At 47.0% G+C, this 230,686-nt stretch carries 216 protein-coding genes, 1 tRNA gene, 5 pseudogenes and 5 riboswitches (2 of these 227 only partly in view); of the genes and pseudogenes, 79 read left to right on the forward strand and 143 right to left on the reverse strand.

What is annotated here, in order from left to right:
* On the reverse strand, positions 1–617 hold the 5' portion of the coding sequence (locus ACWA2B_RS12270) for an MIP/aquaporin family protein (RefSeq protein ID WP_165148777.1). 208 nt of this gene lie to the left of the window's left edge; only the first 617 of its 825 coding nucleotides appear in the window; the start codon lies at positions 615–617; its stop codon lies beyond the left edge, outside the window.
* Between the two features lie 318 nt (positions 618–935).
* On the opposite strand from ACWA2B_RS12270, the gene ACWA2B_RS12275 reads away from it, so the two are divergent.
* From ACWA2B_RS12275 to ACWA2B_RS12295, 5 genes are all read left to right on the forward strand, one after another.
* Complete coding sequence (locus tag ACWA2B_RS12275; protein WP_449292246.1) at positions 936–2,417, forward strand: PTS transporter subunit EIIC; 1,482 nt, start codon at positions 936–938, stop codon at positions 2,415–2,417.
* 197 nt (positions 2,418–2,614) lie between these two features.
* Positions 2,615–3,898 (forward strand): ABC transporter substrate-binding protein, encoded by a 1,284-nt coding sequence (locus tag ACWA2B_RS12280; protein ID WP_029518393.1) that lies wholly within the window; start codon positions 2,615–2,617, stop codon positions 3,896–3,898.
* A gap of 33 nt (positions 3,899–3,931) precedes the next feature.
* Positions 3,932–4,807, forward strand: coding sequence for a carbohydrate ABC transporter permease (locus tag ACWA2B_RS12285; RefSeq protein ID WP_029518392.1), 876 nt, complete (start codon positions 3,932–3,934; stop codon positions 4,805–4,807).
* 22 nt (positions 4,808–4,829) lie between these two features.
* A complete protein-coding gene (locus ACWA2B_RS12290) occupies positions 4,830–5,657 on the forward strand; it encodes a carbohydrate ABC transporter permease (RefSeq protein ID WP_029518391.1) in 828 nt (275 codons plus the stop codon).
* A 148-nt stretch (positions 5,658–5,805) separates the two neighbouring features.
* Positions 5,806–6,978: an iron-containing alcohol dehydrogenase gene (locus tag ACWA2B_RS12295; protein WP_342434414.1), complete on the forward strand. Its 1,173-nt coding sequence runs from the start codon at positions 5,806–5,808 to the stop codon at positions 6,976–6,978.
* A gap of 57 nt (positions 6,979–7,035) precedes the next feature.
* On the opposite strand, the gene ACWA2B_RS12300 is transcribed toward ACWA2B_RS12295, so the two are convergent.
* Both ACWA2B_RS12300 and ACWA2B_RS12305 read right to left on the reverse strand, forming a co-directional pair.
* Positions 7,036–8,454 carry an alanine/glycine:cation symporter family protein gene (locus ACWA2B_RS12300; RefSeq protein ID WP_029518389.1) on the reverse strand — a complete coding sequence of 473 codons (1,419 nt, stop codon included), beginning with the start codon at positions 8,452–8,454 and terminating at the stop codon, positions 7,036–7,038.
* A 159-nt stretch (positions 8,455–8,613) separates the two neighbouring features.
* Positions 8,614–8,708, reverse strand: a riboswitch (glycine riboswitch).
* Positions 8,709–8,726: 18 nt separating this feature from the next.
* Positions 8,727–8,803, reverse strand: a riboswitch (glycine riboswitch).
* A gap of 165 nt (positions 8,804–8,968) precedes the next feature.
* Entirely contained in the window at positions 8,969–10,426 is a 1,458-nt protein-coding gene (locus tag ACWA2B_RS12305) for a glycoside hydrolase family 1 protein (RefSeq protein ID WP_342434415.1), read from the reverse strand.
* Between the two features lie 213 nt (positions 10,427–10,639).
* Between ACWA2B_RS12305 and ACWA2B_RS12310 the strand changes: the two genes are divergently transcribed.
* From ACWA2B_RS12310 to ACWA2B_RS12340, 7 genes are all read left to right on the forward strand, one after another.
* Positions 10,640–11,611, forward strand: a complete 972-nt coding sequence (locus ACWA2B_RS12310; protein ID WP_029518387.1) for a LacI family DNA-binding transcriptional regulator — start codon at positions 10,640–10,642, stop codon at positions 11,609–11,611.
* A 233-nt stretch (positions 11,612–11,844) separates the two neighbouring features.
* Positions 11,845–12,687, forward strand: a complete 843-nt coding sequence (gene licT / locus ACWA2B_RS12315; protein ID WP_023990001.1) for a BglG family transcription antiterminator LicT — start codon at positions 11,845–11,847, stop codon at positions 12,685–12,687.
* 232 nt (positions 12,688–12,919) lie between these two features.
* A complete protein-coding gene (locus ACWA2B_RS12320) occupies positions 12,920–14,776 on the forward strand; it encodes a beta-glucoside-specific PTS transporter subunit IIABC (RefSeq protein WP_449292247.1) in 1,857 nt (618 codons plus the stop codon).
* A 256-nt stretch (positions 14,777–15,032) separates the two neighbouring features.
* Entirely contained in the window at positions 15,033–15,551 is a 519-nt protein-coding gene (locus ACWA2B_RS12325) for a thioredoxin family protein (protein ID WP_029518385.1), read from the forward strand.
* Positions 15,552–15,792: 241 nt separating this feature from the next.
* A complete protein-coding gene (locus ACWA2B_RS12330) occupies positions 15,793–16,083 on the forward strand; it encodes an ArsR/SmtB family transcription factor (protein WP_058710457.1) in 291 nt (96 codons plus the stop codon).
* A 72-nt stretch (positions 16,084–16,155) separates the two neighbouring features.
* Positions 16,156–17,337 (forward strand): MFS transporter, encoded by a 1,182-nt coding sequence (locus ACWA2B_RS12335; RefSeq protein ID WP_029518384.1) that lies wholly within the window; start codon positions 16,156–16,158, stop codon positions 17,335–17,337.
* Between the two features lie 19 nt (positions 17,338–17,356).
* Entirely contained in the window at positions 17,357–18,691 is a 1,335-nt protein-coding gene (locus ACWA2B_RS12340; RefSeq protein WP_341039891.1) for an ISL3 family transposase, read from the forward strand.
* Between the two features lie 94 nt (positions 18,692–18,785).
* On the opposite strand, the gene ACWA2B_RS12345 is transcribed toward ACWA2B_RS12340, so the two are convergent.
* A complete protein-coding gene (locus ACWA2B_RS12345; protein ID WP_049817031.1) occupies positions 18,786–20,159 on the reverse strand; it encodes a sugar phosphate nucleotidyltransferase in 1,374 nt (457 codons plus the stop codon).
* 160 nt (positions 20,160–20,319) lie between these two features.
* Here ACWA2B_RS12345 and ACWA2B_RS12350 point away from each other — a divergent pair, with 160 nt between their 5' ends.
* The gene (locus ACWA2B_RS12350) at positions 20,320–21,015 is read left to right on the forward strand and encodes a response regulator transcription factor (protein WP_449292248.1); all 696 of its coding nucleotides are present in this window, start codon (positions 20,320–20,322) and stop codon (positions 21,013–21,015) included.
* Positions 21,016–21,057: 42 nt separating this feature from the next.
* Here ACWA2B_RS12350 and ACWA2B_RS12355 read toward each other — a convergent pair whose 3' ends face one another.
* Genes ACWA2B_RS12355 through ACWA2B_RS12365 form a run of 3 tightly spaced genes read right to left on the reverse strand, consistent with a single transcriptional unit; the run spans position 21,058 to position 27,718 of the window.
* Complete coding sequence (locus tag ACWA2B_RS12355; protein WP_449292249.1) at positions 21,058–25,485, reverse strand: hypothetical protein; 4,428 nt, start codon at positions 25,483–25,485, stop codon at positions 21,058–21,060.
* 50 nt (positions 25,486–25,535) lie between these two features.
* Positions 25,536–27,272 (reverse strand): ATP-binding protein, encoded by a 1,737-nt coding sequence (locus ACWA2B_RS12360; RefSeq protein WP_449292250.1) that lies wholly within the window; start codon positions 27,270–27,272, stop codon positions 25,536–25,538.
* On the reverse strand, positions 27,269–27,718 hold the full coding sequence (locus ACWA2B_RS12365) for a hypothetical protein (protein ID WP_029518378.1): 450 nt from the start codon (positions 27,716–27,718) through the stop codon (positions 27,269–27,271). The genes ACWA2B_RS12360 and ACWA2B_RS12365 overlap by 4 nt, the downstream gene beginning before the upstream one ends.
* A gap of 45 nt (positions 27,719–27,763) precedes the next feature.
* Between ACWA2B_RS12365 and ACWA2B_RS12370 the strand changes: the two genes are divergently transcribed.
* Positions 27,764–28,471, forward strand: coding sequence for a response regulator (locus ACWA2B_RS12370; protein ID WP_029518377.1), 708 nt, complete (start codon positions 27,764–27,766; stop codon positions 28,469–28,471).
* Here the strand turns inward: ACWA2B_RS12370 and ACWA2B_RS12375 are convergent.
* The 4 genes and pseudogenes from ACWA2B_RS12375 to ACWA2B_RS12390 form a co-directional block, all read right to left on the reverse strand.
* Positions 28,439–29,350, reverse strand: coding sequence for a glycosyltransferase family 2 protein (locus ACWA2B_RS12375; RefSeq protein ID WP_029518376.1), 912 nt, complete (start codon positions 29,348–29,350; stop codon positions 28,439–28,441). The two genes, ACWA2B_RS12370 and ACWA2B_RS12375, sit on opposite strands and share 33 nt — an antisense overlap.
* The gene (locus ACWA2B_RS12380; RefSeq protein ID WP_029518375.1) at positions 29,310–30,536 is read right to left on the reverse strand and encodes a glycosyltransferase family 4 protein; all 1,227 of its coding nucleotides are present in this window, start codon (positions 30,534–30,536) and stop codon (positions 29,310–29,312) included. Before ACWA2B_RS12380 ends, ACWA2B_RS12375 begins: the two co-directional genes overlap by 41 nt.
* Positions 30,520–31,786 (reverse strand): annotated as a pseudogene (locus ACWA2B_RS12385) (transporter). The gene ACWA2B_RS12380 and the pseudogene ACWA2B_RS12385 overlap by 17 nt, the downstream one beginning before the upstream one ends.
* A 4-nt stretch (positions 31,787–31,790) precedes the next feature.
* Positions 31,791–32,912, reverse strand: coding sequence for a glycosyltransferase (locus tag ACWA2B_RS12390; RefSeq protein ID WP_322252941.1), 1,122 nt, complete (start codon positions 32,910–32,912; stop codon positions 31,791–31,793).
* 397 nt (positions 32,913–33,309) lie between these two features.
* Between ACWA2B_RS12390 and ACWA2B_RS12395 the strand changes: the two genes are divergently transcribed.
* On the forward strand, positions 33,310–35,031 hold the full coding sequence (locus tag ACWA2B_RS12395; RefSeq protein WP_029518372.1) for an NAD-dependent malic enzyme: 1,722 nt from the start codon (positions 33,310–33,312) through the stop codon (positions 35,029–35,031).
* 73 nt (positions 35,032–35,104) lie between these two features.
* The gene (locus ACWA2B_RS12400; RefSeq protein WP_029518371.1) at positions 35,105–36,058 is read left to right on the forward strand and encodes an AEC family transporter; all 954 of its coding nucleotides are present in this window, start codon (positions 35,105–35,107) and stop codon (positions 36,056–36,058) included.
* Here the strand turns inward: ACWA2B_RS12400 and ACWA2B_RS12405 are convergent.
* Positions 36,047–36,229 carry a hypothetical protein gene (locus ACWA2B_RS12405; RefSeq protein ID WP_449292251.1) on the reverse strand — a complete coding sequence of 61 codons (183 nt, stop codon included), beginning with the start codon at positions 36,227–36,229 and terminating at the stop codon, positions 36,047–36,049. The two genes, ACWA2B_RS12400 and ACWA2B_RS12405, sit on opposite strands and share 12 nt — an antisense overlap.
* A gap of 7 nt (positions 36,230–36,236) precedes the next feature.
* A riboswitch (TPP riboswitch) is annotated at positions 36,237–36,339 on the forward strand.
* A gap of 136 nt (positions 36,340–36,475) precedes the next feature.
* Here ACWA2B_RS12405 and tenA point away from each other — a divergent pair.
* The 4 genes from tenA (at position 36,476) to thiE (ending at position 39,592) form a co-directional block, all read left to right on the forward strand.
* Positions 36,476–37,165: a thiaminase II gene (tenA, locus tag ACWA2B_RS12410; RefSeq protein WP_029518370.1), complete on the forward strand. Its 690-nt coding sequence runs from the start codon at positions 36,476–36,478 to the stop codon at positions 37,163–37,165.
* Between the two features lie 74 nt (positions 37,166–37,239).
* Positions 37,240–38,082: a hydroxyethylthiazole kinase gene (thiM, locus tag ACWA2B_RS12415; RefSeq protein WP_449292252.1), complete on the forward strand. Its 843-nt coding sequence runs from the start codon at positions 37,240–37,242 to the stop codon at positions 38,080–38,082.
* Positions 38,079–38,909, forward strand: coding sequence for a bifunctional hydroxymethylpyrimidine kinase/phosphomethylpyrimidine kinase (gene thiD / locus ACWA2B_RS12420; protein WP_449292253.1), 831 nt, complete (start codon positions 38,079–38,081; stop codon positions 38,907–38,909). Before thiM ends, thiD begins: the two co-directional genes overlap by 4 nt.
* Positions 38,906–39,592 (forward strand): thiamine phosphate synthase, encoded by a 687-nt coding sequence (thiE, locus tag ACWA2B_RS12425; RefSeq protein ID WP_069011044.1) that lies wholly within the window; start codon positions 38,906–38,908, stop codon positions 39,590–39,592. The genes thiD and thiE overlap by 4 nt, the downstream gene beginning before the upstream one ends.
* A gap of 261 nt (positions 39,593–39,853) precedes the next feature.
* Here the strand turns inward: thiE and ACWA2B_RS12430 are convergent, their stop codons facing one another.
* From ACWA2B_RS12430 to ACWA2B_RS12445, 4 genes and pseudogenes are all read right to left on the reverse strand, one after another.
* On the reverse strand, positions 39,854–40,051 hold the full coding sequence (locus ACWA2B_RS12430; RefSeq protein ID WP_370682681.1) for an XRE family transcriptional regulator: 198 nt from the start codon (positions 40,049–40,051) through the stop codon (positions 39,854–39,856).
* Positions 40,052–40,112: 61 nt separating this feature from the next.
* Positions 40,113–40,274: an aspartyl-phosphate phosphatase Spo0E family protein gene (locus tag ACWA2B_RS12435; protein ID WP_176715706.1), complete on the reverse strand. Its 162-nt coding sequence runs from the start codon at positions 40,272–40,274 to the stop codon at positions 40,113–40,115.
* 230 nt (positions 40,275–40,504) lie between these two features.
* Positions 40,505–41,900: pseudogene (locus ACWA2B_RS12440) on the reverse strand (helix-turn-helix domain-containing protein).
* 240 nt (positions 41,901–42,140) lie between these two features.
* The gene (locus tag ACWA2B_RS12445; RefSeq protein ID WP_449292254.1) at positions 42,141–43,115 is read right to left on the reverse strand and encodes a LacI family DNA-binding transcriptional regulator; all 975 of its coding nucleotides are present in this window, start codon (positions 43,113–43,115) and stop codon (positions 42,141–42,143) included.
* A 185-nt stretch (positions 43,116–43,300) separates the two neighbouring features.
* On the opposite strand from ACWA2B_RS12445, the gene ACWA2B_RS12450 reads away from it, so the two are divergent.
* The gene (locus ACWA2B_RS12450; RefSeq protein ID WP_209949754.1) at positions 43,301–44,644 is read left to right on the forward strand and encodes a 6-phospho-beta-glucosidase; all 1,344 of its coding nucleotides are present in this window, start codon (positions 43,301–43,303) and stop codon (positions 44,642–44,644) included.
* 161 nt (positions 44,645–44,805) lie between these two features.
* Here the strand turns inward: ACWA2B_RS12450 and ACWA2B_RS12455 are convergent, their stop codons facing one another.
* The 3 genes from ACWA2B_RS12455 to ACWA2B_RS12465 form a co-directional block, all read right to left on the reverse strand.
* On the reverse strand, positions 44,806–45,708 hold the full coding sequence (locus tag ACWA2B_RS12455; protein ID WP_245249077.1) for a PhzF family isomerase: 903 nt from the start codon (positions 45,706–45,708) through the stop codon (positions 44,806–44,808).
* Positions 45,709–46,419: 711 nt separating this feature from the next.
* Positions 46,420–46,554 (reverse strand): hypothetical protein, encoded by a 135-nt coding sequence (locus ACWA2B_RS12460; protein ID WP_280921453.1) that lies wholly within the window; start codon positions 46,552–46,554, stop codon positions 46,420–46,422.
* A 293-nt stretch (positions 46,555–46,847) separates the two neighbouring features.
* Positions 46,848–46,921, reverse strand: a tRNA-Arg gene (locus ACWA2B_RS12465).
* A 174-nt stretch (positions 46,922–47,095) separates the two neighbouring features.
* On the opposite strand from ACWA2B_RS12465, the gene ACWA2B_RS12470 reads away from it, so the two are divergent.
* Positions 47,096–47,389 (forward strand): DUF4870 domain-containing protein, encoded by a 294-nt coding sequence (locus tag ACWA2B_RS12470; RefSeq protein WP_016324668.1) that lies wholly within the window; start codon positions 47,096–47,098, stop codon positions 47,387–47,389.
* A gap of 324 nt (positions 47,390–47,713) precedes the next feature.
* On the opposite strand, the gene ACWA2B_RS12475 is transcribed toward ACWA2B_RS12470, so the two are convergent.
* A complete protein-coding gene (locus ACWA2B_RS12475) occupies positions 47,714–48,073 on the reverse strand; it encodes a hypothetical protein (RefSeq protein ID WP_318628045.1) in 360 nt (119 codons plus the stop codon).
* A gap of 163 nt (positions 48,074–48,236) precedes the next feature.
* Between ACWA2B_RS12475 and asnB the strand changes: the two genes are divergently transcribed.
* Positions 48,237–50,081 (forward strand): asparagine synthase (glutamine-hydrolyzing), encoded by a 1,845-nt coding sequence (gene asnB / locus ACWA2B_RS12480; protein WP_449292255.1) that lies wholly within the window; start codon positions 48,237–48,239, stop codon positions 50,079–50,081.
* 95 nt (positions 50,082–50,176) lie between these two features.
* On the opposite strand, the gene ACWA2B_RS12485 is transcribed toward asnB, so the two are convergent.
* The 3 genes and pseudogenes from ACWA2B_RS12485 to ACWA2B_RS12495 all read right to left on the reverse strand — a co-directional run bounded on the left by ACWA2B_RS12485 (position 50,177) and on the right by ACWA2B_RS12495 (position 52,905).
* Complete coding sequence (locus ACWA2B_RS12485; protein WP_069011039.1) at positions 50,177–50,809, reverse strand: XTP/dITP diphosphatase; 633 nt, start codon at positions 50,807–50,809, stop codon at positions 50,177–50,179.
* Positions 50,809–51,571, reverse strand: a pseudogene (gene rph, locus ACWA2B_RS12490) (ribonuclease PH). The gene ACWA2B_RS12485 and the pseudogene rph overlap by 1 nt, the downstream one beginning before the upstream one ends.
* Before the next feature lie 275 nt (positions 51,572–51,846).
* Positions 51,847–52,905, reverse strand: coding sequence for a GerMN domain-containing protein (locus tag ACWA2B_RS12495; RefSeq protein WP_069011038.1), 1,059 nt, complete (start codon positions 52,903–52,905; stop codon positions 51,847–51,849).
* 152 nt (positions 52,906–53,057) lie between these two features.
* On the opposite strand from ACWA2B_RS12495, the gene ACWA2B_RS12500 reads away from it, so the two are divergent.
* Positions 53,058–53,615 (forward strand): phosphatidylglycerophosphatase A family protein, encoded by a 558-nt coding sequence (locus ACWA2B_RS12500; RefSeq protein ID WP_134903062.1) that lies wholly within the window; start codon positions 53,058–53,060, stop codon positions 53,613–53,615.
* Between the two features lie 69 nt (positions 53,616–53,684).
* Positions 53,685–54,122 (forward strand): GNAT family N-acetyltransferase, encoded by a 438-nt coding sequence (locus tag ACWA2B_RS12505; protein WP_069011036.1) that lies wholly within the window; start codon positions 53,685–53,687, stop codon positions 54,120–54,122.
* 142 nt (positions 54,123–54,264) lie between these two features.
* Here the strand turns inward: ACWA2B_RS12505 and ACWA2B_RS12510 are convergent, their stop codons facing one another.
* The 5 genes from ACWA2B_RS12510 to ACWA2B_RS12530 form a co-directional block, all read right to left on the reverse strand.
* Positions 54,265–55,056, reverse strand: a complete 792-nt coding sequence (locus ACWA2B_RS12510; protein ID WP_165148718.1) for an SDR family NAD(P)-dependent oxidoreductase — start codon at positions 55,054–55,056, stop codon at positions 54,265–54,267.
* 105 nt (positions 55,057–55,161) lie between these two features.
* Complete coding sequence (locus tag ACWA2B_RS12515; RefSeq protein WP_029518356.1) at positions 55,162–55,800, reverse strand: TetR/AcrR family transcriptional regulator; 639 nt, start codon at positions 55,798–55,800, stop codon at positions 55,162–55,164.
* A 245-nt stretch (positions 55,801–56,045) separates the two neighbouring features.
* Positions 56,046–56,681, reverse strand: coding sequence for an NAD(P)-dependent oxidoreductase (locus tag ACWA2B_RS12520; RefSeq protein WP_029518355.1), 636 nt, complete (start codon positions 56,679–56,681; stop codon positions 56,046–56,048).
* Positions 56,682–56,756: 75 nt separating this feature from the next.
* Complete coding sequence (locus ACWA2B_RS12525) at positions 56,757–57,767, reverse strand: MBL fold metallo-hydrolase (protein ID WP_029518354.1); 1,011 nt, start codon at positions 57,765–57,767, stop codon at positions 56,757–56,759.
* A gap of 22 nt (positions 57,768–57,789) precedes the next feature.
* Positions 57,790–58,575, reverse strand: a complete 786-nt coding sequence (locus tag ACWA2B_RS12530; RefSeq protein WP_165148715.1) for a class I SAM-dependent methyltransferase — start codon at positions 58,573–58,575, stop codon at positions 57,790–57,792.
* Positions 58,576–58,829: 254 nt separating this feature from the next.
* Here ACWA2B_RS12530 and ACWA2B_RS12535 point away from each other — a divergent pair, with 254 nt between their 5' ends.
* Positions 58,830–59,708, forward strand: a complete 879-nt coding sequence (locus ACWA2B_RS12535; RefSeq protein WP_165148712.1) for a DUF72 domain-containing protein — start codon at positions 58,830–58,832, stop codon at positions 59,706–59,708.
* Here ACWA2B_RS12535 and ACWA2B_RS12540 read toward each other — a convergent pair.
* The 5 genes from ACWA2B_RS12540 to ACWA2B_RS12560 are packed head-to-tail and all read right to left on the reverse strand — an operon-like array spanning position 59,700 to position 64,739.
* The gene (locus tag ACWA2B_RS12540; protein ID WP_029518351.1) at positions 59,700–60,815 is read right to left on the reverse strand and encodes a tetratricopeptide repeat-containing glycosyltransferase family 2 protein; all 1,116 of its coding nucleotides are present in this window, start codon (positions 60,813–60,815) and stop codon (positions 59,700–59,702) included. The two genes, ACWA2B_RS12535 and ACWA2B_RS12540, sit on opposite strands and share 9 nt — an antisense overlap.
* On the reverse strand, positions 60,812–61,687 hold the full coding sequence (locus ACWA2B_RS12545; RefSeq protein ID WP_341071200.1) for a class I SAM-dependent methyltransferase: 876 nt from the start codon (positions 61,685–61,687) through the stop codon (positions 60,812–60,814). The genes ACWA2B_RS12540 and ACWA2B_RS12545 overlap by 4 nt, the downstream gene beginning before the upstream one ends.
* Positions 61,680–63,029, reverse strand: coding sequence for a nucleotide sugar dehydrogenase (locus ACWA2B_RS12550; RefSeq protein WP_341071201.1), 1,350 nt, complete (start codon positions 63,027–63,029; stop codon positions 61,680–61,682). The genes ACWA2B_RS12545 and ACWA2B_RS12550 overlap by 8 nt, the downstream gene beginning before the upstream one ends.
* 2 nt (positions 63,030–63,031) lie before the next feature.
* Positions 63,032–64,012: a polysaccharide biosynthesis protein gene (locus ACWA2B_RS12555; RefSeq protein WP_341071202.1), complete on the reverse strand. Its 981-nt coding sequence runs from the start codon at positions 64,010–64,012 to the stop codon at positions 63,032–63,034.
* A gap of 19 nt (positions 64,013–64,031) precedes the next feature.
* Complete coding sequence (locus ACWA2B_RS12560) at positions 64,032–64,739, reverse strand: glycosyltransferase family A protein (protein ID WP_029518347.1); 708 nt, start codon at positions 64,737–64,739, stop codon at positions 64,032–64,034.
* A gap of 215 nt (positions 64,740–64,954) precedes the next feature.
* Here ACWA2B_RS12560 and ACWA2B_RS12565 point away from each other — a divergent pair, with 215 nt between their 5' ends.
* Positions 64,955–65,668, forward strand: a complete 714-nt coding sequence (locus ACWA2B_RS12565) for a GT-D fold domain-containing glycosyltransferase (RefSeq protein ID WP_165148703.1) — start codon at positions 64,955–64,957, stop codon at positions 65,666–65,668.
* Between the two features lie 257 nt (positions 65,669–65,925).
* The gene (locus ACWA2B_RS12570; RefSeq protein ID WP_165148700.1) at positions 65,926–67,053 is read left to right on the forward strand and encodes an SGNH/GDSL hydrolase family protein; all 1,128 of its coding nucleotides are present in this window, start codon (positions 65,926–65,928) and stop codon (positions 67,051–67,053) included.
* Between the two features lie 219 nt (positions 67,054–67,272).
* Here ACWA2B_RS12570 and ACWA2B_RS12575 read toward each other — a convergent pair whose 3' ends face one another.
* Positions 67,273–67,689 carry a hypothetical protein gene (locus ACWA2B_RS12575; protein WP_069011025.1) on the reverse strand — a complete coding sequence of 139 codons (417 nt, stop codon included), beginning with the start codon at positions 67,687–67,689 and terminating at the stop codon, positions 67,273–67,275.
* Between the two features lie 168 nt (positions 67,690–67,857).
* On the opposite strand from ACWA2B_RS12575, the gene ACWA2B_RS12580 reads away from it, so the two are divergent.
* The 3 genes from ACWA2B_RS12580 (at position 67,858) to ACWA2B_RS12590 (ending at position 71,607) form a co-directional block, all read left to right on the forward strand.
* Complete coding sequence (locus tag ACWA2B_RS12580; protein ID WP_449292256.1) at positions 67,858–69,828, forward strand: methyl-accepting chemotaxis protein; 1,971 nt, start codon at positions 67,858–67,860, stop codon at positions 69,826–69,828.
* A gap of 56 nt (positions 69,829–69,884) precedes the next feature.
* Complete coding sequence (locus ACWA2B_RS12585; protein WP_080658659.1) at positions 69,885–70,061, forward strand: YjfB family protein; 177 nt, start codon at positions 69,885–69,887, stop codon at positions 70,059–70,061.
* Positions 70,062–70,251: 190 nt separating this feature from the next.
* Positions 70,252–71,607 carry a dipeptidase gene (locus tag ACWA2B_RS12590; RefSeq protein ID WP_209949749.1) on the forward strand — a complete coding sequence of 452 codons (1,356 nt, stop codon included), beginning with the start codon at positions 70,252–70,254 and terminating at the stop codon, positions 71,605–71,607.
* Positions 71,608–71,681: 74 nt separating this feature from the next.
* Here ACWA2B_RS12590 and ACWA2B_RS12595 read toward each other — a convergent pair whose 3' ends face one another.
* The 4 genes from ACWA2B_RS12595 to ACWA2B_RS12610 all read right to left on the reverse strand — a co-directional run bounded on the left by ACWA2B_RS12595 (position 71,682) and on the right by ACWA2B_RS12610 (position 74,256).
* Positions 71,682–72,068 (reverse strand): hypothetical protein, encoded by a 387-nt coding sequence (locus tag ACWA2B_RS12595; RefSeq protein ID WP_176715708.1) that lies wholly within the window; start codon positions 72,066–72,068, stop codon positions 71,682–71,684.
* A gap of 415 nt (positions 72,069–72,483) precedes the next feature.
* Positions 72,484–72,975, reverse strand: coding sequence for a hypothetical protein (locus tag ACWA2B_RS12600; protein WP_013311697.1), 492 nt, complete (start codon positions 72,973–72,975; stop codon positions 72,484–72,486).
* Positions 72,976–73,116: 141 nt separating this feature from the next.
* Positions 73,117–73,599, reverse strand: a complete 483-nt coding sequence (locus tag ACWA2B_RS12605; RefSeq protein WP_069011022.1) for a hypothetical protein — start codon at positions 73,597–73,599, stop codon at positions 73,117–73,119.
* A gap of 429 nt (positions 73,600–74,028) precedes the next feature.
* A complete protein-coding gene (locus ACWA2B_RS12610) occupies positions 74,029–74,256 on the reverse strand; it encodes a helix-turn-helix domain-containing protein (protein ID WP_007431813.1) in 228 nt (75 codons plus the stop codon).
* 304 nt (positions 74,257–74,560) lie between these two features.
* On the opposite strand from ACWA2B_RS12610, the gene efeO reads away from it, so the two are divergent.
* Genes efeO through ACWA2B_RS12625 form a run of 3 tightly spaced genes read left to right on the forward strand, consistent with a single transcriptional unit; the run spans position 74,561 to position 78,662 of the window.
* Positions 74,561–75,439 carry an iron uptake system protein EfeO gene (gene efeO, locus ACWA2B_RS12615; protein WP_069011021.1) on the forward strand — a complete coding sequence of 293 codons (879 nt, stop codon included), beginning with the start codon at positions 74,561–74,563 and terminating at the stop codon, positions 75,437–75,439.
* Positions 75,440–75,443: 4 nt separating this feature from the next.
* A complete protein-coding gene (gene efeB, locus ACWA2B_RS12620; RefSeq protein WP_069011020.1) occupies positions 75,444–76,808 on the forward strand; it encodes an iron uptake transporter deferrochelatase/peroxidase subunit in 1,365 nt (454 codons plus the stop codon).
* Between the two features lie 24 nt (positions 76,809–76,832).
* Complete coding sequence (locus tag ACWA2B_RS12625; RefSeq protein WP_069011019.1) at positions 76,833–78,662, forward strand: FTR1 family iron permease; 1,830 nt, start codon at positions 76,833–76,835, stop codon at positions 78,660–78,662.
* Positions 78,663–78,876: 214 nt separating this feature from the next.
* Here the strand turns inward: ACWA2B_RS12625 and ACWA2B_RS12630 are convergent, their stop codons facing one another.
* From ACWA2B_RS12630 to ACWA2B_RS12685, 12 genes are all read right to left on the reverse strand, one after another.
* Positions 78,877–80,289 carry a type III PLP-dependent enzyme domain-containing protein gene (locus ACWA2B_RS12630; protein WP_029518336.1) on the reverse strand — a complete coding sequence of 471 codons (1,413 nt, stop codon included), beginning with the start codon at positions 80,287–80,289 and terminating at the stop codon, positions 78,877–78,879.
* A gap of 83 nt (positions 80,290–80,372) precedes the next feature.
* Entirely contained in the window at positions 80,373–81,461 is a 1,089-nt protein-coding gene (locus ACWA2B_RS12635; protein ID WP_029518335.1) for a Gfo/Idh/MocA family protein, read from the reverse strand.
* Positions 81,458–82,618, reverse strand: coding sequence for a hypothetical protein (locus tag ACWA2B_RS12640; RefSeq protein WP_029518334.1), 1,161 nt, complete (start codon positions 82,616–82,618; stop codon positions 81,458–81,460). The genes ACWA2B_RS12635 and ACWA2B_RS12640 overlap by 4 nt, the downstream gene beginning before the upstream one ends.
* Before the next feature lie 17 nt (positions 82,619–82,635).
* Positions 82,636–84,168, reverse strand: a complete 1,533-nt coding sequence (locus tag ACWA2B_RS12645) for a hypothetical protein (protein ID WP_029518333.1) — start codon at positions 84,166–84,168, stop codon at positions 82,636–82,638.
* Positions 84,169–84,217: 49 nt separating this feature from the next.
* Positions 84,218–85,030 (reverse strand): ABC transporter permease, encoded by an 813-nt coding sequence (locus ACWA2B_RS12650; RefSeq protein WP_029518332.1) that lies wholly within the window; start codon positions 85,028–85,030, stop codon positions 84,218–84,220.
* Position 85,031: 1 nt separating this feature from the next.
* The gene (locus tag ACWA2B_RS12655) at positions 85,032–85,838 is read right to left on the reverse strand and encodes an ABC transporter permease (RefSeq protein WP_029518331.1); all 807 of its coding nucleotides are present in this window, start codon (positions 85,836–85,838) and stop codon (positions 85,032–85,034) included.
* Entirely contained in the window at positions 85,828–86,820 is a 993-nt protein-coding gene (locus tag ACWA2B_RS12660) for an ABC transporter ATP-binding protein (protein WP_029518330.1), read from the reverse strand. Before ACWA2B_RS12660 ends, ACWA2B_RS12655 begins: the two co-directional genes overlap by 11 nt.
* Positions 86,821–86,889: 69 nt before the next feature.
* On the reverse strand, positions 86,890–88,020 hold the full coding sequence (locus ACWA2B_RS12665; RefSeq protein ID WP_039272632.1) for a hypothetical protein: 1,131 nt from the start codon (positions 88,018–88,020) through the stop codon (positions 86,890–86,892).
* The gene (locus ACWA2B_RS12670; protein WP_029518328.1) at positions 88,013–88,258 is read right to left on the reverse strand and encodes an acyl carrier protein; all 246 of its coding nucleotides are present in this window, start codon (positions 88,256–88,258) and stop codon (positions 88,013–88,015) included. The genes ACWA2B_RS12665 and ACWA2B_RS12670 overlap by 8 nt, the downstream gene beginning before the upstream one ends.
* A gap of 17 nt (positions 88,259–88,275) precedes the next feature.
* Positions 88,276–89,652 carry a peptide ligase PGM1-related protein gene (locus tag ACWA2B_RS12675; protein WP_029518327.1) on the reverse strand — a complete coding sequence of 459 codons (1,377 nt, stop codon included), beginning with the start codon at positions 89,650–89,652 and terminating at the stop codon, positions 88,276–88,278.
* A gap of 55 nt (positions 89,653–89,707) precedes the next feature.
* Positions 89,708–90,901 (reverse strand): radical SAM/SPASM domain-containing protein, encoded by a 1,194-nt coding sequence (locus tag ACWA2B_RS12680; RefSeq protein ID WP_069011016.1) that lies wholly within the window; start codon positions 90,899–90,901, stop codon positions 89,708–89,710.
* Between the two features lie 49 nt (positions 90,902–90,950).
* Positions 90,951–91,229, reverse strand: a complete 279-nt coding sequence (locus ACWA2B_RS12685) for an acyl carrier protein (RefSeq protein WP_013311713.1) — start codon at positions 91,227–91,229, stop codon at positions 90,951–90,953.
* A gap of 357 nt (positions 91,230–91,586) precedes the next feature.
* On the opposite strand from ACWA2B_RS12685, the gene ACWA2B_RS12690 reads away from it, so the two are divergent.
* The 3 genes from ACWA2B_RS12690 to nagA are packed head-to-tail and all read left to right on the forward strand — an operon-like array spanning position 91,587 to position 94,400.
* Positions 91,587–92,453, forward strand: a complete 867-nt coding sequence (locus tag ACWA2B_RS12690) for a MurR/RpiR family transcriptional regulator (RefSeq protein WP_069011015.1) — start codon at positions 91,587–91,589, stop codon at positions 92,451–92,453.
* Position 92,454: 1 nt separating this feature from the next.
* Complete coding sequence (gene nagB / locus ACWA2B_RS12695; protein ID WP_340956678.1) at positions 92,455–93,183, forward strand: glucosamine-6-phosphate deaminase; 729 nt, start codon at positions 92,455–92,457, stop codon at positions 93,181–93,183.
* Entirely contained in the window at positions 93,180–94,400 is a 1,221-nt protein-coding gene (gene nagA, locus ACWA2B_RS12700; protein WP_081317555.1) for an N-acetylglucosamine-6-phosphate deacetylase, read from the forward strand. The genes nagB and nagA overlap by 4 nt, the downstream gene beginning before the upstream one ends.
* Before the next feature lie 104 nt (positions 94,401–94,504).
* Here nagA and ACWA2B_RS12705 read toward each other — a convergent pair whose 3' ends face one another.
* On the reverse strand, positions 94,505–95,494 hold the full coding sequence (locus ACWA2B_RS12705) for a YhcN/YlaJ family sporulation lipoprotein (protein ID WP_029518322.1): 990 nt from the start codon (positions 95,492–95,494) through the stop codon (positions 94,505–94,507).
* A 194-nt stretch (positions 95,495–95,688) separates the two neighbouring features.
* Between ACWA2B_RS12705 and ACWA2B_RS12710 the strand changes: the two genes are divergently transcribed.
* On the forward strand, positions 95,689–97,266 hold the full coding sequence (locus tag ACWA2B_RS12710; protein ID WP_449292257.1) for an esterase/lipase family protein: 1,578 nt from the start codon (positions 95,689–95,691) through the stop codon (positions 97,264–97,266).
* Between the two features lie 72 nt (positions 97,267–97,338).
* Here the strand turns inward: ACWA2B_RS12710 and ACWA2B_RS12715 are convergent, their stop codons facing one another.
* The 3 genes from ACWA2B_RS12715 to ACWA2B_RS12725 are packed head-to-tail and all read right to left on the reverse strand — an operon-like array spanning position 97,339 to position 98,594.
* Positions 97,339–97,998, reverse strand: coding sequence for a hypothetical protein (locus ACWA2B_RS12715; protein WP_039272637.1), 660 nt, complete (start codon positions 97,996–97,998; stop codon positions 97,339–97,341).
* A 54-nt stretch (positions 97,999–98,052) separates the two neighbouring features.
* On the reverse strand, positions 98,053–98,244 hold the full coding sequence (locus ACWA2B_RS12720) for a helix-turn-helix domain-containing protein (RefSeq protein WP_241081071.1): 192 nt from the start codon (positions 98,242–98,244) through the stop codon (positions 98,053–98,055).
* Positions 98,238–98,594: a hypothetical protein gene (locus ACWA2B_RS12725; protein WP_029518319.1), complete on the reverse strand. Its 357-nt coding sequence runs from the start codon at positions 98,592–98,594 to the stop codon at positions 98,238–98,240. The genes ACWA2B_RS12720 and ACWA2B_RS12725 overlap by 7 nt, the downstream gene beginning before the upstream one ends.
* Before the next feature lie 192 nt (positions 98,595–98,786).
* Between ACWA2B_RS12725 and ACWA2B_RS12730 the strand changes: the two genes are divergently transcribed.
* The gene (locus ACWA2B_RS12730) at positions 98,787–98,984 is read left to right on the forward strand and encodes a YvrJ family protein (protein ID WP_230585117.1); all 198 of its coding nucleotides are present in this window, start codon (positions 98,787–98,789) and stop codon (positions 98,982–98,984) included.
* 75 nt (positions 98,985–99,059) lie between these two features.
* On the opposite strand, the gene ACWA2B_RS12735 is transcribed toward ACWA2B_RS12730, so the two are convergent.
* From ACWA2B_RS12735 to ACWA2B_RS12750, 4 genes are read right to left on the reverse strand one after another with little or no spacing between them, the layout of a single operon-like run.
* Positions 99,060–99,998, reverse strand: coding sequence for a DUF4340 domain-containing protein (locus ACWA2B_RS12735; RefSeq protein WP_165148670.1), 939 nt, complete (start codon positions 99,996–99,998; stop codon positions 99,060–99,062).
* Entirely contained in the window at positions 99,995–101,386 is a 1,392-nt protein-coding gene (locus ACWA2B_RS12740; protein ID WP_449292258.1) for a GldG family protein, read from the reverse strand. The genes ACWA2B_RS12735 and ACWA2B_RS12740 overlap by 4 nt, the downstream gene beginning before the upstream one ends.
* A 5-nt stretch (positions 101,387–101,391) precedes the next feature.
* On the reverse strand, positions 101,392–102,114 hold the full coding sequence (locus ACWA2B_RS12745) for an ABC transporter permease (RefSeq protein WP_029518315.1): 723 nt from the start codon (positions 102,112–102,114) through the stop codon (positions 101,392–101,394).
* Complete coding sequence (locus ACWA2B_RS12750; RefSeq protein WP_029518314.1) at positions 102,111–103,226, reverse strand: ABC transporter ATP-binding protein; 1,116 nt, start codon at positions 103,224–103,226, stop codon at positions 102,111–102,113. Before ACWA2B_RS12750 ends, ACWA2B_RS12745 begins: the two co-directional genes overlap by 4 nt.
* Before the next feature lie 627 nt (positions 103,227–103,853).
* Here ACWA2B_RS12750 and ACWA2B_RS12755 point away from each other — a divergent pair.
* From ACWA2B_RS12755 to ACWA2B_RS12770, 4 genes are all read left to right on the forward strand, one after another.
* The gene (locus ACWA2B_RS12755; protein WP_449292259.1) at positions 103,854–104,849 is read left to right on the forward strand and encodes an NTTRR-F1 domain; all 996 of its coding nucleotides are present in this window, start codon (positions 103,854–103,856) and stop codon (positions 104,847–104,849) included.
* Between the two features lie 192 nt (positions 104,850–105,041).
* A complete protein-coding gene (locus ACWA2B_RS12760) occupies positions 105,042–106,133 on the forward strand; it encodes a glycosyltransferase (RefSeq protein ID WP_449292260.1) in 1,092 nt (363 codons plus the stop codon).
* A gap of 58 nt (positions 106,134–106,191) precedes the next feature.
* Positions 106,192–107,286, forward strand: a complete 1,095-nt coding sequence (locus ACWA2B_RS12765) for a tetratricopeptide repeat-containing glycosyltransferase (RefSeq protein ID WP_069012658.1) — start codon at positions 106,192–106,194, stop codon at positions 107,284–107,286.
* A 51-nt stretch (positions 107,287–107,337) separates the two neighbouring features.
* Entirely contained in the window at positions 107,338–108,432 is a 1,095-nt protein-coding gene (locus ACWA2B_RS12770) for a glycosyltransferase family 4 protein (RefSeq protein ID WP_029518310.1), read from the forward strand.
* A 91-nt stretch (positions 108,433–108,523) separates the two neighbouring features.
* Here ACWA2B_RS12770 and ACWA2B_RS12775 read toward each other — a convergent pair whose 3' ends face one another.
* From ACWA2B_RS12775 to ACWA2B_RS12795, 5 genes and pseudogenes are all read right to left on the reverse strand, one after another.
* On the reverse strand, positions 108,524–110,377 hold the full coding sequence (locus ACWA2B_RS12775; protein WP_069012668.1) for a beta-glucoside-specific PTS transporter subunit IIABC: 1,854 nt from the start codon (positions 110,375–110,377) through the stop codon (positions 108,524–108,526).
* 5 nt (positions 110,378–110,382) lie between these two features.
* Positions 110,383–111,492 carry an ethanolamine utilization protein EutH gene (eutH, locus tag ACWA2B_RS12780; RefSeq protein WP_029518308.1) on the reverse strand — a complete coding sequence of 370 codons (1,110 nt, stop codon included), beginning with the start codon at positions 111,490–111,492 and terminating at the stop codon, positions 110,383–110,385.
* 11 nt (positions 111,493–111,503) lie between these two features.
* The gene (locus ACWA2B_RS12785) at positions 111,504–112,103 is read right to left on the reverse strand and encodes a Gfo/Idh/MocA family protein (RefSeq protein WP_449292261.1); all 600 of its coding nucleotides are present in this window, start codon (positions 112,101–112,103) and stop codon (positions 111,504–111,506) included.
* Complete coding sequence (locus ACWA2B_RS12790; RefSeq protein WP_449292262.1) at positions 111,994–112,539, reverse strand: Gfo/Idh/MocA family protein; 546 nt, start codon at positions 112,537–112,539, stop codon at positions 111,994–111,996. Before ACWA2B_RS12790 ends, ACWA2B_RS12785 begins: the two co-directional genes overlap by 110 nt.
* Positions 112,540–112,572: 33 nt before the next feature.
* Positions 112,573–113,854, reverse strand: a pseudogene (locus ACWA2B_RS12795) (apiosidase-like domain-containing protein).
* Between the two features lie 244 nt (positions 113,855–114,098).
* On the opposite strand from ACWA2B_RS12795, the gene ACWA2B_RS12800 reads away from it, so the two are divergent.
* Together ACWA2B_RS12800 and ACWA2B_RS12805 are read left to right on the forward strand one after the other, a co-directional pair.
* The gene (locus tag ACWA2B_RS12800; protein ID WP_029518305.1) at positions 114,099–115,127 is read left to right on the forward strand and encodes a LacI family DNA-binding transcriptional regulator; all 1,029 of its coding nucleotides are present in this window, start codon (positions 114,099–114,101) and stop codon (positions 115,125–115,127) included.
* Positions 115,128–115,184: 57 nt separating this feature from the next.
* A complete protein-coding gene (locus tag ACWA2B_RS12805) occupies positions 115,185–115,403 on the forward strand; it encodes a DUF5316 family protein (RefSeq protein ID WP_318628028.1) in 219 nt (72 codons plus the stop codon).
* A 62-nt stretch (positions 115,404–115,465) separates the two neighbouring features.
* Here ACWA2B_RS12805 and ACWA2B_RS12810 read toward each other — a convergent pair whose 3' ends face one another.
* Together ACWA2B_RS12810 and ACWA2B_RS12815 are read right to left on the reverse strand one after the other, a co-directional pair.
* On the reverse strand, positions 115,466–116,371 hold the full coding sequence (locus tag ACWA2B_RS12810; protein WP_449292263.1) for an NAD(P)/FAD-dependent oxidoreductase: 906 nt from the start codon (positions 116,369–116,371) through the stop codon (positions 115,466–115,468).
* 114 nt (positions 116,372–116,485) lie between these two features.
* Positions 116,486–116,884 (reverse strand): Rrf2 family transcriptional regulator, encoded by a 399-nt coding sequence (locus tag ACWA2B_RS12815; protein WP_449292264.1) that lies wholly within the window; start codon positions 116,882–116,884, stop codon positions 116,486–116,488.
* 159 nt (positions 116,885–117,043) lie between these two features.
* Here ACWA2B_RS12815 and ACWA2B_RS12820 point away from each other — a divergent pair, with 159 nt between their 5' ends.
* From ACWA2B_RS12820 to ACWA2B_RS12840, 5 genes are all read left to right on the forward strand, one after another.
* Positions 117,044–118,969, forward strand: coding sequence for a BglG family transcription antiterminator (locus ACWA2B_RS12820; RefSeq protein WP_449292265.1), 1,926 nt, complete (start codon positions 117,044–117,046; stop codon positions 118,967–118,969).
* A 121-nt stretch (positions 118,970–119,090) separates the two neighbouring features.
* Entirely contained in the window at positions 119,091–119,459 is a 369-nt protein-coding gene (locus ACWA2B_RS12825) for a PTS lactose/cellobiose transporter subunit IIA (RefSeq protein ID WP_029518301.1), read from the forward strand.
* A gap of 18 nt (positions 119,460–119,477) precedes the next feature.
* Positions 119,478–120,773, forward strand: a complete 1,296-nt coding sequence (locus tag ACWA2B_RS12830) for a PTS sugar transporter subunit IIC (protein ID WP_029518300.1) — start codon at positions 119,478–119,480, stop codon at positions 120,771–120,773.
* 70 nt (positions 120,774–120,843) lie between these two features.
* Positions 120,844–122,280: a glycoside hydrolase family 1 protein gene (locus tag ACWA2B_RS12835; RefSeq protein WP_449292266.1), complete on the forward strand. Its 1,437-nt coding sequence runs from the start codon at positions 120,844–120,846 to the stop codon at positions 122,278–122,280.
* Positions 122,281–122,309: 29 nt separating this feature from the next.
* Complete coding sequence (locus ACWA2B_RS12840) at positions 122,310–122,636, forward strand: PTS sugar transporter subunit IIB (RefSeq protein ID WP_039272650.1); 327 nt, start codon at positions 122,310–122,312, stop codon at positions 122,634–122,636.
* Between the two features lie 66 nt (positions 122,637–122,702).
* On the opposite strand, the gene ACWA2B_RS12845 is transcribed toward ACWA2B_RS12840, so the two are convergent.
* The 3 genes from ACWA2B_RS12845 to ACWA2B_RS12855 all read right to left on the reverse strand — a co-directional run bounded on the left by ACWA2B_RS12845 (position 122,703) and on the right by ACWA2B_RS12855 (position 125,033).
* Entirely contained in the window at positions 122,703–123,635 is a 933-nt protein-coding gene (locus ACWA2B_RS12845; protein WP_209949729.1) for an NAD-dependent epimerase/dehydratase family protein, read from the reverse strand.
* Positions 123,636–123,766: 131 nt separating this feature from the next.
* Positions 123,767–124,393, reverse strand: coding sequence for a DUF1796 family putative cysteine peptidase (locus tag ACWA2B_RS12850; protein WP_449292267.1), 627 nt, complete (start codon positions 124,391–124,393; stop codon positions 123,767–123,769).
* Positions 124,386–125,033: a DUF1796 family putative cysteine peptidase gene (locus ACWA2B_RS12855; protein ID WP_029518295.1), complete on the reverse strand. Its 648-nt coding sequence runs from the start codon at positions 125,031–125,033 to the stop codon at positions 124,386–124,388. Before ACWA2B_RS12855 ends, ACWA2B_RS12850 begins: the two co-directional genes overlap by 8 nt.
* A gap of 245 nt (positions 125,034–125,278) precedes the next feature.
* Here ACWA2B_RS12855 and ACWA2B_RS12860 point away from each other — a divergent pair, with 245 nt between their 5' ends.
* Positions 125,279–125,626, forward strand: coding sequence for a hypothetical protein (locus tag ACWA2B_RS12860; protein WP_029518294.1), 348 nt, complete (start codon positions 125,279–125,281; stop codon positions 125,624–125,626).
* Positions 125,627–125,651: 25 nt separating this feature from the next.
* A complete protein-coding gene (locus tag ACWA2B_RS12865) occupies positions 125,652–126,074 on the forward strand; it encodes a hypothetical protein (protein WP_029518293.1) in 423 nt (140 codons plus the stop codon).
* A gap of 65 nt (positions 126,075–126,139) precedes the next feature.
* Here ACWA2B_RS12865 and ACWA2B_RS12870 read toward each other — a convergent pair whose 3' ends face one another.
* The 4 genes from ACWA2B_RS12870 to ACWA2B_RS12885 are packed head-to-tail and all read right to left on the reverse strand — an operon-like array spanning position 126,140 to position 130,138.
* Entirely contained in the window at positions 126,140–126,313 is a 174-nt protein-coding gene (locus ACWA2B_RS12870) for a hypothetical protein (protein WP_165148594.1), read from the reverse strand.
* Between the two features lie 31 nt (positions 126,314–126,344).
* Positions 126,345–127,565 (reverse strand): glycosyltransferase family 4 protein, encoded by a 1,221-nt coding sequence (locus ACWA2B_RS12875; RefSeq protein ID WP_069012651.1) that lies wholly within the window; start codon positions 127,563–127,565, stop codon positions 126,345–126,347.
* A gap of 33 nt (positions 127,566–127,598) precedes the next feature.
* On the reverse strand, positions 127,599–128,825 hold the full coding sequence (locus tag ACWA2B_RS12880; protein WP_449292268.1) for a sialidase family protein: 1,227 nt from the start codon (positions 128,823–128,825) through the stop codon (positions 127,599–127,601).
* Entirely contained in the window at positions 128,825–130,138 is a 1,314-nt protein-coding gene (locus tag ACWA2B_RS12885) for a sialidase family protein (protein WP_318628022.1), read from the reverse strand. The genes ACWA2B_RS12880 and ACWA2B_RS12885 overlap by 1 nt, the downstream gene beginning before the upstream one ends.
* 124 nt (positions 130,139–130,262) lie before the next feature.
* Between ACWA2B_RS12885 and ACWA2B_RS12890 the strand changes: the two genes are divergently transcribed.
* Positions 130,263–130,619 carry a hypothetical protein gene (locus tag ACWA2B_RS12890; protein WP_239645229.1) on the forward strand — a complete coding sequence of 119 codons (357 nt, stop codon included), beginning with the start codon at positions 130,263–130,265 and terminating at the stop codon, positions 130,617–130,619.
* Here the strand turns inward: ACWA2B_RS12890 and ACWA2B_RS12895 are convergent.
* The 19 genes from ACWA2B_RS12895 to ACWA2B_RS12985 all read right to left on the reverse strand — a co-directional run bounded on the left by ACWA2B_RS12895 (position 130,616) and on the right by ACWA2B_RS12985 (position 147,067).
* Entirely contained in the window at positions 130,616–131,815 is a 1,200-nt protein-coding gene (locus ACWA2B_RS12895; protein WP_069012648.1) for a glycosyltransferase, read from the reverse strand. The genes ACWA2B_RS12890 and ACWA2B_RS12895 overlap by 4 nt on opposite strands.
* Before the next feature lie 28 nt (positions 131,816–131,843).
* Positions 131,844–132,560, reverse strand: a complete 717-nt coding sequence (locus ACWA2B_RS12900) for a glycosyltransferase (RefSeq protein ID WP_029518287.1) — start codon at positions 132,558–132,560, stop codon at positions 131,844–131,846.
* On the reverse strand, positions 132,557–133,555 hold the full coding sequence (locus tag ACWA2B_RS12905) for an NAD-dependent epimerase/dehydratase family protein (RefSeq protein WP_029518286.1): 999 nt from the start codon (positions 133,553–133,555) through the stop codon (positions 132,557–132,559). The genes ACWA2B_RS12900 and ACWA2B_RS12905 overlap by 4 nt, the downstream gene beginning before the upstream one ends.
* Positions 133,516–134,370 carry a dTDP-4-dehydrorhamnose reductase family protein gene (locus tag ACWA2B_RS12910; protein ID WP_069012647.1) on the reverse strand — a complete coding sequence of 285 codons (855 nt, stop codon included), beginning with the start codon at positions 134,368–134,370 and terminating at the stop codon, positions 133,516–133,518. Before ACWA2B_RS12910 ends, ACWA2B_RS12905 begins: the two co-directional genes overlap by 40 nt.
* On the reverse strand, positions 134,367–135,353 hold the full coding sequence (locus ACWA2B_RS12915; RefSeq protein WP_029518284.1) for a polysaccharide biosynthesis protein: 987 nt from the start codon (positions 135,351–135,353) through the stop codon (positions 134,367–134,369). The genes ACWA2B_RS12910 and ACWA2B_RS12915 overlap by 4 nt, the downstream gene beginning before the upstream one ends.
* Positions 135,346–136,437: a non-hydrolyzing UDP-N-acetylglucosamine 2-epimerase gene (wecB, locus tag ACWA2B_RS12920; RefSeq protein ID WP_209949724.1), complete on the reverse strand. Its 1,092-nt coding sequence runs from the start codon at positions 136,435–136,437 to the stop codon at positions 135,346–135,348. Before wecB ends, ACWA2B_RS12915 begins: the two co-directional genes overlap by 8 nt.
* A gap of 121 nt (positions 136,438–136,558) precedes the next feature.
* Positions 136,559–138,220: a glycosyltransferase gene (locus ACWA2B_RS12925; RefSeq protein WP_449292269.1), complete on the reverse strand. Its 1,662-nt coding sequence runs from the start codon at positions 138,218–138,220 to the stop codon at positions 136,559–136,561.
* A gap of 60 nt (positions 138,221–138,280) precedes the next feature.
* Complete coding sequence (locus tag ACWA2B_RS12930) at positions 138,281–139,414, reverse strand: CgeB family protein (protein WP_029518281.1); 1,134 nt, start codon at positions 139,412–139,414, stop codon at positions 138,281–138,283.
* Between the two features lie 33 nt (positions 139,415–139,447).
* A complete protein-coding gene (locus tag ACWA2B_RS12935) occupies positions 139,448–140,539 on the reverse strand; it encodes a CgeB family protein (protein WP_029518280.1) in 1,092 nt (363 codons plus the stop codon).
* 182 nt (positions 140,540–140,721) lie between these two features.
* Positions 140,722–141,081: a FliH/SctL family protein gene (locus ACWA2B_RS12940; protein ID WP_039272662.1), complete on the reverse strand. Its 360-nt coding sequence runs from the start codon at positions 141,079–141,081 to the stop codon at positions 140,722–140,724.
* Positions 141,029–141,379, reverse strand: coding sequence for a hypothetical protein (locus ACWA2B_RS12945; protein ID WP_039272663.1), 351 nt, complete (start codon positions 141,377–141,379; stop codon positions 141,029–141,031). Before ACWA2B_RS12945 ends, ACWA2B_RS12940 begins: the two co-directional genes overlap by 53 nt.
* The gene (locus ACWA2B_RS12950) at positions 141,379–141,711 is read right to left on the reverse strand and encodes a hypothetical protein (RefSeq protein WP_029518277.1); all 333 of its coding nucleotides are present in this window, start codon (positions 141,709–141,711) and stop codon (positions 141,379–141,381) included. Before ACWA2B_RS12950 ends, ACWA2B_RS12945 begins: the two co-directional genes overlap by 1 nt.
* Positions 141,712–141,740: 29 nt before the next feature.
* On the reverse strand, positions 141,741–142,028 hold the full coding sequence (locus ACWA2B_RS12955; RefSeq protein WP_013311765.1) for a hypothetical protein: 288 nt from the start codon (positions 142,026–142,028) through the stop codon (positions 141,741–141,743).
* Between the two features lie 118 nt (positions 142,029–142,146).
* Positions 142,147–142,764, reverse strand: a complete 618-nt coding sequence (locus ACWA2B_RS12960) for a hypothetical protein (RefSeq protein ID WP_449292270.1) — start codon at positions 142,762–142,764, stop codon at positions 142,147–142,149.
* Entirely contained in the window at positions 142,736–143,608 is an 873-nt protein-coding gene (locus ACWA2B_RS12965; RefSeq protein ID WP_449292271.1) for a glycosyltransferase family 2 protein, read from the reverse strand. The genes ACWA2B_RS12960 and ACWA2B_RS12965 overlap by 29 nt, the downstream gene beginning before the upstream one ends.
* 72 nt (positions 143,609–143,680) lie before the next feature.
* On the reverse strand, positions 143,681–144,412 hold the full coding sequence (locus ACWA2B_RS12970) for a sugar phosphate nucleotidyltransferase (protein WP_029518275.1): 732 nt from the start codon (positions 144,410–144,412) through the stop codon (positions 143,681–143,683).
* Complete coding sequence (locus ACWA2B_RS12975) at positions 144,409–145,209, reverse strand: glycosyltransferase family 2 protein (RefSeq protein ID WP_029518274.1); 801 nt, start codon at positions 145,207–145,209, stop codon at positions 144,409–144,411. The genes ACWA2B_RS12970 and ACWA2B_RS12975 overlap by 4 nt, the downstream gene beginning before the upstream one ends.
* Positions 145,206–146,141, reverse strand: coding sequence for a glycosyltransferase family 2 protein (locus tag ACWA2B_RS12980; protein WP_029518273.1), 936 nt, complete (start codon positions 146,139–146,141; stop codon positions 145,206–145,208). The genes ACWA2B_RS12975 and ACWA2B_RS12980 overlap by 4 nt, the downstream gene beginning before the upstream one ends.
* On the reverse strand, positions 146,138–147,067 hold the full coding sequence (locus ACWA2B_RS12985; protein WP_029518272.1) for a glycosyltransferase family 2 protein: 930 nt from the start codon (positions 147,065–147,067) through the stop codon (positions 146,138–146,140). The genes ACWA2B_RS12980 and ACWA2B_RS12985 overlap by 4 nt, the downstream gene beginning before the upstream one ends.
* 559 nt (positions 147,068–147,626) lie before the next feature.
* On the opposite strand from ACWA2B_RS12985, the gene ACWA2B_RS12990 reads away from it, so the two are divergent.
* The gene (locus ACWA2B_RS12990) at positions 147,627–149,405 is read left to right on the forward strand and encodes a M4 family metallopeptidase (protein WP_069012639.1); all 1,779 of its coding nucleotides are present in this window, start codon (positions 147,627–147,629) and stop codon (positions 149,403–149,405) included.
* Between the two features lie 468 nt (positions 149,406–149,873).
* Positions 149,874–151,673 carry a M4 family metallopeptidase gene (locus tag ACWA2B_RS12995; protein WP_449292272.1) on the forward strand — a complete coding sequence of 600 codons (1,800 nt, stop codon included), beginning with the start codon at positions 149,874–149,876 and terminating at the stop codon, positions 151,671–151,673.
* Positions 151,674–151,803: 130 nt separating this feature from the next.
* Here ACWA2B_RS12995 and ACWA2B_RS13000 read toward each other — a convergent pair whose 3' ends face one another.
* Both ACWA2B_RS13000 and ACWA2B_RS13005 read right to left on the reverse strand, forming a co-directional pair.
* Complete coding sequence (locus ACWA2B_RS13000) at positions 151,804–152,583, reverse strand: WIAG-tail domain (protein WP_209949721.1); 780 nt, start codon at positions 152,581–152,583, stop codon at positions 151,804–151,806.
* 113 nt (positions 152,584–152,696) lie between these two features.
* Positions 152,697–153,859: pseudogene (locus ACWA2B_RS13005) on the reverse strand (glycosyltransferase family 4 protein).
* A gap of 204 nt (positions 153,860–154,063) precedes the next feature.
* Here ACWA2B_RS13005 and ACWA2B_RS13010 point away from each other — a divergent pair.
* Together ACWA2B_RS13010 and asd are read left to right on the forward strand one after the other, a co-directional pair.
* Positions 154,064–155,191, forward strand: a complete 1,128-nt coding sequence (locus ACWA2B_RS13010) for a YheC/YheD family endospore coat-associated protein (protein WP_449292273.1) — start codon at positions 154,064–154,066, stop codon at positions 155,189–155,191.
* Between the two features lie 88 nt (positions 155,192–155,279).
* Positions 155,280–156,077: an archaetidylserine decarboxylase gene (gene asd, locus ACWA2B_RS13015; RefSeq protein WP_029518267.1), complete on the forward strand. Its 798-nt coding sequence runs from the start codon at positions 155,280–155,282 to the stop codon at positions 156,075–156,077.
* Between the two features lie 187 nt (positions 156,078–156,264).
* Here the strand turns inward: asd and ACWA2B_RS13020 are convergent, their stop codons facing one another.
* A complete protein-coding gene (locus ACWA2B_RS13020) occupies positions 156,265–157,050 on the reverse strand; it encodes a helix-turn-helix domain-containing protein (protein WP_069012637.1) in 786 nt (261 codons plus the stop codon).
* Between the two features lie 180 nt (positions 157,051–157,230).
* Between ACWA2B_RS13020 and ACWA2B_RS13025 the strand changes: the two genes are divergently transcribed.
* Entirely contained in the window at positions 157,231–158,529 is a 1,299-nt protein-coding gene (locus ACWA2B_RS13025; RefSeq protein ID WP_029518265.1) for an aminotransferase class I/II-fold pyridoxal phosphate-dependent enzyme, read from the forward strand.
* Between the two features lie 101 nt (positions 158,530–158,630).
* Here ACWA2B_RS13025 and ACWA2B_RS13030 read toward each other — a convergent pair whose 3' ends face one another.
* The gene (locus ACWA2B_RS13030) at positions 158,631–159,908 is read right to left on the reverse strand and encodes a sensor histidine kinase (RefSeq protein WP_029518264.1); all 1,278 of its coding nucleotides are present in this window, start codon (positions 159,906–159,908) and stop codon (positions 158,631–158,633) included.
* A gap of 206 nt (positions 159,909–160,114) precedes the next feature.
* Between ACWA2B_RS13030 and ACWA2B_RS13035 the strand changes: the two genes are divergently transcribed.
* On the forward strand, positions 160,115–160,231 hold the full coding sequence (locus ACWA2B_RS13035; protein WP_023990126.1) for a hypothetical protein: 117 nt from the start codon (positions 160,115–160,117) through the stop codon (positions 160,229–160,231).
* Between the two features lie 111 nt (positions 160,232–160,342).
* Here ACWA2B_RS13035 and ACWA2B_RS13040 read toward each other — a convergent pair whose 3' ends face one another.
* From ACWA2B_RS13040 to ACWA2B_RS13060, 5 genes are all read right to left on the reverse strand, one after another.
* Positions 160,343–161,566, reverse strand: coding sequence for an ABC transporter permease (locus ACWA2B_RS13040; RefSeq protein ID WP_039272674.1), 1,224 nt, complete (start codon positions 161,564–161,566; stop codon positions 160,343–160,345).
* A gap of 2 nt (positions 161,567–161,568) precedes the next feature.
* The gene (locus ACWA2B_RS13045; RefSeq protein WP_013311782.1) at positions 161,569–162,315 is read right to left on the reverse strand and encodes an ABC transporter ATP-binding protein; all 747 of its coding nucleotides are present in this window, start codon (positions 162,313–162,315) and stop codon (positions 161,569–161,571) included.
* 18 nt (positions 162,316–162,333) lie between these two features.
* Complete coding sequence (locus ACWA2B_RS13050) at positions 162,334–163,725, reverse strand: DEAD/DEAH box helicase (protein ID WP_029518262.1); 1,392 nt, start codon at positions 163,723–163,725, stop codon at positions 162,334–162,336.
* Between the two features lie 122 nt (positions 163,726–163,847).
* Entirely contained in the window at positions 163,848–164,627 is a 780-nt protein-coding gene (locus ACWA2B_RS13055; protein WP_029518261.1) for an SDR family NAD(P)-dependent oxidoreductase, read from the reverse strand.
* Positions 164,628–164,666: 39 nt separating this feature from the next.
* A complete protein-coding gene (locus ACWA2B_RS13060; RefSeq protein WP_029518260.1) occupies positions 164,667–165,125 on the reverse strand; it encodes a chemotaxis protein CheX in 459 nt (152 codons plus the stop codon).
* 429 nt (positions 165,126–165,554) lie between these two features.
* Between ACWA2B_RS13060 and ACWA2B_RS13065 the strand changes: the two genes are divergently transcribed.
* The 3 genes from ACWA2B_RS13065 (at position 165,555) to ACWA2B_RS13075 (ending at position 168,223) form a co-directional block, all read left to right on the forward strand.
* Positions 165,555–166,457: a LysR family transcriptional regulator gene (locus ACWA2B_RS13065; RefSeq protein WP_023990132.1), complete on the forward strand. Its 903-nt coding sequence runs from the start codon at positions 165,555–165,557 to the stop codon at positions 166,455–166,457.
* 60 nt (positions 166,458–166,517) lie between these two features.
* Positions 166,518–167,327, forward strand: a complete 810-nt coding sequence (locus ACWA2B_RS13070; protein ID WP_029518259.1) for a histidinol-phosphatase — start codon at positions 166,518–166,520, stop codon at positions 167,325–167,327.
* A 155-nt stretch (positions 167,328–167,482) separates the two neighbouring features.
* Positions 167,483–168,223, forward strand: coding sequence for a GTP pyrophosphokinase (locus ACWA2B_RS13075; protein WP_449292274.1), 741 nt, complete (start codon positions 167,483–167,485; stop codon positions 168,221–168,223).
* A gap of 37 nt (positions 168,224–168,260) precedes the next feature.
* Here the strand turns inward: ACWA2B_RS13075 and ACWA2B_RS13080 are convergent, their stop codons facing one another.
* Positions 168,261–168,533, reverse strand: coding sequence for an alpha/beta fold hydrolase (locus tag ACWA2B_RS13080; protein ID WP_238437842.1), 273 nt, complete (start codon positions 168,531–168,533; stop codon positions 168,261–168,263).
* A 263-nt stretch (positions 168,534–168,796) separates the two neighbouring features.
* Here ACWA2B_RS13080 and ACWA2B_RS13085 point away from each other — a divergent pair, with 263 nt between their 5' ends.
* Positions 168,797–169,675, forward strand: coding sequence for an NAD-dependent epimerase/dehydratase family protein (locus tag ACWA2B_RS13085; RefSeq protein ID WP_449292275.1), 879 nt, complete (start codon positions 168,797–168,799; stop codon positions 169,673–169,675).
* 352 nt (positions 169,676–170,027) lie between these two features.
* Here the strand turns inward: ACWA2B_RS13085 and ACWA2B_RS13090 are convergent, their stop codons facing one another.
* From ACWA2B_RS13090 to ACWA2B_RS13120, 7 genes are all read right to left on the reverse strand, one after another.
* On the reverse strand, positions 170,028–170,636 hold the full coding sequence (locus ACWA2B_RS13090) for a GNAT family N-acetyltransferase (protein ID WP_449292276.1): 609 nt from the start codon (positions 170,634–170,636) through the stop codon (positions 170,028–170,030).
* Between the two features lie 51 nt (positions 170,637–170,687).
* The gene (locus ACWA2B_RS13095; protein WP_029518256.1) at positions 170,688–171,428 is read right to left on the reverse strand and encodes a metallophosphoesterase family protein; all 741 of its coding nucleotides are present in this window, start codon (positions 171,426–171,428) and stop codon (positions 170,688–170,690) included.
* 104 nt (positions 171,429–171,532) lie between these two features.
* Complete coding sequence (locus ACWA2B_RS13100; RefSeq protein WP_069012628.1) at positions 171,533–172,477, reverse strand: metallophosphoesterase; 945 nt, start codon at positions 172,475–172,477, stop codon at positions 171,533–171,535.
* Between the two features lie 64 nt (positions 172,478–172,541).
* Entirely contained in the window at positions 172,542–173,351 is an 810-nt protein-coding gene (locus tag ACWA2B_RS13105; RefSeq protein ID WP_449292295.1) for an aminoglycoside N(3)-acetyltransferase, read from the reverse strand.
* Positions 173,352–173,522: 171 nt separating this feature from the next.
* Positions 173,523–174,290: a succinate dehydrogenase iron-sulfur subunit gene (sdhB, locus tag ACWA2B_RS13110; protein WP_039272681.1), complete on the reverse strand. Its 768-nt coding sequence runs from the start codon at positions 174,288–174,290 to the stop codon at positions 173,523–173,525.
* 18 nt (positions 174,291–174,308) lie between these two features.
* Positions 174,309–176,054, reverse strand: a complete 1,746-nt coding sequence (gene sdhA, locus ACWA2B_RS13115) for a succinate dehydrogenase flavoprotein subunit (RefSeq protein ID WP_061830109.1) — start codon at positions 176,052–176,054, stop codon at positions 174,309–174,311.
* Between the two features lie 94 nt (positions 176,055–176,148).
* On the reverse strand, positions 176,149–176,823 hold the full coding sequence (locus ACWA2B_RS13120) for a succinate dehydrogenase cytochrome b558 subunit (protein WP_449292277.1): 675 nt from the start codon (positions 176,821–176,823) through the stop codon (positions 176,149–176,151).
* Positions 176,824–177,049: 226 nt separating this feature from the next.
* Between ACWA2B_RS13120 and ACWA2B_RS13125 the strand changes: the two genes are divergently transcribed.
* A complete protein-coding gene (locus tag ACWA2B_RS13125) occupies positions 177,050–177,955 on the forward strand; it encodes a LysR family transcriptional regulator (RefSeq protein WP_029518250.1) in 906 nt (301 codons plus the stop codon).
* 5 nt (positions 177,956–177,960) lie between these two features.
* Here the strand turns inward: ACWA2B_RS13125 and ACWA2B_RS13130 are convergent, their stop codons facing one another.
* Together ACWA2B_RS13130 and ACWA2B_RS13135 are read right to left on the reverse strand one after the other, a co-directional pair.
* A complete protein-coding gene (locus ACWA2B_RS13130) occupies positions 177,961–178,638 on the reverse strand; it encodes a potassium channel family protein (RefSeq protein WP_023990146.1) in 678 nt (225 codons plus the stop codon).
* An 18-nt stretch (positions 178,639–178,656) separates the two neighbouring features.
* The gene (locus ACWA2B_RS13135; RefSeq protein WP_318628008.1) at positions 178,657–179,997 is read right to left on the reverse strand and encodes a TrkH family potassium uptake protein; all 1,341 of its coding nucleotides are present in this window, start codon (positions 179,995–179,997) and stop codon (positions 178,657–178,659) included.
* 582 nt (positions 179,998–180,579) lie between these two features.
* Positions 180,580–180,733: riboswitch (cyclic di-AMP (ydaO/yuaA leader) on the reverse strand.
* Positions 180,734–180,994: 261 nt separating this feature from the next.
* On the opposite strand from ACWA2B_RS13135, the gene ACWA2B_RS13140 reads away from it, so the two are divergent.
* On the forward strand, positions 180,995–182,725 hold the full coding sequence (locus ACWA2B_RS13140) for a CPBP family intramembrane glutamic endopeptidase (protein WP_449292278.1): 1,731 nt from the start codon (positions 180,995–180,997) through the stop codon (positions 182,723–182,725).
* Here ACWA2B_RS13140 and uvrC read toward each other — a convergent pair.
* From uvrC to ACWA2B_RS13160, 4 genes are all read right to left on the reverse strand, one after another.
* Positions 182,694–184,778: an excinuclease ABC subunit UvrC gene (gene uvrC, locus ACWA2B_RS13145; RefSeq protein WP_340933081.1), complete on the reverse strand. Its 2,085-nt coding sequence runs from the start codon at positions 184,776–184,778 to the stop codon at positions 182,694–182,696. The genes ACWA2B_RS13140 and uvrC overlap by 32 nt on opposite strands.
* A gap of 160 nt (positions 184,779–184,938) precedes the next feature.
* Positions 184,939–185,256, reverse strand: a complete 318-nt coding sequence (gene trxA, locus ACWA2B_RS13150; RefSeq protein ID WP_010347861.1) for a thioredoxin — start codon at positions 185,254–185,256, stop codon at positions 184,939–184,941.
* 125 nt (positions 185,257–185,381) lie between these two features.
* Positions 185,382–186,329 (reverse strand): primosomal protein DnaI, encoded by a 948-nt coding sequence (gene dnaI, locus ACWA2B_RS13155; RefSeq protein WP_029518246.1) that lies wholly within the window; start codon positions 186,327–186,329, stop codon positions 185,382–185,384.
* A gap of 53 nt (positions 186,330–186,382) precedes the next feature.
* Complete coding sequence (locus ACWA2B_RS13160; protein WP_069012623.1) at positions 186,383–187,900, reverse strand: DnaD domain protein; 1,518 nt, start codon at positions 187,898–187,900, stop codon at positions 186,383–186,385.
* Positions 187,901–188,245: 345 nt separating this feature from the next.
* Here ACWA2B_RS13160 and hemQ point away from each other — a divergent pair, with 345 nt between their 5' ends.
* Positions 188,246–189,025, forward strand: coding sequence for a hydrogen peroxide-dependent heme synthase (gene hemQ / locus ACWA2B_RS13165; RefSeq protein ID WP_051718004.1), 780 nt, complete (start codon positions 188,246–188,248; stop codon positions 189,023–189,025).
* 81 nt (positions 189,026–189,106) lie between these two features.
* Here the strand turns inward: hemQ and ACWA2B_RS13170 are convergent, their stop codons facing one another.
* The 4 genes from ACWA2B_RS13170 to ACWA2B_RS13185 form a co-directional block, all read right to left on the reverse strand.
* Positions 189,107–190,273: an ABC transporter permease gene (locus ACWA2B_RS13170; protein WP_322252310.1), complete on the reverse strand. Its 1,167-nt coding sequence runs from the start codon at positions 190,271–190,273 to the stop codon at positions 189,107–189,109.
* Positions 190,270–191,607 (reverse strand): HlyD family secretion protein, encoded by a 1,338-nt coding sequence (locus ACWA2B_RS13175; RefSeq protein WP_039272689.1) that lies wholly within the window; start codon positions 191,605–191,607, stop codon positions 190,270–190,272. Before ACWA2B_RS13175 ends, ACWA2B_RS13170 begins: the two co-directional genes overlap by 4 nt.
* A 116-nt stretch (positions 191,608–191,723) precedes the next feature.
* A complete protein-coding gene (locus ACWA2B_RS13180; protein WP_013372886.1) occupies positions 191,724–192,230 on the reverse strand; it encodes a MarR family winged helix-turn-helix transcriptional regulator in 507 nt (168 codons plus the stop codon).
* A gap of 134 nt (positions 192,231–192,364) precedes the next feature.
* Positions 192,365–193,555: an NAD(P)/FAD-dependent oxidoreductase gene (locus tag ACWA2B_RS13185; RefSeq protein WP_025724040.1), complete on the reverse strand. Its 1,191-nt coding sequence runs from the start codon at positions 193,553–193,555 to the stop codon at positions 192,365–192,367.
* A gap of 231 nt (positions 193,556–193,786) precedes the next feature.
* Between ACWA2B_RS13185 and ACWA2B_RS13190 the strand changes: the two genes are divergently transcribed.
* Positions 193,787–194,791, forward strand: coding sequence for an NAD(P)/FAD-dependent oxidoreductase (locus ACWA2B_RS13190; protein ID WP_340933088.1), 1,005 nt, complete (start codon positions 193,787–193,789; stop codon positions 194,789–194,791).
* A gap of 160 nt (positions 194,792–194,951) precedes the next feature.
* Here ACWA2B_RS13190 and sda read toward each other — a convergent pair whose 3' ends face one another.
* Together sda and ACWA2B_RS13200 are read right to left on the reverse strand one after the other, a co-directional pair.
* Positions 194,952–195,095 carry a sporulation histidine kinase inhibitor Sda gene (sda, locus tag ACWA2B_RS13195; RefSeq protein WP_007431918.1) on the reverse strand — a complete coding sequence of 48 codons (144 nt, stop codon included), beginning with the start codon at positions 195,093–195,095 and terminating at the stop codon, positions 194,952–194,954.
* 281 nt (positions 195,096–195,376) lie between these two features.
* Positions 195,377–196,033, reverse strand: coding sequence for a YheC/YheD family protein (locus ACWA2B_RS13200; protein ID WP_165148519.1), 657 nt, complete (start codon positions 196,031–196,033; stop codon positions 195,377–195,379).
* A 216-nt stretch (positions 196,034–196,249) separates the two neighbouring features.
* Here ACWA2B_RS13200 and ACWA2B_RS13205 point away from each other — a divergent pair, with 216 nt between their 5' ends.
* Positions 196,250–197,785, forward strand: coding sequence for a Ppx/GppA phosphatase family protein (locus tag ACWA2B_RS13205; protein WP_029518238.1), 1,536 nt, complete (start codon positions 196,250–196,252; stop codon positions 197,783–197,785).
* Here the strand turns inward: ACWA2B_RS13205 and ppk1 are convergent.
* Complete coding sequence (gene ppk1 / locus ACWA2B_RS13210) at positions 197,745–199,853, reverse strand: polyphosphate kinase 1 (protein ID WP_029518237.1); 2,109 nt, start codon at positions 199,851–199,853, stop codon at positions 197,745–197,747. The genes ACWA2B_RS13205 and ppk1 overlap by 41 nt on opposite strands.
* Positions 199,854–200,160: 307 nt before the next feature.
* On the opposite strand from ppk1, the gene ACWA2B_RS13215 reads away from it, so the two are divergent.
* The 3 genes from ACWA2B_RS13215 (at position 200,161) to ACWA2B_RS13225 (ending at position 202,127) form a co-directional block, all read left to right on the forward strand.
* Positions 200,161–200,406: a hypothetical protein gene (locus ACWA2B_RS13215; protein ID WP_029518236.1), complete on the forward strand. Its 246-nt coding sequence runs from the start codon at positions 200,161–200,163 to the stop codon at positions 200,404–200,406.
* 200 nt (positions 200,407–200,606) lie between these two features.
* Positions 200,607–201,269: a futalosine hydrolase gene (locus ACWA2B_RS13220; protein ID WP_069012617.1), complete on the forward strand. Its 663-nt coding sequence runs from the start codon at positions 200,607–200,609 to the stop codon at positions 201,267–201,269.
* Positions 201,270–202,127, forward strand: a complete 858-nt coding sequence (locus tag ACWA2B_RS13225) for a 1,4-dihydroxy-6-naphthoate synthase (RefSeq protein WP_449292279.1) — start codon at positions 201,270–201,272, stop codon at positions 202,125–202,127.
* 156 nt (positions 202,128–202,283) lie between these two features.
* On the opposite strand, the gene ACWA2B_RS13230 is transcribed toward ACWA2B_RS13225, so the two are convergent.
* The 4 genes from ACWA2B_RS13230 to ACWA2B_RS13245 all read right to left on the reverse strand — a co-directional run bounded on the left by ACWA2B_RS13230 (position 202,284) and on the right by ACWA2B_RS13245 (position 204,942).
* Positions 202,284–202,604, reverse strand: a complete 321-nt coding sequence (locus ACWA2B_RS13230) for a hypothetical protein (RefSeq protein ID WP_023990165.1) — start codon at positions 202,602–202,604, stop codon at positions 202,284–202,286.
* 313 nt (positions 202,605–202,917) lie between these two features.
* On the reverse strand, positions 202,918–203,208 hold the full coding sequence (locus ACWA2B_RS13235; RefSeq protein ID WP_069012616.1) for a hypothetical protein: 291 nt from the start codon (positions 203,206–203,208) through the stop codon (positions 202,918–202,920).
* 105 nt (positions 203,209–203,313) lie between these two features.
* Positions 203,314–203,928 carry a hypothetical protein gene (locus ACWA2B_RS13240; protein WP_069012615.1) on the reverse strand — a complete coding sequence of 205 codons (615 nt, stop codon included), beginning with the start codon at positions 203,926–203,928 and terminating at the stop codon, positions 203,314–203,316.
* 84 nt (positions 203,929–204,012) lie between these two features.
* A complete protein-coding gene (locus ACWA2B_RS13245; RefSeq protein ID WP_449292280.1) occupies positions 204,013–204,942 on the reverse strand; it encodes a DMT family transporter in 930 nt (309 codons plus the stop codon).
* Between the two features lie 149 nt (positions 204,943–205,091).
* Here ACWA2B_RS13245 and ACWA2B_RS13250 point away from each other — a divergent pair, with 149 nt between their 5' ends.
* Positions 205,092–205,970 (forward strand): LysR family transcriptional regulator, encoded by an 879-nt coding sequence (locus tag ACWA2B_RS13250; protein WP_449292281.1) that lies wholly within the window; start codon positions 205,092–205,094, stop codon positions 205,968–205,970.
* A gap of 193 nt (positions 205,971–206,163) precedes the next feature.
* A complete protein-coding gene (locus ACWA2B_RS13255; protein WP_069012613.1) occupies positions 206,164–206,871 on the forward strand; it encodes a DUF421 domain-containing protein in 708 nt (235 codons plus the stop codon).
* A gap of 20 nt (positions 206,872–206,891) precedes the next feature.
* On the opposite strand, the gene ACWA2B_RS13260 is transcribed toward ACWA2B_RS13255, so the two are convergent.
* The 3 genes from ACWA2B_RS13260 to ACWA2B_RS13270 form a co-directional block, all read right to left on the reverse strand.
* The gene (locus tag ACWA2B_RS13260; RefSeq protein WP_069012664.1) at positions 206,892–207,335 is read right to left on the reverse strand and encodes a ferritin-like domain-containing protein; all 444 of its coding nucleotides are present in this window, start codon (positions 207,333–207,335) and stop codon (positions 206,892–206,894) included.
* 134 nt (positions 207,336–207,469) lie between these two features.
* A complete protein-coding gene (locus ACWA2B_RS13265; protein WP_449292282.1) occupies positions 207,470–209,044 on the reverse strand; it encodes a sigma-70 family RNA polymerase sigma factor in 1,575 nt (524 codons plus the stop codon).
* A 93-nt stretch (positions 209,045–209,137) separates the two neighbouring features.
* Positions 209,138–209,503, reverse strand: a complete 366-nt coding sequence (locus ACWA2B_RS13270) for a hypothetical protein (protein WP_165148504.1) — start codon at positions 209,501–209,503, stop codon at positions 209,138–209,140.
* Between the two features lie 261 nt (positions 209,504–209,764).
* Here ACWA2B_RS13270 and ACWA2B_RS13275 point away from each other — a divergent pair, with 261 nt between their 5' ends.
* Complete coding sequence (locus ACWA2B_RS13275; protein WP_029518226.1) at positions 209,765–209,965, forward strand: hypothetical protein; 201 nt, start codon at positions 209,765–209,767, stop codon at positions 209,963–209,965.
* A gap of 149 nt (positions 209,966–210,114) precedes the next feature.
* Here the strand turns inward: ACWA2B_RS13275 and ACWA2B_RS13280 are convergent, their stop codons facing one another.
* Positions 210,115–210,474: a HesB/IscA family protein gene (locus tag ACWA2B_RS13280; protein WP_013311832.1), complete on the reverse strand. Its 360-nt coding sequence runs from the start codon at positions 210,472–210,474 to the stop codon at positions 210,115–210,117.
* A gap of 184 nt (positions 210,475–210,658) precedes the next feature.
* Between ACWA2B_RS13280 and ACWA2B_RS13285 the strand changes: the two genes are divergently transcribed.
* The 3 genes from ACWA2B_RS13285 to ACWA2B_RS13295 all read left to right on the forward strand — a co-directional run bounded on the left by ACWA2B_RS13285 (position 210,659) and on the right by ACWA2B_RS13295 (position 213,224).
* A complete protein-coding gene (locus ACWA2B_RS13285) occupies positions 210,659–210,844 on the forward strand; it encodes a hypothetical protein (RefSeq protein WP_342434450.1) in 186 nt (61 codons plus the stop codon).
* A 2-nt stretch (positions 210,845–210,846) separates the two neighbouring features.
* Positions 210,847–211,953: an aminofutalosine synthase MqnE gene (mqnE, locus tag ACWA2B_RS13290; RefSeq protein ID WP_023990177.1), complete on the forward strand. Its 1,107-nt coding sequence runs from the start codon at positions 210,847–210,849 to the stop codon at positions 211,951–211,953.
* 203 nt (positions 211,954–212,156) lie between these two features.
* The gene (locus ACWA2B_RS13295) at positions 212,157–213,224 is read left to right on the forward strand and encodes an NAD(P)/FAD-dependent oxidoreductase (protein ID WP_029518224.1); all 1,068 of its coding nucleotides are present in this window, start codon (positions 212,157–212,159) and stop codon (positions 213,222–213,224) included.
* Positions 213,225–213,308: 84 nt separating this feature from the next.
* Here ACWA2B_RS13295 and ACWA2B_RS13300 read toward each other — a convergent pair whose 3' ends face one another.
* Positions 213,309–213,566 (reverse strand): YuzB family protein, encoded by a 258-nt coding sequence (locus ACWA2B_RS13300; RefSeq protein WP_023990179.1) that lies wholly within the window; start codon positions 213,564–213,566, stop codon positions 213,309–213,311.
* A gap of 87 nt (positions 213,567–213,653) precedes the next feature.
* On the opposite strand from ACWA2B_RS13300, the gene ACWA2B_RS13305 reads away from it, so the two are divergent.
* Positions 213,654–213,899 carry a NifU family protein gene (locus tag ACWA2B_RS13305; protein WP_013311836.1) on the forward strand — a complete coding sequence of 82 codons (246 nt, stop codon included), beginning with the start codon at positions 213,654–213,656 and terminating at the stop codon, positions 213,897–213,899.
* Positions 213,900–213,990: 91 nt separating this feature from the next.
* Here ACWA2B_RS13305 and ACWA2B_RS13310 read toward each other — a convergent pair whose 3' ends face one another.
* The 8 genes from ACWA2B_RS13310 to ACWA2B_RS13345 all read right to left on the reverse strand — a co-directional run bounded on the left by ACWA2B_RS13310 (position 213,991) and on the right by ACWA2B_RS13345 (position 222,070).
* Positions 213,991–214,755, reverse strand: coding sequence for an SDR family oxidoreductase (locus ACWA2B_RS13310; RefSeq protein WP_029518222.1), 765 nt, complete (start codon positions 214,753–214,755; stop codon positions 213,991–213,993).
* A gap of 142 nt (positions 214,756–214,897) precedes the next feature.
* Positions 214,898–215,740: a MetQ/NlpA family ABC transporter substrate-binding protein gene (locus ACWA2B_RS13315; RefSeq protein WP_029518221.1), complete on the reverse strand. Its 843-nt coding sequence runs from the start codon at positions 215,738–215,740 to the stop codon at positions 214,898–214,900.
* 74 nt (positions 215,741–215,814) lie between these two features.
* Positions 215,815–216,483 (reverse strand): methionine ABC transporter permease, encoded by a 669-nt coding sequence (locus ACWA2B_RS13320; RefSeq protein ID WP_069012611.1) that lies wholly within the window; start codon positions 216,481–216,483, stop codon positions 215,815–215,817.
* A complete protein-coding gene (locus tag ACWA2B_RS13325) occupies positions 216,480–217,502 on the reverse strand; it encodes a methionine ABC transporter ATP-binding protein (protein WP_029518220.1) in 1,023 nt (340 codons plus the stop codon). Before ACWA2B_RS13325 ends, ACWA2B_RS13320 begins: the two co-directional genes overlap by 4 nt.
* Positions 217,503–217,638: 136 nt before the next feature.
* Positions 217,639–217,778, reverse strand: a riboswitch (SAM riboswitch).
* Positions 217,779–217,903: 125 nt separating this feature from the next.
* Entirely contained in the window at positions 217,904–218,629 is a 726-nt protein-coding gene (locus ACWA2B_RS13330) for a Cthe_2314 family HEPN domain-containing protein (RefSeq protein WP_029518219.1), read from the reverse strand.
* 51 nt (positions 218,630–218,680) lie between these two features.
* Complete coding sequence (locus ACWA2B_RS13335; RefSeq protein ID WP_208332629.1) at positions 218,681–220,447, reverse strand: UbiD family decarboxylase; 1,767 nt, start codon at positions 220,445–220,447, stop codon at positions 218,681–218,683.
* A gap of 129 nt (positions 220,448–220,576) precedes the next feature.
* Positions 220,577–221,506 (reverse strand): COX15/CtaA family protein, encoded by a 930-nt coding sequence (locus ACWA2B_RS13340; protein ID WP_029518217.1) that lies wholly within the window; start codon positions 221,504–221,506, stop codon positions 220,577–220,579.
* A gap of 219 nt (positions 221,507–221,725) precedes the next feature.
* A complete protein-coding gene (locus ACWA2B_RS13345; RefSeq protein ID WP_029518216.1) occupies positions 221,726–222,070 on the reverse strand; it encodes a thioredoxin family protein in 345 nt (114 codons plus the stop codon).
* A gap of 239 nt (positions 222,071–222,309) precedes the next feature.
* Here ACWA2B_RS13345 and ACWA2B_RS13350 point away from each other — a divergent pair, with 239 nt between their 5' ends.
* Positions 222,310–223,599, forward strand: a complete 1,290-nt coding sequence (locus tag ACWA2B_RS13350) for a DUF2515 family protein (RefSeq protein ID WP_449292283.1) — start codon at positions 222,310–222,312, stop codon at positions 223,597–223,599.
* Between the two features lie 17 nt (positions 223,600–223,616).
* On the opposite strand, the gene ACWA2B_RS13355 is transcribed toward ACWA2B_RS13350, so the two are convergent.
* From ACWA2B_RS13355 to ACWA2B_RS13375, 5 genes are all read right to left on the reverse strand, one after another.
* Positions 223,617–225,251: a putative polysaccharide biosynthesis protein gene (locus ACWA2B_RS13355; protein ID WP_029518214.1), complete on the reverse strand. Its 1,635-nt coding sequence runs from the start codon at positions 225,249–225,251 to the stop codon at positions 223,617–223,619.
* A 138-nt stretch (positions 225,252–225,389) separates the two neighbouring features.
* On the reverse strand, positions 225,390–225,869 hold the full coding sequence (locus ACWA2B_RS13360) for a DUF456 domain-containing protein (protein ID WP_318627993.1): 480 nt from the start codon (positions 225,867–225,869) through the stop codon (positions 225,390–225,392).
* Between the two features lie 51 nt (positions 225,870–225,920).
* Positions 225,921–226,670 (reverse strand): Cof-type HAD-IIB family hydrolase, encoded by a 750-nt coding sequence (locus tag ACWA2B_RS13365; RefSeq protein WP_029518213.1) that lies wholly within the window; start codon positions 226,668–226,670, stop codon positions 225,921–225,923.
* Positions 226,671–226,752: 82 nt separating this feature from the next.
* Positions 226,753–228,831: a peptidoglycan D,D-transpeptidase FtsI family protein gene (locus ACWA2B_RS13370; protein ID WP_318627991.1), complete on the reverse strand. Its 2,079-nt coding sequence runs from the start codon at positions 228,829–228,831 to the stop codon at positions 226,753–226,755.
* A gap of 177 nt (positions 228,832–229,008) precedes the next feature.
* Positions 229,009–230,686 carry the 3' portion of a peptidoglycan D,D-transpeptidase FtsI family protein gene (locus ACWA2B_RS13375; RefSeq protein WP_449292284.1) on the reverse strand. It continues 404 nt past the right edge of the window, so 1,678 of the gene's 2,082 nt are visible here — the last part of the coding sequence; its start codon lies beyond the right edge, outside the window — the gene reads right to left on this strand; its stop codon occupies positions 229,009–229,011.

Consider the following 230,686-nt stretch of genomic DNA (forward strand, 5'->3'; position numbering starts at 1 on the left):
GCCCCCTTACCGGGAATCGGTAGTAAATAATGCATCAGACGCGGCCCAAAATCCCTCGCTGGATTGATGGCATAGCCCGTTGTGCCTCCAAGGGATAAACCGATACTGACAACTAAAAAACCAACAATCAGCGGTTTCAGGCCGTCTGTAAATGAATTGGCACCAAACGACAGTAAAGCAAGAACAAAGATGAAAGTACCTATCATTTCACTAAGCACGTTGGCAAACGGATGATCAATAGCTGGTCCTGTCGCGAATACACTGAGTTTGGCTGCTGTGTCCTCCGTCTCTTTCCAGTGGGGCCAATAATGCAAAACGACGATGATCGCACCCGCCATGGCCCCAAGAAGCTGAGCCACAATATAGCCGGATACATCTTGCCATGGAAAACTACCCTGAAATGCCAACGCGAGTGTAACTGCCGGATTCAAATGCGCTCCGCTGATTTGACCCACTGCATACACCGCAATAGCTACCGCAAGCCCCCAACCCATTCCGACCACAATCCAGCCGGAAGCGTGGGCAAATGACTTTTTCAGGGACACCCCTGCGCACACTCCGCCACCTAGGGCAATAAGAATCATTGTCCCTATGAATTCGGCTGCGTATGGCGACATACAACCTACCTCCTCAATAGATCACCCGATTTTGATCGCTTTCATCGCACAAAAAAAAGAAAAGCCATCACAAATCAACCCTGTGCTGTACCATGGGATGTCTGCGTGGCTCTCTTGTCTCCGTCACGATTATTAACTTAAATTTGATACTATATAAGCATGTAAGCGATGTCAACTGCGGATTTACGTCATTTCATAGCTTAAAATAATCGTTGACCATGTTAGATCCCCCGATTTATGATGTAAAAAAATGGGCACAAGTAAGGATTTCAGGATGAATACGACACTCCCAAACTCGATGAAGAAGGGAAGATTGTTATGCTGAAATTTCTGCAAAAAATCGGCAAGTCGTTAATGCTTCCAGTAGCTACTCTACCCGCCGCAGGGATTTTGCAAGGATTAGCTCTGATTAATTATGAAACGGATATACCGTTTGGTCCCGTAGTTGGCGGATTTCTGAATCATTATGTCACTCCTTTTCTGAACGAGGGGGCGGGGGCTATCTTCGGTAACCTTGCGCTCATTTTCTCCATTGGTGTTGCCATTGGTCTGGCAGGCGACGCAGTAGCCGCATTATCGGCAGTCATTGCCTATATGGTGTTGACCCGTATTTTGGCGGCAGTGCCGGGTATATTTGCATATATTCCAGACGACGTCAAGCTGGACATGGGCGTATTGGGTGGTATTTTTATCGGTGGATGGTCTGCTTTTCTGTTTAAAAAATATCATAATATTCAGCTCCCGGATTGGCTTGGCTTCTTCTCAGGCAAACGTTTTGTCCCCATGATTACCGCCTTCACGACCATGATTCTGGCCATTCTGCTCGGAATGATCTGGAGTCCGGTACAAGATGGGATTGCAGCCTTCGGCAACTGGATTGCCGGGTTTGGCGGAATCGGATCAATGGTATTCATGATTGCCAATCGGCTGCTGATCCCGCTCGGTTTGCATCATGTACTAAACTCAATCGCGTGGTTTCAGATTGGTAACTATACGAATGCAGCTGGCGAAGTTGTTCATGGTGACCTGACCCGTTTCTTTGCAGGCGATAAATCAGCTGGTCTATTCATGTCCGGTTTCTTCCCTATTATGATGTTTGCTCTCCCGGCAGCCGCTCTCGCATTCATCCATACGGCTAAACCGGAAAAACGTAAAGCCGTCGCTTCCATTTTCATCGGTTCTGCGCTGGCATCGTTCCTGACCGGAATTACCGAGCCCCTCGAATTTTCGTTTATGTTCATTGCACCATTGCTTTACGGCGTTCATGCTCTGCTGACAGGCCTGAGCGGCCTGGTCGTATACCTATTGGATGTCAAACTGGGCTTTTCCTTTTCAGCAGGACTCATTGACTATTTGGTCAATATGAAACTCTCCACTCACCCATTGCGAATGATCCCGGTCGGGCTTGTCTTCGCCCTCATCTATTACTTTCTGTTCCGATTTATCATTCTCAAATTCAACCTAAAAACTCCTGGGCGTGAAGATGATGGAGAAGACAGTCTCCTGTCTGAGGCTAACGAATCTGTACCCAATAAAAAAGCAAACGCTACATCCGACACTCCGTCCAGTCAGGCAGGCAGGGTACTAACCTATCTCGGCGGTTCGGACAATATCCTAAGCATTGATGCCTGCATCACACGGCTGCGTCTTGTCGTCAAAGACGACAAAGCAGTTAACGATCAAGCTCTCAGGCAGCTCGGAGCGTCGGGAATCATCAGGCTTGGTAACGGTACCCTGCAGGTTATTTTCGGGACTCGGTCCGAAATTCTGAAAGATGAAATACTGCGGTTGATGTCATGAGCTGAATCCCTAACTTAAGTACGTGCGTTCTTCATATAACAGACGCACGTGCTTTTTTTTATGGATAAACGTTTCAAATTTTTTGTTTTTGGTTAAGGCAATGCACATAAATGGGTAACAGCTTCATATGATGGAGCTAAACCATTTACAACTTGTTTAGCAGGCAGATTATCTCAGACAGCAAGGAGGGAAATGATGTGAAGACAGTACAATGGTTGGTATTATGTCTTGCTTTTCTCACTATGTTCAGTGCTTGTAGTGGACCCTCGTTCTCTGAAAGTCAATCATCTGAAACTAATTTGTCAAATGGAAAAAAGATAACGCTTACATTATGGTATTGGAACCGTTCCATTGATGATGAACTACTCGCCCAAGCGGAAAAACACTTTCCCAACATTGAATTAAAAACTCAAAAAATAGGTGGTGACTTCAAAGCTAAACTGAAGACAACGCTCGCAGCTCGTTCTGGTGAACCAGACATCGTAGCTCTGAACGACTGGATGGTGGAGCTATTTCCAAGTGCGGATCGTTTTTATGATTTAAGGGAGCTCGGAGCAGACCGCCTAAAAGATCAATATTTGGAATGGAAATGGAATCAGGGGATCACTCCTGATGGTAAAATGATTGCATTTCCCATGGATACTGGGCCTACTGCCCTCTTCTATCGAAGCGATCTATTTAAGCAAGCAGGCTTGCCTAGTGATCCTGAAAAGGTTAGTGCCTCGATCCGCACATGGGATGATTACATGGCAGCCGGAGAACAACTTCAGCAGAAATTCGGAAGCCGTTCGTTTTTGGCTGATAATATTGTAAACGTTTACAATCAAGTGCTCGCTCAGCATACAAACCTCTACTTCAAGCCGGATGGCAGCTATATTGGCAATCAATCTCCTGACATCCGTCTGGGCTGGAAAACCGCTGTCGATTTCCACAAGAAGCATCTGCTCGCCAATGCGGATGGCTGGACTCCCGAATGGAACGCTTCGGTCAATAACGGCAAAATTGCCTCTTTTGTAGGGGCTGTTTGGATGAAGCAAGTTCTCACAGAGGCCGCGCCGGATACAGCTGGCAAATGGAGAGTCGCCCGTGCTCCTGGAGGAGACGGCAACCTGGGTGGTTCGTTCATTTCTATCCTCAAATCCAGCAAACATCCCAAAGAAGCCTTTGAAGTCCTGACCTGGCTGCAAAACCCGGAACACCAGTTGGAAGCCTACCACAAAATCGGTCTGTTCCCGTCCACTCCCGGCGTCTATAACGATCCTATCATGGGGACACCCGAGCCTTTCTTTGGGGGTCAGGCCACCGGACTCATCTTCGCCGCCTCCGCACGTCATGTGAAAAGCAGCTATTTCGGCGAGCGCTACCCTGTCATCCACGGCATTGTGACCCGTCGCCTTGCTAATGTTGCCAAGCAGGATGCTAATCCTGATGCATTATGGACGGAAACCATGGAACGAATCGAACGGGAATTACAGCGATAAAAAAACAAAATTCAAAAAAGGCGTGTGGACAATATGCTGAGAGAAATCTGGAAGCACCGTGCCGTTTATGCTGCGATCTCGCCGTTTTATCTGCTGTTTGGCATCTTTGGACTGTTTCCGATTGGTTTTTCATTATACCTGGCGTTTCACAAATGGGACGGAATCGGAGACATGACCTACAACGGCTGGGGCAACTTTCGCTACCTTGTAACAGATCATGAATTTTGGCAGGCTGTAGGCAACACCTTTGTGATCTGGGTGTATGCAACAATTCCAATGCTATTCTTCGCACTGATTATTGCCTTTCTGCTTTATGCCCCATTTGTGAAAATGCGCACCTTATGGCGAGTTGGATTCTTCCTGCCCAATGTGACGTCTATTGTGGCTGTCGCCATCATATTTGGTGCCTTATTTGCCAACAATTTCGGATTTCTCAACTACCTTCTGCAACTCTTGGGACTGCCCATGGTTCAATGGCTGAATGTGCCATGGGGTATCCAAATTGCCATTTCTTCTATGGTCGTATGGAGATGGATGGGCTATAACGCAATCATCTATCTGGCCGGACTTCAGAGTATTCCGCATGTGCTGTATGAGGCCGCCAAAATAGACGGAGCAACCGGAGCGCAAGCTTTTTTCCGCATCACTATCCCCATGCTGCGCCCAGTCATTCTGTTTACGGTCATTACGTCCACCATCGGCGGTATGCAACTCTTCACCGAGCCACAGGTCCTGGTCGGTAATGACGGCGGTTCCGGGGCAAGTGGCATGACCATCGTTTTATACCTGTACCGCGAGTCGTTCATTAACAACTATTTTGGATATGGTGCAGCCGTCGGATGGGGCATGTTCCTCATCATTGCTCTATTCTCCATCATCAACTGGAAACTCGTTCAAGGTAAAAAATAACGATGGGAAGGAGCTTCACAACATGATGCAGACACGTGCAAAATCCTTTGTTTTATATGCCGGATTGTTGGTGGGAATCATCCTGTCGATGTTTCCATTTTACTGGCTGATCGTCATGGCAACCCGTACAACTTCAGACATCTATCGTTTTCCACCGCAATTGTGGTTTGGCGGCCACTTCTTGGATAACATAACGAGAGTATTGCAGCAGATTAATTTTGCCGGAGCCTTTTTTAATACCCTTTTTGTAGCCGGTTCTGTTACCTTATTGGTTCTGTTTTTCGATTCGCTGGCAGGTTTCGCATTCGCCAAGTTTGATTTTCCGGGCAAAAAAGTGCTATTTATCGTTCTGCTAGCTACAATGATGGTCCCTTCACAACTTTCGCTTGTCCCCTCCTTTGTCATGATGGCCACCTTTGGATGGGTAGGTACGTTCAAAGCGCTTATTATCCCGGGGATGGTAAATGCCTTCGGCATTTTCTGGATTCGTCAATATGCGGAAGAATCCATTCCAAAGGAGCTGCTGGATGCGGGGCGGATGGACGGATGCAGCTTTTTTCGGCTGTACTTGAATGTAGCACTGCCTATTCTACGTCCTGCGTTCGCTTTTCTCGGCGCGTTTACCTTTATAGGAGCCTGGAATGATTATTTATGGCCGTTAATCGTCTTAACGGATGAGCGTAAATTCACACTCCAGATTGCACTGTCCCAATTAAACGGGATATACAATACGGATTATGCGATGGTCATTGCGGGCACCCTGCTTGCTGTACTGCCACTTATAATTTTATTTCTTTTCATTAGCCGCCAGTTTATTTCCGATCTTGCCGCCGGAGCGGTCAAAGATTAGATTTATTTGAATTCCCTTATTCATTTCATGTATAATAGTTAATCGTCATTTCAAATAGCTTACATGGTAAAGTTAGGTATTCAACAGGCAATCAGGTTAAGCGATTTACGATTTGAACATGAACTATGAACTGAGGGGAACTTTCCAGATGAACAAATTCACATATTATAACCCCACCAAATTAATATTTGGAGACAATCAAATTGAAGAACTGCAGCAGGAGCTGCTGAATTACGGCAAAAATATTTTACTGATATACGGAGGCGGAAGTGTCAAGCGAAATGGTCTGTATGACCAGGTATTAAACGCGTTAGAGCCGCTACATCTTAACATTCATGAATTGTCCGGCGTAGAGCCGAATCCGCGCTTGTCCACCGTTAAGAAGGGCATCGACATTTGCCGAAATGAAAACATCGACTTCTTACTTGCAGTAGGCGGCGGAAGCGTTATTGATTGCACCAAAGCCATCGCAGCAGGGGCTGAATATGACGGCGATGTGTGGGATATTATCAATAAAAAGCACATGCCTACCCAGGCTCTGCCATTCGGTACCATCCTCACACTCGCCGCTACCGGTTCAGAAATGAATCCAGATTCTGTTATCACCAACTGGGAAACAAACGAAAAATACGTATGGGGCAGCGCGGTGACGCATCCGAAATTCTCGATTCTGGACCCAAAAAACACCTTCTCTGTGCCACGTGATCAGACGGTATATGGCATGGTGGATATGATGAGCCATGTATTTGAACAGTATTTTCACAATGTTAAAAATACACCGTTGCAAGATCGTATGTGCTTTTCCGTGCTGCAAACCGTAATCGAAACTGCACCTAAGCTGTTGGAGGATTTGCACAACTACGAGCATCGCGAAACGATTTTATATGCCGGAACGATTGCTCTTAACGGAACACTGCAAATGGGCTACTTCGGGGACTGGGCTTCGCATACGATTGAACATGCATTATCTGCTGTATATGATATTCCTCATGCTGGCGGTCTGGCGATCCTATTCCCCAACTGGATGAGACATACGGTGGATCAGGATGCTGCACGCATGAAACGGCTGATGCTCAGCATGTTTGACTTAGACACCGTAGATAAAACAGATAGAGAAATCGCTTTGGAGGGTATTGACCGTCTTAGTGCATTCTGGACAAGTCTCGGTGCCCCTTCCACCCTGGCCGGTTACAATATTAATGATGAGCAATTGGAAAAAATCGCAACCATTGCAGCCCGTGAAATGGAATATGGAGGCTTCGGTAATTATAAAAAGCTGAAACAGGAAGATATTTTAGCTATTTTGCGTGCATCGTTATAACATTCAAAAAGGAGTGTCCTCAAGCCTGTGATGGCTGAAGGCACTCCCTTTTGGAATTTATGAATTAACTGTTTGTCCCTTTTCTTCTACTTGAATAGCTGCCCCTACACTGGCACCTGCAAGAATGCCCTTTTTCTTACTAGAATTCAGAGAATCCATATAGGTTCGGGTTTCTGCAACGACAATGCCTGATAAGCCGAGCAGTGCAATCAGGTTCGGGAAAGCCATCATTGCGTTAAAGATATCTGCCAGCAGCCAAATCGCATCCAGTTTAATGAACGCGCCCCCGCCAACGAGTAGAATGAACAGATAACGGTATGGCTTAATCCACTTGACGCCAAGCAAGTATTCAACACAGCGTTCCCCGTAATAGTTCCAGCCGAGCATGGTGGTGAACGCGAACATAATCAGAATAATTGTGAGCAGTTCTGCCCCCAGCGGGAATGCGCTGGAAAATGCTTGCTGAGTCATCAGGCCCGCATCGGTAGGCCCGCTCCACACACCGCTAACCAGTAGCGTCAACCCGGTCATCACACAAATAACCATCGTATCAATAAACACGCCTGTCATGGAAATCAGCCCTTGTTCCGCAGGCCATTTGGTTTTGGCAGCTGCGGCTGCAATCGGTGCGCTTCCCAATCCGGCCTCATTGGCAAAAATACCTCTGGCTACCCCACTTCGCATCGCCAGCATAATCGTAGCTCCGGCAAATCCGCCCGTTGCCGATGTAGTTGAAAATGCCGAATGGAGCACCAGCGCAATTGCGGCAGGAAGCTGGTCAGCAAACCGAATCAGTACGATGAGACAGATCAGTACGTACAAGCCTGTTTTAAAAGGAACGACCTTCGTCGATACCTTGGCAATACTTTTGAGTCCTCCAATAGTAACCAGTCCTGTGAGGATAGCAATAATCAGTGCCGTTACAATGGGCGGAACACCAAAACTGTTTTCCGTCGAAGATACAATCGCTTTGACCTGTGGAAACGTTCCAATCCCGAACAACGCTACCAGCATGCCCGAAAAAGCAAACAGCATCGCCAGCGGTTTAAAACGGCGTCCCAGACCTTTCTCAATATAATACATCGGGCCGCCGGAAAATTGTCCATTCCGATCCTTCACCCGGTATTTTACCGCAAGTACACCTTCCGCATATTTCGTCGCCATCCCAAAAAAGGCTGCAACGACCATCCAGAACAAGGCACCCGGCCCGCCCAGCTTAATGGCTGTCGCTACGCCGACAATACTTCCTGTGCCAACTGTAGCCGCTAGCGCCGTACTCAAAGCCGCAAAACTACTTACATCCCCGCTGCCTTCATTCGGGGCCTTACCGATCAGCTTGATCGCCAGGGGCAGGCGGAATACCTGCAACATTTTCAGACGTATGGTCAGCCACAACCCCGTTCCCATGACAAGAATGATGAGAGGCGCCCCCCATATCCAACTGCTAATCGCTTCTAACACATGTACCAAATTCATTTCAACCCGCTCCTCCAGCATATTAGAAAACAAAAAAGAGTCAAATCAGCTGATTCGACTCCTGGAGAGGTTAAAGGCACGAAAAAATACAACCATCTTGTGCAGGTTTCTGCCTCTAATAGCTCATAAAAAAGCCTAGGGCATTCCCTGTCACAGGTTATTCGCGTCTCTGTCCTTTTGCCTGAGAGTTTAAGCAGATGTTCTCTGCGGTGCACCTTCGGCGCCCAATTAAGGGTCTCTCCAGAGTTCTGTCCGTTTACGGTCCCCGCTTGTGGCTGTAAACAGCCTAAGCACCTGAGAGTTTTGCCCCTTCGGTCGGAACTTTCGTTCCATCTCCCGCAAACATCAACCAGACATATGAAATTTTTATTCATTATACAGAAAACTTTCAGCTTATTACAAGTGAAAAGTTTGTGAAGCCCTCTGAAATATTATTATGTCTATCAAAAAAGCGGGTACAGCAGATTGCATCCTTAGGATGTCCTCTGCTATACCCGCCCGAGACGATATGAAATTACAATTCTTCACCATTGGTTGCTATCACATTTTTATACCAGTTAAAAGAGTCTTTTTTGGAGCGTTTGAGCGTTCCGTTACCGTCATCATCCAGATCAACGTAAATAAATCCGTAGCGCTTGGACATTTCGGAAGTAGACATGCTCACGAGGTCGATAGGGCCCCAGCTGGTGTAACCAATCAGATCAACACCGTCAGCAATCGCTTCCTTCATTTGGACAATATGCTGACGCAAGTAATCAATGCGATACGTGTCATGCACAGAGCCGTCCTCTTCCACCTTATCATATGCACCCAAGCCATTTTCCACGATGAACAGCGGCTTTTGATAGCGATCATAAAACGTATTCAGTGTAACACGCAGGCCGATCGGATCGATCTGCCATCCCCAGTCGGAGGACTGCAGATACGGATTTTTCACGCCGCCAATCAGGTTTCCTGCTGCTTTCTCGCCTTCTGGACCTGCCGATACGGTCAAGGTCATGTAGTAGCTAAATGAGATAAAATCAACCGTATTATTTTTCAAAATTTCGGCATCGCCGGGTTCTGTCTGGATCACAATATTATTTTCTACAAAATAACGATTCATATAGTTGGAATATTCCCCACGGGCATGCACATCCGTAAAGAATAGGTTCATCTGATTTTCATGCTGGGCTTTCAGTATATCCGCTGGGTTACACGTATGTGGATAGCTTTCTATACGTGCCAACATACAGCCGATCTGAGCACCCGGGATGATCTCATGTCCCCGTTTGGTTGCCAGTGCACTAGCTACAAATTGATGATGCAATGCTTGATATATCGCTTGTTGTTTGTTTTCTACACGGTCAATAACCACACCGCCACCGGTGAACGGACTCATGGTCATTACATTGATTTCATTAAAGGTCAGCCAGTATTTTACTTTATCCTTATAGCGTGTAAACACCGTTTCGGCATAATTGACGTAATGCTGTATGACTTCACGACCCAGCCAGCCATTATACTTCTGAGTCAGACCTAGCGGTGTTTCATAATGTGACAATGTTACCAAGGGCTCAATATTATATTTGCGCAGCTCATCAAATACATTGTCGTAGAATTGCAATCCTGCTTCATTCGGTTCGTGATCATAGCCATTCGGGAAAATCCGCGACCAGTGGATGGACATACGAAATACTTTAAAGCCCATTTCAGCGAACAATGCAATATCTTCTTTGTAGTGGTGGTAAAAGTCCACACCTTCACGTTTTGGGAAACGGGCATTGACTTTGCCTGCCAAAATGTCTTCGAGTCGCTCGGACGAAATCTCTATAGCGTGATCGTTCTTACGTTCCGCTTTGGGTACATAAGCAATCATGTCTGCGCTGGACAAGCCTTTTCCATCTACGTCAAAAGCACCTTCCAATTGGTTGGCTGCAGTTGCCCCGCCCCACAAGAAGTTTTTCGGAAATCCTTTTAGCATCTTCGTCATGGTATAAAGACCTCTTTCCGTATATAAGATTTTTACTTTGGCCTAAGTAATCCCATCAAATGCTGCAAATGTGAATCCATACCTAACGGTAACCGTTCTCCTTTGAAATGCATTGACAGATGCTTTAAAATAGATGTAATGCCCTCATAAGCATCCTAATTGTTGTAACGCGTTTCATGTCAAGTATTTTTTTCTTATGTGAGGAGAAGCACCATGTCGAATCTTGATCAAATTGCAAAACTGGCGGGCTTTTCCAAGGCTACGGTATCCAGAGTATTAAATCAGTCCCCCCATGTCAGTCATGAAACAAGAGCTAAGATTTTGAAAATCATGCAGGAATTAGATTATGTTCCTAATCGGAATGCCATTTCCCTATCCAAGGGTCAGACGCTTCAGATTGGTATCATCACTTCAACGATTAATGAAATTGTTCTTGCTTTTCTGGACAGCTTTGTAGAAATCGCCGGACAATATGAATTCCAGACCATTATTTATACTTCGGGAGAAGACAAAAAGAAAGAGCTTCAAGCTTTTGAAGATTTAAAAAGAAAAAGAGTCGACGCGCTGGTCATCATTTCCTGCGTGAATGACACTGATTTTTTGAGTACCTATTGTAAATATGGCCCAATCGTGGCCTGGCAACGAATGGAGCATACCGATATTCGCTCCGTGGCAATGGATCAATATGAAGGTTACATGCTAGCACTAAAGCATTTGATACAAAAAGGCTATACTCGTATAGCCAATGCTTTTGGCCGTCCGAGCAGCATCAATACCCATAGCAGACAACGAGCCTATGAACAGATCATGAGTGAGCACAATCTGCCAGTGTTGCAACACTGGAATCACTCTTCAATTTATAATATCCGTGATGGCGAACAGGTCGTACGGGATTTGTTACAGCATCGGGGGGAATTCCCAGAGGCTATTTTATGTGCTAACGATTATGTAGCTGTGGGCATTCTCTGCGAAGCACGCAGACAACGGCTGAACGTACCGGGAGATCTGGCGATTGTTGGGTTTGATAACACGGAGCTGTCGCATACGTTGGGGATTACAACGATTCAAAATCCTATCATGGCTCAAGCACAAAATGCTTTTTTCATGCTTTCCCCCCAGCTGATTGGACGCCAAATGGAGCTTCATTCGCTAGAGTACAGCCTCATTGAACGTACGACCACATAAGGTAACGCTTTACTTGCAAATTAGGCAAAAGGGTCTTGATATAAAATGTTTTTTGTCGAAACAGAATAAAAAATGTTGAAATCGCTTTTTTTTGTGCTACAATAGCACTATATCGAAGGATTGTGACCGGTGATGCGGGCAATGCCTGAGTTCAATTGAGTACTATTGCTAACAATAGTATTGAATTGTGCTTAGGCATTTTTTATTGGTAAAGGATGGGAGGGGGAACTTCAATGATTATTGAGAAGGTGCTCAATAACAACGTCCTATTGACTAAAAACGATAAAGGCAAAGAGGTCATCGTGATGGGAAGAGGTATTTCCTTCAAAAAGGTGGCTGGCGATCAAGTCGATGATGATAAAATAGATAAGATTTTCATGTTAAATGAAAACGAGTTCACGGCCAAACTAACCGAGCTGCTGAACGATATTCCTGTATCTCATCTGGAGGTCGTGAATGAAATCGTAACCCATGCAACAGAAGTGTTGGATACGGAGTTAAGCGATAATATTTATTTAACGTTGACCGACCATATTCATTTTGCCATACAACGGCAAGAAAAAGGACTGGCACTCCAAAACGCGATGCTGTATGAAATTAAACGCTTTTACAAAAAAGAATTTGCAGTTGGACTGGATGCTCTCCAAAAAATTGAAAATACGCTCGGAGTAAAATTGGGCGAAGATGAAGCGGGATTTATTGCATTGCATATGGTGAATGCACGGATTGACGGTAACGAAATGAAATCTACACTGAAAATGACTGAGATTGTCCAACATATATTGAACATTATTACGTACCATTACGGGATTGTGCTAGATGAGTCTTCTTTTAGCTATTCGAGATTTTTGACACATTTGCAATATTTTGCGATGCGAGTGATTCGTAAAGAAGTCATTCACAGTGGTGAAGAATTCTTGTACAACCAGGTGAAGCAGACGTATACCGAAGCTTTTGCTTGCGCCCAAAAGATCAATGAGTATCTGGAAAAAACATACGATCAATATTTAAGCAAGGATGAATACGTATATCTAACTATCCATATTCATCGGGTAACTGAGCGTAATAACATATAAGACTAACAACTTCATACCCCTCATCGTTCATGGATTGTGACTGGTAAGGCAGGCAAAACCTAAACTGATGGTGAAATCGACGTTCCCTTATAGGAAGAGTGCGCAGTTTTCACCACGAGTTTAGGTTTTTCTTGTTTACAAGGTTAAAAAGATGCATGCCGGCGCATCTTAGCAACAAATGTAAACGGTAAACCCTATCAGTAGCAAGAATAACCCATAAGGAGTTCTAAATATGAGTGATAAAGAACTATCTAAAAAAATAGTGACTCTCGTTGGCGGCGAAGAGAATGTCAATTCCGTATTCCATTGCGCTACACGCTTGAGATTTAAATTAAAAGATCGCACAAAAGCAGACAAAGCTGCACTGGAAGCAACACCTGGTGTCATTACAGTGGTGGAAAGCAGCGGCCAGTTCCAAGTGGTCATCGGCAACAATGTAGGTCAAGTATTTGAGCATATGATGGCAGAAACGAATTTGCAGGATGCAGACAATCCTAATGCCAAAAAGGAAGAATCTTCCGAAAAAACAAATGTTCTCGGCAAAGCGGTCGATATCATTTCCAGCATTTTCTCACCTCTCTTGGGTGCTCTTGCCGGAGCAGGTTTGCTCAAAGGGATTATGGCCTTAATTGCGTCGCTTCATTGGATTGATACTACAAGCGGTACGTATCTCATTTTGAACGCCGCTTCGGACAGCGTATTTTATTTCTTGCCTATATTCCTGGCTATTACTTCGTCCCGTAAATTTAAGACAAATGCCTTTGTATCGGTCGCAGTTGCTGGAGCACTCGTGTACCCGGATGTTATTGCAGCGGTGGATCATCCGGCAAAACTGGCTTTTCTCGGGATTCCAATCATTCTGATAAAATACAGTTCCAGCGTAATCCCAATTATTCTCGCGGTATGGGTACAGTCCTATGTGGAACGTTGGTTTAATTCCTTTGTTCATCAATCGGTTAAAAACATTATCGTCCCTATGCTATCACTGCTAGTTGTTGTTCCGTTGACGTTTTTGGCCTTTGGTCCAGTCGGTAACCTGATCAGTCAAGGCTTGGCGAACGGTTTTACATGGGTATACAATTTAAGCCCATTGATCGCCGGAGCTGTGGCTGGTGCATTCTGGCAAGTGTTTGTTATTTTCGGTGTACATTGGGGCTTCGTTCCTATTATGCTGTCCAATATTCAAACATTGGGTTATGACACGATGCTTCCAATGCTTACAGCAGCCGTACTTTCTCAAGCCGGTGCAACACTGGGGGTATTCCTGAAATCACGAAATACTCAAATGAAGGCTTTGGCGGGTTCCTCTACACTGGCGGCTGTATTCGGGATTACAGAACCAACGATTTATGGTGTAACTTTGAAATTGAAAAAACCTTTCATTTATGCTTGCATATCCGGTGGTATTGGGGGCGCTATTATCGCTTCTGGCGGAGCGACTGCAAAATCCTTCTCCCTGCCTAGTTTACTGGCGCTGCCAACTTATTTTGGAGCTGGATTCTTGTGGGTAGTCATCGGTTTGCTCGTTGCCTTTGTACTCGCAGTTGTGTTGGTTATGATTTTGGGCTTTGATGATCCAAAAGAAGAAACTGCAAAAACAGAAGCTGCGCCTATAAAGAAAGAAGTGACAATCGAGAAAGAAATTCTCGTAAGCCCACTGCAAGGTAAAGTATTGCCTTTGGAACAATCTTCTGATGTTGCTTTTGCTTCAGGTGCTATGGGGAAAGGAATCCTTATTGATCCTACAGAGGGTGTGCTGACATCTCCTGTCAATGGAACGATTACGACCGTATTCCCAACCGGACATGCCATCGGTATTACTTCCAATGACGGAGCAGAAATTCTGATTCACGTTGGTGTGAATACAGTGAAGCTGAAAGGACAATTCTTTGACAAGCGCGTCAAAGGGGGTGATGTAGTGAAGCAAGGGCAATTGTTGCTCGAATTTGATATCGAACAAATTAAGGCGGCAGGCTATACAACGACTACGCCGATTATCGTAACAAATTCCGCTCAATACCTGGACGTATTGAACACAATGGAAACTGAAGTGAAGCGTGAGGATTACTTGTTGACTGTTGTGGTCTAACATTTAATTATCAGACTAGGGCATTTTGCATAAATCCCAGGAGCGTTTTCAAATCAGCAGTATATAGATCGAAATGCTTTAATTCGTCTATATACTGTACTTACAAGCGTTGGGAATCGAATTATGCAAAATGCTGACTAAAGAAGCTTTCCCTACGGGAAAGCTTCTTTTTTATACATAATGAGACAAGTGTTACAGTGAAAAACGAAAAAATCATTTATTGTAAGTTTGAGATTGTAAAAAAAGGAGGGTTTCTGTGAAAAAAGGATATATCGCCGGGTTAAGTGTCATTGTATTGCTTCTCATTGGTATCGCTATTTCAGCTGTAGTTAAATTTCAAGATCTGGAGCAGGTTGTTCAGCAGAAAGATAAAGAGATCCAAGCAAGCAAAAGCAATTATCCCGAAATATATGACCACTTGAATGCGGTTACACTAGATGGTTTTAAGCGTTTGATTCAGCAGGATCAAAGTGTGTTTGTCTATGTCGGCAGACCCAGTTGTGGAGACTGCAATCGGTTTGAGCCTAACTTTAACAAGATGATCGAACAGTATAATCTAGGCTCTAAAATTACTTTTTTGAACGTTCACAAAATCCATAAGGACAAGCCTCAATGGAATAAATTCAAAGAGGATTACAATGTTAAATACACCCCCACTATTGCAGAATTCAGAAACGGCAAGCTGGTTGATAAAATAGAATGGACGCCCAAAAGAGACCTCAGTACGGATGCTGTAAAAGAGTGGCTGACTTCCAAGAAAATTATTATTTTATAAGTCTCTTTTCTATTCAATTCATTACAAACACAGAGAACTGTTTATGCAAAAAAAAGGTATTCATTCGTATAACGCATGAATACCTTTTTAGGAATGCACAGGTCTTCCAAGCTCTAATAAAAAAGGGGCATTCGGATTTTATGGTGGAGACAAAATCAAAACATTTCACTTAAAAATCGGAGAATATGGTGGTATTTTTCTAAAGACTTGATTTGTAGCGATATCTTAGTACAATGGTTTTATGACTACTCAAAAAATAATAAATGATGAGCTCAGAGTCAAAATATTTAAGGCGTTAGCTGATGAAACAAGATTGGACATCATACGAGCTCTATACGCCAGCAAGAAGGAAATGAATTGTGGAGAAGTAGGACACATTCGCGATACTACGAAATCGAATACTTCGTATCACTTGCGTGCTTTAAAGGAGGCGAAATTGATCAAGGTACGAAAAGAAGCTCAAACGAAGTATATGAGCATCGATTTGGAGACATTTCAAACTTACTTACCTGGATTTCTGGATACATTGTAGAAAGAAATTCTTTTTTTATTCATTAGTTCAATAATCTTTGAACTATAGAACTAACTAAAAAGGGTGAATAAAATGATCAAATTAACTGCTTTATTTTTCCTCATCATGTTTGTTATCGGTACGGATACGTTTTTGATATCTCCGCTCATCCCCACTCTTCAGAGCTTGTTTCATATCCCAACTGAATATTCCGGTTGGATGGTAGGGTCTTATGCTTTAGGTTATGCCATTTTTGCACTGATTGCTGGACCGCTTTCCGATGGATGGGATCGCAAAAAAGTAATGCTTTCCGGCATGATCTGCTTCTCTGTTTCAACCATGTTATGCGGCTTTGCCACAGGTTTTTGGTCGATGTTCTTCTTCCGTTTTTTAGCCGGAGTCAGCGCAGCATTTACGGCGCCTCAAGTCTGGGCCTCGATCCCTACTCTGTTTCCAACGTCAAAAATCGCCAAAGTATCAGGATTCGTCATGGCAGGCTTGGCTGCTTCCCAAGCGTTCGGTATCCCTATTGGAAGTCTGCTTGCCTCAACCCATTGGTATTATCCTTTTTTTACAATCGGTGCATGTGCATTATTGGTAGCAGTATTCATCTTCTATGCTTTGCCCGAAATGAAACCAAATCAAGGCCAAAAAACCAGGACTCCGATTTTCAGTAGATACATCCCACTATTGAATAGCCGAATGGCAAGAAAGGCTTTCCTCGCTCATTTCTTATTTCAATGTGGATTCTTTGCTGCCTTTTCTTTCATTGGAAAATGGGTGACGGATCGCTTTCACCTTTCAATTGATCAAACGGGATACGTAATGTTTTTTCTAGGTCTTGGGAATATAGTCGGGAGCTTTGGCGGTGCCTATGTGATCAAAACGTTAAACCGTTTCAATACGCTGGTTGTAGGCTTTCTTGTCTCTATCATATGTTTTATTGTGTTGCCTCTCTTGCCGTCGGTTGCGGCTTTCGAAAGTGTTTACTTTTTCATATTCGTTAACATGGGGATCTCTTTTCCCCTAATATTGGGAATGCTGAATTCACTAAATCCGACCATCCGCGGCACGATCTCCAGCTTGGCCAATTCAAACATGTACGCTGCGACAACGCTCGGTTCTTGGATCGCAGGCCTGATTTACGCGACTTTTAACGGTTTTTCCGCCGTAGGCATGTTTGCGGCTATATGCTTTGCCGGTTCGTTGTTATCTTTTATATTCAGCGGTATTTTGACCAGTCACGCGAAAACAAAGAAGGAGTTTGCATCATAAATGTATAGAAGAAATTCATATGGATATTTTAAATCTTCCAAACTTCAACATATTAAGTATTAGTGAAAATGAATTTGATTTTCTAATACAAGTGGTGACGAACTCTCCACCTTTGGCTTGCCCTCATTGCGGATGCATAGCCAACCTCTACAAACACGACAGCAGGGAACAAGTTTATATGGACTTGCCCATTCATGGCAAGCGTGCAGGCCTTCTTATAAAGCGTCAGAGGTATCGCTGTAAAGATTGCAATCGAACCTTTTGGGAACACTTAGATCACACCATAGACGAAAAGCGAAACTGTACCAAACGATTATTGTCTTATATAGAGAAGCAAAGCCTTAAACGCACGTTTGTCAGCATATCCGAGGATGTTGGATTGCATGAAAAAACGATACGTAACATCTTTCGTGATTACCTCAATCGTCTTAAAGTAACGCTTCGTTTTGAAACTCCTAATTGGCTTGGGATTGACGAAATACACATTATTAAGCCAAGATGCGTTTTAACCAATATTGAGGAACATACGTTGTTAGACGTTTTGCCCAATCGTAACAAGGAAACCGTTATAGACTGCCTCTCACGCCTTCCAAATAGAGGACAAATACGATACGTCACAATGGATATGTGGCAACCATATAAGGACGCCGTGAGGGCTATCTTGCCAAAAGCTCTTATCATCGTCGATAAGTTTCATGTTCTCCGTATGGCAAACCAAGCGTTAGAAACCATTCGTAAGCAGCTCCGAGAAGGATTATCGCCAAAAGAACGCCGCGGGCTGAGGCACGACCGTTTTATCCTCCTAAAACGCCATATAGCGCTTACAGAGATGGATAAAATTACGCTTGACCTTTGGACAAAGAATCATCCTTCTCTCGGCACTGCTTATGACTTAAAGGAATCATATTTCGATATTTGGGAATGTGATAGCAGACAGACGGCATTCCTTAAATACAACGAATGGAAAGCTAAAATACCAACTGAACTGCAATCCGCTTTTGAACCACTTACAAAGGCTATGAAGAACTGGGAAGAGGAAATATTCGCCTACTTCGACCATCGCATTACAAACGCTTATACGGAGTCTCTAAACAGCCTTATTCGAGTCATTAATCGTTTAAGCAGGGGATACTCTTTTGAAGCCCTACGAGCCAAAATACTCTTTACAGAGGGACTTAAAAAGCAACGTAAGCCTAAGTACCAGAGGCGGTTTGATAGCTACGATCTACGGGAGGAAAACTTCCCGATGTTTAATATGCCACCTATTGAAGTTGTTCGTAAGCCAGAAGAAATAATCTTGCTGGGAATCGATTTTTCCACCTTGATCGAGAAATTGGAGAAGGGCCAGCTATAAACCCTTCTCCGCCATAAAATCCGAATACCCATAAAAAATAGTTCCTACTACTCTTCACTGCCTTCTGATAAACCTCGTTCGTATCTATCAGTCCCTATATTGTAGACACTTCATGAGTATGGTCGTCAATCGAATCAGGAAATTCATAACGGATAATATCCGTTTCGGATACGATATGTCCGATTTGTGACTCAATGAATTCTAAATCTCCTTCTACTGCCCCTATAAAATGCTTTGTACCGGGTTCAATGACGATGACCTCACCGGGGCTGACTGTCTGTATCACGCCATTGATAGAGACACTCCCGGTTCCAGAAACTATAGTCCAAACTTCTTTACGAAACTGATGCTCATGATAGCTGATAAATCTCCCGTTTGAAATGACCACGCGTTTGGTCACTGTCTGCAATCCACTTGCTGCCGCTTGATGGGATAACACCGTTTGCTTTCCCCAGAAGCGCTCCTCAAAACGTGGTCCGATTTCAATTTCCGCCACCATATCCTTAATTCCTGTGGATGACTGCCGATCCGTAACCAGCACGCCATCCGGCCCGGCAACGACGATAATGTCCGGGACATTCCAGATACTGACCGGAATCTCCAGTTCATTGATGATATGCGAGTCATGTGAAGCTTCTGAAATATATCCTGGACCACTCAGCTTCGAGCTTACTTCTCTCACCAACGAATCCCATGTGCCCAAGTCTCTCCACTCTCCATGATATGGAAGCACAGAGAGCTTATGAGTATGCTCTACTACCGCGATATCGAAGCTAGTTTTAGGCAAGTCTGCATAATTTGTCGAAAGAGATTCATAGTCGGCTGGTATACCCATTTGCTTCAGAATATCCAATAAAAAGCCCAGTCTAAAAGCAAACACCCCGCAATTCCATAAGGCCCCTTCACGGATCAACGCCTCTGAACGAATCAGATCCGGCTTTTCTACAAATGAACTAACCCTATAATATGGCTGGTCAAGTGAAGGAGAGGCTGAAGGCACAATATATCCGTATTTATCAGAGGGTTCCGTCGGAGCAGCCCCCATTAATGCGATATGGCTTCCTGATTGCTCTAATATGGAAGGAAGCCTGCGCAGATGCTCAAAAAATTCATCTCCCGTATACCCGTCCACAGGCATGACCCCTACGATCTCGTCGAGTGATGCGCCTGCAACGTCATGCAAGTAGGCCGTAGCCAGTGAAATGGCCGGGAAAGTATCTCGCTGAGTCGGCTCCTCAATCACTACAGCATCTCCGCCAATTTGTCCTCGAATCAGCTCGGCCTGAGTTCCACTCGTCGAAAAATAGGCCTCATCTGCCAAATTCGCCTCATCTAATTGCCTCCATATTCGTTGCAGCATACTTTCGGGCCGTTCGTCGTGACGTAGTATGGAAAGAAACTGCTTGGGACGGTTCACATTGGATAAGGGCCACAGACGTTTACCCGAACCTCCAGATAATAAAATCATTCGCAAAGATGCAACCTTCTTCCTGTAAATTAATATTTTTCTTACATTATAAGACTGTTCATTTTTCGCATTTCTGCCGAATACATAAGTATGTATTATCGTGGCAAATACATGATTATGCAATGCTATTGTATCTTTGTCTGTACAGGAGATGTCAGTCATGCCCATAAAAATACTCATCATTGAAGATCAAAAAGGTTTGGCAGATATGATTGCTCTTCACCTTCAGGAGGAAGGCTATCATACCGAGCTTATTTATGACTCTAGACTTGCAATTCCTACACTCATGCGTTTTAAGCCGGATATTATTGTGACTGCTCTAATGTTTTCCGGTAAAGTCGAATGTGCGCTGATCAGCCAAATCCGTCAATTTACCACAGTCCCTATGCTGGTCATCTCTAATAACACCGTGCTGAATATAAGAATAAAAGCTCTGGATGACGGAGCAGATGACTTCTTATGCAAGCCGTTCAGTCTGATAGAGTTAAATGCCCGCATCAAAGCCCTGCTGCGCCGCTGCGGCCGCAACATGCTCACTGAATCGCAAACGGTAACTCAAAAGAATAAAAAGGTAAGGGTATGGGTGAATGATTACCGTCATTGTCTGTTAGTCGATGACCAAGAAATAGAAGTCACTCAAATCGAATTTTCTATTATAAAAGAAATGTCCTGCAATCCAGGTAAAGTCTTTACCCGCAGCGAGCTGATGGATCGGATCAAAGGCGGAGATGGCGCTTATCTGGATCGCACTATCGACGTACATATTTCCAGCCTCCGCAAAAAAATAGAACGTGACCCTAAAAATCCTCAGCACATCCGTACCGTCTGGGGCAGAGGCTACAAATATGAGATGTAGCCGTATCATGGCTACCCATTTCCCCACTGAGCAGCTTGCTTTTTATGGAAGGTTTCGCTTCTTCCATCGCCGATAAGGAAGAAAACAAGCTGCTCCACCCAGTATCCCTATGAGGAACAATCCCCATCCAAAACGGTAGGCGGAAGCCAGAATAACGACGACTTTCCCGTTCCCGTTACCATTGGTAATGAATCCGGTAGTTACTCCATTCACAGACAGACGGGCTCGCTGATTTTCGCCACCCAGTCTGAACTCCCATAGTGGATTGGGTGATTCGGTCTCCCGGATCAGCACCTGCTGATGCGTCGGATTATATAGCGTAAAACTACGTTCCATGGAATTCTCACGAGTAGCCTGAATGCTTTCCGAAGCATGTGGTGCCATAAAAAAGGTATCCATATCCGTTCCCTCAAACAACGTAAATTGATCCACTGTAATCATGGCTTGATAAGGGATAATGGAATATTCCTTCATTTGAAATAAGCCTGACTGCTTCTTGTGCGCATGCGCTAAAATTTGAAACTGCATCATGGCGGTTCCTGCCGGTGCCTTCACAATTTGATCATAATGATTCCATTGTTCCTTATCTCTCTCCTCCACCTCATCAATATAGGAGGTTTGGAGAACCTGGGACACTTTATTCAAAAAAATGACCTTCATGTGCCGACTTCCAACTTGTTCGGATCGCGCATCCAACTGCACGGCATACTCTTGCAGCGGCTCGGCCTTCATTTTCTTGGACGCATAAATATTCCAGTCACAGGAATAGCTAGGTGCGTAACGGATAGAGAGTCCTTCGTCCATAAATGACAGGTTCGTCTGGCCAGGTCGTATATCCGCTACACATCCGACATCCGTGTCTAATGACTCCTTCGTGTTCTCCCCAGGCATTACCGTCACTTCCTGCCCGCCCATTCGATGAATATCTCCAAAACGGCTCAATGACGGTACTTGGCTGTCCAGCACAAGGGTTAAGTGATACTTTCCCTTGGTTAGGAACAGATTTTTGAATTCTATTCGGCCATAGTCGTTCAGCAGACCGGGAATTTGTATGATTTTCTTGGCAAAACCATCCTGATCGGGCACCGTTTCAATAACCTGCTTTTCAGATAAAGAGGTAGCGGGTAACCGCTTATACGACTCTTCCGTACGAATCGTTCTGGTCAGCACCTCTCCCGTCTCTTCATTCACCCACTTCATCGTTAATGACCCATGGTATCCTGCAGGTAGATTGGCCAAAATAGCTGTGGCATAGGTTCCCGTTTTGGCGACTTCCACATCCCTGCTTAACGTCCCCTTCTGATAGCTGATCCCTCGCCCCATACTAAGTCTTGGCAAAGCACGCTCCGTCTGCACATTCCCTTGGGCGTTAAAATCGTTCTCTGCCTCCAAGGTGAAAAAGAGCTTGCCCCGCTTCAATGCCTGCTCCACTGGAAAAGATAACTGATCTAGCTGATCCACAGGCACAATCGCAAATTGATTGACCGCATTAAAACCTTGCAGGTTATTAACCGTGACTGGAGTATCTCCTTTTGGAAAAACATGTTCTCCCAGATCGACCCATTGAAATTGGTTTAAACCATCATCCTGGGTCTTGATACTAACCACTTTGTCCGGTAACGTGACTTGTAATTTCCCGCCTGCCTTATTCATAAACACTCTGGCATATACATGCGAGGTTTGAGGTTGATCCAGTTTTTTGTGCATCGTAAACGTGTTAGGCTTACTGTATTGCCCCAAATCACGTAGCTGGATATCATGAATCCACCAGTAATTTTTTTGCTGTGGACGCTGCAGGGTTAACAAATCCATTCGCATCCAATAGCTGCCGGGCGGCGACACGTATTCCCCGTAAAATTTCACACTGTCAAAATTATATTCCTCCGAAGGCGCCACGACATAGCTAACCCCCAGTTCACGCATTTGCTTATCGTAAAATCTCATTTTCACATGCATTTTGTTCGTTCCGCGACCGGAAACAGTAATTTGGAACTGATACGGATTATTTTCCTTGGCTTCCAGCAAACCCGATCGAGCGACCTGCCATATATTACTCGGGTCACCCTTCATAATTTCGCCATGCAGAGTTGGCACATCATTCAATTCCTCACGGGGATTAGCCTGCACACTGAACAACTGCGGGTTATCCGGCTTGAAGAAGGTTTCGGTCCGCAACATGGAATCAAAGTCCACAACCGTCTTCCCTTCGATGCTGCTCATCTGATACGGGGCCACATCCAGCTTCTTACTGGCAAAGGTGACCGCAATCCCTGCATCCATTTCCATATCGAACGGAAAGTTCCGTATATTTTGGGAGGATAAATACCACAACCAATCGTTGGTCGAGGCAAAGGTTTTGGACCATTTTAAAAAGGCATTACCATCCTCAATGGCATCAAAAGGCCGTAAGTAATCCTCTGCTGGAAGCTGTGACAATAGCAAGTCATTAAAGGACGCCGCTTCCACATAATCCCCTTTGTTAATCGTCTGGATGGTTTTTAGCTCAGGCTTTAACGCACTGAACAGCACTCCAAAGCGGCTAAAATCAAAACCAGGCAGATGACTGTAGCTCTCTAGTCGGCTAAAACCGTAAGGTGTTACAATTTTACTGGCAAGGATGTTCATATAGGGCGGTGTCTGGTCGAGATTGAATATGGAAAATAGCCCGTTCTGGTACGTACGTTTCAGCCCGGTCTGACCTTCCAGCTGAGAGAGGTGGAAATCCTGACGCTTCTCCTGTCCCACATATTCATCATGGTAGACCAACTGGTTGACACCAAAGGTAGAGAACAGCCAACCTAATCGGGAGCTTAATCCGTTGTCCATGACATACTGTAGAAAATTCATATAGTATGTAATACCGGGATCATTGCCCTCATGATGAAAGATCGTATTTTTAGGAGAAGAGTATACCTGAAAATCTCCCGTTGCCTTTTCGTTTGCGGTCTTCCCTTTATTCCATTTGGGCGTGGCTACTCCGTTATAGCTCTGAATCATATTGTCAGCAATCGGAAAGTATAATGCCTTGCTATCGAAACGATCCGGATCAGTCAGCTTTTCAGCCATTTGAGCATAAGCCTCTGGCACTTGTACTGGCTTGTAGTACCCCTCAATGAACTGAGTGCGCAAGGGAGCAAAATATACCCCCAGGCACAAGACAACGATAACGACCGCCAGCTTTTTATATACACGCTGTAGCGGCGAGGATCCGAACCATTCCATAAATTGAATGACACCAAAGGTCAGCAACACCCCGAAGTTAAGGGCAATCAGTCCAATAAATTTGTTAGGATCACGGAAAACCGAACCAATCACAGGGGTTTTCGTAACCAGAATGACAAACCACTTGGCAATCGATGGGAACGTCGTCCCGGTAGCTGCAACCAGAAACAGCAGCGTAAGTAGCGAGAAGATCAGAATGATCGGATTTTTATGTGAACGTGTCACCATCGCATACCCGATCAATAGCAACAAAAATCCCCCTCCTACATAAAACATGACAGGCAGTGAGGACAAGGAAAACATGGGCCACCAATAGCTCAGTAAATAACCCACATTATTTAAACTGCTGTTGCGGCTGAACAGAGACAACGTATCCACGACATTGATATTATGCTGAGACGCTTGAGCGTCCATCAACATGCTACCGACATATAGAGACAACCAATAAAAACTGAGCAGACCGAAAAACATGCCAAAAATGATCCCTTTACGCAAAAAATTGCCGTATAACGGCTGCAAATAGGTGCGACCAGCCTTACGGTGGGTCCAGGTCAGCTTGATCAATAGCAACATGGTGAACAAGCCCAAATAAATCATGCCGAAGAAAAAATAGTGAATTGCCGCAGCACTAACGGTGAATACCGCAGCCAACAGAAACAGGTCGATCCAGTTCCGCTGATACAGCTTGTGGGAATGATAGTTTTTAATTTGTTGAATTTGAAACTTGGGGTCCACCGCACTGAAAAAGAACCGCAGCATTAACGGAAATAAACTATATCCACAGAGCAAATAAATATGCTGAATGCGGAAAATAACCCACGGATTCAACGCATAAAACAACGAGCCGACCATGATGGCAAAAATACGGGTCTTCGTAAAGCTTGGTGAATAATACACGCTAACCAATCGTTTGGCAAAGGCATACATCGAAAATGCCGAAACAAATAACAAGCCTGTAATAAACGACTTGAGCAAGACCGGTCCGCTTTCCTCAAATAAGAGTGACAGTCCATAGAAGGGCAAGATGTACAGGATACGTGGAGCATTGAACAAGGTCGAGGTAGACCATCGCTCGTTCCATACCCCGGTTATTTCCTCCAGATACCGATGAGAGGTGGCTCCAAAAGCAATGTCGCTAAACACAATTTGCCCTGGTCCATAGATGGGTGCAAGATATGCAACAATCGCAATCAGCATCAACATCATTGCCGCCATATCGTAACGATAGTGAAATACCCATTTTTTCATGCTTGTCCCCCTCTCTTGAACTTCTCGTATATCTGTCGGTTATCTTGGACCTATCTTCTCAAACGAACGATTGCCTGCAAGCCCTGATCGGTATTACGCAGCTTTAAACGGCCGCCTATGGTCTTCAGGTATGCATCCATATGGTACAGGCTGAACGCATGCTCCTGCGAGTTTTGGGAATAGTCTGGCTGGAAATAGCTCCAACGCATTTTATCATCAATCCCGCCGCCTGTGTCCTCAATGATAATAACAATTTCTCCTTCTTCCAGCCGTGAACTAACCTTAAGCACTTGAGATTGTCGCTTGGACCGCAGACCTGTTCGGCCCTGTTCCTGATCCTCAGGCAGTTCTCCGCCTTGGCGTCCCATGGCCTGCACTGCATTTTCCAGCAGTCCCTGAATCGTTTTGTACAGCATGGGTGCTTGTGCTGCAATCGATGGAACAGGCTCTTGCCGCAAGATCACTTGAATGTTCTTCATGTTCAATGAACGGTTCGCCCATTTCAGCGACTCAGACAATACTTCATTCATATCTGTAAAGCTAATTCCACTATTATCATGCATCTTCTCTTCCAGCTCATCGCGCAAGCTACGAACTCCCGTCAGTAACTCTCCCAGTGAGGATTCCTGTCTGAGACGACCCTGGATAAAATTTTCATTCAACTCGCGAAAATACTCCAGTTCCTCATGAGAGGCTCCTTTTCCCTGACTGGATGCCGCTTCAAAGCGGTTTGCTAGATCATGATAGAATCCCAGCAGCTTCAAATCATCACCGCCTGTGAGACGGCCAGTCTGCTCTTGCAGCTCTTGTAGCTGCTGCTCAATCGTCTGCATTAACGGCAAATAATACGTGTCCTGCTGCTGTCGCATATCTTCATCTCGCCGTTGATCACGCACCTGGTTGTTCACGATGGCATCCTTCACAATCCTTTTGCGGAACTGTACGAGCATGGCCCACAGAATGAACAATATTAGAACCATGACCATCCACAACTGTTTGCCGAAGGAGCTGATTCGCTGTGCTGTATCCTCGCTGACATCCTTAACCGATATGTAAAGGGCTTCTTCCCCAATGCGGCTAAATCCTATCCCGTATTTTTCACCGTCATCTTCAATGACACCTGTATTGCCCTCCAGCAGCCTACGGGTGACGCCCGTGATGTCCGTTCGGTTAATATCCGGATTACTTCGGGAAGCTACAACTTTAAATTGACCGTTATAAAATAAAGTCTCATACTGGTTAACCGGTTTACTTTTAATAATTCCGCTGAGCATATCAGCGTCAACCTTGCGCACCATAAAACCGCCCATCTGCGCTCCTTGAATCCTGCATGCGATATACTGGGCAGGCTGATGATCCTCTGTCACAAAAGAGCTTACTGCACAACCATTTTGCAGCCACTTAATCTGCTGGACCGCACTTTTCATCTCACGATTATCTCGTCCGACTATCACATGATACTGTTCATCCAGCACATAAAAGGCCCCGCTTTCACGCTTAAACCCCTCAGGATACTGGCGTGTTCCCTGATTCAGCATATCTCTGCCCAGACTGGACGACAGCTCCTTCAATTCAGCCTGCCATGCGGCATAACGCTCGGTTATGCTGCTAGAAAGTTCCTGTACCTCATACTGGAGCTGTTCATTCTGAATCTCCGCCAAGTGAACACTGAATTGTCGCACGACAAACCATTGAAGCACAGCGGCCAAAAACACGGTCACACCCAGTACGATCAGGTACAGGATCAGTTTTTGCCAACCTGGTTTCAACAAAGCCCATTGTTTCATGCTTCCCTGTCCCCTCCATTTTGTTCACGACGGCTCAAAATAGCCTGCATCAGGCATTCCAGCTCGTAGCTGACCAGCGGTAGCCGTGCGCACAGCAAACGGGGAGTGCGGCGCTGGAGGGCAGCAAACCTCGCAGCGGTTTCCGTTGCCCCGTCCGTCAGTAGGATCAACTCGCATGTTTTTGCGATATATAAGCGATCCAACTCTTCCTCGCCGTATTCCCGCAGATCAACAACGTAAATATCATGACGATCGTCCATATGCTGAAGTGCGCTGGAGACAACCAGGGTCACCCCTGTATGCCGTGCAGCATGATACTGATGAAGGAGACGCATACCTTTTTCCCAGAGGGCATGCTCAGCCGAATCAAATCGTTCACAAAAAAGACGCAACGCCCGTTCTGTATTGACATCTTTCAAAAATGCCAAAACGCTGATATTATACATGTAGTTCCTCATTTCTTACTTCCTGATTGGAGTTGCGCAGTTCTTATGACACCCCAAAACATTCTATTTGTTGACGACAGCCCTATGGTTCTGTCCCTACTTGAACGGACCCTGACGCAAGAAGCATTCACCTTACATACCGCTCACACGCCCAAAGAAGCCCTACAAGTGCTGGAACAGCACCCGATTGATGTGGTCGTTTCCGATCTGCTCATGCCTGGTCTGGATGGGATTACCTTCCTTCGCATGATTAAGAAAGATTATCCACATATCGTACGAATCATTTTGTCTGGTCACCTGCATACGCAGTCCATTTTATCGGCGATTAATCAAGTCGGTGTGTTCCGTTTTTTGACGAAACCGCTGGAGCTGGATGATGATACGCTAAAAAAAATACTGTATGAGGCGCTTGATCAAGCCAAACTCAATCGAAACAGCCTGCATGCAGCAGACCAGAACGTAGCTTCCGACCTGTCAGTATTTATAGACAGCATTTTGAATGCTCCGTACCGACCCTATGTGCTGCTGAATGAACAAGATATCGTAACCGCTGTACACATTGCACTTGCTGAGCTGTATCCTATTGGGCGCTCACTACGTCATCCTGACGGGGAAGGTATTCAGTTAACCACGCATTCATTATACATACCGTATGAGGAGTCGGAATCTTCCGATCCCGACCTGTACACGCTGGATACGCTGACCCTCGGACATTCATCGTTACGCCTTATCCGCCTTAGCGAGATCGCCTGAGTGACGGGTGCCGCCCTTTAACACGGCGGCTACCCCAATCACAGTTAGGCATACATACATCCACAACATCCCCATCGTCAGCAACGGGTGACGGATATAGTTTTTCAAATTCCCCCACGTATACAGCACCGGACGGAAGAAATACCAACGTTCCAGTGCCTTTCGTAATCCGCCCTCTTCAGATGACATCGTACGATCCATCACTGAAAAGTAGTAGGCTTTTTTACGTAATACATCGTGCAGATAGACCTGTTTTTCATCATGATATACCCGTGTAAATACCGCCCGGCGAATGACTCCACCAGACTCTATATAACGTAAGGTCGGCTGTATTTCTTCAAAAGCAATCTGCTCCGCATTAAACCCGCCCGTCGATTCATAAGCGCTCATTCGCCAGAAGCGTGCCGCTTCAATGGAGCGTTTTCCCAAGGTCTCACCCGCGTTATTAATCACATTTCGCTCAAAAACTTTCACTTTGGAAAAAAAATTGTCCGCTTCCGAATACGCCTCCTCCGGAACGACCAAAGCGCCAATATCCTGATGATCATCAAAAAAGTCGATGCTCTGCTGAATCAGATGTTCGGCTAAAATCATATCGGAATCCAATACAAATATGTATTCGGCACCCAAGCGTTTCGCTTCCTCAACCGCTCTAACCCTAGCGACTCCCCGCTCCCCATGGGGAAGCTCCAATACCGTTACGGGTACTGCGCTCCCTGCCGACAGCATACGAATCGTCTCGACGGTCCGGTCACTGGAGCCATCATCAGCAATTACAATATGCAGATCCTTGTAATTTTGCCCCATACAGCTTCGCAAACAAGGCTCTATCGTCCGTTCATTGTTGTACGTGGAGAAGAGAATGACCACTTTGTCCACTCTGTTCCGCCTCCTCTATCCAATCTTCCATCAACTGCTCAAACGCAGCAGCCGTATGATCAAAATGGAATCTTAACGCATATTGATACGCCCGCTCACGGATGGCCATGTAATCTTCGCCGCCCTTCGCTGCTCTTTCCATTTGTTCAGATAATCCCCGGATGTCGCCGTGAAAGCATAGATATCCGCTCTTCCCAAAATCCGTTGCATCCACCAGACCCGGTGAATTGCTGACAATGCTGGGCGTTCCAACCGCTGCCGCTTCGGTAATTGTCAACCCCCAACCTTCACGCAAGGAAGGAAACACCAGCGCGTGGGCACGACTCATCAGCTCCAGCTTATGCTCTGCTGAAACAAATCCGTAAAAGGTAATATCAGCTTGCGATTGCCCCTGTTCATCCGGTTCTCCGTATGTTAATCCATACCGTTTCATAATCGGCAACAATTGTTCTGCCACATAGGTTTTATCGGTTTTTCCGGCAATCCATAACATAGCCTGAGGGAACTTTTCCTTGAGCTGCCCAAAGGCCTCAACGACCAGATCAATGCCTTTATATTTGACGAAGCGCCCAGCGTACATGAAGGTCGGATTAGGTTCCTTCGTTAAAAATTGTTCGCGCGGCCAATGATCAAACTCAATGCCTTCCGGTAAAAGATGAACACGATCCGGGTGAAAGCCCAGCTTAAGTAGATCATACCGAGTAGACGGAGATACCGTAAGCGTTCGATCCTTACGAGCCAGCTTAAGCATCAAGGGTTCCATATGAAACCCAATAACATTTAGCGGGAATTTGGCGTTCTCAAACCATATTTCCCTTGTTAGCTGATGTATGAAAAAAATCCGCTTGGATGCCTCCACCCAAAATCGGGTAAAGAATTGATGCGTATTCGCCTGGTTAATCACATAGTCGATCTTCCTTCGATGACGACGGTAATAGCGCATCGCATAATAAATAACACTGTATATGTTTCCTTTTCGAATATACGTAATACCGTCGATAATTTCATGCTCAGGCATCCCCTCAAATTGGGGTGAAAAATGAATGAACTGGAAGCGGCCTTGTTGTGAGCGTTTAAGCATTTCGTGGGTGAAAATTTCTGCTCCTCCGCTTTTAGGTGAACGTATGTCACGCCAGGACAGCAATAGAACTACGGTTTTACCGTCCTGTTCATGTATGGTATTCATGGGGTACATCCCCCTTTATCTTTATTTTGAACAAATGCACATAGGCGTCTATCACAAAGTAGAGAGCCATAGCTCCGTAAACCATGAACTCAGATAGCAAGAAATCTACCGGCTCTGTGTGGGCAATATGAAAGGCTACTAATAAAGCCGCGGCTCCTGCCATCAGACTGAACATAAATTTGCGTCTGCCCACCAATACGTGCACATGCACAAAAAACAGCACGATGGAAAATAACCAGTACACCCATCCCCCCCCATGGAATATAGGCCTCGGCCGATTGGTAAGAGGCTCCGAATAATATGGGTATAGAGGATGGGAACACAAAGGTCGTGCCCACATATACACAGATCGCAGCTACAGCCATTAATCCGGCATAGACGGCAATCAACTTGCCCAAAGCTTGGCGGTCATGCCCCTGCGCACCGAGCTTTGGAATAAAGGCAGCAATCAGGCTATACGAAACGTAATAGACCAACTGGCTGTACTTCAGCGCAATGGCATAGCTGCTGGCCTGCTCGGGAAAGTAATGCTGTACATACAACATGTCGATAGAGATACAAAACAAAATGAATAAATTCGTCATAAGGCTATCGGTGAAATCCTGACCCAATGACTTCCATAGCCCAGAAGGGATATGTTCTCCACTGGTTGTGAATAAGGACAAGCCACGAGCCGAAACGATCCAGCCGTGGAGTAGCGACAGCAACATTCCCCCACAGCTCGCCAATAGTAGGGCTTCCAGCTTTAACCCCAGTGCAGCCAGAACAAAAAACAAGCTCAGCTTCCCTATTACTTCAATGTAATAGTTCACATTGAGCGCCAACATGCGTTCCCTACCCTGTAAATCTCCACGGCACGAACTCACCAAAATATGTAGGCCGATCAAGCCATACAGCATGAATAGCGGGGCGGAATCGACGCCTAAAAGCGAGCGCAATAACGGATGAATGATGAGTAAAATGATCATGGCAAGCACAGTTAGCACCAATGGTGCTTTTAGTAATAGAGAACCGAGCGGTAAGCTACGTAGCGCAAGCATCTTGCCACCCTTGGATACCAGCTTGGCGGTCAATAGCTGGATGGATAAGCCCAAAACGGACAACAGTGCAAAGAGGGCCAGCAGCGCATTCGCTTGACCATAGGCTTGTCCGGTAAGATACCAGCTCGCTGCAATGTGGAAGAAAAAATTAAACCCGTTAAGCAGCACATTAAAGAGAGGAAACATCAACGAACGCAATCGGTTGTTCACGTTGTTATCTCACCCGCCGATCCAGTCGCCAAATATCAATGATAGAGCGCAAAAAACGAATAGAATCCTTCCAGACATGGATGTGCGATCCATCGCGGTCAATACATTTGACGGGTAATTGCAGCACACGAAGCTGGAGTCGCTTGGCAATAAACATCATTTCTAGATCCAGCGCCAATCCGAGCTGTTCCTTTAAATGCGGAAACATCCGTTTCACTGCAACCGAACTCATCACTTTAAGCCCAGTCTGGGAATCCACCACACCTGTGGGTAAAAAAGGACGTGAAATGACCCGCTTACCAAAGCTGACAACAGATCGCAATAAAGACCGATTCTCGGCGGTCATATCCTTGGTTCCGATCACGACATCATAATAGCCCTGCTGAACAACATTAATCATTCTGGCAATATCCTCAATAAAAAAGGAGTCGTCCGCGTCCACAAATACGTAGTAATCCGCACCAATGGTCCGCATCCCTTCCAGATACGTCCCTGCCTTACGTGTATTGCGTCCCAATTCCCTTGTTTGAAGCAGCGGACTAAGATTCTGATTAATCCGGTTTACGGATAAGTCCGTTGCTGCCTCCAGCGCTTTAATCAAGGCATGGGTGCCATCGTGGCTGCCATCATCAATGAGATAAATCGAACCTTCAATAATATGGCTACGGATAAAGGCTTGCAGTCGTTCAGCAAAGGTTTTGACATGAACAAAACGTTGCTCTTCGTTATATACAGACAAGATAAATGCAATATGTTGGCTTTTGGTCGAATACTCGGGATAGAGCAAGCTTTGTATTTCCGAAAGCATTTCTTCGGTGTCATTGGCTTGCCAAAATAGCAGTCGCAAACGGCCTACTCCGGTGATTTGCACCATATGCTGATCACTGAACGGAAATGTTACATCCGTCACCAGTAACAATGGCATTTGCGGAAATTGGCTGCGGATCTGATTGGCTTTCCGCACCGCCTCCCCCGGCTCCCTATAATCAATCAAGCAGCAACATGCGTTCTCGTAGACTGAAGCTGCCTCCGTGTCCTTGCACTGTATATATTGGTAAAAATAAATTACATTGGGATAATCAATAGCCCTGTCGTTATCGCTAAAAATGGCTATAGGTCCCTGCACACAAACCTCTCCTTTTCCTCCGAATAGTTCTATTTTGTTGAAAAAGAATTAAAAATGTTTGTTTATAGGGGTTAAATTAATGCCCAAATACTTCATATTTTCTTAACAAAATAGCTGACACTCCATGATATATAAGGGAATAAGAGAAGAATAACTGATTTTCATATTTGATAAAAACAGAGTATTTAGACCCGATTCATTAGAACCAAAATCCTCAGTATTAATTAGCGAATCCATACTGAAAGTTAGTCCTTTTAGATCAATAGAAAGAAATGAATATGGTTATTTTGTCATATATAAATAAACGAATAAAACAAATTGACACGTCCATACTATGGATAACATGTCATCTTTCGTTATGAATAGTTATGTAAATGAACAGAAGGAAGGTCTTTCTATGGAAGCTTTTTATGTCAATCGCGATGGGTCATTATCTACTCCTTTACGGGGGAAGGATGTGTTGGCAAATCCCCTTTTGAACAAAGGCGTTGCTTTTACAGAAGAAGAACGCAAAGAACTGGGTTTGGATGGAATCCTTCCTCCCACCGTCCTTTCATTAGAGAAACAGAGCGTACGGGCATATCAGCAGTTTCTGGCACAACCCACCATGCTGCGTAAAAATGCTTCTCTCAACGACCTTCATAATCGAAATGTCGTACTCTACTACCGGCTGTTAACCGATCATTTGAGTGAAATGCTGCCCGTAGTCTACACGCCGACCGTAGGAACTGCGATTCAAGAATACAGTCACGAGTACAACCGTCCTGGGGGCGTATATTTGTCGATAGATAATCCGAACGGTATTGGACAAGCATTCTATAATTCCGGTTTGAGCGGCGAGGATGTGGACCTGATCGTCGTGACGGATTCCGAAAGTATTTTGGGGATTGGGGACTGGGGTGTCGGGGGGATTAACATTGCTATTGGCAAACTTGCAGTGTATACGGCTGCGGCAGGCATTCATCCCGGGCGGGTGCTGCCCATTGTACTGGATGTAGGTACGAATAATGAAAAGTTGCTGAATGATCCACTGTACATCGGAAACCGCCATAAACGGGTTCGCGGAGAAGCCTATAACCAGTTTATTGATACTTTTATCAGCAAAACGTTAGCGCAATTCCCGAAGGCGCTTTTACATTGGGAAGATGTGGGTAGCGTAAATGCACGCCATATTATAGGAAAATACGGTCAAAGTATACTCACCTTCAACGATGATATACAAGGTACAGGAGCGGTGACCTTGGCTGCAATTCTTTCGGCGGTGGGTGTCACCAAGACTCCGCTGCGTGAGCAAAAGGTACTTGTCTTCGGCCCAGGAGCAGCAGGGATCGGTAACGCTGACCAAATTCGGGGCGCTATGATCGCGGATGGTCTTTTGGAGGAGGATTCATTCAAGTCCTTTTGGGCTTTTGATTACCGCGGGCTGTTAACGGACGATATGGAAGATGTCCTGGATTATCAGAAACCGTATGTACGTAAAAAAGAGGAAGTCAGCTCATGGACGCGGTCGGATGACGGCAAAATACCGCTGCTGGAGGTCATCCGTCAGGTGAAGCCTACCATATTAATCGGAACTTCTGGAGTAGCCGGTGCCTTTTCTGAAGAGATCATCAAAGAGATGGCGAAGCATGTAGAACGCCCGATCATTATGCCCATGTCCAATCCTACAAATCTTGCAGAAGCTATACCTGAGGATCTAATACGGTGGACCGATGGCAAGGCATTAATTGCTACCGGAAGCCCCTTTGACCCCGTCACTTATAACGGTACGAAATTTGAAATTGGACAGGCGAACAATGCCTTTGTGTTCCCGGGACTGGGTCTGGGTGCGATTGTGGTTAAAGCCAAAAGGATTACCCCTGCGATGTTTACAGCCGCAGCAGATGCCGTTGCCAATGGCGTAGATTCGAATAAGCCTGGCGGTGCGTTGCTCCCTCATATCCAAAAATTACGTGATGTTTCGTACGTTGTTGCGGTTGCGGTAGCGAAAGCAGCGATTCAGGATCAGGTAGCTCAGGCACACATTTCAAATGTTGAACAAGCTATACGGGATGCAATGTGGAAACCGGAATATGTCAAGGTCAAAGCAGTGGAAAGCGTAATACATCACCCTCACTAATGCTCCATTTAAGAAAGAGATTGCCTTGTTCAGACAGGCAGAATACGTCAGTTCAAGCAAGGAGAATCAATCTATGAGTGTCGGACATATCTTGTATATTTTGGTGCCGATTTTTTTCGTTATTATTTTAGGGTGGTTAGCGGGGCATTACAAAAGCTTTGATGCCTCTTCCTCCAAAACCCTAAATGCGCTCGTTACCAAATTTGCACTACCTGCGCATCTATTCATCGGTATTACGACAACGGACAGGAAAGCGCTCATCGAGCAATGGCCATTCCTGCTGGCCCTGTTCATTGGCATTGTCGGCTTTTTTACCGTTCTCCTTCTACTGTCCCGCTTTGCGGGGAAGCAGTCGGTCAAGGATGCCGCCATGTTTGCTTTGAACTCGGCACAGCCGACCTTTGCTTTTATGGGCATTCCTGTGCTTGGAGCCATCTACGGTTCCGCTGCTGTCGCCATTCCGATTGCGCTTACCGGGATCGTAGTCAATGCCGTCCTTGACCCGGCGGCTACCATTATAGCTACCGTAGCCAGCAGGAATTCAGGCAAAGAACGGAACGGTCACCTCGGAAGGTTAATCTGGGACTCCATTCTTCATGGATTAAAAGAACCGCTGGCGCTGGTTCCACTGATTGGTGTAATTTTGACCTTGTTCGGCTTCCATTCACCGGATTTGTTGAACAAATCGTTGAATCAAATCGGAGACATTACGTCCGGGGCCGCTTTATTCGCTGTCGGAGTGACCATTGGCGTACGCAACATTAGTTTTAGTGTAAGTGCCTTTGCCATCGCACTGTTAAAAACAATTGTACAGCCTTTATTAATGCTGCTGATCGCCTACCTGTGCGGTCTGTCGTCTGCAGATACTGTGAAGGCAGTTCTGCTCGTTTCCTTCCCGGGTTCAGCAGTCGCTGCTATGATCGCCACCCGTTTTGAAAGCCTGGAATCAGAAACAGCCTCCTCCTTTGTCATCAGTGCTGTCATATCGCTCGTTACACTCCCAGTACTGATTTCTCTATTGGTATAAATGCTGATTATTTGGACATTGGAGCCTGCCGCGAATTCCTTCGTGTAGACGGAACTGATCTTCTCCAGCGCCTTTTTCCCTCTCGGAAGCGAACTTCAGCTCTGTCGTTTGGCCCTTGACCAGATAGACATGTTTGACATAGCGTATGAACGTATGTACAGTAATAGTCAAAAGAATAGAAGTCCACTAGGGGAGCCGCTATGGCTGAGACAAGAACGTATCTTGGACCCTTTGAACCTGATCTAGTTCGTACTAGCGTAGGAAAGTGGAGCCTTCGTATATAAGGTTTCAAGCGTTTTTTGCGTATTGGGCCTATTGTTGAAGCCGCTCCATTTTTCTGGGGCGGCTTTTTAGCGTTGTTCCGGAATTATATTCTTACAGGACTTCTTGCTCTTCAATTTTATGGAGGTGGCGAAATTGAGTTTTACACAAGAACTCCGTCGGCAGGCGGACGGCATTTTTCAAGCGATTTTTGAGCATCCCTTTGTGAGAGGTATTGCTGAAGGAAGTTTGACAAGGGGACAGCTGATTCACTATGTAAAACAGGACTTTGAATATTTGAACGCCTACATGCGGATATACGGCATCGCAATCTCCAAATGCACGAATCGGGAGGACATGGATGTATTTAATGAACAAATCTCTTTTATTCTCCACAGCGAGGTTCATCCGCATCAAAATTTCTGTGCTGTCGCAGGGGTGACCTATGAAGAATTGCAGGGATATCCGCTCGCTCCGTCGGCTCATCACTATATCCGGCACATGCTGACGGTTGCGCATGAGGGCAACCTGGGCGAGATCTTGGCTGTGCTGCTGCCATGTATGTGGACGTATGCCGAGATTGGCCGCAGGCTGCTAGATGAAGTAAAGCCGGATAAGTCCCATCCGTTCTATGAATGGATTGGCTTTTATGGAGACCAGCTTGATGATACAACACTCAAGTTCCGAGAACGTGTAGATGCTTGGGCGGAAGGGGCAACGGCTGCTGAGCGGGAGCGGATGATTGAGCATTTTATACTGAGCTGCCAGCTGGAATATAAGTTCTGGGACATGGCTTATAAGCAGGAAGAATGGCCGGTCCAGATGCAGGCAGCGGTCTTGGAATAGTCAGCCTGTCAATTCGATGAGTGAAGTACGGTTAATGTCCTGTTAAACCACCAACTATAGAGAGGATAATCATGATGAGTACATGGGAAAAAAGTTATTCGGATCTCCTAACGAAGGTACAAAATAGCAAACCCCTCGTTCACAATATCACCAATGTGGTAGTCACCAACTTTACCGCCAACGGCCTGTATGCATTGGGTGCCTCCCCAGTGATGGCCTATGCACCCGAGGAAGTAGCAGACATGGCAAAAATAGCGGGAGCCGTCGTATTAAACATCGGTACGCTGAACCGCGAACTGGTGGATGCCATGATCATTGCTGGACAATCAGCAAATGCACACGGTGTTCCAGTCCTGCTAGATCCGGTCGGTGCGGGAGCAACGAGCTTTAGAACCGAGTCTGCACTGCGAATCCTGAATGAAGTCAAAATCTCCTTGGTACGAGGCAACGCGGCCGAAGTCGCGCATCTTGTTGGAGAAGCGCGTGAGATTAAAGGCGTAGATGCTGGTGACAGTGCTGACAGCGGCCATGTCGATCTGGCAATTCGGGCTGCTCGAGTGCTCAATACAATGGTTGTCATCACTGGAAAAGAAGACGTCATCACCGATGGGGCCGAAGCACGAATGATAAGCGGCGGAGACGTACTGCTCACGAAGGTAACCGGAGCAGGCTGCCTGCTGACCTCTGTGTTAGGTGCCTTTGCAGCTGTTGAACCCAACCTGCTGCTCGCAGGTACAGCAGGCTTGGCATTTTACGGTGCAGCAGCTTCCCGAGCCGCAGCACGTACCGCAGAACTGGGGCCCGGAAGCTTCCAGATTGCCTTTCTCGACGAGCTCGCCAAACTACATACAGGTTCGCTAGAGGGGCATGTCAAGGTCCGTGAAGCCGGAACAACCACAGCAGGTGGTGCGCGATGACAGACGTTCGTGTACCCAGAGCTCTGACGATTGCCGGTTCGGACAGTGGCGGCGGGGCCGGAATTCAGGCCGATCTCAAAACCTTTCAAGAGCTTGGCGTATACGGTATGTCGGCTATTACGGCCGTTACCGTACAGAATACTTTAGGGGTCCACGGCGTATATCCGCTGCCACCGGAAGCAACAGCGGAACAGATCGAAGCTGTAGGATTAGACCTTGGAGTGGATGCCCTGAAGACTGGCATGCTGTTTAATGCGGGTATCATCCGTCTTGTGAGCGAGCAGATCCGAAAGTTCGGCTGGAAAAAGGTCGTCGTCGATCCCGTGATGATTGCCAAGGGAGGCGCTGAACTGCTGCAATTGGAAGCGGTGCAGGCTTTGAAGGACGAACTGCTCCCCTTGGCCCTGGTCGTTACACCGAATATCCCGGAGGCGGAAGCCCTGACAGGGATCAGCATCCGTACGATGGAGGATCGCCGCGAGGCTGCAAGACATATTAGCAGTATGGGATCAGAATTCGTTGTGATCAAGGGTGGCCACGCTGACGAGAGCGAGAGCAGCGAACAGATTGTTGACCTGCTCTTTGACGGAACCGCCTTTACAGAGCTGAGCGGCAAGCGAGTACGGACTGTCCATACACACGGAACTGGGTGCACCTTCTCGGCAGCGATTACCGCAGAATTAGGGAAAGGGATGTCTGTACCGGAGGCTATCTCGAATGGCAAAGCCTTCATCCAGGCGGCGATTGAGGAATCTTTGCAGCTTGGACAGGGACATGGGCCCACCAATCATTGGGCCTTCCGTCGTCGTCAGGAGATGCTTCTATGAGCGGCAGAATGTTGTCAGAGGTGGTGCGCCGCCAGCTACAGATGTACCTGGTGCTTGGAAGCGTGAATTGCCTAGCGGAACCAGGCTGGGTCGTGCAGGAGGCTCTGGCTGGCGGGGCAACCATGGTCCAGTTCCGGGAAAAAGGCCATGGCGCATTAACGGGTATCCCTATGTTCGAACTTGCGCGCCAGCTACAGGAACTGTGCCGCCACGATGGTGTCCCCTTCATCATCAATGACGATGTGGAGCTGGCTCTTGAAATCGATGCTGACGGTGTTCACATCGGTCAGGACGATGAATCTGCCGAAACCGTCCGCGAGCGAATCGGAAATCGAATTCTAGGCGTCTCTGCCCATACCATTGAGGAAGCACGTCGAGCCATTCTGCAAGGTGCTGATTATCTCGGCGTCGGGCCAATCTATCCCACCCTCTCGAAGGATGATGCCCATGCTGTACATGGGCCAGCAATTTTATATGAGATGCGTAAAGCGGGAATTGATGTGCCAATTGTTGGGATCGGAGGTATTACAGTCGACCGTGTTGAGGAAGTCGCACGTGCAGGTGCAGATGGTGTAGCGGTGATTTCAGCCGTGACACAGACAAAGCAGGTTAGAGGTACGGTCAAGGAATTAAAGAAAAAGGTAGTGCTAGGCATCAAAAATCGAGGGATGTATGGATCATAGCAAATTGTTTCGATTGACTAAATAATTTCTCGTTTCATACCCAGCAGAAGACGATATGATTAATCAGATCGTCTTCTTAGGTTGTCGAGACTTTATATAAGACCAGTATTATAACCGATACGATCGTAGAACTGATTATGTTTATGATCTTATTCGGAATTATCCTATTTTTATTTATCTCAAAAGAAACACGATGGCATAAGTCGCTTTTAATTAATACTTATGTTCAGACAGAGTCGTTTCAAAAATAGAAATAATACATTATTCTTCAATTCCGAGCAATTCGGATACTTGTTTTCTGTATCTTGTAGCCTTGCGTGTCCCATGAATGAGATTTGACAATCTGGAAGCTGGAATATGATATGTACTACAAAAAGTTTTCTGATCCATTCTTTTCTCGAGCAGTTTTTGCTTGATCTCCCATCCAAAAGGGGTTACAGAATTTCGATGATTCAACATCACTACCTCCAAGTTTTAGTTTTTGGAATCATGTATTACGCAACATGTAATACACCAGAGCTTAATGATTCGATCTGCATGTTTGGTAATGATTCAACAGGTAATCCAACCTTTTAGATTGCTCAATTACTTTGGGGTGTGTTAAAAATCCATACTTTTTCTGGACTTGGTACAGTTTCCTCCTAGCTCTCTCGACACGAAGTAAAGTCACACCTTGGTTCATCAGTATGATCCCCTCCTCTATGTCACATTTTAGAATAAAAAGACGTTTTTTGGTTTTTCGGATGATGCGCCTAACAAAAAGAGAATATCACAAAAGTTTTCATAAATAAGGGCGTCCCTAAAATATGCAAAAAACCTCCGTTTCCACTAATAAAGTGGAGCAGAGGCTCTAGTTTCTATTAATAATATTTACATACAGGATTTTAATCCTACATGAATAAAAGGATACTACTACCAATAATAAAACGATCTTTCTCTTTGCCCTTCGCTCACTAAACTTTCGTACTTCATATGAGCCTTAACATCTGCAAACGCTTTAAACTTCTCAAATAGTCTTATGCACCTAATGAAAAAAGCTTCTTTATTAATGGTTAATGATTTAGATAAAACGTCTAGCAAGTATTTAAAGCCATGCGAGTAGCTACCTCTATTCAAGTAATATTTAGCAAGTTCATATTTAAAAAGCGTTATGTGTTCTGGTACGACTTGATGTGTGTACATATCAGTAGATGCTGGATCAAAAGAATTAAACTCCACTTCAAAACGTGAGAGTACATCATCAACATCTATTGCATATCGGTTAGCCGCTATTATAATGTTCAACAGCTTTGAGAGCTTTTCATCTTCGTTAGTAATTGATGTGGCTACAATATATTCAACATAATCTGGAAGCACACTGGTATCCCCAGACAGAAGTTTATTTACAAAGATATTACCTACTGCCCAATGCTCGAACAAGTTGATCCAGTGTCGGGTTTCCTCGTCCGTCTCAATCACCCAATCTAAATTTGCGTAGGCGTATGTAAACTGTAAAGCTTGCTGATAATTGCCTTGGGCTTCACAGACACTAGCACACAGTAAATCAGCATAGGTAATGTAAACAAATATGGGACGACTTAGCCTCATATAAGACTCCTCACTCTTTTGCTTCTTCTGCCGTTGTTTCATAGAATAATAAATTTCCGCTTTATGTCTCATTTTTTGAGCTGTTTCATAAAGCATATCCCACTCGTGTAATGAACGATACACATTCGCTAGATCCTTCAACGCATCAAGTTGATCTATTTCATCCAGACGTTCGACAAAGGGCTCAAATCGAGTAGCCGCCTTGAGATTTCGGATCTGATCGTTCCCTACCTGAATCGTAAACAGACGATACTGACAGATAGCCAAGCGTTCAGAGTGCTGGTACTTCTCGCCTTCCGCAATCCCCTCATAGAGTAACAAAGCAGCATTACGCTGACCTTGTGCGAATAACTTTTCTGCCGCATCGAATAGCTTCGGGGAATAAAGGAGGTTGTCCATGATATGGGCCACTACAAGCTGGATCGCATGTAACTTGTCCAGTTCCGCACAGCGAAATAACAACGGCTCAATTCGCCGCCAATCTGGGGAACGCTCAATGATATAATTATCTATGTATAGTTCGTAAAAAAAAACCTTCCGGTAATCCCATGGCTAGCGTGATTCGATCCAACTGATGTATAGCAACAGGACGATGCTTAGTAATCCAATTATTAAGTGTTCTTTGATGAACACCTGAATGTTCGGAAAATTGCGCCAAAGTCAAATTGTTTTGTTTTAAAAAATTCTCAAACTTATCTAAGATCGTAGGTGTATGTCCCAAGTCATAACCACCTTTCATATAAAAATACCAAATTTTTATAATCTCATCTCAAATTATTGTCCAAATTTTAACATACGTCAATGAGCATTAGTCAATATCCACATTATTAGTACCCCTTAAAAAGGTGAAAATACCACATTAATTCATATATTCATTAGCATTTAAATATTTGTAACAATGGATGGGTGAACACCTCCATCATTTTCATTGAGAAGCTTTGATACACAACCCTTTCAGAATTCAGGTGGTCGCTCGCTCTACTAATTTGAATTCCAGATGATGTATCGTTTCTTCCAGCCCTTCGAGGGCATTTCGAATCATAATGAACGCATTCTCAGCTTGCTTGTCTATCGGGTAATGAATCGTAGTTAAATCAAGCAAATGCGAGATTTCGGTGTTATCAAAGCCTACTACTGCAAAATCGCTTGGCACAGAAACACCGAGTCTCCGTGCTTCAGTCAAAAGACCTGCTGCCAAATAATCGGTAGAACAGGCAAAGGCGTCCGGCCTGTCAGTTTGTGCTCGTTCTGCCCACCAATGAGCTATTTGTTCACCAGCTGCTATTGAATTTAAATCATAAAAATGCGGGAAGGCCTCAGCATCCAAATCATATTTTTCACAAAAGTCATGATAAGCTCGAATGCGTTCTTTTGTATTCAATCCCCGCATGCTGCCGAACACATTCACAATTTTCCGATATCCTCGAGCGTACAAATGTTCCAATGCCAGCGTATAGCCCTGATACTGATCCATAAATACAGACGGGATTGCCTCAATGTTTACACGCTGCCAGGTCACAATCGGACCATATTTTGTATAATGCTCAATCACACTCCACTCATTGACGCGAATCATGCAGACCAAGGCGTCCAGTTGCTTTCTCCGCAACATTTCCAGCGCTTCAAGTTCTCTTCCTTTCTCCCCATTCGTAATAAACAGCGCTATATTAAAGCCATGCTCCTGGGCATACATTGTAAATCCACGCACAAATAAACCCAATGAATCATTAAAAGAAAGTGAAATAATCCCTATGAGCTTGGTCATACCCTTTTTTAAAGATACCGCATTTAAATTGGGAACATAATCCAGCCGATCTATGACCTCCTGCACACGCTGCCTTGTGGGTTCACTCACGTACGGATGGTTGTTAATGACACGGGATACCGTAGCCGAGGATACCCCCGCCAGCTTTGCAATTTCATGAATATTCGCCATTTTTCTCACCTCGTTCTTTCTATTTTAGCATGTTCGTGTTTAGCATGTTCGTAGTGTCCGCCCTATAATTGTCACCTCCCAAAATAAGTTTTTTAAAAGCGCTTGACCTGTAATGCATTACAGGGATTACAGTGAATTTGTGCTTAAGAAAGCGGTTTACAAAACATACTTAGGAGGCACTAACTATGAAAAAAGGCATAAAGATTGCAACCATTGGCGGAGGCTCCAGCTATACACCAGAACTAGTAGAAGGCTTCATCAAACGTTATGCAGAGCTTCCCATTCGGGAATTGTGGCTGGTAGATATTGAGGCAGGACGTGAAAAACTGGAGATCGTAGGTGCTATGGCCAAACGGATGGTGAAGGCCGCAGGCATTGATTGTGAGGTACATTTGACGCTGGATCGTCGGGAAGCGTTGAAGGACGCCGATTTTGTAACGACCCAATTTCGGGTAGGCTTGCTGGAAGCCCGGATTAAGGATGAAAGTATTCCGTTAAAACATGGCATGATCGGTCAGGAGACCAATGGGGCCGGAGGAATGTTCAAGGCGTTTCGCACCATACCCGTTATCCTCAGTATCGTCGAAGATATGAAAGAACTATGTCCGAATGCATGGTTGATTAATTTTACCAACCCTGCGGGTATGGTCACCGAAGCCGTGCTTCGTTATGGTCAGTGGGATAAAGTCATCGGATTATGTAATGTTCCAATCGGCGCGATCAAGAGTGCATCAGCTGTGCTGGACAAACCGGAAGAAGAGCTGTTCTTTAAATTTGCAGGAATTAACCACCTTCATTGGCACAAAGTTTATGACAAAACAGGGGCCGAATTAACAGAGCAAGTTATTGAAGGACTGTACGCTCCGGGTGCAAAGCCAGAGAAAGTCGTTGAAAATATTAAGAACATGCGCTTCCTGTATGATCAAGTTCGTCAATTGAAAATGCTGCCTTGTCCTTACCATCGGTATTACTATATGACGGATAATATGCTCAAGGAAGAATTAGAGGAAGCCAAAAACGAAGGAACTCGGGGCCAAGTAGTCAAACGTCTGGAAGAAAGTCTGTTCGAACTGTATAAAGATCCGAATCTGGATTACAAACCAGAGGAACTATCCAAACGCGGTGGTGCGCATTACAGCGATGCAGCCTGCGAAATCATTAATTCCATTTATAACAACAAAGGCACATTGATGGTCGTTAGTACACGCAACAATGGTGCGATTGATGATGTTCCTTATGATAGTGCCATCGAAGTGACTAGTGTCATTCGCGCCCATGGTGCCGAACCTGTCAACTTTGGCAAATTCCCACCTGCACAGCGGGGCTTGCTACAAGTGATGAAGGCAATGGAAGAGCTGACGATTGAAGCGGCGGTCACCGGTGACTATGCAACCGCACTACAAGCCTTCACCCTGAATCCGCTCGTGCCAAGCGGGGATATTGCTCAAACCGTACTGGATGAATTACTAGAAGCACACAAAGAGCATCTGCCGCAGTTCTTTGCTCATAAAGCGAAGACGACGGTATAAAGCTAGCAGCAATCATCCTGCTGGAACACAAAAAAGCTTCCTACATGTAGGAAGCTTTTTGCTATACGTCCCAGGAGTACTTGCTGGGACATTGGTGTTATTGGTTTGTACTTGGCTTGACAATCCGTCATTAAGCTTATTGATAAATTTGTTAGACTTTTTTAAAGTATGATCTCCGTTGAAAAAGCAATAACCGCTTTCCCCGTAATTTGAACTAATACGGGTTTTCCCTGTTCCTTTTTCACATGAACATGCATTGTTCCCTCTCTTTTGATTGCCTCACCTTGTAAAATATCAAAATCAAAAGACTGCTCATTCTCATTTTGCAAAATGTTATAGTGTACCAAATAGGCTCCAAGCGGTCCGTTTGCATTTCCTGTCACCGGGTCTTCAGCTATTCCAATTGCAGGAGCAAACATTCTTCCGTGAACCAATATATCCTCTTGTGGATTTAATGTAAAAACATAATATCCATTACATCCAATATGCTTGCTGATTTCTGTAAGCTTCTGCAAATCAGGTTTTAAACTATGTAGTATTTCATTGTAGTAAATCGGAACCATTACCTTAGAATGACCTGTTGAAGATATTGCAACTGGATATTCCATGCAAATATCTTTACAAGAAATACCTAACGCATTTGCAATCTGACTTCTTATTTCATCATTTAAAGGCTCTGATACAGAAGGTTCTCCCTGTGTCATTACAATAGAATAGTCATCTTCATACTTTATAACATCAACAGGCAATATACCTGCTTTTGTTTTTTGAATAATTCTTCCAGTTTCAGCTTTTCTCTCAATTGCATAAATATAATGCGCTGCTACTGTTGCATGACCACAAATTGGAACCTCTGTTGTTGGAGTAAAAAATCTTACTTCAACATCATAATTTGAAGAATCTGTTTCAAAAATAAATGCAGTTTCCGAATTATTTAATTCTCTTGCAATTCTCTGCATCTGCTCATCTGTAAGTCCATTTGCATTTGGAACAACCCCAGCAGGGTTACCATGAAATCTATTTTTTGTAAATGAGTCTACTTGATATATTCTATATTTTTTCATAATTTCGCCTCTATAAATACTAGTTTGTCTGTCTGTTAAATCTGATATTAACATACTTTTTAGGCAGTTTCACTTAAATTAAAAAATATAATATGGCCCTTTAATGAAAACGAACTGATCCTTATTATAGAATCGCGCTCTTTTATGGAAGATTGTTATTAAACTAAAGCCGCAGTTAGCTGAAATGGTCTTCTCAATCCTTATCTAAAAGTGGAATAAATCTTTTATGATTATAGATACTTTTAGATTCTGCCACGCCTGTTGAATAACCAAAATAAGTAACTCAATTCATGAAACAAGAGGTGCACTGAAGAAGAACGCGCCGAATCTGAATCAGCCATTCAACAGGTAGTTTTGAAGAAGAAATAGAAGAGAAAATCGCGCAAAGGAAAGAACGGCATGTTGGGGTCATGAAGTCTGAGCAGCAACAAATAGCCAATTGAGCAGGACATAGACGATTAGAGCACAGAATAATTGCCCTTAGACCGCATTTTCAGTCGTACCGAACAGCGTTGGAATATTCAAATGTTGCTTGATCCAACGAAAGAAGACTTCAATCTGCCATCAAGCCTTATTGATCTGTTTCGACCCCCTGAAGGGGTTGCCCATTTTCTGCTCGTAAAGCGACATGAAGTTTAATACCTGCACGTTCTCCGTGATAAGGAGCCCAATGGATCGATAGCTACCCCATTGTTCCAACGCAGCCATGCATCAGTATTGGAGTAAATGGTACACCGTAAACTTGCGGGCTTTGTCTTCATAACCTATTAACTTCACAACCCTTTGAACTTCTTCAGGAGTCAGCATGGATTGAAGGATAGATGTAATCGTGATAGAATTTTTCATGAGATCGTCTTCTTTCGGATTCGTTTGGATGGTACCAACGATTCTGCAGAAAAGACGATCTTTTTTCTGCCATTTTGTGGTTATTCAACAGGCGTGCTATTAGGGGTATTAGTTTATATAGCGTGTAAAAATCGTGTGTATAATTTGTGTAAACAGGTGTATTAATCACACCTTTTTCTAACGTTTTCTATCGTAACCCCAATAAAAGAAAAAAAAACGCCCCAAACCCTTATATATCAAGGATTTGAAGCATTTTTAATTTCGTTCAAACTTTACATATCTGAACGCTTCGACGTCCCAGGAGGGATTCGAACCCCCGACCGACGGCTTAGAAGGCCGTTGCTCTATCCAGCTGAGCTACTGGGACAAGATGGTGATCAATAAAACTTTATGTATTCAGCGCATTGATTATTATATCACATTTCGAGCAACTGTCAAAAGCATTTTTTTCATGATGTAGGGAAGCTGGCTGCAAAGGAATCATTTGGACGCTAACGGGGTATTATGTACAAAGAACCATGCATAAAGGAGGGGTTAATCCGTGAGAGGTCTTTTGTCGTCACTTTGTTATTTCAGCATTTTCTTCGCACCTTTTCTAGTGCCTGTCATTGTGTGGATTGCAGTACGGGACGAATATGTTCAGGGACATGCAAAAAAAGCTATTTTATCGCATATTTTCCCCATTATTGCGGCGATTCCGCTAGTGTATTTTATTATAACGGCGAATCATGCAGGTTCAGTGATCGGGTTTGTACTGCTATTCGTAGTGGTCTATCTCGGGGTTTTTGTGTATAACATCTACAAAGGAATTATGACGCTGCGTGAAGCGGCTTAGTTCAAAAGAAGCCTCCTATATTCCGCAAATTTGGCGGGATACAGAGGCTTCTTTAGGGTTATTTTTGATGAGTTGCTGTTGCTATTTAGTTCAATGGCTATGGCTACTTATTTATTCCCAAAGCGTTTAGGGCTTCTACGTACCTCATGTCTTACGTTTTTCTCCAGTACTTCTTCTGCAAACTCATTGTTATGAATATAACTGCTGCCTTTATTTTTCTTATAATTCGCTTTGCCGTCTATGATTTCCCCCTCCTTTCACGCTGATCCGGCGATGGCGCCGGGGCCCAAATCAACAAAAGCCGAGGCATAGCACACCATATCGTCATGCCCCGAACTCCTTGGCGAACTCTGTACTGAGTTGCCCATACGAGAGCAATTCTTTTTTGAACTTCTCTCGCTCCTCACCAGCAGTAATGTGTGTAGAGTCGGTAAAAGCCTTGTCTGTCACTTCCTCAAATGCCGAATGCAGATTATTGTCGTACCAATCCAGCTCCAGATTGGCGTCATTACGGATGATCCGTACCATGTCATAGTCATGCTGACCATCCGTCTGATCCTTGGCTGTAATATAGACCAGTAGTTCCGGGTCATCTGCGGCACCGGGCCGCACCTCTACCTCAGCGCAGCGCACTCCGTCCAGTTCAGTGAAGCGGCGTATTTTGGCATCCTTGATGTAGTACATGGTCTTCCTCCTTCCTTGCGAGTAGACGGGTTGCCCCATCAGTAGTTTTCGGAACGGACAGACATTTTATGCTTCTTTTCGGCATATATACTGTTGAACTGGGGATTTAGTTTTTGATTCATTCCAACACTGGATGAACACGATAAAGAGAGGATGAACAGACATGTGCGGAATTACAGGTTTCATACAGTGGAACGGAGACTTAATGCATCAATCTGAGCTGCTGCTGGATATGACACAAACGCTCTCCGATCGCGGACCAGATGCTGCGGGTACCTGGATATCCAATCCGTGTGCCTTCGGACACCGAAGACTGAGCGTTATGGACCCGGAAAATGGCGCTCAACCCATGATCCGGCAGCTGGAGGATATCACTTATACGATTGTATATAACGGGGAAATATATAACGCGCCTGAGCTGAAAAAAGAGCTGCAACAGCGCGGGCATTTTTTCCGTACACAATGCGACACGGAGGTGCTGCTCGAATCCTATATCGAATGGGGCCCCGAATGTGTGAATCGGTTAAACGGCATTTTTGCGTTTGCAGTCTGGGATAGTGAGCGGGAGCAGGTATTTCTGGCACGGGATCGGCTGGGAGTGAAGCCGCTATTTTATAGCCAGACCGAAGAAGTATTCGTATTTGGCTCAGAACCCAAAGCACTGCTTCAGCATCCAGCGGTAGAAGCAGCAGTGGACGCCGAGGGATTGGCTGAAATTTTTATCATCGGGCCTGCACGTACCCCCGGACACGGCGTCTATTCGTCTATGAAGGAGCTACGCCCCGGGCATACGCTAACTTACAGCCGCGACGGCGTGCGCATTCAAGCCTACTGGACACTGGAAAGCATTGCGCATGAGGATAACACCGAAGAAACGGCGCTTAAGGTACGAGAACTGTTGCTGGATACGGTGGAGCGGCAGCTCATTTCGGATGTTCCGGTGTGCACCTTATTGTCTGGCGGGTTGGATTCAAGCGCTCTATCCGCATTAGCTGTCGATTATTACAAACGTACCGGGCAGGGACAAGTTCATACGTATTCGGTCGATTATGTGGATAACGACAAGCATTTTAAAGCCCATGCGTTTCAACCCGGAGCCGATGCCCCCTGGATTCAGCGGATGGTGGATGAATTAGGGACAAATCATCACTGGGTTGAATTCGATACGCCAGAAGTCGTAGCAGCTCTGAACAACTCCACGCTAACGCGGGATTTACCCGGAATGGCGGACGTGGATTCGTCGCTGTATCTCTTTTGCCGGGAGATTAAAAAAGGGGCTACGGTCGCTATTTCCGGCGAGGCTGCGGATGAAGTTTTTGGCGGATATCCATGGTTCCACCGGGAGGATATGCTGAATTCGGGTACATTCCCGTGGGCAGTTGCACCTGACATGAGAGCCAGTCTGTTGTCTCCCGAAGTGCGGGACTGGATCAAGCCGCTGGAGTATTTGAACGACCGCTACTCCGAAGCGGTAGGAGAAGTGCCGAAGCTACCAGGAGAAACAGGAAAAGCTGCACAAATGCGCGTTATGTCCTATTTGAACATCACCCGCTTTATGCCTACTCTGCTGGACCGCAAGGATCGGATGAGTATGGGAGCCGGACTCGAAGTGCGGGTACCGTATTGCGATCATCGATTGGTGCAATATGTATGGAACATTCCGTGGAGCATTAAGATGACAGGCGGACGTGAAAAAGGTATTTTGCGCAAGGCGCTTGAGGGTGTACTGCCGGATGATGTGCTGTATCGCAAAAAAAGCCCATATCCAAAAACGCATAACCCTTCCTACCTTGAGGCTGTGAAAAAGCAGGCGCTGCAGCTGCTGGATGACTCCTCTTCCCCACTGCTCAAGCTGATTGATGCGCAAAAGGTACGCGATATTGCCGCCTCACCGGAGGCATCCACCAATCTGCCTTGGTTTGGTCAACTGATGTCGGGTCCGCAGTTGTTTGCCTATTTGGCCCAAGTGGATAACTGGTTGCGCACTTACAAGGTTGCGATTCGATAAGCTAAAAATACAAAAAAGGCTATCCGCAACTCATGACTGACGGATAGCCTTTTTTCGTTATGTGAATGGGGGATAATTTCGCCCCTGTTACCAAGCTATGCCTGTGGATTACCCAGCTTTGTTGCCAAATCCCGCAGAGCTATCCCTCGGTGACTGATAGCCTGCTTTTGTTCCAACGTCAGCTCGGCCATTGTCTTCTCAAACTCTGGCAAATAAAACAGCGGATCATACCCAAACCCACCGCTGCCGGCGGTTTCAGTAGTAATCCAGCCTTCCACGGAACCTGTCGATTCCAGCGTCTCGCCAGTCTGCGGATTATACAGAATCAAGGTACAGACGAATTGAGCCGGGCTTAGCAAAGGCTGTCCCGTATCATCACCCAGCTGCTTCGATTCCAGAACGTCGAGCAGCTTAATATTGTTTTCGTGATCGCTGGCACCTTCTCCAGCATAACGGGCAGAGTATACCCCCGGTGCACCGTCCAGCAAGTCCACGCAGAGGCCTGAATCATCGGCCAGCACGGGCAATCCGAGCACATCTCCAACCGCTTTAGCCTTTTTCAGTGCATTTTCGGCAAAGGTTTTGCCATCTTCAACGACATCAGGAATGTCGGGATAATCGTACATGCTTCTGACTTCCTTGCCAAACGGCGCAAAAGCATGCGCAAATTCCCGCACTTTTCCTTTATTTTTCGTAGCGACAATGACGACCGGGCCATCCAGCTGCATTAGGCGCCAGCTCCTGTACGTCCAGCACCGATCTTATCAGCAATCGGTCCAAGTACTTCTTTTTGACGCTCAATCATTTGCAGAATCCCTTGTTCGCCCAAGCTAAGCAGTTGATCCAACTCGTTACGGTCAAATGGGCTTTCTTCACCTGTACCTTGCAGCTCGACATATTTTCCACTGCCAGTCATGACAAGATTCATGTCCACTTTGGCCTTGGAATCCTCTTCATAGTTCAGATCCAGCAACGCTTTTTCACCTACAACCCCTACGCTGACGGAAGCCAGAAAATCGGTAATTGGAAAAACAGGCAGCTTGTGCTGGGTAGCAATTTTATTGACCGCAATCGCCAACGCTACGAAAGAACCGGTAATTGAGGTTGTACGTGTTCCGCCGTCCGCCTGAATGACATCACAATCCAACGTAATCGTCCGTTCACCAAGCGCCTGCAAATTGACCACCGAACGCAATGCTCTTCCAATCAGACGCTGAATTTCCATGGTACGGCCTGTCAGCTTGCCACGCGCAGCTTCACGCTGATTACGGCTATGAGTCGCACGCGGAAGCATGGAATACTCTGCGGTTACCCAGCCTTTTCCTTGTCCCTTCATAAAGGGGGGGGACGCGTTCTTCTACAGTAGCCGTGCAAATGACTTTCGTCTCGCCAACCTCTATAAAAACAGAGCCCTCCGCGTATTTATTTACTCCTGCTGTCAATTTCATCGGGCGCAGCTCATCACCGTTTCGTCCGTTAGATCTACTCATGCTTTTTCCTCCTACGTCGTATGCAACCTGTTCTTATATGTTTATTTTACCAAAGTGTGCAGGCAAAAGCACCCCAAGGACGATTCCCGCCCTTAAAGAGGTTGTTCAAAAAGTCGTCTTTCCATGACGAAGCTAATCAAGAAGCGGATTCAACGTCGAATCTTGAATTGAGCCGGGCCTTCCGTTGCTCACGTAGATCTGTCTACGCTCCGCTACTCAGTCCCTAGCTTCATCCAATCTTCTCGGTCCTGAAAAGCCGACTTTTGAACACGCCCTTAAAGAGGGATTTCGTTAATATGCTGCGGCTTGGCTACAGGCTCTCCATAATTTTGATTATTTTGTCCAATCACGCTTTTTTCACCATTCAGTTCAATCCGAATTTTTGTTTTGACTGCATCATCTGAATTGTCTGCCGCTGTCAGCACAACCGATTCCAAAAATTCAGCAGGCACGGCTTCTCCCTTAGCAAACATATCATCCGAGAGCGATACCGTAATGACGTTGTCTTTGGAGCGTTCTACTGATTTCAGTGCCGTCTCTCCTGTCATCACTTCTTGTAACCCATCTTTGGTCTGCGGCCCTTGAATCAATTGATGCAGTGCTGACTGGACACGATCTTTTTCAGGGCTGACCAACCGTGTTACAGGTACATAGTATTGAACTCCAGCAGGAGAAGATGAAGAGAAATACACAGTGACTGGACTAGAATCCAGTGGTGTTACGCCATGACCAATCTCCAAGTTAATACCTACTGCACGTGTCAACGGATGATCCAGCGGTGTGCCGCCAACAGGCATTTCGTTCAGCTTTTTGCCCTCCACCCAGATCTGTACGCTCTCAATATCAGGACGGTCGGTCAGGGTCCAGGTCAAGCTCTCCATTAATTTTCGTTCATCCTGTGGCTTATAGTTGGCGAAAGATTTGTTGAATTCGACAACAGCCAGCTTGTTGTTCTTGTCCACTGTCACACTTTTCACTTCCGTGCCTTGGGGAATTACACCTTTAAATCCCTCTGGCAATAATCCGGCATACGGCCCCCCCTCAACCAGGGCTTCCAGCGCCGACTTGGCATCTGCCTGTACATCCCCTGTAGCCATCGGTAAAGATACCGGGGCCAGCAAACCGTTATGATCTTGCAAAAAAACAGCCCTCAGTTGCCCTGTACTGGCGGGTGCTTTTCCGGTTACAGCCTTAATCATGGACTGCTCTGTCGTGGACGGCGGGGGGTCAATGGATGCCGATTCGTTGCCGAAAAGGCTGCAGCCTGACAACAACAGGGGTAGGGATAGCAGTCCAGCTACAGAGGTCATACGCCATGGGTGTTTTATATTCATAAGTGAAGTTCCTCCCTAACAATTTTGTACAGATTGTACTAATATGTATACAAGCCTCGCGTAAAAAATAACTACTTTTTCAGCAGACTGGACACACTGGTCATAATTGCAGTAGAAATCAGGATCTATACGAGGAGGGTAACTTCAATTTTATGGACAAGAAAAAAGCACCTTACAGCCTGAACAGTAAAAAGGTAGCTGATGCCACCCGCGAGTGGCTGCACAAGCGTGGCGTTAACATGACTGAAATCGCAGAACTGGTCATGCTTTTACAGAAAAAATATTACCCAACCCTAACGATGGAAGAATGTATGGAGAATGTGGACAAGGTACTGATGAAGCGCGAGGTTCAAAATGCCGTGCTCACGGGCATCCAACTGGATATCCTTGCAGAACAGGGCGCTCTTCTTCCCCCATTGCAGGATATGATTGAAAATGATGAGGGATTATACGGGGTGGATGAAATTCTGGCCTTTTCCATTGTAAATGTGTACGGCAGCATTGGATTCACCAATTACGGTTATGTCGATAAACTCAAACCAGGTGTGCTGGAACGCCTGAATGATAAAAGCCTCGGGCCGATCCATACGTTCCTGGACGACATTGTGGGCGCTATCGCAGCTTCGGCCAGCAGCCGTATCGCCCATCGCAAACAGGCAGAGCGTGAGCAGGAGCTTGGGGAAGAAAGCGCACCGAATACAACACGTTAAACAACATGCTAAATAACAAACAACGCGTGGGAATATAACAGATATATAAGGGTTAGAGGAGAACTAGACATGGCAAACATTACTGAAGGGTATGCATTCCGTACGATGCAGGCTAATGATTATGATCAAGCCATTGAGCTGTGGAATGGCTTGGACGGATTGGGATTAAGCGAGGCCGACTCACCGGAGCGAATTGCACGCTTTTTACAACGGAACGAAGGACTTAGCTTTGTCTGTGAGTACAACGGAAACATCATAGGCACGATTTTAGCGGGCCACGATAGTCGCAGGGGGTTTCTGTATCATCTGGGTGTAGCTGCAGCACATCGTGGTCAAGGGATCGCGCCCAGATTGGTGGATAAAGCGTTATCTGCTTTGCTGAGAGAAGGCATTGATAAATGTCATCTGTTTGTGATGGAGCATAACGCAGGGGGTCAACGCTTCTGGTCAGCTAATGGCTGGGAGAAACGGGATGGAATTTTACTATATTCCCGAGGACTAGAATAGGATCTAAGCGCTTGATCTATACAAATAGGAACACCGGGTCTGATTCAAGTCGAGCTATAAACGATCAGACCCGGTGCATAATACTCACAGCTTATTCATTGCCATTCTAACATTTCAAGCTCAGATTACCTTCATTCATAAATTACAATCCATTTTGTGGACGCAGTGCACGTTCTACAATTCCCAGCGTGGATTGACGAGAGAAGAACCGGGACACCTGAGCTACCCAATAGTTTTGGCGACCGGAAATGATGTGACTACGTCCCTTTTCAAATGCTCTCAACGCGTTCTTCACAACGGTTTGGGGAGTTTCCCTAATTCCAATTGACGCTTCACTTGCGCCAACAATATCAAAAAACGGCGTTTCTGTTGAGCCTGGACAAAGGGCCAGAACTTTAAGCCCCCGTTTCCGATTTTCGGCCCATAGCGCTTCAGTAAAAGAAAGCACAAATGCTTTGGTTGCTCCATATACGGCCATATATGGATCGGGCTGAAATGCGGCTGTGGAAGAAACATTGATGAGTCCCCCATCCCGCTTACGCAATAAATCAGGCATAAATGCATGTGTGATGTCGACTAAAGCAGCCACATTGAGCATCACTTCCTCATGCTGTCGTTCTCCTGAAACCTGCTCAAAGTATCCATAGGTGGCAAAACCCGCGTTGTTAATCAGGAGATCTACCTTTAGCTGTTGTTTTTGAACCTCCTGATGCAATGTCTGGGATGCTCCGGGTGTGGAAAGATCCAGCGCAATCACTGTTGCTTTTACGTTATATTTAGCTATGAGCTCCTTGGCCAGCGCTTCTAATTTGGTTTCATTCCGAGCTACCAAAATGAGGTCACATTTCTTAGCTGCGAGCGAATAGGCAAATGCCTCGCCAATACCGGATGATGCCCCTGTGATCAGAGCTGTTTTGTTTGCGTACATAAACATGATGATAACCTCCATAGTATCGTTGTTTTATTCTAGAAACATTGTTACCACTACTCTATAATGAACTGAAGTCATCTACTATGACGACCTCAGTACACTTCATTTTTACGATGGGGATGAGGATGTTTTAAATGCTACGAGCGTATTCTTCAGTGTAAATGCATACACCCCTTGAGCCATATCTACATCTGAAAAATGACCTGCAAACTGAAGATGTATGACCCCATGTAAAGCAGACCAAAACATCCGGACAACCAGCAACGGATCATGCTCTTTCAATGCTCCCTGCTCCATAGCGTGTATGACGGTTTGCAGAATTCGTGACAGTGCCGTTGTGGTCCCCTCCAAGCTCTGTTCATCCGGCTTGAAATCAGACAATGCCCCGCCAAACATCATTTTATAATAGGCTGAATGGAGCTGTGCAAATTCCCAGTACGCCCAGCATAGAGCTTCCAGATCAGCGAGTACGCTTTCGGTAACAGGTACTTGCTGGAAGGTTTCAGCCAATAGCCGACATCCATCCAGGTACATCTCATTGGCAAGACCATCCTTACTGCCAAAAATATTGTAAATGATCTTGGTGGAACAGCTTAATTTCTGCGCAACTCGCCGTACGGTCACAGCCTCAGGCCCTTCTTCCACAAGAAGGATGCATGCGGCATCGATGACATTTTTACGTAGCAATTGCTGCTGCTGTTGCTTCACTTCCGAATAGGTTTTATAGGGAGGCGATGGCTCGGACATGATTGAATGCACTTCCTTTTGCTTGAGGATTTTGCAAAATCCTGGCTTATTAAAAACTGTTGCTTGTTGCTACTATAATAAATTAAAGAACTACACAAGACTTTCGGGAAACGGTGTTTCCGTTAAGAATCATAGTATTCTAAGCCTGAGTATTTGTCAAATAAAAAAAGAAACACAATAAGTAGATACACTTACCGTGCTCTGGTTGATTGCTTAAAAATGAAGCTATGTTGGGTGTTTCACGATCAGTAGGCAATACCTACCCGTGTACGGATAAATTCGTAACTCTTGCATTGCCAATAAGTAAAATCAGCCGTATCCGCGGTGGTAATTTGTGAGCCACCTTCAGGCAAAAAATCTTTTTCCACGCGATAAATACCTGTCCGCGCTCCGTCCGGTAGATAGGTTGGACATACGATTGTCCAGTCTAGTGCCGATTCACGCAGCAATTCGTACACTCGCCGATGTTCCTGGGCCGCACGAGTGCTGCGTCGTCGGGTATCGTAGGACTCGTAACGATACAGGTCCGGTTCGGTCCGGCTTTGCAAAATTCCTGCCGTTCCTACCGTAATGAGCCGAGAAATGGACTGTTCCTGCATGAGCCGGATCAGCAGGGCTATATTAACGGATAAGGTAGTCGTTCCATCCGTATTCAGCGCACTGATCACAGTCGTCGCCCCACCCTTCAGCGCCTGTGCTACGTCCTCTCCATTAGTGGCATCGCCTTGTACGATTTGCAGCTGATTCCCATATCCAGGTATGTAATCCTCCAACTTGTCCGGTGAACGAACAAGGACCGTAACGGTATGACCGTCCGCTAACGCATAATCTAATATATACCGTCCTACGCGTCCGGTAGCTCCCAGCAGCAGCAAATTCATAAAGTCCTCTTTTCCGGCATGCATGCCGCTTGTCATGTTGTTTCGTTATGTCACTTGTTGGTCAACTTTCCGTGACTATTGACGGCAAAAGGGATAGAAGCGCGTGATTGGGTTCGTCTCGCTCATAGAGGCCCGTTCACGGCGCACCAGCTCCACCAGATGAGCCAGCGTCTCGGACATGGCAAACCTTAGCTGGTGAATACCCAGCTTGCCACCGAACATGGCAATGCACAGCTCATAGGCTGTGCTTCCCTCCGGTTGGATCAGCTGCTGAAATTTCTCCAGTCGTTCTTCATGATGTGCCAGCAACGCTTGCGTCCGCTCCCGAAAATAACCAAACGGATTGCGGTGCCCCGGATATGCCCACGCTACCTCCAGCTTACCTAGACGCTGCAAGCCGTCTACATAAGACTTCAACGGCTGGGCATCACTGCCCGGCAGCAGACTGATATTAGGAGAAATCTGCGGCAAAACTGCGTCACCGCAGAGGATAACACCGCTATTCGGGTCATATAAGGACATATGTCCGGGCGCATGCCCTCCCGTCTCGACGGGCAGCCAACTGCGTCCACCCCATTCCAGACGAGCGTCTATGCCGGTAGGAATAACGGTAATCTCAGGCTGTGGATTCACTTGCAAATAAGCCTGCCGCATATGTAATTCCAAGGCCGGCACTTGCTCCAAAGGAAAACCATGCTGGACAAAAAAGCTGGGAAGCCTGTTCTCCATAGCGACCGTCGATTCTGGAGCGTCCCACATCATCATCGCTTCCTTATGGCTTCGGGCTGACATATGTACACGAGCCTGACTTTGCTGCTGCATCCAGCCCGCCAATCCGTAATGATCGGGGTGATGATGAGTGACCACAATGTCCGAAATATCCCCAAAGGACATTCCCAGCTGGTGGAAGACATGCGCCCATTCTGCCTCGGTGTCCATATTGCGCGGCCCCGGGTCTACAATTGTAAAACCGTGCTCTCCCTTGAGCACATAGCTATTCACCCAGCGCAGCGGAAAGGACATGGATATTTTGACCTGAAAGCCTCCGTCTATTCGCTCACACGGTGTAAGCTCTGGCATTTTCATGGCTTCCACCCGCCTTTCTGTTTCAAGCCCGCACGCCGACAAAAATCATTCGAGGCGAAGCATCTTCAATATATTGATCTTCATTATAGCTTCCGTGTACCTGCTCTACAGATAGTCCGGCTTGCTCTAGCAATCCACGAAACTTCTCATATGGATATAGCTTCACTCGTTCATGATACACGCGCGCAGGTTCTCCCTCAGTAGGAGTCGTGCCCAGAGCAGAGGCTGCCTCAGTGCCCGTAACGGATGCAGCTGACCGAATCGCAATTTTCTTTTTCACAAATCCATCTTCAATGACCCGATGCTCCTCAATCCAATTCCCTTCATCCTCCCGCGACGAATGCGGTACCAAATGAGCGGCTACGTAAGCAGGGTTCAAATAATCTATGATAAAGCGTCCTCCCGGCTTCAACAGCCGATATATTTCCTTTAGCACTTTAAGCTGCTCCTCATCCTGTTCAAAATAACCAAAGGAGGTGAACAAATTCATCACCGCGTCATAGCTTTCATCCAGCGGCACCTCTCTCATATCCCCTTGATGCCAACTTACCCGTCCTTCGGAATCAGCTGCACGAGCTTCTCTCAGCAGCACATTGGAAAGGTCCACACCTGTCACCTGATAACCTGCATCTGCGAGCGCAAGCGAATGACGTCCCATCCCACAACATAAATCCAATACGCTGGAGCCTTGCGGTAATTTAAGCCAGGAGATCATTTTTTGCACTTCCTGATAGGCTCCCTGAAAGTCGCGATGCTTGTATACCAATAAATAATCTTCCCCAAAGCTTTGCTCGTACCATTCTGCCATATCGTTTCTCCTCCATGAACTCATTTCGCTCTATTACATACTATATTAGCTTTTTCAAACTGGAAACTCAAAAGCATTACGAATAAGGGTTTTGCAAAATCCTGAATAAGGAAACATGTTACAATAACCGTATTTGAGCTTAAATATTCATAGGAACTTCATACCAACTTCATGTGATTCACCCCATTTTATCATTAAAATGATTCATGGGAACGCCTTTAGAAGTTTTCATGAAGGAAAGGAGCGGGGAAATTATGATTCAAATTGGACTTACGGGTTGGGGCGATCACGATGACTTGTATCCAACGGGTACCAAAGCTAACCAAAAACTAAGTATCTATGGAAGCCATTTTCCGGTAGTAGAAATGGATAGCTCTTTCTATGCGGTGCAGCCCACAGATCGTATGGCACGCTGGGCGGCGGAAACCCCTGACTCTTTTTCATTTCTCGTCAAAGCCTACCAAGGCATGACTGGACATACCCGCGGCAAGCAACCTTACTTCAAAACAATAGATGCCATGTACGAAGCACTGCATGCATCGATAAAGCCTCTTCACGAAGCGGGCAAGCTCAAAGCCGTGCTGTTTCAGTACCCACCCTGGTTCGACTGTACACGTGAGAATGTCGCTGTACTGCGAGACACAAAAAATAGGATGGGAGAGGTCCCATCCGTACTTGAATTCAGACATCAAAGCTGGTTCACACCCGATTTTCGGAAACAAACGCTGGCATTCATGCGTGAAGAAGGCTGGATACACAGCGTATGCGACGAGCCGCAGGCAGGACCAGGGTCGGTTCCCATTGTGCCGTTGGCTACAGACGGTAATCTGACAATCGTACGTCTCCACGGGCGGAACATATCGGGCTGGAATCAAAGCTCTGCACCGAATTGGCGGGAGGTTCGTTATCTGTATCGGTACAATGAACAAGAGTTGACCGAATGGAGAGACAGGTTGCTGGAGCTGGAGCAGCAAAGCCGCGAGGTGTGTGTTATTTTCAACAACAACTCAGGTGGAGACGCCGCTGCTAATGCCAAGCAGCTCATGACCATGCTTGGCATGGACCCTAAACCTTTTCCCCCTCGCAAGCCACACGAAGAGAATAACGGGCCGGAACAGCTTGAACTATTTTGAGGAACGGGCTGAGGGTGGGGAGTTGGAAATAGCCTCCTTGAGCTTGCGTGCATTATCCAGTAAATGCGGGTCGTCAGGTAAATAGCGTAAAGCGGTCTGGTTATGCTCATACGAAGCGTCCAGCTGACCTACATGGGCATAGCAATGGCTGAGCCGCACATGAGGTAACCAGGAGTAGCATGGTAGTGGAACAGGTCGCATACCCGGAAGGTGATGCTGTTGCTCCAATGCCTTTTCGTACCAGTACGCGGCAGTGCTCCATTCGTTTCTTGTGAAAAACCAGTCACCGATCATGCAGCACAAGTCTGATTGCGGTACACCGTATCGAAAGGAACGTAACAGACGATCCAGCTGTTGCTCCGGCTTCCCGAGGTGAAGATAGCATTCCGCCGACCGCGCACAAGCGGTAATCCGATCCTCACGGTAGCCGCTCGGCTCCTCCAACAGAAGATTGAACGCCTCTACCGCCTCGGCATATTCTTTACGGTCAAAACATTCATTGGCGTGCAAATACAGCAGACGCCCCTCCAGCTTGCCGCTTTCGCTGATCCACCGGGCGAGAATACGTTGGTTACGGAGCATGTGGTCTTGCATTCGGCGGTGTGTTACTGCCACATCTGAATGAACGATTTGCCCCTGAGGTATCACCAGATCCTCATGCAGACGCCCTTCCCAGCGGTATTGTCGCTCGCGCTTCACGAGACGGATACGGCGTGAGGTGAACAACAGTTCACCCTGCTCCCCCTCTGCCAAATGAAGTGGCATCACCACTGCGTCGATATCCTTAGACAAACGCTGCTTCAAGGCACGCAGGCGCTCACGATCCGGCTCCAGCAGCACATCGTCCGCATCCAGCCACATGACGTAGGAACACGTCGCCTTGTCAAATGATTCATTACGGGCGGCTGCAAAATCATCCTTCCATTCAAATGTATATAGCCGATCCGTATAGCGCGCCGCTATCGTCTTCGTCTGATCCGTCGACCCCGTGTCCACAATAATGATTTCATCCATCAGGTCTGAGACCGAATCCAGACAGCGGGTAAGTGTGTGCTCCTCGTTCTTTACGATCATGCACAAGCTGATGGTCATTGGATGCTCAGTCATGACTTCACGTCATCCCCTTTACCTTTGGCTGATTCTCCCCTCGTTTTTCCGGTAGACTCGCCAGCAGTATATGCAACTCTCCTTTCAGCCTGCGTCTTGTCTAACTGTTCGACACGTGCATACCTTTCCATCGGCAAAAGTTGTTCCTCCATATACCGGATTCGCTGTACCGCCTTGTCGAGTGCAGCCTTTCGCTGATTCATTTTGCGAACATGCTGCTGCTCCACCAGTCGAAACTGCTCCTCGTCCAGTTTCATCCACTCATTCAGATGCTCTACCTTTGGTTTGGCCTCACGCAGTTCTTTCGACTTCTTGCGGCCGGCAAAGCACAAATATTTGTGATGCACCTCCAGCGCTTTTTCATCAAAATAAGGATACAACACACGGGAGAGGCTCCCGGCATAGTAAGTCCGCTTGTGATCATGAAACGGATGGTATCCATAAGGTACAGATAAGACGAGCGTTCCCTTTTTATTCAACAAGCGATAAGCATGAGCCAGCAGAGTGTCGGGATGCGCAAAATGTTCCAAAATCTCGCCTAAAATAATGGTGTCAAATCCACCGGGAGGACGCTCAAATTGTGAAATGTCCTTTAACTGAAAGTGGACTCTTCCCCGGACGGGTGCTGATTCCCGACGAAGTTCTTTTTTTGCATAAGAAATACTGTCCTCTTCCAAATCAATGGCCGTTACCTCAAAACCTTCCCGCGCAAGCAAAATGGACGTTATGCCCTGACTGCACCCAACATCCAGCACCGTATGGCCCTGTACATGGCGGCAAATCCAGTGAATTCTATTGCGGGTGGCTTCATGAGATTCTTCCGAATTGATCTGCCCGTAATAACGTTCGTTTACCTGATCACGGTTAGCCAACAGCGGCGCCCCCTCCATCACCGGGATGTCCTAAGATCACGACATGTCCACCTGTGCAATGCACTGTCGCATTACGTGTATCGAAGACCAGCGGGGCATGGTCGACCAACTGTTGGTAGTTCACCACAGAATGGTCTGTCGTAATGACTACGATATCTGCACTTTCCCATAGCTGGGCATTTGCCGTCCGAGATGGGATTTCTTCGCCGTTCAGCTTAAAACTCGATACATACGGGTCGGTGAAGCTAACCGAAGCACCCATTTTAGTTAAATGCTCGAACAGGACAAGAGCCGGGGATTCGCGAACATCATCAATATCCTTTTTGTAGGCCACACCTGCCAGAATGATGTTGGCCTTGTTTATGGCTTTATCTTTCTGAGCAAGCATAGCTTTAATTCGCTCCGCAATATACAGCGGCATACGCCGATTCATGCGATCTGCCAAGTCCACGAATTCCAATGGAAAACCATGCTGCTCGGATTTCCATGACAAGTATAGCGGATCAACCGGGATACAGTGCCCCCCGATGCCAGGTCCCGGATAAAAAGGCATATAGCCGAATGGCTTGGTGGCCGCTGCATCCAGTACCTCCCATATATTAATGCCAATTTTCTCACAGGCGGCTGTCAGCTCATTGACCATTCCAATGTTGACGCTGCGGAACGTATTCTCGAACAGCTTGGCGGCTTCCGCCACGGTTGTCGAGCTGACCGGTACAATTTGATCCAAAAAGGACCCATAGAAACCTACTCCCACTGCCAAACAATCTGGCGTGCAGCCGCCGATCACCTTGGGTGTGTTGCGAATGTTAAAATGAACACTGCCCGGATCGACACGTTCCGGTGAAAAACACACATAAAAATCTTTCCCCACCGTCCAGCCCCTGCGCTGCTCTATCACCGGACGAATCAATTCCTCAGTCGTCCCCGGGTAGGTGGTGCTTTCCAGAATCAACAGTGTCTGTCTACGCAAATGAGGTATGGCCTGATCAATAGCCGTTTCAATATAGGACGTATCCGGTTGGTGTCCGTCCGTCAGTGGCGTAGGCACGCAGATCACGACGATATCCGCATGCTCCAGTACCTTGATATCCGTAACCGGATGCAATTGCTGCCCGATCAGACCTTCCAATGCATCATCACCAATGTCTATGATGTACGACTTTCCTTGAAGCAGCTTGGCTACTTTGACGGGATCGGAATCCACACCATATACATTATAACCAGCCTTTGCCATTTCCACTGCCATGGGCAGCCCTACATAACCGAGGCCGATTACCGCAACCTTTACAGTTCCTTTAGTTATTTTTTCCATAAGCTGCAAAATACCCACCTCTTTCATCGTTACTCCATGCCTCGCAGTAGCTCAGCAATTCCAGCGCGATCCATTAACTCATCGTCCGAGCGATATTGATCAAAGCTCACTCGTTCCAATCCACCGTATTGGCTCAGTAAGCGCTTGTCTGCTTGCTGGGGAAGAATAACAAAATAGCGATCATCATAGCGATACGTATGCGGCACCTCATAGGGCGAAATCAGCACCTCATGCAGCTTTTCCCCACCACGTATACCAATCTCCTTCACTTTCAACGCAGGCTGACCCGCCTGTTCTTTCATCACTTCTGCCAGATCTGCAATATTGCAGCCCTTCATTTTCATCACAAGTGTCTCTCCCCCAATCGCCGTGACAGAAGCCTTCAGCAGCAAGCCAATCGCTTCTCCGAGCGTGAGGAAAAAGCGTGTCATATCTGGGCTCGTCAGCGTTAAATCCTGCCCATCCGCGATCTGGCGCTTGAACAGGGGCACGACACTTCCACTCGTCCCCAACACGTTGCCGCCGCGTATACACACAAAGCGAGTACGCTCACTTAAAGTGTTGGCGCGGATCATCAGTCTTTCACCTATCGCCTTCGTCATGCCATATACATTCACCGGATCTACTGCCTTGTCTGTAGAGACATCAATTACCTTGGCGACTCCCTGCTCAATGCTGGCCCGGATCACGTTTTCCGTACCGTGTACGTTCGTCTTGAAAGCCTCTTCCGGCTGTCTCTCACACACAGGGACATGCTTTAATGCCGCCAAATGGAATACATAATCCACTCCGCGACATGCCTCCTGCAATGCCTGAAGATCTCGAATATCTCCAATCATGAAATTCAGGCGAGGATCCGATAGAAATTGCCGCTGCATGGCAATCTGTGCAAATTCACCGCGTGAGAAAATACGAATCTCCGCCGGGTCCTCCTTCAGCAATTCAGCGGTTAGGCGTTGCCCCCAAGATCCCGTTCCTCCGGTCACCAGCAGTTTTTTTCCTTTGAACAATATAATCTCCTCCTGACCGTTACGAATTGGCAATGCCTGTTCCCAGAAATTCTGCCAGCACAGCATTCATTTCATTCTCTGACAGCCGATCCTTCGCCGGCACTTTTTTCACCGAAGTATTGGCAGCATGAATGACGTTCACATAGTTGCGAAGTGGAATGATCTCATGCGGCAGCTCCGTTACATATCCGTGCGTACCCTTTCCAGGAATGACCACACGGTAATCATTCAGAAAATCTTCCACTTGATAGCGAAACACATAAAAAGAAGGCGAACGGTGAAACACCGGTGCCATCTGCCCCTCAACCGCATCCCACAGGTAACCCATCTGGTTCACCAGCGCAACCGTCTCCGATTGAAACTTGTAATCATGCAACTGTTGTACAAAGGACTGGTGATACAAATCGTCGGAATCTATTCGAGCAATGAGCAGTTCGTCCGCACCTTCGATGTACGCATGGATACGACGTTTACTTTCGATGCTCGTACCAAAACGGATGTGGTCGGGAATGGGCTCATGTCGGGCCAGCTCCTCTTCCACGATGTCACTGCATCCGCCCGCCAGCTTGACGACAGATAGGAAATCCGCATTTGTCTGACTGAGTAAACTACGCAGCGTAAAGGTTCTGAATATATCCAGTCGCTCGCTGATCCACTCACGTGTCAGGCGGTTGGGATTCATCCCATAGTTATTAAAATTAATTTCAATTACAACCTTGCGATTCATTGATCTTCCTCCCTTTCAACCGTCTTCTCTCAAGTTATGAAGACGCTCCTGAAACGGCACGTACAGATACAACGAATCTTGTAAAAATAGGTAGAATCCAAAAAGAATAGCCGTTCATACAAAAACCTTTTCGCTTTCGACATATGATAGAATACAAAGTTTTTTACTCCATCTGAAAAGTTGAACAAGCAGGAACGACAGGGAGGAAACATGATATGACGAATCCAAAGTATCTGGAGATGGACGAGGTACTGAAGCGTTTGAAGCTAGCACTCGATCAGCACCAGTCCTTTTCGCTCATTCGTATTGGAGATGGTGAAAATTTGGTGTTGGCGCAGGATACCGTCTGGCCGATGGAAAAGGTGTTACAGGAACGTTGGGCGGTCAAAGCCAATCTCGGTCAAAAGGGACTGTTTCTACCAAATACGGAGCTACGGGACGCGGTGGCTGAGGCAGTGAGCAAAGCCAGCATTACTGGCATTTTGCCATATGATGACGAATCTATTAAAGCACCATCCTATATGAAGCGGGAGCTGACCGATCAGGTCTTTGCTCACTATGCTCTTTCCCCCCCGCTGACCTGCCACGCCTGCCTGAATCGGTATTTGGCTGGGACACCCGCTTTCTGGGACATGCTGAAAAATCGACGCATTCTGCTGGTCACCCGGACGGCCGCTGAAGTAAAGCCTGTTCTTGAGGCTGATCCGTACAAGCTGCATATCGCGCACACGCTGGCATTTCATCAATATGAACAAATGCCTGAAACACTCCAATGGATCGCAGCACACAAAGATGACTTTGACATTGCCCTGTTCTCTTGTGGTGTCAATGCAGTCGTGTTAGCACAAAAAACAGCAGAAATCACTGGCAAAGTAGGTATAGACTTCGGCAAGGCGACTAATATCGTCATGTTCGGCAAAGCTAATTAATAGATAAAATAATATTTGTGAAAAAATCCACTTAGCAAGTAATCTTTGCTCCGTATATCGAAAAGGCACTAGCAAATTTCAATTTTGCTGGTGCCTTTTTGATATCATATGTGGTTCTAAAGCGTGATCAAAAAGGATAATCCATATAAAGCTTTGAGCCCTTGCTTGTTTAGAAATAGAATTTGAGATTTCCTGTCACTTCTTTTACAATATTACAGAAACTAGCATTCATTAAAAACCATGAGGAGGGTGTTTAATTGTCACATAACAAGAGATTGAAGACATACACACTTACAAAAGCAAAGCATATAAAGGTTCATGGTCGAACTACGCAAACACGTACACCGCTTACTCTATTTTGGACAGGCAGTGGCATTGAATTGAATATCAAAGGCTCAGAGCTGTGGATTGAAATTGAGGCCGATTACCAGGTGTATGAGCCCTGGATCAGTATTGTCATCAATGGTGTCCCGATGAGTCGCCTGATGGTGACTGCAGGACGGCATTGGATCTGTCTTTTGAGAGGGTTAAACCCTGATACAGTCAAAAATGTCCGTGTGGTCAAGGATGTCCAGCCTATGAGTTCGGACCCGCACTGCTTGTTGCAAATTCATGCCCTGAAGGTTGACGGAGAATTGCTACCGGTCACTGATAAGCCCCTCAAGGTGGAATTTATCGGTGACAGCATTACCTCGGGAGAAGGAACGATTGGAGCGAAGGACGAGACAGACTGGGTTCCCATGCTGTTCACAGCACTACGCAATTATACAGCCATAACAGCCGAAGCACTAAATGCGGACTACCGAGTGTTTTCACAAAGCGGCTGGGGTGTCCTAACGGGCTGGGATAATAATCCCGATACGAACATACCGGCATATTATGAACAGATTTGTGGTGTGCTGACCGGTGAGAGAAATGAAGCATTAGGGGCATTTTCAGATCATGATTTTACCTCATGGCAGCCGGACGTGGTCGTAGTGAATTTGGGGACTAATGACGGGGGAGCCTTTTATTCTCCTGCATGGACGGACCCAGCAAGCGGTAAAGTGTACAAGCAACGCTTGAACGAGGACGGCACATTCAATGAAGAAGATTTACAAGCTTTTGAAAGCGCTATCGAATGTTTTCTTGTCAAGCTTCGGAATTGCAATCCTGCGGCTCATATTGTATGGGCCTATGGGATGCTGGATACTCCTATGATGCCCTCAATCTACCGATCAGTAGATGCATACAAGAAAAGAACGAGGGATGGGAATGTGTCTGTATTCCAACTGCCTAACACGACGGAAGAAACGATAGGGTCTCGCAGCCATCCCGGGCTCCCCGCCCATACCAAAGCGGCAGATGAGTTGACAGTGTATTTGCGAGAGATTCTTAAGAAATAGAATCCGAGAAGCACGATCAACTTTGTAGAACACGCTCATAAAGGAAATTACAACAACTAGGTCATTTGTGCTCTCAGTGTTGTTGAGAATTATAGCCACGAGTCTGTAGCAGCTGTCTGTCTATGCTCGTGGCTAGTTGAGCTTCTGCGCAGCGGCCTATCCTAGGAGAACCACGAACAGGCAGCGAGTATTTACTAAAGAAATATTCACCTGATATATTTACAGAAACGGAGTCGAAGCGATGCCCGTGAATACCTCTGGACCATTACGAACAGTGGTCGAAACACCAGAAATATAAGAAGAATATACTGTTTGTATTGCCAATGGAGCGGATAGATCCTGTGCATTAAAAGCTTGCGTTTCATTAGATCCGGTCACGCCCAGTACCCCCTCGGCGCGGTAGACTACCTCGCTCGGATCATAGTCGGCTCCACGCACGATTTCAACTGCATACGTATCGCCAAGCTCACCGATTAGACCAATGGAACCACTAAAAGTCACAATCGGACCTGGCACAAGAAAGGTTCGCAGAGTAATCAAACCGAATCGCTCCGGTATAGGACCCAGTTGAATATCGGGACCTTCACCTGTCTTTGATGAATTGGTGGAGCTTCTCATATCCAGAAAAAAACCCATACCATATCCCTCCAAATTGCAAGATACTCCATGTTATGCAAGAAATTCTTTGGCGTATTGGACAAATTAGTAATAAATCTATCAATTCAGCTCAAAATAACCGATAGTAAATACATATGATATAAGCTTTAGAAATGAATATATATATAGATAGAAAGCAGGGGTTAGATGAAACGACTGAAAACATTAACACTACGCAAGAAATTGACCGCAGCATTCCTTCTGGTCATGCTTGTTCCTAGTATTATTGTAAGTTCTTTTTCTTATCAAGCAGCATATAACCAGACGGACCGCCAATTACTTGATAGTGCGACAACTAGCGTTACTGCATCCGATCGTGCAGTTACTCAAACGATTCAAGCCAAAATCGCGGATCTCGAATATTACTCTACAACGATGACGGCTAGTGATAACAGTGCTGAAGCAGATGATGCCATTCTAAAAAGATTACAAGTTTATTTGAAAATGCACGCGGAAGCTGTTGATATGTTTGTAGGAACCCCCGAAGGTAAGCTCATTATTGGCAAAGCCGTAGGCTCCACAAACGATCCTCGTGAGCGCCCGTGGTACAAACAGGCCCTGGAGAAACCCGGTCAAACCGTAATCAGCCCTGTTGGACTCAATACAGCTAAGATCCCCGTTGTGTATATTTCACGTACACTTCCCGACAACAGCGGTGTTCTCGGCCTTTCCCTGAACCTGAAAAATTTGAAAGAAATCACAAATTTAAAAATCGGACAAAATGGCTATATTATGATATTAGATGGTACCAAACGTATCGTTACCCACCCGACAGAAGTCAGCGGAAGTACCAAAATGGGGGATACGATACCCGAATTGTTTGCCTCCAAAGAAGGCAGCTTTAGTTACGATCTTAATGGCGTAGACAAACACCTGATTTTCAAAACTAATGCGCTGACGGGCTGGAAAATTGCCGGAACGATGGACAAAGCAGAAACCAGTGCCTCCGCCCAACCGATTCTTATCACGACGATCGTAGTGTTGGTGATTGCAGCCATCATCATTGGTGTACTCGCAATGTGGTTAATCAGCAGTATACTTAAGCCCATCCAAAGATTACGTAATTCTATGGATGCCATCAGCCAAGGTAATCTTTCGATTAACGTGGCTACGACCAGCACTGATGAAATTGGTGAATTATCAAGATACTTCCAACAAATGGTAGATAACCTGCGTAACATGATTAGAGAAATTCAAGCGATGACAGGCAATTTGTCGGCATCCTCGCAAGAGCTGGCAGCAGGTGCAGAACAAACGACCCGAGCTATCGAGCATGTGACCATAGCCATTCAAGATGTGGCTGCAGGCAGCGAACGCCAAGTGAGCAGTGCTAAAGCTAATCAGACACGGGTTAGCGGCATGGCAACAGACATCACCGCTATGACCGAAACTATGGCTGAAATGACTACTTACTCCGCACAGGCCATTCAGGCGTCGGATGCAGGCAGTGAGCATATCGGCAACAGCGTCGTTTCTATTGATGGCATTCGCACTACCGTAGAAGAACTGGACACCATTATCGGTGCTTTGAATGACCGATCTGGGCGAATCGGAACGATTGTTACTGTCATTACGGAAATCGCCAGCCAGACTAATCTGCTCGCATTGAACGCTTCTATTGAAGCGGCACGCGCAGGGGAGCATGGCAAAGGTTTTGCTGTCGTGGCCACAGAGGTCCGCAAGCTGGCTGAAAACTCAGCTCATTCCGCACAACAAATTCGTGAACAGATTCAAGGGATACAGAGCGGTGTATCTGAAGCCTTGATAGCTATGGAATCCGCCAAGGAACGCGTAAGCGATGGTATCAATTCCATTGACCTATCCGGTCGCTCCTTCTCCCGCATCCGTAGAGCGGTAGCCAAATCAGCGAAGCAGCTGGATAACGTCGCAGCTTCTACCGCTGGAGTCGCAGATGGAACGAGTACAGTCGTCAGCAGCATGGAGGAAATTACACGCATCGCTGAAGAAGCGGCATCCCATACGGAGACCGTGTCCGCAGCCGCAGAGGAGCAGCTCGCCTCCATGGAAGAGATCGGTTCGTCTGCCGCAGATTTGACCCGTCTGGCAGAACAGCTTCAAGATTTACTGACACAATTCCAATTGGATGAAACAAAATAACCGTTCCAACCGATAAATACAGAGAAAGAGTCTTCACAATGAAGGAGGGTTGGAACATGGATATCGCAGCATTATCAACAGGTATGAGTCAGGCCAGCTTGGCCCAAGCCGCAAGTGTGAAGGTATTAAGTATGGCTAAAGATCAGGCTAGTGAACAAGGACAGGCCTTAGTGCAGATGATGGAAAAAAGCGTACAGCCTCATCTTGGCGGTCAACTGGACATTCGCGCGTAGATACATGCATATGCTTGGTTAAGGGCGATTCTACTCAGGTCTGGACAGACCCGGGTAGAATCGTTTTTTTATCTCCCAATTTTTCGTTCAGCACAAAACGTAGTAAACTAGACATATCGTCCACGACCTCGGTTCGGAGGATAGCGCAACATTCACACGATTTACATTGAAAAAGGAGGATACATAGTTTATGAGTTATTCTGAATATTTTAAAAAAGCCAGAGAGCAACAACTGGGCGAGTTACAGGAGTGGTTGTCCATTCCAAGTATCTCAGCATTATCGGAGCACAAAAAGGACATTAACCAAGCAGCTGATTGGCTGGCTGCCAAACTGACTGCTGCTGGTCTGGAAAACGTTGAAATCATTCCGACCAAAGGGCACCCGCTGGTATATGCGGATCATTTGCACGCACCTGGTAAACCAACGATCCTCGTGTATGGACACTATGATGTACAACCCGTAGACCCGCTTCACCTGTGGGAAACGCCGCCGTTTGAGCCATCCATACGTGATGGAAAATTGTATGCGCGCGGAGCGACAGATGATAAAGGACAGGTTTTCCTGCACATTAAAGCAGTTGAGGCCATTTTGAAGCAGGAAGGCAAATTGCCGCTGAACATTAAATTCTGCATTGAAGGCGAAGAAGAAGTATCCAGTCCGAACTTGCTTGAGTTTTTGCAAACTAGAGCTGAACGTCTGGCAGCCGATGCTGTACTGGTGTCCGACACTTCCTTGATCGAAAAAGGAAAGCCTGCCATTTGCACAGGTTTGCGTGGATTATGCTCGCTAGAAGTCGCCATTCACACGGCGAACACAGATCTACATTCCGGTTCTTTCGGTGGCGGCGTGCCGAATGCCCTGCATGCTCTGGTGTCCTTGCTGGCAACCCTGCATAATGACAAAGGCAGTGTAAGCGTCGAAGGATTCTACGACGATGTTGCTCCATTATCGGCAGAGATGAGAGAAGAATTCATGAAGCAAGGCTTCAATGAGAGCAAGCTGCAACAAGATCTTGCACTTGATTCCCTCTTTGGTGAAGAAGGATTCAGCTTCGTTGAGCGTGTGGGGGCTCGTCCGACACTGGAACTGAACGGCGTATACGGCGGCTTCCAAGGGGAAGGTACGAAAACGGTCATTCCGAAAGAAGCTCACGCTAAAATTACGTGCCGCTTGGTGGCTAACCAGAACCCGCAAGACATTCTGGACAAAATCGAGCGCCATTTGCGCGCCCATGTTCAGGCAGGAGCTACCCTGGATATTCAACAGGGCGAAAAAGCGAACGCCTTTAACATCGACCCGTCACACGCGTTTCTGCAAGCGGCGGCCGATGCTTTTGAGAAGGTATACGGTGTGCGTGCCCTCTTTACCAAGGATGGAGGCTCCATCCCAATCGTGGAGACTTTCTCCCGTGTGCTGACTGCCCCAGTCGTGCTGATGGGTTTCGGCTTGCCAGATGAGAACCTGCACGCGCCCAACGAGCATTTCAACTTGGACAATTTTGACAAGGGTCTGCTGACGATTGTGGAGTTTTTGAAATCGGTGTAAGTAAACTAAAAAGCATTCACAGCATGGAACCATCCTTGCTTCGTGAATGCTTTTTTTTTCGTTAGTTCTGTCGCTTAAGAAAAACGGGTATAGCGCAACAGATGAGCCAGCCGATTGAGCCGTTCTATCTCCCGATCGAACTCATGCAGCGGCTGTCCAGCCAAAGCAGCGTTTGCTCTCAGATCCCGTAGCGGGTTCATTTTCCGACCCATGAGTTTCAGCACCGTGGCCTTCCCCATGTTATTCACCACCACATATTGTGTTAGCGGGTCAAGCTCAATCCACAATACATGATGCTGTTGGAAAAACGACAATAGTTGCTTTTTTAACGCCTCCAGCTCTTCAAGGTCACCTGTGATTTGCGGATGATGATGAAAAGCCACATAGCCCATCACCCGCAGGTCACTTATGATTTGTTCCAAATGAAGCGTTTCGTGTATGTACACATTGTTCGTGCTCATGCGGTTTCTTGCACCATTCGTATGATCTTCCCGGATGACGTTCACCACCTGACTATCATTTATATCAAGCTTTATCTTTCCCCTTTTCCAATAGCTGCACAAGCCAGCAACCTCCAAACCACAATGCACCTACAGCAAAAAAAAACGGTATACACCGTATATAACGTGGTCAGTTCAAACAAGCTATTGTACCGATTAAGCAAGATCCCCCACAAGCATAGCAGAAAATTGCTACCATTTTGCTGATGAAAGCGATGCTTATAGATCCGTTGAATCAAAACAGCCAGGAATCCTATCAACAAAACGTGATTCAGCAAAATACTCCACATTTCCATAAGCCCCCTTTTTCACTATAGCGCAATGGCTTTGAAAAGTCAGGACGTACACAAACCTTGCGAACAAAAAAACAACCGGCTTATACGCCAGTTGTTTCCCGTTCCACAAAATACTTATTGGTCATATAATGGGCCTTGCCTCTGGAAGTATCCACCATTCCCTTTTTGTTGTCGAGAAAAACAATCTCCCGGCATTTGGTGCAGTACCACTTGGTCCGCTTAAAGGGAGATTCTGTAACATACGATGTACCACATTTGCAATCTACTTTAATTAAAGTTTCTGTTGATTTGTAAGCCTGGGACAACTCTTTTAGGCCAGTATCCGGTTGTTGAATGGGGATAATAACCTCCTGATAGCTTGAATACTGATTATGCACTTTAAAATCAGCCACCAGTTCCGCATGCAGTCCAAAGTACTCTTTGCCAATCTCGGTTACAAATTTCTTACCGATTCTGTAACACTCAAGCCATTCCTGTATCTGTTGATTAGACAAAGGCACTGTGCCCTTGATACCACTATTTAATGTGTAAGTCATGATGTATAAAGTATCATCTTGTCTATGTCCGTACATGAGAAGCCTCCTTATAATACACTTGATAATGTACTACAAAGCGCAAAAAACATCAATTTTATTATTTGCCAAAAGACTTATATCATTTGGGTAGGCACACAACAATTGTGAGTATATGGTTAGAAAGCAACTGACAATCTGTCAGTTGCTTTGTCTTTCCACATAGTATTTGTTGGTCATGTACCACGCCTTGCCTTTATCCGTATCCACCATGCCCTTTTTACGATCCAGGAACACAATGTTATTACACTCCTTGCATGACCACTTGGTTCTTTTATGCGGTGACTCCTCTATATAGGAAGCACCACATTTACATTCTACCTGAATTAATGTTTTATACTGGCTGTACGCCTCTACCAGTGGGTCCAGCTCTACAGCTTTGTGTTCCATTACAGGCTGTATTATGAATATGTGTTCTCTCTGCTCCGAGTATTCATTATGTACCTTGAAATCTGCTACCAACTCAGGGTTTAAACCAAAATACTGTTTTCCCACAACCGTTACAAACTTGCTGCCAATTCGATATGCTTTGATCCATTCCTGCACCTGCTTACTGGTTAGGTCGACAGTTCCCTTTATACCGCTGTTCAGCGTATAAGTCATCAAGTGTTGGTTGGGTGTCATATGTCTTAACATTCACCTCCGATCAAGAATATACCACAGGTAGCTCTAGGCAAAAGCTACTTCCTGCTACCTGAAGCAACGAGCTTTTTCTGCCTTGTGATTCTTCTTCAATCCATCTTCCATCCTGTCGTCATGCTGAATACTGTTTTTGTAGGGATTTATATTCTTAGACTATCACCGAATGCATTTCTAGCCTTGTATAACTTTGTGGTAATTCTTCTGATTTGATCACTTCTGCTAGTTTACCATGATCTCCAATGGTAGTTTCTTCCTTCTATATATAGTACATCATTTACACGCAATTTCCCACATATTTCAGCGGTTTAATCGTTTTACTTTTTTATATACCACAAAACAAAAGCCTTCCCGACCACCCTTCATTGTCGAAGGATCATCGAGAAGACTTTGTACCCCGCAAGGAACGAGAGGTCAGATTTTTAATTCGCCAAGCCTGATTAATTCCACGACCGCCTGTGAACGACCTTTTACGTTCAGTTTCTGCATTACATTGGAAATATGGTTTCGGACCGTTTTTTCGCTAATAAATAGCTGTCCGGCGATGTCACGTGTTGTTTTGTCCTGCACGAGCAGTTCAAATACTTCACGTTCACGGTGAGTTAACAAAAACTTGTTTTTATGGTCGTTACCCTTCGTCAATTTCACCCCTCCTTGCTCGGGTTTTGTGTGGTGTAACAAGGTTAAGGGATACAGTCAACACATTTTATGTCATGCGCTTAGGTATGGTTCAATATGCGGATAAAAATGGGCATAGGCACCCTACTAACTCCCTTCGATGGAGGGTTGGACTCTGCGTCTAATTTATGTATTGACAGGCATATGGGCCAGCCTTATGATAAGAAAAACCGCGACTGATAATCATTATCAAAATGATAATTTGATATAGATATCGCAACAGACTATGGTTCAAGGCCAGTTTGGCCAGAAAGGGTGTTCATTGATTATGAAACTACGTTATGCCGTACCGGCCGGAGTGCTGGTCTCTTCTATTCTGTTCGCAGGTTGCGGACAAACCGGAACTACTACTCAACAGCCTGCTGCAACGACCAAAGATGCAGGAGCCACAACACAGACAACGACTCCTGCCGCTTCTGCTCCCAATTTTGATCAAGCGGTAGCAGCTTACCGCACCTATGCCATCGAGCAATGCGATACGTTTGTGAAGAAGACAGAAGAATTCACGAACGCGGTCAAAGCTGGCGAGCTGGATAAAGCCAAGGCGCTGTATGCTCCTGCACGCATGTACTATGAACGGATTGAACCAATTGCAGAAGCGCTGGGTGATCTTGACCCAAATATTGATGCACGTGACGGTGATGTGGATGCAGCGGATTGGCGCGGCTTTCACCGGATTGAAAAAACATTATGGGAAGAAAACACAACCAAAGGAATGGACGAGTTCTCCGACCGACTACTGAGTGATGCCAAGCTGCTGCGCGCCAAAGTAGAAACAGTTAATATTGACGCCAGCCTGATGGTAACGGGTGCAGTCGAGTTGTTGAATGAAGTCTCTACCTCGAAGGTGACGGGTGAAGAGGAACGATATTCCCATACGGATTTGTACGACTTTGCAGCCAATGTAGAGGGCGCACAAAAGATATATGACATTTTGAAAACAGATCTGAACCAAAAAGATGCCGCGTTGGAAAAACAAATCGGTGAGCGCTTTACGGCCTTACAGCAGGAGTTGGCTCCTTTCAAGGACGGAGAAGGCTATGTATCGTATACAAAACTGAAACCGGAAGAAGTTAAAAAGCTGAGCCAAAACCTCGATGCCTTGGCAGAACCGTTGTCCCAAATGGGGAAATTGTTAGGAGTGTAATGATATGAAAGGCTTTAAGCGGCAAAAAGGGCAAGAAAAGCCGCAGTATGCGGAATCCCATAATGAACAGGGCGATCTGGTAAAAAAGGATGCGAAGCTAGTGAAAGATGATCCGTCAGGAAAAAGCAAATCCGTATCACGCCGAGACCTATTGAAGCTGGCCGGGGTAGGTGGACTAGGTCTCCTGCTTGGCGGCGGGGGCGTGGGAGCCGTGCTGTCAGCCGGTCAACGTCTCGAAAGCATGATGACGGATGCGGATACCAAAGATGTAATCCCTTTTTACGGGAAGCATCAGGCAGGTATTGTGACTCCGGCACAGGATTTCATCTGCTTCGCCGCTTTCGATCTAACAACCAGCGACAAGGAACAGGTGCGTAGCCTCTTCAAAGCCTGGACGGAAGCAAGCGCTACAATGACTTCTGGCGTGCTCCTTGGCAACGATAATGAAAACCTCAACCTCCCTCCGTCCGATACGGGCGAGGCGGCAGGATTGTCGCCGTCCCGCACGACGATCACCTTTGGTGTGGGCCCATCCTTTTTTGATGGACGATATGGCCTGGCAGGGCTTAAACCTGCCGGGTTCCGTGATCTGCCCCGTTTTCAAGGGGATGCCCTAGAGGAGCAATGGTGCGGTGGCGATATCGGAGTGCAGGTATGTGCCAATGACTTGCAGGTCGCTTTCCATGCCCTGCGTAATTTGGCGCGTATCGCCAGAGGAACGGCGGTGCTTCGCTGGACGCAGGAAGGCTTTCAGCGGACTGCACAAGCTGATCCTGCGGGAAGCACACCACGCAATTTGCTGGGCTTCAAGGACGGTACGGGGAACCCGGACACCTCCAAGGCAGACGAGATGAATCGGCTGGTGTGGACACAGACCAGTGACGGACCAGCATGGATGGGCGACGGCAGCTATATGGCTGTACGCCGCGTACGCATGCGGGTAGAGGTGTGGGATCGCTCAACATTGGGCGACCAGGAGGATACTTTTGGACGTCATCGCAGCAGCGGGGCCCCACTCGGTAAGGTCAAGGAGTTCGACAAGCTTGATCTGGCGGCCAAAAATCCGGAAGGCAAGCCAGTTACGCCTCCTACCTCTCATGTGGCTTTGGCTCATGGGGACGGGAGCATTAACATTTTGCGGAGGTCTTATTCGTATTCAAGCGGATTGGACAAGCAAACTGGACAGCTGGATGCCGGGCTGCTGTTCATCAGCTATCAGCGTGATCTATTCAAGCAGTTCGTTCATATTCAGGAGAAGCTTGCACGCAATGACAAGCTGAACGAATACATTGTACACAAAGGCAGTGCGGTGTTCGCCTGCTTCCCAGGTGTATCGCAAGGCGGCTACATCGGGGATACGTTATTTTAGCAGCAGGCAAGGAAGGGGATTTATATGAATCGGCGTAATAAAAGCTTGGGATGGGTGTTGGGGTTGGTGGCTGCTCTGCTGCTGACCGTAGCTCCGTTCCTATCCAGCTTCGGGTCGGTCGCTTTTGCACAAACAGATGCCAAAGCTGTCACCAATGATCAGCTGATGCCTGTAGTGGGCGGAGCGCTGGTGGAAGCGGGACAAGCCCAATGGACGGAAGCCTCCAAGGATCTGAAAGAATTCCGCACGCTGTGGGAGGCCGCCAAGACAAATGGTGGAGATTCAGCTCACATCGCGACTGTAGATCAAGCACTCACCGATGCGGAGCAGACACTCGCCAGTGGCGGCGGGGAATCAGCGAAAGCTGCCTTATCCGTGCTAGCGCGCTCGGTCAATGAGTACGTCACTGCTGCCGAAGGGGACAAACCAGCCCCGGCTGGAACCAAAGCAGCGGAAAAACTGCTTCCCATGGCGAAGGGCAGTCTGGCCGCCATGCAAAAAGGCGATTGGGCTGCCGCCCGGGTGGATTACGACCGAATCGTCAAAGCCTGGTATCAGGTAGAAACACCGATTCGTTTGGACAATTTTCCGGTATACAGTTCGCTCGAAACTAAAATCAGTCTCATTCGCATCTCCATGCAAGCTGAGCCCATTCGCCAAGAACAGGCTCTCAGGGAAATGCAGGAATTAACGACTCTGTTGTCTGATTATAGTCAGGGCAAATCTGTGAACACAGGTCAAGGAACGAATACAGGCAATACGGCTACCGGAACGACGAATGGTTCGACAGCTTCCTTGGGCGATGCAGTCACCTTGCTCAAATCCGCACGCCAAGATGCTGTAGCTAATCAATCAGAGCAAGCGGCTGACAAGGTAGTGCAGTTTATCGCTCTGTGGCCTTCTGTCGAAGGACATGTACAAATTGCCGATCCGACGTCTTACACTGCGATTGAAAATGAAATGACCGAGGCTTCCGGATATCTGCTGTCTTCTCCACCGAATACAGACAAAGCCATACAGACTCTTGATCAGATGCTGGACAGGCTCCGTCCGTTGACGGAAGAACGTTCTTACACTGCGTGGGATGCCGCACTGATTTTGCTGCGTGAGGGTCTGGAGGCCATCCTCGTGCTCGCAGCTCTGCTGGCGTATGCCAAAAAAAGTGGCGAAGCCGTGGCTGGACGGTGGATATGGGCAGGAGCTGGAACGGGGCTGGTGCTGAGCGGAATTCTGGCAGTGCTGTTCACCACACTGGTGGCAGCAGCCGCATCGGGCAGCATGCGTGAGCTGCTGGAAGGTGTCACCGGACTGGTAGCAGTCGTGCTGATGCTGACCGTTGGTAGCTGGCTACATAGCAAATCCAATGCTGCCGCATGGAACCGCTTTGTGGAAAACAGCGTGGGCAACGCATTGGCACGGGGAAGCCTGTGGTCGCTATTTGCGGTTTCTGCGCTCGCAATTCTGCGTGAAGGAGCCGAGACAGCTATCTTTTATGTCGGTATGGCTCCAGCCATCGAAACCTCGCAATTGCTGATCGGCATTAGCTCGGCGATGTTTATTCTGGTCATTCTGGCGTTTGCGATCATTAAATTTAGTGTACGGTTGCCGATTCGCGCCTTTTTCCTGACTGCCACTGCACTGATTTACTATCTCGTATTCCGATTTCTGGGCGAAAGTATTCATTCGCTTCAGGTGGCTGGCAAGCTTTCGGGGCACACTGCCTCCTCGCTTCCGTCCATTAGCTGGCTGGGAATGTATCCAACTTGGGAAACATTTGTCCCACAAATCGCTGTACTGATCTTTATGGTATGGCAGCTTGTGCGTCAGGAAATGCGCAGCTCCAAGCAACATTAAGTCGATACTACCCTACTCATCATGTAAAAAAACGCCAAATCACAGGTCCGATTTGTATCGGTTCCCATGAGTTTGGCGTTTTTTTTATATACTTCAGCATTTTGCATCATTCGATTCCCAACGCTCGTAAGTACAATATATAGACGAACTAAAGCGTTTCGATCTATATATTGCTGATTTAAAAACGCTCTTGGGATTTATGCAAAATGCCCACTTATATCACATCCTCAGGCAACGGAATCATGCGCTGATGACGCAGCAGGTCCGTGCGGTCACCGTGTTCACGAATGACATGTACCTCCCCACGAAAATCGAGCAGCTCCGCCGGGGTAGCATGTCCCAGAAATTGTAGTGGACTATAGCTTAATCCATAGGCTCCTGCATTCGGAAAAGCAATATAATCGCCCTCGTGAATCGGAGGAAGCTGCGCTTTTTTCACAATACAATCCTCGGGTGTACAAAGTGGACCGACAATGCTTACCGTCTCCAGCTCCATGGATGCTTCTTCCAAAGGCCCTCCTGTTCGGCTTGCAATCTCTTCTAATGATTGTTCGACAGCAACAGCCGTTTGAGCAGAAACGTCTCTCTGCCCCATCTGTAGGGTTGCTTCCAACTCTCGTTCTTTGGGTTCTTTCGATTCTCCCACTTGCCTGCGCATAATTCGTACCGGGTAGTTGTCCCTAATGCGGCGTCCTCGAAAAGTAGCTGCGGCGTAGTGATTCATGCCACCATCAGCCACGACAAACTTCTCTCCCTTGGATTCCTTTGTATACAATGCTCGGCAGACATACATGCCCGATTGAGCAACCAGATACCTGCCGCTTTCGATGATTAGTTTAACCCCGGGCATGCGGGTTCGGGTCTGCTCCGCGAGTGCGTTCAGTCCGTCAATGACGTGATCCATATCGAGCGGCTCCTCATGAGCAAAATAAGGTACGCCAAACCCGCCGCCCAAATTGATCGTATGCATTGCCACACCATACTGAGCCTGTACCCGTTCTGCCAACTGCAGCGTATTCGCAAATGAAGCTAAAATCTGATCCGATTTCAACATTTGCGTACCTGTATATACCTGAATACCTTGAAAATGGACGTGTGGGCAATCTTCCAGTACCTTAAAAAAGTGATCCAGCTGTCCTTCATCTACTCCAAAGGGGCGCGGAACGCCGCCCATCTTAATCGTTGCTCCAGACAGATCGTTATCAGGATTGATGCGAACCGCTGCCCTGACAAGCTGGCCCGCTTGGGCCGCAATGTCCTCCAGCAGACGCAGCTCCCTCACCGATTCGACATGAATACAGCCGATTCCATAGGCTATCGCCTCGTTCAGCTCGGCTACTGTTTTTCCCGGTCCGGCGTACAGCACGTCTTCCGCAGCATACCCGGCCTCCATAGCGACGAACATTTCTCCGGCCGAAGCAATCTCAACACCACAACCTAACGAGCGCAGCAACCCAGCCAAGGCTACGTTACCATTAGCCTTGAGCGCGTAATGTACACGCACAGCCGGGTGCAATCGGGACAGCAACGAGCTGACATGAGCATGCAGCGCGTCCCCGTCATAATAGTAAAATGGCGTCGGATGCTCGCCGAATCGTTCCAGTAAGGCTTCGTCCTTTTTATCCATCTACTGAATTCCCCTCCTCTCTTTGCCTTGATACTCCGTATTTTGCATCATTCGCTTCCCACCGCTCGAAAACACAATCATGCTCATACTGCATAGATCGTCTCGCCCGAGCGTGCTGCTTCATGAATGGCTGCCAGCAGTCTGACGCGTTCCGCAGCCTCGCGAAATGGTATGGGCTCCGCTTCTCCCCGGATGATACCGCAAAAGGTATTCAACTGATTGACATAATAGTTCATAGGCTCGAAAACCGTTTTGGTATACGAAGATGTCTGTGATAACACAGGCAGTGCGTCCGCATCCGCTATATTTGACGCGATATTCTTTTTGATCTCCGTCTTGAGTGTCATTTTATAAAAGCCTAAATTTGCTCGAAAGCAGTCCTTTAAAGTGACTACTGCCGAATCAAAGGTCAGTACATGAGCACAGCGATAAGGGCGCTCGAATGAAAAGAGGGCAGATGCCTCCAATCCACTCGGATAACGGGCTTGCGCACGAAATGTCCAGTCACAGCCATGAGGACCATTGAAATCCGATTGACTGTGGAATTCCGCCTGATCTAATCCAACGACGGCCTGGAGCAATTGGAGCCAGTACACGCCTAAATCCCAAAAACATCCCCCACCCTGCTCCGGACGGGATCTGTAATTGTCCGCATGCCCTTCTTTTGCCGGAATACATAAACTCGTCTCTATGGAGCATAAACGACCATAACGCCCCGATTCTACGATCCTCCGCAGCTCACGCTGCCACGGATGGTGCTGCACCATGACACCCTCCAGCAGGTGAACGTTACTCTGCTCGACTATAGCTGCCAAGGGTGCCAGATCAGCCGTATTCAGGCATAACGGCTTTTCCACCAGCACATGCTTATGGGCCCGTAGTGCTTTGCCAATCCACTCGGCATGCAAGTCGTTGCTGAGTGCAATATATACAGCGTCGATCTCCGGGTCCTTTAGCATATCCTCAGCATGCCGATAAACGACACTGACGCCAAAACGATCTGCCATTTCTCCTGCCTTGGCAACCGTGCGGTTCGCAAGCGCGGTCACGCGTGCCCCTGCAACATGTCGGATCGGTTCCAGCAACGCACGGGGAGCAATGGCAGAACAGCCAATGATCCCAAAGCGAATATCTCGCATCGCAGGCTCTTGCGCAGCCGCCGCAGCGTTCATGACCCCTGCTCCATTCCCGGTGAGCCTGCTAACATTTGGATGCTATTCACATAGGACTCTATATAACGCGGCGTTCGACTGCGCAGCTCTACGATCCTGCGATGCATATCCTCCAGTATCTGAGCACTGCCGTCATAGGTTTGTATCCACGTATCGTACCGCATACCAAGTCCCAGCCGTTCCCATAGATCTGCATTATGCTTTTCATGCACACCAAATGGCTCCAGCATGATGAGTGGAGTGGCTGTAGCGAACGAATCGGTTAGGCTGCCACCTCCTGGCTTGCTGACAATGGCCTGGACATGACAGGCTTGGTCCAGCATGCTATGGTAATCCGGTCCGACCTGATACACGGTCTTCTCGCCCTTTTTCACCTCTCCGAAAGGTGGAAATGTATGCTCCCCGGCTTCATTTCGCTGCCATGTCCTCCACTGCGGATCCATCTGAAAATAGCGTATACTGTCCCGCTGTTCATCCGGTTGATCCTGATCATACAACAGCAGATCCAGCTCCCAGCCCGCTTCTTCTAACCGTCCAACCTTGTCACGGTAGGTGCCCATCCCCCAACCGCCGCCATGTACGAATAAGCGGGATTGCCGTTCTTCAAACGGAACATACTCCACAGCCGGAATATCAATATAGTAGCTGACTCTATTGTTATCATTTTCAAAAAAGGTCGTTTCTCCACAGCCATCTGCAAAATGCGGATTATGCTTGGCTAGATTCTTCCAAGATGGGGAAGGCGTCGAATCCATGTACACGATGTCCACATGCACCGATTCAGGTTCTCTGCGCTTGCGATACTCTTCCAACACATACATCCAATGACCGGATAAGCATATAAAATACCGCCGATCCTCCTCCATCCATTGGTTCAACAGCACTTCCATCGCAGCGAGATCCAGTGAATTACGCATATCCTGCGGAACCTTCTGCGACATTAAGGCCACCGCAAAATTGTCATGGTAAGCTTTGCGGCTTTTGTCGACCTTAAGACGAGCCGATTCCGGCAGTACATTTTCAAATACATGAATCGCCGTATCCATGCCCAGCCTGCGAAGACCCGCTTGCAACAACAAGCCAGGGGTATAAAAGCCCAATCCGAAACCGGAACATAAAATCGTTACCTTCATAAGCTTATCGGTACTCCTACGCATGCTCATACGCCTCCCGTTTAATTCAGCACTGTAAAATGATGCTCTGCCAAAAAACGCTCCAGCTTTGTAGTCAATCGCATTTTTTCCTCATCGCTCGCGGCAACCAGTTCCAAATAAAGGCGCCCCTTGCCTCGTGCCCGTTCGCTTCCAGCGGTTTCTTTTTCACCATTCAAGTCCGGCTTAGCCGTGCCATTCCCTTCTGATCCGCCACCGCTGGCCCCAATTCCGCTCACACGAACCTGCTTGGCAGGCGATCTGCCTCCGCGCCCGGTTGCATTTCTGCTTGGCGTGCTTGTATGGCCCACAATCTTGTTCTCGCCATCTCGTCCACCTGTGTTCACATATAACGTATTGGCACCCAGAGGCATGACACCTTCTTCACGTTCACCTGTGAACAGCAATCCTTCACCTTTCAGCCCCTCCAGCAGTTCTTCATAGGATAGACTGCCATCATGGGACAGTGAATAATTCGTCAGCGTGCCACGCATATTTTTTCCGGCCAGAAAAGTATCAAGCTGATGCTTGATCAAGCTCATCGACTTTCTGGCATTAATTTCGATAATAGGCTCCAGCTTCCCACCACGAAGTGTCATGGAATCAATGCAAACATCGCCGTAATAACCATCCTGATACAATTGCCGCCCCACGTCCTGCATTAAGCTAAAATAGCCCTCGCGCTCCAGTCGCTCCAAAAAAGCCCCGTCCGGCGACAAGGATTCCCGATAGGAGAATTGTGTGTTAGCCAGCCATTGTACAGATATGATATCGACACTTCCATTATCACCAATCGTAAATTGGCATGAAAAATCCTGCTCTTTCTCCTGGAAAGGCTCCAAAAGGAAAAGCACCTGTTTGCCTTTGCGCTCCTGTCCACGTAAATACGACACGATCCGGTCCAGCATTTGTGTCGAGGTAATGTGCAGGTTTCCTTTGCCCGATACGCCAAAATCATCCTTGATTAAAAAGCTTCCATCCCGCAGCAGCTTACGCCCCGCCTCAGCGACATCTGCAAACGAAGTCACAATATAACCCGGGTTGCGCAGACCAAGGCTGCGTTTCAGATCAGAGGAATACGTTTTGGCATTTACCTTGCGAATCGTTTCCAGCGGTGGCTGATGTAGTGTTATTCCCCAAGCACGTGCAGCCTCCTCCACATGCGGTAAACCCGCAAACGGGCTAAGCACACAGCCTTCCAGTTGAGGAAATCCCTCTCCGGCATCGGCCTTGCGACTACCCAGCAGTTCAAATACGGAAGCGGTCGATACATTGCCTGCACGCTCCATGCCATCGGTCAAATCCCGTTCGTTGACAGCCGGATGAAAGCCCAACTGCGCGATATACTGACGATGTACGGGCGAAATGGCATAACGGGTCAATAACGCATCTCCCGGCTGGCAAAAGCTGAACAGCAGTTCATCCATGGCTGCTACAATCGCTGAAGAAGCCCGGTCAGGCAGGGCTGGCAGGGAAGCTAACTGGGCATCCCGCCAGTAAGCCTCCGCTTCGAATGTTCCCATATACAAATGACGCTGATTCGGTATCGCATTCATATGATTCGCTTCCTTTCCTGCTTCATTATTGGCCCACTACACGGTAGCGCTACTGACTCGCGCTCGTATAATCACGTAGAGCAAACTGCCATATCAGGCGGATGATCGCCAGCAGCCAGAGAGGTGCGAGAAATGCCCATACCACCAACCCGGGTTCCATTTTGCCGAGAATGAACATGGGCGGAAAATTACAAATGACAAACACCGGAAGCACGAACAAACCGATACGCTGAATCAGATTACTGTACACGGCCATCGGCACATAGTTTGTCTCGAAAATGCTGTTGGACAGCTCCGTAACGCCGTTCGTGCGGATAATCCAGAAGGCCAGCAGTTGGGGGAGCAAAAATACGGAGTATGCCGTAAGCACTCCGCATCCGAGCAGCACAGAGAACCCTCCTGCGGTTTCAAAATTAAACGGCAATCCGAGTCGATACCAGCCGATCCCCGTCATAATTCCGCCGCCAATTACATTTGGCACGGTATAGCCCAGTTCAAATTGACGCAGTGTCACCATAAATTGCAGCGATACGGGTTTGGTCATGAGCACATCCAGTGAGCCGGTACGAATTTTGTCAGGCAGGCTTGTAAAATTACTGTAGAACAATCCACTATAAAATCCGCTCATCATCGTAAACACGCCGATATATAACAATATGGCGTCAGGAGACCAGCCGTTAATGTCCGTCCCGGCGCGGTATGGTACCGATGCGTACAGCAGCTTGATGAGTAAATAAGCCGTTTCAACCAGAAATGCAGTTATAAAATTAATGCGGTATTCCATCTGCGACATGACGGAAAACTGGACAAACTTCCAGTACAGTCTGATGTAGCGCCTAACGTTTCGGAAAACATTTTTCATGTTACCCCCCCACCGAGACAAAGCGTTTGACCCCGGCTTGCCACACCCAGCGTGATAGGGCCGCCAGCGCTACAATCCAGAGCCATTGTACGCCAATGCCTTTAGCGGCTTCCAGTACAGTCAGCTTGCCCGTCAACGCATTCACCGGAAAAAATACGGTGTAGCTGAACGGTAGCAGACTGAACAGACGGGCCAAAACATCTCCAAAAATCGTCAGCGGAAACACGGTACCGCTAGCTACATAAATGACAAGCGACAGCGTATAAAATAGTCCCGCCGATTCCGTCACCCAAAAGGCTATGCCGCTCAACGCATAATAGACCACAAAATTAAGCACAAGCGCTCCCGGCAACGCCAATATGTAAAGCAAGATGTACGATAGCCCGAAGCTGATTTGTCCTTCCAGGCTAAGACATAACAGCAAAATAGCAGCCGCCAGCAGCACGACCGCGGACTGTATGACTTTGCCTCCGATAAACCGGCAAAAACGGTAAGCGAAATAATGCACAGGCTGTACCATGAATTTTGCCAGTCCACCTTCCTTGATATCTGTAGCAATTTCGTATTCAAAGCCCGTAGCAATCAGTTTTCCAGTGACTCCCGCCATGACCACATACACTAGCATTTCTGGCAGAGAATAACCCAGCACTCTTGCTTGTCCCGAAGAACCAAATACAGCTAGCCAGAGAAAAATTTGCGTCATGATGGGCAGCATAAATCCCGCCATTTGGAGCCAATAATTAGCCCGATACTCCATTTCGTTTTGCATGCCGAGCTGGAGTACCTTCACATATTTGTTATTTCGCATCGGCCAGCCTGCCCCCATCGTACAAATTGGCTATCCCCTCTTCCAGCGGGACGTCCTCAATCGTAAAATCAACGACAGGCAGTGCGTCCAAAATCTTTTTGGACCAAGCCAAGGTATCTTCTGCATCCAGCTCGAATACCGCCTCCAGCTCCGAGTTGGAGCGAAGTTTGCCGAGGCTCGCCAACGTTAGGTTGGATACAGGGGTCTCCAGTCGAACCTTGAGCAATTTACGGGCACCGATGACCTCGTTCACCTTGTGTAAGTCTCCGTCATAGACCAATCTGCCCCCGCTGATAATGATGGATCTACTGCACAAATCCTCAATATCCTTCATATAGTGGCTTGTCAGCAGGATGGTCGTCCGGTGCGTGCGGTTATAGGCTTTGAAAAACTCTCGAATTCGCCGCTGAGAAACAAGGTCCAGTCCGATGGTCGGCTCATCCAGCAAAATGACCCGTGGACGATGCAGCAGCGCGGCGATCAGTTCCATTTTCATACGCTCGCCGAGAGACAGCCGCCGAACCTGCACATGAAGCTGCTCCTCCACCCCAAGCAGAGTGACCAGTTCATCCAGTGCCTCTTTATAACGGTTTTCATCGATTTCATAGATAAGCTTGTTCAGCTCGAATGACTCGCTTGCAGGCAAATCCCACCAGAGCTGGTTTTTCTGTCCCATTACAATGGAAAATTGACGTTTAAACTCTTTTTGTCGTTTCCACGGGGTAAAGCCGAGTACCGATGCCTCCCCGTCCGTGGGATGGAGAATGCCAGACAGCATTTTGAGCGTCGTTGTTTTGCCTGCCCCGTTTGGACCGAGAAATCCGACAATTTCCCCCTCCTCAATGCTAAAGCTGACATTTTGCACAGCCTCTTTGGTCAGCTGCTCACGCCTGAACAAGTTTTGCAACGATTTGCGCACGCCCGGCTCCTTTTTGTAGTACGTAAATGTTTTCGACAATTGGTTTAATGTAATGGACGGCAATTAATCCCCCTCCTCTTTCCTCTGTGCAGGACACCTGGATGAACGGTCTGATACGACCGAATGCTTGGACTACTCGGCTGCTTGCTCTGCTAAAATCATCAGTTCCTCCAGCATATGCCGCTGTCTTTCAATTAAATGCAAAGCTCGTTCCGTAATCTCAGGCATCCGATGCTTGCGCAGTTGAAGCCCTGTTTTGTAAATATGCAGATTAAGCTTGTGCCAATCCGCGTACAGCCCCTGTGCCAATTCAATTACATGCTGTGTTTGTGGCCCCAGCGTGGCTTGGTGCAGCAGGCAATAATCAGCTGTATAATCCGTCAAATGAAGAGCACTGCCCAATCGCAGATTGTAATAGATTTCATGACAGTACGTCCGAAAATCCTGATCCTCCATGTCTGCCAACAGACGGAAGTCATCAACAAATGCCCGGTACCCCTCATCTCCCCGCTTGACCTGCTTGCCTGTTACAGCTTTCCCCGTTTGACTGACCGACTCATTAGACGTAGGTACGCCTCTCCAGATGGCTTCGTGTCCAGTCAAATACTGTCGTATATGGTGAGCACACGCAGCATGCATCTCACTTGGCGAAAGCGGGGCAGGCTGCTCCACCAGCCATGCATACTCAATAATGCCCTGCATCAGATCGTCGAGCCGGGCTGAGCCCACATAAGTCATGGCATGTCCCGAGGAATCGAGCAGGAAGCTATCATTCACCTGTGCTGTCCGTTCTTGCAAGTCCAATCCGCACAACTCTATCACGTGGCCCCTTGGGTAATTTTTCACATATACATCGTGATAGGTTAAAGCGGTGCTTGACGTATGCAGCATGGTACCGTAGCCCGATGTGAGTACCCGCAACAGGTCGGTTTCATCACTGACACCAGCGACCCACGGTTCCACCCGAATAACAGGTCCACCACTGGCTGCCATTTCTTGAAGCTGCTCCGGATATTTCTCAGGCCCGAAGCGCTTCAAATCTCCACCATACTCTGCGCACATACTCCCACACAGCATGAATAGCTCGGATTCGGCCATGGTCACCCCGTACCTCCGCAATGAGGTACGCAGGGAAGAATATACACAATGCTTCCCTGGAAGAGCGTTTGCCACTTCTTCTGCACCATAGTCCACAACGGAATTTTGACGAGTCTCCATATCGGATCCCTGCATCAACCTTGTCTTTTCGGCGCCCTTATGCATATTTGCTCAGCAGACGCTCAATGCCTTGCAGTGTAGATAGATGCTCCAGCACTAGATCGTCGTCCTCCATCGTAATATCAAGCTCATTTTCCAACTCTACGATTAATTCCACAGCGGATAAGGAATTCAGCCCCAAGGTTCGCAAATCCTGATCCGGAGTCAACTGTTCCAGCTCGCCCGGAGCCAGCTTCAAAATCTTTTCCAGCAAGGGTACTACATGGTATACATCTGTTTTCATTTTTGATTCCCTCCCATTTATGAGCATCCTAATCCAGCAATGATACCTTCCAATTTGTGCGCATACGCATCAGCTTCCTGCCAGCTGTCTGCCAAAATAAGTGTGAAAATCCGGTTCACATAGCCCCGCTTCACAGGGATACCAGACAATGTACCCGCTGTATACACAAACACCCCTTCTGGACGTTCGGGCGTATAGAGCAAGCCTTCCTCAGCGAGCAGCCCGCACAAGCGGCTGTAGGTGAGAGGTGTGGCGGTAACGTTGCGATAATAACGGGATAATGTTTTGTGCTGCTCTCCCAGGACGGATGACAAAAACGAAATATAGGTAGACAACGTAAATCTACCATTTATCTCAATGACTGGAACCAGCAAACCTTCTTCGTCAACAAAACCGTCAATAGAGGCCATTCCCGTATACCCAATGGAATAGAGATACGTACCCAGCTGATAGGCGCAGCGTCTCACTTCTTCCTCCAGCGCATCGCCAATCTCAGCCGGCACTTGAGATCCGATATACACGGTGCCATCCACGTTTTGCCTTTTTAGCGAAAACATCGTCACACCACCGCCCTCGTCAATACAGAGCTGGTAGTTCAGATCCATCTGCTTATTGTGCCAGCGCTCCACCAGCCAGCCGCCGGATGATGGCGACGAGCCGCCAAAACGCCTCATCACACTCAGCAGCGTGTCCAGCTTGGACAGCTCGTCCAGCATATACATGCCTTGTCCCGAGGCACCGTGCGGCTGCTTGATAATCAGCTTCACAGGTCCATCCGATAAGTCAGCCAGTCTGGCACACTCCCTGCGGATCGCCGATTCGTCTGTACATACAGCGCCTTCGCTGACAGCAAAACCAAGCTTTTGCGCGGTCAGGCGGCTGAATATTTTATCATTCACCTGAGCACTGACCGCGGATGGAGCGCCGATCAACTCCAGCCCGCAAAGCTCCGCAATCGCTTCCTCCTGCGGTGTGACCGCATAGGGGACGAGCCACGCTTTGGCTCCACTGCTGCTGTGGCCTGCATCTGCAACCGTACGCAGTCGTGCCAAAAGCGCCTCATCCGCCAGCACCAGCTCTGAAATCGGCGTTAGCGGATCAGAAGGCTCTGGCACCTCAATACGCGGCAGGCTAAAGCCCAACCGTTGAAGCATGTCCAGAAACGCCTCATCCGGATATTCCCGAAGTACAATGACATCCTGACTTCGACATAGCAGAAGGTTCATTTCCTCCATCCGGTTTACGACCTGCTGTTCATCCCGGTCTACCATGCCCCCCTTGCGGGGGGATGGATGCCATACTTGCTCTGCACCGATATTAAACAGCCAAATCAGGACTCCATGGTCCCGTTCATGCGCAAGCGCTTCCACAAGGTTAATTGTTTTAGTCGTCACGACTTATCATCATCCCTCTCTCTTCCATCCAGTAACAAACAACATTCATAGAAAGCTAAATGTATTTCAGAGAGCCTGCCCCGTGCAGATACAATACGCTGCATTTGGAGCACACCGGAGTCAATCCTTCATGATTAATCTTTTGACGGGTTTTCTCATACGCTTCCGAGTTCCATATCTCCTTCAGACTGTGCTCACGCATGCTTCCAATCGTGAACTCACTGAAAAATTTGCAAGGCATGACCTTCCCGTCTGGTAAAATATCTGTTCTGGAGGTGAGCGCCAAACAATGATTGGAACAACGGCTGACCATTTCCTCACCATGTATAAATTTATCAATTTCCTCATAATCCAAACCGGGCTGATAGCGCACGCGAATGTTCCATACTCGCTCATTGATCCGCTGTAGTTCCTGCATCAGAGGATCGATGTTATCCGGGTTGATTTTATATTTGAAAGCATGCCAGCTACTAATATTTTTTTCTTCGAGTTGTCGGAGCCAAGAAAAATTACGTGTAAAATATTCATCCATTTTGAGGGAGGTCTCTTTGGAAATGTACCAGGGGAACGTCAGCAGCACCAGATCCAGCCTTTTGTCCTCCAGCATTTGCAGAAATTCGTACATCCGTCCGATCATGTTATCGTTAATGACCGCATGGACAGTTACCCGTCCCTTGTACAATCCCTGGTCGCGCAGTTCAATCAGCTTATCCATCTGCCGCATTGTTTTTTGAAAGGTGCCTTTACCGCGAATTAGGTCGTGTTCTCTTTCAAAACCTTCAATCGCTATTAATAACTCCAGATTTTCGGACAAATCCAAAATCCGGTCCAAATATTTATCAATAAGTAATCCATTTGTACAAAAGGTCATTTCGCGCCGATCTTCCGCCAGCACGTCCAAAATTTCATCAAAACGCCGATGAAACATTGGTTCGCCGCCCCACATGTACAGTCTGGACTTGGCTTCCTTGGTTTCGCTCAAAATTTGCCGGAGCATGTCTGGAGCAAGATCCATGTTTTGTTCTTCTTTATCCATTTGGTGATGGTAGCCTTCCTCGTTCCATTCAAAGCAGTGCGTACATCTCAGGTTGCAGCGGTTAGTCAGCTTAATGCCGATCGTCTGGGGCATGTCCGTTTTGAAAGCAGGGTCCTGTGTGGCGTTACGGTAAGATACAGAAGCGTTTTTCAGGTTACGCTTGATGAGCTTGAACGCTTTCTCATCAATCAGCACATTGCTTTTGGGCTGCATGCTAACACCTCGTTTAATGGATTTTCAGGCACATGTACCTAGCTGTACGTCAGACCGTCTCCATTCCCTCCAGATGCGGCGCTTGTTCCGCATCGCTGATCCCCTGAATGTAGCTGCAAAACGCATCTACCGAGCTCAAATGCTCCAACTCAAAGGAATCAAAATCAATCTCCACATCAAATGCATCCTCCACTTGCAGCATGAAATGGACCAACTGCAACGAATCCAGTCCCGCATCATGAATAATGTCCGAATGTCCATCCAGCTTTGCGACCAGTTCAGGATCTTCCTTGACTGCGCTGATCATTTCAATCACTTGGCTCTGCATAGCAAACTCCTCCTTGTGAATGAGATTCTGTTCGTTCCACCCATCGATGCCCTCTGCAAAGAAAGCTCCTAGAAAAATTCCTTCACTGGAACTTTATTCAATTATACTCCTCCAATGAAGAGACAAGTCAATAGGTTGTTTTGTAAGTAAAACTCGCAATATGTAAATTAATGTATGATAACTTCTACAATTTTCGCTGGCTATTTTTTCGCAAAATTTAATAAAAATTCTTCTCACATCTCTTGCATGAGCGACAGAATTATTTTACAATACACGTGAAAATGTTTTTCTTAATATCATTCTTATAAACGATATTTATTTTCACGCAAATACTCTACAGCCAAAGGAGCACAGCTCATGTCCCCCATTCTTCATACATTAGCCCAAAGACTGGAGCTGCTTCCCGTACAGGAGCGCAAGCTGACGGAATCCATCCTGCAATCCCCGGAAGATGTGTTACATCTGGGTATTCGGGAGCTGTCAGAGCGTTGTGGTGTGAGTGCAGCGACCGTTACGCGGTTTTGCAAATCACTACATTTTAAAGGCTATCCCGATTTCAAAATGAAGCTGGCCGCCGAGTTGTCCCATTCCAACCGTAATGGTGAAGAATCCTATCAGGATATTGTCGCCGGAAATTCACTTCCCCGAATCGTGCAAGCTATTCAGGCGAACCACACCGCATCCATTGCAGACACGACCCGACTGCTGGATTACGACAAGCTGGAGCAGGCTATTGCATGGCTGTCAGCCACGAGCCGCATTGATCTCTATGGGATGGCGACATCGTCGATTGTGGCGCAGGATTTTTACCAGAAGCTCATCCGTATTGGCAAGAACAGCACTGCCTTTGCAGATTCACATATGCAGATTACCTCTGCCTCCTCGCTCGGAGTGGGAGATGTCGCCTTTGCCGTCTCTTATTCAGGAGAAACCCAGGAGACCATTGCGGCTCTACGCTGCGCCAAGGAACAAGGGGCCAAGACACTATCCCTGACCTCCTTCGGAAACAACACGCTGGCAGGCCTTGCGGATATTGCGCTATTTTCCTCCTCATTGGAGGAAGGAATGCGACGTGGGGATATGGCCTCCCGCATCGCCCAGCTTCATATCATAGATATTCTGTTTACAGGTATGGTGAGCGCGGATTTTGACAAATATATTCCGAGATTGGAAGGTTCATATCAACAAGTGAGCAAGCTCAAAAAACAACCGGGAGGTCACTAAGATGAACATACGCATTTTGAACAGCCGTGAAGACCTGAACGCTACTGCCGCCGCTGTGATCGCTAGCTTGCTGCAATCCAAACCACAGGCCATGCTTGGCCTGGCCACCGGTAGTACGCCGATTGGCATTTACCGACATCTTGCAGATATGTACCGCAAGGGACAGGTCAGTTTTGCACGCGCCTATTCCGTGAATCTTGATGAGTATGTTGGTCTTCCCCCAGAACATCCGCAGAGCTATCGAAGCTTTATGAATGAGCACTTGTTCCAACATATCGATATTCCGATATCCCACACACGTGTCCCTGACGGGAATGCACTGGATCTGGCAGCAGAATGTGCAGCGCACGAGCAGGCTATTCTGGATCATGGCCCCGTGGATCTGCAATTGCTTGGCATTGGTCATAATGGACATATCGGCTTTAACGAACCTGGTCACAGCTTGGCTGGAGCTACACATGTTGTAGATTTAAAAGAAAGTACGCGCTCGGCGAATGCTCGATTTTTTGGCGAAATAGATGCTGTACCCAGGCAAGCAGTTACGATGGGAGTAGGCACGATTCTTAAGGCGAAGCAAATTATACTGGTGGCTTTTGGTGCGGATAAGGCTGACATTATAAAGCAGGCTTTAACTGGACCCGTCACGACAGCGTGTCCGGCTTCCCTGCTGCAATGCCATCCCAACGTACTTATTTTATTAGATCAGGAGGCAGGAGAATGGTTCAATTGAAGTCAGATGAAATGAGTGGTACCGTACCCCAGCTACTGTATGGGCAAGTTGTCGTTGGGAATGACATCATTGAAAAAGGGGTTGTCGTCATTGAGGGGCAATCCATTGTATACGCTGGTTCAGAAGCGAATTTGCCCGCCGATTGGACAGCGTTAGTCTTCGCAAATCAGGAAGAAAGCGCAGCGAAAACCGCCAAAATTGTGCGTTTGGAAGGAGGCTATCTGCTGCCAGGCTTTATTGATATTCATGTTCACGGCGGGAACGGTGAGGACTTTATGGACTCCGATCCGAGGGTGCTGGATACGATCACCTCCTTTCACGGTTCACAAGGTACGACAGCTATGCTGGCTACCACGATGACCGCGCCCAAGGAACAGATTGACCGGGTATTGAGTGAAGTTCACGCATACATGGCACTACCTATGCCCTATGCTCAGTTGGAGGGCGTACATTTGGAAGGACCGTTCATCAGTCCGAAGTGGCCGGGAGCGCAAAACCCGGAACATATCGTGCCACCGAATCTCTCATGGGTAGCAGAATGGGAGCAGCGCTACCCGGGCCTTGTTCGCCAGCTCACGCTTGCGCCCGAACGGGAAGGAGCGCTGGAACTGATTGCATGGCTGCGCAGCCATGGCATTACCGCAGCTCTCGGTCATACGGATGCTACGTATGAAGAGGTTGAACAGGCAGCGACGGCAGGGCTGAACCATGCGGTGCATGCGTTTAATGCGATGACTCCGTTGCATCATCGCAAGCCGGGAGCCGCCGGAGCCGTACTTGCTGATCCGCGCATTGAAGCAGAAATCATCGCGGACGGCATTCATGTGCATCCCGCCGCCATTTCCCTGCTCGCTAGGTTAAAACAGGATCATAATCTCATTCTCATCACCGATGCCATGTCTGCTACTGGTCTCGAAGACGGGAAATATACACTCGGCGATTTGCCAGTGATTGTGCAGGGCGATGTAGCACGACTGGAGGATGGCGTCACATTGGCCGGAAGCACACTAACGATGATTGAAGGCTTCCGGTATTTGGTTCAACACGTGGGTATGAGTATTCCTGCGGCATCACAAATGGCCAGCCTGAATCCGGCTCGATCCTTGCACATTGCTGATCGTACAGGTTCGCTTGAAGCAGGTAAACAAGCAGATATCCTGTTACTGGATGGAGACTTAAAGCTGCAAGGCGTATGGATTAAAGGATTGCGCAAATAATTCAGTTATAGTTATCATTCCCCCAAAACTAAAGAGCTATCCACCAGCGTATTCGCTGAGATGGATAGCTCTTTCTTTGGCATTGCACAATTATAGGGTTTGAATTAGCGATGATTCATCGGGGCAGGGGTATGATTTTGTGGACGTGTGGGTGCTGTATTATTCATTGGACGGTTTGTATCAGCCGCCGAGGTCGGGAATACACGTTCAATTACATCCATCATACCATTGCTCAAGCCTCTAATCGGATGACCATTTTGCACACTGTGTGTAAAGTCAGTGGCTTGTTTGACAAAGTCCGGGTTAGCGGATACATGTACCTGTTCAATCGAAGGTGCAAATTGCTTCACTTTATTCGCGATACGGCTCTTGACTGCATCACTTGGTTCATATGCAGTTCTTGCTCCCTCGATTGTGGTGTTTCCGTTATCTGTGCGATTGTTGTTGTCCGTTAAGCCACGCAACATACCGTACGATCCTGTACCCATCGTACCAAATAAACCGTCATCACGACGCGCAGGTGTTCCATTCCCGGTAACTCCATTGTCTGTCATTCCAGGCGTTGTAGTATCCGTAGTACGGTTTCCTCTAGTGCCATTAACGCCATTCACACTCGGTACATTCCCGTTACGTCCAGTACTGTTTGCACTTGGAGTACCGTCAATACTTGGAGCACCGACACCTGTTCCGTTGGCTTGGTCTTTCAAGGAAACGGCTACATAGGCATGTCGTTCACCGACCAGCACTGTCGCAGACTTTACATCCGGCATCTCGGATATACGTTTGGACAAATTGCGATCGACTTGCAGATTACGGACTGGATGTCCGGTTCGGTTGCCATTTTCATTCAATGACATCCCGTCCATACCATTCGACTTAACCCCATAACGATTCACACCATCCATACCATTACGGTTCACACCATCCAAGCCATAACGATTCACTCCATCCATATGGTGCGTGCTTTGTGCGTTATAGCGGGTAGCGTTCGTGCGGACGTTATGATTCGCAGTCCCACATCCTGTCAAAGTAGCCATGCTTGCAAGTAAAGCAGCAGAAATCGTCAAACTAATGACCTTCTTAGTTCCTGGCATGAACTCATCCTCCATACATATAAAATGTGTGACGAGATTATCATGCGCCATGGATCATGGGGATATCCTGACTAAAAAATGACTAAAAAAATAAAATTTTAATGTAAATATGAAATACAATTGATGATTTACCACAAGATGGCATGTATAATAAGCTTGAAAAATACTTTATTTTACAAAGGAGGATTTTCAGTTTGAAAAAGATCACTGTTTTAATGCTCATTTTTTTGTTATCAATAACTCTTGTCCCCGTCGGCGCTTTTGCAGGTTCCACTACCCCCCAACCCCCGAAAGATCCCGCTGGAAGCTGGGTAGAAGGCCCATCACCTAATCGCGTTGATCCTACCAAGCCAGCACTTTTGTTCGTACATGGTTTGAACAGTAGTGCTGAAGTCTGGACCAAGAATAATAACGATATGCTTCAGCGTGCACGTGACGCCGGATACCAGACAGCCACCATTAATCTGTACGATACAAATGGCACCTCCCAAGATATGTGGGACAATGGTAAGCTTCTGGCCGACAAAATTAAGGTCATCAGTAATCACTTTGGAAAAAAACTTATCGTTATCGCCCACAGCAAAGGTGGAGTGGATACTCAAACCGCTCTCGTATATAACGGAGCCGCTCCCTATGTACAACGTGTCATCACCCTCAGCAGTCCTCATCATGGCTCACAACTTGCAGATCTCGCCTACAGTAGCTGGGCCGGATGGCTGGCAGATATCGTCGGCTCACAAAATCCCGGTACCTCCACTTTACAAACATCTTATATGAAGTATTTCCGATCCAAGACCGATGCACTCAGTAATGCGACTACAATTCCATTCTTCACGTTTGCTGGTGATAACTGGTCTGGCGGCACTGCTTCCTACATAATGGGCGGACTTTACCTCTCATCCTTTGGTAAGAATGATGGAGTGGTCACAGTCGACAACGCTAAGCTTCCCGGCGGACGTGTAGTTAAAGTCGGATCTTGGGATCATGCCAAGGTTCGTACTGGCTCCTACGTTTTCTCCCTGATCCAACCCTACCTCCAAGCAAACACTCCAGCATTGAATCAGGAAACTGAATCACTTTCAGCATCTTCCCTGACTGCTTCTGCTGTACAAGCCACCTATAGCGAGATCGACAATTCATACTTTATTCGAGGCGGCGATTATAATGGACAAGCCTCAGAAACCCTGACTGTTGAAAATGGTGTCAAATCCATTGATCTGGACTGGATCAGCGATAAACGTGTGAGTCAGCTGGAACTAACCAAGCCTGACGGTACTAGTGAAATTATTAATCTGAAAGCAGGCTATGATGACGATATTTTTGCTGGTGCCTGGCATCATAACGCCGTCATTCAAAATCCAAAACCGGGCACCTATAAACTGAACGTCACAGTTCCTGATCAAGGAGCGTATCTCCTGATTGCACGTTACCAGGCTGTTCAAGTTCCTGAACTGAAATACAATCTGAATGCAGTGGGTCCGAAGCTAAACCTGAAAACACAGGATTCCCCGGACAGCGTGACACAAGTCACCTACCAAGTTCAATATTATGGTGATCCGCAGCAAGGAGTCACTTCTGCACCTAAAGGTTTGACGGCACAGCAAAAAACGGTTAAACCTAATGGGCAAATTGAGCTATCCAAAGCGGACAAGCCCGGCATCTATTCTGTAACCTATGAAATTAGCGGCACCACAGAGGCAGGTTATCCGTACCGCCGTACAGCTGTTCAATCCATTTATATTGATGCAGACGGCAACAAGTATGTCGACTAAATAAATCTACAGCCTAAAAAGCCTGCGAATCCCTATTAAGTTGGGGCATTTGCAGGCTTTTTTTCATTGTGTTCAATCTGTTGTCTGATTCCTCAGCTTATGAAGCCAATAGTAGCGGTGTAAATCCATAATAAAATGAAAAAGAACAAATGCCAGCATGGAGTATACACTGATCAATACTGTGGCAACTAATTGTTGTGTAGCAAATCCGAGGGAAACATTCGCTATCAGATAACCAGCCCCAGTAAATGTGGTGATCGTCACTACAGGCGCTCTCTTGTTTTTTTTCTTAACTTTTGGTTTCTTCTTATGTTTTGAAGGATCTTTGAATTTCGCCAAATTATATTTTATAAAGTAATACAAAGCGACTCCATAAAGGGCAAAAGAACCTATAAAATACCATGAAGTATCCAGACCCAACATGCCATAAGCAAACTTTTGTGTCATGATCATGAAGCCCATAGAACAAATCAAACCAAATACACCACGGAATAAAATGTAATTCAATTGCAATTTGCGTGGCATGATGACCAGTACTAGAGCCCAAATGTTTATCAAAACAATCGGTGGCAACAGTACATACACGTAAACTGCAATGTATGGATTTCCCACTAAGGGGATAACCAGAAACAGATCTAACAGTAATAAAACAAGAATGATGACATTGGAACGAATACTGTTGACTGGGTACATCTTCATACTTTTCTCAAAAGAAGCCCTGTTATCAATCATAAACTTATAAGCCCTCCGTTAAATAAGTAAACCTACGGATAAGGATAGCCAAGGCTATATCCATTGTCCACTTTTCACTGTCTTTAACTCTTGTCGCAGTTCTTCTATAAAATCAGTCACAATGCTTTGGACAGCATCTTCACGGGACATACGAATATATCGACTGGTCTTTTGAATGTCTTCCTCGAACAATTGAAGTATCCTATACATGGCCTCCTGATCTCCACTTTGTACTAATTTTAGCAATTGGACGAACTCAGCATCCGAAATAACTCTTTCAGCATTTTCTTTTTCCATTTATTCACCGCCTGTTGGGATAGCTTTAACTCTTTTGCAATCTGTGCTTCGGTTTTATCTAGTATGTAAAGGTCAAAGATGATCATTTTTCCGATCTCAGAAGATAGAGAGTTGATAAGCTGTAATGTGTACATATGAGAGTTTGAAGATTCTGTAAAAGATGGGGCACTGACGGATTCGTTCTTTTCCATTACAAATTCATGATTGGTTTGTACCCGAGCACGATACTGGATTCTCCAGGCAATGCGGTACAGCTTCTTTCGATATTGTTCTACCAATGTTAGCTGAGACTGATCCATTGTAAATCACCCTTTCTCTTTGGATTTGACTTTTTCTAATCCTCATACTATAGGGTAATTTCCAAACCTATTTTACAACCAAAAACAGAACATTTGTTCTTATTTATTATACTATTTTTACAATCGGTTGTATATGGTTCGTTTAATTTACCTTCCTTTATATATGGCTAAAAAGGAGGGAATACATTGCAAATGGATGATGCTCTTTCTCTGGTTACCAACGTAGGCTTTCCGGCTGGACTTTGTTTTATTTTGTTGCGGCACATCCTGCACACGATGGAGGAAAAGCTGGATAAGCTGGACGTCTCACTTCATGAGCTGATTCAAGTAATCCAAGATTTAAACGACACTAACAACTCTTCTTCCAAAAGCAGCAAACCTGACGAATAACAAACACAAAGAAGCTCCAGACGACGATCATCCGCCGTTGGAGCCTCTTTGTGCAGCTAATTTAATTACTAATGGTTATTTTCCAGCCTGAGCTTGGTCGTGGGCATTCTGTTCAGTACGGTTCACGTCAGATACTGACAGACCATAAGCCCAGTTACTTTGTGGCGGTACAACCCATACGGTATCTGGATCATCTTTAAGCGTCCAGCCCTGATAGACCAGCTGGGAATCATCCTTACCCAGCGATACACTTAGCGTAAAGCGGTGGACAGGCTTGCTCAGCTCAGAGGCTTTGCGCAAGGCCTGACTGCTGGCCAGGTTTTTGATCTGCTGCGAGAGGGAAGTCGCCGTGTCGCTGGCTACTGACTTTCCGTTCAGCGTCCAAGATGTGGAGGCACTGTCTCCGGTCCCGCTGTTACCGGAGGATTTGAGCATCCATGAAGCATTTTGGCCTTCCCACTCTATTCCGCTCAGCTTGGTATCGTCCCAATCGAACGGCGTTGTATCTATAAAATCTTCAGCACCCAGCAATAACCCTGAAAGAGTATCTATAGGTACAGAAGCTATCTCTTTTTTGTCTGATAATACATAAACAGCATCTCCGGAAGGCAACGTTTCACCGAAAGCAAAGGTACGAACGTCACCCTGCTTGGTCTTAATCTCAATCTGATCATGGGTAGCGGAGATCCCATATTTGGCTACGTCTGTAGGGGAAGATTCCACCACTTCACCCAACTTTACATTTTGAATCGCCGCTAGCCAATGGTCTATTGTATATTGGTTTAGCGGGTAAGTCCGTGGCTTGCTCATACTCCATTGGCCATCATGTTGTTCTAGTTCCACCGACTTGCCGTCCTTTCCAGTGATTGCGAAAGACGTAATATTCTCTTGCGTAAGCTGAATCAGCTGACGAGCAGCCGGCGCTTGTTCATGAAAAAAGTTTTGGCTCTTTGCATAGATTATACCCGCTCCCAATACAACTAACAGCAGCACTGTGGGTATCCATTTTCTCATGCTCTTCTTCGCCTCCACCATAATAAGATTCCGATGACCGCGAACAGCAACGGCAATCCGATGACAGATATGGTCAATATCGTTTTCGCTTGTGCAGGAGTCAAGTAAGCTACCTTATAATCCTGCTCCTGACGAGGACGAATAGTGAGCCCATCAGAATGCTCCTGCACATAATTCAGACTGTTCAGCACAAAGTCTCGATTGCCTCCTGTGCCGATCTCAGTGTCGCTTAAGAGGGCAGACGTTCCGAGAATAACGGCTTTGGGCTTGCCGTCTTTCCCTTCTACCGCATAACCGAGATCCAGCGGCCCCTGCGGGTCCTTGTCATCCTTCTGTGTTTCGTTGTTCAGCAGACCTTGGATATTCGTTTCACCATAGCTAGCTCCAGAAGATTTCATCAAAAGCGTCGTCTTCCAATCCTTCTGCTCTCCTGCCTGCAAAGCAATAGACAATGAAAGAACAGGGTACAGATTGGAAGCCGCCAACTTATCGGTGATCGCATGACTGCCGAAGGTAGGAACCGTCCATAGCGGTCCAAGTGTATTCGTCTGTTCTTGATCCACCACGATGGCATGAGTGTCCTTCACTCCATAATCAGCCGCTAATGCATCAAGGTTTTTCCAATCGGACCCCATGTTCGGGTGAAAGCCTAGTGCCATAAAAAGCTTTCCGCCACCATTCAGATACGTACGAATACTCTTCAGTTCTGTTGCACTGATATCACGTTCTGGTCCAACAATAGCCAATACAGACGCATCTTTGGGTACACTACTCGCCTGATTGAGCTGAACTTCCTCTGTTTTCACATTATCTTGTGACAGTGAGCTACTTAATTCAGTCATTTGGGACAATGGGATTTCCTCATGTCCAGTTAGAAAGGCCACTTTTCCTTGACGGGTAGATGATAATCCCAACAATCCACTCGTCAGCTTTTCTTCCCCCGTAAATTGGTATGCCCCTTCACCACTCCCCTGAGCTTGCGTAAATAGACTCCCAATATCTATAACCCGTTTCTTCTCCCCCTGCACCAACACAATAGACGCTGCAGTAACACCATATTGCTTGGCCAGTATCGGTTCCTGATTCAGATCGTATTGCTCGACCTTGAGCTTGCTGTTACGCTTGGCGTATTCATTCAGCATATCCGTAACATCCCGGTTCAGCTTCTGATTTTGCGAGGTGGATACGGTAAAGGCAATCAATCGTACGTCTTCCTTTACATCCTGGATGGTCGTCAACGTTTGGTCAGACAGCGTATACTGCTTCCCTGCCGTCAGATCCAGTTGAAAGCCACCCAGCGAACGCAGAAATAACGTCAATAAAATAAAAATCCCTACAGCAGCAATCGATAGTACCACACTATTGGTATGACCCAGCCATTTTTTCATATTCATTACCTCCACCGTTTCCGTTCAACCACTTGGATGCTGAATAGCAAAAAGAGTACCGCCACCGTCACGTAGTACATCACATCGGCTCCATTCAGTAATCCTTTGGTGAAACTGTCAAACCGTGCGGTTAGTGAAAAAGGTTCCAGCCATTGCTGTACCGCCGCAGATGCACCCGTCTGTCCACCAAACGAATCCAGCATCCAGAACACAAGTAAAATAATAAAACTGACGACCGCTGACATCATCTGATGCTGTGAAAGCGTCGAAGCGAATAAGCCGATCGCCATCATGGCTGCGCCAAGCATAAACAGACCGATCACAGATGTTAATACCAGCGTCCAATCCAGCGACCCATAAAAGGACATCACGACCGGATACGCTAGACTGCACAGCACTAATATGAGCAACATGCCCAACGACGCTAAAAATTTACCCACGATCATTTCCGTCACACTCACAGGTGAGGTAAGCAGCAGTTCATCCGTACCTTGCCTGAATTCCTCCGCAACCAGCCTCATCGTGAGCAATGGGACGACGAACACCAGCATGGACAAGGTGTCACCGAGTACCAGCCGATAGTCCAGAATGCTTGGCTGATACATAACAAAATTGGTATAAAAAAGTAACCCCGTCAGCAGCATGTACACTGCAAGCGCAAAATACGTCGTTGGTGTCCACAGATAGGCTTGCAGCTCTTTTTGACAAACCGCGAACAAACGCCTCATGACCGATTACCTCCTGTATCCTTATCTTCTTCGGCCTTATCGTCCCCGGACGCAGCATCTCCATGCTCCACCGTGATAGCCGTAGGGGCTGCATTCTTCGAGGAATGTAGGTCTTGTACTGCTGGATCGTCGACCTGACCTTCTTCCGTCTCGCGTGTCGTTAACTGCTGGAAGATATTTTCCAAGCTAAGGCTTTCTTTTTTCATCTCCAAAATCGGAAGCTTCGCATCAGACAGCACATAAAATAGTTCTTCGCGAAAATCCTCACCGGAGGCTCCTGTGAGTAGCAATCCAGTCATATCTGACTCTGCGGCACTTAGCTCCGTGTTCGCTGAAGGCAGCGTGGTCGCCATAGATTCAACCTCTACTTTTCCCCAAGTACGAAGGACATCCATCACCTGCTCACGCTTGCCTTTAACCTCTACCTTCACCTTGAATCCATCTTCCATCGAACCGCCGAGCGTGTCAGGGCGCCCATCCATGACCAGTTTCCCTTCATGAATGATGAGAACACGATTGCATAACGCATCCACCTCAGGCAATATATGTGTGCTAAGCAATACCGTATGATTTTCGCCAATCTCCTGAATGAGCTGACGAATCTCCAAAATCTGATTGGGGTCCAAACCCGAGGTCGGTTCATCGAGCACCAGTAAATCCGGGTTATGAATAATCGCACCTGCCAGTCCCAAGCGCTGTTTATACCCTTTGGACAAACTGCGGACTAATTGTTTTTCCCGCCCATTCAGTCCTAGCCTGGAAATCATCTCCGAAATACGCAGCTTCTGCTCTCTCGCAGGCACGTCACGAATACTAGCTACAAACTTTAAATAGGATCTTACGGACATATCCTCATACAAAGGGGGCGTCTCCGGCAGATAACCGATTTTGGAACGAGCTTGTCTGCCCTTATCCTGAATCGGGATACCATCAATCGTAATCACTCCCTCGTTGGGTTGAAGATACCCTGTAATCATGCGCATGGTTGTCGTTTTACCCGCACCATTCGGTCCCAGGAAACCAACAATTTCACCGCGCTGCATTTCAAAATCCAGCTTATGTACACCCCGGTTGCCTTCATACCACTTGCTTACCTGCTGCACTTTGAGCACATGTTCCACCCTTTCCTTTATCGTAATCTTCTCCCTGCTGCTCCCCTACTTCCCTCCCCCCAAAATGTTGCATGGGAAGCAGGTAGCAGCAAAGCGGGGGATTTGGAGCTGGAGAAGCGCCAGCGTTCGCCTTTGCCTTGGGATTTTCACCTTTATATGTCTTATTTGATCATAGAAAAATCCCACGGCAACAGCGATCGGAAGCCCAAAGCCTTCGCGAAGCGGTCTCCTCCCTGCTGTTCCCCTCCCCCAAAATGTTGCATGGGAAGCAGGTAGCAGCGAAGCGAAGGATTTGAAGCTGGAGAAGCGCTAGCGTTCGCCTTTGCTGTAGGATTCTTACCTTTATATGTCTTATCTAATCAAAGAAGAATCCTACTGCAACAGCGATCGGAAGCTCAAAGCCTTCGCGGAGCGGTCTCCTCGCACTTCATGCTACACTTTTAAATTCTAATGATACCCCCCCACATATAACTCCAGCTTAACGTCACTTAAATAGAAGCTTAAAATAATGTGTCTAAAATGTGAACATGGAAATGCGCATCTGCCCTCGTAAACTTGTACGGTTCGCCACGGCGTGGATTCGCATCTACTATCATTACAACGTGTGAAGGGAGTGTATAAAAAACGATGACCGTACTATTTACCAATCTAGTTAATAACGGCGACTTCGAGACTGGATCTACCCTTTTTTGGAACGCTGCAAATGTGACCGTCACTAACTTATCCGTAAAAAAGACAAACTTTTATAGTGCGATCCTGACAGGAGGCGCAGTAGATGCATCTCTTTCCCAGGTCGTTTTTGCTGCACCAGGCGAAAGCTATACATTAAGCCTCTCAGCTGCAAAAATAGGAAGCCTGTCCAGTCCTCAAGTTAACATTTTTCTGTATTACTATGACGCAACCTTTAGCTTCCTTAGCACGGGGCTGACTACCTATTTGAGCGCAGGCACATTGCCAGACGCTGTGAACGGAACATGGCAAAGCCTGTATGAAGTAACAGCTCCTGTTCCAGCCAACGCAGCCTTTGCCTTTTTGGTTATTAGTAAAAATGCCTTGGCTAACACTGCTGATGTAGCCATTGATTCTATTGCTCTTGTTAAAGCAAGTGCAGCTGGAGCTGTGGGCCCAGCCGGACCTGCCGGGCCTACGGGTGCTACAGGGCCTACGGGTGCCACGGGTGACACTGGTGTTACCGGACCTGTTGGGCCTACGGGCGCCACGGGCGACACCGGTGTTACCGGACCTGTTGGGCCTACGGGCGCCACGGGCGACACCGGTGTTACCGGACCTGTTGGGCCTACGGGTGCCACGGGCGATACAGGTGCTACTGGACCTGTCGGACCTACAGGCGCCACGGGTGACACAGGTGTTACCGGACCTGTCGGGTCTACGGGTGCCACCGGCTTTACCGGACCTGCTGGACCTATCGGGCCTGTCGGACCTATTGGCGACACAGGCGCTACGGGACCCGCTGGACCAACAGGGCCGACTGGACCTACCGGACCGTTTGGCCTTGGATTTACTGGCCCGATTGGACCAACAGGAGACACTGGTCCACAAGGACCGATTGGACCTACCGGACCTACGGGGCCAACTGGACCTACAGGGCCTACCGGACTCTAACGTTCTTTTTTCTACCATATTATATTTAAGCGACGTACCATACCTTATCGACAAAGCCGCACAGCCCGTTTAGGCTTTGTCATCCTTGCCCTGCCGCGATTGCGGCAGGGCTTCTATAATCAGACCTCTTGATAAATAAAGCTTTATGTTCGACCTGAATCCTTAGAAGGTTCCCAAAGGAGTGGTACTCAATTGATCAGTATCAGCCTGTGCATGATCGTCAAAAATGATCAAAATACTATTGGCCGTTGCCTGGAATCGATCCATCCTATTATGGATGAAATCAACATCGTGGACACGGGTTCACAGGATCAGACCATTGACATATGTCGCAACTTTACAGATCGAATTTTTCCATTTGAATGGGTAGATCATTTTGCCCTTGCACGTAACTATTCGTTTGAACAAGCTACGCAGGAATACATTCTCTGGCTGGATGCCGATGATATTTTGAAGGAACAGGACGCCGTCAAGCTGCTTGAGCTGAAGCAAACCCTTGATTCCTCAGCCACACCAATCGTGGATTCCGTGTCTATGAATTATCACTATGCCTTTGATGATCATGGCAATGTCACCCTACATTTTCGTCGAAACCGCTTAGTTAGAAGGTCAGCCGGGTTCCGTTGGCACGGAGCCGTGCATGAGTACCTCGCCGTAAACGGGAATATTCAACATGCCGATATCGCCATAACTCACACTAGAACACACACGGTCTCTCCAGGACGAAACCTGCGAATCTATGAGAAATTGCTCGCCCAAGGTCATGCCTTCTCTCCTCGTGACCTCTACTATTACGCTAACGAGTTAAGAGACAATAAAAGATATGAGCAGGCTGTGCAGGTTTACCAGGATTTTCTGGATACTGGACAATGCTGGGCAGAGGACGCGATTAGTGCATGTAGCAAAATGGCTGATTGTCTACAACAGCTTGGCAAGCTGGAGCAAAGCATTACGGCGGCTCTCCATAGTTTGACCTTCGATACGCCCAGGGCTGATCTGTGCTGTCGGATGGGTCATTATTTTTTGCATAAAAATGAGATCTCCAAAGCTATTTACTGGTACGACATGGCTACCACTCTGAATCCTCCCGACACGATGGGCCCGGTACAAGACGCGTACCAAACGTGGTTTCCTCATATCCAGCTATGCATTTGCCATTTTCGGATGAAGGATTACACACGTGCGAATTGGCACAACGAGCAAGCTGCCATTTACATTCCCAACGACCCGTACGTCCTGCATAATCGACAGTTCTTCAGCTCAATCCTGAATCCTCCCCAATAAAAATGTCCCCCACACTCACCCCTTAATCTTTAAGTAAGTCAAAGGAGGAGCAAGCGGAATGCAACAATCGAATCGGTACAAAATAGCTGTCTATGCCATTAGCAAAAATGAAGCCCGATTCGCCAAACGCTGGATGCACACCATGCGTGAAGCCGATGTTGTCATTGTAGCGGACACCGGCTCTACAGACGATACTGTTTCCCTGCTACACGAAGCGGGTGCAGAGGTGCATCGTATAGAGGTAACTCCTTGGCGTTTTGACAAAGCTCGCAATGAGTCCCTACGGCTGGTCCCTGATGATATAGATATTTGTGTCTGTACGGATCTGGACGAAGTCTGGGAGGAGGGTTGGCGGTCGCGGCTGGAACGCAACTGGAAGGAAGGAACTACCCGGATGCTATATGCCTTTACACATGGACAGCCTGGGCAAGATACCGTTTATACATGGTTCTGGAAAGAAAAAATACACACTCGTCACGGGTACCGCTGGGTACGCCCAGTTCACGAGGTGCTTGAATATATCGGAGAGGGTAAAGAACGCAACATCCGATCAGACCAGCTCCGCTTGTATCATGATCCCGATCCGCACAAGTCCCGCAGCCAATACCTTCCACTGCTGGAGCAGTCTGTGCGCGAGTTTCCCGAGGATGACCGCAACATGCATTACTTGGGGCGGGAATATATGTATCATGGCCGTTGGGACGAGTGCATTGCTACGCTGCAACAACATCTTGCCATGCCGCAGGCACGCTGGGCAGATGAACGCAGTGCTTCGATGCGCTTTATTTCTAGAGCCTATAAAGCAAGTGAACAATGGCAAGAGGCAACACGTTGGTTATACCGGGCTATTGCGGAAGCACCGTATTTACGTGAACCTTACACGGAAATGGCTCAGCTGGCCTATCATACGCGGAACTGGCCCGCCGTCTATCATATGGTTGAAGAAGCGCTGCAAATTTCTACACGACCGGATACGTACATGCAAGAGGATTTTTGCTGGGACGCCACGCTGTATGATCTTGGTGCCCTCGCTTGCTACGAGTTAGGCCTTTTACACAAAGCATGTGAATTTGCGAAAGAAGCAACAGAACGCTCCCCGGAAGATTCTCGCCTCAGTCATAATTATGCGCTAATTCAATCCAGGCTTCCATAGAAACCCACACCCCGTCCTGTTGGTTGAATAACTTGGTATTAGAGCTTGTGGTTGGCAAAGGAGGTTATTGAGATCAAAGTTCTATTTACTTTTTATATACCCAGCGGCGGCGTAGAAACCTTGAACCGCCAGCGTTGTAAAGCGCTCATTCAGGACGGGATCGAATGTCATCTTCTCTATTATCAGCAGGGTACAGGGATGCAAAACCTGCACGGCGATATTCCAGTGTTCACGACTTCCTCTGAAGAAGAAATTCGAAAGCTGGTGGAGACTCATCGCTACGATGCAATTATCGTCTCTTCGGACTACCCTATGCTCCCCAGATTGCGAATGTTGGGCTATCAGGGGATATTGATCTATGAATCGCAGGGCTTTGGCCCTCACGAAGAAGCGGCTTGGGTTGTTGCAGATGCAGTTCCGTATCTTCAAAATTACGCCGATGCAGTGCTCCTACCAGATACGACTCATTTAGTGAATCTTTTCTCCACCATGTGTCCATGGCTTAATCGCTATGTGTTTCCAAACGTGCTGGATACCAGCGTATTTAATTATGTACCTAACACTCCTCCAACTAATCCGGTTATTGCCTGGGTTGGACGGCTAGAGCCCAACAAGAACTGGAGGCATTTTGTCGATATTTCTTACTGGATGCTGCAAAACCGTGCGGATCTTCGAATCTGGATGTTTTATGATGAAACATTGTCACAGCCGGAGGATAAAATACAATTCGAAAAAATGCTTACTCAGCTTGGCATGTCCTCCATTATCGAGCGTTTTAAAAGCGTACCTCATGCCAATATGCCCCTGTATTACTCCATGATTGGCGACTCAGGCGGCTACTTGCTATCGACCTCATTGGTGGAGGGATTCGGCTATGCAGTTGCTGAGGCGATGGCCTGTCGTTGCCCGGTATTAAGCTCTGATTCAGACGGAGTACGAGCATTCATTGACCACAACGAAACCGGTAAATTTTATCAGCAGGGGGACATCTTGCAGGCGATACTGCAAGGACTAGACCTGATGAACAACGTACCTCAACGCGAATCTATCCGCAAGAAAGGACTGGCGCGAATCGTTAACCTGTTGGCACCGGATAAATATGTGCGTTCCTTCAGACAGATGATGAACACGCTAGGTGTGAGGTAATTAAAAAAAAAGCTGACGACAACCCTTTTTATATACGGGGCATCGTCAGCTTTATCTTGCCTTTTTTATTATTGAATATTGGAATTGGAATCTATCTAATCTTTAGTAAGCGGTCTCCTGCATGAATATCCTTGGAATCTTCAACTAAAATATCCGTGTACACGGCTGTATTGGTTACAATGACGGATGTGGTAATATCATATCCGTCATCCTCTATAGCTTTGGGATCGAATTCAACCAGCTTGTCCCCTTTTTGAATCGTATCTCCTTCAGACACAAAGGAAGTGAAATGTTTTCCCTTCAAGCTGACCGTATTAATTCCAATGTGAATGAGCAGTTCAACTCCATCCTCAGAGATCAGTCCAATCGCATGTTTTGTTTTGAAAACGGTAACAACAGTTCCGTTAAAAGGTGCGTAAGCTACTCCTTCTCGGGGGATAATTGCGGCTCCCTGACCCATCGCACCACTGGAGAAAGCTTCATCTTTCACTGTGGTTAAAGGAATCAATTGACCATGTAGAGGACTGAATATCGTTTTTTCTTCTTCTTTGTTTTCATCTGCAACCTTAATTTCAGACGCAGATTGTGCATTTTTATAACCGATAAGATAGGTCAGAATAAATGCGACTACAAAAGCTACAACCAAAGATATAATAAAGCCGATGAAGCCTGCATCCATGCCTTTTGGATTAATGAATAGAGGTATACCAAAAATACCGCCTGAGGCAAATCCATATGCCGTTGAGCCGAGTAAGCCTGCTGCAGCTCCTCCTATACCTCCAGCAATCGAGGCTAAAATAAACGGTTTTTTGGTGGGGAGCGTAACCCCGTAAATAGCTGGTTCAGTAACCCCCATCAAACCCGCAATTGTGGCAGAAGTGGCGATGGGTTTTAATTTAGGGTCCCGTGATTTCAAAGCAATGGCAAAAGCTGCACCTGTTTGGGCAAACGTAGTACAGAACAACATACCGTTAATCGGATCAAACCCGTTCGTAACTACATTATTCAAGAGAATTGGAATAAACGCCCAATGGAGACCAAAGATAATAATAGCCTGCCAGAATCCGGCCAGAACGAGACCAGCTACAGCCGGACTTAACTGGTAAATCCACATAGAGCCTTTGGCTAACCCATCGCTGATAATAGTTGCGATCGGTCCGACAACCAGAAAAACAATCGGTGATATGATGACCAAGGTCAGAAAAGGAACAATGAACATTTTAATGGAAGCAGGTGCAAACTTGCTTATCATTTTTTCGACCTTAGCTGCCAAGAACGCCCCAATAATGATAGGTATAACAGAAGAAGTATAATTAATTAGAACGACAGGTATGGTCAAAAAGGACAGCGCCGTTTTATCCGTAAAGGCCGAAGTAATGGTCGGATACACCAAGGCGGCCCCCAAAACAGCGGACAGGTACGGGTTTCCTCCAAACTTTTTACCTGCTGAAAACCCTAGAATAACCGGAAAGAAATAAAACATAGCGTCCGCTGTCGCATATAAAATTTTATACGTGCCCATCTGATCCGTCATCCAGCCCAGGGATGTGCATAAGGCCAATAGTCCTTTTAGAATCCCCACAGCAGCGAGCACACCCACAACGGGCATGAACACACCTGAAATGACATCGACAAATCGACTGAATAGGCTCGCTTTTTCATTTTTTTGATCGTCTTCAACCATCTGATCTCCATGCTTTACTCCCATGGTGTCCAAAAGAGCTTCGTATACTTTGGGAACCTCATTCCCGATGACCACCTGAAATTGGCCACCACTTTCTACAACGGTAATGACACCGTCAATCTGCTTGATCTTTTCTTTATCTGGCAATTGATTATCCTTCAGTTTGAATCTCAATCGAGTGACACAGTGAATGACACTGTTCACATTTTCATTTCCGCCCACGGCTCTCAACACTTCTTTGGCTGTTTTTTTATGATCCATCATGTTCACTCCTTCTTGGATGCGCTTTCTATTTTTCTATTCGTAGTAGCTGGATGTGCAATAACTGCGACAATTACGGCACTAATCCCGCCTGTAAGTTTTCCCACGATCATGGCAATCACCATATTCTTGTCCATTCCAGCTACAAAGCCAAGATGTCCTCCGAGAACGAAAGATCCACTGACAGCAAAGGCAATACTGATCACTTTTCCTCTGGGCTCCATCTCTTTAACTAAAGTGAAGGTAGGAATATTATGAGCAAGACTAGCCACAAGACCCGCAGTAGCCGATGGATCTATGTTTAGCAAACGTCCTGCCCGTTGAAGCGGATTTTTAAATATTTTTGTAATCCAAGCAACCAACGGAAACGCACCAGCCAATACAATAGCAATCGTTCCAACCGTTTGCACACCGACAGACAACGGAGCCATATTGGGAATAATCACAAATCCAGTTAAGGTTTCGACCCCAATCGCTGCCAAACCGACAAGGGATAGAAGCCTAATGCCGTTACCAAACCACTTGAACCATCGGATCGTATACTCCGTAAATAGACGTAAACCCAGCATAATGATTATTGAAAGAAGCATGGGAATGATCAGATTTTTTAAAATCATAATCACGTCAAATCCGGCGATCATTCCCCCTATGAAACAGCCAACGGGAATGGTACTAATACCGATCAAGATACCTTTTGCAAAATATGGATGATCCCCTTTTTCCAAAATGCCGAGGGCAACCGGAATCGTAAATACGAGCGTTGGGCCAAACATGGTCCCTAGAAAAACCCATGAAAACACGCCCGCTTGCTGGCTGTGCGCCATTTCTGCCGCAAGTGCGTATCCCCCCATATCTACCGCCAATATCGTATTAGCAAAGGATGCCGGATCGGCACCCATTGCCACATATAACGGTGAAACAATGGGGATCAACCACGCGGCCAGTACAGGGGCCAAGGAAACAATCCCTATCATGACCAGAGCAAGAGAGCCCATGGTCATAAACCCATTGTTGAAGGCTTGTCCCAAACCCCAGCGATTTCCCAAACATTGATCCAATGCACCCAACACTAAAAAAAGAGCGATAACATACATCACAATATCGTTAATGGACATCCTGTTGCCTCTTAATACACATGAACTTTATGATTTTCTGCGCTGTCATAGGTGTCGAATACAAGCTGAAGGGTCTTGATATTGTCGTGACCACTCGTTTGAAATTCTTTTCCCGTGTTGAGGCAATCTATAAAATGAGCCTGTAGCTTTTTATGGCTTTCCTCATAGTTTAATTCAGTCTTTTCAACCAATACTTTTTCGACTCCCTGATTATTAATGAGACATAATTTACCTGTGTTGTACAGTTTTAGGGTAGCCTCATCGCCTTCAATCACCAGTTGTTCTTTATGATCGGGAAGAACCTGTTCCGACAGCTGCCCATCCAGTTCCCTGCGAGTCGCCCAGCTCATGTCCATAAGACCGAAATAATGTTCATAACCTAACATGATAATGCCCGTGTCTTCTCCTTGTGTGTATGGACTGACCCGCTTGGTTTCCGCATACAAACGCCGAGGTTCACCGAATAAGAAACGCCAAGTATCCAGCCAATGAACTCCCATTTCATAAAACAAAAGCTTGGGCATATCTCTGAAAAATGGCTGCGGCAGCTCTTTTTCCGGAGCAAACCTCGGTGAATAAAAATCGGTATGCGTATAACGTATAACATTCATATTTCCAACGATATTCTCTGCCAGCAATTTTTTTTATAATTTGAAAAGGTTCAAGCCAACGCCAATTTTCTGTCACCATAAGTCTGACTCCTGCTGCTTCAGCAATACTTACTATCTGCTCAGCTTCCTCAACAGAACGGGCAAAAGGTTTTTGGCACATAATATGTTTTCCGGCTGCGGCCGCCAGTCGAACCAGTTCCAGATGTGTCTCAGGAGGTGTAATGATGTCCACGACATCAATATCCGCTTCGCTTAGCATCTCCTCCAGGCTGGTATAACAATATTCAGTAGGGACATGGAATTGATCTGCTTTTTCAAAAAGTAAGCCTTTATTTCGATCACAAAATCCTTTGATTTCTGCATCCGAGATAAACTGCCATGCTTTGATATGTTTCTCCGACCAATATCCCGTTCCAATAACGCCGATTTTCCACATGTTGCTTCACTCCATCCACATTCTTCTCTGTTTTTATTTCGTTCCGATGATTACAACATCACTTTCAAAGCTGTGCATGTCTAGCACCGATTGATCCTTTTGGACGGACACGTCGGTTTGAGCAAACCGCTTCCCGGCTAAATCAATCGTTGTAAACTTGTATTCCTGCACGTTGATACTTAGTCGTACCTTTGTGTTAACCGGGACATACAACACAATGGTATTCTCGTTCCCCGCAGCTCTGATTTCCTCTGTCTTGTTTAAAACAATATCCAACGGCTTTACGCCAATCAGGTTGTACATTTCAAACAGATATTTAATAAAGGAATAATCCCATGCGCCCTCAAATTGCAATGCAGTTCTCCAATCATAGGGACTATCGAATCCTTCCCCTTCTACAATGCCGAATTTCTTTCCTTTCTTGTGCCAGCTCCAAATGCCATGCGCTCCGTAGGTAATGCCCGCACCCCCGCCTGCAAGGAGGCTTTGCCATGCCGCTTTTCTGGCATCCAGTGCTGTGTATCTGCCATACACATTGCGGCTGTAACTAATTTGTTCATAACATGGCTCTCCATTAATGACAGGCCGTATATCCGGCTTATAATAGAAATGTTGAGCAATCTCATGGGCTACATGTTGGAACTCGGAATTATGTCCTGATTGATACATATAGAATCCAAGACCCTGGTGTTTCTCAAAGGCTGGAGGAATTTCTCTCAATCTTCCTTGAATATGCAGCGTAGTTAAGCTTGCAGGGCTTAATTGTTGTACAATATCCAGTGCTTTTAAATAATAGGAATTGGCACGTTCGGTCGGAAAATCACTATCCCCGCTAATCAGAAAAATAGGATCAAATGGAGAAAAACGGTTTACCACGTACGTTACATAGGGTTCAACGCATTCAAACGGCATTTTATTACCTTTTTGGAACATCTCAGCCCATGTATCCGGCACATAGTTACACCACAACAGAACCAGTGCTGGAACAAATCCACACTCTGTAGCCATCTTCAACATGATTTCTGCCCGGTCAAAATAAGCTTCGTTTAATGTATGGTAGTCGAAATCCCCATTTTCCATTAATGCAAACGGCTGTAGATTCAGATCCGATTCACTTGCGTCCCATTGTCGGAGTATGTTGATTTGCAACACATTGAAACCTTGCATCTTCCGATAGTCAAGATAATCGCTCCACTCCTCTATCGTCGCGTTGGTAAATACACTCCACACCGTATCTGCCAAATAAAAAAAAAGGTTTTTCCTCTTTGGTAAAACTTCTTTGATTTTCAGCCATGTTTAAACTCAAATGAATCACCGTTCCTCTCTTGCTGTATGCGCAAAATTCTCTAAACAAAACTAAATAAAAAACTAAACTTATGTGTTTTTTACGTGAAATAAACTAAATTAGAGCGCTTTACACTTGAATATTAACATTATAAATTATAAAAGGTCAACAAATTTTTACTTTTAGTTATTTAGTTTAGTTTAGTTTATAAGCTAAACTTTCTTGCTGAGTAATGATATAATTTATGTAGTTTAGTTCAATAGGGGGTTCCACATTGAAAATTGATGATATTGCAAGGCTTGCAGGTGTTTCTAAATCTGCTGTTTCTCTTGCTTTTAATAACAAACCCGGAGTCAGTGAAGAAACCAAGGAGCACATTCTAAAAATAGCCCAAGAGCATGGATATAAACCACGCACCATGAAGACAAACAAGGAAGCCATTAAAAATCATCATGTGATTCGTTTTGTGGCCTGTAAAAATACAGACATCGTAACAGAGCACTATGATTCACTTCCATTTTTTAACGAATTAATTCATCATATTACCAATCAGGTGAGAGAACATGGAAACACCTTGATTTTTTCGTCTTTTGATAGCCATAGCCTCGAAGAAGAATTATCTACTTTGGAAAAAGATCAGCCCTCTTCAGGCATACTTCTACTTGGCACCAATTTAACTTCCGAGATTATTCATTCCATACAATCCATTCATTCCAATATTGTTATTTTGGATACTTGCTTTGAACACGTCGATGCCAGTTTCGTATCTATTAATAACTATCTCGGTGGGTATCAGGCAGGCCAATATTTAATTCAGTCAGGACACAGAAAGATAGGATACGTACAATCCAGTACCAGAATTCTGAACTTTAAAAAACGAAAGGAAGGGTTTATGGCGGCTTTAGAGGAGCACAATCTTTCCATAGAAAATGGGCTTACATTTGATATGCATCCCATGCTTGTGATGTCACAGGACGCATTTAGAACAGCTATTCATGAATTGGACGAGCTACCTTCGGCCCTATTTTGCGAAAATGATTATATGGCGATCAGTGCCATTAAAACGTTTCAGGAAATGAACATTCGAGTGCCTGAACAAATTTCCATCATGGGCTTTGATAATATACATGAAGCGAAGGTCATTAGCCCGGAACTCACAACCATTCATGTGAAAAAGGATATTTTGGCCCGAACGGCTGTAAACTTGCTTATGGAGAGGCTTAACCATCATCAGGGGCATCATACTCAGGTTCTTGTGAATACAGAGGTTATTGAAAGAAGGTCTTGTTTAGTCACAGAATGACCTATGATATGGTGCACGAAATGGGGTAATAGAGAAGATAAGAATGGGGGGATCATCATGATATATGATTATTTATGGTGGGCAGGTGCCGCATGCATAATACTGGCTATTATATTAAGTGGAACAGGGGTCAGCGGTGACCGCATGCGGGCTAACTTTTATGTTGAACAGGCAGCTGATCCCGAGGGGAAAGATAGAAAAAACAGATGGAAATGGTCCTTTATTTTTATGATCATTGGTTTATTATTGCTTGCTCTCTCTATGATTTTAGAATAAAGCCGCCATATTGGCGGCCTTTTCTATTATCGGATTCCATATTGGACATTTCCAATTTCTCGTCATTCGTTGAAATCTTCCTCTGTCAAATCCATATTTACGCTCGCAGCAGTTCGACTGCCGTCGGCCGCGGCAAAAATCAACTGAGAAGGCATGAAGTACGATGAATCCCCAGCAGCATATACACCAGGTATGGAGGTTCTCCCCGCTTCATCCGTCTTGATCCCGCCCGACTCCGTTCTTTCACAGCCCAAATGTTCTCCAAACGGTGCACTTTGTACAAACTGGGGAGTCACGAAGCCGCCGATCCTCGGGACTTGAGTGCCATCCGTAAAGCGCACGTGCTCAAGCTTTCCATTGTGGCCGATGAACGCCGCAACAGGTTGCTCTATTACTACTATCCCCTTGGATTGAAGCCGTTCTTTTTGCTCGTCCGACAGGGATGCATGACCGTTCGTACAGACGATCAAATCCTTGCTCCAATTAAGGAGTAGTTTGGCTGTATGAAATATAGCCGCCGATTCAGAGACAAGGACAAGCGGTTGATCCCGCAGCTCCCAACCGTCGCAATAAGGGCAATTAAACAAACTTTTCCCGTATAACGGATAAAAACCTGCGATCTTGGGGAATATCTCCTTTACGCCCGTCGCTAATATCAATTTTCGCGTTTGAACGCGAAGGCCTGACGAATCAAACACCTCAAATCCGGATACGTTTTTCATAATCGAAACAACCTCGGTTTGCAAATGATGAACAGACGGATAACGCAGCACTTCCTCATAAGCTACACGGCGGAACTCAGATGGCGTTACGCCATCTCTTGTAATAAAACCGTGCGACGCATGCGTAACCGCATTTCTGGGCCGATTATTATCAATCAAGGCCACACTTCTCCTTGCCCTGCCCAGCACGAGGGCTGCATTCAACCCAGCAGGCCCTCCGCCAATAATAGCGCAATCGTATAGCATAACACCCAACTCCTTTTAAAAGATATTAAAGACTCTTTATGTCTGCGATAGAACCAAAAAAACACCGTTTTACATAACTGGCAACCACCCTCTTTCTATATAAAATCGCTCACTTTACACTTGTGCTTGCTTTTGCGCCAAATCGACCAATTTCGTATTTCTTAGATGTCGTTCCATTTTCTCCTCTGCTTCCCTCATTACAGCTTGAATCAGGCACTCAGAACCGTGGACGAAATCACATTCAAACAAAGAATTCGTACCTTCAATGGCATGGATAATATCCAAAAAAGTAATGTCATCTTTATGACGGGATAGGCGATAGCCTCCATTGGCTCCAGAAACGGATTCGATCATTCCAGCCTTCACAAGCCTCGTCAAAATTTTTGAAAGATAAGTTGGTGAAACATTTTGGGATTCAGCCAGTTGCTGAACACCTACCGGCTTAACCGACGAATCAGTAACGAGCATGAGCATAGTGTGCAGAGCATAATTCGTTGCTTTTGTAAATTTCATAACTACACCTCAATCAAAGACTTATTGTATCTACTATATCGCCGAATCTGCGAGTGTGTCAAGATCATCTAGGATTCACGCTGTTGTCAACCCTTCTTTTGGTTACGCTCTAACCGTTGTATACTGTTCATCAGAAACAGCTAAGAGAGGGGGCTCGTTGTGCGTATTTTTGATATTCTTCGTATATTGGTTGCTGAACAGATGGTCAAAGGAGCACACTTGGCAAATGCATTGAAGGTATCTTCTCGAACGATACGAACGGATTTAAAGGAATTGGGTGCGCTGTTGTCAAAGCATGGAGCAGCAGTTAAACCCCTTAAAGGAACAGGCTACAAGTTAGAGATTCGGGACGAACAAGCATTTCATCATCTGCTGAAGCAATTAAAGGATGATGAAAATAATGGGCCCTATCCATTAGCGAGTTCTTCTGAAGCTAGAAATCGTTTTTTAATGAAAAAGCTATTGCTTACCAATGCATATGTCAAACTTGATGATTTAGCCGAGATCCTGTATGTTAGTCGATCCACTTTACAGAATGACCTCAAAGAACTGCGCAAGCTGCTGGCAACTTACGGACTATCTCTGGAGAATAAACCCTATCATGGTATTCGAGTCAAAGGGAATGAGGCCAAGCTGCGTTATTGCATTTCCGACTATATATTCAGTAGGACAGATGAAATAGGCGAGCAGCAGATGTCCCACCCTTCTCTGATCTCTAACGAAGAGATGGAATTCATAAGAGAAGTGATTCTGGATCGTATTGAGATCCATGATATTCAGTTATCGGACATTGCCCTGAACAATCTGGTCATTCATATTGCTATAGCATGTAAGCGAATTCGTGAAGAAAGGTATGTGTCGTATTATCCGCAAGAGATGAAAAAAATCGAAGCGCAAAAAGAGTTTAGGGTGGCGACTGAGATCGTATCCGCCTTGGAACAAAACATGAAGCCCTCCTTTCCACTTGTTGAAGTTGCGTACATTGCTGTTCACCTGTTGGGTGTAAGGACCGTCGTTAGTGCACGTATGGATGAAGTGGAGATTAAAAAGATCATTGATAAAGATATCTACGAACTGACTATCGAAATACTAGACCAAATTGATCAGCAGTTGAAGATGAACATTCAACACGATCAAGAATTGCTGATTGCATTTTGCCTTCACCTCAAACCAGTGATCAACCGTTATCAATACGGAATGAATTTGCGTAATCCTATGCTGGATGAAATCAAAGCCAATTACCCGCTTGCCTTTGAAGCAGGTATCATTGCTGCGGAGGTCATCAAGCAGCGGCTTCATATACACATCGAGGAAAATGAAATTGGTTATTTAGCCATTCATATCGGAGTCGCGATGGAAAGAAAGAAAATGGAGGATGCACCCAAAAGATGTATGATCGTATGTGCTTCTGGACTCGGCAGTGCTAAGCTGCTGTATTATAAGCTTCAATCGGTCTTCGGTTCAAGGTTGGATATCGTGGGAACCACTGAACTTTATAAGCTGAAACAAATGCCGTTGGATACACTGGACTTTGTCATTAGCACGATCCCCATTTCAGAACCGCTTTCTATCCCTATGATCCATGTGAATACATTTTTGGGCAGTTCTGATATTACTAAAATTGAACAAGCCATTTCTGAGGTCAGACTTCCTGCTGTGCAGTATGTACGAAAAAAATTGGTCTTCCTTCAGCAGAAGTTTGAGAACAAACTCCAAGTGCTTGAATTTATAGCCGAAAAAATACACGAAGCAGATCTTGTAAAAGGCCCTCTACTGCAATCCGTGATAGAGCGTGAAGCCGTTTCCCCCACTTCATTTGGCAACTTTGTCGCGATCCCGCATCCGATGGAACCTTTCGCAGATTCCACATTTTGGGCCATCTGTACATTACAAAAAGCAATCGATTGGGATGGCAAGCCGGTACAGTTTATTTGTATGCTCTGTATACAGCGTACGAAATCAGAAGATTTACAGACTATGTATCATATCTTGCTTGAAATTTTAAATAATGAACAGCTCGTCCAGCAGCTTATTCGCTGCAAAACGTATACAGAATTCATAGAAGTGTTGCATAAAAATAGTTGAACATAAGGAGTATGAAGAACGATTGATTTCCGTTAAGAAGAGGAAATAATGTGTGTTATGTTGAAAGCGATTCCAAATTATAATAGCCATACGAGAGAGGATTGAAAGGAGAGAGGATCACGTGAATCATGATGAATCTACAGAGCACGACGTGAACATGGAGGACATGGATGATACAGAGATTGTATTCCAAATTATATTATACGCAGGGAATGCACGCAGCTCCGCCATGGAGGCGATTGAGCTTGCAAAGGCGGGGAAATTTCGTGAAGCCAAAGAAGAATTAGCCTCAGCAAAAAAAGAACTGGTGTCCTCCCACAAGATTCAAACCAGAATCATCCGTAAGGAAGCAGCGGGTGAAAAAACAGAGATGTCTGTCATGATGGTACATGCTCAAGATCATTTGATGAATGCACTCACCATTCGCGATATGGCCTCAGAGTTTGTAGACCTGTATGAACGCATGGATCAATTCGTACCGAAATCGTAGAGGGAGGGACGCTATCCCATGGCATTCAAAGACAAACTGGTTGACGGCCTCACATCGGTAGCAAATGCAATCAACAATTTTAAATATATTATAGCGATCAAATCAGCTTTTATCACATTGATGCCCGTTATTATTGTCGGGGCCTTTGCTGTACTGATTTCCAATATGGTCATGGACCCAGTCAATGGTTTGGCCCATTTTAGGCCATTCTCATTCCTGGCTGAGTACAAACCGATTTTCTCAGGCATTAACTATGCCAGCTTGAATATCCTTACCATTCTGGCTGTTTTCATGATTGGTCTGGAGCTAGGAAAAATTAATGGTGAGAAAAATCTTTTCCCCGGTTTGCTTGCTTTAATCTGTTTTATCTCTGTGACACCAACCACGATAGAGTTGATGGTTAACGGTGACATGCAAAAAGTAACAGACGTCATAGCCCGTCAATTTACGGATACCAAGAGCTTGTTTTTAGGGATTTTCATAAGCATCCTGTCCGTCGAGCTATACAGCAAACTGGGTAAGTCCGACAAGCTAAAAATCAAAATGCCTGAAAGTGTTCCCAGCAATGTGGCCGTTTCATTCTCCGCACTCATTCCTACCATTATTACGGTGACTGTCTTCTCCATGTTTGGATTCTTTTTTCATAAGTTTACGGGACTCTATCTGTACGATGCTGTCTATAATGTGGTGCAAAAACCTCTGGAGGCCGTAGTACAGGGACTGCCAGGTATACTGGTGCTGATGCTGGTTGCGCAAATCTTCTGGGTGATCGGTATTCACGGAAACCAAATGGTAAAGCCCATTCGTGAACCCCTGCTGCTTGGCGCGATTACTGTCAACATGACTGCTTATGAGCAAGGACTGCCCATTCCGAACATTATTACGATGCCTTTCTGGGACGTATATATGAGTATCGGTGGTTCAGGGATTACGCTAGCCCTCTTGATTTGTATTATGATCGCTTCCAAGCGTGAAGATATGAAGGAAATAACAAAGCTTTCGCTCGGCCCAGGTCTGTTTAATATTAATGAGCCTGTCATTTTCGGACTTCCGATTATGTTGAATCCATTGATGGCTATCCCTTTCATTATTACTCCGCTCATCACAGGAACGATTGGTTACTTCTCGACGTTGCTTGGATTTGCAGGTAAAGCCGTCGTCATGGTTCCATGGACTACTCCGCCTATTATTAATGCCTACCTGTCTACAGGTGGAAGCATTGGAGCCGTCGTCACTCAGATCGTTTGCATTGTGGTAGCGATTATCATTTATTTCCCGTTCGTCAAAATTGCCAACAAGCGAACGACTGAATAATGCGCTACTATAGAAATACACTAATTAATTGAAAACGCATTCTTTATACAATGAAAAGGAGAAACATGTCATGGCTAAACATACGATACAAATTCCATCGAATTTCATCATGGGTGCAGCGGCTTCCGCCTGGCAGACAGAGGGATGGAGCGGTAAAAAAGAAGGCCAGGACTCATTCCTGGACCAATGGTACAAAAATGACCGCTATGTCTGGCACAATGGATATGGACCCGCGGTTGCAACCGACTTTTATAATCGCTATATCGAAGATATTGCGCTGATGAAGCAGATTGGCTTAACCCATTATCGGACTTCTATTAATTGGTCCCGCTTCTTAACGGATTATGAGAATATAGTGGTGGATGAAACGTATGCGGATTATATGGACCGGGTCATTGATGAGCTGATTGCGAGTGGAGTCGAGCCGATGATTTGTCTGGAACACTATGAGGTCCCTGCCTATCTGCTGGATAAATATGAGGGCTGGTCTTCCAAGCATGTAGTGGAGTTATTTGTAAAATATGCGGAAAAAGTGTTTGAACGGTACGGCGATCGGGTCAAGCACTGGTTTACGTTTAATGAGCCCATTGTTGTACAGACTCGCGTCTATCTGGATGCCCTTCGCTATCCCTATGAACAAAATACGCGGAAGTGGATGCAATGGAACTATAACAAAACGCTGGCTACCGCAAAGTGCGTACAGCTTTTCAAAGCAAAAAACTATAGTCAGCACGGGGCTAAAATAGGCGTGATTCTGAATCCTGAAGTCACTTATGCCCGATCAAGCGCCCCTCATGACCAGTATGCGGCACATGTGTATGATTTATTTTACAATCGAGTATTTCTGGACCCGCTTATTAAAGGCGAATACCCGCAGGAATTGTTCGATCTCATGGGCAAGCATGATATTGCATTTGAAGCTACAACGGAAGAACTGACCGTAATTAAGGAAAATACCGTTGACTACGTCGGAATCAATCTCTATTATCCCCATCGGGTCAAAGCGCAGAGTAAAGCGTGGAACGAAAACACCCCCTTCCACCCCTCTTACTACTATGAGCATTTTGATCTTCCGGGTAAAAGAATGAACAAGTCACGGGGCTGGGAGATTTATCCTAAAATCATTTACGATATGGGAATGCGCATTAAGAACGAATATCACAATATCGAGTGGTTTGTCGCAGAAAATGGTATGGGTATTGAGAATGAAGTTGCTTTCAAAAATGAGGAACACATCATTCAGGACGACTATCGTATTGACTTTATAACAGAGCATTTGTACTACACATTACAAGCTGTAGAAGCGGGCTCCAACTGTACAGGTTATATGCTGTGGGCCTTTACAGACAACGTTTCTCCCATGAATGCTTTTAAAAATCGCTATGGACTGGTAGAAATTAACCTGGACAATGATCGAAGTCGGCATTTGAAGAAATCCGGCTACTGGTATCAGGCCGCGATCAAAGAACGCTCATTTATTGCTGATCTGGATGAAGAGTACAAGTAGTTAAAAATGAATTCTGGAGGCGCTCAAATATGAAAAAAATTATTTTGGCATGTGCTGCGGGTATGTCGACATCCATTTTGGTTTCTAAAATGAAAAAAGAAGCAGCAGCAAGATCCATAGAGCTGAACATCGAAGCCATCCCCGAAAGCACCATCAAGGAAGAGCTGGAAGGCATTACAGATTCCGTGATTGCTATTTTGCTCGGACCTCAAGTGCGGATGCGTAAAAAGGCAGTCACCGAAATTGCAGCTCCCTATGGTATCCCAGTAGATGTCATTGACACGTTGGCTTATGGTAGAGGGAACGGTGCAGCTGTCCTAGATCAAGCCTTTAAGCTGGCTGGCGAGAACATCTAATTGCTATTCAAATGAAAAAGAGGCTGAGAATTCCCTCAGTCTCTTTCTTGAGTTGCGCGCTCTTTATCACGACATATCTTCTTTGCCTGAGCCCATACTACTCACATACGTTTCCTGTAAACCGGCAGAAATGCCGTATAGCGGTTCCCAACGAAGCCAATGTCTGGCGACTGCGTTACTAAGACAGCTATGGTGAATGTCTCCAGCTCGCGCTGGTGAATACACAGGGCGGACAGACGAACCATGCAGCTTCAGTAAATCGTAGGCCAGTCGATTGATGGACGTCGTTCGTCCCGTACTTACATGTACTGTGCGTTGATCCGCTGCATGAATAGCCGCCATATTCGCTCGAACTACATCCTTGACGTACACAAAGTCACGAGTTTGCGTCCCATCGCCGTGAATGAGCAAGGGGCTTCCTTTTTTCAGCCGCTCCATAAAAAGAGCGACAACACCACCCTCTCCCTTCGCGGCCTGACCGGGACCGTACACATTTCCATAACGCAAAATCGTGTAGTTCATACCGTGCAGCCGATAAAAAAGTCGAATATACGATTCTGCGGTCAGCTTGGACAGTCCGTAGCCTGAAATGGGCTCCACGGGATCGTCTTCCTGTATACATTGCTTTTGCAGCTCTCCGTATACGCCAGATGTGGAAGCAAATATGAATTTTGACACACCGGCTTCATGACAAGCCTGCAATAAATGAATCGTCCCCAGCACGTTCACATCCGCGTCCTCATCGGGTTGATGGATGGATTGCTGCACATCAGCCTGTGCGGCCAAGTGAAACACAATATCCGGGCTTTCCCGAATCAGCAACGTCCTAGCTTCAGAGCTGCGAATATCCGCAATATGCATGACCGCGCGCGGGTCCACATTTGCCATATTTCCGGTCGTCAGATTATCCAGCACATGTACTCTGATGTCCGAATCAGCAAGCGCACGTACCAGCTGAGAACCAATAAATCCAGCTCCCCCGGTGACCAAAGCCTTCACTAGCTCACCCTCCTTTTGAACCGAAGCATATGACTTCCCTTCGCATCATGTTATGCGACTCCCTATAGCTTGGCGCAGGCACACGCACAGTCCGAAGACAATCTATAATGTGCCTGTGGAATCTCAGCACCTCAGACGTGCAGTCTCACATTTTCCAGCATATAACGCCACATCCCATCCTGACCGTTCCATATATCCTCAGGCGGCAGCTCCACTGAAACCAGCCGCTCCAATCCCCAATCCAACTCCGTCACACCATCAGTCCCTGTATAATCCACGTATAACAAGCGAAAATCATGTGTAATCCTCTGTAATAACACATCATGTAGTTCCACCGCTTGCTCCCGATTGCCTCCAAGACGAACTAGTAGCAGACGGGACGCAAGCGTGAATTGATCCAGTAGACGTGCGATGCGGCGATCAAGCGTCGTTTTGAATCCAGGGTAGGAAGTCAGCTGCTCCGATGTATTTTGGCTAACCGGAAAATGGTGTGCCGCTATAATCTCATAGTTTGCATCCTCGACCATGAAGTTATGTTCGCCGTAATCATGTCCCGTGACACGTAGACTGTCAACATCCATAAAATCGGCAAAACGGGCGTCCAGCAAGCGACTGATCTGTGACAAGTTACCGGAAATCATCCAGCCCAGCGGACCCGCATAGGGACGCAGTCCGTTTTTATCCAGCTGAATGGAAGGCAAGCAATGTCCACCCAGACTGAATACAGCATCATAATCCCCCTGCAACCGCTCAAGCACGACGCCCTCCCCTTTCCGAAGACAAGGTCATCCCTTTAAAAAGAGTACGCCAATGCGGATCACTCTTGTAATTCCATACATCGGCAAAAGGCATTTCCACCGCGCATACATGCGGAAGCTGCCAATCCACCTCCGTCAACTCCGTTACGCCGGAACAATTCACTACCAACAAACAAAATTCATTCGCTACCATGCCTGACAAAATACGTTCCAGTTCCTCTACTTCTTCATAGGTTCCCAGCATACGGACGAACAAGCTGCGCTTCGCCATCTGTGTTTTTGCAAAAAAACGTTCAATACGACGGTCTATCTTTTCCTTGAACTCGGGATAGGTCACCAGATCTGAGGACGTATTGCGCTCCTGCGGAAAATCATGTACCGAGATCACATTATAAGCGATATCTCTGACCATATAATTCAGTTGGCTCGTACCAACGACACTCAAATTGGGCAATTCCATAAATCCGGCAAACCGATTTTCAAGCAAGCGGTTCACATCGGACAGCGTGTCAGACATCATCCAATCCAGTACCCCGGCAAACGGCCGCAAACGGTTCTTTTCCAATTGAATGGCAGGTGTACAGTTTTGCCCCAGACTGAAGACCGCTTCATATTCCCCTGCCAGCTGTGCGAGTCTCATAGCCGTGCCTCCTTTTTTAATACGACCCTTCTCTCAGTTCCTACTCTATCCTTCTTCTGTAGTCGAAAAAGGGACTTCAGGCCGTAGTTTGTTCCACTCTACATTACATGCACAGCACGGCGAAAAGGGTTGGACACCGATGCGCTTTTTGTCAAAGAGGCGTACAACTATCCAGTCCAATCCCGGTTATTTTTCATATCATATTAAGGCTGGTAACCTAACGGAATTCAAGGAGGCATCATCATATGTCCGTGTTTCTTTTAACCATCGATCACCATCTCGCTTACCACAGCGCCCATATACAAAGCTGCCATGTGACCTTTTTCAATCGTGAAAAGAGGGCCGTCGATGTGTTGCTGGAAATGGGGAATGACAGTGGCGTTTTTAGGCGGCAACTTCTTCGACTGGGCCCTTCTCCCGAAGCTGACTCCGTGCTAGAACTCAAGGATATGGAGGCAGCCCAAAATCCGTTTTATCTGCGAGTGATCACGAATATTTACAATCCAGAAACGCTGTTTATCCTGGCTGAATTTTTGGAAAACGGGAACGTTGTCGCTAAGCGTACAGCCAGTCATTTTACCGTGACACCCTAATGAACGGGCAGAGGAGGAAGAAGGTATGTTGAAATATTCAGTTCAAAACAAAGCTGAGCCAGGCACATATGCACTGCCTTTTCAGGTTACCGATCAGGAGAGCGTGCTCTCTACATTGATCATTCCTGCAAGTGAAGCTGAAGGACGTATTGTCATTGAAGTCTCTTTGGCATGGGAAAATCCGCTGCTCAACTGGGATATCGGGGAGCTGGATATTCGATTGCGTCGCAACGATGAGCGGGGACCTATGCTGGACTGGTTGCAGGATTCCTGTTATCAGGAGGGATTTGCCGAGTTAATCTATGAGGAAACGGGAACACAGGGAGAGCCTTATGTATACTGCCTGACCGTACAATCAGCCGACCGCCGTGCTGTTGTTACAGGACCACTCATGGTTCGAGGCTCTGTGTATGTAGATTCGATGGACGAAAACCCGGATGGACAATGAGCTGAAATAACTAAAGGCAGGTGGGAGTTTTAAGCCCAACCTGCCTTTTTATAGGGTCTGTATTCTCATGGCGCGGATTGCTTCAGACATTCTAAAATGTCAGCGTCCGGCAGCGTATAATCTTCTGGCAACGAAGTGTTAATTCGGTTCCATATTGCGTAATCGACCTTCAAATCCGGGTGTGACTGCTGGATTTCAAAAATACGGTTGTACAAGTCTCCAACGACAGGAAAAGTCATGCTCTCCCTCCTAACTATTGAATCAACGTATTCAACGTACTTGATTCAGCGCTTGCCCATAAATATTCACGAGTCGTTCAATCATAACATCCAGAGACCAATGCGCGATCCCCCATGCCTTGGCACGATTTCCCATGACTATCCGCACTTCATCCTGTGCCAGCAAATGCTGCAAATGAGCTGCCAGTGCCTCCACATCGCCAACCGGGGAGACTAGTCCGGTGTGTTCATGCTTCACCATTTCCGGCAGTCCACCCGCATCCGATACCACTGCCGGAAGCCCCATAATCTGCGCCTCCATGACCGAAAACGGCTGATTGTCCTGTATGCTTGGATGAACAAAAAGGTCCGCCAGTTGTAAAAGAGCAGGTACATCTTCACGATGCCCCAGAAAAACCACGTCTTCTTCCAGCCCTAGCTCCTTCGCCTGTGTTTGAAGCTCTTCCCTTTTATCTCCCTCCCCGACAATCCAGCAAACCCAATCCGTACGACTTGCTTTCAGCAGGCCAAGAGCGCTCATTAAATAATGCAGCCCTTTGATATAGACCAGCCGTGAAGGACAAATGATAACTTTTTTCCCCTCAGGTCGTATCATGTCCGTTCCCCGGGCGTGGACTTCCCAGAAGTGCTCGGTATCCAAACCGTATTGGAAAGTAGCAATCTGCTGCTCAGGCACTTCGAACTCACGCACAAGCGTCTGTTTCATCCATTCTGTAGACGTAATGGTAATATCCGCGGATAGAGCGCCATAGTGCTCTAGCGCCCAATAATACTTCCACATCAGCGTCTCACGGTAACCCTCCTCATGATCCCGCTCCAAAGCCATCATAACTTCACGAGCCAGCGAGCCATGAATATTCGCTACCAACGCGCTATCTTTGCGTTTGACCCGACTTAGCGCACGCGTCGCAATGACATCTTGCGTGTGAATCACATCATACTGCTCGACCCCGAAATACGCCGCTGCCAGCTCCATACAGTATCGATCCTTTTCCACCGTCTGCACCCATGAATCCAAATGTAATACAGGGACAGCCGATTCATTCAGCTTCGTATCCAGCAGGGGCAGCAGTTGATCCTTCAGCAGCTCCCTATCTTCAAAAACAATATGGTATTTAGGTGTATCCGGTCCGTTTCCCATCAAGTCTACCGTGTGGCCCAGTAGCTCCAGTCTCCGTTTAATTTGCATCATAAAGGGCCATACGCCACCCAAATGAGGAATCGGCCAGTACGTAGCCAACAAAATTTTCAAAACAGCCTCACCTCCTCTGTCTCGTACGCTGAGCTACATTCCGTTGCTTCCGTAAATTTGCTGGAAACCCGATAACGCATCTGTCCAGACCGCAAAAAACCCATTATTCGGCACGATCGTTACATCAATAAAATTACCGATTGTAACGACTGGAACCGGACTAATCCCGTTAGGATTAAAGGAGCTGTCTGTTATTCTGAGGTTCGTAAATGTACTTCCTCCGTCTGTTGATTCGGCCACAAATACGTCTAATAAAGAGGTCGTTATTTGATTGGTATAATATACGATCTTGATCACGCCGGTCACAGGCGAAACATCAATAGCCGGGAAAAAATGCTGTGCCCCTGCACTGGCCCCTGTCACCGATTGCGGCGCAGTCCAGCTTAATCCACCATTCACCGACCTGGCAAGCAGCACATCCGCATACCCTGCCCGATTATCCTGCCAGACCGCATAAAGTGTTCCCTGATTCGGGCTCGTAGAGCGATCCACGGCAATGTTAGCTGCCGGCAGCACATTGAAACCAAAGCCGGCCACGGGCAACGGACTCGGAACCGGGACCACAGAAGATACAGGTAGCGAGGAACTAAATGCTGTCCCTCCATTGAAGGACACAATGACCTGATATTGGTTAACCGGATTCGTGACAATGTACCCGACATAAATCACCCCTGTAATGCTCACAGTGATTTCCCCCCGCGTAATCTGATTGGAGCCAGCGGTGAGCACCACGGGTGTCCCCCATGTGATCCCTCCATCCTGCGAACGTTGGAAGAACATGACTGATCCGCCGAAAAAGTCAGGATTGTACTGATGCGTATAACATAAATAGATATTTCCGGTATAGGAGCTGACCTGAGAAGTATCGAATTTCACGCTGACCTCAACATTATTGACAAATGTCCCATACCCTCGCTGGGCAATCACAGGCGGATCAAATGTATTACCGTTGTCTCTCGACACATAAGTGGCGATGGTACCGCTCAAACCGTCTGCGGTAAATACGTGACAGGCTATGACAAACAAGTTGGGAAAACCGTAGCTGACGCTATGGGATTCCGCCCCTACATAGCCGGCTGGTAGCGGTAAAATCTGCTGTGTGAAAGAGGCACCGCCGTTACCTGAACGGTATACCGCCGTCAACGGCGGCCCTGTCGTAAAATCGATAGCCGCAGACACAATGGTACCGTCGAGCAGGTTGAAAGCTACACTCGGCTCCTGGGCCAGCCTTCCGTTAGGCGTAAGCTGTACGTTCGGCATCAGGCTCCACCCCCCGGTACACCCGCAAATATCGTCAAACTGCCTGTGCGCGTATCTGTCCAGACGGTAATATAGCTGTTCGGCGGTACAATGGCGACATCAATATAATCACCGATCAGCTCTGATTCGCCTCCACCGACATTCGGGTTAAAGGAGGTCGTCGTGAGACGACTGTTCGTAAAGGTGTTACCTCCATCGGACGACTCTGCGGCGAACACATCCAGATTAAAGCCGTCCACGCGATTGGTATAGTACACGACAACGACCAGTCCCGTCTTGGGCGACACTGAAATTGCAGGGAAAAAATTTTGCGAGCCGGGCGGGCTGTCTGTCACAATGACCGGAGCACTCCAGGTACCGCCAAAATCGCTTGATTTGGACAACAAAATATTGCTGTATCCCTGACCAAAGTCCTGCCACACGGCATATAGCGTATTTGTTGTGGAAGGCACACCCGAGCAGTCCGCGGCCAAGCTGGGGAAATTCAATATCCGAAAGTCATAACCAGGAACGGGCAAAGGATTGGGCACAAGCGTTATATTGGATACGAGAATATCCCCGCTGAAGGTTGCCCCGCCATCAAAGGAGCGTCGGATAAAAAAAGCTGGTGTTTGCGGTCCCGTACGAATCCAACTGACATATACGCTTCCATATTTGTCGACCGCAGGCTCAGGCCGCTCCGTTGAGGATTGGATATTGGAGAGCATTAACGGTCGGTCCCAAGTTAGTCCTCCATCGGTGGAACGCTGGTAGAAGGCCGCAGATTGAGCATTAAAATCCACATTATATTGGCGGTTATACGTGACATAGACGTGTCCGAGATAGGGACTTGCCCCCGCATTATCCGTCGTAATATTAGTCCAGTCATTATTAATGTAATCTCCATAGCCCGGGTTAATGACCACTGGAGGATCAAAGGTGGCTCCATCGTCCGTAGAACGGTAGATCACGACAGCCCCGTTTTCATTGCCCGGAAATACATGCGCGGATACGATAAAAATATTGGGGAACAGATAGGCTACCATTCCTGCCTCGGCTCCTGTATAACCCGGCGGAATCGGCAATAAAGTATCCGTCCAGTTCGCTCCGGCATCCAATGAGCGATACAGTCCAATCAAGGGAGGCCCACTGCTAAAATCAACAGCTACAGCTATAACAATATTCGGATTCAGTAAATTAACAGCAACACTAGGCTCAAATTTGGGCAGGCCGCTGGGTGTCACCTGAAAATTCAAAGGCATCGCGAGCATTCCCTTCATTATATAAATAGATACGCCTGAAGTATTTCTATCAAAATGTACTTTTTTCAGCACAGCCTAGAGACAACCATACAAGCTTTCTTTTCAATAGATTCATAGTATAAAAGCATCCCTTCAAGGGTTATCCAATATTCTGTTTTTTGAGAGGATGATTCGATTGGCTTTTACAACCGGTTATATGACGAACACTAGAGATTTTGGTACTGCCTGCTCCAATGTTGTTGTGAACTTGGTCAATGAGGACACAGTAAATGCGGCAACCGTGACCATCCAAATTTTTTTCTCGCTGGTACCGGATACCAAGACACCACTGTATGTGACATCGGTTAACTTGCCTGCAAACTCCATTGCCCGCCGTACCTTCTTTATACAAGGGGTTCTTGCCTATGAGGTACAATACAACGTGGCCTCCGCTGCTCCAGCGAATGTCGTGCTCTCCAACTTTGGACTGGATCAGTTTGGTAATGTTGTACAGGAGCACCGTGTTCTCCAGTCCGAGCTGACCACAATCCCTGCACTGTCCCCTGTTATTTAAAAGCCACCCTGTTCCAGTGCCTGATGCAATCTGTGGGTGTAATACACGTAATTCCATTCTGGCGGTACGGACTGAACCCCTCGTCCGCTGCCGATGGTGGAATGGTCATCTGTATAGTAGGAAAAGGCATGTGTATCCTGTAATGGGCGCAACAAATCCGTGAGATACAGTAGATCCGTCACGGCAATATAAGGTTTGACACCGAAGCATACAACAAAGCGAGTCGTGGTTTCACCAATAGCCTGAACCAGTGCTTCCTGGATCGAATAATGCTGCCGTGATGTTACGATTAACCGAGGGTCGAGCATCATCGACAGGAAAGCGCTAGCTTCCTGTTCTGGCGTTAAATCCAGCAGCCGTACCACGCAATTGCTGTAGTGCTGCTCCAGCAGATTATCCAGCAATGATTCAGCTTGAGCCATATCCGTGACAGGCATTAAAATCGTCATTTCAAGTGGGATGCCCCGGCGTGCTCTCGCCTCATACTTGGCGATTTGGAATGCGCGCCGCCAGCGTCGGTGCTCCTTTTGGCTGTGTAGGCCGGCCGATACACTAAATGTGGAATTCACCCGGTAATCCATCAGGATCTCCGGGATGAATTTCATATTGCACGTCTCGGTCAGCCGCAGCCAGTAATCATAATCCTCAACGGGTTGCAGCCGATAGCCGCCAATCTGGAGGGCATATTTGCTTTTGTACATAAATGAAACCCCAACAATGCTGGCGTTCAGCAATTCGTGATGTGGCTGACTTTGGTACCGGATCAACGCCTGTTGATGCTGCTCGTCATACAACGGGTTCCCATATGCGTCAACCTGGCGGAAGGTAGAAAACACAAGACCGAGTGAGTCTGGCCCCTGCTTCAGCTCTTGCCGCAATCGTTCAATAAAGGAAGCATTATAAACATTGTCGCTGGAGACCCAGGTCACATACTTGATCCCAGGATCTTTAAACAACTCATCGAATCCCCGGTTTAGGGCGTGGGATACTCCTTGGTTCTGAGGGAGTGTAACCAACTGAACGCGCGGGTCTCCCATTGCTGCATAGAGCGCTGGCCCCACCATTTCCGGCGCTCCGTCAATAACAATGATGAAGCGAAATCCCCTGTAGCTCTGGGCTAGTACGGATGAGATTGCAGCTTGCAGATAGCCGATATCCTGTTTGTACAGTGGCATAACAATCCCCGTATCTACCATATCAATCCCCCCTGACAGACTTTCGGCTTCATGAGGATAAACCACTCAATACCTGACTGAAGCGATCTCGATAACGTGCTTGGGTGATGTTGTACTCCCGCTCCACAGCGGGCCAATATTTTTTGGTTCCCATTTCATCATGCCAACGGTAGTTAACCAAGGACTCGTTCAGAAAAGGAAATGGATATCCCGCCAGCATCACGCGGTACCACATATCCAGATCATGTGTGTACGGCAGCAATTCATCAAACAAACCGATATGTGCAAACAGCTCCTTTTTAAACATAACCGTGCATCCATTGACCGGATTTCCTTGTTGAAAAAAACGGTAAAACTCCGTCATAGACGGAAACACGGCGGCTGCCTGGTAGCTTGTGACTTGGCTGTATTGATTGATGAAATTGAAGTTGGTATGGGAGATGTACGCACCGTTTTCCACCATAAAAGAAACCTGATTGTTAATTTTATCCCTATGATAGGTATCGTCGGAACTGAGCCACGCAATATAATCGCCACTGGCATGTCGGATACCATGATTCAGAGCGCTGGCTGTTCCACCATTGGATTTACCTAAATAATGTATATAAGGAAGATAGGCCTGAAGCATATCAACATGTTCCGTGGAGCCGTCATCGACGACAATAATCTCGAGTGGGCCATAAGTTTGCTCTAGTGCACTTTGCAAAGCCTGATCCACATATGCACAGTTATAAAAGGGAATGACGATCGTTACTTTCGGTCTCATATCGTTCCTTCCTTTCCGGCTCGGCGGTATTGAATCATATCCTCCAGAGATTGCCTCAGCTGTATGGTCGGCTTCCAGCCCATGTCCTCCAGCTCTTTCGCACGGTATGCCTCGGTAGATGCTGACTCTGCCACATCCCCCCATTGTATGGGAATAGATGTTTTGGCCAGCGCAACCATACGTTCCACGATATTGCCCAGTTCCACAATGCGGCCTGTGCAGACCGAGTACACTCGGCCTGGCACACCCTGTTCCAATAGCACACCGTATGCGCGAACGGCATCACGAACGTCGAGAAAATCACGTTGCGCATGTCGGGAAGATACCCGGAACGGGACAGTTTCAGTTGCGGACTGCCCCTCCCTACGTTCCGTCTGAACGATATACCCCGCGAGTAATGCACAAAATCCGGTAGATGGACCCGGACCGATCAAGTTGCAAGGCTCTGCCAGCATGACGGATTGTTCGAACAGCGCGCCCCACGAGAGCGCGACTGCCTCTTGAAGGCTTTTGCTAAGGCTGTATGGATGTGTTGGATGATACGGAGCCTGCAAAGCCGTCTTTAGCCGAGAACCCGCCACGACAATTCTGGCTTTGGGGAAAGGTCGCAGTACATCGAGCAGATACAGGGTGGACAGTACATTGGATTCCATGTATAGCAGGGGACTCTCCCAAGATTCAGGGACGGAATTTTTACCACCCAGGTGAAGCACATAATCCGGAGCAATCTGTCTAATTACTTCGCCCAGACGTTTCTTGTCGAGCAAGTCACACACATAAGGCGTAATACAGTTGCGAGTCTCCGCCTCTGGGCTGTTATTTTCATCATCGCGAGCCAGTAAGATCAGTTCTGAGACGGAAGCGGCAGTGCGAGTCAGCGCCGCTACCTCCCAGCCGAGCTTTGCAAAATGGCGGCAGGCATGCATCCCGGTATAGCCCGCCGCTCCGGTAATGACTATGACAGGCCGACGTTGTTCCGCTGTGCTTCCGTCCATTCCAGCAGCTCCTTCAGCATGATGCTGTAGTGAGGAACATCGTAGAGCAGATCGGCCCGGGTAGAACGAAGCGTCCGGTCCTGCACCGGCTCATCTTTCGGCACGATCCGAATATCCTCCCTATTCCAGATATCTTTGAACAGCAGCAGCAAATCGTGCTTGCTGATCGGTTCAGGGTGAACCAGATGAATGAGTCCGTCCAGCGGCTCATTCATCTGCACCTGTATCGCCTTTGCTAATTCCAGCGTCGTAACCCCGTTCCAAAAGACCCGGCGATACCCGTTAACGTCTCCGCTCTGCTGCAAGAACCAGTGCAGCAGACCAATGCCACTGGGCCGAATTTCCGGCCCGATAATGGAGGTACGGATAGTCAGATGCCCTGCGGCCTTTACTTCTCCGAGTATTTTCGTCAAAGCATAGGCACTTGTCCCATCGGGTTGATCCGTCTCCTTATATAAACCAGGTACCCGATTTCCCTCGAATACGCAATCCGTGCTGATATGAACCAATCGGGCACCGATACTGTCCGCTGTCCGCCGGAGAAGATGTGGCAGCAACCCATTAATTTGGTATGCTGCAATTTGATCCTCCCCGGCATGCTGATTCAGTACACCTACCGCGTTAATAATAACGTCTGGCCGTACACTCCGTACCAGCTGCTCCACCATAAAGCTGTCCTTTACATCCAGCAGCAGACCACCTTTATTTTCGGGATCACGGGTGGTGTAGAACACGTTATACCCGCTCTGGTTTTGGAAATACTTCACCAGAACATGGCCCGCCATGCCGTTACCACCCAAAATAAGCAGCTTCATTTGATGAACCCCCCGCTTTGGAGAATGCTGCGAATCTCCTCTTTCGACATCAAATTAAACTCCGAACTAAAGCTGCTGAATGACACGGGAGGGCACTGATTATAGCGGTCCTTTAATTGAGGAATATTCAGCGTTGGGAGAATGACTAAATATTGCTCGTCATAGACTACCGTCGTCAGGCTTTCAAAATCGCTCATCAAAATCTCATGAATTTTCTCACCGGGACGCACACCTTTTTCTACAATTTCTACGTTTTCCACACCTGAATCCTCAATGAGCACCTCAGCCAAGTCCAAAATACGGCAGGTTGGCATGGTCATGATAAAAATTTCCCCGCCTACACTTTCCACCGAGGCTTTGAACAGGAGACTGATCGCATCACGCAAGGTTAGGAAGAAGCGCGTCATGTTCATATCTGTGATCGAAACCTTGCCCTTTTGGCGAATCTGGCTTTGGAACAGATGCACCACGCTTCCGTTTGTGCCCAAAACATTACCGCCGCGCACCGTCACGAAACGCGTATCGCTATTCAGCAGATTGGCGTAAACAATCAGTTTTTCTCCTATTGCCTTCGTCATGCCGTAAAAATTGGACGGATTCGCGGCCTTGTCGGTCGATATATAAATGACTTTCTTGACCTGATTAACGACAGCGGCCTCGATTACGTTTTGAGTGCCTACGACATTGGTTTTGAGTGCCTCGTAGGGCTGATCCTCACAGACGGGTACGTGCTTGAGCGCTGCCAAATGAAATACATAGTCCACTCCTTGACAAGCGGTAGTCAGCGCATCCTTATCCCGAATATCTCCAATACAGAAGCTGAGTCGTTCATCCTCAAACTGCCTGTTCATGGCAACCTGACTGGATTCTCCGCGTGAAAAGATAATGACCTCTTTGGGGTTACGCGGCAGTAACTGGGCAACCAGCTCATGCCCCCAGGAGCCGGTACCGCCGGTAACCAAGATACGTTGGTTTTCAAACATGCCGTTTCCCTCCAAGCAGAAATTTAACTACCTTATCCGACACATCTTCCACCAGATAGCCTGCGGGACATTGCCACTTATGGGTCATCCCGGTCATTATGGCTACCGCGTTTGCTATAACCTCGCCATCAAGGCCGGACACGATATTGCTGCCGCAATCTACCGTTTCCGGCCGTTCAGTCGTCCGGCGCATCGTAACCGTCGGCACCCCCATGACACAGCATTCTTCCTGTACGGTACCACTGTCTGTCAAAGCGCAGCGGGCATGCCGCTCCAGCAGAACGAAGTCAAAAAAACCGAACGGTTCGTGAAATTCCACTAGCGGATCAAGCTGGATCGGCGGATGGCTTGCGATCCGGGCGGCAGTCCGGGGATGAATACTGCAAATGACCCGCTGCCCGAACTGCTGGGCTACCCGGTTAAGACCATCTAAAATAGCCAGCAAATGCGGTGGATGGTCGACATTTTCGGCTCTGTGGGCAGTGACCAGGAAATATTCTCCCGGCGACAGTCCCAACTTTTTCAAAATCCCACTACCGGTTACCTCTTTCTCATAGTGCTGCATTACTTCGTAGATCGGATTTCCAGTCAGTATGATTCGTTGGCTTGGGAAGCCTTCGCGTAGTAGGTGCTGCTTGCTTTGCTCCGTATAAGGCATATTAATGGTAGATATCGCATCAATGACACGCCGGTTCTTCTCCTCCGGCACATCCAGATCATAACAGCGGTTCCCCGCCTCCATATGCACGACCGGATAACCCATACGTTCCGCAAGTAAGGCACATAAAGCGCTGTTCGTATCACCGAGCAATAGCACATGATCGGGGCGTTCCTTGTTTAAAATATCCTCCATCTGCGAGTACATGGCGGACAACTGTTTGCCCAGTGTCCCCGCTTTCTCCTGAAGTACATAATCCGGGGCACGCAGTCCCAGTTCGCGAAAGAACTGCCCGCTCAGGCTTTCGGTGTAATTTTGGCCCGTATGCACAAGCACATGTTCATCTGCATGGCGGTCTAGCTTCGGAATGATCAGGCTGAGCCGTATAATCTCCGGTCTTGTGCCGAGCACGGTCAATATTTTCATGGTTTTGGAACCCACCTTTGCTGTCGTTGTTTCATTGAATTGTGGCGTTCAATGAAGGATAGCCATCCAGCAGACTGGCTGTGCTCCAGCTTAACGTTCATCTCAAAGGTCCGGCGTAGGTTCACCCGGACCGTTGTTTTGTATGCTGTCCAGCCTTGAGTGTGACTCGCTTCGGTTTGTGCGCGTTGTGTCGCCGTGACCGGTGCTTGATTTTCCGCTTGAGCTTCTGTCTGGACTTGGTTTTCGGATAAAGTCCCTTCGACAACGGGAACCCGTGAATTTTCTTAAGGCGACTCTTGCCGCCGCTTCTCTTATACCTGCGATTCCGAAGTCTGGTACGCTTGCGGCCCTTTGGCCATCTCGCCCGAATACTACGCTTGCCGCGGGGCAATTCGGGTGGTGACTCAGGTAAAGGGGGTGCTGGTTGTGGCAAGCCCTGAATGGCTGCATATTCGATTGGCGGCAGACCCAGCACAGGCAGCTGACACACCACCGATTCAGGAAATTCTCGAATCGTGCTGGTATAACCCTCCGGTATAGCGGTGACCTGACGCAGCCCTTCGCCTTCCCTCGTCCATACAGGTCCACCCGGCTGCTGAATCAACGGGAACCAATGCGGATGATGACATACCCATTGACTGACCATGAGGTGCATACTGCTTCGGTAGGAACCAGGTCCGTATACACGTGTAGCTGCACTGTTGTTACGGACACCAATCCGTTCCACTTCCTCGGGATGATCGAGCAGATAGCCCACTTTTTGCGCCAGCATGTCGCTGTTGCCCGGCTCTACCAAAAAATCTGTATTTCCGGTAGCCTCCATCAATTCCACAAGTCCACCCTGCGCAAAGGCTACCACGGGCTTACCGTAAACTAGCCCTTCCAGGGCGGTCAGACCAAAGCCTTCTTCCACCATACTTGGGATCACAACAATATCCATTGCGCTATAGGCCGTTGACACGGATTCCTCGAATGAATTGAACTGGAAGCGGCGGCTATAACGAGATTGGCGGATTAAAGAGACACATTTTACGTAATATTCCGAGTCCACCGAGCTGCCGATGATCCAGAAACGACACCGCGAATTGGTTTCGCACAGCTTTAGAGCCATTTGGACAAAAGGTAACAGCCCTTTGGCTTCGTAGATAAAGGAAGAAATATAACCAATGCAAATATGAAAATCCCGCAGCCCCAGTTTTTCACGTTTCCTTTTCCGTTCCAGCACATGCTCTCTGGGAGACGGCATATCCATATCCCGGCAGGGAGACAACACCGTATGCGGACGTGTCAGTCCCCCACCATGCAAAGGACGCATTACAGCTTGAGAAATGCCGATGACCCATTGGCTATAGCGCTCAATGATAGAAACAGAAACTGGCGTATGCGCATTCTGGTTAATGACTTCGGTAATTTTCCAGATCACCGGAATATTAAGCTCATGGGCAGCCATTGCAGGCATGACGTTCACACAGGTATTGACCAGCACCACATCAGGTCGAGCATGCCGAAGCATCTGGAACAACGGTGCATACGCCACATGGGTCCGCAAATTCTCCGCATCCTGCGCCAATCCCTCATATGGGGTATACATGCCATGCAGCATGAACAGATTCTGTGTCAGAACGGTGATTCCGCGCTTGCGGGCCATTGAGGTCAGCCGCCCTTCACCAGGCGTTACGAGAATACAATCGAAGTACGTACGCATATCTAGACAAAATTGCAATAGCAGCTTCTCGGCCCCCGTAATACTGCGGACGTTGCTAACATGGCTGAATAACATCATTTTCGGCTTGATCGGAGTTCACCTCCTTTAAAATAGCAACCACCGGACGTGTGAATCACCTTATGGAAATATGACCGACAACAGTTGGTCAATCCGGTGACCATACGTGTGCTCCCGCAGGGTTCGTTCCAGAGCACGCAGAGCAATCTCACGACGCTCCTTTTCATGCGTCAAATAAAACTCAACCTTCTCCAGCAGTTCCTGCTGAGAGCTGTAGGTCTCTATCTCTTCCCCTGGCTTGTAAAAACGAGCCAGATCATCTCTTGTATCTGTCAGTTGCAACGTGCCACTGGCAGAAATTTCAAACGTACGCGGATTGGGCGAAGCCCCCGGAATTTTCAGTGAGTTGTTGTTCACCGAATCATCCTGATGGGAACGATGAAGATTAATTACGATTTTGCTGCCGTTGTACGAATCATTGGTCTCGCCCGGAGACATCCAGCGACCCAGCTCAATTTTGTCGCCATACGACTGATAATCTGGGAGACGATCCCACCAGATTCCGTTGATTTTAATGTTACGAGCCATGAGCTGCGGCATAATCGGATTAAAGAAATAGATGCGGTTCCAGTAGGCTGAGCCTGTAAACCCAATCTCACGTCGTACCGAAGCGGGCGAGCTGAGGGGGAAATAGTGAGTCAGAAATGCTCCAAAGGGCAAATAGTGCACAGACGTGCAACCCAACTGACGGTACAGCTCCATGCAGTTCATTTCTAACGTGAACACATAATCATAATTCGTAACGATTTTGGTCGTCGTGTCGGTGTAATATGGATCGTCCGTTAGCCAGATGGCGGTGGGGATGCCCAACTGGCGTACCGCAGTAACCTGCTCCAACGGAAGATCCATTCCATCCAGTGCCAGCATCAGATTCGGACGGAGCTGAGCGGCAATATCTCCTACCGGCTGACGTGGGTCTGTTACGGTAACCTGAGCCGTCATGCTCTGCAATGTGGTAATGACCGCCTCATCCAGCGGAGAATACGGAAGGCCTTTGCCTGAGACGACATACAGTACATGGATTTGTCGAAAAGGGAAAACTGCTTTCATCCGCGCAACAATTGCGTTAGCACGGCCGCGCAGATATCCTTCGTCGTATCCGTCATGCAATCCCGCAGTTCTCCCCTTTTCCCAGGAGGCTGCCGCCGTCTGGTGAACAGCCGGGTCATACGGTCCTGTCGTAGATATCGTCATCACTTTCACTCCTCACTGTTTATGGTGTTTACTTTAGGCCATCGCCTTGTCCAGCAGTTCTTCCATGCGATTGGAGTACATATGCTTTTGCATAGTCGTGTACAATGCGCGCCAGGCCATGCGTTCGCGTTCCCAATCATGCTTGAGATAGTAGTCCAGCTTCACTTTCAATTCATCTGCTCCAGAGAAAGTTTCAATGTCATAGCCTGGTCGGTAATAACGGCTCAAATCCTTCCGAACATCCGTCATTTGAAGCGTGCCGCAAGCAGAAATTTCATATGTCCGAGGATTGATGGACTCCGCTGAAAGCTGGTGTGTATTCCGATTATCCAGTCCGGGGTCTGTCGGGCGGTGCATATTGATGACAATTTTAGAGCCGTTATAATATTGAGCGGTCTCTTCCGGTTCCATAAAACCCGGACGGATAAAGCGTTCCAGCACATCCCGCCGGGTCAGCCGATCCCAGTGCCCACCTACGATCAGCACTCTTTTGTCCGCCAAGAAGGGAGCTAGGTGGTCGAATAGCTTCACACGGTTCCAGAAGGCATTTCCAATGAAGCAAATATCATGCTGATGCTCCCGCTCTACCCGCCGAGGATAAAAGATACGAGCTGACGCAGCCAGCGGCAAATAGTGAACCCTCGTTACTCCCTGATCGCGATAAAACGGCAGGCAAGAAATTTCGTGCGTAAATACGACATCGTAGGATTGACAGATCAACGCCGTATCCTCCGTAAAGTAAGGATCATCTACAAACCATATGGCCGTCCGAATGCCTAGGGCTCGTATTTGCTGTACCTGCTCCAGATGATCCGCCGGAAAAACATGCAGCCCGTTCATGACCAGCACGAGGTCTGGACGTTGAGCCTCGGCGTCAGCTAGCATCGTAGCAGGCGTACCGATGGCGCATGAGCTGCATATTTGGCCTAATGCTTCTTGCACACCTGTGTCTATAGCTGCGAAACCTTGCGGAATATACAACACTTTCAAATGACGAACAGCAGGCTGTATGGCCACGACCTGTGACAGAGCAGCCGTGCAACCGCCCATTCTGCGTCCTTCCCGATAGCCGCATCGGTACGCTTCGCGTTCATTTCCGCTTTGTTGATCGTTCACATCCTTCACCCTGTCCTGTTGTAGGATAAACTTCTGTCACTCCTAAACTATATGCGGAGGGGTCAAACGCATCATGGACGACTGCCACTGCCCGGACAAAATTGGCGTTTGCCCGTCCAACTGCCGAACCGCAAATAACCCCGAAGCTGTGTAGCTTCGGGGGGTTAGCTGTCATGGATGTTCTGCATAGTTTACTGAGCCTTGTAAGCGACCTGGTGTCCATCTTCATAACCTTTGGCAAAGCCTGAATTGAAACCCTCGTTGTAAGCTGCATCATACCCCTGCTGAAATGCCTGCGGATCATGCTCCAATGCAACAGTCCCGGGCTGTGGATTCTCCGCAGAAGGGACTGCCACCGGGTTAGCTTGAGGTTTTTTTCGCCGCCGCAAAAGAGGATGTCTTCTACGTGCAGAATGATGTCCTCTTTTACGGCGTCTTAGAGCAAGCAGACGTCTTCTTCTCCGTTTTAATCTGCGAATGCTGGAACGCCGGGCATCTTTACGTCTTTTGCGGGCTTTTTCCCGAGTGGCGCGTTCCCACCTTGTGCTCATTTTCATTCCTCCTTTGCTTTCTCGTGGTGGTTTCATTTTTCTGAACAGGCACATGGAGCCACGGCTTCGTCGGTTTTCCATATACCTGTCGTCTTAATGGAATACCCGCCAACATTTGCGTGATTTCGCCCTGGTAGTTGCTGAGTATACGAATGGTTTCTTCCAGACGGGTAGCCGACATATCCGCATGGGGCGTCAAGTCCGCAAGACTGGTCAGCATCCGGGCAACGGCGTGCTGGCTGGCAGCAATAGACTCCATTATATCCAGCTTGATCTCACGTTCACGCCTCATGCTCATTAGTTCATATCCCCCGAGCCCATGCCTCCCATCATCCCTTCCATGCCGCCACCCTGCTGCTCATCCTGATCCAGCAATGCTTTGAGATTGCTGCAAAGACCAGTCTGAAGCCGCGTTAATCCCTCCAGCATTTCCACCATTTGCTCGTGAATCTCCAAAGGTCGCCCCAGCTGTTCTTCATCGGTGTCAAAGGCGTGGGGCGCCAGATGGTTCAGCGCCCAATTACGCACTTTTTCTGCTTCGACCGCCTTGGCCTCCAGGATCATAGACACATTCCGCTGCATTTTGGAGGCCGCATCCAGCATGTGAATCATTGCTTGTTCCCTACTCATGTGTTCACTCCCTGCCCTCGGTTGTTACGTTACTCCTCTTCCGGGTATGCCGTTTCCTTCACGACACGAACGAGCATTTCAGCCATTGCTTCCTGAAGATCGGCAATGCCGTTCAGATAGGCCACAATGCTTTTGTTTACTTGTCCCGAGCTGTCGAGAATGCCCGGAATTCCGTCAAAACGCGGCTCCTCATCTGGCAGTTCATGTATGATCTGCGCCATGCGCACAACCACCTGCCGTTCCGCATCCAACAACCTCGACATCTGCTGCTGCGAGTGCGAAATGTGGATCAGCAAATCATCTAACTCGTTATGCATAAGCCCCTCCTTTATGTGCTCCGCCGTGCGGAACGCACGAATTACCTACGGGCTTTCCGCTACTACAGCGTATGCCGCAGCGAGTAGTCGGTTCCGCCTAAAAGCGCCTATTCGATCATCACAAATGCCCTCGCAACACTGGTGGAGCAATAATAGGCTGCTTCTCCGTCAATGCCGACAATTCTTCGGAGGACAAAAATTGAATTGGATAGTCCTCAGCCCGCCAGCTCATCACAGCGTAGAGGGTAAGGAATGGTCTTTTCCAGCCGTTGCCGATTTGGTACAGTTGCCCACCTTCAGCATACAGTAACTCGATCCAGCGCTTACGTTGAGCGGGGATATGAAGTGTGGGCAACATGGACATGTTCCCCAGCTCAGGAGCCGCCAGCACAGGCAAGGGTTCCTCTGGCGACTCAGCTACAGGTGCATCAGTGCTGCCGGAAACTGTGACCTCCGGCTTCCCTACCAAGGGAAGTGCCAACAAGTCCAGCTGAGACAATCTGACAGGGCGCACGTTTTCACCTCCCGCAGCACTGACTCCATGCAGATACCGCCTTCTTCCCGGCTCTAACCGAAATACTACACCGGACGGTCCCTGAACAACCGCTCCGATGGGGTAAAAGCTTGCCGCTGATACGTGTGTTTCCTTATCTGTTGAGATCTGGCCGTCCGTCTCCGCTGTACTGAATTTCAGGGTGTGAAACAGCTTATCCGCATCCCCCCCACTTTTGTACAAAAAAGGATCGGTTCCGGCTGCTTTCCTCCATTGAACCGCTTGTTTCGGTCGTTAGAGGAAAACCATACACCGTATCCCGATCTCTTTCTTCATAATGGATAAAAGCATCTCCGGCAATTGCCATACGTATCCCCAACAAACGCACACGCAGTAGCCAATCTGCATGGGCCTCCTCAATACTGTGGCAGCCTTCGTCCCAGTAGCCCGTTTTTTTCAGTGTCTCTCTGCGCAGCAATAAACAAAATCCAGCCAAGCTTTCGGTCTCTCGCCATGCATCCGGTTTGGGAACATTGAAGGTCATGGCAAATTGACGTGCTCCATTTTCGTTCATATCAGGAACCTCAATCTGCTGTTCTTTGAATGGACCATTCGTTACAGGCCCAACAACACCCATACACGGATCGCTGTGTAAACACCCTAACAACCGATCCAACCAGCCGGGGGTCACCATGGAGTTTTGATCCAGTACCACAATAGTAGTGCCTTTTGCCATCATCAGCCCCTGATTCAGGCTACCTATCATTTGCACATCCTTTTTTAACAGCGCATAACGCACAGCGATGCTTTTACGGAGCAAATAGGTGGATGTCCCGTCCGTCGAGCCGCAGTCCACTACAATAATTTCGTGAGGATGGCTCGTATTCTCCTCAATACGGTGAATGCATGCACGGAGCTGTTGAAGCTGATTGCAGGACGGAATGATAATACTGACGCCTTCAAATACTTTGCCGAACGAAGCCTGACCCAACCTGTTACCTTGCTCCTGGCCCCTTTTATATCCTGACCAATAGCCTTTCTTTCCGAGCCGCTTGCTGTGTTTCCTTTGCATATTCAGGCGTTTCATGCCGTTCACTCCTCCGGGTGGCATTATGCCTATACTATATGCCTGGCCCGGTAGGATGGTGTTTCATTGAGATCAAGGTAGAAGTCCTTTCATTTTCAATCCAGCTTCCTGAAGGGAATCGAAGGTTCCTGCGTCGCTCCAATAACGCCGTAAAATATCATATTCCAGCTTGCCTTCAGCAGCATAACAGTTGTTAACATCCGTGATCTCAAGCTCACCACGTGCCGAAGGTGTAATTTGCCGGATTTTATCGAACACGGCAGTATCGTACATATAGATACCCGTAACGCAATATTTGGATTGGGGATGCTGCGGCTTTTCTTCAATCCGCGTAATGCTCTCCGGGCGCTCAGGATCAAACACGGGTACCCCGTAACGACGGGCATCTGCCACCTTTTTCAACAACACTCTGGCGCTCCCCGGGGGCTGTTGCTTGAATCGTTCGATCACAGGTCCCAAGTCTTCCTTGAACAAATTATCACCTAACAAAACAGTGAATTTCTCTTCTGCCTGCATATAGCTTCTTGCCAGTTCGAGTGCTTCCGCAATGCCGCCCGCCTTTTCTTGAATCCGGTATGTCAGTTGGACACCATAATCACTGCCACTGCCCAAAAAATCGGTATACAGTCCGGCCGATTGTTTACCAATAATAATAAGCATATCCGTGATCCCGGCCTGTCGCAGCCTCTCGATACCATATACGATCATGGGATACTTGCCGACCGGAAGCAGATGCTTGTTGAGTAATGTAGTCAACGGATGAAGGCGCGATCCGGTTCCTCCTGCGAGAATAACCCCTTTCATATCTTCCTTCCTCCTTCGACAGCATGTTCAGTGCATACAACCCCAGCGTTTCCAGTTTCGATGAACATTCTGGGATCTATGCTCCATTTCTCTATAAACAAACGATAGTTCCGCTCGATCAGCTCTTCGATCCAGGAAGTTTCCGAGCGTGAGAAGCTCGCATTCCCCTCGTGATAGACAAAACAGTCGTTGCACATGAGCAGCTTGTAGCCATGCACACGTGCGCGCAGACAATAATCGTCATCCTCATAATGTCCGGGACTGAACCGTTCATCCAGCAATCCGATCCGTTCCATCAGATCACGCCGGAATAACAAACAAAATCCGACCAACCGCTTAACCTCCTGCCACCTGGAGGGATTACTTACATTATTCTGCTCCGCATATCTCAGACAGCTGGCCAAATCTCCTTCCAAGCCGTGTATCTGCTGAATACCGCTGACGCAATTCGTCACCGGTCCCACCAATCCCACGATGCTTTCGCTCTGCAATGCAGCTAACATATTCGATAGCCATCGCCGCGTAACCGTCACATCATTGTTTAAAATAACGAACTGGTCACCTGAAGCCAGCCGGAGCCCCGTGTTACATGCTGCTGGAAAGCCTTTGTTTTCAGGAAGACGTATACTGATCAGCCGCTCGGATGCACAAAAATCATCCGTTCCGTCATTCGAAGCGTTGTCCACAACAATGATTTCATACGGTACATCTATCGTATGTGTCCGAATCGCCTCAATGCACGGCTTTAACAGATGCAGGCCGTTATAAGTCGGAATAATGATGCTCGTCAGACTCATAGCTTATTCCTCCCTTTGGCAACGTCTACCCGTGTTGGAACAGGCCCGAGCGGGGAGTACCCGGCTACCTGAAACACCGCCGTCAGTGCCTCTGCATGGTCACCGACGATCAACTGTTCCATAGCGTTCCCTTTGCCAACATTGAAGGTCCGCTTACGGTTCGTTTTAATGACATCAACAGCATGTACTGCCGCCACGATCATGCCATACAGAATTGCCATGGCGTGGGCTTTTGGCGGTACGGCAAGCACGGCTGAGCCAAGCTGATCCAGTAAACGCCGAGATAATGCATGCGGTACCGCGGTCAATGAGCTTGCTCCCAAATCCGGTCTGCGCAGTACGCGATTCAGGAATGCTTTGCACCGTGTCACGCTGTCTTGCTGGGCATAGGGGGGCAAATGTCTGCCCAGATCATTAAGCGCGACATCCGTTCCCTGATCCACCGCGTGGAGAAAAGGCAGCAAATCAGATGCTGGAATCGGCAAATCTCCGTCCACGAACAGCACAATATCAGCCTGCGTCATACGCGCGCCTACTGCACGGCCAACATCATGCCCCAGTCGATCGGGCACGTTGACGAGAGTCACATTAGGATGATGTTTGGCTACGGTGGAGCGCGTGCCGTCCGTGCAGCCGTTCAATACGACAATGATATCCGTAAGCGGGAGTTTTTCCAGCTCGCTCAGCACCCGTTCAATCGTAGCCTCTTCATTACAGGCGCTGACCACGGCCGCTGCGGTTCCCTGTAATACAATATCTCCCGGAACTTCGCGTTCCACAGGTGGAGTCACTTCGGTCATTCCTGTTGCCCGAGGTGTGGGCTTTCTCACCCTACGGCTATGCATTGAAGTCGTCGTTCCTCGTTTTCGCTGAACACGTCTGATCCCCCAGCTCGGTTCTTCACGCTTCCCTCTGCGATACGGTCTACTCACAGTTTCACCTCGTCTCTGATCCGTTTGCGCTCCAAATCCGTAAAGCCCGCACGCGTTCCCAGATGCGATGTAAGCCAGGCAATGGCATCCAGATGATCCTGAACAATTACACCTGCCAGCGGGTCCTTGCCGTTCTGTTTTTTACGTGTCGCATTTATTTTACCGACAGCTATTCCATATACAGTCACCACTCGTAACCCGGAAGCGATGGACATAGCTTGAAATAAGGGAGGTTTCTCCAAGGGCTTTGGACCTATTTTATTTAGAGCCTTTTGACTAATGGCGTGTGGAATGCCAGTCATAGACGCTCCCCCTAAATCAGCACGATTCGACAAGATATTCAATACATGCTTTGCCTCCACTACAGGATGTACGGGCGTACGATTCACAGGTCCATGGTAATCATTCAGCACCACATCCGCTCCTGCACATATGGCGTGTATAAACGGTCGGAGTCTAACGCAGGGAATGACGATATCCCCATCCAGGAAAAGCAGGATCTGTCCGGATGCCGCCTCCGCTCCAACACGACGGCCAACATCATGTCCGAGCGGTTCCGGGAAAGAAAGTACACGAGCTCCCGCCGCTGCTGCCACCTTCGCCGTTCTATCGTGTGATCCGTTCTCAACGACGATAACCTCTGTATGTGGATGGACACGGCGCGCCTCGCGAATCACAGCTCCGATTGTTTTTTGCTCATTCATGGCCGGAATAATGACAGATACGAAAAACTTTCCCACTGATGACGGTCCAGATGGTCGCTCTTCGCCGATCTGTGCCCCTCTCTCCGTGTCGAGTACCTCCCTCATGGCAGGGGTCTTATGCATGTTCGGCATTCGTAACGGCAGCCACATCTTAGAATGATAGTATGCGCCGGAATGCCGCCTCCGTTTGATCTTGTATCCAGCTCTTCCCTGCTTCTTCATGCTCCCGTCTCACCTCCCTTCCTGCTGTATAGATGGACAGCATGATTAGGACAGTTCAACATAACCTATGCGGTCCAAAAGCCGTGTGTAACGGCAAGCGTGGAGTCTTTTCGACATAGCAATTTTCGACTTTATTTTACATAACTTATTAATCCTATTAAATAAGTGAGTTATTAGGGTCTAAAGATTCATTTTGGATAAATTTGTGACATAGATCTTCTCGTCTGTCATTCTCTGTGCTAATATCAGAGCCAGATGATGGGAGTTCAAAAAATCAACATTAGTTTTTTTTGCATAAGTCATTCTTTTCCATTATCCACCATTATTCTATTTTCTTTATATACGACAGGAAAGGAGGAGTTTGTCACCTTTTTAGGCCACATGCTTCATACTGCAGTACCCTCTTTTCACGTACGCTTCATGAAAAACACTTCGGTATTTCTCTTCATGTTCCATTTTCTTCTATTCCAGACGACAACACGACCTACATAAATGGCGCAATGCCTTATTCAAGACAGGATGATTCATCCTGACATTAATCGAGGAGAGTGAATTTTTAATGAAAAAAGTATGGGTTTCGCTTCTTGGAGGAGCTATGTTGTTAGGGTCTGTCGCGTCTGGTGCATCAGCGGAGAGTTCCGTTTCGGGGCCGACTCAGCTTACACCGACCTTTCACGCCGAGCAATGGAAAGCCCCTTCCTCGGTATCGGGTGACGACATTGTATGGAGCTATTTGAATCGGCAAAAGAAATCGTTATTGGGTGCGGACGACTCTAGTGTACGTGAACAATTCCGAATCGTTGATCGCACAAGCGACAAGTCCGGTGTGAGCCATTATCGGCTGAAACAGTATGTAAACGGGATTCCCGTATATGGAGCTGAACAGACTATTCATGTGGGCAAATCTGGTGAGGTCACCTCTTACTTAGGAGCGGTGGTTACTGAGGATCAGCAAGCTGAAGCTACGCAAGGTACAACTCCAAAAATCAGCGCTTCTGAAGCGGTCTACACTGCATATAAAGAAGCATCTGCACGGATTGAAGCCCTCCCTACCTCCGACGATACGATTTCTAAAGATGCTGAGGAACAAAGCAGTGTAAGCAAAGACACTTACGCCGAAGCAGCTAACAACGAAAAAACGCTATCCATTGATAAAGACGAGCTGAGTCTTGATAAAGCGTCTGCCTTGAAAGATAGCAAAATTGAAGCGGTGGAGACAGAAAAAAGTTCCATTGCCAAAATCGCTAATCTGCAGCCAGAAGTAGATCCTAAAGCCGATCTGTACTTCTATCCTAAAGGGGATGACCTGCAGCTGGTTTATGTAACAGAAGTCAATGTTTTAGAACCTGCCCCACTGCGTACTCGCTACATTATTGATGCCAATGATGGCAGCATCGTATTCCAGTATGACATCATTAATGAAGCGACAGGCACAGGTAAAGGTGTGCTTGGTGATAGCAAATCATTCAACACGACGGCTTCCGGTAGTAGCTACCAGTTAAAAGATACAACACGCGGTAATGGTATCGTGACTTACACGGCCTCCAACCGCCAAAGCATCCCAGGTACCCTTTTGACCGATGCCGATAATGTATGGAATGATCCAGCCGGCGTGGATGCCCATGCATATGCTGCCAAAACATATGATTACTATAAGTCTAAATTTGGACGCAACAGCATTGACGGACGCGGGCTGCAACTCCGTTCGACAGTCCATTACGGTAGCCGCTACAACAACGCCTTCTGGAATGGCTCCCAAATGACTTATGGAGACGGGGATGGTAGCACATTTATCGCCTTCAGCGGGGACCCCGATGTAGTGGGACATGAACTTACGCACGGTGTCACAGAGTATACTTCGAATTTGGAATATTACGGAGAGTCCGGTGCATTAAATGAAGCTTTCTCGGACGTTATCGGCAATGACATTCAGCGTAAAAACTGGCTTGTAGGCGATGATATTTATACGCCAAACATTGCAGGCGATGCTCTTCGCTCTATGTCAAATCCTACGCTGTATGATCAACCAGATCACTATTCCGACTTGTATAAAGGCAGCTCCGATAACGGTGGCGTTCATACGAACAGCGGCATTATTAATAAAGCCTACTATTTATTGGCACAAGGTGGTACTTTCCATGGGGTAGCTGTAAATGGAATTGGCCGCGATGCAGCGGTCCAAATTTACTATAGTGCCTTTACGAACTACCTGACTTCTTCTTCTGACTTCTCCAACGCACGCGCTGCTGTGATCCAAGCGGCAAAAGATCTGTACGGTGCGAACTCGGCACAAGCAACTGCAGCTGCCAAATCTTTTGATGCTGTAGGTGTAAACTAAATCATATACGCTATAATCCTCATATTCTCGTCCATAGACCGTTGCCGTTGTGCAACTGTCATGTGGCCCTACTCATACAATGGACGAAAAAATAGGGGTGCAGTGTACAAGTCTGCGCCCCTTCCCCCCTTATTTATGGCGTCCCCTCAAAGGGGCGCCCTTTTCATATTCATAGAGTCCCTCCGATCATTTTCGACTAAATAAGACAAATAAACCGTAAATCAGGGACTAAAGATTCATTTTGGGGTATTTTGTAAAATTAATCTTCTCGTTCGACAACCTCTGTGCTAATATCAGAGCCGAGACGATGAAATTGCAAAAAAAATAAACCTTAATATTTTACATAAGGTCATTTTTATCCAGCCTCTTCACGTTTCAAAGGAGCAACAAGACTTACATATATGACGCTAGGCTTCTGCAAACAGGGTGTTTTTTACCCCAACATTAATTAAGGAGAGTGAGTATGAATTGAAAAAAGTATGGGTTTCACTTCTAGGAGGAGCTATGTTATTAGGAGCCATTGCGCCTGGAGCCTCCGCAGCTGAAAATTCTGTTCCCGATCCGACTCAGTTTACGCCAACATTCCAAACGGTGAACTGGAAGTCTCCTTCAACGGTAACAGGCGACAATCTGGTCTGGAGCTTTTTAAATCGACAACAAAAAACATTATTGAGTCTGGACGATACCCACATCGGTTCCCATGTGCGCGAGCAATTTCGTATCGTGGATCGCACCAGTGACAAATTTGGTACAAAGCATTATCGGTTAAAACAATATGTAGACGGAATTCCCGTATTTGGAGCCGAACAGACCATCCATGTGAACAAGTCTGGTCAAATCACCTCTTATTTGGGAGCTGTCATTTCAGAAAATCAACAAGCCGATGCTAAAGAAAATACAACTCCAAAAATCAGTGCTACTGAGGCTGTATATACCGCTTATAAAGATGCAGCTATACGGGTTCAGTCTCTCCCTTCCTCCGCCCCAATCGTTCCTGAACCTTACGAGGGTACAAGTAGTGTAAGTAAAGACACTTACGGAACAGCATCTAACAATGAATTTTCAATCTCTGTTGATAAGGACTCCTTGGATTTGGATAAAGCAGCTGAACTGGAGAACAGTACATTGGAAGTGGTAGAGCCTGCATCCTCTATTCCCAAGATTGCCAATCTGGAACCAAGCGTGGACCCTACAGCAGAACTGTACATCTATCCCGATGGAGACTCCACACGTCTCGTCTATGTAACCGAAGTTAATACTCTACAGCCCACTCTGCTGCGCACACGTTACTTTATTGACGCTAATGACGGAAAAATCGTATTCAAGTATGACATTCTTAACGAAGTAATCGGCACAGGGCGCGGTGTATTCGGCGATACCAAAACATTTGAAACCACAGCCTCGGGCAAGAAGTATCAACTAAAGGATACGACTCGTGGTAAAGGAATCCTAACTTATAACGTCCACAACACCGAGACGCTCCCCGGCACCCTGTATACAGATTCCGATAACGTATGGGAAGATCCTGCTGCGGTGGATGCCCACGCTTACGCTATTCGCACTTACGATTATTACAAGGATAGATTTGGACGCGACAGCATTGACGGGCATAGCATGGCCATCGCTTCGGCAGTCCATTACGGCGCAAAGAACTACAATAATGCCCACTGGGGTGGCACTCACATGCTTTACGGAGACGGAGACGGCACGTTATTTGCCCCTTTTAGCAGCGACCTTGAAATTGTTGCCCATGAGCTGACACACGGTGTGACCGAGCATTCATCAGGGCTCGTGTATTTCGCTGAATCTGGTGCATTAAGTGAAGCCATCTCAGATATTATAGGCAACGACATTGAGCGTACCAATTGGGATTTCGGCAAAGTCGCTTATACCCCTAATATTAAGGGCGATGCCATTCGCTCCCTTTCCGATCCTGTCAAATACGGTCAAGTCGATCACTACAGCAATCTCTATCCTGATCCTAACAACGAGGATTATGGTGGAGCCCATATTAATAGCGGTATTATTAATAAAGCCTACTATCTACTGGCACAAGGTGGCACTTTTCATGGTGTCAAGGTAGATGGAATCGGACGTGATGCAGCCGTATATATTTATTATAATGCCTTCACCAATTATCTGACTTCCACGTCTAACTTCTCCACCGCACGTGCTGCTGTTATCCAAACAGCCAAAGACAGTTATGGTGAAAATTCAATAGCCGTAACCTCTGCTATGAAGTCTTTTGATGCCGTAGGTGTGAAATAAGTGTAATAATATAAACTTCCCCGATATTACAAGTCTACCCCCTTCTCTCTTATGTATACGGCGTCCCACTATGGGACGCCTTTTTTCTACTATAAAGTTGATTATGGACACTTATATTCCTGGCTTCTTATTATTGCCCCATCGCAATCCAAAGGACCAACCCTTCACATAGCGGACCTGAGTGTATGCGTTCCACAGTAAGTACTGCTGAATACCTCTGACGTTGTGTGACGGATACCATCACTCCCGGTATACTGGCATTGGCTGTGATTACATACTGTGTATCTACAAAAGGTTTCTCAAATACAACGCTCACTTCACCCCTATCCGCTTGTGCGGGGAGGTGAAAAGAAATGCTCCCATATTGAGGTGAAGCTATATGATCGTCAGAAGCCTCGTCACTGGTCGCTGATCCGTCGCGAATGGCATTCAAGTCTAATTCTTTCTCCGTATCGAAAGCTAGATCGATATCTTGCTCAGGCAAGACCACGCGCTGCTTTGGGCGGTGTCTTCCTTCCGCAATGTGAATACTGGTTATGGAACAATCCAGTAATGAATCTTGCTCTGCCTGATCTTCCATCGTAATAGACGGTTTATCGTTATCCATCCTGCATTCCGTATCTGACTCAGGCACAGACAACAGCAGTACAGATGCTCGATTCATCTGCATCGCTTCCTCTAGCGTTTTGGGAAGCTTATGCTTCTTCCATGCCGCTTCCTCTACAGCTTGAACCGAGGTATCCTTCTCTACAGGGGCAGGGACCGTTGCCGTCCCGCGCTGGCTCGGTCTATGACTGCCGGAAGTCGAAGCCGCTTTCTCCTTGTTAACACGGGGGGAGGGAACCGCATGGGAAAGGTTACGCCGTGCTGTTCTTTTATCCTTAGGGCTATGGTTCGTACGATGGTTCATGGTGACCGCTCCTTTGGCACAGGAGTGAACCAGCGGTCGCTCCGCTTCATTCACCCGGCTGGGAATCATGGCTAATGCCTATAAGATAGCCTATGCGCGTAACAGCGCCTACGTCACTCCGTTACGCAGTCCGTTATGATTTGTGCCCAGCGTTGTGCTGAGTGCTGCCACAAAATCGTCTCCGTACCTCGCCAAGTCCGGCTTCTCCCATCCGTCGTCGCAAGTCAGGTTGCTGGAGCAGCCTGATGATGGCATCGGCCATTTCCTGCTCACCGTGAGACGGATACACAAGCCAGCCTGTCTCGCCGTGTTGTACTACCTCTGGAATACCGCCGATTCGTGAAGCGACCACCGGCACTCCTGCTGCCATAGCTTCCAGATTGACCAGCCCGAAGGCCTCATCCTTCACTGAAGGAACAACAGTCACATCGGCTAGCTGATATAGCGAGGCCAATGCTGGATGCGGAACATAGTCTAGGAATTGCACATGCTTCCCCAACCTTAGTTTACGCACCTGCCGATGCAACGACGCCGTATACGGCGTGAGGCGGTCATGCCCGTAATAGGCACTACCTGCAATGAGCAGCAGTACGCCCGGGCAGGCGCGGACGACATGCCGCAGGGCCTTGAGCAGCCGGTGAACGCCCTTCCCTGGCATCAGTCTGCCCGCAAATAATACGATTTGGCGGCCTGACCAGCCGAAATCGTCCAATCGCGCCGACCTGGCCGCTTCTGCTGCTGGAGTCCACCGTGGCAGGAAATCGCCAGGATGGATACCCAGCTTGTTTACGACGATGCGTTTCCTGACTGCTTCGGAACAGTCAGAAGCTACGATTGCTCCCAAATACGCACTGTTCACAATAATGCGATCCATTGATGCCAGTAGCCTACCCATGTCCTTCCGTTCAAGGTGAGGCTCCCGGATGAACGTGGTCGAATGCAAAGTCAGCACAACTCGGCTATTGGGCAAAGCCTCGCGAATGGCATACGCAACTGCCGGGCGGTTGTGTACATCTACTACCGCTGGTGACCATCTCTTTAAATCGGCAATCACCTCAGAAATATAACCTGCTCCCCGCGTAAAACGCATACAGGGAATTCCGTCGACATCGCCATGATCCGATGCCTCTGCTCCCTTTATGCCATAGATCTGCGCCTGAAGCTCATGACTAGCCAGCGGTACCATGCGGGCAATTACCCGCTCCACAGAACTGCTGCGGGGCGAAGGTATAACAAAGGAGCCCGGTGTAACAACTGCTACCTTCGGCCTCTGCATCACCACACCTACTTTCTGACCTTATTCCAACACTCTGCAACACTCATCTTGTATCATATCGTCTGCCTCCCTGAAAGGTGCCTCGCTTCTAACTTTGGGCTTACCGCAAGGCTAGCGTCCATGCCTGGCCGATCTTTGATACATATGATGGACTACAATCACAGTATGATCAGTTGGAGTGCTACAAGGAGGGCGGACATACTCATGTTGCATGTCGGCGTCATGCTCAACCCGGCAACCTACCGGGGCATTCCCGCCATGAGGACGCGATATGAATCCATCGCCAATTACGAGGACGCCGGGTTAAGCTACGAGCTCATCCCCTGCTTTCTTCGTCTGGAGGATATTCATATAGCGACCGGAACATGCCGGGCTTTTGTTAAACACGGCAACGAGTATCGGCAAATGACTCTTCCGTTGCCGCCGGTCATCCACAATCGGACTCTCTATCGGCAAAATGAAAATGCTAGAGATATCAACAAGCTTGTACAAAAGGGATACTATATTTTTAATGAACAAAACCGTTTCCCCAAAGACCATATACATGCAATTCTGCAGGAAGACCCTCTGCTACGCATCCACCTCCCCAAAACCTTGCAAGGCAACCTTTCCTCCATCCATACCTTAATGGAGGAAACCGGAGATGTTGTCATTAAACCCAGTAGCGGTAGCGTGGGTAGAGGAATTATGCGTCTGCGGCATTCCCGCGGAGGCTGGACTTTGCAATGTGCACATCCTTCTATACCTGAGCGTTGGTCCACACTACGTTTGCATGTCGGAGAACTCCCGTTATTTCTACACAAACGACTGCTGCATGTGCCTCATATCGTACAGGAAACCATACCGCTTGCTTTGTACAACAATCGTCCGTTTGATATCCGTGTGACGGTTCAGCGCGGATATGGCGGTATCTGGGGTGTGACAGGCATGTTCGCTAAAATTGCTCCTTCCCACACCTTTGTCTCCAATGTGGCACAGGGGGGGACGGCCCGTTCCTTACTGGAGGTGTTATCACAAACAGAGACGGTTCAGACTTTGAACGCAGTCCGGTTAATGAATGAACTAGAGCGGCTCTCGTTACAAATCGTGCACCGACTGGCACAAACCCTTCCTCGTCTCGCCGATGTCGGTCTGGATCTGGGAATTACCCGTGAAGGCAAGATTGTTTTTATCGAATGCAACGGTCGTGACCAGCGCTATGGCTTCAGCCAGGCTGGCATGCACAATGTCTGGAAAGAAACATACACTCAGCCGATGGCTTACGCTCGTTGGCTTCTCGAACGGATGCCTTCGTCAGATACCGAACGTTCACCAGGCCGTCCACTGTATTGATTTACGTCACATTCTGTGTCAATATAGTTCAGAGCGGCCGGACAGGTTCCGGCCAAGACGGCTCGGAAATGAACAAGGGGGATCTGTAATGGCAAAACAGTGGCTGCGGCTCATGACGGAGCTATCATCGCGCAAGTGGGTGTGCCGGATTGTGGGCTCCTTCGCGCAAAGCGGTGCAAGCCGACTTTTTATCCCCACCTTTATACGTACGTACCAGATCCAGACGCATGAGGCTGAACAGGAATGGAAGGAATACCGTTCTCTGAACGCCTATTTTACACGCAAATTAAAAGCGGGCATGCGCCCGATTGATACGAACGCCGAGGTGATGACCAGTCCGGTGGATGCACGGATTACTTTCACTGGCCCAATTACGTCCGGCACTCTTTTGAATGTCAAAGGGCAGGACTATACGCTGGAAGAGCTTCTTAACCGCTCTCCGCGTCTTGAAAAATACACACACGGCTATGCTTTTGTACTCTATCTCAGCCCGACGGATTATCATCGCATTCATGCACCAGTATCCGGTACGCTGGTAGAAAAAGAGCATCTGCGCGGCAAGGTATACCCAGTGAATGACTTCGGCTTGCAGCATATGCGAGCAGTTCTTAGCCGCAATGAACGACAGATTACGTACATCGCCCACGAATACGGTGAGGTGGCGGTCGTTAAGGTTGGCGCAATGAATGTGAGTAGCATCAAATATACGGATGATAAAGCCGTCTCATGGACAAAAGGAGACGATCTCGCCTATTTCGAATTTGGGTCAACCGTCGTTTTGCTAACTGAGAACGGTACGTTTGAGCCAGACCCCGCATTGAAGCTGGGGGATGTGGTGAAAATGGGACAACGTCTGGGTTGCTTTCGACATGATCCCAAAGCATAAGTGAATATATCATAACAGGATTATAGCTACACATATGAGCATTGGGATCGAATGATATAAATTGCTCATATAAAAAAGGACCCGGCGTAATGGCTCGGGTCCTTTTTTTGGAATTTATCCTTTATATTTGTCATGCGTTACTCCCATTATGCCTAAATCCGAAACAGCTTGTCCACCGTCTATAACATTACCGGATCTCAGACGGACTTTTCCCCGTGTATTGCTTGAATTGGCGGCTGAAAAAAAAGATGTCACGATACCCCAAAGCCTCTGCCACCTCGGTCACATTCATTCCCGCATGCAGCAGTAGATGCTGTGCACGCTCAATCCGCATGCTGATAATATGAGATTGCGCGGAAACACCTAGCAGCTCCTTGAATTTAATCGAAAAATAACGCGGTGACAGCCCTGCCCGTGCAGCTAAATCCTCGACGCGATGAGGAAGTCCCGGATGCTGACGCACGTAGTTGGCCGTTTCCCGAATGACCTCGGTGAGCTGGTTACTGGCCTGTTGCTCCTGCGGCTCCTTACGGTCCGCACGCAGCAGATGAATCATCAGTTGTTTTAGAATCAGCTTGCCTTCCTCGTCAGCTCCGTAAGCACGCTCCAGGCGCAGTCGAACGTACCTGGCAAGCATATGCTCTACCTCGAACGTTTCCTCCAGCATACGGTAGCTTGCAGGGACTAGCTCTGGTTGTTCGATGAGATCAAAATGAATATAGGTAAGTATGAGCGGCTTTTGCGGGTTATGTGTGGCACGGGTATCATCCCCCGGCTTGAACAGGAAGCAACTCCCCTTGCTCACCGGATACGATGTTCCGTTTAAGACCACTGTTCCTTCTCCGCTCCATACATAGAATAAATCATAGTTTGGCATCGGCTTCTCGCGTACCTGCCATTTCCAGCCCGGCTCGCACACAATTTTGGCGAAGGCCGACAACAGGATAAACGATGACGCAGATGTATCCAGCAAAATCTGCACCTCCTCTTGTTAATCTTTGGTTGTCCTCTATCCCGTTAATTTATAATATAAGCTCAGCGCCTTCATTAAGCAAAAAAATGCGTTTTTATGCTCCCAGATGCTTTTGCGTGACGCTTACCGTGTGTGATGCTATAATATGTAATCAAAATGACTTGGAAGGATGAAACGGGAATGAATCCACTGGCAGCGCAGTTAAACCAAAACATTCAGACAGGCAACGAGCATGTATATCAAATGCTTTCTCTTTTAGGGAAAGAAATTTATTTCCCAAAAGAGGGGATTTTGAGTCAATCCGCAGAAGCCGGGAAGCTTGCTAAAAAGTACAACGCCACGATTGGTATTGCTACGGAAGGTAACGGTCCTATGCATTTGGAGGTCATTCAGGAGAAGCTGTCCGCTTACAATCCCAAGGATTTATACCCTTACGCACCCCCTGCGGGCAAACCTGAACTTCGTAGTGTATGGCGTGACAAAATGCTGAAGGAAAACCCTTCATTGGCTGGAAAAGGTTATGGCCTTCCCGTAGTTACGAACGCGCTGACCCATGGTTTGAGCATCGTTGCCGACCTGTTCACGGATGAAGGGGACGCTGTCATTTACCCAGACAAAAACTGGGAAAACTATGAGCTGACTTTCGGTATTCGCCGTCATGGACGTTTGGTGAATTTCCCGTTGTTCACAGAGGATCAACGTTTTAATAGTGAAGGATTACGCGAGGCGCTACTGGCACAGAAAGAATACGGCAAAGCAATCGTTGTGCTGAACTTCCCGAATAACCCGACGGGCTACACACCGGGAGTCGAAGAGGGTAAAGCGATTGTTGCTGCCATTCAGGAAGCCGCAGAAGCAGGCATCAATGTCGTAGTTGTGACGGATGACGCTTATTTTGGTCTGTTCTTCGAGGACTCCCTGCATGAATCACTATTCGGTCAGTTAGCTGGACTTCATCCGAGAATTCTACCCGTCAAAATTGACGGAGCTACCAAAGAAGAATTCGTTTGGGGCTTCCGTGTCGGATTTATTACCTTTGCTTCGGAACATCAGGATGTACTGAGCGCACTGGAACAAAAAACATTAGGGATTATTCGGGCAACGATTTCGAGCGGTCCTCACCCATCTCAAACCTTCGTCCTGGATGCCCTCAAATCACCCGATTTTGAACAACAGAAAAATGAAAAGTTCCAAATTATGAAGGGGCGGGCTAATAAAGTCAAAGCGTTGCTCGATAGTGGAAAATACGGAGATGTATGGAGCTACTATCCTTTCAATTCGGGTTATTTTATGTGCCTTAAGCTGAACGGCTTGTCCGCTGAACGACTGCGCACACATTTGCTGGAACAATATGGGGTAGGAACAATTGCGCTGGGTGAATATGATCTCCGAATCGCATTCTCATGTATCGAGGAAGAGTATCTGGAAGACCTGTATGACATTGTTTACCGTGGCGCACAAGATTTGTTGAACGCATAATATGTAACAGATTCAATATAGCATCATTAGCGGTATGCCGGATGTTGTGGCATACCGCTTTTTAATGGACTGAACCATTGTAAGTCACACTTCGAAACAAACTATCCTTCAGCAGCGAGCATTGATTCTTGTGCGAGTGGCAGCAGGATGACTACCTCCGTTCCGACTCCGGGCTCACTCTCATAGTGTATACTTCCGTTCATGGCTTCAATGATTCGAAAGGAGACGACCGTTCCCAGTCCCGTTCCTACCTCTTTGGTTGAAAAAAACAAAGTACCCACTCGCTCCAGATGCTCCTGACTCATGCCTTTTCCTGTATCCCTAATATGCAGACATGCCTTCTCTTCCTGAATCGCCAGCTTTATGTATACCCTGCCTCCATCATCCGCAGCTTCGATCGCATTTTTCGTCACATGTATTAACGCCTGTAACAGCTGATTACGATCCATATGTACGTATATTTCATTCCTTAGCTCAGTATACAGTCTTACGCCTTGCTTGGTCGCCATCGGTTTCAAAAGCAAAACAATCTGTTGAACCATGCCAGACAGATCCATCAGCTCTGTGTTCCCAATCTGCGGTCTGGATAAGTTCAGATAGTCGCTAATAATTCTTTCAGCCCGATCGACCTCTGCTAGTGCCAAAGCAATATATCTGCGATTTTTCCCTTCTAGCCCTGACTGAACCATTTGCAAGAACCCTTTAATAACGGTCAATGGATTCCGTACTTCATGAGCCATAGAGGCAGCCAGTTCACCTAACGTATTCAGATGCTCAGCATATTTAATCTTTCTTCTCATTTCTTCCCGTTCCAAACTAAACTCCATCCAGAAAGAGGAGGCTCCAATGCTTAGGAATTGAATCATACCGAACCAGAGTATTGCCCGGATCAGCTCGATCTCATCCTTATCTAGCCTTCCATTGACCCAGGAATGTATTAACAGAAATATAAACATGGCAATACTGGTCCATATACTCATTAGCATATTCATGCCCACCCGAAGCAATATACTATTGAGCTGCATAAACTTTTTTCTCACCAAGAGAGGCCCCAAATAACACAACATCATGCTGGGAAAACTCACCACTATAGACTCAGGATCTATATACATACGAGCCATCACCATCAACGTTATATTCAGAAGCCCTGCCTTAGGACCAAAATATAAAACAGAAAGGATCAGAGGAACATATCGAAGATCCCAAAATAGTCCATACCAAATATACGAAAACATAAGGCAAAGCACAGAAGACACACCCAGCACCCCTCCCATAAGCAACGGGGTATGTTTCATATGCCGATGATCTGACAAAGCGCTATATACCAATAACGGTACAAACACAAGAAATATGTTCACGAGCAGCTTATCTATCAGCATCTCGTCTTTCCCACTTTCCAAGTGATAATGATTACGTACTTCTTCTATTCTCGACAATACGTGTCTTTTCCTCTCTCCTCCCCTACATCTGATGAAAAATATAAGGCGATTCAGCAACATACCTGAGCAATGGCCCACGCAATCTGAAAATCCACTTCATAAGATACGATGTATCCTTTATCACAATGACCGAGAGGAGAATGAGCATGGGAGCAGAAGAAACAAGAGGCGGTTACGGTGGTTACGGCGCATTCACAAGCACAGGAACAATTCTGGTACTGTTCATTTTATTAGTTATCATCAGCAAAACGATCTTTATATAAGCTGACGGATATCTGCACCCACGGCTATGATAGCAGTACAAAAAAAGGCTAATTCGCAAGCAGCAAGTGCTGCCTGCGAATTAGCCTTTACTTTATTCACATAGATACAAATCACACTTCTTCTTCATCCTGACCGTCCAAACGCCATTTTTTGGCTTGAGCGCCTCGTAGCAGGAACACTACTGCAACTCCCCCAAGCAACGTGAGCAGTGTAGACAGTAGATCTTCCGTTCCCTTTGCCAGAAAAGGAAGCCACAGAACCACAGCAGCCGGCAACGTCAACCGAACAACAAAGTCGAGAAAAGACGCACGACGACTATGCGCAGGAATCGGATACAACTGAAGCCATAACGAATCCTTGTGATACTGCCTTAGTGAAGTGACCTGTACACCAATGAGGAATATGAAAAATAAATATACTGCAATACCAATCCAACTAGCATGGGTGATATATATAATTAACAACCCCAGAATCCCGAGCCGAATGACAATACCTGCTGGCTCTGTGCGCAGGAACGTCTTAAACAGCAGATAACGATACGCTCCCCTTCTGTTCCAAGGTATGTTACCTCCCAACCAGGATAGCCAACGGCGCGGCGTCACTCTCTGCGTAAGGGCGGGCACATCGACAAACCAGCCCAAAGTGCGCATCACCCGAGCAGCCTGCATACCCTCTGTACGAATCAGCTTTTCCCAAGCCACTAGCAGCTTGACCGGAAAACGCAGAACAAGCACGTACACCACACCGACCAATATGATAAATGGTACGCTGTGTAGTGGAGGCTGCCATAGCCATGCGGCTACCATCAGCACAGCCAACACCCACCGAAGCAGACGATAGCCTATACTCCCGCCAATCGATACCATACGAAGCTCTTGCCAGCCGCCGTAGCTGAATAGCAGCTTTAATAGCACGAACAGTAGCAGGGTCAGTAGCAACGGCTTAGGCGCGGAATCACTGCGAATATACAGCGGCCACACTATAATAGACAGCAATAGCAAACCGAATATTTTATACACCACACCCCGAATCCGGCTGGCCTTAAAATAATAGTGCATTGCGTGCTCCTGTGGACGGAGAAAAACAATATCCGCTGCGTTTAAATACGTACGAAAGCTCGCATGAGCAATCGGAATAGCCACAATAAGCATGATCCAGCGGATGGGCAAATCCGGTGGAGTATGCATTAGTAGCGACGTGTACCATGCGGCAAAGGCAATCAGTGCAAAGCCGAACACCACCGCCAGACCGCTCTGAATGACATAGCCCAGATAAGGCAACACCTGTCCCCAGAACGCTACACGTCTTTCTTTATGCAGACGTTGCAAATCCATGCTCATTCCCTGCCCTGTACCAGCTCATAAAATGCATCTTCCAGCGGCATGCCCGGCTTACCCGCCTGTGCTGTCACTTCGTCCAGCGTACCCTGCGCAATGATGGCACCCTGATGAAGTACAATGAAACGATCGCAATAATTTTCAATCGTGGACAAAATATGAGAACTGAGTAGAATGGACGAACCCGAACGCTTCATCTCTAACATAAAGTCAAGCAGGGAACGAATACCAAGCGGGTCCAAACCCAAAAAAGGTTCATCTATGACATACAACGGCGGTCCCGCTAAAAATGCACACATAATCATCACTTTCTGGCGCATCCCTTTAGACAGGTGCATCGACATACTTCCACTTTTATCCCGCATACGGAACAAGTCCAGCATTTGATCACTGCGTGTGCGGAAATCTGCTTCGCTAACTCCGTACGCTCTGGCCGTGAATTCCATATGCTCCATCACCGTCATTTCAGGATACAGCTCTGGAGATTCAGGTACAAAAGCAATGGCTCCCTGATATTCCTCGGGATTTTCATCCTGCTTATGCCCCTGCACACGAATTTCTCCGGCCTGCGGTGTCATCAGGCCCAAAATATGCTTCATGGTCGTACTTTTCCCGGCCCCGTTCAGACCAATCAGTCCTACCATTTCGCCCGGTTTCACATCCAGCGAAATCTGATGCAACACCGGGCGCTTGGCGCTATATCCGCCGGTCAGTCCGTTAATTTGCAACACAGGCTGTTGTTCCATGGCTCCCCCTCTTCTCCCTTACTCGTTCGGTTTTGATCCTTTTTCCTTCAGCCATCTTGGTGCACCCTTGTTTTTGCGATCACGCTCGCGCTGTGCTTTTCCTGCTTTGGACAAGGCTGCACCTTTGCTCTTGCCTGGAGCTGAACCGTTCGCGGAATTCCTGCCAGGACGTCCGTTTTCGGCACGAACAGGTGCCTTTCGGTCCTCCGCCGATGCTCCGTTAGATAAGGATCTAGCCTCGGAGGGTCTTACAGGTGCACGCTTGGCATCCGCCGGACGCGGCACAACTACTCGACCTCCATGCAACGCACGCTCTGCGATGTCAATGCCCAGTTCACGGGAGAACTTACGCATGATGAACGTTTCACGGTCAGTGACAACCGATGCCACCAATCCTTTGCGTCCCATCCGTCCTGTCCGTCCTGCACGGTGAACATAAGCTTGACTATCCGTAGCCGGATCAAAATGAATAACCATTTCAAGGCCCTCAATATCCAGACCACGGGCTGCCACATCCGAAGCGACCAGCACTTTGAGCTTGTCCTCACGGAATCGGGCCAACACATTGCTACGCGTGACTTTATCCGCATCTCCATACAAGGATGCCGTAGTCAGCCCCATATGCTTGAGCTTGGCCTCAATCTCCCCGATGGCATTGGTTGTATTCACGAACACCAGCGCTTTTCTCGGATTAAAATGACGTACCAGACGGCGCAGCATATCCACCTTATCCCGTTCTTCAGATACAAAGTAATAGTGTTCCAGTCCACTGGCCGTCTTCTGGTCGGGATCAATCCCAATTTCTACGTATTCACGCATCTCCCGTTTCGCCAGCGACTGAATCTCGTCGTTCAGCGTTGCGGACAAGAATACCAATTGACGATCGCGTTGGGCGGTGCCCAATATATTGGTTACATCGCCTGCTCCGCCGAGCTGGAACATCTGATCCACCTCATCGATAACAATGGCTGTAATATTGTGCATTTTCAACTTTTTTGAAGCGATGAGTTCCCGTACACGTCCTGGTGTGCCCACGACAAGCTGTGGATGATCCTTGAGCTTTTCGATTTGACGTTTGATAGCCGCCCCACCAATCAGACCGAGTACACGGATTCCGCGATGCTCACCGTAGCGCTGACCCTCACGTACAATTTGCATGGCCAGTTCCTGGCTTGGAGCTAGTATCAGCTTTTGCGTAGCCTTTTTCTGCGGATCAATCGCTTGCAACAGCGGCAGCAAATAAGCCAGTGTCTTGCCTGTGCCAGTTTGTGAGCGCGCCAATACATGCTTTCCCTTCATTATTTCCGGTATAGCCTCTGCCTGAACTGGCGAAGGCTGTGTAATTTCATGCTCAGTCAGTTTGTCCAACAGATCTTGTTCAACGCCGAGCGATTCAAAATTCAATGTCATGAAAAGGTCCAACCCCTATACGTAAATTCGTTACTCTCCATTATATGCGAAAATAGCCCTGTTACCAAATCACAAAAATAAAAGATGTCCCTCACCATAGCTAATGGCTTACGGGACATCTTTTATTTCTTATTCATCACCCCATGACCCAGCCTGTCGGTCAGTCTGGGAGCTAACTGATACAGCTTGAGAAAAGGAGATACCCACCGTGGCAGATTAACCTCCTCCTTGCGAAGCTCCATCGCTCTTACGATATGCCGTGCTACCTTATCTGGTTGTAGCATAAACCAGCTTACATTTCGAACATATCCTCCTGAAGGATCTGCCAACTCAAAAAACGGTGTGTCGATCGGCCCCGGATTAATCGTCGTTACAGTCACTCCACTCCCGCGCAGCTCTTGCCGGAGCGCATTGCTGAAACCGAGCAAAGCATGCTTCGTCGCCGTGTAAGAAGACGATTTGGCTGTCCCGATTTTCCCGGCCATTGATGCTACATTGACAATCTGTCCAAGGCCCCGCTCTGTCATTTGTGGCAGAAACGCCTTGATGCAGCGAACAACACCCATGTAGTTCACGTCCATCATTTGTTCAAACTCCGTCAGGTCGGTTTCATTAAAATACTCAAACTTTCCGTAGCCTGCATTGTTAAGTAATATATCGACCCGTCCGTACTGTCCCAATACTCGTGCTGCAACAGCCTCTACCTGCTCCTGGCGGGTGACGTCCAGTTGGATAAGCTCATGTCTGCCGCTGATTCCCGCAGATACTTGCTTCAGTCGCTCCTGCGAGCGTGCTGTTAAAATAGGAATCGCGCCCTTTTCGCTTAACAACTGAGCGCAAAGGGCGCCAATCCCACTAGATGCACCTGTAATCACAACTATCTTGTCCTGTAGTATACTCACGCTCATCCCTCCACATTAAAGAAACTTGCTCCTTTAATATTAAGAGATCATCACCTGAATATCCAGCTCACCGATTCCTTCCACCGTGAGCGGAATATAAAGGGCACGCTGAGGCACAAAAGTGGTCAAGTTTTCTGATTTCATGACCTGCGGAGGCGTAATATCCACGACAATTCCCTGACTGGACAAAATCGTACTGGCATTACCACTAATCATATTGCCCAATTCTGAAATTGCGCTTTTTCCCATCTCATCAATTTCAGTCAACACAAATCCGCCCATCATCGCTGATACCATACGTAGCGCCACCTGTTCATTCAGGCCGAACACAATATTTCCGCTAAGCTGTCCGGTCATCCCGATCATAATCCAGATGTGGTCGTCCACCAGCTCGACATTTTTCACACCAAGATTTCCGGATGAAGGAGATACTTGGATCAATTGTTCAATGACCCGTCGCGCCGACTCCAAAAAAGGATTTATCACTTCTGCCTTCACGATCAAAGCGCCCCTTTACGATGGGCTTTTAGACACACAACAAAAGTCCCATTTAAATTAGAATTTTTTAATTAAATATTACTGTAAAACGAATCGATCCTCATTAAAATGCTCTCTATATCACTTATCGACAGCTACCCGGTAATTTTTTATAGCTAAACCACAAAAAATGTGAATAATGTCCTATATCTTTACTTCTTACCGGTTTTAGATTGATTATTTTTGAAGGATATCAGGACTTTAGTCTTTATTTCCCAATATACCACACTTTAAGGTGCTCTGCTTCGATTCATTGCCCTTCCTGCTCGAATAACCTATAATTTAATGAAATAAAGCATAACGACGGTTTTACATATGAACCTATGGATTGGCTAAAAATATTCATTCTATACAGCTGCGATAAGATTAAGAAAAGAGAGGAGGAACTTCATGAACATCAGTCAACTCGAAACACTTATCATGATTTCCAAAACGATGAGCTTCCGCAAAGCCGGAGAACTTCTCAATTTGACGCAGCCGGCGGTGTCCGCCCAAATTAAAAGTCTAGAGGATGAGTTCAAAACCATCCTGATTGACCGCAACCAGCCTGTCACCCTGACCGACCGGGGAGCTGTTTTTTTGGAACATGCCGAGCGCATATTAGAGGTTGTTGAGGAATTAAGACAAAAATTGTACGATCTAAACGAAACACCACAGGGTCACATTGCGCTGGGTACCACAACATCCATCGCTATTCAAATTTTACCGCGCGTGCTTTCCTACTTTCAGGATCAGTTCCCTCTCATCAAAACCTCCATTCAATCCATGGCTTCCTCCATGATTTATCAGCAGGTGGAGAACGGACTTATTGATGTTGGCATCGGCTATCTGATCGAACGTAATCCTAATTTAAGCACTTCGGTTCTGTATTACGATTCCTTTGAGCTAGTCGTGTCTCCTACTCATCCGCTGGCTTCACAACCACATGCTACCATTGAAGCCCTTCGGGAAATTCCGCTGATTCTGCTCTCTCCTGATACGGTGGGACGAAAATTCGTAGACGATGTATTTAAAAAGCACCAAATCGTGCCTCATGTCGTGATTGAGTTGTCCAGCAGTGAGGAAGTCAAACGGATGGTCGAAATTAATCTCGGTGCGGCCATTATTTCCAGACTATCGGTCACTTCTGAACTGCGTGCAGGCACATTAAAAATGATCCATATTCCTGAGCTGGAAGTTAGTCATCCGGTAGGAGTGATTTATAAATCCGGCCGATATCTAAACTCAGCCATGCAGCAATTTTTAAGTGATCTGAAGGGGATGCCGGAGACGAATTTCACCAGTTCTGAATAACGTAATTCGCTATGAACAACATACGCAATATAAACCCTGATTACGAAAGGAAGACAGGCTATGAAATTTGATCTGCACACCCATCATTTCCGCTGCGGTCATGCAGACGGAAACATTCGAGATTACATTGAAGCAGGCATTCAGTCGGGCTTACAAGCGATTGGTATTTCGGACCATTCCCCTTTCCTGGGCAGCGAACAGGATCAGGCTTTTCCTAAAATTTATATGGCCAAATCACAGCTTGCTGAATACGTAGAAGAGGTACAACAGCTTAAAAAAGAATACGAAGGCCGTATTGACGTGCTCCTCGGATTGGAAACGGATTATTTTCCTGATTTTGCTGAATTATATCGTTCCACTCTGGCTCCTTATCCATTTGATTATCTCATTGGGTCGATTCACAATGTCGAAGGGGACAGCATTTTTAACCGTAACCGTTGGAACAAATTAAGCGACGCTCGTAAAATCGAGGTCAAACAAGCCTACTATGCGCTCATTCAGGAATCTGCGCGAAGCGGCATGTTTCAGATTTTAGGCCATATTGACGCAATGAAGGGGAACTTTCCAGCCTTTTCAGACATTCCTGCTGATGAAGCCATTGATGAAACCTTGCAGGTAATTGCGGAATCCAATGTGGCGATTGAAATTAACACTTCGGGTAAAACCAAACTGAGTGGCGGATGGTACCCGTCTGCTTCTATTTTAGAAAGAGCGCACCATTTTGGTGTGGAGGTTACTTTTGGTTCGGATGCCCATAAACCTTCGCGGGTAGGCGATGACTGGGAAGAAGTAAAGGCAATGCTGAAGGATATCGGCTTCCGGGAATGGGTCTATTTTAAAGAAAAACGTAAAATTTCTGTGGCGCTTTAAAATTCAAGGTGGGAATTGCCTCTCCGCAAATCATTTGATCTTACGAACGCTGCTGCAATGGAATTGTTGGGGATTGTAATTTATAAGGTAATAATTCCATTGCAAAGGCGAATGCTTAGCAAGATTATGACATCTATGTGTGAGGAGAATTACATATGCACTTGGAAGATCCTATGGACAAATTTAAAAAGCTAAAGCATGACATCACGCGATTTATGCTCATTTATAAATTTGCGCTCGACGAAATGGAAACCAAGATTGAAATATTAAAGCAGGAATTTCAGGCATTACACGATTACAGCCCTATTGAGCATACCAAATCACGCCTTAAATCTCCTGAGAGCATCATGAATAAAATGATTCGTAAAAATAGCGAGTTATCGCTGGATGCTATCAAAGATCATATCAAGGATATCGCCGGCTTGCGTATTACTTGCTCTTTTATTTCTGATATTTATGATGTCAGTAACATGCTTCAGAGACAAAGTGACTTGAAGGTACTGGAAATTAAGGATTACATCAAGAACCCCAAGCCGAACGGTTACCAGAGCCTGCATTTGCTGGTTCAAGTTCCTGTATTCATGTCGGATTGTGTGGAGCTAGTCTGCGTAGAAGTGCAAATTCGAACCATTGCGATGGATTTCTGGGCCAGCCTGGAGCATAAAATCTTTTATAAATACAACCAGGCTGTTCCCGAAAGTCTGACACGTGAATTAAAGAACGCAGCAGACTCCGCTAATGCGCTAGATCTTCAAATGGAGCGACTGCATCGTGAAATTAAGGAGATTAAAGACGCTAGAGGTGAAGAGGACTCCATGGAGGAGCTTCGGAAGATTATGATTAATAATCAGCAAATTACGGTGCCGGTCAATTTCTTGAAGCTTCTAGGAGAGTAAGATTAGGCGGTGCTCCACCGCTATGCGATTGATTGGTTCAACGAATCGCATGTTTGTTCAAAAATGAAAGAATAGAATCATTGATTAAGATCGGCTTCTCTCTAAGCATGTGCGGTCGATGACTACAACCCGGAACAATTAGATAACGTGAGTCTTGGGCCCCTGAGCATAATTCCAGGAGTTGCTCTTCTGTGGCGAAATCGTCATGTTCACCCGCGATAAATAATGCAGGGCACGTAATGCTACTTAACTCACTACGTGTCAATTGCGGATATTGGCGCCAATCCTGTGCGCTCTGACGCATAATCAAATTCATCTGCCCCCTCAGGACATGCGACTCCACTACAGCCTATGGTCGTAACGGTCGCAAACATTTGAGGGTGCTTCACCGCACAATATAAAGCCACATTGCCTCGCAGCTGTACCCATTTTTTCGTAATACATTTCTAAATCCTGAATCTCTACGTATGGCATATGATCCTCCTTTTTTTCATTGCGTCCTGTATCTTTTACATTCATTAGTCCGTCTATCTTAATATAAATGAAAACCATTTCAGAAGGAATGATGTAAGTATGAAAAAGATACTTGTACTGGGTGGAACGCGCTTTTTTGGCAAGAGACTGGTGGAACGTCTGCTGGAGAGTTCCGAGAACTCCGTTACCATCCTCACACGAGGCCAAGCAAGCGATTCGTTTGGTGACCGCGTTCAGCGGATCTGTGCAGACCGTACCGACCCGCAAGCGCTCGCTGAGGCCGTAGGTGAGCAAGTGTGGGACGTTGTTTATGATAATATTTGCTTTTCCCCAGATGAAGCCAGCGAAGCCTGCCGCATTTTTGATGCTACAGCCAAAAGGTATATTGTGACCTCCAGCCTATCCGTCTATGATTCGAGCCCGGAAGTGCTGACAGAAAGCATCTTTGACCCTCAGGCTTACCCGGTTCGCAAGGGCGGGAAGGACGATTTTACATATCAGGAGGCTAAACGGCAGGCAGAAGCAGTTTTTATGCAGCAAGCTACATTTCCTGTAGTTGCTGTTCGTTTTCCGATTGTATTGGGGACAGACGATTATACGAAAAGACTTCATTTTCATATCGAACATGTTCGTGAAGGAATAGAATTCGGAGTCCCTAATTCCGCAGCACAAATCTCATTTATTCGTTCCGATGAAGCCGCAGATTTTCTGTTTTGGCTTGGTCACACTCCTTTTACAGGTCCTGTAAATGCTTGCTCCAACGGTACAGTGAGGATTGGGGAGATCATTTCGATCATTGAGCAGGTAACTGGAAAACAAGCTGTGATGAAAGAAAAAACAGCAGACGAGCACATGTCTCCATTTGGTATTACACAATCGTGGTACATGGATACGTCCAAAGCCCAGTCAGAGGGGTACTCATTTCTCTCCCTAAATGAATGGCTTCCAGAGCTGATAACCAGCCTGACCCGTTCCTAAAAACCATAAAAAAAAGGGGACCCGAAGCTTCGGGTCCCAGCAATATATATATGATTCAAAGGGGGTCATGTTTATGTTGTACCCACTCTATGTTAAAGTAACTTTGCAGTTATATTTCATTTTTGTAATAAATTGAAATATAACTGAGCACAGCCAAGGCAAGAAGGCTACTCGCTTCCGCAGAAATAGAGAAGGCACTACTATAGGATAACAAAAAAAGAGGACCCGAATGATCGGGTCCCAGCAACATATATTATTCAAAAGGGGGTCATGTCTGTATTGTACCCGTCCTGTGTTAGAGTTGTTTTGCAGTTATATTTCATCTTTGTAACAAAATATTCCAATGTTATTTCTACGCATAATCCCCTTGGGTCAGCGAAAATACCAATACACTCGGCACCTCTCCTGAGGGATCATAGGCACCAATGGTACGCAGCAGACGCATCTTATTTTTAATAAGCACGCGCATGGAAGCCTGATTATCCGCTTGGCAACGACTTTCGATCCGCTGGAGCTTCAAAGATCCGAAACCAAAATTCAGCATTTCTCCTACCACTTCTGTACCCAGCCCCTGTCCCCAAAAAGGACGATCCAGAATATAGCCCAATTGTGCCTCCCCCGTTCTTTCATTCCATTGCTGAAAAGAGACGATACCGAGCAAGGGTGAAGAGGTAAGCTCATTGGATTCACTAAGTAGATTGCTTTCTTCTGTATTTCTCGGATGCCATTCCACCGCAAAATGCAGAGAATCCAGAGAATCAGCAGATATTTTAATTTGCGCAATCAGACGCCGCATTCGTGCATGGACTGGCTTGCGAATTCGATTCACATATTGGATCACCAATGGATCGGATAGGATCCGTTCCAGCGCGGGATAATCCTCCGTTTTTAGCTGGCGCAATCGGACTCGGCGGGTGTAAAGCTCTGGTAGCCCAAGACGAAGCATTTCTCTGGTCAGCACAATGTTCCCTCCTGCGGATGGATTGGCTTTTAGAAATGAATGTTTCCATACTTAATCCAGGTCCTGAATCCCGCGGTAAATTCCTGTACGCAGCTCTCGAATATAATACGGCAAAGAAGGCACATCAGCTTCCTCCGCTTGTTTTACCGCCAGTTCTATATCATAAGGTACACGTACAAAATGAATGGAGAAGGACGTAGGCTGCTCCTCTCCCATCTCCCCCTCTAAAATGCAGTAGGAAGCCTGCGTAACATCCAACGGATTCCCGACACTGCCGACGTTAAAAAGTGTTTTCCCCTGAAAATGCTGGATAAAAGCATTGTGCACATCACCATATCCCACAACATCCGGAGCAAAAGCAACTTTTCCATTTTCTTCTGCTAACGGATCGAACATGGCAAGCCGTTTTTCCGGCTCATCCCATGGCTGCACACGGTGATACACACTTTGCGGCGAGGCATGCACCAGACGGATACGGCGTCCGCTCATTCTGAAATCATAATGAAACGGTAACTGTGCCAAATACTGCACTCGTTCTGCCCCCAAGCGCTCGGCTTGCCAGCTAAAATTGAGATCATCCGTAATACTGACCAGCTCATCCCAATTCCCCCGCACGACCACTTCACAACGTTGACGGACAGCATCCAGAACCTCGCTCGGGCTAGGCCCTTTGCCGATCAGATCCCCCAAACAAAACACACGGCTAATGCCTCGGGAAGCAATATCCTCCAGCACCGCCTCACAGGCAGGCCAATTGCCATGAATATCTGAAATGACAGCAATACGATCCATCTGAACCTCACTCCTTTGTCCGAAACGACTACATCTCTACACTACATTCAAGCCATCTTTATGTAGTTCCAAACTATATGACGAAGATGAAAAAAAATCATGGCCTATTGGCCGGATTTTAGTGTAATGACACTAAGCTCCGGCCTGCACAGCACGCGAATCGGCAGATGTGTCATGCCAATGCCTCGGCTAACATATAGCGGCATTCTCTCCGTTCCCACATGAAATAATCCCTGGATGTACTTGCGTCCACCCGGAGGCGGCATTGGCGCTCCAATGACCGGCAAGCGAACCTGTCCTCCATGCGTATGCCCCGACAATTGAAGATCAAAGGACATTTGCGCCGCCACATCTGCATAGTCCGGCTCATGCATCAGCAGGAGCTTGCACATCTCATCAGGTAGTCCGTGGATGGCACGCTGCGGATTGGGCTTGCCCATAATGTTATCCTCTAAACCGACCATGGCTACACGCTGCCCCGCGCGCTCTACAATCGCATGCTCGTTTCTCAGCAACGTAAACCCGGTTTTCGGATACAATTCCTGTACTCCGGCGGGTAAGCCTCTATAATCATGATTGCCCAGAATAGCAAATTTGCCAAGTGTGGCGTGCATAGAAGCCATAACTGGAACAGCAGCCTTCATGGATACTGCATAGTCATCCACAATATCGCCTGTAAAACAGAGCAAATCTGGCTTCAGACCTGCTATCCGGTCCGCAAGCTCGCGTAAATCCTGCTCATCCATGTGAAAACCCAAGTGCACATCACTAAAATGTACGACCCTGATTCCGTCAAAAGCAGACGGAAGACGAGGGATAGACAAGTTGAAGCGTGTAATTTCCAAATGATTAGGCTCCCATAAGGAAGCATATCCTCCAGCTAGAAGCGCGGTTCCGGCTGTGGCTAAAGCCGCTTTTTTCAAAAAATGGCGGCGCGAAGGATTGGCTGGTTCATTTGAAACGGAACGCCGCGAAGAACCGGGAGGGATAGCGGCCCCCTGATGCGGGCCATCCTGACTCTCGCGGCGGGTGTGCGGCGTCTTCTCCATATGCGTTCCCCCTTGCGATCTATTCCTTGATCTCACTTATTCGAATTCTTACCGTCCAGAAGCTTTAGCGATGGGTGGACAACCACTGCTCCGCATAGTCTACCAAATCACGTTGCCTCGCGAAAAAACATGAAGCCTCCCCAATGTTCACCCGCGTAAAAGCTGAGGGACAGTCCCGTTCAAAATCAAGTCCCAGCTTCTCAAAGTCATCTGAGGTAATATTAAAATCCTGAAAAGATACCCACGCTTTTGCTCCATCCACCATCATAGGAGCTTGATGGGTGATCACTTCACGTCCATTGTAGGCTGTTCGATATTCCGCCAAATGTAGGGACGTGTTGCTGTCATGTCCGCAGCCCAACAGCACTACATAAGCATCTGCCTCGTACAGCTTCGCCAAGGGCGAATGCTCACCCAGTCCAAAGTCGAGCTCATGAGCTGCCAGTAATTCCGAAGCTGTGGGTCCACGTGCCGCCAGAGAAACATGCGGATGCCCGCTGCGCTTGGTTCCCGGCAGGCCACGGAACGTTTCTACAATGACGCCCATCCCTCCGGTCAGCGTCCAGGCCGGATCATAAGCGGGCATTTCCTCGCGTACCAGTTCCCACCATGACTCATCCAGAGGCGGGTTCATCCAAGTCGAGGGATCAGTCAAGTCATGTGACTGTGTCGGCATCGCCAGCGTCCCTTCCGGGCCAACTGCTTCGGTTAGTGCGGCAAGAATGACCGAGGCCCCGCCTGGAACAAAGCGTCCAAAGCTGCGCATCGACGAGTGAGCAAGCAATGTCATGCCGCTCCGAACCCCCAGATCCTCTAATCCCTTCAATACATCCGACCTAGTGACAGGTCGATTCGTTATCGGTTGCACAGTCACCTGTCCAGCCTCCTTTTCTCCAAAAACGATACACAATACCATAATTATACCATAACTGCTATCCCGCGCTCCTTCCTCCATGTTACCCTCCATCATTCCTGAGCGCAAAAAACAGGCTTTCTCCAGTTTGAGAAAAAGCCTGTTTGGGCATAACCTATTCGCTGTCTAGTGCTATACAGTCAGCCAGCGCTTGAACATATGCTTGGTCGTTTCCTTGTTCATTTCGGCAATAGAAGTGGTCAACGGAATACCTTTCGGACAAGAGCGTACGCAGTTTTGCGAGTTCCCGCACCCTTCCAGCCCGTCGTCTGTCATCAACGCCTCTAGCCGCTCTTCCTGATTCATTTCCCCTGTCGGATGGCTGTTAAACAGGCGAACCTGAGATATCGCCGCAGGTCCGATGAACGTCGTCTTCTCGTTGACGTTCGGACAAGCTTCCAGACAGACACCACAGGTCATGCACTTGGACAGCTCATACGCCCACTGACGCTTTTTCTCAGCCATTCTAGGACCAGGGCCCAGATCGTAGGTACCGTCAATCGGAATCCACGCTTTGACCTTCTTGAGCGCATTAAACATCCGGCTGCGGTCGATGACCAAATCCCGAACTACCGGGAATGTGTTCATCGGCGCGATCGTAATCGGCTGCTCCAGCTTATCGACGAGCGCTGCACAGGCCTGACGCGGCTTGCCGTTAATCACCATGGAGCATGCTCCGCATACTTCCTCCAGGCAATTCGACTCCCAGCACACCGGAGCCGTCTCTTTACCGTGGCTGTCCACCGGATTACGCTGAATTTCCATCAGCGCGCTAATCACATTCATTCCCGGACGATAAGCCAATTCGAATTCTTCCGTATAGGGACTGGCTTTAGGATCAGCTTGCCGGGTCACAACGAACTTCACTGTTTTATTCGACTTCACTGCTTGCTCCGACATCTAATACACTCCCTTCCGTTATTTGTTCTTGGAATAATCCCGAATGCGTGGCTTGATCAGCGAAACATCCACCGCTTCATACGAGATTTGTGGTCCTTCCGGTGTCCAGTCCGCAATCGTCGTTTTCAGGAAATCCTCATCGTTGCGATCTGGAAAGTCTGGTTTGTAATGGGCCCCACGGCTTTCGTTGCGCAGCAGCGCACCTTTGGTCATCGCTTCAGCCAGCTCCATCATATTCCACAGTTGCCGTGTAAACGCCGCACCCGCATTGTTCCAGCGCGAAGCGTCATTGATGTTAATGTTAGAGTAACGCTCCTTCAGCTCCTTGATCTTGTGGATCGTAGCTTCCAGCTTGTCATTATAACGAACCACAGTCATGTTGTTCGTCATCCACTCGCCCAGTTCTTTATGAAGAACATAGGCATTTTCTTTTCCGTCCATATGCAAAATACGCTCATACTTCTCCGTCTGCTGATGAACTGCCGCATCAAATACGGAGGTAGCTATATCCTGTGCAGATTTTTTCAAGCCTTTGATATACTCCACAGCCTTAGGTCCAGCCACCATCCCGCCGTAAATGGCTGACAGCAACGAGTTCGCACCCAAACGGTTCGCTCCGTGGTATTGGAATTCACACTCACCAGCCGCGAACAGGCCTGGTATATTGGTCATCTGATTGTAATCGACCCACATGCCGCCCATTGAATAATGAACAGCCGGGAATATTTTCATCGGAATTTTGCGCGGATCATCACCGACGAATTTCTCATAAATTTCAATAATGCCGCCCAGTTTTACATCCAGCTCTTTCGGGTCCTTGTGGGACAGATCGAGGTAGACCATGTTCTCGCCATTAATACCCAGTCCATCATCAACGCATACACTGAATATTTCACGTGTCGCAATATCGCGAGGGACCAGATTTCCGTAAGCTGGATACTTTTCTTCGAGAAAATACCATGGCTTACCGTCCTTATACGTCCAAATACGACCGCCCTCTCCCCGTGCCGACTCGGACATGAGACGCAGCTTGTCATCACCTGGTATAGCCGTCGGATGAATCTGGATAAACTCACCGTTCGCATAGCGTACGCCTTGCTGATACACCGCACCGGCAGCTGTGCCCGTATTAATGACGGAATTCGTGGTTTTACCGAAAATAATCCCGGGCCCACCAGATGCCAAAATAACTGCATCCGCCGCAAAAGTCTTCACTTCCATCGTACGCAAATCCTGCCCGCAAATCCCTCGACAGATGCCTTCATCATCCAGTACAGCCTGTAAAAACTCCCAGTTTTCATACTTGGTCACCAAACCCGCAGATTCCCAGCGCCGTACCTGCTCATCGAGAGCGTACAGAAGCTGCTGTCCTGTCGTCGCACCAGCAAAGGCGGTCCGATGATGCTGGGTACCGCCGAAGCGGCGGAAGTCCAGCAGTCCTTCCGGTGTCCGGTTAAACATGACGCCCATGCGGTCCATGAGATGAATGATCCCCGGAGCCGCTTCGCACATCGCTTTTACCGGAGGCTGGTTGGCCAGAAAATCCCCGCCATAGACCGAATCATCAAAGTGAATCCAGGGGGAGTCTCCCTCACCCTTGGTATTTACCGCACCATTGATGCCACCTTGAGCACAAACGGAGTGGGACCTTTTGACCGGAACCAAAGAAAATAAATGAACGTGAACTCCCGCCTCTGCCGCCTTGATCGTAGCCATTAGACCTGCCAGACCGCCGCCCACGACAATAATGTTGGATGCTGCCATTTCTGCTCACTCCTTTTTTTCAGGATTTTTAACCAAATCCCCTTTTACGTTTGAAAATAGAATTTCAACACAATGTATAATGGATATGACTCATTTACAGTAGTTGTTTAAAAGTATTGCATTGCACCAAGGCAGTTGCTATTTCCTGAAATTCCGCGCTGCGGAATGCAAGCAGGGAGGCGATGAAGCCGATAGACACCACCACGAACAGGGTCATACAGATATAAGAAGATACTTTTTGCGCACGTGGTCCCACGGTAATCCCCCAACTGACCATAAATGCCCACAGTCCGTTAGCAAAGTGAAAGGATGCCGAAACGACACTGATTAGATACAAAATGAAATAAACCGGGTTCGTCACGATGCCATGCATGACCCCGCCTAGCTCCTCATGAGTTACATTACCCAGAGCCACCTGAAAGCGTGTGTCGTATACGTGCCAGATAATAAATACAAACGTAATGACGCCGGAAATACGCTGGAACAGAAAGCGCCAGTTACGTGAATAGCCGAACCTTTTGACATTCGGATCAGCCTGATAAGCGATATACAAGCCATAAATTCCGTGGAACAGTAATGGCAAGTAGATGAATAACGTTTCTAGTACAATAACCAGCGGCAAACCATTCAGGAAGGCCACGCTGCGATTAAATCCTTCCTTGCCACCCTCCACCGCTGTGAAGTTCGTCACCAAATGCTCAACAAAAAATAGAGCCAACGGAATGACGCCAAGAAGCGAATGCAGCTTTCTGGAATAAAATCCTCTCATCTAGGTCATGCTCCCTTCTCCCAATAATAGCGTTTTCAATAGTAATATAACATATAAAATGACAGTTCCCGACAGGAAATGTCCAACAAGGTGTCCCTTATTAGGAAAAACAAAAGTGTGAACATCTTGTGTCGCTTTCATGTTACTCCTTTTCGGCTTATAATGGAATTGCAATATACGTATTAATTATTATGTCTTTTTTGCATATAGAGAGGAAGTGGATGATTTGTTTGAGGATTTGAACGCTTTTGCCGTCATTGTCGAGCAGTCCAGCCTGAATAAAGCCTCCAAACTGCTGAATCTGTCCCAACCCGCCCTGTCCCGCAAAATTGCCAAGCTAGAGGAAGAGCTGGGTGTAAATCTCTTTGATCGTCGGGGCAAACGACTCGAAATTACGTCCACCGGCCGATTTGTTTATACATTCGCACTAGAGCAACGGCAACGGCAGCTTCGCTTCTTACAAAAGCTCTCCCAGCACAAAAATGAAGCCCAGAGTATGCTTACACTCGGCGCAAGTCTCACGACACTCCAGACAACGCTGCCTACCCTTGTCGAAGCTTTTATGAGCAAGCATCCTCAAACCGAGCTGAAGCTGCTCACCGGTAAAACCCATGAAATCGTCGCCTTTGTACGTGACAAAAAAGCAGACGCCGGTATTGTCGGGTCTGCCATTCATGAAGTCGGACTGCGTTGCATTCCGCTATTTGACGATCATTTGGAGCTCGTTGTTCCCATTGGACATGAATTAACCGTTAAGACAGGAACGGCCTCGATGAAAGATCTGCAAGGATTGCCGATGATTATTTTCTCCAAAGGAACCTGGTACCGCAGTCTGACGGATGACTTGTTCCAGCGCAGCGGCATCATGCCGGATATCCGCATGGAAATCGACTCCTTCGAGGCGATTGTACGCCTGCTTCCAACCTGTAAGGCTTCCGCCTTGCTACCCAAATCCTATTTGCGTAGCGAACTGCTGCGGGATAATGGACTCACTGCATTGTACTTGCCCGATTTGAAGGAGACACGCCGAACGACCTCCCTCATTTACTCGGAGACGACCGATCTCGGTCCGACAGCACGACGCTGGATTAGCGAGACACGTGCGTCGTTTGCAGGCTATCGTATGGTGTAGAGAGTTTAGCCCTCTTCATTGACATTAACAACCTCATCCTCAAAGCGGCCGATATTGTCATTTGAGCCGATGATGACCATAATATCGTCTGCTTTTAGCCGATCCATAGCCGTCGGTGCGATCAAGATACCGTTCGCCGTATGAAGCGCCACGACACTACAGCCAAAGCGGGTGCGAGCATTTAGTTCTGCAAGCGTTTTGCCGTTCAGACATGCAGGTACATTGAGTTCCACAATACTGTATTCCTTAGACAACTCCAAATAATCGAGCAAATTAGGCGTGACTAGCTGGTGAGCCACACGGATACCCATGTCCCGTTCTGGATAAATAATCCGATCCACACCGAGCTTTTCTAACGCACGCCCGTGCAGCACAGATATGGCTTTGGCTACGACCTTTTTCACACCCAGCTCCTTCAGCAAAATGGCGGTCAGGATGCTTACCTGGATGTCATCACCAATAGCAACAATGCCGCAATCGAAATTACGGATGCCCAGTGATCGCAATGAGTCTTCATCGGTAGCGTCCGCCACGACAGTATGTGTCAACATCTCACTCATACTGTCCACAACATCCTCATTCCGGTCAATGCCTAGCACCTCGCACCCCATATCCACCAATTGCAAAGCTAGGCTTGAGCCAAACCGCCCCAAGCCAATAACTACAAACTGCTGCGTTTTCATGTCTACTCGAAAACTCCCTTATCCTATAATCATTTTACCTTCCGGATGACGATATAATTCTTTACCCTTTTTCGGCCCCAGTGCATAAGCTAGCGTGAGTGGCCCCAGTCTACCTGCAAACATCGTCAGGGTAATCACCAGCTTGCCTATGACTGTCAAATCAGGTGTAAGCCCCATCGACAGCCCCACCGTACCAAACGCAGACACCGTCTCGAACAAGATCATCAGAAAATGATGATCTTCGGTTGCTGACAAAATCATCGTCACCCCGATCACGAACAGCAGCCCCAGCAGTGTAATGGTCAAAGCCTTGTAAATTCGTCCCTGCGCAAGTCGATACCTGAACAGCACAATATCTTCCCGCCCCCGCAGCATCGAAATCACTGCTCCAATGAGCAGCGCGAATGTTGTGGTCTTAATCCCGCCTCCAGTGGAGCCAGGAGAAGCCCCGATAAACATGAGTATGATGATAAAAAACTGCGTAGCCTGCCGCAAGCCAGCAATGTCCAGTGTATTGGCACCTGCGGTACGGGGAGTAACAGACTGGAATAAAGATCCCAGCAGTTTACCCCCCCAATCAAGCGAGCCAAGAGTCTTTGGATTCGTAAACTCAAACACAAAAATCACGAGCGTGCCGACTACAATCAGAGCGCCCGTCATGCTGAGTACCACCTTGGTATGCAGGGACAGTCTCTTACGCTTGCGATATTCTGCCAGGTCCGACATCACTACAAAACCAATGCCGCCTGAAATAATCAAAAACATGGCTGTAAAATTAACAATCGGATCATATACATAACCTGTTAGGCTGCGAAAGTGCCCGAATAAGTCAAAACCAGCATTGTTAAACATGGAGATGGCATGCCAAATCCCAAAATAAATCGCCCTGCCTACAGGCATATCAAACGACCAGCGAATCGCAAATATTACAGCACATATGCCCTCAATGACCAGCGAGTACAACAGCACCTTACGGATCAATCCGACAATTCCTTCGACAGAGGTCTGATTCATCGCTTCCTGTAAAATGAGGCGCTCCCGCAAGGAAATCCGACGTTTGAACACCAGCGCGATTAAGGTAGCCATGGTCATAAAGCCCAGACCGCCGATCTGAATGAGCGCCACGATAACAACTTGACCAAAGGTTGTAAAAAAGGTCCCCGTATCCTTTACGACAAGCCCTGTAACACAGGTCGCGGAAGCGGCAGTAAACAAAGCGTCTACAAACGCAAGTGGCTTTCCTGTTGTATTGGAGATCGGCAGCATTAACAATAAACTACCTATTAGAATGATAATGGCAAAGCCCGCAACGAATATCTGCGGTGGAGAAAGCCGGAGCCAGCTTGCATTGGGATTCATCTATTCATCACTTCTCCTACTTGGTGAATTATGAGCTTGGAGATCGCTACGGGTGCAGATTATTCTTCCGATTGCTGTTATCCCCGGATTTTTTGATTGTATAACCCCTTTAATGGTTAAAATCCGGAGATAGCTTATGCTTACGATGCGAGCTTTCCTACGGAAAGCTTTCAGGCAAACGCTTCGCTTCTTCAGAACAATTCTGCCCCTTCGCTACTGCCAGCCCATAAAATCACCAATCTCTTTTTAGTTTCTTTCGTCCGTTCTTATATAAAACAGAAAAGTATCCGCAAAGCGGGATACTTTTGCCTTTCAATACTCACTACTTCAGACCTCACTACCTTATGAAACGTTTGGTGACTTTAAGGCACGCAGCAGCGCAGCGGTCCATTTGAATCTGGAGAAGCGGTAGCGCTCGCCTTTGACTCTGAATTTTTAACCTTATTAAGGTTTCCTGATTCAATAAAATTCAGAGTCAACAGTGATCGGAAGATCAAATGAAACGCGCAGCGTCCTAACTCAGCAAACTTTTACACGCACATATACACACAAAAAAAGACACCGGAAAACCGAGTGCCTGACTTGGTTCCTGCTCATAGCCTACGAGGTTAGCTGACGGATTCGGGCAGCACAGTATGCCCTATTTACACTTCCGATCCACCAGTGATCGGCTGTAAAATTCACCCCAGTAACATGGTTCCCCCGTTTTCCCATAGAAATTCGGCTCAACTGTATATCATTACCTATGTATTTTATAGGCATTGCCTCAAGATTATAATCCTTCTATATCCAGATCACAAAACCGATTTCGTCGAAAAAACGTGAAATTGGCTTTATTTTGCGAATGGGCATCGTTTAATCGCAGCTTATCTTATTTTATTGGAACTTTAAAGTGCTTTCACTCTATTTTCATGAATATCGCTGGTCTGTTGGCGGGAACCTGTGCAGTATGATATCTTTAATGGATGTTCTTATTTACAGATTAAGGAGGAAACTCATGAATCCTATCGGGAAACCGGTCGTGCTCACGGCCAACTTCAAAAAATTAGGCTTGCTGGGCGGGATTGGCCTGATTTGCTTTTTTATCTTTCAATTGCTTATTCCCTCGCTTAGCAATCCGAGTCCAGAATCAGTAATGAATGCAAAGGTCATCAGCAAACAAGAAGCGGTCATACACGCATTGGACTTCGCCCGCTCCGAGCTGGGATATACTGAATCACAGCCAGAGGAGCCTCTGGTGACCTATCAGGCCGAAACAGATTTGTACGGTTATTTATCTAGAGAAAAACTGCTTCAACAGTACGACCGTACATGGAAGAAAAATTACCCTTACGAAACCTTTCGGGTCGATCTGCCTGAATCCTCAGCGAAGAGCAAGCTGCAAATTCACGTAGATTTATCCACTGGGAAGGTCGTTAGTTTTAAACGGATCACCTCCAGCACCAATTACACGCAGGCTGATATTTCTACGGATGAACAAGCACGTAACAGGCTTGTACGTGTGGCTGAGGACGGCATGACGCTTGAAGCCAAGGAGCAGGCGGCCGCTGTATGGGTGAAGCGCTTTGGCTTTAAGCCGGCGGATTTAAAGCTCGCGACCACTGAACAAGAAGGCGGATTAAAGTATACCATAGACGATAAAAAAATCGGCGCCTCGGTACTTACACTGGCTTTTACTTTTGAAAACGGTGATGTTCGCTCCTTCACTCAAAGCTTTTCGGCCCCGTCGTCCTATACCGATTATATCGAAAAGCAAACATTTTGGGCGAATTGGATGACCTATGCGGGTTATGCCCTGTTTAGCTTTGCGCTGGGTGTACTTGCCATTGTGTATGCATCACTCACCCGACGACATACTTCATTTGTACGCGGCATTGTTCTATCCGTTATATACTTTATTGCTAGTATAGCTGGGACCATGAACATGCTGCCTTTATTGCAAGCAGAAGCAGGCGGTAAGGGCATGCTTATATTTCTTATGGTGTTCCAGATTGGTGTTACCTTCGTCATGGCTGTAGCGCTCTACTTCTCCTTGGTCGGCGGTGACGGACTTATGCGTCAGGTTGGACTGAATGCATGGCCACGTGCGAAAGAGCCGGGCTACGGGCTGTATGTGCTTCGCAGTATGTATGTCGGCTACTTGTGGGCCTTTATTTTACTCGGGGTACAATCCATTTTATTCTTTATACTGGAGCGCACATTTAATACATTCTCCACAACAGATGCCACGCAATCCCCTTACAATATGGCTTATCCATGGCTGCTGCCAATTATGGCCTGGATGGCAGGTATTGGAGAAGAGACTGTCTACCGTCTGTTTGGTATTCCGATGGTCAAAAAAATAGTGAAAAATACTTTTGTTGCTTGTCTGATCACCACGCTGATTTGGGCACTGGGACATACACTTTATCCGATCTATCCAGTGATTTCCAGACCTATTGAGCTGACTTTTCTTGGTTTGCTGTTCAGTTTTGTGTTCCTGCGTTACGGCTTTATTGCCGCCATGTTCAGCCACGTTATTTTTGACAGCATTCTAATGGGACTTAGTGTGATGAGTCTGGGAGATACTGTGAACGTGAGCGCGGGCCTATTCTGGATCTTACTTCCAGCCATTGTGGGTTACATCATTTATTGGTTTAGTCCTAAAAAGCCGAATCGAATGATGTTTGAACCTATACAAAAAGAGGAGTCGCATTCTACGACTCCTCCTCCCGAAGGGCAGCTATAATCTGACGCGCAAGCTTATCCCCAATAGAGAGAGGCCGGAAGTCTTCGACACTGGCCTCTCTTATTTTTTTGAGCGATCCAAAATGCTTAAGCAGTAACTTACGCCGTTTCTCGCCAATGCCTGGAATAGAGTCCAGCCGGGAAGTTACCATAGATTTGCCGCGTTGCTCGCGGTGGAACGTGATGGCGAAACGGTGAACCTCGTCCTGAATCCGTTGCAGCAGGTAAAATTCTTCGCTATTACGTGCAAGTGTCACGGCCTCAGAGGATTCTCCCACCAATAGTTGGGATGTTCTATGTTTGGCATCCTTCACCAAACCACATACAGGAATGAACAAACCCAGCTCATTTTGCAATACATCGGTCGCCGCCTTAATTTGTCCACGTCCACCATCGACAACGATCAAGTCGGGACGTTCCAAATTTTCCTTAAGCACACGTTCATATCGACGCCGGATAACCTCACGCATTGTTTCATAATCATCGGGTCCCTGCACAGAACGGATTTTATATTTTCGATACTCCTTCTTGGCAGGTTTGCCATCAATAAACACGATCATGGCTGAGACTGGATCGGAACCCTGGATGTTGGAGTTATCAAACGCCTCCACCCGGTGCAAGCTATCCAGCCCAATGGCACGTCCGAGATTGCTTGCAGCTTTGGATGTTCGTTCCTCATCCCGCTCGATCAGCTTAAACTTCTCATCCAAAGCTACACGTGCATTTTCCGTCGCCATGCCTGTCATTTGCTTTTTCAGTCCACGCTGCGGTACAAGTACCTTTACATCCAACCATTCAGCCAGAGCGAGAGCCGCCGTACTTGGGTCCTCCAGTCCACCGGATAGTTGAGTTTCTGTTTCCTTTATCTCGGCATCTTGGTCACCAGCTTGATCTTGATTCGTTGCCGCTGCATAAGTTGCCCGTTCTTCAGCCACCAGCAGTGAGTCAGCAGAATGCTCTGTCTCCGTTTGTATCGCATTCTCATCTGTCTGTCCGGTAACATCGGCTGTAGGTGCACTGTAGAGTGCAGTTTCTGCCGCAACCGGTTGATCGACATTGACCTGTTTCGCCTGCATCAGCTTAGGAGAATCCGGCAGCAATATTTCCTGCGGCACTGCTGGGTTGTCACTATAATATTGCGTCACATAGGACATAAAATCACTGTAAGCCTCACCGTAGAAAGGAAAAGTCGACATATGGCGCTCGATCATTTTACCTTTGCGGACATATAGGATCTGTACACACATCCAGCCCTTATCTACTGAAAAACCGAATACATCTCGATCTTTCGCATCCGATGTGGTGATTTTCTGCTTTTCCATCATCGCGTCGATGCTGATAATCTGATCTCGCAACTCCTTGGCCCGCTCAAAGTACAATTCCTCTGCGGCCTCCTGCATTTTACGCTGAAGATCCTTTTTAATTTCCTCATGTCCCCCGCTCAAAAAGGAACCAATTTCCTGACCAATCTGGTCATACGTTTCCTTTTCGACCTCTTTCACACAAGGCCCCAAACATTGATGCATGTGATAATACAGACACACTTCCTTGGGCATCACACCACACTTGCGTAACGGATACATACGGTCCAGCAACTTCTTCGTCTGATGTGCCGCGTAGGAATTGGGGTACGGTCCAAAATATTTTGCTTTATCTTTCAGAACGCGACGGGTCACCTCCAGCTTGGGGTGTGCCTCGTTCGTAATTTTCAAATACGGAAAGGTTTTATCATCCTTCAATAGCACGTTATAACGCGGCTGGTACTTTTTAATGAGGTTGCACTCCAAAATGAGCGCCTCCATATTACTGCCTGTAACGATATATTCAAAATCACGAATATCGGAAACCAGTCGCTGCGTCTTGCCGTTATGGCTACCTGTAAAATAGGAACGGACCCGGTTTTTCAACACTTTGGCCTTGCCGACATAAATAATGGTGCCTTCGCTATTCTTCATCAGGTAACAGCCTGATGCATCCGGCAGTAACGCTAATTTGTGCCGTATGTTCTCCAGCGCCTTCTCCTGATTCTGCAAGTCCTCCGCATAAGGTTTCATTTGCCCGGTTCCTCCTTCCATTCTTAATGACTACTCAACTAACTACTTATAATATATAGGAATAATACACAAAAACGCCCCCGGTATTTACAACCGGAGGCATTGACCTTTCATGGCCGCTCCACCAAGCCCCCGCGGGAGCATGGGTCACATGCAATGATTATTGGTGTTTAGTAAGCATGCTTTTCAGCGCTTCTTTGGAGTTCAGTCCTACCACTTTATCAACAGGCTGTCCGTCTTTGAAAACGATCAGGGTAGGAATACTCATCACGCCGAAACGGGAAGCAGACTCTGGATTTTCATCCACGTTCACCTTCGCGATTTTGACGCTGTCGCCAACTTCTGTAGACAGATCCTCCAGAATAGGAGCGATCATTTTGCAAGGACCGCACCATGGCGCCCAAAAATCAACCAAAACGGTTCCTGTGCCTTCGACTTCTGCGTTGAAGGATTGATCGGACACGTTAACAATTGCCATTGTATGTTCCTCCTTTATAGAAAAGTCAAGATTATTATAACCTGTAATGTCTGTTTCGACACCTTTTAATTATATCACAATAGTCTTTTAATTGTAAGATATCGAAATAGCAGACGGATAAACGCTTACCCCCGCTGATTTTTTCCCTTTACGGTAATGACATCTACAAAAGGACGAATCCGGTCCATCAAGCGTTGTCCTTTATACATTTCCTCTCCATCCTTGCTCGTAAAGCTGAGATGCTTCTCCAGCCCTTGCAAAGAATAATTGGAAGTATAAAAAGTAGGTTTGCGGTTCATTCGGTAATTCAAAATAGAGCCCATCACGTGGTCCCGTACCCACGGGCTTAAATTTTCGGCTCCAATATCGTCAAATACAAGCAGATCACAATTTTTGAGCATTTCGGTCGTTTCCTTCAACTTCTGCCCATCCTGGATCATGGACTTTAAGTCCTCCACAAAATCAGGCATATACACGATCACACCGTTCAGACCCGACAGGGCCAACTCGTGCAATAAATAGCCCATCAAAAAAGTTTTACCCGTACCAAACGTACCTTCCAGATACAGTCCTTTTTTGGATAGACCCTGACTTTTCGTTTCTTCAATGTAACGGAATAGCTGTGTGACGGCAGGCATGCGTTGTGAATCTTTGCGCGCAATTTCAAGGGCGTTATATCCCTCCAGAAGTGCGCGTTCATCCACATAGAAGCTTTTAATTCGCTCACGCACCCGTTGCTCATGTTGGGAAGCAATCTGCTTCGCACATGGGGTCCGAATGTCTACAATTTCAGCAGTTCCATTCGGATATTCCACGCCCAGCTTGCAAAAGTGGCCCTGAAAATCGTTAGGACACCGTTCCAGTCCCGGACAATTGTCGCAATTTCGACGATCTCGGGCATACTGAAAGAGCATGCTCATGTTGAGTCGCAATTGTGTTTCGTCCACATCAGGATGCGCAGCACAAAACTCCTGCACGAGCGGATCATTTAGAACCTGATCGGCTACATTGCGAGTACGCTGGCGAAACGAAGGGTTCTGCATCTGCTGCAGCAAATCGCCCAGTGATTCCAAGAACGCTCCTCCTTTCTTAAAAAGTGCAGAGTTATGGATACCTTAAAATCTACCTACACCTTTTTCTGTTTACCGGATTGCATTCGTTCGGCCAGACGCAGCAGTTCATCCAATTCTTCCTCAGATACAGACTCCTCGGAAGGTTGATCTTGAACGATTGGAATGGATGGCTTGGCTGGCCCGTTATTTTTGGCATACGCGCGGGATCGACCGCCGGAAGGAGAAGCAGAGGACTGTTTTCCTTTTACCTTAGCTTGATCCCTTATATATTGAACGGCTTTCTCGTAAGTGTTTACCTGCTTAAGCAGCATATTGGAAGCAACGGCCTCGACAAAGTTGCGGTTAATCCGCTGATCGCTCCCGGATACGAGCAGTGACATCAAATAATGGATCAGCACGTTGATGACTTCGCCTGGCAGCTTATAGCTGATATCAATTTTCTCGAATATATCCAGCAGGTTACCGGGAACCGTGCCGGGGAAAAAGGTTTGCAGCAAACGGCGATAAGGCTCGTTGCGCAACATCATATTATATTGGTGAATGTCACACTTGGCTGTGAATTGTGGGGGAACCTCCACATAAAATTCCATTTCCACAGCTTGCTCTGCAGGCGGCTCTTCAGATGTGGAAGCTTCCCTTTGGCGCAAAGCAACTACCTTGGCGGCTTGAACCTGCTGCTCCTCCTGACGCTTGCGATCCTGTCTGGAGTGCTGGCTAGCCCGAAGCTGAAGCTCGTCGAGCAACAAGTCGCCTGCTTCGGTAAAAATACCATCCTCATCCAGCAATCGGCTAATATCCTGTACAGAAAGATCAAATTTGCGAACAACGTAATTGACCATGCCTAACTGCTCGTGCTCAAACCGAAGACGCTCCACGTGCTTACGATTGGCAGATTCACGCGGAAAACGGAGAATAATATCTGCATAATTCAATGCTTCCTCCGATTCTGACGCAAGTGGTCCAGTCTGACGGCTAGTAGACACCTCGGACAACGCCTGCTCCAATTCATAATCTATAACATGGGTATTCAGTTCAAATAACTCATAAAATGGAATCGAAATATTCTCTTTATTATAGGAAGATTGCGACCATTCGCTAGATTCTCTGCTCCACAATGATTCTCTCAGAGAAAGCACTGCAAACTTACCGATTTTGTCTCTCAACAAAAGGGTGAGATGCTGTGTTCTGAAAAATTCAGCAGGTGCGAGCGGCGGCTGCATCTCATATTCATACATATAGTCGTCCGTTTCGGGTGCATACAGCCTGGACGTCTGTAACAGACCGACGGCCTCCAGTTTGGAGGTCTGTTCAATCAAATACTTGCGTCCCTTCTCACTCGGCTCCAGTCCCAGTGTCAGAAAAAGGCGACGCTGCTGTTCCAACGGCGAATAACCGATTTGTCCGACTGGCACATGCTGGAACAACAGTCGATACAGACTGACCGCAAATGCGCCTACCATCGGCTGATAGACGCTTCCCAGCATCAATTCATCCAGTGCGCTCAAGCCAAATTCCCGATAAACGCAGTAGCGGTGGTTCTCAGTATAGTGCAGCAGGTTTTTCATCCGCATTCCAACATTCTTCCTTTCCTGACATAACGGTCTCCAAGATGTTTTTCTATTCTATCATACTTGCCTTCTGGTGGGACCAACAAAATAAGGGCAATTGTTCTCCTTTTTGGCAGCCGTATTCGTCTGAGTTCTACTTTTTTCGAGAATACTAACTATTTTATGACTTTGTGACCTGCATCATGGTAAAAATAAAATTCTTCACACTTCTTTCATTGGTGAAAAGCTTTACTTTGAGCTACAATATAATGGTTAAGTATCACGTATTGGATACAGGAATGATATTAGGAAGTACACATATTTCGGCTAAGCCGATTACCATTTACAGATCGTAAAGGAGTGTAGATCGTGAGTCAACATCAACCTCAACAAACCCCAGCAACACCTAACGAAGTAGCCTCCACACTGGAAGGCTGGTATGCGCTTCACGATTTTCGGTCCATCAACTGGACAGCATGGAAGACCGCAGACGATGAAGAGCGCGCCGGAGCACTGGACGAGCTTCAAGAGTTTATGAAGGAATGGAACGTTACCGAGGAAGCGGGTCTGGGCAGCTCAGCTGTCTATACTGTAGTCGGACAAAAGGCTGATTTTGTCATGATGCACCTGCGCGAAACGCTGGAAGACCTCAATAAACTGGAAAATGATTTTAACAAAACAACCTTCGCCAAATATACAACTAAAACCTACTCTTATGTGAGTGTGGTGGAACTGAGCAATTATTTGAGCAAAGATGAAGATCCTATGCAAAATCCACAAATTGTCGCACGCTTGAAGCCTGTATTAAACAAGGCCCGTTATATTTGTTTCTATCCAATGAACAAAAAACGTGATCTAGATGACAACTGGTACATGCTTTCAATGGACGAGCGTCGCACCTTGATGCGCAGCCACGGTTTAATTGGACGCAGCTATGCTGGCAAAGTAAAGCAAATCATTTCCGGTTCTGTCGGCTTTGACGATTGGGAGTGGGGCGTAACACTGTTCTCCGATGACGCACTTCAGTTCAAGAAGCTAATCTACGAAATGCGTTTTGATGAAGTCAGTGCCCGTTACGGTGAATTTGGCTCCTTCTATGTCGGCAGCGTGTTGAATGAGGAATCATTTGAAGACATGTTGAAGCTGTAAAGCACAACCGTCAGTACCATATCGCAGCATACAATTAAGGATTCCGCGAACTCCCACTTTCGGGACGGCAGAATCCTTTTTTTATTGCATCACAGGCTCCACCACGACGGACGAATCCTCACTTTTCGCCAGCTTTCTTTTCTCCAAAGCGATCTGAATAAAGATAACAAGCAGCAGACCACTTAATAGGATCAAAAAGCCGCCAAGCTCAGGAATAAAATACTTCAGGCTCCCACCTTTGAAGCCCATCCCTCTCAAAAACTTGAAATGCCAGGTCAATGGAAGAATATTACTAATATATTGCAGCGATGTGGGCAGCATAGCTACTGGCAATTGAGCGCCGCTCAGTAAAAACGAAGGCAGTATAATTAGCATGAGGCGTGGGGAAGCTTTTCCCGGATTCGCCGCATTCCACCCTAAAGCCATCGCAAACAAACTCAACGTAATCGTGTACAGGAGAAATGGGATACTGAGCTGCCATACATTCGCTTCAAAGCGCAGTCCGCCAATTTGCTTAAGTAAACCAATGGACAGGTAAAAGGAAACACATCCTACTAACGCATACGGCAACACCCTAAGAATCAAACCATACGAAAACTGAAGCTCCTCTTTTAATCTTCCTTGCTCCCGCAATCGCGGGACAATTGTCAGTACAGTAGCACCCATCAGTGAAATCATGACCGTATTAATGAACCCCATAACTGAGGTCATCAAAGTAGCATTGGTAGGATTATATAACAGGCGCTGCTGAAGCAGCATATTGGAAGTAAGCCCTGTAACCTGGCTGTCACTCATTCCCATACCCTTTAATCCACCACCAGCCAGCATCGCATTTTCCGTCGCCATGATCTCTGTGACTGCCGAGCGTAGATTTCCAGTAGCCTGACCTACCGTATTATCTACATAGAAACCGATGTTGCTCTGAACTCCTTTGATCCTATTTTCCTCCAACCCAGCTGGAAGGTAAATCACCGCAAAAAACTTTTCATTATATAAAAGTAAATTCGGATCGGCTTCATTCTCTTGCACATGGCGTACATCAATATACTGCGATGCATCCAATTTATTAATAAGCTGTCGGCTATAACTGCTATGATCTAAATCGACTACAGCTACAGAGGCATCGTTAAGCTGATTATTTTTAAAAACAAATCCAAAGGCTACAGCTACTACGATAGGAACGAGCAGCATGATAAAAACCATCTTACCACTGATCATCAGCTTCCATTCTTCTATAAACGCCTTCATTTCGTCACAACCTCTACCGTCATTCCAGGTAATAATTCAGATGTTCGCTGGACATCCACCCGCACTTGGAAGGAGCTTATATCCGACAGACCTTTGTCCCGACTCATTCTCATGTTGGTATACTGAGGGGCAGAAGTAATGTACCTCACCTTGCCTTGGACATCTTTATCTAAAGCTACGACGTGCGTATTCACATTTCCCCCAGCTTTAAACTGTGACATGGAATCCTCGCCCACATAAATATCGTAGTATAGCTGATTGGTTTCAATAACGACGCCCGTTGCCCCCGTAGAAACGATCTCTCCCATTTTAGGTACAATACGCGACACCTTACCATCTGCGGATGCCTTCAGCACCATACGTCCGCGCTGCAATTCCAAAGTTTTGAGTTGAACACTTAATGCCTGCTTTTGTTGAGCCAGAAGATCCACATTGTATTCGCTATTTTTAACATCTTTTCGTGTTTGCGAGGTTTGAGTCAAGGCTTCCTTTGCTTTTTCTGTTTTGATACGAGCCTGCTGGCGTTCCTCAGCAGTTGCGCCTGCCTCCATTTTATCCAAAGCGGTTTGCTGCTGAGCGATCCCATTTTTAGCAATGTCTGATTGTTTGCTAGCCGCTATAATCTGGTTTTTGGCAATTTCAACCTGATCTGTAGCTGTATCTAACGCGATTTGGGCATTATCCAGTTGGTTTTTGGCGTTATCCAGTTCTGCTTTGGTTCCAGCTCCAGCATCATATAACGCTTTGATACGGTTGTAATTCACATTAGCCAAGTCCAGAGCCTGTTGTCTGGATGATACTGTTTTTTGCGCGATTTCCGCATTCCTTTTGGCTGTCTCTACTCCTGTCAGAGCTGCGTCCAACGATTGCTGTGCTGCTTCAATAGCCAGCTTTTGTCTTAGAATATCCTCCGCACGTGTTCCTTGATTTAATAAGGACTCTCCTGCTTGCGCGGCTTGAATGTCCAATTGTCCCTGTTTTTCTGAAGTTGAAATTTTCTCCGACTGATTTTGCAGCCCGTCTTTAGCCTGTTTTATTTTCACATCAGCCTGTGCGATATCCGTTTTTAATTTCTCAATTTGCAAATCAAGGTCTACAGGATCGAGGGTCATGAGCACATCCCCTTTTTTCACCTGTTGTTCTTCCTTCACCTCAATCGTGTTTACTCTTCCCCCTACGCCCTGAAAAGCAACATTTACGGTATCTGCCGTAAGCAGTGTGTTTTTTTGTTGGGCTGCCATACTCACAGCATCCTTGCCGCTCATTGCCATCAGCGTACCTCCGGTACCTAATGCAACAACAAGTAGCACGTACACAATGATCTTTTTATTCATTGCAATAAACTCTCCTTCATGATGATTTAGCCAATGATAGGTTAAAAAAATAATAGTCAAAAACAAATAAGGAACCTGATAGTACGACATCTAACTATTTAAGCCGGGAAATTTGATTATTCCCGTTTTATCCGTTCAAGTCCTGAGGAAAACTTATTTAATAACGTAGCAAATAGAATATGATCTTCCTTTGTAAATTCATTCATTAAATCCGAAAAAAGCTGGATGAACATCGGAATTTTTTCCGTCATTAACTGTTTTCCTTCATCAGTCAAGGAGATCGCGGTCATACGTCGATCCGTTAGCGTACTTCTTCGGATGATGCCGTCCCGTTCCAGCTTATCAATGACGCTGGTTACTGTTGAACGAGTAACCCCTGAATATTCAGCCAGCTCTGATGGAGTCAATGCACGTTCATGTAAAAACAATGGCATTAAAATTTTCAGGTTGCCTACAGATAGCCCATATTCCGAGAGTCTGGAAGACACTCCATTGTACACTTCATGTGCTGCCTGCACGAAAAGTACCCACGTATTCAACGATTGGGAGTCCACATTTGGAAACTTTTCAGTCAATAAATGTATTCTACTGGGATCGGCATTGATTTTAAAATCAGAATTCAATGTGAAGCTCCCCCTCTGTAATTAGTAATCATACTATACGACGTCGAATAGTTATGAGTCAATATCTTTTTTTGTTCATTGAAATAAAAAAGGTCTCCAAGCTCCTTTTTAGGAGTCATGGAAACCTTTTTGCCTTAGAAAAACCGTCCTTTTTTCAGTACCAGTGGAATTCCGCCAATGATGAACAGATAGCGGAGATCGACAATTTTTTTCAATTGTGCGGCCACCCAACCTTTTATTTTGCGTTTGCCCACCACGGCGACGGCTTCGCCTTTTCCAAGCGAAGCAACCGTCCCTTTATTGGAAAATACGAACTTGTGCAGCTCCTTTTTGCGAAGAGTAGCGGCCAGATTCTTGGCACAAAGGACCCCTTGCTGCATCGCAATTTGGGCAGTCGGTGGATAAGGGCGTCCTTCGGGATTAAACATCAAGGAGCTGTCCCCGATAATAAAAATATCATCGTGGCCCGGTGCACGCAGAAAATCGTCGATTTTCACCCTTCCACGCATCACTTCGAATCCAGCTTTCTCAATTAATCCGTTTCCACGAATCCCTCCCGTCCAGACCACCGTGCAGGCTTCGATTTTCTCACCCTCACCAACGATTACACCATCCTGCAAGCATTCCTTAATCGGAATTCCAATGCGGAAGGTGACCCCTTTACGCTTAAGGACATCCATCGCATACTCCACCAGTTCAGGATCAAACCCCGGCAGTGCCGTAGGAGCTGCCTCGACGTTAATGATTTGAATCCGGTTAAAGTCGATGTCATAAGCTCTAGCCAGCTGTGGCAAACGATCCGCCAACTCCGCCACAAACTCAATGCCGCTAAAACCGGCGCCCCCTACGACGAAATTGAGGCGACCTGGTTTACCATCATTTTTATACAGGGCCAGCTGGTATTCAATATGCTCCCGAATCAGGCGAACGGAGTTAATACTGCGAATCGTCAGCGCAAACTTATCCATCCCCGGAATGCCAAATGTTTCTGGCTCCCCGCCTAGTCCAATGACCAAATAATCATAGGACAGCGAGCCGTCCTCCAGCACGATTTTTTTCTCCTTTGGTATGATTTCCTTAACCGTTCCTTTGACTAAATCCACCTTGAACTCATCGATTAGCTGCGCAATCGGAATCCTTGAATGCTCAATCGTATCCGTACCTGCCGCAGGCATATGAAGATGTGTCGTAATATAGTGGTAATCATGACGGTTGATCAGCGTGACATCCGCCTCATTGTGCTTGAGCTCCTTTTGCAATTGCTGAGCCGTCAATATACCGCCATATCCGGCGCCCACAATGACAATTTTGGGAATACTGCTCATGCTTTTACCCCTTCCGATATACATAATTATTCGAAGCTGTTCTCTCAAAACGGTTAATTTACACTCACAAAAAAGTCTTCATCAAATATTAATAGCTTTAACTTTGCAAGCGGAACCTGGCAGTTTATAATGATAAACAGTGAATCATGCGTTCGGCGGCTATCTGAACCTCTATGCGGCTGATTCAATAATTACAAATTCCATACTATCCCTTTCGGAGGTGTTTTTAGAGTGACAACTCAATCCACAGGCGCGGAGATCCGCGATCTGATCATTATTGGAGGCGGTCCAGCCGGTATTTTCGCCGCTTTTTACGGAGGAATGCGTCAGGCATCCGTCACCTTAATTGAAAGTATGCCCCAACTGGGCGGCCAGCTTGCAGCCCTTTATCCTGAAAAATATATTTATGACGTTGCTGGCTTTCCTAAAGTAACTGCACAGGAACTGGTCAACAATTTGGTTCAACAAATGAACCACTTTAATCCAGAAGTGCAGCTAGAAGAGAAAGTCGTATCGTTAGAGAAAAAAGAAGAACGCCACTTCATTGTAAAAACAGACAAAGGTGGCGAGTATCATGGTAAGGCGGTTATTATTACCGCTGGTGTTGGTGCTTTCGAGCCGCGCAGACTGGAGCTTCCAGGTGCCGAACATTTTGAAAAAACGAACCTGCATTACTTTGTTAGCGACCTGAGCAAATTTGCAGGCCGAAAAGTGCTAATCAGTGGTGGCGGTGACTCTGCCGTAGACTGGGCACTCATGCTGGAACCAATTGCAGAACAGGTTACATTGATTCACCGCCGCGACAAATTCCGTGCGCATGAACACAGTGTCGAAAACCTCCTGGCATCCAAAGTAAATGTTATTACACCAACGGAAATTACAGAATTGCATGGAGAAGACACGATTACGAAAGTCACTCTTGCTCATGTAAAAACCAAAGAAACACAGGAAATCGAAGTGGATGATGTGATCGTTAACTTTGGATTTGTATCCACACTTGGCCCGATTGCTGAATGGGGAATTGAAATCGAAAGTAATTCCATCGTGGTCGATTCTCGCCAGGAAACCAATATTCCCGGCATTTTCGCCGCAGGAGATATTACAACCTATCCAGGCAAGCTCAAGCTGATTGCGGTCGGCTTTGGTGAAGCCCCTACGGCAGTCAACAACGCCAAGGTCTATGTAGATCCAGATGCCAAGTTGTCTCCTGGTCACAGCAGTAACATGAAATTGTAGTCTAGTTTAGACTATGACAAAAAAGGGTATTTTACTCCAAATTTGAATGTTTGGAGTGAAATACCCTTTTTTACGGTGTGCCTATTCGTTGCAGTGATTGTCTGTAAAGCCATTCGAACCCTGAATGACTTTACAGTCGCAGTACGAGAGCTTGTCCGGTCTAATGAAGGACTACGGCTGTATTCATCTCTAGATTTCTTTTGTGAATTTCAGCCAGCAACAGTGCAATGAAGTCACATTCAAGTTTAAGCTCGATTGCCATCTGATAGGAATCCAAAAGCATCTCATCCGTCAGCATAGCCATCCTCGACACAACCTTTCCTTTTATTTCAAAATCTATTCTATCAAAATACCAAAAACGGAACAAGCGTTCTGTTATCCACAGCCAATTGTGGAAATCCTGTGTATAAATTGTTGGTAAGTGTCGTTAACCCTTATATGTGACAGGGGATAATGTGGACAATATTTATACACAGAATTTTGAAGCTTGAACACAAAAAAATATTTTTATTATTTATACAAATATATTATATTTAGCGTCTTGTTAATAGATTAAATTGGGATTTTATTGAAGAAAACAGAAATTTATTGAGGTCTTGTATTAACCTCTAAAATCCATACCCTTCCATTCTGATCAAGCCCGTAATCAAATCCTAGTTGTCCAATCCCAGGAAACCTTTTTTCCAGCACAGGAATACAGCGCTGTGTAAGTTCAATGATCTCTCGCCGCTTTCGCGTAGCAAGCCGCCGGGGATATATCATTCGAAGCGCATCTGTTCCCTTCAGCAAAGTTCCCCCTCTGCACAGATTCGTAATGACCAGTCCGGGACGAGCATGACGTGCAACTACCGCACGAAAATCCCATCTCTGCCCTTCCTTCACAACTTTGACTCGATAGTCGACAGGTCTACCTTGAATACTTGCCAGTTGGATCCCTTGTTGAATGAGATATGGGCGTTGGATTCGGAGCTTATGGATTCCGATTACAAGTGCTCTAAAATGACTGAACCGGTGCGTGTGCTCCATACGCGTGCAGGTGTATCCCCTACGCTCCTTTGCCACACGCATGACTCCGATTCCTCCGCCTCCTTTTACAGGTTTTATAAACACAAAAGCATGCCGCCGCAGCATCATGCGCAATTGATCTTCACTATATAGACAGGTTTCCGGTATATAAACGGCGGTATGTGGATGGTGGAGCAGCGCCTTCGTCTTTAGCCATTTGCTTGCAAGTTGTCTCATCTAACCCTCTCCTTTCGCCGTCAGGTATACTTATACATACTCAACAGGAATGTTCTATTCTTGGATGATTGTCCGCGGCATGTGTCTATTTCGACAAGATCATGGCGAACGGTAGCATGCACCGAATATCACTGGTACAATGACAATAATCTACTACCATTTGCACGGAACAGCGGAAATTACCGCCAAATCGTTTTTCAACAAGGAGGTCAACTCATGAATAGCAAAATTGGCATCATGGACATTGGCTCAAACTCCATACGTCTGGTGATCTATGAAATGACAGAGACAGGAGCCTATCGCATTGTGCAGGAATGCAAAGAAGCTGCCCGACTGAGCGAAAAGGTTGGGGCCAACGGCCGTATGGAACGGGAGGCGATTCGAAGCATCGCTCCATTGTTGCGCCAATTTATGGCGGTATGCCATATGCACGGGGTTGTCCGTATGCGTGCAGCAGCAACAGCAGCCATCCGCAATGCCACGAATTCGGACGAAATCGTCCAATGGATTGCGGAGGAGACAAATTTAACACTGGAAATACTGAGCGGAGAGCAAGAAGGCTATGCCGGTTTTCTGGGTGTAGTGAACACTATGAATGTGAGTGATGGAATCATCATTGACATCGGGGGTGGCAGTACCGAAATTACGCTGTTCCGCGATCGAAAGCGACTGCATACGGTGTCATTTCCCTTTGGCGCCGTCAATATGAACTGGCGCTTTGGACGTGAGGTCAAGAATGGCGAATGGTCTCCTCAGCAGATTGAGGAAATGGAGAGCTTTGTCCGTTCTTCACTGCAAAATCATGATTGGATCTTCTCCAATCCGGATCTGCCATTCATCGGGCTAGGTGGGACCCTGCGTACTTTGGCTAAAATCAATCAGAAGCGGCAGGATTACTCACTTCCTGTGACGCACCATTACGAAATGACGATAGAAGATGTCGATTACTTCTATGGCAGTCTGCCCCATCTTCCCTATGAAAAACGCAAAAAAACAGCCGGCCTGTCCAAGGACAGAGCCGACATCATTGTACCGGGTCTTATTATATTGAAAACGATATTTGAAGCTGCTCAAGGCTCCGCGTATCTGGTCAGTGGAGCGGGTCTGCGAGACGGCCTATTTCATGAGCTGGTCAACGCTGAACAGCCCGTGGTAGCTAATCCGCTTATCACATCCATTCGCAATATCCTTTCGTTTGCTGTCCCGGTTAGCGAAGCGCATGTCAAGCGGGTTAACGAGTACGCCGTCCGGCTCTATGACACATTAGCTAGCGGAACCTCAGCTGCTATGGACAAACGTTTGTTACTGACCGCAGCAACTCTTTACAAAACGGGAGCTGCCTTGAATTACTATCATTTTCGCCAGAATTCCGTGTTCTGGATCTTACATGCAGGCATTGGCGGTCTATCCCATAGGGAAACGGTACTAGCCGCGTTGATCGCGGATTACCATCCCAAGAACCGGACCCCCCGTTTGCTACGCACACATGCGGATATTTTGGAGCCTTCCGACGAGGAACGTGTACATCGGCTCGGCTCGCTGCTCCAGCTCGCGATTGGCATGGATCGGAGTGAGTCCGGAATGATTACCAGCATCAATCCTACTACAGGGGATGACGCAATGCATCTTCGTTTGGAAAGCAAGAGTGAACCCATATTAGAACAACGAGAACTAGAATCCGTTGCGAAAGATTTCCAAAAGGCGTGGAACCTCACATTGTCGTGGTCCATTCTACCTTCTTCCAATTTCTAACCTTCATCGCTTCAGATTGGCTCCTGATGGGAGCCTCTTTGTCGTTTCTGGACACAAATTGATAGCTGCCATTAGGCAAAAGCTGGCGCGCCTTCACATTATCCCTTAACGATAAATGCAGAATATCTGCCAGCATTTCTTTGATCCCGTCATCATAAATCGGGCACATCAGTTCAATTCGGCGGGTCAAATTGCGCGTCATCCAATCCGCACTGGACAGAAATAACTCGGATTTCCCTCCATTTTCAAAATAAAACAATCTGGAATGCTCCAGAAAGCGGTCTACAATACTGATGACACGTATATTCTCGCTGAATCCTTCCACACCGGGACGCAAACAGCAGACCCCTCTGATGATAAGATCAATCTTCACACCTGCTTGGGAAGCCGCATATAGTTCATCGATCATCTCCTGATTGGATAAGGAGTTGATCTTGGCAATAATCCGGGCGGGCTTACCTGCCAATGCTTGCTCTGCTTCCCTACGGATGAGTTCAAACAGCTTGTTCTTCATTCCCGTTGGAGCCACCGTAAAAGCTTGCAAAGTCTTGAGCGCAGAGAATCCCGTGATTTCATTAAACAGTTCGGAGGCATCCTCACCAAGTACTGGATCCGACGTAAACAATCCGATATCCGTATACACACGCGCCGTGCTTTCATTATAATTGCCTGTACCTACATGCACATATCGTTTGAGTGCGTTGCGCTCATGGCGTATGACAAGAATGATTTTGGCGTGCGTCTTCAAGCCAACCAACCCATACACTACGTGACAGCCTGCTTTTTCAAGCGTACGCGCCCAGGCAATATTACGTTCCTCGTCAAAACGGGCTTTCAGCTCCACCACCACTGTTACCTGCTTGCCCGATTCGGCCGCACGTGCCAATGCCGGAATCAGCTTCGATTCCCCGTTGACACGGTACAGGGTCATTTTGATTGCCATCACATCCGGGTCCTCTGATGCCTCAATGATAAAATCAGTTACCGCATCGAATGATTCATACGGATGATACACGAGCACGTCCCGTTTGCGAAGTACGTTGAAAATATCCTCCTGCGGGGGCAGTTCTTCCGGATACAGTGGTTTGATTGCCGGGAATTTCAAATGCGAATACCCTTCCAAATGATCGGCAAAAGACGATAAAAATGTCAGATCCAACGGCCCGTCCACCTCAAACACATGGTCGAACAGCTTGAATTCGCGTTGAAGCTCCATCAGGGCATAGGGATGAATCCCTTTTTCTACTTCCAGTCTTACTGGCGCGCCCCGTCGTCTTCGACGCAGCTCTTTTTCAATCTCTTCGAGCAAATCTTCGATTTCTTCTTCATTAATGGATAAATCGGAGTTACGTGTCACACGAAAAGCATGAACGGCCTCTGGGATATACCCAGTGAACAGCGTTTGGATATGATGCTTGATCAGTTCCTCAATTAAAATAAATGATTTCTTCTTGCTATTGGAACGTAACGGCACTGTAACCACACGTGGAATATTCGAAGGCACCTGCACAATGGCAAAAAGCGGTTTATCCTCCTCCGTATCCCCCGGACGTCTCAAAACGACCGCTAAATATACGTATTTATTGTGAACGAGTGGAAAAGGACGGCTCTGATCGACCGCCATCGGCGTGAGCACCGGAAATATAATTTCATGAAAATATGCATCCAGCGACTTGCGCTGTGTCGTATTTAAGTCTTCATATTCGAGCAGTAAAAGACCTTTTTTCGTCAAGAGGCGAGAAATATCACGATAGGTCCGGTATTGTTCCGATACCATCGAGACAGTACGCTTGATCAGGCGTTTGTACAAACCGGAGGGGGTATATCCCGTAAAATCCTTTTGCATAAAACCCGCCTTGATTTTCTCGCGCGTCTCTGCAACACGAACAGCCATAAACTCATCCAAATTGCTAGATACAATCGCCAAAAATTTGGCTCTCTCCAGCAACGGTGTATCTGCATCCTGAGCTTCCTGAAGCACACGGCGATTAAATTCAATCCAGCTTAAATCTCGGTTAAAGTAACGTTCTGACCCGGCTTTATCCTTATTCTGACTCTCTATCAACATATGGCCTCCATCAATTCATGCAGTATAGTTACCCTTTATTGTACTATTAGATGAAACGCACTAGCATCACAGTAGTGTAAACGCAATGTAAAATGTGTGTAAACACAAACTGGATATTTGAAAAGGTCATTCGGATGCTTTACAAAAATAGCATTAAGCGGTACAGTGTTTACGTCTGTTTCATAGAGTAGATTGAAGAACCGTTTCTTTTTCAGTTGTTTATGTTCGTTATGATGTGTAGTAACCACTTAGAAGCCACATTCAATTGCTGATTTTCAAATGGCATGATATAGGGAGGATTTACGTTATGGAACCCAAGAAAACGCCACGCGTACTGCAAAAAAACATCGAATTTTTCACCGCAGCGCTGTCTCAACACCTCGTTACGGTCTGGCAAGAGGACCCTACAGGTGTATACTGTGAGATTGGCTGTGGATATATCGAGTTATTCAGTAGCGAGATGATTCGGGTGCGCAATCAAGATGGAACCCCAAGCCATTATGACCGCAATATTACCATGTTTCAGCTAATCACAAAGGATCAGCCGATATAATTATTATATGCTATGCCTGCGCTGTTCTTCCAGATTAGAATTGCTTTATGTTTACAACTACCGATTTTCATATCTGCTGAATCTTGCAGTTTTTCAAAAAGCGCCTCAGAGCGCTTTTTTTGTCGACCTTTTTTGAACATCGTTTCGAAAAGCAGTATGATAAGGGAGCATATTACCTAAATTTAAAGGGGAATCAACCGATGGAGCATACAACATCAGATGAGCGCATCCTGGTTATGACCGCGGTTGAAGGCGAACGGGAAGCTGTACTGCGGGGCCTGAAAGGCGACACCCGTTTTGTGGTCGAGCTAGCTGGCGTGGGCGCACCGTCCGCGGCGGCTTCAACCGCGCTAGCACTGGCGGCGGCTGGTGACTACCGTCTGGTCATCAGCGCCGGAATTGGTGGCGGCTTCGCGGAGGTCGCTGCATTGGAGAGCGTCGTTGTTGCTGACGCGATCATTGCCGCCGACCTGGGGGCCGAGACGGCAGAGGGCTTCAGCAGCGTGGACGAGCTGGGGTTCGGCTCAAGCAAAATTGCCGTGAACGTTGCCACCGCGCAGCGATTGGTTCAGGCGTTGCGTGCCGCCGGACAGACGGCTGTCGCGGGGCCGATCCTGACCGTCTCTACGGCCACCGGTACGGCGGCAACAGCGGAACGGCTGGCCAAACGCGTTCCTGGAGCTGCTGCCGAAGCGATGGAAGGCTACGGCGTGGCCGTGGCGGCAAATAGGCTAGAACTGCCGACGATGGAAATCCGCACGATTTCCAATGCTGTCGGTCCACGTGACCGTGCAGCCTGGCGAATCAAAGAGGCTTTGCAAGCATTGGAAGCCGCATTTTCTACATTAACGGAGGTTATATAGATGCAAATTGCTTTTTCACCTTGTCCCAACGACACTTTTGTCTTCCATGCTCTGGCGCATGGTTTGATTCCGGGCGCACCCGCGCTGGACATTACATTCGCCGATATCGACATCACCAACAATCTGGCGATCACACCAGACGGACTGGATATTATGAAAATTTCGTATGCTGCACTCCCTTGGGTACTGGATGAATATGCCCTGCTGCCTTGCGGGGGCGCACTGGGCCGGGGTTGTGGGCCACTCGTGCTGACCAAGGAAGGTTCCACCGTCGAAGGCCCGAAAGCCCTGTCCGGCAAGCGTGTAGCCGTTCCGAGTGAACGTTCCACTGCCTATCTGCTGTTCCGCCTGTGGGCGGCCAAGCATGTGCCTGGGGGTGTCGGCGAGATCGTCGTGATGCCGTTCGACCAAATTATGCCTGCTGTCCGTGACGGGAAGATAGATGCCGGACTAGTTATTCATGAAGCACGGTTCACGTATCCGTCCTACGGGCTTAGTAAGCAAGTCGATCTGGGGAACTGGTGGGAAGAAGATACAGGACTGCCGATCCCGCTCGGAGCTATTATTGCCCGCCGTACGCTGGATCTGGATGCGATCACAAACTGGATACGCGCCTCTGTCGAATACGCTTGGCAGCATCCCGAAGCTTCGCGTGAATATGTATTGTCTCATGCGCAGGAGCTTTCACCTGATGTCGCCCAATCGCATATCGACCTGTACGTTAACGATTTTACCGCCAATCTGGGCGACAGTGGATATGCCGCCATCGAAGCTTTGCTCGGTCGTGCCGCGCAGGAAGGGCTGGTACCTTCGTTTGATTTAGCCCAACTGCGCCCTACATCCACAACAATACGTTAAAAGGGAGAGACATGCCTTGCATGTTTTCCTACTGAATAGAGTAGTTTAAACATATAAAACCTCCCGAACGAGCACATGGCCTAGCCATGCGCCCCATTCGGGAGGTTTTATCATTTCATATGGCGAATCTTCATTCGACTCGCTTGATCCCTATACTTAGTTCTGTTCCTGCTCCACAACCTCGGTCTTAAATACGTTATCCAGTTTGGTACCCAATCTTTTGACCAGCGGCACCTTGATATCCCGGCTCAGCTCCTTGAAAAAAGCGTCCATGTCACAATTAATCTTATCCAACACGACCTTCACGGTACCCTCCTCCAAGATCTGCTCATTCAGATCCTCCGGTACGGTAACCGAGATATCATACTTCTTGCTTAACGTTTTAATGTAGCGGGTAAAGATTTCGATAAGCTCCTCATTGTTGAACTTCTCAACTGCAACTTGCCCTTTGTTGGTAAATTTCAAATTCACTCTCACGTTAGCATTTCCCCTTTTCCTTTTGACCATTTATTTTGGATAAACGTTGAACCTTTCAGAGGCTCTTCAAAGAAAGGGCCTTACCGGTCGTTTTAGACTCTTGTCCTTTGATATACTAAGTATAACACATTAAGGCCGTTTTCATTTCCCAACTTGTCGTTTTATGATAAAAAATGATAAAATTTGCGCATTTTCAGCATAAATTCTTTCTTTTCATTCCAATCATTAGGAATATCCCCTACACAAATACACAAAAAAACGCCTATCTCGCAAAAGAAAGACGTTTCCGTATAGATGCCTAAGTGGTATGCATTTACAGAGGTTTCGTACATTCCCAACCATGTGAACGATACTCACGCACAGCGTCTCGTATATCCTCAATATCATCAGTATGCAGCAAAACGGCAGGTAGAATAACCCAATATTCATTCTCCGCTAGATCAATAAATACGTCCTCGACATCGTAATATTGCATATCGCCAAATGCCGTGTCCCTGATCTTCTGTCCAACTAAAGGTGTAAACGGAGAATCAAATGTTTTCATCACCTTCGTATATTCCTTCACGCCCGTTGCCGAGATTTGCTGTGAAATAATGACGCTCAATGCTGTTACCTCCCTGACCTAATAATGCTCATTATACCCTTCTCTCAGACCCTCTACAAAACCTTGCGTAAAAAAAATCATAAAAATCAATACATTAGGTTCCTCCTATTGCTGACCGGTGAGTTTAAAAGTGCCGCCTTCCCGCTTCCCAAGCGGATAATTTTGAACCGTCATTTCCACCCTCGTATTCTTATCCCATACCGGAAGCTTGTCAGATGTACCGTACTCTTTCATAGCTATGTTTATGACTTCCTCCGCCTTCTTCGTCAATGCAGCTGAGGACATATTATATTTACCATAACCTTGATAAGCACCGCCAAAACCAAGATTAGGTTGATTGTTCACATTCAGTAGCACACCCTTCAACGTGCCATCCTCTGTTACATCAAAAGTCACTTTTTCCAATACAAAATCATCGGTAACGACAGATGTCTGCTCTAACATATGCGTTATGGCTGACAGGTTAGCTGTTAATCTAACTCGTCCCAGTAGCGCCTCTGTATCGTTGTGTTGCTTCGTTAACGCTTGTGTTGTTTTATTTAGTGAAGCGTTCGCACTAGTTAAAGTATTGACCTTCGTATTCAGATTATAATTCCACACCGCCAAGGCTATACATCCTAGTACAGCTACTCCTGAAATGACTGTTGCTACAACTGCGAGCTTACGAACAGAATGTGCTTGCGGCTCCACAGACTGAGCATGACTGCTTAATTCTCCCATACCAAACTTCCTCTCTACTTATATAGTCATATTTTACTATTCCCTTCTCTGATAATCTAGTATATTTTTCCTAATTCCATATTTCTATGCATTTGTACAGGAATTCGTTTCATCAGCCCTGGAGTTTCGGTTCTTTCGTTTTCTAGGAGATGCTGTATTTACCAGATACACACTGCCTGCAATCAGCACCAGCCCCACAACAAACGTCAAAGTAAGCGATTCCTTGAGCATTACCATACTAAAGACTGTGGACAACACCGGAATCATAAACGTATATGAGCCGACGGTTCCTGCATCTCCATTGTCGATCAGTTTAAAATAAATTATCCAGCCCATCGCAATCACGAATATCGAAATAAACAATAGAATTGCGATAAAGGAGGTCGTCCAGTGAATATCGCTCCATTTCTCGGTCGTAAATCCAATCCCATTGAGTATAATCCCTCCCAAAATGAGCTGCATCGTCACCGCCCAAATGGAGTTCAGCTGCTGACTTTTTTTCTTCATATAAATCGTTCCGAGCGCCCAGCACAATCCTGAAGCTAGCCCCAACACAATACCCAGTACCGATAAATGCCCTGCCATTCCACCAGAGCTAATCACGATCACCCCGCCAAAACCCAGTACCAGTCCAATGACCTTCAGGGGAAACATGCGCTCCCCTAACCACATCCAGGAGAATAATCCCAACAGGATCGGCTGAAGGAATACTAAAGTGGAAAATAACCCAGCAGGCAAATAACGCAGCCCTACCGTCTGCAAGCCATAGTAGCCTGCAATATTAAATATGGACAGCACAAGATAAGTCCACGCATTCTGTCTAAAACGCAAGGTTTCCCGGTGACGTATAGCGAACAATAGCAGAATCACACCACCCAGCAGGGTACGGATTCCTGAAAAAAATATCGGCGGCGTATCTGGCAAAGCCAGCTTGGTCAACGGCCAGTTGATCCCCCATACCATCACTAATATCAAGACAAGCCACAACGTAGCTTTAGGTGTTAATTTTTTCATAGATGTCTTCTCTCCCTTAGATTTTTCATCGCTCATTGCTACCGACTAAAATCTGAATAGCCGTTTGCAAAGTTTTGCTTTACTAGCGTATACTGTGGTCACTAATAAATAAAATGAATGTTTTCAATAAGGGAGATAACTTTTCACTTATGACCATTACTCAGATTATGATCTTCGCTCGTGTAGCTGAAACGCTAAACTTCACCCAAACTGCCCATGAGTTGCATATGACGCAGCCCGCGGTCAGCCATGCCATCGCCAGCATCGAAAACGAGCTGGGTGTCCAGCTATTGCTGCGCGACCGAAAAAAAGGAGTGCTGCTGACAAATATCGGGCACAAGGTACTGCTGCAATTCCGTATGATGCTGCAAAGCATGGAAAAGGTACAGCAGCAGGTGGCTGCTGAAAAAGGTTTAGACGTGGGCACGATCACGATCGGTGCCTTTCCTTCTGCCTCAGCCTATTTTCTGCCCCCGATTATTCATCATATTCGTCAGCATTATCCGAACCTTGTTTTCGATCTACATGAAGGCTCCACGAATGAAGTCAAGGAGTGGGTGCATACCAGAGAAATCGAAGTCGGTATCATCCTGTTACCAGACCCTCAGGTAGATATCATCCCATTATGTCAGGATGACATGGTTATTCTCCTGCCAGACGGTCACCCTCTACAATCACACAATAAAATTGCCATCCGTGACTTGAATGAGCAGGATATGATCTTTTGTAAAGGTGGACATGAGGTCGCCATTATGGAAGGGTTTGAACGCGAACAAAGTCAGTTGCAGGCACAATTCATTACTCACAATGTCAGCACCTTGGTCAGCATGGTTCGACAAGGACTGGGTATGGGCATTGTTTCTTCACTCGCCTTGTCCACGTTCCCCCATGATCTGACCGTCAAGGAGACTTCACCTCTGATCACACGTCAAATCGGTATCGCTGTACCATCCCTGCACAATGCTTCTCTGGCTGTACAGTTATTTGTGCGTACTGCGCAGGAGCTGTTTACGGATATGAAGCAGTAGAAGCATTGGATTATGAACATAAGGAGGTCTATTCATATGCAGAGAAATCAAATCATTCGACCAAATAGCTAAATTTCTAACCTATAAGCTTATACATCACATATAATGCATTAATTACACTGGTATATTATCCCATCCCAGCGGGTAACCTATATGCTGAATACCTGCAATTTTCAAACTAGGAGGGTTTTGCATGGATCATCTCGTTATTTTGATCAGAAGTTTTTCTGCATTCGTTATCCTCATGCTAATTGGGAGAATATTGGGGAAGCAAACCCTTTCCAATATGAACTTTCACGAATTCGTAACGGCAGTTATATTAGGAGCTATGGCTGCTAATTTTGCATTTAACCAAAAAATAGAAGTTGTCCACCTATTAATAGCCCTGTCTGTTTTTACAATTACTTCTTATGTTTTATCCAAGTTTTTTTTGAAATTCAGAAACTTTAAGATGTGGACAGAGGGAGCACCCACCGTTCTCATAGAAGGAGGGTTCATTCTCGAAGATAACCTAAAAAAAAATAATATGACATTGGATTCTTTAAACCAACAACTTCGCCAGAAAGAAATTTTTAATATAGAAGAAGTGCAGTACGCCCTCCTTGAGATTAACGGAAAACTATCTGTTCAAAAGAAAAAGGAACTGCAAGCCGTGACATTAAAAGACCTGCAGTTGAATGCAGGTAATGCCACACAGTTCCCAATTGAGCTTGTAATCGACGGACAGCTTTTGCATGGCAATTTAAACTCCAATCATATTCCCGAATCATGGCTGCTGTCTCAACTGAAGGCCCGCGACAAAAAGTTAGAGGACGTATTCTATGCCGTTAAAGGCAGCAACGGCCAACTCTATGTGGATGAATATAAGGATAAAATCCAGCATCCAATTGATGTGGAGTAGTATTGACTTTCGGTCAATAGTTACCTGAGATTCAACGTAATCAGATAATTGTATTTGGCAGCGTGCTTAAGCTCATCCAAAATGATACCGTACACCGTGTCCTTATAGATACCGGCAGGCAAACCAAACCAGATGTTGCGATATCGTTCCACCGCACCCAACTCTCCCATCAAGGCGCGCTGTAGACCTTCTGTATAAGATTGCACCCTCTCATATTGCTCACTACTGATGCCTGCAATTTCCTGTCCTGTCAAAGCCCGATACATCTCTCTGAACATTTTATTGTGACCGCGCTCATCATTACGGATGCTTTCAATAATAGCCACCTGCTCTTGTGAGGGTGCCAAATTGATCAATTCATCGTAGAACAACTCATCGTTACGCTCCCCTTGTACCGCTTCCTTTATCATTTGTACTGCTTTCGGAAATCCTGTGTTCCAGATCGGTACAAAATCGGCCCGCATATAGTATGAATTTCCCCAGTAAGAAGGTACTTGATACAAGTTTATTCCTCCTAATGTTAGTTTTTAGAAAGTATATGCGCATCTGCCCATGTCGGTTCCTAACATTAGGAGAATATACTGATGATAGCTATCCTTCAATGTCGGATCAAACCTCCAGCTACATCATCCCAGCGCCAAGAAACCTCTTGTCCATGGAGATGCAGCCCCCCAAACCACTCATCGATCCCTTGAACTGCAATGCGGTCCGCTGATCCATTCAGTACCTCTTTACCCAACTCTGTCAGAATTACCTTTCGGTTCAGAAAATCCGGAATTTGTCTGAAATCCAAGCCAGCCTCATCCCCGTCAATCATCAGCAAAGGATGTTCGCCTTGCGCCAAAGCACGAATAAATTTCCAGTATTCGAGATCCCCCATGCCAAGCACATGCAGAACGTCAGTTACCTGACGAAACAATTCCAATGCCGTATTCACTCCATTATGAACGGCCTGAAGCGTGGTCTGTTCCACAATGCCAAGACCATTCTGCTCCGAGGGCAGCCGCTTGAGATGCGCTGTGAAAGCTTCATAGGCAAAAGGCAGGCCGGATGCTGCCAATTCTGCCTTCTTGTCTTCCAGCAGATTAGCCATTTGAACAGGATCAGGAGAAGCATACGCCTTCCAAAGCTCGCTTCCGAGTTCCATTTCTTGCCGCCCAATAGTCCGCCAGGTCCCAGATAATGTCTGAAGCTGTGCCGGAGTGAGCTGTCCCAAGCCATGAAAGCGTTCGATTCCCGGAAACTCCCCAATGCAGAGCAAGCTCAGCTTCGTGCGGCCCAGTTTCTGTCTTTTGAACCAGTGGAGCAGATAGGCGAGCATGCTCTGATCAAACAGGTCATGCTCAAACCACAATACGACTTCATCATACTTAATAAACTCACGAAGTTTCTGCTCCTGTTCCTCACAACCCATAATATATTCGCTGGTCGGAATACCCATCGATTCTTCTAGGACCCTGGCCCGCAATGCCCGTTCTTCCGCCCCCGCTGGATTTAAAAATATCGGTCCTGCCGGATATACCTCTCTCCATACAAGCACATCACCCTGTACAACACCCTGCTTCAACATCTCGCCTACAACATCACCGTTAACAATATGTAGCATGTTTTGCCCTCCCTCATACAAATGATTGAACACAGAAACGAGATCAGCTACCGGGAGTGTACCTTTCAGCTTTCGGCGAGCATCGTGCAACCGCTTCTTAAGCGTCGGGACCGGAGTGCCCAGATAATCGGAAATTTCCTGAAGAGAATAGCCGTAAAAATAAAACAGCCGCAGAGGCACGCGCAGCTTGGCAGACAGTGCCTTCACCGATTGTTGCAGAACTTGGCTCTCCTCCCTACGCTCCGCAATTTCTGCTACACCCGGTACTCCTCCCGATATCTGCACAGCCTCATCCAGAGGAAGCACCGAATGATGCTTGCGCCGCAGCATTCGCTGGCACTGTCTTACCACAATGGTCTTGAACCAGCCTGGAAAAGCAGACGGGGTCTGCAGCTTCTCCAGATTCTGATAAGCCTCTATGAACGCATCCTGCACGGCATCTTCCGCGAGATGGACATCCTTCAGCATGTCATAGGACACCGCATAGGCCATCCCGCGAAAATGCAGCATCAGCTGCCCGAACGCTTCTGCATCCCCTTGCCGTGCCTTTTCAACCCACTCCCTCATACGTCCCTAGCCTCTTTTCTTTCGTGTTCTTAGTCTTAAGTGCCAACTCCGTGCAGGAAGGTTACAAATCAGCTAGTTTCCAACAGAAATATATCATCCTTTATTTTTTACGAGGTTAAGTTCAATATGACTTCGACCATGTAGCCATAGCAGTTCGTCCAGTAAAAACGTCAATCCATCCTTACTACGCAAACGCTCGATCAGTTCTGTAACGACTTCCATAATCCCACGCTGTACATTCTTCGCTAGTTGGAGGCCCCCACTTTCCCCATCCACATAAAGATGTGGATGGTCCGGTTGTTCTACCTTTCTTACATGTCGCAGACACAGTATCCCATGTTCAAGATAAAAGAAATAACTACGATCATACAGAACTCCCTCAAATAATTCATACATATGAGGATCATCATCAAGTCCATATGTCATGGTAGCCATTTTTAAACTAACTGGATTGCTCATATATTCTTTCACTCCCTCAGAATTCAAATTGTAAGTTCCTATACTGAAATTCTAGTGAAGTAAAACTCTAATTAAAATAATGTGAATTTTTTATTTGATAAGTCCTGAATGTTTGTATGCAATACTGTAATTTATGTATAAGAAGTCGTTCATTAAATACATTCGCAATATGGTATATATACCAAGTTAACTTCTATTTTGTTAATGAGGTACTTATACTATATGTTTTGAATTCTTATAATCAAATTGGAGAGTGATACAATGAATTTTATAAAATCTATTTATACAAAACAAAACGTAAATAGCTCAGTACTCTTTTTTGCATTTTTAGTTTTATATAGTGTTTTTTCTAAGATTGAAATTAAACCCGTAGCTCTTTTGCTTTTTACAGTTGCATTTGCCTTTTTTAATGCCCTGAGTAAATTTGTCCAATCCACACGTAGTGATAATGATCCTAAGTAAGTAATCTCTACATATTAAAAAAGACCTCCAGGACGAATATAGTACGTGACTATACCGTTCTGGAGGTCTTGATTTACATTTTCGAATTGTTAACACCCCATCATGCAGGTTTGCAGACAATTCATTTCATTGTACCCTTTTAAACTACCTTAACAAGGCTCTTCGTTCGGTTTCCCGGCATCTGTAGCTGTACGGAAGCTTGAACCGCAGCCGCATGTAGCTACGGCATTCGGGTTATGAATCGTGAAGCCGCCTGACATTCCAGACTCTTCAAAGTCGATTTCCAGACCGTCCAGGTAGCGGATGCTTTCCTTTTCCACTACAATCTTCATATCCTGTACGTTCATATATATATCCTGATCCGTCTCGTTGTCGTCAAAGCCCATTGCATACGAGAATCCGGTACATCCACCTGGCGTAACACCCAGACGTAAAAACATATTCGGCGTTTCCTGCTGCTCCAGCATATCTTTCAAACGCTCAGCAGCGGAATCGGTGATGTTAATCATAGCTCCATCCTCCTCTTTTACTTCATGTTCTCCTTCAGTATACTCCACTATTTGCAGGTGCTCAAGTCATGGAATGTCCTTCCCTTACAGGCTTCAAGACCTGTTTTTCTATTCGTTTGTATTGAACACCGGTGGTGTGAGGTTTATAATAGGTGAAGAGTGTGTAAAAGAAACTGTCGGAAATTTGTCATTTCAAAGGCGATATTTTGAGATATTCATCATTGTAGCCTGGCATTGTAACATTTTTCACATATCGTATATCCGCGCTGCCGGATTCTTACCGACGGAACGGGACATCCTGTGCGCACCAAGCGCTTATGCCGCTGATTTGGCGGACAGCCTCGCACAGAGCAACTTGAAGGAGGAATAGGCATGTCCACATTAGTTACACCTTTTACAGACCGCAGAATGGCGGAAATTGTAGAAAAGGTACAGAACGGGATTCGTTTGAACCTTGAAGATGGTATATATTTGTATGAAACTGACGATATCCTCACACTGGGTCAGTTGGCTAACGAAGCCAATTTACGCAAGAACGGAAAAAAGGTTTATTTTATCGAAAACATGAGCCTGTACTTCACCAATGTATGCGAAGCGCGCTGCGCGTTCTGCAATTTCCGCAAGGATCAGGGGGAGGACGGCTCTTATACTTTGTCCGGGCAGGAAATGATTGATTATGTTGAGCAACACATCCATCCGGGGGTAAGAGAATTTCATATCGTTGGTGGTCATAATAATCATGTGCCTTTCCAATACTATGTAGACTCTTTGAAGGCGTTGAATGAAAAGTATCCCCACGTTACATTGAAAGCTTATACTGCAGCGGAAATTGACTTTTTCACACGCATAAGCGGCTTGAGTATTAAAGAAGTGCTTCAAGAGCTGCAAAAGGCTGGACTTCAATCCCTAACTGGTGGTGGCGCGGAAATCTTGTCCGATGAATATCGGAAGAAGATGCGTGTTACGAAAGCCAACGTGGACCGCTATCTCGAAGTACATCGCACGGCCCACAATCTCGGCATGAAAACTCATACGACCATGCTGTACGGTTCGGTCGAATCGTATCAGGATCGTATTGAACATATGTTGCAAATTCGTGAATTGCAGGACGAAACGAACGGATTTATGGTATTTATTCCATTGTCCATGCAGCCGAAAAGCAAAAACGCCAACATCATGCGCCGTAACTCCGCTTACGAGGATCTCAAAACCATTGCGATCAGCCGCCTGATGCTGGACAATATCGACCATGTCAAAGCTTACTTCATTAATATTGGCCCGCAATTGACGCAGGTCGCTCTCACCTTTGGCGCATCAGACGTCCATGGTACGATTGTGCGTGAGCAGATCAGCCATGCCGCAGGTGCGTTAACCCCTGCCGGATTGACCCGTAAAGAGCTGATCTGGCTGGTCAAAGGTGCAGGACGCATACCTGTAGAACGGGACACCTTCTATAACGAAATCGAAGTTTTCGAATAAATGTAATATCGGATTCAGATTCCCGCGAGCATTTCATCCCCATTACTCACACCATGCAGCATCATGCTGCCCCGGAATACGCTGGTCTGTCTGCCACAGGCAGGCCCGATTCTCGGGTTTTATAACAACAAAAACTTGTGTTAGATCGACGAGACACCAGACCATTTGCCGGGGACACGGTAGCGAAAGGAAGGCGGATTTTGATGAAAAATTTCGTTATTCTGGGGGGCGGCTATGGCGGCCTTACCATTGCCAAAGAATTGCTGGATAAACACATTCCCGACGATGTTCAAGTTATTTTAGTGGATCGAATGCCCTTTCAGGGCTTGAAAACAGAGTACTATGCCCTCGCAGCAGGTACGGTTTCTGATTTTGATTTGCGGGTGCATTTTCCAGATGAGCAACGTCTTATTCGCAAATACGGAGAGGTCACCTCGATGGATCTGGAGAATAAAATGGTCCATTTTCAAGACGGTGAACCCTTGCCCTATGATCAGCTTGTCATTGCGTTGGGTTGTACCGACCGCTTTCACAATACACCGGGGGCTGAAGAACACAGCTGTACGATCCAGTCGTTTAACCATACCCGCCAAACCTATCTGCGCTTGAACGAAATCAAGCCATATGGACATGTCCATATTGTAGGCGGCGGTCTTAGCGGTGTTGAGATTGCAGCGGAGTTACGTGAAAGCCGCACGGATTTGAATATTACCATTATGGATCGGGGCGAGCGGGTGCTGTCAGCATTCCCGCAACGTTTGTCTGCCTATGTACATGCTTGGTTCAAGGAGCATCAGGTTAATGCCCTGAACCATGTTGCGGTTTCTCGTATTGAGCCGGGAGCTATTTATAACCGTGACGAGCAAATTGTAACGGATGCAGTGGTATGGACGGCCGGGATTCAGCCAGTAAAAATCGTGCAGGATTTAGCTGTCCCTAAAGACCCTCAGGGTCGTATCGTGCTCAACGATTACTACCAAATACCAGATCATCCAGAGGTATATGTGGTCGGAGACTGTGCGAGCCTTCCCTACTCTCCAAGCGCTCAGGCAGCAGAGGTGCAAGGGGAACAAATCGCACATATTGTACGTGATCTATGGAAAGGTCAAACGCCTCACCCGCATCCTTTAAAGCTGCGCGGTACATTAGGCGCACTTGGCAAGAAGGCCGGGTTCGGCTATGGCTTTATGGGCAGCACTTCATTGCGCGGCCGTGTACCACGCCTGCTTAAAAGCGGTGTGCTCTGGAAGTCCAAACGCCATTTTGGCTGATCATGCTAAACAAACAAAGAAGACCCGCTCCCAAAGCAGGTCTTCTTTGTATATTGCGTGTATGGGCTAACAGAGCATTATATTTCAATCCAAGTCTAGGTTATCCCATGCTTCAGCTTCCTTAATTTTGTTCATAATCACTTCGTACAGAAGCTCTGCTGAATCTGCGGATACAATCTCACCATTGACCATCGCATAGGGTTCCGCGTTACACTGACCGCAATTGCTTAGGCAGCCGTATTCAATCACATCATAATCTGGATTCTGTTCCAGCTTGGACATGATTTCATCAGTGCCCCAATGCATATTACTGGTGCAAAACTCAATAATAGGTCTTAACATTTTTTCACCTGCTTTGGATGACGGGCATTTTAATTTGGCCCGCTTTGTAATATAATAATAAAGGTATAGGAAAGGAGTTGAATTCTAATGAGCGAAACACAAAGCGTTCAAATGTATGATGAAGTAGCAGATGTACTGGATAAGCTCCGTCCGTTCCTGCAACGCGATGGCGGCGACGTTGAGCTGGTTGACGTAGAAGACGGCATCGTTAAGCTGAAGCTGGTAGGCGCTTGCGGCAGTTGCCCAAGTTCCACAATCACGCTGAAAGCAGGGATTGAACGCGCTCTTCTCGAAGAAGTCGACGGCGTCCAAGAAGTGGTACAAGTATTCTAATGCTTGATGCATAAGATCATGAGAGTCTTGACTTCGGTAACGAAGCTCAAGACTCTTTTTTGTGTTACAGCGTCTGAGGGATCACTCAAGCTTATATGGTTGGCCGAATGGGGTCCAATCCTCCCGATACATCCATAATATTGCCTGTTATAAAATCCGAATGCTCCTCACACAAATAGGCGATCACTCGCGCAATGTCCTCTCCGCTCCCCGGACGCCCACGCGGTGTCTCTTTATCCTGCATGCCGATGACATCGGCGATTGACATTTCCTTATTTGCTCCTCGAATATCCCCTGGACAGATCATATTGACCGTGATGCCATAAGGAGCCTCCTCCACAGCCAGTGACTTCGTAAAAGACACCAGCCCCACCTTGGCGGCTGCGTAGACGGCGCGATGCGGCCAAGCCCTCGCTTCTCCAGCATGACCAAAGCCAAAATGAATAATACGTCCCCATTGCTGGCTACGCATGTGAGGCAATACCAAATGATCCAGCAACATGGTACCGACCAGATTCCCTTGTATCATGGTATGAATCTCAGCTACACTGTAATCCGCAAACAGGCGGCGTTCCCGGATGAACGGTCCAGCATTGTTCACCATAATATCGACTCCGCCTAGCCGATCCTGGACTTCACCAATCAGCCTCGTGATATCTTTCTGAACAGTGATATCCCCTTGTAAAGACAGGCAGCGTACTCCCTTAGACTCAATCACCCGCTTAAGCGCTTCGGCTTCTGCTTGGCTATGCACATAATTCAGCGCAATATTACAGCCTTCATTCGCCAGACGCAGAGCGGTCGTTTTACCTAAACCTTTGGCACTACCCGTTATGAATGCGACTTTATCTCTCAACAATTTTCCTCCTGTTCACAGAGAACGGTCACCCCCAAGTATAAAATATTTAAGCTTCCCCTACAACTCTATCCAAAAGAAACCCCAGTCCTCTTGTTCAAGAGAATCTGGGGTTTGCGTGCAATGTGTTCTCGTTCCCTACTTAAAATGCCGGGATAATTGCGCCTTGGTATTTATCTTCAATGAATTTTTTAGTTTCTGGGGATTGCAAAGCTTTAAGCAGCTTCTGAATCGCTTCAGAATCTTTATTATCAGGACGAGCTACCAGAACGTTAGCATATGGAGAATCTTTATCTTCCAGTGCCAGTGCATCCTTCGTCGGGTTCAGCTTAGCTTCCAGAGCGTAGTTCGTGTTGATCAACGCAATGTCCACTTCAGGCAACTGACGTGGCAGCATAGCCGCTTCCAGCTCCTTGAATTTCAGGTTTTTCTTATTTTCAGTAATATCTTTTACCGTAGCTTCAATGTTGCTTGCGTCTTTCAGCTTGATCAGACCTTGTTTTTCCAACAACAACAATGCACGGCCTCCGTTTGTTGCATCGTTCGGAATGGCTACCGTTGCGCCATCTGGGAGTTCATCAAGCTTTTTATATTTTTGGGAGTAGATGCCGAAAGGCTCCAGGTGAACCGCGCCCACAGAAACCAAATTCATTTTGCGCTCTTTGTTCATAACATTCAAGTAAGGTACATGTTGATAGAAGTTAGCATCCAACTGCTTGTCAAACAATTGAACGTTCGGCTGTACATAGTCGTTAAACTGAACGACTTGGAGACGAACCCCTTCTTTTTCCAACTGAGGTTTGATTGCTTCCAAAATTTCCGCATGCGGCACAGGAGAAGCTCCAACTTTCAGCTCCACTTCACGTGGTGATCCGCCTGTATTTTCGGCCGCATTGTTTGTATCCGATGTTGTGCTCTTTGTGCCGCAAGCAGCCAGCACCGCAATTAATGTCAAGCTTAATACAGCCAATACCCATTTCTTCATGTTATTACCCCTCCAATAATTTGTAATATTCAGGAGCAGACGTCCTGATCAATAAGGATATCTATATGTTTTCCCTATTTTCGAGTATAATGCCGCACGAGACGGTCTCCCGCCATTTGCAGCAATTGAACCAATACGACCATCAGCACGACCGCAACGATCATTACAGCCGTTTCATAACGATAATAGCCGTAGTTGATAGCCAGTGTACCCAGTCCACCGCCCCCGATCATCCCGGACATTGCCGTGTAGGATACGAGTGTAACGACGGTAATGGTTAATGCGGCTAGCAGTCCCGGAAGTGCCTCACGTAACAGCACACGCCGGATAATTTGTCCTGTCGAGGCCCCCATTGCTTGTGCGGCTTCAATGACACCCTTGTCCACTTCACGCAGAGACGTTTCGACAAGACGTGCGAAGAATGGGGCAGCCCCGATAACCAATGGTGGGATGGTTCCCAACACCCCGGTCGAGGTACCTACCAGCGATCGTGTAAAAGGAATAAGTGCAACGATCAAAATGATAAATGGCACGGAACGTAAAATGTTAACGATGAATGATAATACAATGTATATCACCTTCATCAGAGTCAACGAGGAGCGGCTCGCCAGAAACAATAATATGCCGAGCGGCAAACCAATAATGAGGGTGAACAATGCGGATGCACCGAGCATCTGAAGGGTTTCCATAGTAGAATTCCCTAGCTCTTCCCAACTCACTTGTGAAAAATCAAGTTCGCTCATTGTCCGATCACCTCCACATCAAGTCCTTGCCCAGACACTTCGCGCAGCGTATGCTCTATATCCTCATGATTTCCTTCAAAACGAACGATTAGCTGACCATAGGGTACATTTTTAATCGTAGATATGGTTCCCTGCAAGATCGCAAAATCAACCCCAGTGCTTCGAGCCGTACGCGACAGAATCGCATCATATGTTTTGCTGCCCAAGAAGGAGATACGTACCACCTGCGCCGACTCGCCCTCACCTGCTGCCGCAATCGCTGCTTGCAACTCCTCGGGATGTTCTGACTCCCGCTGGATAAAGTCCTTGGTTACCTGGTGCTGCGGCTTCAAAAATACTTCCGCCACCGGACCTTGCTCCACGATGTCGCCCTGATGAATGACGCCAACTTTATCACAAATGCTTTGAATGACATGCATTTCATGTGTAATCAACACGATGGTTAAATTAAAACGCTGATTAATATCCAGCAGCAATTTCAGGATAGACCCCGTCGTCTGCGGATCAAGCGCCGAAGTCGCTTCGTCACACAGCAATACATGAGGATCACTAGCCAGCGCCCGTGCAATTCCTACCCGTTGCTTCTGTCCACCTGAGAGCTGTGACGGATATTTTCCACTGTGTTCTTCGAGACCCACCAATTCCAGCAGTTCACGAACCTTCTGGTCCAACTTCTGCTTGGGCGTGTTTACCAGCCGCAACGGAAATGCAATATTGTCATATACCGTCGCCGAAGACAACAAATTAAAATGCTGAAAAATCATTCCGATTTTTCGGCGCTGCATTTGTAACTGGGATTGACTCACAGTAGTGAGGTTTACCCCGTCTACCCATACTTCACCTGAAGTAGGGCGTTCCAATAAATTAATACAGCGGATCAATGTACTTTTCCCTGCCCCGGAGTGACCAATCACTCCGAATATTTCTCCACGCTTTATAGAAAGATTCAACCCAGACAGCGCATTTACGCGTCGGTTGCCTTTGCCATAATGCTTGGTTAACTGCTTAAGCTCTATCAACGTGCTGCGACCCCCTTCACTTCTTCCTTACCCTTTTTACCAGTTGTCATCTCTCAGGATTGTATAAAATCGCTATTTATTTATACAAAAAAGAGCCCCTTTCACAGAATGAAAAGGGCCCCACCTTGCGATCCTTTTCTCATCTGCCAAAATCGCTATAACTCTAGCGGTTTTGTAGGAATTAGCACCATCATGTTCCCTCCCAGTGTATTACACCGGGAAAAAACGGGTTGCCGGGCTTCATCGGGCCAGTCCCTCCACCTCTCTGGATAAGAAAAATATGTTAAACTCCAGCTTTAGCTGTCCGTTAAGTTTATATAAAAAAACATAATTCAAGCATTTTTCTGAAACTAGGTTTCAGTATAGATAGTTTACATTGCTTTGTCAAAGGATATTTTCTATCATATTTTTGGGCGTACTGCCCGGTTCTTCCATTGTTTCGCAGTATAAGTAAAGGCGATTGACAACGACCGACACACCATTTCCAAGCCCTGCTGCAAATCTTCCAAATGGTGATCAAGGTCCTCCAGTTGGATTTTTCCATACAAAGCTCGGTGTCGTTGCCAGAGATCATCCTGCATTTCTGTATTCATATAGTGTATCTCCGTATTTCGCCGCTTACGCAGCCGATTGATCGCATCGTTGTATGTATCCTTGATATCATATAAATTATCGGTCAATACAGGATGCATTTTGAGATACTTGAGCTGCCGCAACACGGTAAAATACGAATAATGCGCCTTATACTGTCCTGTTTTTAAATCATACAGATCATTCAGCCAGTTGCCCAGCTTATCCAGAATGGAAAATACCCTCACAAACCCATCTTTATAAAAGAAAACATACAATGCATAGTCGGATTTTTCATCCTCACTCATATCTTCAGCATATCCGGCTTTCACTTTCATACGGAAAAAGGCGGCAGCATGATGGCTCTGCTCCAGTTCATCCAGAGATGACATTAGACCGCGTGTCAAAATATCCGCCTTCCGAAAATCGTGGGTCGGATCTCCACCAGCCTGAATTTGCCGTTCCAGCAGGTTCAACATATCTGACATGCTATTCATGGCATCTAGCAGGATGCCCTTGTTCACACGCGGCGGCTCACCCAGTAGCTTGCGTATCATGCTTACGCCTCCTTATAAATATAAAATCCGGCTGTAGGTTTAATTAGGGCGTCAAGCGAAATAACTTGTCCATCGTTGATCTACAAGCTTAACAATATCCTCACGCGGTAACACCTCATCCGGATACCCCGGCTTCATACGCGCATCCACTACAATCGGCAGCTTATAGTTCAGATGATGCAAACGCACTTCGCTGTCCGCGTACATATCCGTAGCCGGGTTAAAGCGAGTGAATACCGTCCACAGGAACGAGGCTTGAGAGCGAACGACTTCCTTGGCATCGTCCACAATGAAAACGAGCGGCCACTCTTGCTCACCCGCAGCTAATCGCTCCAATACACGCGCAGCGAGTTCAGGCTCCTGCTCAAAGGAAGAGCCGGACACAACGAGGCACCCTCCGCAATAGGGCTCAATTTCACGAATTCCCGGCAGATCGCCTCCCTCATAAGCACGAGGCAATTCACGTACAGGCTCACCTATTCCCATCAGGATCGCCTTACTGCCATGATTCAGCTTGCGGCCTGTGTAATCGAGTGTATCGTGTGACGTGTGATTGAAAATAAATAAATCCCTTGCTGGATTAAATCGCTCCAGAATGGTTTCTAACAGCAGGTTAAAGTCAGATAAATCAATGACTCGATCTGTCAGCATCAGGAACTTGGTCAATGACAATTGACCTTGACCCAAAATGGTAAAACCGGATACAAGCGCTTCACGGGAGTAGCTTTCACGTACGACTGCCGCTGCCAGCGCATGTACGCCCGTTTCCGCATACGCCCACAGGGACTTGACGGAAGGCATCACAAGCGGATAGGCAGGCGACAGCAGACGTTGCAAAAACTCACCGAGGTAGTAGTCTTCTTGCCGAGGCTTACCTACAATGGTTGCCGGATAAATGGCATCCTTGCGGTGATGCATATGTTTGACATGAAATACAGGGAAATCATGCTGTAATGAATAATATCCAAAATGATCGCCAAACGGGCCTTCCGGACGGCGTTCATGAGGTGGCACATAACCGCTGATTGCAAATTCTGCTTCTGCTGGAATCCGATGACCCCCAAGCGGGTCCTCTGTCATGGGCAGCTTGCCTCCCATAATAAGCGAAGCCAGCAACAGCTCAGGCAAGTTTTCCGGTGCTGGAGCAATGGCAGACGCAATCAGAGCAGGCGGGCCACCGATGATAATCGTCGTAGGCAACGGCTCATTACGCAGCTCCGCTTCATGATAATGGAAACCGCCGCCTTTATGAATTTGCCAGTGAATGCCCGTCGTCTGATCATCATAAATCTGAATGCGGTACATCCCCAGATTATGATCCTTGGGCTGACCTGGCTTCTCGGTATACACGAGTGGAAGGGTAATAAACGGTCCTCCATCCTCATGCCAACTGGTCACTTTAGGCAGTGGTGCCAGCGGAGCCTCTGTACGGCGAACTCCCAATACAGGAGCCTCGCTATGAGATACTGTTTTTAGGCCTACTTTTAGCATGTCCTTAATCAGGCCACGTTCATTCCACAATGCTTTGGGTGTAGGTGGAAACAATGTTTTGGTTGCTCCTACAATCGCATCCATCAGTTGCTCTGGGCGCGGGCCAAAAGCCATGTCCACACGGCGATTCGTGCCAAACAGATTACTGGCTACAGGAAACGGAGTTCCTTTTACATTCGTGAACAGCAGTGCCGGCCCTTCTTCCTCAATGACTCTTCGATGAATCTCAGCCAGCTCCAAGTAAGGATCGACAGGTGCCTCTATAATTTTAAGATGATTTTCTTTACGCAGTGCTTCAATAAATTGGCGCAAATTCTGGTAGATCAACTGGACGATTCCTCCTAAGCAAATCAAGCCCTCGAGAAACTCGTGGGCCTGGTTTGTTTCTTATATGCTATTATACGTGTTTAAACGCCACTTGGGCAAAAATCCGCTTCACTATGATCTATGAAATGCTTAGGTACGTTGTGCTTGGGTCGGAACAAGCTTGCGATCCGGTGACAATTGCCATACACGATAGCTCAGATAAGCCAAGATGGAGAACAACGATGCAATCACCAGCATATGCCCCAGCACGATAAACATGTAGATTTCAGGTCTGTTGACGTACAGCAAGATAATTCCAATCACCACTTGAAGCAGGATTAACAAGACCGATACAACACCCAATATACGGATGTCCCGGTGATTCGGGTGATAACGGTATGCGTAGTGACCCACAGCCAAGATAATGACGAACAGCAGACCGGCTGAAATCTGATGAAGCAACAGTGGAGATATGAAGCCTCCAATATTTACAACCTTCTGGATGACCGAGTGACTAAGCAACGCCCCTGAATAGACAGCAATATAGGTATAGATCGTCGATAGCCATATAAAATTACGAAAGCCCCGACTGACAGGCCCAGGAATCAGACGCGGAGTGTGGCGTGAGTCCGCATGCTCCTGCCAGGCCCCCAGCGTCATCATAGTCGCACTGGCAAAAGCGATAAGCGCAAAGCCAAAATGCAGTCCCATGACCGCAGCTGATTGGGAGAATATGACAGCCAACGCCCCCATTGCACCTTGTATGATCACAAACAAGAGCGTGAGCAGCGAGAATAGCTGTAAATCCTTTCGATGCTTCATAAACAGCAAAAAGCCAACAAATGAGGCGATAGAAAGAATCCCGGCCATGGCACTGACGGAGCGGTGAGAGAACTCAATAAGGGATGCGATCGTATGTGCCGGAACCAGCTTACCATTGCATAGCGGGAATTCCCGGCCACAGCCCAGACCCGAATCCGTCCGCGTCACAACACCTCCACCGAAGGTAGCCAAAAACATGACAATACATGTTACGAGTGCCAGCCATTTTAATATTCTAATTTTGTTATTCAAATTCACCCGTATCCTTCCAAATATAATATTTATTCACTTTATATGTTGTGAAATGATCACTTATAGTAATTATAACTGATATATCGTTCCTTGACATACGAGCTTTGTTGACAAAATGTGAACGTGTTCGTGAGAAAGCCGCCCCCTTGAAAGGAAGCGGCTTTCTGAATGTCTTGATGTTTAAAATTCAATTTGGAACCTTCATGTATGCATGTACAGCATTCATTATTTTGCCAAGCTCGTATGGACTTCAACAGCCCGATCCAAAAATTGCTCAATCTCCTCGCGGGATTTGCGCAGTCTGTTCACCAGACGTACCAGTTCTCGCCCTTCACTGTAAGCGATAAAGCTAGGAATCCCCAATACATTCTGCTCTTGACTGACGCTTTCGGCCTGTTCTACATCAATCTCAATTAATGTAAGCTTATCTGCATATTGTTGTTCCACATCAGGCATGAACGGATCAATGAAATGACAATCCCCACACCAGTCCGCCTTAAATACAGCCACCGTTACGCCCGGAGTGGATATTGCCTTATTAAAGTCTTCATGAGAGACGATTTTTTGCATGGATGATTCCTCCTTAAATTCTTTTTATACTGAAAAGATTGCACTTTCTATTGTAACGCCAAGTGAAGCTTTTGCACACTCCCCCATTCTGCTCACATGCCGATTGGAAGCCCTCTCATTGAGGCATACTAAATATATACTTAAGAATCCACCACATAAACGACGACATCCTAACAGCATACCCAACTTACTTGGCAGGATACGGGGATGCTTGCAGTTGGAAAGGAGGTTATTTAGTCATGTCTCTTACCGAATGGCTCCATACGGCATCTCGACAGCTTCAGGGAGGGCTAAAGTTACTGGGTTCCGTTCCCCGTGTTGCTGAGGAAGCTTGGGAAGGCAAACGGGCAGCCTGGACCGAATCCCGCAAATTACGCTACCCCTTGCGTGAACTAGCGTGGGATTATCATACGGCACAGGCCGCTATGAATGAAGCTGAAGCGTTAATATTGGTGAACGGACCCGCTACGCGTCCCTCTTCTCTGAATATGCCCTTATGCGAAACAGACTGTGAGCTGCTGGAGCGGATCAAGAACGATACAGCACAGGAGAATCGCAGCAACGTTACCCGCACTGCTGCTTACCTTGAATGCTATCGTGGCTACCCGGAGTTACACTGGGCATTACTGGCTCACCTGGTTTCTCGTAATGGCGGCTATCATATGACCGATCTGAAAGGGGGACTGATTGACAACCTATTCGGCGAGCAGGAAAAGGAATGGCTGTATCGGCTACTGGAGCGCTGTAACGCCCTTATTTTTCAAGACGCTTATCCGCAGTTGCAACTTTACATGCACAGCCGTCATTTAGGTCGGAGTTGCTTTCATTTGTTGCCTTATTTTCACGTTTCGCCATTCATGAAGCCCTTTTGGGAACGTTTCTGGGCATGGCGTGATAGCTCTCTGTTGACTGTGGCGCTCATCATTAATGAACAAAACTATATTGAAGGACGTGTAGTAAAAGATCCGTATTTTCAAAAATTTGTGACACACAAGCCGGGCTTTTATTTGCATGACTGGCTCCAGCTTAATCAGGTTATATTTCCACTTGGGCTAAACGGTGGGCTTGCTGGACTAGTGATGGAGCGTTTCGGCCATTTGGACGAGCGGATCGGCTTTGGCAAAAGTCTCTATGCTATGCTCTTCGGCCATCAGCAGGTGCTGGACCAGGCATCAGCATTCGCTAACAGTGTGCCGCATACGGGTTCACGCAGCGACTATTGGCCTGGACTATTCACCCCGAATGAACAAAAAGCGTTGCACTCTCCAGATGAAAGTGCAACGCTTTTAGCACATGAATGGCTACCGCCAGGACAACGTCTGTACAGCCCGGAGCTGAACGCCGTCTGGTCCGATACAACTTATGATCCAATCCCCCGGTATGACTGGTTTCAGGACGGCTCCACACTTGGGCATCTAAGCGAACCAAGGCGACCGCTGTTATTTGCCATGCGCCACGAGCATCGCCATGGCATACAAAAAACAGCAATGGCCCACGTTGCCCATAACAGCTTGCAACCTTTCCACTGAAAGACTGGAGAGCTCTTTTAGCCTCGCTGTCCTGTGGACTCACGCTGTAGGCGCATTAACGGACGTAGTACCTTTTGCAACATACGTGGGTAGTTGCCCAGCTCGTCCCTGCGCAATACGCGCAATACAACCAGCAACACCAAGTAGCATACCAGTACAGTCGCTCCGGCAATGCAGCATGCGATGAAGAAGGCTACACGCGCAGGCATCAGATGCACCAGCAGAATACAGGCTTCATTTACACCGTATCCGATAGCTCCTGAGACGACGACTGCGGTTAAGAAACCTGCCCAGCGACGGCCCATGATGGAAAAGGAGACGATCCCTTTAAGCACACGCAAATTCAGCAACGTGATCACGAGGAAACATAATCCGGTTGCGGCAATGATCCCGTAAATCCCAAGCCAACCAGCCAGCAGCCAGCTCGCTGCAAACTTGACGACGATCCCGACCATGACATTAACCATTGAAATACGCGGCTTGCCCATACCGATCAATATCGAATTAGAAGTCATCATCGTAATCTGGAATATCGTTCCGAGTGTCAGAACAGCGATGATACCACTGCCTCCAAGCGAGCTGAACAGTAAACCATTAATAGAATAAGCGGTCACACATAAAGCCAGCACAATCGGCATTCCAGTCAAAATAGAGATACGCAAAGCCAGCGTCATCTGATTTTGTAAATGCTGCTCATCCTTACGGGCAAATGCCGCTGAAATGATCGGAATAAGCGATTGACTGAGCGCAATGGCCAAAATCGGCGGAATTCCCGCCACACTCTGTGCCCGAGAGCCTAGATAACCCAACTGAGTAGTCGCCTGATCCAATCCCACTTGACCAGATAGCAGTCTCACCACAATCGACGTATCAATAAAGTTGACCGCCGGAACCGTCAGAGACGACAATACAATTGGAATGGAAAGCTTGAAAATATCTTTGTAAATGCGCATCATCGGTAGCGCGGAGCTTTCCTCTTGGAATTGATCTTGACGATCCTGTCGATCCTGACGACGCAATTTTACCGTGTAGTACAACATGACCGCCAGAGCGCCAAGACTTCCCATGACACCCCCAAAGGAGGCCCCAGCTGCAACCTCGCGATCTCCATAACCCAGCTTCAAAATAATAAAAGCGAGTATAATAGCGGTCGCTACCCGTGCAACCTGCTCCACAATTTGTGAAATACCGCCTGCGGTCATATTACCGCGCCCTTGGAAGTATCCACGCATCATAGCAATGGCAGGGAACAGCAGTAATGCTGGCGCCAAAGCCTGAATGGCCAAAGCGGATTGCGGAACCCCTGCTACATGCTCGGCAAAATAAGGCGCTCCAAAATACAGCAGCGCTGTAATGATAATGCCTGCCGCAGCCGCGAATATCAAAGCCGCACGATACACACGTCGCGCTTCCGAAGGTCGGTCCAGTGCATAACGTTCTGAAACCATTTTGCTCAATGTGCTTGGAATGCCGGCCGTAGCCACCGTGAGCAGCATCAAGTAAGCGTTGTTCGCAATGGTAAACGAGGCGTTCCCGACGGAACCGAGCAGATGCTCCAGTGGAACACGCTGTACCAGACCAAGCACTCTGGCCACCAAGGCGGCAGCGGCTAAAATAAGCGTACCTTTAAGGAATGTTTCTTTATTGGACAAAATGCGTTCCCTTCTTTCTTGCTGTTCACACGCATGCAAAAGCCCCGCACAAACTGTCATGGCCTGAGCCATCACCGGTGCGGAGCCGCATGTCGATTCTGTCTCTGCAAATCATAATAAACGAAAATGAATCTCGGGTTATAACACCCAAATTAAGAATACAATAATCATGGCAAGCTGCAAAATCACTTTCATCACGGTGCTGGTAAAAAGGCCTAACACAGAGCCAAAGCCCACTTTAATAGCTCGGTCCAGCGGGGCTTTGCTTATCAGCTCACCTAGCACAGCGCCAATAAATGGTCCCAAAATCAGGCCAAATGCCGGAATAACAAAGGGGCCAATAATAATCCCGATAGTACTCAGTATCGCTGACAGGCGCGAGCCACCAAATCGTTTGACTCCCCAGGCATTCACAGCGTAATCCGCGATAAAAAGGGCAACGACGATTAGCGTCTGAATGATCCAGAACAATTTATTATATGAAGCAAACGAGAAAAACCAGCCGTACACAAAAAACGCAAAATAGATGGCGAGCGCCCCCGGCAATACGGGATATACCGCCCCCGCCATGCCCACAATGAACAGCACAATGACAACAATCCAGCCTACAATGTCCATGGGCCTCCTCCTTCTCGTCCATTTATTCTGCTTGCTGCATCATTCGTTTTATTACACAAGCACATAATCGCGGATCACTTCTACAATGCCGTCGTCATTGTTCGAAGCCACGACCACATCAGCGGCTTCTTTTACTGTATCCTGAGCATTCCCCATTGCTACGCCCAGTCCAACCGCTTGAATCACAGCCAGGTCATTCAGACTGTCGCCAACGGCAACCACCTGCTCCAGAGTAATGCCAAGCAGGTCGCACACTTCAGCGATTCCACTGGCCTTGGATATACCAGCTGGGTTAATTTCCAGATTCGTCATTGAAGAATTGGAGATTTCAAGTCCACCCATGTCCTGAAGCTTCAGCAAAATTTGGTGGCGAATTTCGTCATTTTCCGTATTATAACCGAATTTAAGCCATTCCTGTGTGTCCAATGTATTCGGCCAACGATCTCTGTTATATAATTCCTCCGTTGAGTAAGCCCAGAACCAGGAGCCTGTTTCTACAGCAATCTGGTGCATCTTACGAACGAGCTCCTTATCAAGTAAATAACGACGCCACAACTCGTGGGGTGATTTCCACACCTCACTGCCGTTTACGGTTACCATTGGCGTCTCCAGGCCGAGTTGCTGACCGTAAGGCAGAGCATGCATCGCTGCACGTCCGGTGGACAAGCATACATGGATCCCTTCCTGTATCGCCTTGTTAATCCAGTTAATCGTTTCCAAGGAAATTTCATGATTATCATTCAGTAAAGTTCCATCCATGTCGAGCGCAAGCAGTTTGTATTTATATTGGTTCTCTCCCATAGTGTCTCTTCCTCCTGTATGTCCCTTATGTCCAACGACATTTTACCATGAAAAAGAGAAGCCCACAAAAAAATTCAAGTCCTCACTTTGCTGCCAGAGGCTTTTTAGGAGTACCATCTAGCCCATATACTTCGTCATACGCATCAAATATTTTACGCGCAACCGGTCCCGCGCTCGTCGCACCAAAGCCCCCTTCAGGAATGATGACCGCTACTGCCAGCTTCGGATTTTGACGTGGAGCAAAAGCGATGAACACCCCGTTATCTTTAACCGTACGTCCCACCACCTGCTCGGAAGTCCCCGTTTTACGGGCATAATCATAAGGAAATCCATTAAAGGCTTTAACATCCGTAGCCATACCTCGAATCACTGTATTCCAGTGCGTATCTGAAAAAGCGACCTCATTCAGCACCTTCGGCTTAAATTCACGTACAAGATTCCCCTGATCATCTACAATTTTGCTGACCAAATGAGGCTGCATACGCTTGCCCTTTGTTGCCAGCACAGTTGTATACTGGGCTAACTGCATGGCCGTATACTTTCCCTGCTGACCAAAGGATGCCTGTACCAAACGTGTCAGCGCACTTTCATGCTTGCTCATATACTCAAGTCTGCCTGCCCACTCGCCCGGCAAATCTACTTCAGTTGGTACGCCTAATCCAAATTCCTTCATATACTTGTCCCATACATCAATTCCCTGATGAATCCCTGCATTACTTCCGTATTTGTCATACATCGGCTTGCCGATCATATCCACCATAAACGTATTTGACGAGACCTCAATTGCCCTGCTAGGTGTCAAAGAACCATACACATGTCCGCTAGAATTCCCAACCCGGCTGGAGCGATTTTTACCGTAGTACGCACTTCCCGTATCCTGATAAGTCTGTCCGGGGGAAAACAGGTTTTCCTTCAACCCGATCAGCACGGTCAGCGGTTTAATGGTTGAACCCAGAAGTACCGAGGATTCTGGATGTGGACCTGCTTTACCGCTAGGGACGGATTTAATGGTTCCGTTTCCCATTTTATGCTGAATTTCGTCATATACCGAAGGTGGGGTACTCCCACTTTTCCATACATTAGAGTCATAATCCGGCATACTGGCCATTGCCACGATATTTCCGGTCTCTACCTCCATCGCTACAGCGAAGCCAGTGGTTGCGTCTTGATGAAGCTTCCCCGATACGGCATGAGTATGAAGCCAGCGAAGCTGATCCATAATGGCCTGTTCGGTTTTCTGCTGAATTTCCTTGTTGATGGTGGAATATAAATGATGTCCTTTTTCAGGAGGAGTAATGGATTCAATGCCCTCCGGCATGCTGCGAGGATTGACCTCTACCGTTTTATATCCGTTTTTCCCTCTCAGCTCGTCCTGGTACTGAAGCTCCAAGCCATCATATCCGACCGTTTCACTTTCCGAATAAACCTGTGCCGGTTTTAAAACCTCTGAATTCGCTTCATAGAGCTCTTTATATTTGGGCCGGTTCGTTCGAGCTCCTTTGAACTTGTACATATATCCAATCGTTTGTACCGCCACCCGATCCGGGTCATAATGGCGTACACTTTCTTCTACAACCTCTACACCAGGGAACTCTGTCCGATGTTCCAGAAAATAAGCGATTTCCTCCCGACTCAAGTCGGATTTGACCAATCGCGGGGTAAATCCCCTATATTGATTATAGTCCGGGTCCAGTCGCTTTTTTATTTCCTCTGCATTAAGCTGCTCCCCTTCGGTATGCCCCAGTTCGTTTAATTTGGCAGCAAGTCTGGTAGCAAAAGCATCGAGCTCAGGGAGCAGCTTTTCCCCCGGCTTGCGATCTTTCTCCGTACGTTTGCTATAATCCTTAGATAAAGTTACATACAAGGACTGTACTGAAGTCGAATACGCCAGCTTAACCGTACCTGTAGAGTCATAAATCGTGCCGCGACTCGGGGCTAACGGGACATTTTTTGTATTTACGGATTGCTGCTGCCCTTTCAGCTCCTCCGATTGTACAAACTGCAATACAGCTAGTCTGGTAATGATCAGGGCAAACAGCACAAAAGCACTAAAAAACAGCAGGTTGGTTCGTAAAACCGTCCGTTTTTTTCGTGACTCTTCATTCTCTTCAACATTTTTCTTTTTGAATGAAAACTTTTTATCCAAACTTCCTCTGTCCATATTAGCTTGTCATTACTCCTTCCAATAGGGTATATTCCTGATCCTACCATATCCAAAGCCATAAACGATGAATTCCGAGATGACAATTTTGTAAGAAAACATAGAAAAAACATAAAAAAGCTTCCCTCAGCCCAAAGGCTAAGAGAAGCTTTTATGAAATGATATCGTATAAAATGATTATGGCTGTTTGATTGCGTTAGGATCGGTTGCTGTGGCATCCTTTTTCTTAGGTACCCCGTCCAATCCATAAACTTCGTCGTAGGCATCAAAGATTTTACGTGCCACAGGTCCGGCGCTCCATGCCCCGAAGCCCCCCTCAGGAATAACAACCGCTACTGCAAGTTTGGGATTTTGACGTGGAGCAAAGGCAATAAATACCCCGTTATCTTTTAGTTCTCTGCCCACACTTTGCTGCGATGTCCCTGTTTTGCGAGCAAAGTCATAAGGGAAACCTTTAAATGCGCTGACATCTGTTGCCATCCCGCGTATGACCTCATTCCAGTAGGCATCCGGAAATTTTACTTCATTTAGTACTTTCGGCTTAAACGTTTGAACTACATTGCCGTTGGTATCTTTAATTTGACTGACCAAATGCGGCTCCATCCGTTTACCCTTGGTAGCGATCATTGTTGTGTACTGGGCAAGTTGCATAGGTGTATATTTACCTTGTTGACCAAAGGAAGCATATGCCAGTTTGGAGAGGGCTGACTCGTCTTTTTTCGTATATTCTAAAAGCCCCTTGAACTCACCGGGCAAGTCTACTCCAGTAGAAACACCTAATCCAAACTCCTTCATATAACGATCCCATACGTTAACGCCCTGGTCTTCTGTAGCATTATTTCTGTATTTATTATATAAGCGCTTGCCAACCATATCGACCATGAAAGCATTAGAGGAATGACGTATAGCGGTAGCCGGGTCCATTGAACCGTACACATGACCAGATGAGTTCCGCACCCGTGCAGAGTTGTTACGTCCGAAATAGGCTGCTCCTGTGTCTTGATAATACGTATTTGTTGTAAACAGTCCTTCTTCCAATCCAATAAGAACAGACAGCGGTTTAATAGTTGATCCGAGAAGCACGGTAGAATCTGGGTGCTGTCCAGATTGGCCTGAGCCAACATTCTTAATTGTAGCATTTTGATACACATGTTTTATTTCTTCATATTTGTCTTTTGAAATCGTACCCGTTTGCCAATAATTCGCATCATAATCCGGCATACTAGCCATCGCCACCACATTTCCTGTATCCACTTCCATAGCCACAGCAAAGCCTGTTTTAGCATAAGGATGAGTCCTGCCAGATACAGCGTGTGTATGAAGCCATCTCAATTGATCCATAATAGCATTTTCAGTCTTCACCTGAATTTCTTTGTTAATCGTGGAATAGACATTATCCCCTTTTTGCGGAGGTGTAACAGAATCTACGCCTTCAGGCATATTGCGCGGATCAATCGGGACCGTTTTATAACCATTTTTCCCTCGTAACTGTTCCTGATATTGAAATTCCAGTCCATCAAAGCCAACAGATTCATTATCCATATAAATGAGGCCCGGATCATTTTCAGCTGACATGGATTTTTGGATGTTTTTATATTTATCCAACGTTTCACGTGCACTCTTATAGCTTTTAATGTAGCCAACCGTTTGGACAGCCACCGTATCAGGATCATAATGGCGTACCGTTTCCTCAACGACATCTACGCCCGGAAACTCACTCTTATGCTGCATAAAATAGGCCACTTCATCTTTGTTAAGATTCGTTTTAATCAAACGCGGCGTAAAACCGCTAAATCGCTGATAGTTCCGATCCATAGCGTCCATAATTTGTTCTGCCGTCATTTTTGGCTCATCT

This window comes from Paenibacillus sp. CMM36, from assembly GCF_053570945.1.

Bases quoted from the DNA above. Each gene is read 5' to 3' on its own strand.
- ACWA2B_RS12275 (WP_449292246.1), top strand. From the start codon at position 936: ATGCTGAAATTTCTGCAAAAAATCGGCAAGTCGTTAATGCTTCCAGTA.
- ACWA2B_RS12285 (WP_029518392.1), top strand. From the start codon at position 3,932: ATGCTGAGAGAAATCTGGAAGCACCGTGCCGTTTATGCTGCGATCTCG.
- ACWA2B_RS12290 (WP_029518391.1), top strand. From the start codon at position 4,830: ATGATGCAGACACGTGCAAAATCCTTTGTTTTATATGCCGGATTGTTG.
- ACWA2B_RS12295 (WP_342434414.1), top strand. From the start codon at position 5,806: ATGAACAAATTCACATATTATAACCCCACCAAATTAATATTTGGAGAC.
- ACWA2B_RS12300 (WP_029518389.1), bottom strand. From the start codon at position 8,454: ATGAATTTGGTACATGTGTTAGAAGCGATTAGCAGTTGGATATGGGGG.
- ACWA2B_RS12305 (WP_342434415.1), bottom strand. From the start codon at position 10,426: ATGACGAAGATGCTAAAAGGATTTCCGAAAAACTTCTTGTGGGGCGGG.
- ACWA2B_RS12310 (WP_029518387.1), top strand. From the start codon at position 10,640: ATGTCGAATCTTGATCAAATTGCAAAACTGGCGGGCTTTTCCAAGGCT.
- licT (WP_023990001.1), top strand. From the start codon at position 11,845: ATGATTATTGAGAAGGTGCTCAATAACAACGTCCTATTGACTAAAAAC.
- ACWA2B_RS12320 (WP_449292247.1), top strand. From the start codon at position 12,920: ATGAGTGATAAAGAACTATCTAAAAAAATAGTGACTCTCGTTGGCGGC.
- ACWA2B_RS12330 (WP_058710457.1), top strand. From the start codon at position 15,793: ATGACTACTCAAAAAATAATAAATGATGAGCTCAGAGTCAAAATATTT.
- ACWA2B_RS12335 (WP_029518384.1), top strand. From the start codon at position 16,156: ATGATCAAATTAACTGCTTTATTTTTCCTCATCATGTTTGTTATCGGT.
- ACWA2B_RS12340 (WP_341039891.1), top strand. From the start codon at position 17,357: ATGGATATTTTAAATCTTCCAAACTTCAACATATTAAGTATTAGTGAA.
- ACWA2B_RS12345 (WP_049817031.1), bottom strand. From the start codon at position 20,159: ATGATTTTATTATCTGGAGGTTCGGGTAAACGTCTGTGGCCCTTATCC.
- ACWA2B_RS12350 (WP_449292248.1), top strand. From the start codon at position 20,320: ATGCCCATAAAAATACTCATCATTGAAGATCAAAAAGGTTTGGCAGAT.
- ACWA2B_RS12355 (WP_449292249.1), bottom strand. From the start codon at position 25,485: ATGAAAAAATGGGTATTTCACTATCGTTACGATATGGCGGCAATGATG.
- ACWA2B_RS12360 (WP_449292250.1), bottom strand. From the start codon at position 27,272: ATGAAACAATGGGCTTTGTTGAAACCAGGTTGGCAAAAACTGATCCTG.
- ACWA2B_RS12365 (WP_029518378.1), bottom strand. From the start codon at position 27,718: ATGTATAATATCAGCGTTTTGGCATTTTTGAAAGATGTCAATACAGAA.
- ACWA2B_RS12370 (WP_029518377.1), top strand. From the start codon at position 27,764: ATGACACCCCAAAACATTCTATTTGTTGACGACAGCCCTATGGTTCTG.
- ACWA2B_RS12380 (WP_029518375.1), bottom strand. From the start codon at position 30,536: ATGAATACCATACATGAACAGGACGGTAAAACCGTAGTTCTATTGCTG.
- ACWA2B_RS12395 (WP_029518372.1), top strand. From the start codon at position 33,310: ATGGAAGCTTTTTATGTCAATCGCGATGGGTCATTATCTACTCCTTTA.
- ACWA2B_RS12400 (WP_029518371.1), top strand. From the start codon at position 35,105: ATGAGTGTCGGACATATCTTGTATATTTTGGTGCCGATTTTTTTCGTT.
- thiM (WP_449292252.1), top strand. From the start codon at position 37,240: ATGAGTACATGGGAAAAAAGTTATTCGGATCTCCTAACGAAGGTACAA.
- thiD (WP_449292253.1), top strand. From the start codon at position 38,079: ATGACAGACGTTCGTGTACCCAGAGCTCTGACGATTGCCGGTTCGGAC.
- thiE (WP_069011044.1), top strand. From the start codon at position 38,906: ATGAGCGGCAGAATGTTGTCAGAGGTGGTGCGCCGCCAGCTACAGATG.
- ACWA2B_RS12430 (WP_370682681.1), bottom strand. From the start codon at position 40,051: ATGTTGAATCATCGAAATTCTGTAACCCCTTTTGGATGGGAGATCAAG.
- ACWA2B_RS12435 (WP_176715706.1), bottom strand. From the start codon at position 40,274: ATGAACCAAGGTGTGACTTTACTTCGTGTCGAGAGAGCTAGGAGGAAA.
- ACWA2B_RS12445 (WP_449292254.1), bottom strand. From the start codon at position 43,115: ATGGCGAATATTCATGAAATTGCAAAGCTGGCGGGGGTATCCTCGGCT.
- ACWA2B_RS12450 (WP_209949754.1), top strand. From the start codon at position 43,301: ATGAAAAAAGGCATAAAGATTGCAACCATTGGCGGAGGCTCCAGCTAT.
- ACWA2B_RS12455 (WP_245249077.1), bottom strand. From the start codon at position 45,708: ATGAAAAAATATAGAATATATCAAGTAGACTCATTTACAAAAAATAGA.
- ACWA2B_RS12460 (WP_280921453.1), bottom strand. From the start codon at position 46,554: ATGAAAAATTCTATCACGATTACATCTATCCTTCAATCCATGCTGACT.
- ACWA2B_RS12475 (WP_318628045.1), bottom strand. From the start codon at position 48,073: ATGTACTACATCAAGGATGCCAAAATACGCCGCTTCACTGAACTGGAC.
- asnB (WP_449292255.1), top strand. From the start codon at position 48,237: ATGTGCGGAATTACAGGTTTCATACAGTGGAACGGAGACTTAATGCAT.
- ACWA2B_RS12485 (WP_069011039.1), bottom strand. From the start codon at position 50,809: ATGCAGCTGGATGGCCCGGTCGTCATTGTCGCTACGAAAAATAAAGGA.
- ACWA2B_RS12495 (WP_069011038.1), bottom strand. From the start codon at position 52,905: ATGAATATAAAACACCCATGGCGTATGACCTCTGTAGCTGGACTGCTA.
- ACWA2B_RS12500 (WP_134903062.1), top strand. From the start codon at position 53,058: ATGGACAAGAAAAAAGCACCTTACAGCCTGAACAGTAAAAAGGTAGCT.
- ACWA2B_RS12505 (WP_069011036.1), top strand. From the start codon at position 53,685: ATGGCAAACATTACTGAAGGGTATGCATTCCGTACGATGCAGGCTAAT.
- ACWA2B_RS12510 (WP_165148718.1), bottom strand. From the start codon at position 55,056: ATGTTTATGTACGCAAACAAAACAGCTCTGATCACAGGGGCATCATCC.
- ACWA2B_RS12515 (WP_029518356.1), bottom strand. From the start codon at position 55,800: ATGTCCGAGCCATCGCCTCCCTATAAAACCTATTCGGAAGTGAAGCAA.
- ACWA2B_RS12520 (WP_029518355.1), bottom strand. From the start codon at position 56,681: ATGAATTTGCTGCTGCTGGGAGCTACCGGACGCGTAGGACGGTATATA.
- ACWA2B_RS12525 (WP_029518354.1), bottom strand. From the start codon at position 57,767: ATGAAAATGCCAGAGCTTACACCGTGTGAGCGAATAGACGGAGGCTTT.
- ACWA2B_RS12530 (WP_165148715.1), bottom strand. From the start codon at position 58,575: ATGGCAGAATGGTACGAGCAAAGCTTTGGGGAAGATTATTTATTGGTA.
- ACWA2B_RS12535 (WP_165148712.1), top strand. From the start codon at position 58,830: ATGATTCAAATTGGACTTACGGGTTGGGGCGATCACGATGACTTGTAT.
- ACWA2B_RS12540 (WP_029518351.1), bottom strand. From the start codon at position 60,815: ATGACTGAGCATCCAATGACCATCAGCTTGTGCATGATCGTAAAGAAC.
- ACWA2B_RS12550 (WP_341071201.1), bottom strand. From the start codon at position 63,029: ATGAAAGAGGTGGGTATTTTGCAGCTTATGGAAAAAATAACTAAAGGA.
- ACWA2B_RS12560 (WP_029518347.1), bottom strand. From the start codon at position 64,739: ATGAATCGCAAGGTTGTAATTGAAATTAATTTTAATAACTATGGGATG.
- ACWA2B_RS12565 (WP_165148703.1), top strand. From the start codon at position 64,955: ATGACGAATCCAAAGTATCTGGAGATGGACGAGGTACTGAAGCGTTTG.
- ACWA2B_RS12575 (WP_069011025.1), bottom strand. From the start codon at position 67,689: ATGGGTTTTTTTCTGGATATGAGAAGCTCCACCAATTCATCAAAGACA.
- ACWA2B_RS12580 (WP_449292256.1), top strand. From the start codon at position 67,858: ATGAAACGACTGAAAACATTAACACTACGCAAGAAATTGACCGCAGCA.
- ACWA2B_RS12585 (WP_080658659.1), top strand. From the start codon at position 69,885: ATGGATATCGCAGCATTATCAACAGGTATGAGTCAGGCCAGCTTGGCC.
- ACWA2B_RS12590 (WP_209949749.1), top strand. From the start codon at position 70,252: ATGAGTTATTCTGAATATTTTAAAAAAGCCAGAGAGCAACAACTGGGC.
- ACWA2B_RS12595 (WP_176715708.1), bottom strand. From the start codon at position 72,068: ATGAGCACGAACAATGTGTACATACACGAAACGCTTCATTTGGAACAA.
- ACWA2B_RS12600 (WP_013311697.1), bottom strand. From the start codon at position 72,975: ATGTACGGACATAGACAAGATGATACTTTATACATCATGACTTACACA.
- ACWA2B_RS12605 (WP_069011022.1), bottom strand. From the start codon at position 73,599: ATGACACCCAACCAACACTTGATGACTTATACGCTGAACAGCGGTATA.
- efeO (WP_069011021.1), top strand. From the start codon at position 74,561: ATGAAACTACGTTATGCCGTACCGGCCGGAGTGCTGGTCTCTTCTATT.
- efeB (WP_069011020.1), top strand. From the start codon at position 75,444: ATGAAAGGCTTTAAGCGGCAAAAAGGGCAAGAAAAGCCGCAGTATGCG.
- ACWA2B_RS12625 (WP_069011019.1), top strand. From the start codon at position 76,833: ATGAATCGGCGTAATAAAAGCTTGGGATGGGTGTTGGGGTTGGTGGCT.
- ACWA2B_RS12630 (WP_029518336.1), bottom strand. From the start codon at position 80,289: ATGGATAAAAAGGACGAAGCCTTACTGGAACGATTCGGCGAGCATCCG.
- ACWA2B_RS12635 (WP_029518335.1), bottom strand. From the start codon at position 81,461: ATGAACGCTGCGGCGGCTGCGCAAGAGCCTGCGATGCGAGATATTCGC.
- ACWA2B_RS12640 (WP_029518334.1), bottom strand. From the start codon at position 82,618: ATGCGTAGGAGTACCGATAAGCTTATGAAGGTAACGATTTTATGTTCC.
- ACWA2B_RS12645 (WP_029518333.1), bottom strand. From the start codon at position 84,168: ATGAATGCGATACCGAATCAGCGTCATTTGTATATGGGAACATTCGAA.
- ACWA2B_RS12650 (WP_029518332.1), bottom strand. From the start codon at position 85,030: ATGAAAAATGTTTTCCGAAACGTTAGGCGCTACATCAGACTGTACTGG.
- ACWA2B_RS12655 (WP_029518331.1), bottom strand. From the start codon at position 85,838: ATGCGAAATAACAAATATGTGAAGGTACTCCAGCTCGGCATGCAAAAC.
- ACWA2B_RS12665 (WP_039272632.1), bottom strand. From the start codon at position 88,020: ATGCATAAGGGCGCCGAAAAGACAAGGTTGATGCAGGGATCCGATATG.
- ACWA2B_RS12670 (WP_029518328.1), bottom strand. From the start codon at position 88,258: ATGAAAACAGATGTATACCATGTAGTACCCTTGCTGGAAAAGATTTTG.
- ACWA2B_RS12680 (WP_069011016.1), bottom strand. From the start codon at position 90,901: ATGCAGCCCAAAAGCAATGTGCTGATTGATGAGAAAGCGTTCAAGCTC.
- ACWA2B_RS12685 (WP_013311713.1), bottom strand. From the start codon at position 91,229: ATGCAGAGCCAAGTGATTGAAATGATCAGCGCAGTCAAGGAAGATCCT.
- ACWA2B_RS12690 (WP_069011015.1), top strand. From the start codon at position 91,587: ATGTCCCCCATTCTTCATACATTAGCCCAAAGACTGGAGCTGCTTCCC.
- nagB (WP_340956678.1), top strand. From the start codon at position 92,455: ATGAACATACGCATTTTGAACAGCCGTGAAGACCTGAACGCTACTGCC.
- ACWA2B_RS12705 (WP_029518322.1), bottom strand. From the start codon at position 95,494: ATGCCAGGAACTAAGAAGGTCATTAGTTTGACGATTTCTGCTGCTTTA.
- ACWA2B_RS12715 (WP_039272637.1), bottom strand. From the start codon at position 97,998: ATGATTGATAACAGGGCTTCTTTTGAGAAAAGTATGAAGATGTACCCA.
- ACWA2B_RS12725 (WP_029518319.1), bottom strand. From the start codon at position 98,594: ATGGATCAGTCTCAGCTAACATTGGTAGAACAATATCGAAAGAAGCTG.
- ACWA2B_RS12730 (WP_230585117.1), top strand. From the start codon at position 98,787: ATGGATGATGCTCTTTCTCTGGTTACCAACGTAGGCTTTCCGGCTGGA.
- ACWA2B_RS12735 (WP_165148670.1), bottom strand. From the start codon at position 99,998: ATGAGAAAATGGATACCCACAGTGCTGCTGTTAGTTGTATTGGGAGCG.
- ACWA2B_RS12740 (WP_449292258.1), bottom strand. From the start codon at position 101,386: ATGAAAAAATGGCTGGGTCATACCAATAGTGTGGTACTATCGATTGCT.
- ACWA2B_RS12745 (WP_029518315.1), bottom strand. From the start codon at position 102,114: ATGAGGCGTTTGTTCGCGGTTTGTCAAAAAGAGCTGCAAGCCTATCTG.
- ACWA2B_RS12755 (WP_449292259.1), top strand. From the start codon at position 103,854: ATGACCGTACTATTTACCAATCTAGTTAATAACGGCGACTTCGAGACT.
- ACWA2B_RS12765 (WP_069012658.1), top strand. From the start codon at position 106,192: ATGCAACAATCGAATCGGTACAAAATAGCTGTCTATGCCATTAGCAAA.
- ACWA2B_RS12775 (WP_069012668.1), bottom strand. From the start codon at position 110,377: ATGGATCATAAAAAAACAGCCAAAGAAGTGTTGAGAGCCGTGGGCGGA.
- eutH (WP_029518308.1), bottom strand. From the start codon at position 111,492: ATGTCCATTAACGATATTGTGATGTATGTTATCGCTCTTTTTTTAGTG.
- ACWA2B_RS12785 (WP_449292261.1), bottom strand. From the start codon at position 112,103: ATGAATGTTATACGTTATACGCATACCGATTTTTATTCACCGAGGTTT.
- ACWA2B_RS12790 (WP_449292262.1), bottom strand. From the start codon at position 112,539: ATGTGGAAAATCGGCGTTATTGGAACGGGATATTGGTCGGAGAAACAT.
- ACWA2B_RS12805 (WP_318628028.1), top strand. From the start codon at position 115,185: ATGATATATGATTATTTATGGTGGGCAGGTGCCGCATGCATAATACTG.
- ACWA2B_RS12810 (WP_449292263.1), bottom strand. From the start codon at position 116,371: ATGCTATACGATTGCGCTATTATTGGCGGAGGGCCTGCTGGGTTGAAT.
- ACWA2B_RS12815 (WP_449292264.1), bottom strand. From the start codon at position 116,884: ATGAAATTTACAAAAGCAACGAATTATGCTCTGCACACTATGCTCATG.
- ACWA2B_RS12830 (WP_029518300.1), top strand. From the start codon at position 119,478: ATGGCATTCAAAGACAAACTGGTTGACGGCCTCACATCGGTAGCAAAT.
- ACWA2B_RS12835 (WP_449292266.1), top strand. From the start codon at position 120,844: ATGGCTAAACATACGATACAAATTCCATCGAATTTCATCATGGGTGCA.
- ACWA2B_RS12840 (WP_039272650.1), top strand. From the start codon at position 122,310: ATGAAAAAAATTATTTTGGCATGTGCTGCGGGTATGTCGACATCCATT.
- ACWA2B_RS12855 (WP_029518295.1), bottom strand. From the start codon at position 125,033: ATGAGACTCGCACAGCTGGCAGGGGAATATGAAGCGGTCTTCAGTCTG.
- ACWA2B_RS12860 (WP_029518294.1), top strand. From the start codon at position 125,279: ATGTCCGTGTTTCTTTTAACCATCGATCACCATCTCGCTTACCACAGC.
- ACWA2B_RS12865 (WP_029518293.1), top strand. From the start codon at position 125,652: ATGTTGAAATATTCAGTTCAAAACAAAGCTGAGCCAGGCACATATGCA.
- ACWA2B_RS12870 (WP_165148594.1), bottom strand. From the start codon at position 126,313: ATGACTTTTCCTGTCGTTGGAGACTTGTACAACCGTATTTTTGAAATC.
- ACWA2B_RS12880 (WP_449292268.1), bottom strand. From the start codon at position 128,825: ATGCCGAACGTACAGCTTACGCCTAACGGAAGGCTGGCCCAGGAGCCG.
- ACWA2B_RS12890 (WP_239645229.1), top strand. From the start codon at position 130,263: ATGACGAACACTAGAGATTTTGGTACTGCCTGCTCCAATGTTGTTGTG.
- ACWA2B_RS12895 (WP_069012648.1), bottom strand. From the start codon at position 131,815: ATGGTAGATACGGGGATTGTTATGCCACTGTACAAACAGGATATCGGC.
- ACWA2B_RS12900 (WP_029518287.1), bottom strand. From the start codon at position 132,560: ATGAGACCGAAAGTAACGATCGTCATTCCCTTTTATAACTGTGCATAT.
- ACWA2B_RS12905 (WP_029518286.1), bottom strand. From the start codon at position 133,555: ATGGACGGAAGCACAGCGGAACAACGTCGGCCTGTCATAGTCATTACC.
- ACWA2B_RS12910 (WP_069012647.1), bottom strand. From the start codon at position 134,370: ATGAAGCTGCTTATTTTGGGTGGTAACGGCATGGCGGGCCATGTTCTG.
- ACWA2B_RS12915 (WP_029518284.1), bottom strand. From the start codon at position 135,353: ATGTTTGAAAACCAACGTATCTTGGTTACCGGCGGTACCGGCTCCTGG.
- wecB (WP_209949724.1), bottom strand. From the start codon at position 136,437: ATGAAAATATTGACCGTGCTCGGCACAAGACCGGAGATTATACGGCTC.
- ACWA2B_RS12925 (WP_449292269.1), bottom strand. From the start codon at position 138,220: ATGATGTTATTCAGCCATGTTAGCAACGTCCGCAGTATTACGGGGGCC.
- ACWA2B_RS12930 (WP_029518281.1), bottom strand. From the start codon at position 139,414: ATGACGATATCTACGACAGGACCGTATGACCCGGCTGTTCACCAGACG.
- ACWA2B_RS12940 (WP_039272662.1), bottom strand. From the start codon at position 141,081: ATGAGCACAAGGTGGGAACGCGCCACTCGGGAAAAAGCCCGCAAAAGA.
- ACWA2B_RS12945 (WP_039272663.1), bottom strand. From the start codon at position 141,379: ATGAGCATGAGGCGTGAACGTGAGATCAAGCTGGATATAATGGAGTCT.
- ACWA2B_RS12950 (WP_029518277.1), bottom strand. From the start codon at position 141,711: ATGAGTAGGGAACAAGCAATGATTCACATGCTGGATGCGGCCTCCAAA.
- ACWA2B_RS12955 (WP_013311765.1), bottom strand. From the start codon at position 142,028: ATGCATAACGAGTTAGATGATTTGCTGATCCACATTTCGCACTCGCAG.
- ACWA2B_RS12965 (WP_449292271.1), bottom strand. From the start codon at position 143,608: ATGAAACGCCTGAATATGCAAAGGAAACACAGCAAGCGGCTCGGAAAG.
- ACWA2B_RS12970 (WP_029518275.1), bottom strand. From the start codon at position 144,412: ATGAAAGGGGTTATTCTCGCAGGAGGAACCGGATCGCGCCTTCATCCG.
- ACWA2B_RS12975 (WP_029518274.1), bottom strand. From the start codon at position 145,209: ATGAGTCTGACGAGCATCATTATTCCGACTTATAACGGCCTGCATCTG.
- ACWA2B_RS12985 (WP_029518272.1), bottom strand. From the start codon at position 147,067: ATGAAGAAGCAGGGAAGAGCTGGATACAAGATCAAACGGAGGCGGCAT.
- ACWA2B_RS12990 (WP_069012639.1), top strand. From the start codon at position 147,627: ATGAAAAAAGTATGGGTTTCGCTTCTTGGAGGAGCTATGTTGTTAGGG.
- ACWA2B_RS13000 (WP_209949721.1), bottom strand. From the start codon at position 152,583: ATGAACCATCGTACGAACCATAGCCCTAAGGATAAAAGAACAGCACGG.
- ACWA2B_RS13010 (WP_449292273.1), top strand. From the start codon at position 154,064: ATGTTGCATGTCGGCGTCATGCTCAACCCGGCAACCTACCGGGGCATT.
- asd (WP_029518267.1), top strand. From the start codon at position 155,280: ATGGCAAAACAGTGGCTGCGGCTCATGACGGAGCTATCATCGCGCAAG.
- ACWA2B_RS13025 (WP_029518265.1), top strand. From the start codon at position 157,231: ATGAATCCACTGGCAGCGCAGTTAAACCAAAACATTCAGACAGGCAAC.
- ACWA2B_RS13030 (WP_029518264.1), bottom strand. From the start codon at position 159,908: ATGCTGATAGATAAGCTGCTCGTGAACATATTTCTTGTGTTTGTACCG.
- ACWA2B_RS13035 (WP_023990126.1), top strand. From the start codon at position 160,115: ATGGGAGCAGAAGAAACAAGAGGCGGTTACGGTGGTTACGGCGCATTC.
- ACWA2B_RS13040 (WP_039272674.1), bottom strand. From the start codon at position 161,566: ATGGATTTGCAACGTCTGCATAAAGAAAGACGTGTAGCGTTCTGGGGA.
- ACWA2B_RS13045 (WP_013311782.1), bottom strand. From the start codon at position 162,315: ATGGAACAACAGCCTGTGTTGCAAATTAACGGACTGACCGGCGGATAT.
- ACWA2B_RS13050 (WP_029518262.1), bottom strand. From the start codon at position 163,725: ATGACATTGAATTTTGAATCGCTCGGCGTTGAACAAGATCTGTTGGAC.
- ACWA2B_RS13065 (WP_023990132.1), top strand. From the start codon at position 165,555: ATGAACATCAGTCAACTCGAAACACTTATCATGATTTCCAAAACGATG.
- ACWA2B_RS13070 (WP_029518259.1), top strand. From the start codon at position 166,518: ATGAAATTTGATCTGCACACCCATCATTTCCGCTGCGGTCATGCAGAC.
- ACWA2B_RS13075 (WP_449292274.1), top strand. From the start codon at position 167,483: ATGCACTTGGAAGATCCTATGGACAAATTTAAAAAGCTAAAGCATGAC.
- ACWA2B_RS13085 (WP_449292275.1), top strand. From the start codon at position 168,797: ATGAAAAAGATACTTGTACTGGGTGGAACGCGCTTTTTTGGCAAGAGA.
- ACWA2B_RS13095 (WP_029518256.1), bottom strand. From the start codon at position 171,428: ATGGATCGTATTGCTGTCATTTCAGATATTCATGGCAATTGGCCTGCC.
- ACWA2B_RS13100 (WP_069012628.1), bottom strand. From the start codon at position 172,477: ATGGAGAAGACGCCGCACACCCGCCGCGAGAGTCAGGATGGCCCGCAT.
- sdhB (WP_039272681.1), bottom strand. From the start codon at position 174,290: ATGTCGGAGCAAGCAGTGAAGTCGAATAAAACAGTGAAGTTCGTTGTG.
- sdhA (WP_061830109.1), bottom strand. From the start codon at position 176,054: ATGGCAGCATCCAACATTATTGTCGTGGGCGGCGGTCTGGCAGGTCTA.
- ACWA2B_RS13120 (WP_449292277.1), bottom strand. From the start codon at position 176,823: ATGAGAGGATTTTATTCCAGAAAGCTGCATTCGCTTCTTGGCGTCATT.
- ACWA2B_RS13130 (WP_023990146.1), bottom strand. From the start codon at position 178,638: ATGAAAACGCAGCAGTTTGTAGTTATTGGCTTGGGGCGGTTTGGCTCA.
- ACWA2B_RS13135 (WP_318628008.1), bottom strand. From the start codon at position 179,997: ATGAATCCCAATGCAAGCTGGCTCCGGCTTTCTCCACCGCAGATATTC.
- ACWA2B_RS13140 (WP_449292278.1), top strand. From the start codon at position 180,995: ATGAATCCTATCGGGAAACCGGTCGTGCTCACGGCCAACTTCAAAAAA.
- uvrC (WP_340933081.1), bottom strand. From the start codon at position 184,778: ATGAAACCTTATGCGGAGGACTTGCAGAATCAGGAGAAGGCGCTGGAG.
- trxA (WP_010347861.1), bottom strand. From the start codon at position 185,256: ATGGCAATTGTTAACGTGTCCGATCAATCCTTCAACGCAGAAGTCGAA.
- ACWA2B_RS13160 (WP_069012623.1), bottom strand. From the start codon at position 187,900: ATGCGGATGAAAAACCTGCTGCACTATACTGAGAACCACCGCTACTGC.
- ACWA2B_RS13170 (WP_322252310.1), bottom strand. From the start codon at position 190,273: ATGAAGGCGTTTATAGAAGAATGGAAGCTGATGATCAGTGGTAAGATG.
- ACWA2B_RS13175 (WP_039272689.1), bottom strand. From the start codon at position 191,607: ATGAATAAAAAGATCATTGTGTACGTGCTACTTGTTGTTGCATTAGGT.
- ACWA2B_RS13185 (WP_025724040.1), bottom strand. From the start codon at position 193,555: ATGAGCAGTATTCCCAAAATTGTCATTGTGGGCGCCGGATATGGCGGT.
- sda (WP_007431918.1), bottom strand. From the start codon at position 195,095: ATGGCTATGCTGACGGATGAGATGCTTTTGGATTCCTATCAGATGGCA.
- ACWA2B_RS13200 (WP_165148519.1), bottom strand. From the start codon at position 196,033: ATGAGACAACTTGCAAGCAAATGGCTAAAGACGAAGGCGCTGCTCCAC.
- ACWA2B_RS13205 (WP_029518238.1), top strand. From the start codon at position 196,250: ATGAATAGCAAAATTGGCATCATGGACATTGGCTCAAACTCCATACGT.
- ppk1 (WP_029518237.1), bottom strand. From the start codon at position 199,853: ATGTTGATAGAGAGTCAGAATAAGGATAAAGCCGGGTCAGAACGTTAC.
- ACWA2B_RS13215 (WP_029518236.1), top strand. From the start codon at position 200,161: ATGGAACCCAAGAAAACGCCACGCGTACTGCAAAAAAACATCGAATTT.
- ACWA2B_RS13220 (WP_069012617.1), top strand. From the start codon at position 200,607: ATGGAGCATACAACATCAGATGAGCGCATCCTGGTTATGACCGCGGTT.
- ACWA2B_RS13225 (WP_449292279.1), top strand. From the start codon at position 201,270: ATGCAAATTGCTTTTTCACCTTGTCCCAACGACACTTTTGTCTTCCAT.
- ACWA2B_RS13240 (WP_069012615.1), bottom strand. From the start codon at position 203,928: ATGGGAGAATTAAGCAGTCATGCTCAGTCTGTGGAGCCGCAAGCACAT.
- ACWA2B_RS13245 (WP_449292280.1), bottom strand. From the start codon at position 204,942: ATGAAAAAATTAACACCTAAAGCTACGTTGTGGCTTGTCTTGATATTA.
- ACWA2B_RS13250 (WP_449292281.1), top strand. From the start codon at position 205,092: ATGACCATTACTCAGATTATGATCTTCGCTCGTGTAGCTGAAACGCTA.
- ACWA2B_RS13255 (WP_069012613.1), top strand. From the start codon at position 206,164: ATGGATCATCTCGTTATTTTGATCAGAAGTTTTTCTGCATTCGTTATC.
- ACWA2B_RS13260 (WP_069012664.1), bottom strand. From the start codon at position 207,335: ATGCGGGCCGATTTTGTACCGATCTGGAACACAGGATTTCCGAAAGCA.
- ACWA2B_RS13265 (WP_449292282.1), bottom strand. From the start codon at position 209,044: ATGAGGGAGTGGGTTGAAAAGGCACGGCAAGGGGATGCAGAAGCGTTC.
- ACWA2B_RS13270 (WP_165148504.1), bottom strand. From the start codon at position 209,503: ATGAGCAATCCAGTTAGTTTAAAAATGGCTACCATGACATATGGACTT.
- ACWA2B_RS13275 (WP_029518226.1), top strand. From the start codon at position 209,765: ATGAATTTTATAAAATCTATTTATACAAAACAAAACGTAAATAGCTCA.
- ACWA2B_RS13280 (WP_013311832.1), bottom strand. From the start codon at position 210,474: ATGATTAACATCACCGATTCCGCTGCTGAGCGTTTGAAAGATATGCTG.
- mqnE (WP_023990177.1), top strand. From the start codon at position 210,847: ATGTCCACATTAGTTACACCTTTTACAGACCGCAGAATGGCGGAAATT.
- ACWA2B_RS13295 (WP_029518224.1), top strand. From the start codon at position 212,157: ATGAAAAATTTCGTTATTCTGGGGGGCGGCTATGGCGGCCTTACCATT.
- ACWA2B_RS13300 (WP_023990179.1), bottom strand. From the start codon at position 213,566: ATGTTAAGACCTATTATTGAGTTTTGCACCAGTAATATGCATTGGGGC.
- ACWA2B_RS13305 (WP_013311836.1), top strand. From the start codon at position 213,654: ATGAGCGAAACACAAAGCGTTCAAATGTATGATGAAGTAGCAGATGTA.
- ACWA2B_RS13315 (WP_029518221.1), bottom strand. From the start codon at position 215,740: ATGAAGAAATGGGTATTGGCTGTATTAAGCTTGACATTAATTGCGGTG.
- ACWA2B_RS13320 (WP_069012611.1), bottom strand. From the start codon at position 216,483: ATGAGCGAACTTGATTTTTCACAAGTGAGTTGGGAAGAGCTAGGGAAT.
- ACWA2B_RS13330 (WP_029518219.1), bottom strand. From the start codon at position 218,629: ATGATACGCAAGCTACTGGGTGAGCCGCCGCGTGTGAACAAGGGCATC.
- ACWA2B_RS13345 (WP_029518216.1), bottom strand. From the start codon at position 222,070: ATGCAAAAAATCGTCTCTCATGAAGACTTTAATAAGGCAATATCCACT.
- ACWA2B_RS13350 (WP_449292283.1), top strand. From the start codon at position 222,310: ATGTCTCTTACCGAATGGCTCCATACGGCATCTCGACAGCTTCAGGGA.
- ACWA2B_RS13360 (WP_318627993.1), bottom strand. From the start codon at position 225,869: ATGGACATTGTAGGCTGGATTGTTGTCATTGTGCTGTTCATTGTGGGC.
- ACWA2B_RS13365 (WP_029518213.1), bottom strand. From the start codon at position 226,670: ATGGGAGAGAACCAATATAAATACAAACTGCTTGCGCTCGACATGGAT.
- ACWA2B_RS13370 (WP_318627991.1), bottom strand. From the start codon at position 228,831: ATGGACAGAGGAAGTTTGGATAAAAAGTTTTCATTCAAAAAGAAAAAT.